We start from the raw sequence: 223818 nt of genomic DNA, 5'->3' as shown, positions 1-223818 counted from the left end.
TCGACGAGGAACCCGTACGGCGCCAGCCGCTCGGGCAGCGGGACGAGGTACTCGCTCGGGACGGCGACGTACTCGGCCATGAACCCGTCGGCGCCGTCGATGCCGCACTCGACGGTCTCGTCCATCGGCGCCATGTCGGGCTCGCCCCGGCGGAAGTACTCGTTGTACCCCCCGGGCGGCCGCCGGACAGTCGGGACGACCGTGTCGCCGACCTCGAACCCCGTCCCGTTCGGCTCCGCCACGGTGCCGACAGCCTCGTGGCCGAGCACCATCGACGCCTCGACGCCGCCGTGTACGCCGTCGAGTACCTCGCGATCGGTGCCGTCGATGCCGACCCGATCGACCCGGATCAGCGCCTCGCCGGGTCCCGGATCCGGCCGCGGCCGGTCGACCAGCCGCGGCAAGCCGTCTTCGTGCAGCACAACTGCGTCCATGCAACACCGTATCACACAGCCGCACAAAACGTTTATCCTATAGTGAGTAAAGATTTGAGCCATGCGAAACCCCGACCGCTCGGGCGTCGACCACCGCGAACGGCTCGACCGGCTGTACGACGAGTTCGACACCGCGTCGATCCGTTCCCTGCGCGACTTCGTGGAGCTGTTCCCGCCGGTGGACTCGACGGCCGCGCTGGAGCGGTGGGAGACCGCACGTGCGGACTTCGAGAGTCGGAACGGCCGGATCGTCGACGCGTTCGGGGCCGCGTACGCCGACATCGCCAGCCGCGCGACCCGGGAGACCGCGAGGACGGCCGCCGACCTCTGGGAACGCGAGGGGCGGGCGATCAACGTGCTCGTGCTCGACGTGGACGAGACGCTGCGCTCGGCGGGGAGCACGGACAACGAGATCCCCCGCGAGACGCTCCATCTGCTGACGGAACTGCACGACGACGGGGTGCCGATCGTGATCTGCACCGGGCAGACGCTGGAGAACGTGAAGGGGTTTCTCGTGCAGGGGCTCGGCAGCGAGCTCGTCCACTCGGGCGATCTCTCGGTCGTGTACGAGGCCGGCAACGGCGTGTTCACGCCCGGGCACGGCTCGGACACCAAGCAGCTGCTGTACGAGGAGCTGGCGCCGTCGGTCCGGCGCGTGTTCGAGCAGGTGCGGTCAAGCGCGCTCGGCGACGCCCCGCAGGCGGTCGCCCGCGGCTGTCACCTCCAGGGCAACGAGTTCAACGTCACCCTCAAGCCCAACCACGAGACCGGCAGCGACGACGCGCGGGCGGTGATCGACGAGGCGTTGCGCCACCAGATCGACTCGCTGGGCCGGGCAGTCGCCGCGGAGACCGGAATCGACGGGGACGCGGAGAGATGGGCCCGCGCCTACTACGCCGCCGCCGACGCCGAGATCGCCGCCGTGCTCGACCGCGTTGGTGCGTCAGTCCCCGAGATCACCGTCCCGGAGCCGGTCAGGGAGCTGTTCGAACGCGTGGACGTTGGGTACTACGAGGCCGACGCCGCGGAGATCACGTCGCTCGAACTCGACAAGGTCGCCGGCGTCGAGGCCGCCTTCGACGTGCTCGGCATCGACGACCCGTTCGCGCTGGTGCTCGGCGACTCGAAGTCGGACCTGCGGGTGATGGAGTGGGTCGAACGGACCGACGCCGGGGTCGCGGGCGCGCCGGAGCACGCCTCCGAGGTGGTGCTGGACCACGTCCGCGACACCGACGGGCTGCTGTTCGACCGCGGCGACGCCGGAACGCCGCTTCGGACGGCGATCGCGCTGAACCGACTGGCCGCGTTCGAGCGCGGCGACGGCCGCTGAGCTACCACTCCGTCAGCGCGCCGCGGCCGTGGAACCACGTGAGTACGACCGCGAACGTGAGCGCGCCCGTCACCGCGAACGCGCCGCCGACGAAGAACACCGTCGCGATGCCGTACTGGCTCCAGAGCCAGCCGGCGAGCACGGGGCCGAGCACGCTTCCCGGGCGCCAGACGAGCTCGCGGATGCCGAAGCTGGCGGCGATCCCGCCCTCGTCGGCGCCCTCGTCGGCGAACAGCGCCATGCTCGCGGGCTCCCGGAACGCGTCGACGACGCCGAGCAGGCCGTTGATCACGAGGAGGGGGATAAAGGCCGGACCGAGCTTCCCGAGCAGCGAGTACCCCGCGCCGACGCCGACCAGGTCGCTGAGCAGCGACGGGACGATCAGCTCGTACGTCTCGGGGAGCCCGATCGCCGCCCCGATCGCCGGCGTGAACGGGACCGCGAGCGCGACCAGCCCGTACGCGCCGCCGCCGGCGAACACGAACAGCGAGCGCCCGTAGTCGTCGGAGAGGCGGCCGGTGAACGGCTGACAGAGCATGTTCGTGAGCTTCTCGGCGACGAGGACGAACGCGACCGCCAGCCCGGCGTACGCCAGCCCGCCCCGGGCCGCCGAGACGCCGGCGAAGATGCTCACCCACGACCGGACGACGGTGACGGCGACGGCGTACTGCGCGCGGAACGAGGTGAGCGTGATGATGCGCTTGTTGAGCGCCAGCCCCGCGAACGGGTTGCCGTACGAGCGGCTCTCGTCGGCCGGGAGGTAGAGCCAGACGCCCGCGATCGCGAGCGCGAAGGAGGCGACGATGACCGTGTAGATCGGCGTGAAGCCGATGACCTGGTACAGTCCGCCCGCGATGATCATCCCGAGGATCGACGCGAGGAAGCGGACCGAGTTGGCCTTCCCGATGCTGTTGGCCCGCTCGCCGTGGTCGGCGAGCTCGCCGACGAGCGAGAGCGTCATCAGCCCCGAACCGGTGACGGCGACGCCCTGCAGCGCGCGGACGCCGATGAACGCGGTGCTGTCGGCGAAGCTCGTCGAGAGCTCCACGCCGAGGAACGAGCCCGCGACGCCGGCGACGGCGTCGCCGATCGGCTGGACGTTCGCGAACGCGACGTAGGCGAGCACGCTCACGCTCAACACCCCGAGCAGCACTTTCTTCTTGTCGAAACGGTCGCCCGCCCACGCCAGCGGGATCACCACGATCGTCTGTGCCAGCGTAAACCCCGTGATGAACAGCCCGCCCATGAAGTCCGAGGCGTTCAGCACCTCGATGTAGAACGGGATCAGCAGCGCGAGCGTCGAGTAGCCAAAGCCCGTCGCGAACCGAGAGAGGTAGAGCGACCAGAACTGCAGGCGTTCCTGGTTCACACGCCGACTGCGGGGGAGGATCGAAAAGGGGTTTCGCTTCGATACTCCGGGGGTTACGCGCGACGGCCGACGACGGCGCCGGCACCGAGCAGCGCGAGCAGCGCGGCGACGACGCCGAAGCCGGGTCCGGACGTACTGGTCTCGCTCGACGCTGTGGTGTCAGTCACCGTGGGGCTCTCGGTCGGGGCGGGCGTGTCGGTCGAAGCGGCCCCCGTCGTGCCCGTCACGGTCGCGTTCAGGTCGGTCTCCTCGGCGGTGACGCGAACCGTGTACTCCTCGCCCGCGTCGAACCCGTCGAAGGAGAGTTCGCCGGTCGCGCGGCCGTCTGCGCCGACAGTCACCTGTGTGGTCTGTGTCTCACCGGTCTCGCTGGGCGAGAGTGCGACCGTCAGCGAGGTGCCGGGAGAAAGCAGCGTCGCGGCGGTGAACTCGGCGGTGTCGCCGGCGGTCGCTTCGTCGACGCCGCCGACGAAGTTGACCGACGGCTCGACGACGCCGAACGTCGCCGTTCGAGTGTAGTTCTCGCCCTCGGTGACCGCGTCGGTCACCGTCGCCGTGGCGGTGAAACTGTCCCCGACCGCCGCGGTCGGGGTGCCGTTGCCCTGCTGGAACGCCGCCGTCGCGAGGTCGACCGCGACGTAGACGGCACTCTCGGTGGCGCGGACGGCGACCCCGTCGCTGTCGGCGGTCGCATCCATCGTCTTCGCGGTGGCGTTCGTGTCGACGCTGCTCGCGGTCTGTCGGAGCGAGAGCGTCAGTTCGTCGCCGAGCAGCGTCCCGTCGTCGTCGGCTTCGGCGGGCACGCCGGAGGCGTTGAGTCGGAACACGGCCACGTCGCTCGCGGCGACGAGGCTATCGGTCGAGTCGGCCGCCGTGGCAGCCTCCGCGGCAGCAGAGGCCGAGGCGGTCGCCGGCGCCGTCGTCACGGTGAGGTCGCCGACGGCATCCTCGCCGATAGGTGCGGTCGCGGCCGCGGGTGCGGCGGCGGCGACGAGCAGTACGACTGCGAGTGAGAGTGCGGTGTGTCGTGCGTTCATGGATCGTGTCGGATCGACGGCCCGCGACCCCATCCCCTGATCGCTCCGGGGTTCGGCGGCGTTGGCCGGTGCTGGAAGCACAGTCGCTCCGGCGGAGGGCGATACTGGGCGGGGGCTGGCGGAGGATCCGACCGCTATCTGTCGGTTTTCCGGGGCGAACTAAACGCTTCCCTTCCGAACGGTGTTTGGGCCCCGTTGACGCCGCGCTATCGGCAAAATTCGCCGGTCGAGGGGGTCAGAGCTCCAGCCGGTTCCCTCTCGCGACGAACACGACGACCGCCAGCGCGGGCACCGCGGTCACGACACCGAACCCGGGCGACTCCGTCGTCGTTACGGCAGTCGCCGTGGTTGTCTCAGTCGATGTCGGCGACTGCGTCGGTGTCGATGACTGCGTGGTCGTCGGCGAAGCGGTGGCTGTCGGCGTCGCCGAACCGGAGGCTGGCTCGCCGACCGTCAGCACCGGCCCCCAGTCGTACCGCTCCGCGGCGACCGTTTCGGGCTCCCCGACGTCGGCCCCGAGCCGATACTCGCCCGGCGGGAGCGTCCCGTTCCACGTCGTGAACCCGGCGGCCGGGTGGCGTCGAACCACGTCCGCGCCGACGGCGCTGAACGCCGCTTCGAGACTCTCGGCGTCGGTGTCGAGCCGAACGTCGACCCTGCCGTCGGCGTCCTCGTCGACGACTATGAGCCCGGCACGGGAGCCAGCGTCCTCGGTGCCGACGACGAGCGTCGCGACCCGCGTGCCCGGCATGCCGACGGTCAGGATCGCGACCTCGCCGGCGTCGACTTCGGCGTCGCCGTCGATCTGTGGTTCGGTCAGTTGGACGGTCGTGTTTCGGGAGATCCTCGTCTCGTTCGCGGCGATCGTCAGGGTCGCGACGTATCCCTGCGCGACCCGGGGCCGTGGGTCGAGCGCGTGAGTTCCGGGTTCGCCGTCGTACTCCCACGTCGCGTTCGGGAGATCGACGACGACGTAGCGGTCATCGTCGACGACGAACGTCCGGACGGCGTCGCCGGATCTCGACGTGTTCAGCCGGAGCGGCAGTCGCTCGGGCGTCGTCGACGCCTCGGTCTGGCGCATACCGAACTGCAGCACGTCGCCGAGCGTGGAGTCGTTCGACGGCTCCGTGGCCGTGCTGCCGTTCAGCCGGAACAGCACGGTGCCGTTCGGGTGGACGGCGTCGGTCGGTGCCAGTCGGCCGGCCGCTGCGGCAGCACGGATCTCGTCCGGTTCCGCGTCGGGCGGTGGGAGTGTCGCGCTGAGGTTCCCCACGGCTGGGGCAGCCGTTTCGTCAAGCTGCTCGGCGGTGCTGGGGCCGCCGACAGCGGCCACCGTCGGCGGCGCAGCAACCGCCAGCACGAGCACGACGGCGATGCTTCCGACGCGGAGGCGCGGGCTGGAGGGACGTCGCGGGGACATTGTCGGTTCTCGTGGGGTAGAACTGGCGCGCGATGGCTGATAAACGTTTGTGGGGGCCGGTGCCAGTAGTTTCAGGGAACCGCCGGCCGACGTGCCGGTATGGCGATCTTCTGGCACCGACGGGATCTGCGGGCGAGCGATAACCGCGGGCTTGCGGCGGCGGCCGACGATGCCGACGGAGTGGTTCCGGTGTTCGTCTTCGATTCAGCCGTGCTCGAACACGGGAGCGACGCCCGAGTGCGGTTCATGCTCGACTCGCTCGCGGAACTCCGTGAGGCGTACCGAGAACGGCGGAGCGATCTCGTGGTGGCCCGGGGTGACCCCGCCGAGGTGCTGCCCGCGCTCGCGGCGGCCGTCGACACCGGGACAGTCCACTGGAACGCGGACTACTCCGGGCTGGCACAGGACCGCGACGACCGAGTCGAGGCGGCGCTCGACGGGGCGGGCGTCGACACGGAAACGCACCACGACGCGGTGCTCCACGAGCCGGGAACGATCCGGACCAACGCCGGCGAGCCGTACTCGGTGTACACCTACTTCTGGAAGAAGTGGCGCGACCGCGAGAAGCCCGACCCGTTCGAGGCGCCCGACGCTGGTGACCTCGCGGACGCCGACGCGCTCGCCCCGAACGCGCTGGTGGACTCGTTCACAGGTGAGTTCGACCTCGACGACGCGCTGCAGGCAGAGCTTCCGTCGATCGAGGAGTTGGGGTTCGAGGAGCCGGACGCCGACGTGCAGGCCGGAGGAACGACGGCTGCCCGCGACCGGCTCGAAGCGTTCTGTTCGGCGGGGATCTTCGAGTACGAGGAAGAACGGGAGTACCCTGCGCGGGAGGGGAGTTCGCGGCTCTCGCCACACCTCCGGTTCGGGACCATCGGCCTTCGGGAGGTGTACGACGCGACCGAAGCGGCGATGGAGGAGGCCGAACGACGCGACCAACAGCGGGACGAGTCAGGGGGTGAGGCGGACGGCGACGACAACGACGAACTCGGGCCGGCGCAGGAGAGCGTCCGGACGTTCCAGTCGCAGTTAGCGTGGCGGGAGTTCTACGCGCAGGTGCTCTACTTCAACCCCGAGATCGTGACGGCGAACTACAAGTCCTACGAGAAGCCGATCGACTGGCGCAACGACGACGACGAGCTCGCCGCGTGGAAGGCCGGCGAGACGGGCTATCCGATCGTCGACGCCGGGATGCGTCAGCTCCGCGAGGAGGCGTGGATGCACAACCGCGTGCGGATGATCGTCGCCTCCTTCCTCACGAAGGATCTGCTGTGGGACTGGCGGGCGGGCTACGCCCACTTCCGCGACCGGCTCGTCGACCACGACACCGCGAACGACAACGGCGGCTGGCAGTGGGCGGCCTCGACCGGCACCGACGCCCAGCCGTACTTCCGGATCTTCAACCCCGCCACGCAGGGCGAGCGATACGACCCCGACGCCGAGTACATCAGGGAGTACGTCCCTGAGCTCCGGGGGCTCGACGCCGAAGAGATCCACGGCTGGGTCGAGAAGAGCGACGCGGAACGTGAGGAGCTGGGCGTCGACTACCCGGACCCGATCGTCGACCATAGCGAGCGTCGCGAGGAGGCGCTCGCGATGTACAAACGGGCTCGCGGGGAGGATCCCGACGAGGACGAGTAGAGCCGGCGGAACGGACTATCCGGTGTCGTACTTGTACGTCGCTTCCTCCGCGTCGATGCCGAAGTCCTCGGCGCTCTCCTCGGGCTCCTCGGTCTCGTTGCCGCCTTTCTCGGCGTTCTTGAACCGCTCGCGGAGCTCGGCGGGCATCTCGAAGGCACCGGTGTCGATCGCCACGACGGCCACGTCCTCGTCGACCTCCTCGCGTTTCTGTTCGAGTCGGTCGCGGATCACCGGCGGGCGCGCGTCGGCGTCGGCGGTCTCGAAGCCGAACTGTTGGAGGTAGTCGTCGCTATCGGTGATCGAGTACACCGTCTCGAACTCGTTGTCGGCCGCGAGGTCGATCAGCCGCTCGACGACGTGGGCGCCGACACCCTGCCCGCGCCAGCCGTCCACGACGCCGATCCCGGTGAGCTCACAGACCTCCCCCTGGTCGGTCTTGTGGATGCGGTAGCGGCCGAAGCCGGCCCGGTCGTTCGTCCGTTCGTCGACCGCGATCACGTAGTCCCGCGAGCGGAAGGCGGTGCTGTCGAGCCCCATCTCCTCGATCCGGTCGAGCAACCACGCCTCGTCCCGGTTCCGTGCGTCGCGGACGTACATGTACGGCCGTATGGCCCCGGGGGGCAAATGGCTTCCGCGGGTTCGGGGTCAGTCGTCGTCGGCTTCGGGGTCGATCCCCAGCATCCCCGGGGTGATCGTGTCGGGGATGAGCTCGCCCAGCGAGTACTCGTTGTACTCCCCGTCGCCCGTGTCGCAGTACACCGGCACGTCCTCGTCGCCGAACTCCGCGAGGGTCTGTCGGCACATCCCACACGGCGTGACGCCGTCGCGCTCCGCGGAGGTGACCGCGACCGCCGCGATCGAGCGGTGGCCCGCCCGGACCGCGCTGCCGACCGCGACCTCCTCGGCGTGGAGGGCATTGCTGTAGTTGGCGTTCTCGATGTTACAGCCGGTAAAGATCTCCCCGGCGTCGGTGAGGACCGCAGCGCCGACGCGATACTCGGAGTAGGGGACGTAGGCGGCGTCGAGGGCGTCGCGGGCCCGCTCGATCAGCGACGCCGGATCGGTGGTCTCCATACCCGGACCTCCGCGTGGACCGACTTGAAACGTCTGAAACCCGACGGGCGGGTCGTGATCACGCTAACGATCCGCACGAGGGCGACGACGTCGATCCGGGTGCACGGCGGAACGCCGCCGCGGCACGCCCGACATGTTGGCGGTTTCACTGATTTCGCCGATTTCGGGCGAACCAGCCGCTGTGTGGGCCTTGTTTGTTAACAATACTCAAAGTAACCCTATAACCCTCCGGACGGTAGAGAACGGTGGATATGAAGAAACAGGAGCTCATTCACCTCCACGGTCTTCTCTCGGAGGTACGAGCCGAGTACGAAGAGACCGGGGAACCGGACGTCGACCTGAGCGGCTACGAGGAGTTCGGGGTCCAGCCGACGTCGATCCACCGCTCGAAAACCGACCACAAGCGCGCCGTCTTCGAACTCGTCGACGGACTGACTGGCTCACCGGACGAGACGGAAGCGATCCCCGCGACGGCCGACTGACGCGCCGACATCACCTCCTGCGACTCACGCTCGGGAGCGGCGGTGCCGTTCGCAGCGAACAGAGCGCGCGGCAGGCACGCGCCGAAACTCGGTGTTACACGATCACGGGATCGGTTCCGACGACCGACATGGCGTCGGTCGCCGGTCGCGCGCCGCGACTGGGTTACTACACGATCACGGCATGGGCTCCGCGGCGGCGCGACGGAGCGCGCGGCAGGTCACACGCCGTGATCGGTTTCACTCCCGATGCTGTTCGACCATCTCTTCGAACTCCGGGAGCAGTGCCTCCTCGTCGCCGTCGTCCGCCGGCTCGACGTCTTCGGTGGCGTCGATCTCCCCAGTCTCGCTCTCGTCCTCCTCGGCCGGCTCACAGGAGAGGCGTTCGAGCGGGATTCCTTCCAGCCGGCTGCCGATCTCCGAGCGCGCGATCCGGACGGCGTGATCCTCGCTCTCGACGTCGTACACCGTCATCCCGAGTTCGAGCGCGACCAGCCCCTCGCCGGCGGCGACGGTCGCCGGCGGAAGCTCGGCACCCCGGGGCGAGCGACGGTTGCGGGGCTCGATATCCACGTAGGAAAGGTCGGGGTTGAGCTGCTTCCCGACCTTCGAGATGGCCGCGCCGACGGCTGCATCGGGCGTCACCACGTCGTAGACCGGTACCGCCGCCTCCAGCACGACTCGGCAGTCCATCGGCCGGACGTTCGCGGGCCGGCAGCATGAACGTTCGGTCCCGCGACAGCTATTTGCGGGTTCGAGCCGATCCTGCCATCATGAACCACGTCGCCGAACTCACCGGCATCGCGACGGGGAATACGCCGTCGGGGGAGGAGGTCCCGGCCGCGCTGCTGCGCGCCAGCGGGGAGTATCTCCCCGTCTTCGTCACCGACGATCAGGCCGACGCGATCCAGCGCGGGCTCGCGGGCGACCCGTTCGATCGGCCGCTGACGCACGACCTGCTCGTCGAGATGGTGACGGAGTTCGGCGGGGCGTTCGACCGCGTGCGGATCGACGAGCTCCGAGAGGGGACGTTCTACGCGAAGATCGACGCCCAGCGCTACGAGGATGGCGAGCCCGAGTCGCGCACCTTCGACGCCCGACCCAGCGACGCTGTCGCGATCGCGGTGCGGGTGGACTGCCCGATCGAGATCGACGACGACGTGCTCGACGCGGCGGGCCGCAGCCGCGAGGAGCTCGGTGTCGACCGCCCCGACGGCGACGAGTAGCCCGCCATCGACGGGATCGGCGGCTTTGAGTGCGCCGCGGCCGGAGCGGTGCCCATGACCCAGACGGCGACGCTCGCGGAGTCGTACACCGAGATGACCGAGCTCCTCCTCCCGAACGACACGAACAACCTCGGCCGGGCGCTCGGGGGCGCCGTCCTCCACTGGATGGACATCTGTGGCGCCATCGCGGGGATGCGCTTCGCGAACCGACAGGTCGTCACGGCGTCGATGGATCACGTCGACTTCATCTCGCCGATCGACCTCGGCGAGGTGGCGGTGGTCCAAGCGTACGTGTTCAACACCGGCCGCACCAGTGTCGACGTGAAAGTCGACGTGCGCGCGGAGGATCCCCGGGAAGGCGAGGAACGAAAGACGACGGCTTCCTTCTTCACCTTCGTCGCGCTCGACGAGGAGGGGACCCCGGCGGAAGTGCCGTCGCTTGCGTGCCCGACAGAGGACGAGGAGGTGCTCCGCGAGGAGGCTGTCGAGGAACGGAAACAGCAGTTCGAGGATCTCGTCGAACGGATGGAGGAGTAACTCGGGCCGCGGCCCCGCGCCGTTCTCGCTCGTCGTCCGGCGTCGCTCCCACGCGGGCTTTATCGCGGGTCCGGCCGCGTCCCCAGCGTCACGTCCACGGTCCGGCGCTCGCCGTCGCGGATCACCGTCACCGCGATCGTGTCGCCCGGGCTCGTCTCCAGTGCGAGATAGGTGCCGAGCTGGCCCGTCGTCTCGATTCGGGTCCCGTCGAACGCGACGATCACGTCGCCGCCGGTCGGTTGGGGCGACTCTTCGACGATCACCATCTCGCTGCCGCCCTGCAGGACGCCGTCGGCGGGGCTCCCCGTGGGGACCGCCGAGACGTAGACGCCGCGGGCCTCGTCGAGATCGTTGGCCGCCGCGAGCAGCGGTGTGACGGGGCGAATGCGTACACCGAGGTAAGAATGCTCGTAGCTGCCCGTCTCGGCCAGCTCGGGGATCACCCGTTCAGTCAGCGAAGCACTGATCGCGAAGCCGACGTTCTCGGCGCCGGCCTGTGTGACTACGCCCGCCACGTCGCCCTCGAGCGTGAGCAGTGGGCCGCCGCTGTTGCCGGGGTTGACCGCCGCGTCGGTCTGGATCGCGCCGGAGATGGTGAAGTTCTGGATCGAGGAGATCGTCCGGTTCACGCCCGAGACGACCCCGGAGGTGAGCGACCCCGCAAGCCCCAACGGCGCGCCGACGGCGGCGACGCGGGTGCCGACCGGGGGCTGTTCGTCGAGGAGCGACAGTGGGTCGGCGTCGACGGGCGGGTCGACTGAGAGCGCGGCGAGATCGCTGTACGGGTCGCTCCCCAGTATCTCGGCCTCGGTCCAGTCGCCGTTCGCGAACTGTGCGCGTACCGTGTCCGCGCCCGTAACGACGTGCGCGTTGGTGACCAACACGCCGTCGTCGAAGAGCCAGCCCGACCCCTCACCGAGCGCGCCGCGGGAGTCGTACACGCGCAGGCGGACGACCGACGGCGAGACCGCCTCGTAGAGATCGACGAACGGCTGTTCACCGTCTATCCCCGAGTCGCCGCCCGGAGCGGAGCAGCCCGCGAGCGCAGCGATCCCGGCACCTGCGACAGTGAGAAACTGGCGGCGGGAGTAGTCCATAGCCGTTTTGGGAAAGCAACGAATAAACGGGTTTGGGTCGGGATTTTTCGCCGGTTCCAGTGGGTTCTTGTGAATTGGTAACTATCCCCAAGTAACTATCACTACATAACGTTTAAGTTCGGCACGGTGGGATACGTTGTCAGGATGTCCGAAAATAGTGATTTCGATCGTCGTAAGTTCCTCCAGGCGACTGGTGCCGCTGCGCTGACGGCCAGCGTCGCCGGCTGTACCGACGGCGGCGAGGGCTCGCCGACCGACGGCTCCGACGGTGACGGCACCGATACGTCCACCGGGACCGACGGCCAGGGCGGTAACGAGGAGTTCACCGGGCTCGACTCCTACCCGTACTCGCCGGGCGAGACCGACGTGGAGAGCGCCCGTCAGGTGATGGAGGAGGCCGGCTACGGCCCCGACAACCGCTTCGAACTCGACTGGCTCCAGTACACGAGCCCGGCGTGGAAGGAGATGGCCAACACCATCCGTTCCCGCCTCGAGAGCGCCCACATCGACATGAGCATCGCGGAGGCCGACTTCAGCGGCCTGCTCAGCCGAACCGAGAAGGGCGACATGCAGGCGTTCACGCTGGGCTGGATCGCGGACTACCCCGCGCCCCAGAACTTCCTCCAGCTGATCGACCCCGAGAACACCGTCTACGACGGCGAGGGGCCGGCGCCCAACGGCGCACGGCTGTTCTGGACCGAGGACTCCGAGACGGAGACGGACGTCCGGAACTTCATGACCGAGCAGTTCGACCAGATCCAGAACAACCCCCAGCAGTCCGAGGAGGCTCAGCAGGCCCGTGACGAAGCGGCCGTCAAGATGGAGGAAGGTCTCTGGGAGTCCGCCGCGCTGCTGCCGATGTACCACCAGGTGTCCCAGAGCTTCTGGTACGACCGCCTCGACTACAGCCCGCCGGGCGGGATGGGCAGCTCGCGGTCGAAAGAGAACATCTCCGTCAAGGGGCTCGAGGGGAAGGACCGCCTCGACAAGATCTCGGCGACGTTCAGCGCGCTCGACCCGATCGCCTCGGGGAACACGGCCTCGGGCGGGAAGGTGATGAACCTGTTCGACGCGCCGATGAACTACCACAACGGGACCACCGAGGTCCGGAACCTCCTCGTCGACGACTACACCGTCAGTGACGACCTGACGGAGTACGAGTTCACGCTCAAGGAGGGGATCCAGTTCCACGGCGACTACGGCGAGGTCACCGCCGACGACATGGTGTACTCGATCCGCCGCCTCGTCGAGTCCTCCAACTCCACGAACACCTACTTCCCGAACTCGGTGCTCAACATCGAGCGCGAGACCGACGACGAGGGCAACGTCGTCCCCGACTCGACCGGCGTCGAGGCCACGGGCGACTACACGTTCACGGTCACGCTCCAGAACTCGTTCCCGTTCGCGCTGTCGGTGCTCGCCTACTCCGCGTTCTCGGTCGTTCCCGAGGGCATCGTGGGCGACATCGAGGGGTACGAGGGCGAGATGAGCTGGGAGGAGTTCTCCACCAACCCGGTCGGCTGTGGTCCGTTCGAGTTCGCGAGCTGGGAGTCCGGCAACGGCGGCGAGTTCTCCGCCGACACGTTCGAGGACTACCACGGTCAGGAGGCCGCGATCGACGGCATCGACGCCGCGATCATCACCGACACCTCGGCCTCGTACAACTACTTCCTGAACGAGAACGCCGACGTGTCCGGAATCCCGACCTCGAAGTACGACCCGGGCAAGGTCAGCATCGAGGAGACGGTCGACGGGATCGACCGCGGTACCTACGGGCCGATGGAGAACGACAAGACGGTCAACATGGCCCAGTCCGCGACGATCAACACCTACTACGTGGCGTTCAACATGCAGGAGGTGCCCAAGCCGGTGCGCGAGGCGATGGCGTACGTCGTCAACCGGCCACAGTTCGTCGATAGCGTCTTCAAGGGCCGCGGTGCGCCCGCCTACCACCTGACCCCGACGCAGGTGTTCCCCGGCGGCGCCTCGGCCTACGACAGCCACTGGCAGGGCGAGTAACTCCCGACCCGCGCTCGACCATTCGAGCGCATCGACAGGGTGAAAACCTCGCCGGCCGATGTTCGTCATAGTCGTGCCGGTGTGACACAGCCACGATATCATTGTTCGGTATGATTAGACTTCCATCCTCTCGTCGCCAACCACGTCGGTACCCGGTCCGTACCGACACTGATGTATCGTCCCGCTTTGCTCGTCGACCGAGCCATGCTGAAGAGACTCACACATGAATCGTTCACTGTACATCCTGAAACGACTCGGGTTAGGTGTCCCCGTCGTGCTGTTCGGGCTGACGATGTCGTTCCTCATCATGTACCTCGGCCCGCTCGACCCGGTGCTGGCGATCCTCGGCCGTGACGCCACATCGAGCGACATCCGACAGCTCCGGATCGCGCTCGGCTACATCCAGGCCGACGGGACCCCCGTACCGGTCTGGCGCCAGTACGGCAACATCATGTACGACCTGTTCACGCTGGAGTTCGGGCAGTCGTGGGTCCTCCAGCGTGGGGTGCCCGTCACCGAGGTCATCGCGAACCGGATGCCCGCGACGCTGTGGCTCGGCTTCTGGTCCGTCGTGATCGCGCTCATCTTCGGGGTCCCGCTCGGACTGTACGCCGGCCTCCGCGCCAACACCTGGGGTGACTACCTCGCCTCCGGTGGCGGCATCATCTGGCGTGCGATGCCGAACTTCTGGCTCGCCGTGATGATCGCCGGGAGCCTCAGCGCCGGCGGCGCGCTCTCGTGGTACCGAGGGCTCGGCATCAAAACCGACGTGATCGGGACGCCCGACGAGGTGGCGAACCTGTTCACGGTGATCGAACTGTTCAACGGGGTGCCGGTGTTGGAGCTCCTGTTCCTCCCGATCCCCGACCTCCGGAACATGGCGGTCGCGTTCAAATGGATCCTGCCCGCGGCGCTCGTGCTCGGCTCGGCGTCGATGGGGAACGAGATCCGTATCGGCCGCACGGCAGTGCTGGAGAGCATCAACTCGAAGTACGTGGAGACGGCCAAGGCCAAGGGACTCTCCCCACGGCGGATCGTCGTCAAACACGTCGGCCGGAACGCGATCGTCCCGCTGCTGCCCGTCATCATGGGTGAGTTCTACCTGCTCATCGGTGGCTCGGTGCTCGTCGAAAGCGTGTTCAGCATCAACGGGCTCGGGAACCTCTTCTTCCGGGCGATCCTCGGACCCGACATCCCCGTGGTGATGGCACTCGTGTTCATCTTCGTTCTCATCCAAGTACTGATGAACATCCTTCAGGACGTACTCTACACACTGATCGACCCGCGTATCACACTGGGTGACACCCAACAATGAGCACGAACACCGCCTCCGAAAGCGACACCGGCCCGAAGTTCGAGTACGACGACAGGCCGCTGTGGTCCCGCGTCGTCGACGATCCGGCGCCGGCACTCCGCTGGCTCTCCGTGACGGCCGTGCTGATCGCCGTCGAGTTCGGCGCGTTCGTCGGCGCGATTCTGACGGTACTCGACGCGGCGTTCATCGGCGTGACCGCGATTTTCGACGTGCTGTTCGGCCTGCTCGGGCTGGGCGGGCTTTCGTCCGGCGTCGTCGACTTCCAGTCGAGCGTCTCCAACGCGGTAACGGGCGTCCGTGACACCGCGGAAGGGCTCCCGACGCTGCTCAGCCGGGAGACGATTCCCAACCAAGGCCACATGGCCAGCGCCGACGGGCCGTGGGTCGACACGTTCCTCGGCCTGGAGCCGGCGCTGGCGTGGGGGTTCCGCGTCCTCCTCATCGTCGCCTACTCGCTGTTCGCGTTCTACTGGGTGTTCCGCGGCTGGCTCGTCTTCCGCGACCACTACCGCCAGGCCGACTGGACGCCCTCCGACGACATCGTCGACCGGCTCCGTGACCACCGCTGGGGCCAGTTCGGCATCTTCGTGCTCGCGCTGTTCCTGATCATGGCGCTGTTCGGCCCGGCGCTGGGGCCGACGACGGTCGCGGGCAACATTCAGTCGCCGTACAGCACCGAGATCCAACACTTCGACGAGGAGGCCGGCGAGGTCGTGACGATCAGCGCCGGCGCCGCCAACTTCGACTCCAAGTCCAAAGGCGCCGGCAGCCAGAACGTCGGCCCGATGACGTACGACAACTTCGAGCGGTTCCATCCGTTCGGCACGCTCCCGAACGGCCGTGACCTGTTCACCTTCATGATGGGCGGGGCCCGGATCACGCTGATCGTCGCCGGACTCGCGATCGGACTGAGCGCGTTTATCGCCGGCGGGCTGGCGATGGTGTCGGCGTACTACACGGGGGTGATCGACCTCGGTATCCTCACGACCGCCGACGGGATCGTCTCCGTTCCGCGGCTACTCCTGCTGATCATGATCAGTGCGGTGTTCGCGAACCACTGGATCGCAAGCGTGCTCGACGGCGGGTTCCTGTTGGCACTGATCTTCGGGTTCACGGGCTGGCCGTTCCTCTGGCGGGCAGTCCGTGGTCCGGCGCTGCAGGTCGCCCAAGAGGAGTGGATCGACGCCGCCGAGAGCTTCGGACAGGGGTCGCGGACGATCATGCGCAAACACATGTTCCCCTACATCACCGGCTATCTACTCGTGTACGCCTCGATGTCCACCGGCGGGATCATCGTCGGTCTCGCCGCACTCTCGTTCCTCGGCAACGGGCTGGGGATCACGCCGCCGACCCCCGCGTGGGGGCGTGCGGTGTCGCTCGGCCAGTCGTACGTCTCCGGGCCGTCGTGGCACATCTCGTTCATCCCCGGCGTGATGATCGTCGTGCTCGTCACGGGGCTGAACGCGTTCGGTGACGGGATCCGCGACGCGATCGACCCCGAGACCGAGAGCGACGAAGGTGAGGAAGCCGCCGCAGGGGGTGGTGCCTGATGGCCGCGGACGACGACGTGGTGCTCTCGGTCCGGAACCTCCAGACCGTGTTCCACACCGACCGCGAGACGATCAGGGCCGTCGACGGCGTCGACTTCGACGTCCGGAAGGGCGAGACCGTCGGCATCGTCGGCGAGTCCGGCTCCGGGAAGTCGGTGACCGCCCGCTCGATCATGGGGCTCATCGAGAGCCCTGGCGAGATAATGCCCGGCTCGTCGATCAAACTCAACGGCAAGGAGCTGACCGAGTACGACGAGAAGCAGTACCAGCAGGTCCGGGGAAGCGGCATCGGGATGGTGTTCCAGGACCCCCAGAAGTCGCTCAACCCCGTCTACACCGTCGGGAACCAGATCATGGAGTCCCTGGAAGTGAACCAGGGAATCACCGGCGAGGAGGCCCGCAAGGAGGCGATCAGGCTGCTCGAACGGGTCGCCATCCCCGACGCCCCCCGTCGGCTGAACGAGTACCCCCACGAGTTCTCGGGCGGGATGCGCCAGCGTGCGGTGATCGCGATGATGCTCGCCTGCGATCCGGAGTTCCTCATCTGCGACGAGCCGACGACCGCGCTCGACGTGACGATCCAGGCGCAGATCCTCGAACTGCTCGAGGACCTCCAAGAGGAGCGCGGGCTCTCCATCCTGTTCATTACTCACGACATGGGCGTAATCGCGGAGATCGCCGATCGCGTGAACGTGATGTACGCCGGCGAGTTCGTCGAGAAGGCGCCGGTCGAAGATCTGTTCGCGAACCCGCGGCACCCCTACACCGACGGGCTGCTGGGAGCGATCCCTGGCGACCAGTCCGCGGGCGAACAGCTCCGGACGATCGAGGGCGACGTGCCGACGCCGAACGAGGAGGCGAGCCACTGTCGGTTCGCGCCGCGGTGTCCGAAGGCGTTCGACGCCTGCGACGCCGTCGCCCCACAGCACGTCCAGGTCGGCAAGAACGACGACCACACCGCCGCCTGTCTGCTGTACCCCGACGACGAACCCGAGGACCGCCGCGTGGAGCACCACCGGGAGCTCGCCGCGGCCGACGGAGGTGAGAACGAATGAGTCAACAGCTTCAGCGCGACGATCCGACCGACGAGGAGACGCTCATCGAAGTCGAGGGGCTGAAAAAGTACTACGGCGGGAGCGGCGTGCTGTCGCCGCCGCCGGTGCAGGCCGTCGACGGCGTCGACTTCGAGATCAAACGCGGCGAGACGTTCGGGCTGGTCGGCGAGTCCGGTTCGGGCAAGAGTACGCTCGGCCGGACGCTGATCCGGCTCGAACAGGCCACCGAGGGGAGCGTCTCCTTCGACGGCACGGATATCACCGAGCTCTCCGGGACGGAGCTGAAACACTGGCGGCGGAACGCCCAGATGGTGTTCCAGGACCCCGAGTCCAGCCTCAACGATCGGATGACCGTCGGTGAGATCATCCGCGAGCCGCTCGACGCCCACGACTGGAAGACCGACCGCGACCGCCGACAGCGCGTGCGTGACCTGCTGGAGAAAGTCGGGCTGCAGGAGGAGCACTACTTCCGCTACCCCCACCAGTTCTCGGGGGGACAGCGCCAGCGTGTCGGGATCGCCCGCGCACTCGCGCTCAACCCCGAGTTCGTCGTGCTCGACGAGCCGGTGTCGGCGCTCGACGTGAGTGTCCAGGCGAAGATCATCACGCTGCTCGAAGACCTCCAAGAGGAGCTCGATCTCACCTACCTGTTCATCGCCCACGACCTGAGCGTCGTCCGGCACATCTGTGACCGCGTCGCGGTGATGTACCTCGGGAAGATCATGGAGCTCGGCGAGACGGAGGAGCTGTTCAACGCCCCGTCGAACCCGTACACGAAGTCGCTGCTGTCGGCGATCCCGCGGCCGGACCCGACGGCGACGATCGACCGGATCACGCTCCCCGGGACGCCACCGAGCCCGCGGGACCCGCCCCAGGGCTGTCAGTTCTCGACGCGCTGCCCGGCGAAGATCCGGCCCGAGCCCTACCAAGATCTCGACGACGACGTGTGGGAGGCCATCGAACGGTTCCGGGAGATCGTCCGGGAGCGGACCCGGGTCGAGCTCTCGATCACCGACCGCGTGAAGCGCCGGACCGGTAACTTCTCGAAACACGACGACATCGAGGAGGCGGTCGCCGACCTGTTCGACGGCGTCGACAGGCCCGCGTCGGTCGAGGAGCCGATCGAGCAGGCGCTCGAGCGGGTGAAAGCCGGCCACCCCAGTGAGGCACGCGACCTGCTCCGCGAGGAGTTCGGCGGCGTCTGTGACAGCGAGCGCCCCGAACACTACACGGTCAGCGACACGGGGCGAAAGAGCTACTGCCACCGCCACTCCGACGAGTACGCGGACGTGGACGCCCGGCTGGGTCGAGAGACCCGTGGCGAGTAGACGCCTCCTCCGCTACGCGGAGTTCGCCCTCTGGGTCGTCGCGGCGACGACGCTGATCGTCGCCGGCGCCGCGGTGCCGGCGTTCCTGCTCGGCGAGGGGCTCCCCACCCTGAAGCTGCTGCTGTTCGTGATCGGGACGCTGCTGTTCGGGGTCGGAAGCTTCGGCATCCAGCCCGAACGCCCCAAGCGGGACGGACAGATCGTCGACCTCGAGGGCGAGGAGCCGAACCGCTTCGAGGTCAAGATCCAGGAGCTCCCGCCGCTTCGAGGGGAGCGGCTCCCCTTCTCCGACCGGGTGGACCGCAACGTGAAGCTGTTCACCACCGCGGTCGCCGTGCTCGCGGTGTCGGCGGCGCTCGAACTCGTGTTCGGCGTGCCCGGCTGAGGGGGAACGCACACCTTTTATCAGCGACGCCACCCCTGTATCGGTATGGTCAACCCCGACGGCGAGGGCGTGCCGGACGAGCTCGACCGGATCGCCGACGACGCCGACGTGATCCGCGACGGCTGGCAACGGACGGTCGAGGACACGCGAGCGATGGCCGCCGACCGCGAGGACGCCGGCTACGAGACGCTCGTCGTGTTCTCACAGGACACCTCACCCGTCGCCCCCGACGCCGAGGGCGCCGAGCACTGGGGCCTGACGTATCTGGTCGACGGCGACACCGCGGAGACGGTCGTCGACGCACGCGAGCGTGCCGAGTTCGACGAGACCGCGGTGTATCAGGCCGGCGCCGGCCCGACGACGTTCATCGTCACCGAGTGTCTCGACCACGACGAGGAGCTGATCGTGTTCGTCGCCGGCGCGTTCCGGAAGCGCGAGGCGGGCGAGCTCGTCCGCGCCGCGACCGAGCGCGGGGAGATGCACACCCACTTCCGAAAGCTCGACGGCACCGTGATCGCCTCGGTCGATCACGACGACGTGTCGGCCTTTTTCCCCGACCCGCAGGAGTACTACTCCTACGGCGGTGAGTTCGCCGCCGACCCCGGGCTGGCGGGCGACGGCGACGGCGAGTGATCGCGCCTAACAGCATAGGCTGACAGTTTAGACGTGACGAGCCGGTACGTCCGGTCGGAGGCGTGGGACCCTCCGAGCAGGCGACGGAACGACGCCGGAGTGCGAACGGGAGCCGGCGGGACGACATCGGTGTCCACGGACGGCGGGGTCGAGCGGCGGCGGCCGCCGCGGGAAGGCGACCCCCGAGACGTATTCAGGGCGGTCCACCCCGAGGTTTTTGTCCGTAGCTACGGTAACTGTTGACATGTCAGTCCGATCGGGGCAGTCCAACGACGACCCGGTCGTCGAACTCGAGTTCGCGTTCGACGACCCGACGTACCCGTTCGTCGGCGCGTCGGCGGCGGGGTCCTGTCGGCTCGAACTCGAGGAGATGGTCCCCCGCGCCGACGGGGCGTACGCGGAGTTCTACAGCGTGCGCGGCACCGATCTGTCGATCGTCGAGACGCTGTCGGCGGAACACCCGTCGATCGCGGTCACGGTGATCGAGCGCTACGACGACGGGGGGTTGTTGGAGTTCCTCGTCGAGGAGAACTGTCCGGCGGTGCGGCTGGCGGAGTTGGGCGCGCTCCCGCGCTCGGTCGTCGGCGACCACGGCGAGGGCCGCATCGTCGCGGAGCTGCCCGGCGAGTACGACGCCCGCGACGTGATATCGACGTTTCAGGCGGAGTACGACGGCGACCTCGTCGCCAAGCGGGAGCAGGAGTCGTTCACGCCGCTTTTCAGCCACCGCGAGTTCGAGCGCGCGCTGGAGCGCCGGCTGACTGAGCGCCAGCGCGAGGTGCTCGAAACCGCCTTCGAGGCGGGCTACTACGACTGGCCCCGACAAGTGAGCAGCGAGGCGTTGGCCGACCGGCTGGGGATCAGCCAGCCGACGCTGTCGGAGCATCTGACCGCCGCCGAGCGGAAGCTGCTCTCGCTCGTGTTCGAGCGCTGAGTCCCGGGATCGTGGGTCGCGGGAGCACGTGAGTGACGGGAACGCGGGGATTATCCGTCTGTACCCGGTAACGACGCTAATGAGTCAGGACGCCGCCGGCGACGCCACGAGCGAGGGGGACCTCCGGAACACGGGGATGTCCCTGCGCCACGACCGGGAGTGGGACTACGAACTGGAACGCATCATCGAGGAGATCGAGGAGAAAGACGCCAAGAAGGTCGGCCTGCAGTTCCCCGAGGGGCTCAAACGCCGCGGCCCCGCGGTCGCCGACGACCTGCGGGCGCTGGCGCCCGACGACGTGACGTTCATGCTGTCGGGCCAGCCCTGCTACGGCGCCTGCGACCTCGACACGTTCCTGATGCGCCGCACCGACGTGTTCGTCCACTTCGGCCACTCGCCGATGAAGAACTCGGACAAGATCATCTACGTCCCACTATTTTCCAACGTCGACCCGTTCCCGATGATGGAGGAGGCGCTGGGGGAGCTCCCCGAGGACGACGTGGGGCTCGTGACGACCGCCCAGCACATGAACCTCTTCGACGACATGAAGGAGTGGCTGGAGGACGAGGGGTACGAGGTCCACACTCGGAAGGGTGACGACCGCCTGACCCACGAGGGGCAGGTGCTCGGCTGCAACTACGCCTCCGCGGACATCGACGCCGATCAGGTGCTGTACGTCGGCGGCGGGAAGTTCCACCCCCTCGGGCTGGCGATGGAGCACCCCGACAAGAAGGTCGTCATCGCCGACCCCGTGAACAACGTCGTCACCGTCGCGGACACGGAGAAGTTCATGAAGCAGCGCTACGGCGCGGTCCACCGCGCGATGGACGCCGAGAAGTGGGGCGTCATCTTCTGTACCAAGATCGGGCAGGGCCGCTGGGAGACCGCCGAGCGGATCGTCGACGAGAACGAGAACGCCTACCTGATCACGATGGACGAGGTGACGCCGGACCGTCTGCGTAACTTCGACATGGACGCGTTCGTCAACACGGGCTGTCCGCGGATCACCACCGACGACGGCCCGCAGTTCCACAAGCCGATGCTGACTCCCGGCGAGTACGAGATCGCGATCGGCAACAAGCCGCTGGACGAGCTCTCCTTCGACACGTTCCACGGCACCTGGTAGTCGCGGCCGCTACTCGTTGTTCCCTTCGCTCGTCGTCACTTCGTACAGCTCTTCCTCGTAGCGGATCGCGTACGGCTCGTCGATACCGAACGACGGCGTGATCGCGTGGTTCTCCTCGACGTACCGGACGCGCTCGACGCCGTCCTCGAAGTACGACAGCGTGTTCCGCAGCCGGTAGTCGTGTGCCGCCCGCTCGGGGACGATTCGCACCGGTTCGTCGGCGGTCTCGACGCGTCGGACTGTTAGCTCGGCGCGGGAGCCGTCTTCGTCCTCGCCCTCACCTCGGACGGTCACGACGCCGCCGTCGCGGGCGGCGTCGACGACCCGTTCGGTCGGTTCGAGCGTTAGTTCGGGGGCGTCGACGCCGAAGCGGGCCGCGAAGCCGAGCGTCTCTCCCTCGGAGTCGCCGAGGACGCCGTCCGCCGTGAACGCGTACTCGCCGCCGCCGAGGCCGCCGACGGTCCCTGCTTCGAGCCACGCGTCGTAGTACCGGTCCGGGTCCGGCGGGAGGTCGTGCTCGGCGGTGAGCGCCCACTCGTGGCGCCCGCCGGAGTCGAGAGTCATCAGCGGCTCCCGCCAGATGTCCGGGACCACGCGGTACCAATCGCCGTCGGCGCGCTTCCAGAGCGTCCACGCGTAGAAGTTGGTCGACAGCGTCCGGTCCGATCCGTTCTCGAGTGTGAACGTCACCGTCTCGGGCGGCGAAACCGACCGCGTGTCGGCGGTCAGCGCGACCGCGACCGATTCGGGGTCCGTCTCGGGGACGCAGACGATCCGGTCGCCGACCGACGGGCAGTCCGAGGCGTCACTGGGGACGCCCATGGCGTCGGAGCCGGGCGCGGTACAGCCGGCGAGCGCGAGCGCGGACAGTGAGAGGAGGGCACGTCGTCGCACACCGGTCGTCCGGCCGGTGCCGGGAAATCCCTTGTGTCGACGCTTGCTGCCAGCGTGGCCGCGACGACAACGCCTTTGCCGACGCCGCCCGCCAACGCGGACATGGAGATCGACACCAGTTCGCTCGACGAGTACCTCGCCGACGAGGGACTCGACGGCTACGCGGTCTACGCCGACAGCGACGACTCGACCCAGCGCTACCTCTCCGGCTTCGACGCGCCGGACCCCTTCTTCACCGTCTACACGCCCGAGGGAACCGCACTCCTCACTTCGGGGCTGGAGTACGGCCGCGCGACGAAGGAAGCCCGCGGCAGCGTCGACCGCACCTCCGAGTATGACTACCAGTCGCTCCGCGAGGAACACGGGGGGGGCGTCGCCCGGGCGAAGCTCCAGGCGGCGTTCCTCGATGCCAACGGCGTCGACTCGATCGCGGTGCCGGAGACGTTCCCCGTCGGCGCGGCTGATGGCCTCCGCGAGGAAGGGATCGCGCTGAGCGTCGACTCGGCGGGCGTCGTCGACGACATCCGCGCGGTGAAGACGGAGGAGGAGGTCGAACACGTCCGCGAGGCGACCATCGCCAACGAGGCGTCGATGCAGGCCTGCGAAGACCTGCTCGACGCTGCCGAGGTCCGGAACGGGACGCTCTATCACGAGGGCGAGCCGCTCACCAGCGAGCGCGTCAAAACCGAGATCGAGGTGACGCTGCTCGAACACGGCTGCGCGCTGGACGAGACGATCGTCGCCTGCGGCACCGACGCCGCGGACCCGCACGACCGCGGCAGCGGGCCGCTGGAGGCGGGCCAGCCCATCATCGTCGACATCTTCCCGCGGAGCAAGGAGACGGGCTATCACTCCGACATGACCCGGACGTTCGTCAAAGGCGAGGCCAGCGGGACGGTCGCGGAGTGGTACGAGCTCACCCAGGAGGCCAAACGCGCGGCGTTTGAGCAGTTGGAGGCCGGCGCGAGCGGCGCCGACGTGCACGCGGCGGTGTGTGACGTGTACGAGGCGGCCGGCTACCCGACGCTCCGGGACGACCCGTCGACTGAAACGGGGTTCATCCACAGCACCGGCCACGGGGTCGGGCTGGACGTCCACGAGGCGCCTTCGTTATCGCCGCGTGGTGGGGAGCTCGAGGCCGGCCAGATCGTGACGATCGAACCCGGGCTGTACGACCCGGCGCACGGTGGCGTGCGGATCGAGGACATCGCGGTGGTGACCGAGGACGGGTACGAGAACTTCACCGACTACCCCGAGCAGTTAGAAGTATGAACGGTCGATAGCTGGGGCATTCTCTGTTCTGTGGGAAGTAGAGTTTCCGTGAAGGCAGACAGCAGTACTCTGAACGTGGGCGGTCGCTCCGGCCCCTTTCAGTCCCACCCCACAGTACAGCCCTCACGCCTCCCCAGCTGACTCACTCGCTTCGCTCGTTCGTCCTCCGAGAGAGCAAGCTCTCTCGTGCCCTCGCTCGGTTCACTCGCGAGGACCTCGCGCTCGGTCGGCGCACGGAGGCGCCGACGCTTCGCGCCACCGCAACGCCACTCGACGAACTTCTCCCGCCGTCCCGAACCAACTACCGACATCCGCGCCCCTTTTCACCCGACGACCACCAGTTACGGGTAGATGACGCTCTGTATCGTCGGCGCCGGCGCGATGGGTCGCTGGCTGGCCGGAACGCTCGTCGACGCCCGGCCGGCGGTCGACCTCGCGTTCGCCGACACCGACACCGCGGCCGCCGAGGACGCCGCCGCCGAGTTCGACGCCGAGGCAGTCACGCTCGAGGGCGGCGTGCCGGCGACGGACCGCAGCTTCGAGACGGTCGCGCTAGCGGTCCCCATCCCCGCCGTCGAGACCGCCGTCGCGGACTGGGCGCCGGCCACGGGAGCAGCGATGCTCGACCTCTCGGGCGTGATGGCCGAGCCCGTGGCAGCGATGGACGAACACCTGCCCGACTGCGAGCGCGCGAGCCTCCACCCGCTGTTCGCCCCCGAGCGGGCGCCGGGCAACGTCGCGCTCGTCGCCGACGCGGTGGGCCCGACGCTCTCGCCGCTGCTTGACGCGCTGCGGGCGGCGGGCAACGAGGTGTTCGAGACCACGCCCGCGGAGCACGACGACGCGATGTCGACGATCCAAGCCAAGAGCCACGCCGCCGTCCTCGCGTGGGCGCTGGCCGGCGACGAGGTCCGCGAGGAGTTCCACACGCCGGTCTCCGCGGGGCTGTCCGACCTCGCCGGGACGGTGACCGACGGCGACGCGCGCGTGTACGCCGACATTCAGGACGCTTTCGGCGGCGCCGACGCGGTCGCCGACGCCGCACGCGAGATCGCCGACGCGGACAGCGAGGCGTTCACAGCGCTGTACAGGGAGGCGGGCGACGCCGCCGACGGGGGTGACCGATGACCGTCGACCGCGATCGCCTCCGGGACACCGTGAACTACCTCCGGGAGGTTCGCCCGATCGACCCCGAGGAGATCCGGGAGTACTTCGACGACACGCCCCACTCCGCGGTGGTCCGGCAGGAACTCCGGGCCGCAGCGTTCGACTTCGACCTCGTGGAACGAGCGGACGGCACGTTCGTCCCCGCCGCCGACACCCCCCTCTCCCCGCCGGGATGGGCACCCGAGACGCTCCCCGCCGAGTACGAGCGCGTGGTCGTCGACCGGCTCGTCGAGCGGTTCGGGCTCGACTGGAACGACGGCGACTCCGGCGACGAGCTCCGGGAAGCGGTCCGCCGACTCAAGGCCGACTACTACCACGGCAACCCCGTCGAGTACGACGAGACCGCGGCGCTGGGGTACGCGATCTACCATCTGCCGGACTACTACGCCGCGATGGGCTACGTGCTCGACGACCTCGCGGCGAACGGCGACCTCTCACGGACGCTCCGCGTGCTCGACGTCGGCGCCGGTGTCGGCGGTCCCGCACTAGCGTTGATCGACTACCTCCACGAGGCGGCAAGTGTCGACGGGGAGCCGCCACTGATCGAGTATCACGCGCTGGAACCCTCGCCGGCCGCGGACCTGCTCGAAGACCTGCTGGCGGAGACCCCCCGAAACGTCCGAACGACGGTCCACCGCGAGCGCGCGGAGGAGTTCGACCCCGAGTCGGTGGGCGAGGTGGACCTGCTCACGTTCTGTAACGTGCTCTCGGAGCTGGCCGACCCCGAAGCGACGGCGGCGCGCTACCTCGACGCGGTCGCCGACGACGGCACGATGCTCGCGATCGCACCCGCGGATCTGGAGACCGCGACCGGGCTCCGTGAGGTCGAGCGTTCGATCGCCCGGCCCGACTCGGGGCCGTCGGTGTACTCGCCGACGCTCCGGCTCTGGCCCGACGAGTCGCCGTCGGACCGGGGCTGGTCCTTCGACGTTCGCCCCGACGTCGAGGCGCCGCGGATGCAACAGCAGTTAGACGAGGGCGAGCGCGGGGCCGGCGGCGGCACGGAGCGCGACGACCCAGGGACGTTCACGAAAACGTCGGTCCAGTTCGCGTACGCGCTGTTGCGCCCGGACGGGAAGCGACGGAGCCAGATCGTCGCTTCCGCCGACCGCCACGCCAAGGCCGGGGAGATGGAGCGCCACGTCAGCAACCGTATCGACCTATTGACGGTGAAGCTCAGCCCCGACCTGAGCCGGCAGGGCGAACGGACGCGGGAGTACGGCGCCGACCCCAACCCGATCTTCAAGATCGGGGACGGCAGCGAGAACACCGAACAGTACGCGGTGCTCACCCAGCACACCGAACTTAACCGCGCGCTGGGGGAGGCCGACTACGGCGCAGTGCTGTCGATGGAGAACGCGCTCGTGCTGTGGAACGACGACGAGGAGGCGTACAACCTCGTCGTCGACGGCGAGACGGTCGTCGATCTCGTGGTGCCGTAGGTCGGCCGACGGCTCAGTCCTCGCCGAGGTCGGGCGTCTTCTCCCCGGCGGGGACGACCACTTCGAGCCAGTTCTCCTCGGGCGGCAGCGGGCACGCGAACGTCTCGCTGAACGCACAGAACGGCGAGTACGCGAGGTTGAAGTCGAGCGTGACGATGTCGGCGTCCCCGAGCTCCTGTTCTGGCTCGAACTCCATGTACCGCCCCCCGGAGTACGTCTGCTGGCCCGTCGTCTTGTCCCGGAACGGGACGAACAGCGTGTCGTCCTCGCTGTTCTCCTGTCGGTAGGCGTGGAGTGTACACTCCTCGCCCCGGAGCTCGAACGCGAACGTCGCGACCCGGAGGTAACGGGTCGGCGGACCGTTGGTCGTCTCCATCTCCACCGGCTCGGGCTCGTCGTGGGCGGTCACCTCGGCCTCGACCCGGAACGCGGGGTCGGGGTCGAAGTAGTCGAGGCCGTCGAACGCGTCGCGGTGCTCCGGCGGGACCGGCGACTGCGGGTGTTCGGCGAAGAACTCGTCTTTCTCCTCGCGGTTCCGTCGGAGCTGTGTCTTCCAGTCTGCGGGCGTCGAGTCGCTCATGGGCGCGGTTGGGCCCGCCCGGGGATGAGTCCGGCGTTGTCGGGGCTGCCGGGAGCCGAACCACTAACAGATGTGGTTCGCTACCGAAAAGCATGGAGTACATCGACTGCGGCACGCTCGTCGACGGCACCGGCAAACAGCCGATCAGCGACGCCCGGATACTCGTCGAGGACGGTCGGATCGTCGAGGTCGGGCCCGCCGAAGCCGTCGCGGCGCCCGACGACGCCGAGCGCATCGACCACGCCGGCGAGACCGTGATCCCGGGGCTGATCGACGCCCACCTCCACCTCAAGGGGAGTCGGTCGATGGAGCCGTTCGACTGGATCCGGGAGTCGACCGAGCTCGCGACCGCGCGGGCGACCGCCGACGTGCGGACGCTGCTCGAAGCCGGCTTCACCGCCGTCAGGGACGTGGGCAGCGAGGCCGGCCTCCCGATCCGACGCGCCGTCGACGACGGGACGATCCCGGGGCCACGCGTGTTCACCAGCGGCAGCAGCTTCTCCCAGACCGCGGGCCACGGTGACCGTCACTACCTCCCCTACGAGTGGGCGACGAGCGACGAGGGCGGCGGGAGCCAGATCGTCGACGGCGCGGACGAGTGCCGGAAGGGAGCCCGCGAGCGCATCCGCGAGGGCGCCGACCTCGTCAAGATCATGACCACCGGCGGCGTGCTCAGCGAGAAGGACGCCCCCAGCCAGAGCCAGTTCACCGACGCGGAGATCCGGGCGTTCACTGAGGAGGCCCACCGCGTCGGCATCCCGGTCGCCTCCCACGCACAGGGCGCGCCGGGAATCAAGGCCGCCCTCGAAAACGGCGTCGACACGATCGAACACGGCTTCTACATCGATCAGGAGTGTCTCGACTTGTTCGAGGAGACGGGCGCGGTGTTCGTCCCGACGCTGTCGATCATGCACCGACTCGTCGAGCGCGGCGAGGAGTTCGGCGTGCCCGAGTACGGCCTGCGGAAGGCTAGAGAGGCCAGCGAGGCTCACTTCGAGGCGACCCGGCGGGCCTACGAGGCGGGCGTGGCGATCGCGCTCGGCACCGACTTCCTCGGGCCCGAACCGGTCGCTCACGGCGAGAACGCGCTGGAGGCGGAGCTGTTCGTCGAAGAGATCGGCATGAGCGAACACGAGGCGATCGTCGCCGGCACGGCGACGGCAGCCGAGACGGTGCCTGCCGACGACGTCGGGACGCTCACGGCCGGCAACTACGCCGACCTCGTCGCGTTCGCGGACTCACCGCTGTCTGACATTTCGACCCTCCACGAGCCGGCGGCGGTGTACAAGGGCGGGGAGCGGGTCTAACTGCCGACGCGGACCCGATCGAGCTCCGAGGCGATCTGGCGGCGTTTCAGCAGCGCAAAGCCCGCGAGGATCAGCAGAAAGCCCGCGACCGTCTCGACGGTGACCACTTCGTCGAGCACTAGCCAGCCCGAAACGGCCGCGAACACCGGCGCCACGTAGGAGACGAGGTTGATCTCGATCGGGCCCAGCCGGTCCAGCAGGTCGAAGTAGATCAGGAACCCGACCGCGCTGGCGAGGATCGAGAGGTAGCCCATGCTCAGCACGGCCAGGAGGTTCAGCTCGATGCCCGCGAACGACTCCCCCAGCCCCGCGCTCACGACGTGCATCAGGAGCGCGCCGAGCAGCATCGACCACCCCTCCATCGCCTCGATGGGGAGTTCGGTGTCGAGCCAGCGAGTGAGCACGCTGCCCAGCGCGAACGACGCCGCCGCGGCGACGATCAGCAGCTTCGCTCCCATCCCGCCGGCAAGCAGGTTCGCCGGATCGGGGTCAGCGATCACGACCGCGCCGGCCAGTCCGAGCAACAGCCCGACGAACCCGACGGGTTCGAGGCGCTCCTGCGGGACGAACAGCCGGGCGAACCCCGTCGTCAGGATCGGGCTCAGGCCGACCAGCACCGACGCCGACGCGCTGGTGACGGCGTCGTCGGCCTCGCCCACGAACAGCAGCGCGTGGTAGGCTGCGATCACCAGCACCGCGCCGACGGCGACGCTGGCCCACTGATCCCGGCCCCGCGGGATCGGGTCGTCGAGCACCCACCACGCGTAGCCGAGCATCAACACGCCCGCGATATCGTACCGGATCGCCGCGAACAGCACCGGCGGGAACACCGCCAGCCCGGCCTTGATCGCCATGAACGCCGAGCCCCAGACTGCAGCGAGCGTCAGAAAGAGCGCGAGGTTCCGGTAGCGAGACACGACCGGAGCGAGGACCAGCGACGGCTTAGGGGTACTGTTTCGGTGGCGGTCGGCGCGCCGTCGCTACTCCGCGCCGGCCGCACCCGCCGCGTCCCGTTCCCGGCGGAGCCCGCGCAGCAGGTCCTGTCGGGTGATGATGCCGACCAGTTCGTCGCCGTCGAGCACGGGCAGTCGGTTGATGTCGCGATCGGGGTTCGCGAGCAGGTCCAGCAGCGCGTCGATGCTCGCGTCGACGCCGACGGTCACGGGATCCTCGGTCATCACCGAGCTGATCGGGTCGTCGGCGTGGGCGGCGATATCCACGTCGTCGCCCGGGAGGTCGAACGCGTACGTCAGCGTGTCGACGATCGGCGGGATGCCGATCGGGATCCAGAGCACGCGGTCCTCGACCTCGAACAGGTTGACGAGGTCGCCCTCGGTGACGACGCCGACGAGGCGCCCCTCGTCGACGACCGGGAAGCCGCTGAATTTCACGTCCGCGAGGCGGGCGAGCACCTCGCCTACCTCGTCGTCGGGTGCGACGGTCTCAACGTCGGCGGTCATCACGTCGGCTGCGTTCATAGTCGAACCGTGGGGCGGGGGCTACGTGAACGTTGCTGCCCACAGTCAGAAACGAGGGGGTCGGTGAGAACTCAGTCGTGGAGGTGGCAGGCCACGACCTCGCCGTCGGCGCCGGGCTCGTCGTCCGGCGGCGTCGTCTCACACACCGTCTCGAAGCGCTCTCGCAACGTCGCCGCGGCGGTGTCGAACTCGCAGTCGGCGACGGCTTCGAGCGCCTCGTCGACGACCGCCGCGTTCTCGCCGGCGATCCCCGGGATCTCCTGCTTGCGGTACTCGGCGGGTTCGATCTCTCGGATCTCCTCGGGGTCGAGCCTGCCGGCCTCGACGTTCTCGCGGAGATCCATCACGCCGCGGAACGCCGACTGTTCGATGTCGACGTCATCGGGCGGGATCACCTTCGGGCAGCGCGTCCGGAACCGACAGCCCGAGGGCGGGTTCCGCGGCGACGGGACGTCGCCGGAGAGCGTCGCCACGCGGCGGCCCTGCTCTTCGACCTCCGCGCGCGGGACGCTCTCGAGCAGCGCCTCGGTGTAGGGGTGATCGGGGTTCTCGAAGATCTCGTCGGTCGGCCCGAGCTCCGCGATCTTGCCGAGATACATCACCGCGACGCGGTCGCAGATATGTCTGACGACGCTCAGGTCGTGGGCGATGAACAGGTACGTCAGCCCGAACTCGTCCTGCAGGTCGTCGAGCAGGTTCAGCACCTGCGCCTGTACCGAGACGTCGAGCGCGCTCACGGGCTCGTCGAGCACGATGAACTCCGGGTCGAGCGCGAGCGCGCGGGCGATGCCCACGCGCTGGCGCTGCCCGCCCGAGAACTCGTGTGGGTAGCGGTCGACCTGATCGGCCGAGAGCCCCACGCGTTCGAGCAGTGCGCCGGCTCTGGCGTTGCGGATCCCCCGGTCCGAGCCGGTGACGGTCACCGAGACGTGGAGCTCGCCGTCGCGTTCCTCGACGGTCGCGCCGAGCAGCTCCTCGTGGGCGTCGACGGTCGCGTCGTACGCCACCCCGTCCTCGTCGTCCGTCTCGACGCGCCGTACCGTCACCGGGACGCGGGCGACGCCGTCGTCGCCCGCCTCGACCACGCGGTCGAGGTCGTCGGCGACGGTCACGTCGATCATCCGGTCGATCCCGTCCTCGACGGTCATCTCGGCGTCGGTTGCGACCGTCGGGTCCGACTCCGGCAGCCCGTGGATCCGCATCCCCTCGGCGACGATGGCGCCGACGGTCATCCGCGGATCGAGGCTGGAGAACGGGTCCTGGAACACGATCTGGGCTCGCCGGCGGAACGCCGACAGCGACTCGTCGTCGAGATCGAACACGTCCTCGCCGTCGAACGCGACCGTGCCGCCGGTCGCCTCCCGCAGGCGGAGGAGCGTTTCGCCGGTGGTGGACTTCCCGCAGCCGGACTCGCCGACGAGCCCCAGCGTCTCGCCCTCGTGGACGTCGAAGCTGACGCCGTCGACGGCTTTCACGCTGGTCGCCTCGTTGCCGAGGAGGCGGTCGAGCAGCCCGCCGCCGTCCTCGTAGTACTTCCGGAGGTTCCGGACCTGCAGTAGCGCGTCGTCGCCGCGATCAGTCATCCGTGATCACCTCCTGTTTCGCCTCGGGCCCAAGCGCTTCGGACTCGTCGTACTCCCGATCGGCGAGTACACAGCGCACGTGGTGGGCGGCGTCGTCGACCGTCGACTCCGCCTCGTGCTCGTCGATGCGGTGGAGACAGGACTCCATCGCCTTCGGACACCGATCGGCGAAGTAGCACTCCTCGCCCATCTCCGCGTCCAGCAGGCTGGGGACGTTCCCCTCGATCGGCGAGAGCCGCGGCGCCGGATCCTCGATGTCCGGGATCGACCCCAGCAGCCCCTCGGTGTAGGGGTGGACGGGGTTCTGGAACACGTCCTCGAGCGCGCCGCGTTCGACCACCTCGCCGGCGTACATCACGCCGACGCGCTGGCACATCCGCGCGATCACGCCGAGGTTGTGAGTGATCAGGACGACGCTCATGTCCTCCTCCTCCTGCAGGTCTCGCAGGAGGTTCAGGATCTGCGCCTGGATCGTCACGTCGAGCGCGGTCGTCGGCTCGTCGGCGATCAGCACGTCGGGCTCGCCGGCCAGCGCCTGTGCGACCATCGCGCGCTGGAGCATCCCCCCCGAGAACTCGTGGGGGTACTCCTCGGCGCGCTGTTCGGGGTCGGGGATGCCGACCCGTTCGAGCAGTTCGACCGCGCGCTCGTGGCTCTCCTCGGAGACGTAGTCCCGTGAGGGGAGCACGGAGTCGACGAGCAGTCGCCCGAGCCCGTACCCCTGCGTCCGGGAGCGGGTACGCCGCGGGTTCGCGCGGGCGCGGCGCTGGACCTCGACCGCCTCGGCGATCTGTTCACCGACGGTGATCGAGGGGTTGAGGCTGCTCATCGGGTCCTGGAAGATGGTCGCGAACGCCGGCCCGCGGAGCCACCGTCGGGTCGACTCGGGCAGCTGGCGCACGTCGACGTAGTCGCCGTCGACGGCGTCGGGGTAGGACTCCCGGTGTTCCTCGGCGAGATCGGCGTCGCGGTACCACACCTCGCCCTCGACGATCCGGCCCGGCGTCTCCACCAAGTCGATCAGCGAGAGCGCGGTGACGGACTTCCCGGAGCCGGACTCGCCGACGATGCCGAACGTCTCGCCGTCCCGCACGTCGAAGTCGACGGACTCGACGGCGTTGACCTGCCCCTCCTCGGTGAAGAAGCGGGTCGTGAGGTTCCGCACTTTGAGGATCTCGTCGGTCATCTCAGACACCCCCCTCCCCCTCGATACCGGGGTCCAAGGCGTCCCTGAGCCAGTCGCCGACGAGGTTGACGCCGATCACCGCGAGCACGATCGCCAGCCCTGGCACCGTGGCGATCCACCACGCACTGGAGAGGTAGCCACGCCCCTGGGAGATGTCGAACCCCCAAGAGAGCGTCGTCCCCGAGAAGCCGAGGAAGGAGAGCGAGGACTCGAGCAGGATGATCGCGGCGACCTGGATCGTCGCGAGCACCAGGATCGGCGTCGTCGCGTTGGGCAGGACGTGCCGACCGATGATCCGGGCGTCGCTGGCGCCCAGCGCGCGGGCAGCCTTGACGTACTCCTCCTCGCGGATCGACAGCGCCTCGCCGCGGGCGATCCGGGCGAACCACACCCAGTTCACCAGTCCGACGACGATGATCACCGTCCCGGGGAGGACGAAGGATTCGGGCATCCCGGTCGGTAAGCCGAGGGCTGCCCGGACAGGGTCGACGATCCCCAACGCCACGAACGGGTCGGGGACGTCGACGGCTGCCCGCCCCCAGAGCCCGATCAGCGCGATCGCGAGCACCAGCGATGGGAACGCAAGCGACACGTCGGCGAAACGCATCAGTGCGTCGTCGACACGGCCACGGTAGAAGCCGGCGACGAGGCCGACGCTTACCCCGAGAACGGCGGCGAGCAGCGTCCCGAGGACGCCGACCATCATCGACGTGCGGGCGCCGTACACCGCCCGGGAGTAGACGTCCTGGCCGAGCGAGTTCGTGCCCAGCGGGTGGCTCGCGGTCGCATTTATCGCGACGGTCTCGTTGACGATCTGGAGCGAGCCGTTGACCATCTCCGAGGAGGTTTCCTCGGTGGTTCGGCTGAAGCCGAGCGGCGGGAGGTTGTTCTCTTCGAGGTCCTGGTTCGTCGGGTTGTGCAGCGCGATAAAGGGAGCGAACGCCGCGACCAGGATCATGACCAGCACGAGCACGATACCCAGCTTCGCGAGCGCGCTCGATCGCAGCTCTTTCTTGAGGTTTCGGAGCGTTCGTGGGGAGATCATTCAGCGACCACCTGTGGGTCGAGATACGCGTAGACGGCGTCGACGACGAGGTTCACGATCACGAAGCCGCTGCCGATCACCACCAGCGTCGCCTGCAGGATCGGCCAGTCACGGGCGTTGATCGCGTTGATTAGCGTCGTGCCCAGCCCCGGCCAGGAGAACACCGCCTCGGTGATGACCGCGCCGCCGATCAGCGTGCCGAGCTGGAGGCCGAGCACGGTGATCACGGGGATCAGGGTGTTCCGCAGCGCGTGCTTGTACCGGACCAGCGACTCGGGCAGCCCCTTCGCACGGGTCGCCCGCACGTAGGACTGGCCCAGCTCCTCGAGCATCCCCGAGCGGGTGAGCCGGGTGATCAGCGCCGTGAAGTACGTCCCCAGTGTCACCGCGGGGAGGATGATATGCCGGAGCCACTGCCAGAACGCGTCGATGCCGGGGCCGACACCTTGGTTGACGAGGATGCTGAACGCGGCGCCGAAGCCGAACGCGCGGCCGCTGGTCGGGAACAGCCCGAACTCCACCGACAGCACCAGGATCAGCATGATCCCCAGCCAGAAGTTCGGCGTCGAGATACCGACCAGCGAGAACGTCGTCGCCGCGTAGTCGGCGGGCTCGTGGCGCCGAGTCGCGCTGATCACGCCCAGCGGAATCGAGAGCCCGATCGCGATGATGCTGCTGGCGACGGCCAGTTCCAGGGTGGCGGGCAGCTTCGAGAATACCTGCGCGCTCGCCTCGATCCCCGAGATGTAGGAGTAGCCCATGTCGCCCTGGAGCAGGTCCCAGAGGTAGTCGAGGTACTGGACGTACAGCGGCTGGTCCAGCCCGAGCTCCGCGGCGATCCGATCGCGAAGCTCTTGGCTAGCATCGAGCGGCGCAACCGCGTCCACCGGGCTGCCCGGCGTGATGAACCGGAGCATGAACACGATGGTGACGACGCCCCAGACCACGCCGATCCCCTGCAGCCCCCGCTTCAGCAGGAACCGTCCGTAGGACATCTATTCTTCGCTGGGCAGGCCCTGGGCCTCCTCGATGAGTCGGTCGAACTCGTCGCTGGACCAGCTCGTGAGGTTCCCGTCGCTGGTGAGCAGTGGGATGAGCGTCTGGCTCGCGTCGAACGTGGTGTTGCCCCAGCCGAGCAGGTACCAGTGGGGGCTGGTCTCGATATCCCCGTCGAGGATCTCGCTGGCCAGCGCCTGGAAGTCACGCTGGTTCACGCTCGCGGAGACGTTCTCCAGGTCGTCGAGGTAGCCCGCGACGGCCTGAGCGATCTGGACGTCGTTGAGGTAGCGCCCCACCGGCGTGTGGAGCTCGACCTCGACGCCGCCGTAGCCGGACTCCTCGACCAGCGCCTCCGCCTGTTCGGGATCGTACGGGTACGGGTCGAGATCGCCGTTGTAGCCGAAGAACCCGTCGAGCGTCGGCTGTGCGGTCTGGTCGCCGAACGTGCTGAGCACGTTCTCGACGATACTCTCGAGGTCGATCGCGTAGTTGACCGCCTGGCGGAACTCGGGGGAGTCGAACGGCTCCACGTCGTAGCGCATCGCGTTGAAGATGACCCGCGTCGACGGCGCCGCGGCGATGCTCGCGCTGTCGCTCTGCTCGACCCGGTTCACCTCCTGGGGCGGGACGTTGACGACGATGTCCGACTCCTCGGAGAGCAGCGAGTTCACGCGCGTGCTCGACTCGCTCGAGGACCGGAACGTCAGGCTGCTGATCTCCGCGGACTCTCGCCAGTAGTTAGTGTTCCGGTTGAACACCACTTCGACGCCCTGCTCGTACGTCTCCAGTACGAACGGCCCGGTGCCGTCCATGTTCTGGTTGATGTAGGAGCCCTCGTTGGACTCGATCCAGGACTTGTTCACGATCGGCCCGTAGCTCGCGAACAGCGAGAACACGATGGGGTTGAGCCCCTCGCTCATCACGTCGACCGCACGCTCGCCGTCGACGACTTCGGCGCCGGTGACGCCCGCGAGCTGATCCTGCTGGGGGCTGGCGAGCCCGCCCGTGTCGGGGTCGACGATCCGGTTGATCGAGAACGCCACGTCCTCCGGCGTGAGGTTGTCGCCTGAGTGGAACGAGACGCCGTCGCGGATGTGGAACCGCACCCGGCCCTCCTCCTGCCGGCTGTAGTCGTCAGCCAGCGAGTCGACGATGCCGCCCTCCCGGTCACGGTCGAGCAGCTTTTCGTACGCCTGCATCACGATGTTGTCTGTCGGGGTCTCGCGGTGGTCCTGCGGGTCGAGCCCGCTGTCCATGCTGGACTGGTTGATGACCACGTCGTCGCCGCTGTCGGTCGCCGGCGAGATCGCGTAGGCGTTGATGAACTCGTCGGCGCGGGCCTGCCACTCGATGTCGTCGCTCTTGCCGTACACCGAGTACTGGCGGTTGAGGAACACCCACGGCGCCTGCTCGTGGGTGAGTCGGTTCGCGCGCTGGAGGTAACCGTCGCGGGTCTCCGGCTCCGGCCGCTCGGTCGCCGTCTGCTCGGGTTCGGTTTCCGTTCCCATGCCGTCGGTCGGCGTGTCGGTGTCGCCGCCGCTGCCCTCGGTGTCGGTCCCCCCGCCGCCGCCGCAGCCGGCGACGGCCGTCGCCGTCGCCGCGCCAGCGAAGCCGAGGAACTTCCGTCGACTCACGTCCGGACTGTCTTTGTCAGCCATAGACAGTCGGATGGGGCGGATTGACTTATACCCTGTGGCGGGGACGCACACCGCATACCGCCCGCCGGCGGCGGAATCCGTCAGTAAAACACTGTGAGAACCCGGGAGTAAAAGCAGCTGTTGTGCCTAAATTCGGGGGAAAACGGCGCGGATTGCCGGTACGACCGGCGCCCGTGTCGGCGACTACTCTCCCTGTGCGTCGACGGCGGCGACGCCGGCGAGGTTGACGATGTCCTTGACCTCGTCGCCGCGCTGCATGACGTGGACGGGCTCGTCCATCCCCACGAGCATCGGGCCGATCGCCTCCGCGCCGCCGAGGCGCTGGAGCAGCTTGTACGCGATGTTGCCGGCCTCCAGGTTCGGGAAGACGAGCACGTTCGCGGGCTCGTCGAGTTCGGAGAACTCGTAGGTGTCGGTCAGGATCTCCTCGACCACCGCGGTGTCGGCCTGCATCTCGCCGTCGACCGGGAAGTCGACGTCCGGGTCCTCACGCAGGCTGGCGGCGGCGGCGCGGGGCTTGCGGGTGCCCTCGTTCTCCACGGAGCCGAAGTTGGAGTAGGACAGCAGCGCCGCACGCGGTTCGACGTTGAACCGTCGTGCGAGCTCGGCGGTGTGTCTGGTGATCTCATCCAGCACCTCCTCGTTGGGGTCCTGATTCACCGTCGCGTCCGCGATGAACACGACGCGGTTCTTGAACGTCAGCATGTAAACGCCGGCCGCGTAGTCGGCATCGTCAGCGGTGCCGATCACTTCGAGCGGCGGCCGGAGCGCCGACGGGTAGTGGTGGGTCAGACCCGTCAGTAGCGCGTCGGCGTCGCCGGCCTCCACCATCGCGCTCCCGAGGTAGTTGGTGTCTCGGCGGATCAGCTCGCTCGCCTCACTCCGGGTGACCCCCTTGCGCTGGCGGAGCTCGTACAGCCGGTCGGCGTACCCTTCCGTCTCGTCGACGCGTGGGTCGACGATCTCCGGGGTGAAGTCGAGCCCGAGCTCGTCGGCGATCCCCTCGATCTCGTCGCTGTTACCGAGCAGCACCGGGTCGCCGATCCCCTGCTCCTGGATCTGGGCGGCGGCGCGGACCATCTTCTCGTCGGTCCCCTCCGCGAGCGCGATGCGCTGGTCGGTGCTTTTCGCCTTGTTGAGCACGACCCGCATCATCTCGCGGGACTTGCCCAGCCGGGCTTCGAGCTTCTCGGAGTACGCCTCGGTGTCGATCTCCGTCCGGGCGACCCCCTCCTCCATCGCCGCCTCGGCGACGGCGGGCGCCACCTCGAACAGCACGCGCGGGTCGACCGGCTTGGGGATGACGTACTCGGGGCCGTACTGGAGCGGCTGGTCGCCGTAGGCCTTGACGACCGCGTCGGGTACGTCCTTGCGGGCGAGTTCGGCCAGGGCCTCCGCGGCGGCCATCTTCATGTTCTCGGTGATGCTCGTCGCGCGCACGTCGAGCGCGCCCCGGAACAGGAACGGGAACCCGAGCACGTTGTTCACCTGATTCGGGTAGTCCGAGCGGCCGGTGGCCATGATCACGGTGTCGTCGCGGGCCGCGCGGGCCGACTCGTAGTCGATCTCGGGTTCGGGGTTGGCCATCGCGAACACGATCGGGTTCTCGGCCATCGACGCCACCATCTCCTGTGAGACGATGCCGCCGACGGAGAGGCCGACGAACATGTCCGCATCCTCCATCGCGTCCGCGAGGTCGCCCTCGGGCAGGTCGCGGGCGAACTCCTTCTTGTACGCGTTCACGTCGTCGTTCTCGGCGCGCTGTTCGGTGATGATCCCCGAGGAGTCACACATCGTGATGTTGTCGGGGTCGGCGCCGAGTTCGACGTAGAACTTCGCGGTGGCGATCGCCGACGCGCCGGCGCCGGAGAACGTGATCTCCATCTCGGAGATGTCCTTGTCGAGGATGTCGACCGCGTTGAGCAGCCCCGCGCCGCTGATGATCGCGGTCCCGTGCTGATCGTCGTGGAACACGGGGATGTCCATCGACTCACGCAGGCGCTGTTCGATCTCAAAACACTCCGGGCCCGCGATGTCTTCGAGGTTGATCCCGCCGAAGGTGGGCTCCATCGCCTCGACCGACCGGCAGAACGCGTCCACGTCGGTCTCGTCGAGCTCGATGTCGAACACGTCGATGTCGGCGAAACGCTTGAACAGCACGCCCTTCCCCTCCATCACGGGCTTGGACGCCTGTGCGCCGATATCGCCGAGTCCGAGCACGGCCGTCCCGTTCGAGACGACGCCGACCATGTTCCCCTTGGCGGTGTACTCGAACGCCCGCTCCTCGTCCTCGTCGATGTCGAGACACGGCGCCGCGACACCGGGCGAGTACGCGAGCGAGAGGTCCCGCTGCGTGTTCGTCGGCTTCGTCGTCGAAATCTCGATCTTGCCGGGCGGATCAGTTCGGTGATACTCCCGTGCGTCGTCGTCGAGTCCCATACGCCCGACTGACTCGGCGTGGTCAAAAAGCTATCCACCGCGTCGTAACCAGGTTCGACGGTTGTCGAACCACGTTCTCGTCGTTGAGGTCGCCGAACTCCGTTCTCGCTGTCGAGTGTCAGGGTGCGTACGGCGCGTGACGTTCGAGCGTCAGATCGAAGCCGACCGCCGCGGCGTCGAACGTGGGCCAGTTCGGCGTCGCCGTCAGACACTCAAAGCCGTCGTCCCCCACGAGGTAGGTGTCCTCGCTCCGTGCGCCGCCGACCACGGGGTTGAACGCGTAACCCATCGGCGCCCGCACGTCGTGGCTCGCATCGGGCGCCGCGAGCCACTCGCGCCGCGTGAACCCCGCCGCGCCGCCCTGCTCGCCGTGCTGCCACGCGTCCGGGAAGCCGAGTTCGTCGTACGCCTCGCGGATCGCCGCGAACACCTCCCCGGCCGTGCCGTCGGCCGCCGCCTCGCGGGTCGCCGCCAGCGCGGTCGCCTCGGCCCGCGCCGCGGCGCGGAACTGCGCCTCGAAACGCTCCGGCGGGTCGAACGCGACCGTTCGCGTGAGCGAGGCGTGGAGCCCGCGGCGCTCGGCGGTGACGGTCACGACCGCGTAGTCGCCGAGTTCGTCGGCGCCCGCCGGCGGGGAGTGGTACGCTTCCGCGCGCTCGCTGCCCGCGACGCGGACCACGGGGGCGGTCATCTCGCCCGAGGAGAGCGCGATCCGCAGCGCGGACGCGGCCTCGTACTCGGCGTCGCCCGGTTCGAGCTCCCGGCAGACGCGTTCGACCGCGGCGGCGGTCTCCTCCGCCAGCGAGCGGTAGCGCTCCACGTCCTCGGCGGCGAGGGGCTGCCGGAGCGAACCGGCGTCGACGCCGTCCAGTCCGGGAGCGTCGAAGTCGGCGGCGCCCGGGCCGGGCGATTCGGCGGCGACAGCCTCCCCTAGGGACTCGTACCACGGCACCGCCTCGACGGCGAAGGCGTCGGGGAGTTCCTCGCTACCGATGCGTTCGGCCTCGCCTGCGGGCGCGACGGCGCGGAACGCAGGCGCGCCGTCGGGGACGTAGCCCGCGGCCGCGACGCCGACGCCGTCCTCGTCGGCGGGCGTGTTCCGCCCGCCGGTGAGCCACGCGAACGCGTTCGGCCGGGCGAACCAGACGGCGTCCCCGCCCGTCGCCGCCAGATACGCGTCGAGGCGGTCGGCGCGGGCGTCGAGGTCGACCATACCGGCGCTGGCGGCGGCGGCGACTTGAACGCCCCGACTCCGACTCCCGCGCGCGAGCGCGCCTGCAACGGAACGCCCAAGTGACCGCGAGCCCGAGTTCCGGCGAATGAAGCGTCCCAGCTACCGGCGGTTCGCCCTGTTCACCACGGCGCTCACCGGGGTTCTGGTCGCGCTCGGCGTCTACACCGCGGCGACGGGCTCCGGGCTGGCCTGCTCCCAGCAGTGGCCGCTGTGTGACGGGGGTGTGCTGCCACAGACGATCCCGAGTTTCATCGAGTGGTTCCACCGCCTCGTCGCGATGATCACCGGGTTCGTGATCGTTGGCGTCGTCGCCGCCGCGTGGCGCGGCGATCAGAACCGCCGGACGGCGCTGTACGCCACGGCGGCACTGGTCCTCCTCCCGTTCCAGATCTCCGTGGGCGCGATCACGGTGACGCTCAACGGTGCGATCCCGTGGGGGTACTCGGTGCCGACCCACGCCGCCCACCTGCTGTTCGCGCTGAGCATCTTCACCGCGCTGACGCTGTCGACGCTCACCGCCTACCGCGGCCACTACGAACGCTCGCTGTTCGAGCGGGGCCGACTCGCCGTCGGCGCGGCGCTGCTGGTGATCCCCGCGAACTTCCTGGTCAGCCGAGTCAGCCCGCTGATCGACTACGGGCCGCCCGCACAGGGTGCGTTCGCGCTGACCGCGCTGGCGGCCTTCGCCGCGTTGGTCGCCGCCGCCGTCTGGCTGCCCGACACGTCGCTCGCGCGCTACCGGCCGGGCGTGTTCGTCGCCGGCGCCGCGATGTTCCTCGTGACGCTGCTCGGCCGCGATCTGGTGGTGTACACCGACGAGGCTCGCCTCGTGAACGGGCTGCTCTACCTCGTCGCGTTCGTCGCGACAGCCGTCGTGGCCTACGCGGCCCGCGAGGGCTCCGGCGAGGAGCGCCACTCGCTGGCCTGAGACAGCGACGTCGCCTCTCCCCGTTTTCGGCACCCACGACCCCGCCATCAGGAACGTATCGTCGACCGCCGTCGGCTCCGTGCTCTCGCCGAGGTCGGCAGGCACGACCCCGCCATCAGGAGCGTATCGCCGACCGTCGTCGGCTCCGTGCTCTCGCCGAGGTCGGCAGTCCAAACCCTCTTCCCCTCACCCCGACAGCTACTGCCCATGCAGCGGTCACGCCGCGCCGTCCTCGCCGCCGTCCCCGTCGCGCTCGCCGGCTGTGGCCGGTCGCTCCGGGAGAACACGGTCCCCGGCGGCCTCCACGTCCGGAACCGCCGGAGCGAGCCCGTCACCGTCACGGTCCGTGCAGCGCAGCTCCCCGAGCGCGACGGGGGTAGCGGCGGCGGTATCGGAATCACGGAGTCGCCGACGGCGACCCCGGAGACGCCCCGGGACGTCGATTTCGAGGAGCCCGAGGCGACCGGCGAGTACCGGCTCCGGGCGGACGGCGAGCGGATGGTCTCCGACTTCTTCCCGCGAGCGGGACGCTGGGCGTTCGAAGCCGTCGTCGACTCCGGGAACGGGGGCGACGGCGACCGCACGCGGATCGTGCTCCACGCCGCGCTGCCCGGCCCGACCGGCGCCGACACGATAGTCGTCACCGTTAGACAGCAGCGAGTGACTGCGCGGGCGACGACCGTCGACTGAGAACGCCGACTAGACGAAGTCCGAGAGCCCCGCCTGCGAGTCGTCCGCCTCTTCCTCCTCGGAGTCGTCCGGCTCCGGTTCCGCCGCGTCGTCCTCCGGGGTCGACTCGGCGTCGCCGGATGCTGCCTCCTCGGCCTCGTCCTCACGGTCCGGGAGCTCGCCCGCGAACGCGCCGCCGGCGTGCTCCTCCATCTGTTCCTCGCGGAGTTCTTCGGCGTCCGCGACGATCCCCTGTACCTTGTTGGTGGACTCGCCACTACCCGAGACCGCCGCGAGGTCCTCCTCGTCGAACTCGAAGTACGCCGTCACGGCGACCGCGAGCTCGCGGGGCTTGCAGTGGTGGATCATCGCCGAGAGGAACGGGAGCACCTCCCGCCGGGCGGTCTCGATGCTCAGCCCGCCCGAGACCGCGATCTTCCGGCAGATCTCGTCGATCGTCGCGTCCGAGGCGGGCCACATCTGTGGTCGCCCGCCGTACTGCGTCCAGCCGCCGGAGGTGCCGTCCCGCGAGGCTGCGACGCCCGCGGCGGTGTTGTCGGTGACGTAGCGCCAGTAGGAGTAGTCCTGGGTGGCCTGGACGCGGCCCAGCCAGCGGTCGGCGTTCGCGAGGAACTCGTAGGCCCGGACGGTCTCCTCGGGCTCGTACACCTTCATCACCTTGTCCTCGACCCACGCCGTGAGGTCGTCCGGCGTCTCGTCGGCGTCGTAGGCGACGTGCAGCGCGTCCTGTGCGCTCTCCTCCTCCTTCAGAATCGCGTCGAGGACAGTGAAAATGCCCGCCGTGGTGTCGCGGTCGCCGGTGACCACGTCCTCGACGGTGAGGTGCTCTTTCCCCTCGGCGGTCGCTTGCAGGTCCTTCACCGCGCCGCGGAGATCGCCGCTGTTGGCGTCGGCGATGCGCTGGAGCGCGTCGGCGTCGAACTCGACCCCTTCCTTCCGGCAGATGTCCCGGAGGACGGGGACGATCGAGCGCGCGGACACGTCTCGGAACTCGATGTCTTGGCAGGCGTTCCGGAGCCCGCGGCTCATCTCGTAGAACTCGTTGGCGATCAGGACGATCGGCTGGTTCGACTCCTTCACCAGTTTGGTGATCGCCTGTGCGCCGCCCCGGTCGTAGTTGCCGTGGATGTTGTCGGCCTCGTCGACGATGACGAGCTGGCGCCCCCCCTCGTCGGTGGAGTCGCCGCCGAGGGTCTCGTTGCGCGCCGCGCGGCCGGCGAACCGCTCGATCTTGTCGGCGGTGCGCTGGTCGGAGGCGTTGAGTTCGACCGTCTCCCAGCCCATGTCCGACGCCAGCGCGTGGGCCGCGGAGGTCTTCCCCACCCCGGGGCTGCCGTAGAGGATCACCGCCTCCCGGTGGTCATCCCACGTCTGCCCCCACTCCTCGAAGGCGTCGCGGGCCTTGTCGTTCCCCCGGACCGCCGAGAGCGTGTCGGGCCGGTAGGACTCGGTCCAATCAGCCATTACCGGAGGGAGGTGGCTGCGGTGGTTAGTTGTTCCGGAGCATCAGTCTTCACCCACCTCCGTCAGGTCGAGTCGTGGTGCGAACCCCTCGTACGTCCCGTCGCTGGAGACGACAGTATCGCCGTCCGACTCGACGAGGTGGAGCGCGTCGAACGGAGTGAAGTCGTGGGCTTCGACGTACGTCGCTGCCGCGACGACCGTATCGACGTCGCCACGAACCTCGATAAGCTCGGCGGCGTTCGTCACGATCTGTGCGGTATCCCGCTCTTCACGATACGCGACAAGCAGGAGTTCGATGAGCGTGAACTGCGAGGTCCACAGCTCGTCCCGATACTCCCGGTACACTGACTCGGCTGCGTCACCGAGCCAATCTTCGTCTTTGAGGAGTGCGAGCAGGAAATCTGTTTCCGCGTACATTCAGTGGCCCGCCTCTTCGAGTGCCGCCTCGCGCGCCTCGTCGCGAAACTCCTCAGCCGACTTATCGATATCGGCGAACTCCTCTCTGAGCGCGGCAAGCGGGTCGTCGGCGATCGGAACGAGCTTGATACCGTCGTGGAGTTCGACGACACGATAGCGGTCCCCGTACCGCTCCCGCATCTCCTTCGGGAGCGTTAGCCGCCCTCGATCGTCGAGAGTCACGTCCGACATAGACGCGTGTTATGTGGGAAGATACAAAATTATTCCCCAGATACCCGGATTATCCCACAGAATAGCCGATGCCGTCGTCAGCGTCGAAACCCCGTCGAAGCTAGCGAGTGTATCGAGTACACCATCGTTGGCGAGTCGGCCGCCGCGGGATGAACCGTTCGGTGGTACGTCGTATGCAAGCGCTCCCCACAGCCGAGGCAGACTTTTTCAGTTCCCCGACATCCTCACGAGTATGTTCCCCGCGATCATCGAGACCGAGCGACTCCGGCTGGAGCCACGGACGCCCGAGTACGTCGACGTGTTCGAGCTGTACGACCACTGCCGGGCTGGCCACCCACACATCGACGAGATCACCGAGTACCTGCCGTGGGAGCCACACCCCCACCCGAAGGCGACGGTCGAGTTCCTCGAAGGCGGCGTCGAGCTCCGCGAGGAGCACGAGGGGGCCGACTACGTCATCCGGCCGAAGAAGAGTGAGGACGGGGCCGGCGAGATCGCCGGCTTCGGCGGCCTCACGCTCGACTGGGACACCGACAGCGCCGAGCTCGGCACGTGGCTCCGCAAGCCGTTCTGGGGGCGGGGCTACTCGGGCGAGCGCGCGCTGGCGCTGGCCGAGCTGGCGTTCGAACACCTCGATCTCGAGGTTGTCACCGTGACCCACGACGCCGACAACGAGCAGTCGGAACGAGCGATCGAGAAGTACATCGACCGCATGGGCGGCCGCCGCGAGGGGACGCTGCGGAACTTCCACAGCGACGGCGACGGGCCCGTCGACGTCGTGCGCTACAGCGTCACGCAGTCGGAGTACCACGACGCCGACCCGGACCACGAGGTGACGTTCCTCGACCACGAGGGGGAGCTCTGGGCGTGAGCGACCTGTTCCCCGAGACGGTGCTGACCGACCGACTGTGGCTGGTGGGGGCGGACACCGCCGACGCGGACGCGCTCGATCTGTACGAGCACTGGCGCGAGGGAGCGCCGGACATCGAGGAGACCACCGAGTACCTCACGTGGAGCCCGTACGACCACCCACACGGCGTCGCGGAGACGCTGGCGGACGTGGCCGAGCGCACCGAGAACGATGAGGGAGCGATGTACCTGCTCCGTCTCCGCGAGGGGAAGCCCCGTGAGGAGCGACGCTCCGCTGGCAGCCAGGCGGAGCCCGGCGACGGGGCGGGCGAGTTCGCCGGGACGGCGGGGTTGTTCGCCGACTGGGACTCACGGGTCGGGGGTCTCGGAATGTGGCTCCGCAAACCGTTCTGGGGACGCGGCTACTCCGGCGAGCGCGCCGACGCGCTGCTCCGGCTAGCGTTCGATCGTCTCGACCTCGATCTGGTCCGGGTTTCACACCTCCCCGAGAACGAGAACTCCGAGCGCGCGATCACGAAGTACGTCGAGCGCCACGGCGGCCGGCGCGCCGGGCGGTTCCGGAACCGCGTGAGCTTCGACGACGGGATCGTCCACGACACGATCGAGTATTCGGTGAGCCAGCCGGAGTGGCGCGAGGCCGACGGCGCCAACACCACCGTCGAGTTCCGGTAGATCCCCTCAGAGCTTCCGGGCGACCATCTCGCCCCAGTGCTCGAAGCCGTGGCGCTCGTAGAACGCCCCCGCCCGCTCGTTCTCCCGGTCCACGTCGAGCACGAGACGGTCCAAGGGGAGGTCCTGATCGCGGGCGAGCGAGACGGCGGCGTCCATCAGGTCGTCGGCGACACCGGTCCCGCGGTGGTCGGGCGCGACGTAGAGTTCGTTCAGGACGGCGGCGTCCCAGATGAACCGGTGGGATTCGGGCAGGACGAACACGTAGCCGACCACGCCCTCCTCCTCGGCCGCGACCGTGACACACCGCGGGTCGGCGTCGACACAGCGCTCGACCCACTCGAACCACGCCTCGCGGTACTCCGCGTCGAGTTTTCCCTCGTACTTCGCCTGCTTCTGCTCGCCGCCGGTGCCGCTGCCGAGGCCGAGTTCGAAGGCGCGCTTGCAGTCCCACAGCCCCTCCGCGTCGTCGGGTTCGTACGGGCGGATCTCCATGGGTGCCGTGGCGCCCGATCGGTGTTGAGGCTATCGCTCCCGCGGGGGATCCGGGGACGTGCGGTTCAGCGCCCGCGAGTCTGCCACGAGCGCACGCCCACCGTCGCCGCCGAGAGCCCGACGAGCATGAGCTGCCAGCCCGCCGTCACCAGCGGGAACACGCGCTCGACCGGCCCGTCGTCTTCCTGCCACGGCGTCGGGTTCGCGCCGGTGCTGTACCGCGTGTTCTCGGTGGTCGACGGCCGGGAAGTCTCCTCGGGGGTCGGCGAGAGATCGACGAACGTCTGCACCACGCCCTCCGTCGTCGAGAGTTTCAGTTCGCCGTCGACCGTGTAGAACTGGTCGTGAAGCGGCCAGAGCGCGTTGACGCCGTTGGTGACCATGTCCGGCAGGATCCCCCCAGCAAGCAGCGCGACGACCGCGACGGCGGCGACGTAGGGTGCGTTCCTGCCCCACCGCTGTCGAAGCCACGAACGGTCGCGTCGGCTGTCGGCGTACACGACCGCGCCGAGCAGCGTAGGGAGGAAGAGCGTGTGGAGCGCGGAGCGGTGGGCGCCCGCGATCACGGGAGCGAGGAAGGAGTCCAGATCGGGAACCGCGGCGGCGATCAGCACGACCGCGATGGCTTTCGGCGTGAACCGATCGCCCAGCAGCGCGGCGCCGACGAGACCGCCGACGGCGACGTGGACCAGCGTCGATGGCACGCGTGTGGGTGAGCGACACACGGGTATAGCGTTTGTGTCGGCCACAGCGATGGTCGACAGCCCGCAGGGCGCCGGCGCGACAGGACAGCGTTCAAGGGTCGGTCGCCCCGCCGTACGGGTATGGACGAACTCGACACGCCGGTGCTGGACAACCACCTCCACCTCGATCCCGAGCACGGACAGGGGATGGACGCAGTCCGGGACTTCGAGCGACTGGGCGGCACCCACCTGCTCGTCGTGAACAAGCCCTCGTGGCACCTCGGGCCAGTGCCGAGCGAACGGGCCGACTTCCGGCGAGCGTTCGAGGCGACGCTCGACGCCGTCGCCGACGCAAACGAGATCCTGCCCGGGACGGCGTGGCCCGTGCTTGGCGTGCATCCGGGGCTGATCAGCCACCTGCTCGAGGAGGGGTACAGCCCCGAAGAAGCCCGGGACCTGATGCAGTCCGGGCTCGACCTCGCCGCGGAGTACGTCTCCGGCGGCGGCCGGACGTCGCCGCCGTCCGATGCAGGCGACGAGCGCGCGCTGGCACTCAAGACAGGGCGCCCCCACTACGAAGTCAGCGACGCGGTGTGGGACGCCTCGAACGCGGTGCTCAAACACGGGCTCGAACTGGGCGCCGAGCACGACTGCGCGGTCCAACTCCACACCGAGGGAACCGACGACCTCACCGAGGTCGCCGAGTGGGCCGAAGCGCGCGGGCTGCCGGCCGAGAAGGTGGTAAAGCACTACGCCGGCGGCGAGCTCGCGGGGCCGACGCCGAGCGTGATGAGCGAGAAAGAACGCCTGCTGACGGCCGCCGAGGCGGGCGAGCCGTTCCTGATGGAGACGGACTTCGTCGACGATCCGGACCGGCCGGGGGCGGTGCTGGGGCCGAAGACCGTCCCGCGGCGCGTTCGGTGGCTACTGGAAGAGGGTCACGACGACGCCGTGGTGCACGCCCACGTCGAGACGCCGAAAGACGTGTACGGGATCGACACCGTCGCGACGCTCGATCGGGAGGAGTAAGCCGCTCGACCGTGCTATGTGGTGTCTCGCTCGGTGTAGCCGATAGGAAAACCCTTTGCGTCCTGGGGGAGCACATGGGGGCATGACCGACGAAGACGAGCCCGTGGAGACGTTCTACACCGAGGAGCGCTGGCAGAACTGGATCGATCGCCTGCGCGAGGAGGATCTGGACCTCGAGGACGAGGACTCCGCGCGCCTCCTGATGAACCTCCAAGAGGACACCGCCATCGCGGTCGCGAAGGTAGTCGAATCCTACGAGGACGGCACGATCGACGAGGAGCGCGCCCACGACGAGCTCACGGAGATGCAGGAGATCGTACTCGCCGAGGCGCCCCTCGAAAACGAGGAGAAGGCGATGCTGATCGAGAGTGTCCAGATGAGCCTCGAAGTCGTGTTCTACGCCGCCCAGGAGTACATCGCCGCAGGGGCGGCCGAGGAGGCGAGCGTCGAGGAGTACATCGACGCCGCCGGCGACGCCGAGGCCGAGGAGGACATCGACACCGCGGTCGGCTACATCGTTCAGGCCGGGACGCGCGTGATCGACGGCGACGAGATCGACCCCGCGCTGGCCGAGGAGATGGAGTACGGGCTGGTCGCGGAGTGGGTCAACGGGCTCGAGTCGCTGCAGAACGCGCTGGCGTCGCCGGAAACCGTTGAAGAAGAGGACTGACAGCGCACCTTTTTGCGTGCCGGGCGTCTGAGTAGGTGTATGGAGTTCTGGGGTGACGACCGGGGGCAGTCCATCCAAGTCGGGGCGATACTGCTGTTCGGCTTTCTCGTTATCGCCCTCACTACGTACCAGACGACGGTCGTCCCCCAACAGAACGCCGAGATCGAGTACAACCACAATCAGGCGGTCGGGATGGATATGCTTGACCTCCGGAACGACCTGCTCACAGCGGGACGGACCGGACGAACGACCGCGACGACAGTGCAGTTGGGCACCAGATACCCCGCCCGTGCGGTGTTCATTAATCCACCACCACCGTCGGGCAACATCGAGACCGTGGGGACGAGTGATGAGAGCGTGAACGTCACAATTGGGAACGCGACCGCAGATGGGGATGTAGGTGACTACTGGAACGGGAGCGACCGGGCGTTCAATACGGGAGCGATCGTTTACTCCCCGAACTACAACGAGTACCAGAACGCGCCCGATACGGGGATTGATACCGGCACTGGTGTCGTTTTCAACGCACAACAAGACGCGAAGATACCCACCACCGACCAGCAGCTGATTCAGGGGAACCGTATCAATCTCGTCCTCCTCGCGGGGGATCTCAGTAAAGGTGGCTCGTACGCCACCTCCCTCGATGTCCGCTCGGTGAGCAGTTCAGAGAACACGGTCGAGATCGACAGCGATCAAAACGTCACGATCACGCTCGCGACTCGGCTGAGCGTCGAGCATTGGGAAGACTTGACTAGCGAGGAACGAGTGCTGACTGTCGAGCCAGCAGGCTCGGTCGACGAGGAGTTCGACCGCATCAGGTTGGTGCTGGAGCCTGGGAACTACGAACTCAGTGTCTCGAAGGTTAGTGTCGGCACGGTCGGCAGTGAAGGGCAGACTGCGGCGGTGTATCTGACTGCAGTCAGTGGTGATTCGACGGTCAGCGAGAACACTGAGCAGACCGTTCGGTTCGAACTTCGGGACGAGCTCAACAATCCGACCGGTGAACGGAATGTGACGATCTCGATCAACAACATGTTAGGATGTGTCTACATAGACAATCCAAGCAGTTGTAGGTCGACCACCACGGCGAACACCAGCGAGCACGACGGCAAGATCGACGTACAGTACCGAGCACCCGACAACATAGACGGAAATGCGCAATCAGTTACGATGGAAGCGACCTTCGACGACAACAGCTCGGCCGCGGAGCGCGCTCAAGTGAACCTCACCGTTGTGAACATCGACGGGAGCGGTACCGGCAACAACGGCGGTGGCGGTGTCCCGGGGTCAGACGGTAGCGGAAACGAGTACGTTGCATTCAACGACACGAACGGGGACGGCCAGTACCAGAGCGGTGAGACGCGCTACACGGCATCCGACCTGAACGGCTACTCGAATCCGAACACGGATTTGGTCATCGCCGACTCGCTGAGTACGAACGACAAGATCAGCATTGACGAGGCGAGGAGTTTCACCGTCAAAGACAGGGCGACCGTATCAAGCAAGAACGACTTTACAGTCTCGAGTGACGTCGGGGATACGACTATCGGGGGAACTGTCGAGTCCCGGAACGGAAAAGTCACACTTGACCCCGAGGGGCAACTCGATATCAATAGCGGGGCCCTCAAGGCGAAAAACGAAATCAAGCTGAGCCCCGAAGGAGCACTCAGCGCACGGGGAGCGACCATGGAGTCGAGCAACGGGAAAATCACAATCGTGCCCGAGGGGAGCGTCGACATCACCGACGGGGCGATCAAGGCGAAAAACGAGGTAAGTATCGATTCAATTGGTGCCCTAGACGCTAGACGGACGACGATCGAGTCGACGAATGGAAAGGTGTCGCTGTCGGCGACGAACGGGATCGATCTCCGACAGTCAACTGTCCAAGCAAAGAACGAACGGTCGGCGTCGCTCGACTCCGAGAACACACAGTTACAAGTCGAGGGGATGGAGATCCTGGATCAGGCGGGGAATGCGGCGACATTGAACGCGGAAGTGGAGGACGATGACCAGGTGGTGGGCGAGCCGAGCATTGGCGAAGTCGAGAGCTGACCCCACCAGATATGCTCCTAGACACCCGCGCACAGTCCGAATCCATCGGCGTCATCCTCCTCGCGGGAGTCCTCGTGCTCTCGGTCGGTGCCTTCGGCGCTTTCTATCTCCCGACGCTCGACGACGGCGGCGACCGACCGCTGTTCTCCATCGAGGGCGACACCGATCCCCCGAACGTGACGATCACTCACGCCGGGGGTGACTCCGTCGGTGCGGGAGAGCTACGGCTCTCCGTCGAGGTGAACGGGAGCCGGGTCGCCTACCCCCCACTCGGGGAGGAGTTCACACCTGGGGAGACGTGGTCGGTGAACGTCTCCGAGTATGCGAACGTCAGCCGCGGGTCTGTCGTCGGCGTGACGCTGTACCATCTGCCTAGCGAGAGCCGACTCTACAGTGAGGAGTGGGCCGTGGGGGAGGAGTGGATGCGGACGGTCACTACGAGCACGCCTGCCAGTACCGCGACACCCATCGCAACGCCCACCGCAACACCCACCGCGACACCCACCGCAACACCCACCGCAACACCCACCGCGACACCCACCGCGACACTCACCGCGACGCCCACCGCTACTCCCACCGCAACCCCGTCAGGGCCTGACACCACAGACCCAACTATCGAGTCATTCGAGATAATTGCGGACAACACGACGACTGAGCAGAGACAAGGGTTCTTCGGCCCTTACACGGCTTCAAAGGCGAACGTTACAGTGTCTTGGGAGGTGTACGATAACCGAAAGATTTCGGATGTATCCATTACGATGGAGCAAAGAGTGCTGTTCTATCGGAGCCAAGTCGATGCAGCTTCGTACAGTGCATCTACAGCCGGGGAAACCACTCTTGTACAAGATGACTACACTGGCGGGAACACCTACCTAATCACGATCACGGTTACCGACGAAGCGGGCAACACGGCGAGTGAGACGATCGAGTTCCAAGCAGGATAACCGACACCTCTAATTATTTATTTCCACAATCGACGTAACCCTCATCGACAAACCCAAATAGCCAACCGTCACACACGGAACCATGACTACCGTGGGCATCGACGCCGTCGAGATCTGGGCGGGCAAGACCAAACTCGATCTCCCGGGCACGTTCGCCCCGGAGAAGGACGAAGACCCGGACAAGTACCGGAAGGGGCTGGGGCTGGAGAACTCCTCGTTCCCGGACGTGTACGAGGACATCGTCACGATGGGCGCTAACGCCGCCAAGCGCCTGATGGACCGCAAGGGCCTGAAGCCGGACGACATCGGCCGCATCGACGTGGCGACCGAGTCCGCGTTCGACAACTCAAAGCCCGTCTCCACGTACATCGCGGGCTGTCTGGAGGAGGTGTACGACGGCGACTTCCACCACGCCAACAAGGGCGAGCGGAAGTTCGCCTGCATCGCCGGGACGCAGTCAATCGACGATGCGTACAACTGGATCAAGGCGGGCCGCAACCGCGGCCGCTCCGCGATCGTCGTCGCGACCGACACCGCACTCTACGCCCGCGGCTCCAGCGGGGAGGCGACCCAGGGCGCCGGCGCTGTCGCGATGCTGATCACCGAGGACCCCAGCCTCGTCGAACTCTCGACGGAGCAGGGGTACGGCAGCGCCGACGAGACCGACTTCCTGAAGCCGAACCAGCAGTTCCCGAGCGTCGACGGCAAGCGCTCGATGCAGGTGTACCTCGCCCGGATGCGCGAGGCCGTCGAGGACTTCGAGTCCGTCGCGTGGGACATGCACCCCGACGACTTCACGTACATCCCGTTCCACACGCCGTTCCCGGGGATGGTCCGGAAGGCGGGCCTGCTGGGCTACCGGCACATGATCCGCGACACCGAGATCGAGGACGAGCTCGCCGACGAGATCGGGCGCCAGCCCCGCGAGAGCGAGTTCGAGGACTGGGACGCCTACGAGGACGCGATCCAGGAGTACATGGACGAGCTCAAGCGCACCGACACGTACCAGTCGTGGTACGCCGACACCATCGAGCCGACGCTGTCGATCGCCCGAGAGGTCGGGAACTGGTACACCGGCTCGGTCCACGTCGCCCGCGCGAGCGCGCTGAAGCAGGCCGCCGCGGAGGGTCGTGATCTCGCCGGCGAGAAGCTCCTCGTCGGCTCCTACGGCTCGGGCGCGCAGGCGGAGATCCACGCCGAGACCGTCGCCGACGGCTGGCTCGACGAGATCGAGAAGCTGAACATCGACGAACAGCTCGACGCGCGCTACGATCTCGACTTCGAGGAGTACGAGCAGATCCACGACGTCCACAACCACGACATGACCGTCGACGTCGAGGAGTTCACCACGCCCGACGGCGAGTTCGTGTTCGCCGGCCGCGGCCGGATGAACGAGCGGCTGTACGAGTACGTCGAATAGCCCGACAGTCTCACTCGGGCAGGCTGATTTCCTCGCCGTCGGCGTACACCGTCGGCGCGCGGAGGATCCCGTCGAGGTGGATCGGCGCCTCGGTCTCCCCGCCGATCGAGGCGTTGTCGCCGATCGCGATGTGGACCGTGCCGGCGGCTTTCTCGTCGAGCAGCACCGAACCCACGAGCTCGTCGACACCGACGTTGGTCCCGATCCCGAGCTCCGCGACGTTGGTCGCGGCGTCGCCGACTTCCTCGCGGGCAGCGTCCACGTTCTCCCGAACCGCCTCGTCGGAGATGTGGGTGACGTGGCCGTCGTCGACCTCGAATCGGAGCTCTTGGTCCTCCTCGAGCAGCCCGTGGGGCATCATCGTCCCGTCGACGACGAACGTCCCGTCGGCGCTCTCAGGGGCCACGAACACCTCGCCCGCGGGGAGATTCGAGAAGCTCCCCAACTCACGGATCATCCCGGTGTCCTCGTGCCATCCCCGACCGTCGACGTCGAACGTGATGTCGGTCCCGGCGGGGCTGGTCACCCGGACCTCGTCGGCGTTCTCGACCTGTTCGAGCACCGCCTCACAGTGCTCGGCGATGGCCTCGTAGTCGGCGTCGAGCCCTTCGACCATCACGCGCTCGGTGATTCCCGGGAGGGTCGCGCCGCGGGCGCCCGCCTCGCAAGCGGCCGAGCGGGCCCGGGTGTGCGAGAGGCTGCGCGTCGTCGGCGCGAGGAACGCGTCGGCGCTCTTCATCGCCGCCGCGACGGGCTCGGGCGGCTCCTGCCCGTGCTGCTCGCCCGGCGGGTACTGGAGATACGTCGCGTCGTCGGTTACCTCGGCGGCTACCTCGTACAGCGCCTCCGCGATCGGGCGGCGCTCGTCGTCGGTCACGATCGCGATCGACTCCTCGGCTCCGAGATCGAGACACTGGTGGATCGCCGTCTCGGCGGCGTTGCGAAGATCGGTCACGGAGCGAAGTTCGCCCGAAGGGTGAATAGATGTTGCGACGGGCGGCAGTCGGGCGGAACCGCCGCCTACTTATCGGCTAGCGCCCCATCTCGAACCATGATCCAAGTCGGTGTGGTCGGCTACGGCACGATCGGGAAACGCGTCGCCGACGCGGTCGTCGCACAGCGCGACATGAAGATCGTCGGCGTCGCCAAGACCTCGCCCAACTTCGAGGCCGAGGCCGCCGTCTCGAAGGGGTTCGACCTCTACGCGGCTGTCGAGGAACGCCGCGAGCTGTTCGACGAGGCGGGCATCGCCGTCGCGGGCGACCTCGACGACCTCGTGAGCACCGCGGACGTGATCGTCGACGCGACGCCCAGCGGCATCGGCGCCCAGAACCGCGAGGTGTACGAGGCCCACGACACGCCCGCGATCTACCAGGGCGGCGAGGACGCCGACGTGGCGGACACGTCGTTCAACGCCCGCGCGAACTTCGAGGACGCGGTCGGCGCCGACCACGTCCGCGTCGTCTCCTGTAACACCACCGGGCTCTCCCGGCTGCTCGCGCCGCTCCGAGAGGAGTACGGCGTCGAGAAGTCCCGCGTGACGCTCGTCCGGCGCGGCGGCGACCCCGGCCAGACCGGTCGCGGCCCGATCGACGACATCCTCCCCGACCCCGTCTCGCTGCCGAGCCACCACGGCCCGGACGTGAAGACGATCTTCCCCGACCTCGACATCGACACGCTCGGGCTGAAGGTGCCGGCGACGCTGATGCACATGCACTCGGTGAACGTCACGCTCGAGAGCGACGCCGACGCCGAGGACGTTCGGGAGCTCCTACGCGAGGAGTCCCGGCTGTTCCTGATCCCCGAGTACGCGGGGATCGACGGCGCCGGCAAGCTCAAGCAGTTCGCGCTGGACGCCGGGCGCTCCCGCGGGGACATCTGGGAGAACTGCATCTGGGGCGAGTCGATCGCCGTACGGGGCGACGATCTCTACCTGTTCCAAGCGATCCACCAGGAGTCAGACGTGGTGCCCGAGAACGTCGACGCGATCCGGGCGATCACCGACTCCGCGAGCAAAGCCGAGAGCATCGCGACCACCAACGAGACCCTCGGGATGGGGCTGGGCCGGACGTTCGAGCGGTAGTCCCTACTCGGGCCGGTTCGCTGCCAGCGCCTCGACGGCAACCAGCGGCTCGCCCGTGAGCGCGCGGATGTACGCCCCGCCAGCGATCGAGACGTGTGAGAACTGCGCCTCCTCGAGCCCGTACATCCCGATCGCGCGGGAGGTGTCGCCGCCGCCGACGACCGAGAAGCAGTCGGTCTCGGCGATCTGTTCGAGCACCTCGACGGTGCCGTCGGCGAAACGCTCGTCCTCGAACACGCCCAGCGCGCCCTTCACGAACACCGCCTCGCTGTCGGCGACGATCTCCTGGAAGGTGTCGATCGACGCCGAACCGATGTCGAGAAAGGAGGTGCTCTTCTCGTCGATCTGCCAGAGCGCGATCTCGGCGCGGCCGCCGTACTCGTTCTCGTAGGCCAGATCCAGCGGCAGGTGGATCTGGTCGCCGCGCTCGTCGAGTACCGAGCGGATCGTCTCCTCGTTCTCGGCCCACTGCTGGTCGTAGCGGTCCGAGTCGCCGATGTCGTAGCCGACGGAGTGGCCGGCCGCACGGAGGAACAGCTCGCCAGCGATGCCGCCCAGACAGAACGCGTCGACCTTGTCGCCGATCGCGTCCATCACCTGAATCACGTCGGTCGCCTTGGTGCCGCCGACGACCATCGTCACCTGTCCGTCGAACTCGCGGGTGGCGATCGCGGAGTTGGCGTCGTACTCCGTCTCCATCACCCGGCCGGCGTAGGCTGGGAGCGCGTACGGGAAACCGACGAGGGAGGCGTGACCGCGGTGGGCCGCGGAGTAGGCGTCGTTGACGTAGGCGTCCGCGGCCTCGGCGAGGCGAGTGACCAGCCGCGACTGGGCGTGGTCCTCGGGCTCGCGGTCGGCGAGTTCGTCGTCGTCCATCCGGACGTTGTCGAGCAACAGCACGTCGCCGGGGTCGGCGTCCTCGATCGCGTCGATTGCGGTCGGCCCGCAGATGTCGTCGACGAACTGGACGTCCCGGTCGAGGTGGGCGGCGAGCACGCCGGCGTGCTGGTCGAGATGCGTGAAGTCGTCGCGGCCGGGGCGACCCTGGTGGGCCAGACAGATCACCCGGTGGCCGGCGTCGGCCAGCTCGGCGACGGTTCGGGCGTGGCGCTCGAACCGGCGGTTGTCCCGGACCGTGCCGTCCTCGATCGGGGAGTTGAGGTCGAGTCGGACCAGTACCCGCGCCTCGGAGAACCGCTCGTCGAACGCGTCGAGCGTCGCGAAAGAACCCATCGTCGCGCGATTCGTTGTTGGGACACTTCAAACCGAACGGTTTCGGCGTCCGGGGTGGGGAAAACCACGCGAACGAGCGGCGACCCCCGCCGACAGAAGGCTTTTGCCCGGCCCTGATGTACGGACGCCCATGCGTAGGGACGACCGCGAAGACCCGTTCGGCGACATCTTCGACGAGATCGAGCGGATGATGGGTGGTGGCCCGGAGGACGACGGCGCCGACGCGCACGTCGACGCCTTCGACGAGGGCGACCAGCTCCGGCTCGTCGCGGACCTCCCCGGCGCGGAGAAAGAGGAGATCTCGCTGCAGTGTGACGGCGAGACGCTGACGATCGCCGCCGGCGAGTACCGCGAGCGCGTGCGGCTCCCGACCCGAGTCGACGAACACTCCGCGGAGGCGACGTTCAACAACGGCGTACTCGAAGTCAGCTTCGAGAAGCTCGACGACGCCGCCGACATCGACCTCTCCTAGCGGCTCTCGGCCGTCTTCCGGATCAATTCTGCCAACTGATCGTAGAACTCCGGCTCGTACTTCGTCGCATCGTCGACGGTCGGGCGCGCGTTGGTCTCGTTGACCACGAGCCGGTCGTCGGTTTCGAGCAGATCCACGCCGAGGTAGTCGATCTCCAGCACGTCGGCCGTTCTCTCTGCGAGTTCGCGAGCATCTTTCGAGAGCGAGACGCCCTCGGCGACTGCGCCGCGGTGGACGTTGTGTTTCCACTTGCCCGCGGCGGTCTCGGACTCGGGCAGCCGGCGCTCCACGGCGCCGGCGTACTCGCCGTCGACGATCATCGCGCGGTAATCACGGGCGTCGGGGAGGTACTCCTGGAGCAGGAACGATCGGTCGCCGGTCGCCCGGAAGTCGTGGACGAGGTCGAGGTAGTCAGTCACGCCGAGCAGCGAGTCCGGATCCGCCACGCGGGCGACGCCGACGCCGCGGGTGGTGGAGTTGGGTTTGATGACGAGCTCTGCGGCGTCGACACGGGCCTGGAGGCTCTCGGCCGCGGCGGCAACACTCTCGTCTTCGACGGGGTTCGAGACCAGCGTCGTCTCGGGGGTCGGGATATCGGCCGCCGAGAGCGCGGCGAGCACCTCCGCCTTGTTGCGGGAGGTGAGGATCGCCTCGCGGTCGTTCACCCACGGGACGCCGAGCGCGACCGCGACGGCGCCGCCCTCCATCAAGCGTGACGGGAAGACGAGACCCGCGTCGACGCTCGGGAGGTCGGGCGAGGAGAGCGAGAGCGTGCGCTCGCTGGCGCGGACGGGGACCACCTCGATGTCGCGCTCGGCGAGGGGGTCGCGGATGCGCTCGTAGGTTTCTCGCTGGGTTGCGACGGCGAGCCGGAGCATCTTCTGTATGGATGTCGGGGTCGCGATGGGGTATAGCTTCGTGGTATCGGTGGGGTTGTTTGCTTGAGGTTCTGGGAAACGTGATTCCGAGTGAGTGGACGACAACACCGTGAAAGCCCCTGCCCGCTCGGCTCGGGGGCCTCGCTGCGCTCCTCGGTCGCTCCGCTCCCTGCGGTGCTTGCGTCGGCCGCCGTCGCCGAGCGGGCAGCCCCTTTCAGTCCCACCCGACAGCACAGCCCACACGCCTCCCCAGCCGACTCCTTCCCTCGCTTCGCTCGGTCAGTCGTCCCTCGCGCGCTCGTTCGCGCACGGAGGGGCTCACGTCGCGCGCCACCGCCGGCTGCGGTGCGGTGGCGGTGGACGCCTCGCGAGCGCCAATTACGGCGCTCGCGGGGGGAGGGGTGGGGACTCGGTGCTGCGCCGGACCCTGTGTCCGGCGCACTGCGGTCGCAAGTGGCCATGCTTCGAGATGCTGTTGCCGTCGCGGTCGCTGGGCAAACCCACTGGTACCGGTCCCGACGGCTGGTCGAGCAACCAAACAACGAGGGAATCACCGAAAACGACCGAGAATCAGTCCGAGTAGTAGTACTCGCCGTTCCGCTTCTGCTCGCGGTCCTTCTGACTCCCCGGCTTGTTGATCCGCGGCCGCCCCGTGCGCTCGTCGCGGCGGAACGTGATGTCCAGATCCGCGAGGAAGTCGTTCATCCCCGCGCGCATCTCCTGTGGCGGGCGGGCGGTCCCGTGCTGGGCGGGCTCGCCGTCGAACACCATCAGGCGGTCCGACAGCAGGTCGATCATGTAGATGTCGTGGTCGATCACCATCGCCGTCGCGTCGTGGTTCTCGGTGTACCGGCGGATCGCCGAGGTAGCCTGCACGCGCTGCTCCACGTCGAGGTGGGCCGAGGGCTCGTCGAGCAGGTAGAGGTCGGCGTCCTCCGAGAGACACGCCGCGATCGCGACGCGCTGGCGCTCCCCGCCCGAGAGGTCGTCGAGGTTCTGCTCCATGATCCCCTCCAGCTGGAGCGGCTGGGCGATCTCGGTGTTCCAGTAGGAGGAGCCAAACTGGTCGGTGATCGAGGAGAGGAACGCGTCGACACGCATCGGCTGATCGATCTCGATGTACTGCGGCTTGTACGCGATGTCGAGCCGCGTGTCGAGTTCACCCTCGTCGGGCGCCAGCGCGCCGGTGAACATCTTCGCGAGCGTCGACTTCCCGATCCCGTTCGGGCCGACGACGCCCAGCACCTCCGACTCGTAGATCGTCCCGGACTCGACGTCGAGCGAGAACTCGCCCTCGCCGTAGGACTTGCGCATCTCGGGGTACTCGACGAGGGGCTCGCCCTTCGTCGCGGCACGCGGCGCGTGCTGCTCGAAGGTGATCTCCTCGGGGCGGATGCGCATGTTCTCGTTGTCGAGGTAGCCCGTGAGGTACTCGTTGATGCCGTTGCGGACCGACTTGGGGTCGGTGACGACGCCGTACGCCCCGGGTTCCCCGTAGGTGATGTGGAGCGTGTCCGCAAGCAGGTCGAGGATCGCGAGGTCGTGCTCGACGACGAGCATCGAGCGCTCGCCGGAGTCGGCCATCTCGCGGATCAGCCGTGCGGCGGTCATCCGCTGACTGATGTCGAGGTAGGGGGTGATCTCGTCGAGGAAGTAGAAGTCGACGTCGCGGGCCAGCGCCGCCGCGATCGCGACGCGCTGGAGCTCCCCGCCCGAGATGGAGTCGATGTCCTGATCCATCACCGGCCGGATCGAGAGCTCGTCGACGAGGTAGTCGAGTTCGCCCCGCTCGTCGGTCCGTTCGAGCAGCTGCCGGACCTCGCCGTCGAACTGGTTGGGGATCTGGTCGACGTACTGGGGCTTGCGCGCGACGGAGATCTCGCCGTCGATCAGGTCCTGGAGGTACGTCTGGAGCTCCGTGCCGCGGTAGCGGTCGAGCACCGCCTCCCAGTCGGCCTCCCCCTCGAACTCGCCGAGGTTCGGCGTCATCTCGCCGGCCAGCGCGTGGACGGCAGTCGACTTCCCGATCCCGTTCGGGCCGAGGATCCCGGTGACGTTCCCCGGCTCGGGCGTCGGCAGCCCGTACAACGAGAACGCGTTCTCGCCGTAGCGGTGAACCGGCTCCTGGTCGAGCTCCGACGGGAGGTTGATGATCTCGATCGCGTCGAACGGACACTTCTCGACGCAGATCCCGCAGGACTCACCCAGACAGATCTCCTCGGAGATGTGGATCTGGTCGGGGTCGCCCTCGTCGGCGTCCTCACCCCGGAGCGTGATGCACTCCTTGCCCGTCCGGTTGGGCGGGCAGAAGTTCTGACACTCGTAGTTACATCGGTCGGGCTGGCAGCGGTCCAGATCCACGACCGCGATACTGTCGCTCGACATCAGAAGCTCACTCCGGTCGAGAGCACGACGGTGTAGCTCAGGAACCAGAGCGCGAACGTCATGAACGCGATGTAGAGGTTGTCCTTGATCCCGAACTCGCCGATGTCGACGCCGATCGCGTAGAGGATCGGCTGCTGGACGATCACGAACGCCGCGACGACCGCCAGCTGGGTCGTCATCCCCACCGACGTGGGGTCGGCGAACACCACCCCGCTCACGGCGGTCGCGACCACGCCGGACAGACAGGCGAGGGTCGTGACGGTCACCCCGCGGACGTGATCCGAAAGCCCGCGAGAACTCTCCGTAGCCATGGGCGCGACTCCGTGGCGCGCCGACAAAAGGAGTTCGCTTGGACCCCAGACAGTGCTGGGGTGCGTCACCAGTCCACGAAGATTTATCCCGGTGGAGGGTTTCGATCCGAAATGATGACCGAGACAGACGAGGAGGCCCTCGACGACCTCCCGCCAAGCGCCAAGCTCGTGTTCAAAGTGCTCGAGTACGACGGTCCGCTGACCCAGAAGGGGATCGTCGAGGAGTCGATGCTCTCCGCTCGGACGGTCCGGTACGCGCTCGAACGCCTGGAGGGGATCGGCGTCGTGGACGAGGACGTCTACTTCGCCGACGCCCGCCAGAACCTCTATCAGCTGAACCCACCAGAGCCGATGCAGGCTGACTGCGGCGCCGACGCTTGCTCGGGCCAAGCCGACTGATCGGCTCGCCGAACGCCTACTGACCGGCTCGCCGAACGCCTACTGACCGGCTCGCCGAACGCCTACTGACCGTCGCGCGCTCACTGGTAGCCTTGCGTCATCCGCTCGACGTACTTCGCGACCACGTCGACCTCCAAGTGGACCGGGTCGCCAACCGACTTCTCCGACAGCGTCGTGATCTCTCGGGTGGCGGGAATGATCGCGACTTCGAAGCGCCCCTCGTCGCGCTCGGCGACGGTGAGGCTGATCCCGTCGACCGCGATCGATCCCTTCGAGACGACGTACTGGCTGACCGACTCGGGCAGCGAGAACGTGTAGCGCCAGTCCTCGCCGACCTGCTCGATCGCTTCGACCGTCGCCGTGGTGTCGACGTGACCCTGAACCACGTGCCCGTCGAAGCGGCCGTCCGCCGGGAGCGCGCGCTCGACGTTGACGGCGTCCTCGACGCCGAGCTCGCCGAGGTACGTTTTCTCGACCGTCTCCGCCGCGAGGAACACCTCGAACCAACCCCCCTCCGGATCGAACGCCTCGACGGTCAGGCAAACGCCGCTGACGCTGATCGACTGGCCGTGGTGGAGATCGTCCAGCCCGGACGCCGCGACAGTGAGGCGGCGCCCGTCTTCGGTCTCGCTCACGTCGGTGATCTCGCCCGTCCGCTCGACGATGCCGGTGAACACGCCCGATACTCCGCGGTGGCGTCTCAAGAGCGTTTCCACTCTCAGTTCTGTGGCGGGAACGTTTTGGCCGCCGCCCATCTACGCCCGGGTGATGCGACTCGGCCTGTTGGAGACCGTCGGCGTCGCGGGCAGCCTCGTGTTCGCGATCCCGTTGGGAATCTACGCGGTCGAGCGACTGCTCGGCGGCGACACCGCCGTCGGCGGAGCCTTTCTCGCGATCGCGGCGCTGATGGTGCTACTCCCCAAGTATCTGACCACGCCCGGCGACCTGCCGGGGATGGCCGCCGAGCGCGCGGTCGAAGGGGTCGTCACCAACCCCGAGGAGTCGGACGAGGAGCAGTAGATCGCCGAGAGCGGTGGCTCCCGACCGTGGCGGACAGACGGCGCACGTCGACGCTGACGGGAGCTGGCAGTCGGATGTCGTCCGACGATGCCGCAGGAGGTGCGCCGTTCTCCCGCCCGGATCACCCTGCGGCCGCGTTCAGGCCACGAGGCGGTTGGCCGCGTTCTCCCTCAAAAAGTCGAGGACGCGTTACTCGGGAGACGTCGGCGTGAACCGGACGGGGTAGGTCGCCAGCCGTTCGTAGCCGTTTTCGGTGACAGCGACGAGGTCTTCGATCCGGACGCCGCCGATCTCCGGGTCGTAAACGCCCGGTTCGATCGTGATCACGTTCCCCGGTTCCAGCGGCGTCTCGACCCGCAGTGATGGCCCCTCGTGGAGGCTGACGCCGACGCCGTGTCCCACGCCGTGGGTGAGACCGACCTCGTCCGAGTCGATACGGAAGCCGTGGGCGGTGAGTTCGGCGGCGGCCTCCTCGTGGACCGTTCCGGCCGTCACGCCCGCTTCGACGTGTTCGAGGGCGGTCTCGTGTGCCTGCTCGACCGCGACGAACGCGCGGCGTTCCCAGCCGCCCTCGCTTGCGACGGCGAACGTCCGGGTGAGGTCGCCGTAGTAGCCGTGCGGGCCGCGCGGGGAGATATCGAGCAGCACCGTCTCGCCCGGGGCGACGTGGTCGCTCCCGGTGTAGTGGAGATCCGCGGCGGTCGAACCGGCGCCGACAACCGTGTTTTCCGCGCTCCGAACACCGTGACGCGCCATCTCCGCGTCGACCTCACGGCGCAGGCGTTCGGTCGTGAGCGGGTCGCCCTCGAACAGCAGATCGTCGCCGTCTGGTTCGGCGGCCGCGAGGACCGCTTCGGCGCGGGCCATGCCGCGGCAGGTGACTGCCTGTACTCGGCGGAGGCAAGCGAGTTCGGCCTCGGTCTTCCGTTCACGGGCGTCGGCGACGGCAGTCGTGGACCGGAGCTCGTAGCCGGCGTTTTCGAGGTAGAGCGCGGCGTCGTGTGGGATGCTCGCCGGAGTGAGAACCGTCGAGTCGGCGGCGGCGGGAGCGAGGTCGTCGACCGCGGCGGCTGCGCGGACGCCCGCGGGACCGCGCTGTTTCTCCGTCCGAATCTCGCGGGCGATCCCGTCGTCGGGAGCGCCGCGGACGAACTCCCGTTCGGCCTGCTCGTCGAACAGCGCCGGCGCGGTCAGTGCGGCCCGGTCCGGCGTCACGACGACGGCGTACGCCCGGTCCGGGCCGACGAACCGTGAGAGGTACCGCACGTCGTCGTCGAAGCGGTCGCCGACGGCGACGAACCCGGCGGCGTCGGCCTCCTCGACCGCCGCTGCGATCGGCGATAGGTCAGTTCCGGGAGCGGGGGGGTGGTCCGGAGAAACGTCGGGGGCTCCGGGCGCGAGCGCCGGCGTCACGGCTCCGGTTCGGGCGCCTCCAGGGACTCCTGTACCTCGTCGATCAGCTCCGACGGCGGCTCGTCTCTGAGCTCGTTGAACAGCACCACGCTGATCGGCAGCGTCGGCGCGCCGGTGACGAGGTTCTCCATCAGGACGAGCCGCTCGCGTGCCCGGGACATCCCGACGTAGAACACGCGGCGCTCGTTGTCAGTGAGGACCGGTACGGGGTCAGTCGTCTTGGTGAACTCCTCCTCACCCGGCGTTTCGAGCCCCTGCTGGTCGGCCTGGGCGGCCATCTGCTCGACCACCTTCTCGGTGAGGTCGGTCGCGACGAACACGTGGTCGGCCTCGCGGCCCTTCGCGGAGTGGATCGTGCCGACGCGGACGCGGTCGGGGTCCATCTTCCGGTAGTCGCCCTCGAAGTACGCCTTCATCGACTTGCGCTGGAACGAAGTGATCTTCCGGGCCATGTCCGCGGCGCTTCGCGGACCGGGCATGAACGGCACCGCGTCCTCGACGGCGTCGGGCGCGACCGGGATCTCCGCGAGGTCGTCCTCCGCGGACTGCTCCTCGACCTCGTCGATGAGGTCGTAGAGGTCGTCGCGGTCGCCGCTGCCGAAGGCAGACTCCTGGAGTATATCCGCCAGCCGGCGAGCCTGGAGCGCGGTGAGACGTTCGCCGGCGTCGACGGCCTCGATCGCCCGCACGTAGTCGGTCAGCCGGTCGGTCCAGAGCCGCTGGTCGGTCAGCGAGGAGAAGGGCATCCCCTCGTCGATGAACTCGTCGACGAAGTCGAACATCTGGTAGCGGGCCCGGAACAGCAGCATCACGCTCCCGTCGCCGTCCTCGCGGGCGTTCTCCTGCTCGATCGTGTGCCGGACGTTCCGGACGAGTTCGAGCATCGACGGCGACTCCGCAGCCTCCACGGCGCCGCCCTCCTTCCGCGGTCGGAGATCCTTCTCCTGTCGCTTGTCGATGTGGCGGATCTCTTTGTTGACGACGTTGAGCACGCGGGAGGGGAGGCGGTAGGAGTTGGGGAGCACCACGTCCTCGTCGACGTCCTCGTCGAGCAGCAGGTCGGGGTCGGCGCCCTGCCACGCGTACACGACCTGGTCGTCGTCGCCGGCGATCAGCGCCTTCTCCAGGTGGGGTTTCCACTCCTCGTACACCTTGGACTGTAGCGTCGTGATGTCCTGGAACTCGTCGATGATCAGGTAGTCGACGTTGGGCTGGAGCGAGCGCTGGGCGACGCGTTCGAGCATGTCGGCGAAGCCGATGACGCTGTTCTCGCCCTTGTAGTTGCGCCAGCCGCGGATCGCCTCGGGCACGTCGAGGCGGTCGTCGTCCGAGGGCCACGTCGGCGTGTACTTGTTTCCCTCCTGTGCGTTGGGGTCGATGTCCGGCGGGAGGCGGACCTCCTCCACATCCCACTTGAACGGCACGTCGTACCAGTCCGCGACGTCGCGGTCGGTACGCTGGAGCCACTGGGAGGTTGCGATCACCTTGTTACCCAGCGTCGTCGACCGGGCGGTCCGCCGGCCGGCGCCCGATTTCTCGTCCTCGTACTCGACGCCGTACTCCTCACAGAACTCCTCCTTGTCGCTCTCGCCGACCACGTCGCCCCGCGAGAGGTCGAGCAGTTCGTACGCCTTCGCGTGCATCGTACAGACGTTCCCCTGCAGCGCCCGCGGCGACGTGTCGAGCCGTTCGGCCAAGCGCTCGCGGATCTCCGCGGCGGCCGCACGGGTGTAAGAGACCACGAGAACGTCCCGAACGGTGACGTCCTCGTCCTCCAACAGCCCCTCGACCCGATCGAGGAGGGCCGTCGTCTTCCCGCTCCCGGGGCCGCCGAACAGGCGTGTGACGTGCGCGTCCGTCTCGGTCATTGGAGGCTACACGGGCCCATCCCCCATAAGGGAGTGGGTTCGCGAGAAAGGCGAAGAGGGCGCGTCAGTGACTCAGGGGCGCCAGCCACAGACCGAACACTCCACCGCGTTGGACTCGTGAAGGCCGCCGCAGTCCGGACACTGTTTCTTGTTATAGGACTCCTCCCATCCCCGTGTGTCGTGCCCGCGATCTTCGAGGAACTCGTCGAACAGTTCGTCGGCGGAGTGCTGCTCTGACGTCGCCATGCATGTCACAGTATGTCACACTACTAGATAAATCTTGTGCCCCCATGTCACACCACCGGCGTCGATGCCGACACACTTTCGGCGCCGATGTCTGCCACCCCCGGTATCGACGTCGTCGAGCGATCGACCGCGGGCCGGAAACGCTCCGTAGAGGGAAGGTTCTTAAGGTGCTCGGCGGTACGACCACCTATGGGACTGTTCGACCGACTCCGGGGCGAGGGCGATCCCCGGGTCGTCTTTCTCGGTATCGACGGCGTACCGTTCAGTCTGCTGGACGACCACCCCGACGAGTTCCCGAACTTCGCCGCGCTCGCCGAGGAGGGGAGCGCCGGTCCGATCGACAGCATCGTCCCGCCAGAGTCGAGCGCCTGCTGGCCGTCGCTCACGACGGGCGTCAATCCCGGCGAGACCGGCGTCTACGGCTTCCAAGACCGCGAGATCGGCACGTACGACACGTACGTCCCGATGGGCCGAGACGTGCAGGCGACGCGGCTCTGGGACCGCGTCGCCAACGACGGCCGCGACGCGACGGTGCTGAACGTCCCCGTGACGTTCCCGCCCCAGCGCAACGTCCAGCGCATGGTGTCGGGCTTTCTCTCGCCCTCGGTCGAGAAGGCCGCCTACCCCGACGAGCTCGCGGAGTACCTCCAGTCGATCGACTACAAGATCGACGCCGACGTGAAGCAGGGCCACGACGACAAGTCGGCGTTCATGGACGACGCCCACGCGACGCTCGATAAGCGCTACGAGGCGTTCAAACACTACCTCGATCAAGACGACTGGGACCTGTTCTTCGGCGTGTTCATGACGACCGACCGGGTGAACCACTTCCTGTTCGAGGACTACGAGCGCGACGGGCCCGAGAAGGAGGCGTTCATGGAGTTCTACCGGCAGGTCGACGAGTACATCGGGAAGATCCGCGAGGACCTCCCCGACGACGCCACGCTGGTCGTCGCCTCCGACCACGGGTTCACCAGCCTCGACTACGAGGTCCACCTCAACGAGTGGCTGGAGCAGGAGGGCTGGCTCTCCTACCAGGACGACGACCACGACGAGCTCGGTGATCTCGCCGACGACACGCGGGCGTACTCGCTGATCCCGGGCCGGTTCTACATCAACCTCGAGGACCGCGAGCCCCGCGGGAGCGTCCCCGAGGAAGAGTACGACGAGGTCCGCGACGAGCTCAAGGCAGAACTCGAAGCGCTCGAAGGGCCCGACGGGCAGAAAGTCTGTGAGCGCGTCGTCGAGAAGGAGCAGGCGTTCCGCGGCGACCACGACGACATCGCGCCGGATCTGGTGGCCATCCCCAACCACGGGTTCGACCTCAAGGCCGGCTTCACCGGCGGCACCGACGTGTTCGCCGACGGCCCCCGGAACGGGATGCACAGCTTCGACAACGCCTCGTTGTTCATCGACACGCCCGATGCGGACATCGAGGACAGCGACCTGCTCGACATCGCGCCGACGATCCTCGACCTGATGCAGCTCGACTTCACCCGGACGGAGTTCGACGGCGCGAGTCTCGTTCGGAGCTGACTCTCGGGTCGTCGTGTTCGTACTTTTCTGAAGCGAGGGTGTTTCGTATCGACGCTCGATCTCGGCGGCAAGAGTAGCTCGATTTGTTGACTTCTGGGACAGCGACCGCCACAGCAACAGCATCTCGACGCGAGACTGCTTGCGACCGCAGTGCGCCGAGTCCCCACCCCTCCCCCGCGGGCCGGCGACCGGTGCCGTCATCAGAAATCGGAGATTTCTGATTGGCAGACGAGAGCTTCGCTCTCGTCGACGGCCGCGCGGCGTCCACCGCTACCGCACCGCCGCGGCGGTCGGCGCGCGACGAGAGCCCCTCCGTGGGCGAACGAGCGCGCGAGGTCCTCGTGAGTGAACCGAGCGAGGGCACGAGGGAGTTCCGCTCCCTCGGAGGACGAGTGACTGAGCGGTAGCGAAGGAACGAGTCGGCCGGGGAGGATTGAGGGCTGTGCGGTGCGGTTACAAGTGGTCTACGATCGACCTGCTGTTGCTGTCGGAACACCCATCGAAGGAAAACACCCCGAACCTGTTGCTGTCGGAACCTCCTCAACGGGAACGTCTAAGCCAACTCCCACTCGCCCGCTTCGTCGACCTCCCGCAGCAGCCCGCGTTCGGTCAGCTGCTCCAGCCCGTCCTCGACGGCGGCCGTGTCGGCGTCGACCGCCTCCGCGATCGCCCGGAGCGACCCGTCGGTCGTGACGACCGCCGACAGCACCGCGGCGTAGAACCGCGAGTCCGCCTCGGCGCCGATGTGACCGTTGAGCCGGTCGAGCACCTCGTTCAGCCGGCCGTCGACCCAGCGCTGGGCCAGCGAGAGCTCGCGTTCGAGGCTCTGGAGGCGATCGAACTCCTTGGCTAGCCCCTCCAGCCCGTCGCCCTCGGGCCGGTCGTCGATGTCGATATCCAGATGCGAGCAGCGACCGGTCATGTCGAGGCCGCGGCTGGCGGGGTAGGCGCTCTTGGCGCCGAAGCTGTGCGGCGAGACGCTCACCTCCAGCCGGACCGCGCGGGCGATGTGGAAGTACTTCCGCCGCTGGTCGTCGGTGTGGCTCTCGACCAGCCCGGCCTCCTCCAGCTTCCGCAGGTGGTCGATGACGGCTTTCGGGCTCACGCCGAGGTACTCGCTGATCTCCGTGACGTAACAGGACTTATGCGAGAGCAACCGCAGGATGCGCCGGCGGTTCTCGTTGCCCAGGAGGTTCAGCAGTACCGCCGAGTCCATACTCGGGTTTGGCGGCAGGGAGCAAAAAGGCTGTCTCACTCGGGGACGGTCCCGATCCCGGCGACGGCGCCCGTTTTCCGGCCCGACGGCGCCCCGAACCCACCCCCCGGCTACGACGCCGTCTCCACGTCAGCCTCGATCGCCGCGTCGATCCGCGACCGAACGCTCGCCGTTCGACGGGTCACGAACGACGCCAGTTCGCCCGGGAGTCCCTCACCCTCGACGGACTCGTCGACGGTGGAGAGCCGCGTCCGGAGCGACTCCAGCCGACGGTCGGCGTCGTCCGGGCGGTCGTCGCGAGCGGCCGCCCGGGCGGCGACGGCGACCAGAACTGCGGCGTCGACGCGCCGAACGATGCCGGCGACACCGCCCCCGGGTCCGCCGTTGCCCTCGTTCCCGTTGTCATCGGCGTCCGTCTCGTCCGCCTCGTCGAGCAGGCTCTCGACCGCGTCATCGATCCCGTCGACGAGATCTCCGGCGTTCTCCCGTGCGGTCGCGACGACGCTCGCCACCCGCTCGTCGTCGATGTTCTGCCCGGTGGGCACGTCGTCGATATTCTCGTCGTCCCGCAGTGCTGCGGCCTGCAGCCGCGTCTCGACGAGGAACCGGAGCAGGAAATTGGTCAGCGCCGCCTTCCCCGTCTCGATCTCGGGGAGGTCGATCGCCTCGTCGTCGGCGTCGGGGTTGACCCGGCGCGCCCCTCGCCCACCCGAGTCGTCCCGGATCTCGGCGGTGTAGGCGCCTTCGCGGTGGACGTAGATGCCGAACCGCCCGCCCTCCCCCGGCGGGCGGCCGTCGTACACCGTGCCGGCGAAGTCGTCGTCGAGCGCGACTGATTCGAGGGTGGTCCCTTCGGCGCTCTCCCCGCGGATCTTCACGGCGTCCTCGTTGGCGCTCATCGGGATCGCGCCGTCGACCCCGGCGCGAGTCGTACCGCCCTCGTGGGTCAGTTTCTCGCTGTAGGGGGCCATTCCCGCGCCGTTGACGGTGAGTTGGTGCTCACCCTCCTCGGGGTCCTCCACGGCGAGTACGCCCGAGAACGAGGGGACGGCTTCGGGATCGCTCTCCAGCAGTGCGACGGTTTCGATCGAGGGCGTGAGCAGCGCGACGCCGTTGCTCCCCGGGGCGTCGTCGGCACCGGTCGCCTCCCGGACCGCCCCGAGGATGCGGCTCACGTCGCCCCCGGCCTCGATCGGCTCGTAGCGGTCGGCCAGCGCCGCCCGGTGTTGGGGGTCGCTGATGTCGGTCGCCGGGTTGTCGAATCGGGGCTGTTCCCACGGCACGCCGACGGTCGTGATGTGGCCCGAGATCGCGTTCTCGACGAACTCCGGGACGGTGAAGCTGAAGCTCAGCTGCGGGCCGGTGAACGCGTCAATGTGGCGGAGCTCCTCGGCGTCGACCAGCTCGTACCGCGCATCGGCGTCGGCGCTGGCGTCCGCACGGGTGTCCGGGACGAACGCCACGTCGCCCTCGCGTTCCGGGATGTCCGCAGGGGGGCTCGCGAGTTCGCCGTACGAATCGACGGTGAGCTCGTCCGGGACCAGATCCCCGGGGCGGACGTTCGGCAGTCGGTCGTGTTCCGGAAGCCGATCGCCGTCGTACTCCGGGATCGCGTAGGGGAGGATCAGCCCCTCGTCCCGCGGGAGCCCGTACGCGAGCGGGAGCGAGGCTTGACCGGAGATCACCTCGATCGGGTCGTTGCTGATGTCCGGCGCGAGCCCGTCGACGGCGGTGCGCTGGAACGTCGTCGGCCGGGCGTTCACCCCGAGCGTACTGGAGTGGGAGCCGACCTCGCTGATGATCGACGCGCGCCTCACGTCGGGGTCGAGGTGCTCGTTGTTCGGCACCTTCCGGGAGTGTGCCGAGGCGACGAACAGCACCGGCTCGCCCGTGTCAACGGACGCCGACTGGTCGGTGCCGGTGGTCGTCGATCCCTCGGTGTCCGAGATAGTCGCCGTGCCGTCCGCCGACCGGTCGACGAACACGTGCAACACCTCCCAGTCGTGCCAGTGGAAGTTGGTCGAGAACTGGTCGAACGCGGAGTAGATCCAGAACTGCACGCAGGACAGCGACGAGTCGGGGTAGTCGATGGCGTGGTAGAACACCGTCGGGTGGGGGTAGTCCGCCTCGCGACCGTCTTCGGTGTAGCCGTCGAGCGCGTCGAACCCGTCGACGATCGTCTCGCCGTCGCGCTCGGTCGCGTACTCGCGGGGGTCCGTGGCGGGCCACTGCTCGCGCGCGCCGTAGTACAGCGTCGGCGCGTGAGCCTCGGCCAGCCGGTGTGACTCCTCGGCCCCGATCGCGTCGGTGTCGGCCGGTTGCCCGCCGGAGAACATGTACGCGCCGCCCGCCGCCGCACCGCTGCCGGCGAAGAGCGCGAGCAGGCGGCGTCTGCCGAGCGCGTCCAGATCCATCGGTCGTTGATGCCGGTTCTCCGCGAACGGGTATGGGTCTGTCGGCCCACCGAAGGCGTGATACGCCGGCCAGCCCACCGCTCCCGCATGGACGCAGCACTCGTCGTTCTCGACGGCTGGGGGCTCGCCCCGGACGATCAGACCGGCCGGGACGCAGTCGGCGCGGCGGCGACGCCGAACTTCGACGCGCTCCGGGAAGCGGGGGCGTTCGGGACGATGACCGCCCACGGACGCCGGGTCGGGCTCCCCGAGGGACAGATGGGCAACAGCGAAGTCGGGCACACCCACCTCGGCGCCGGCCGCGTCGTCAAGCAGCCGTACACCCGGATCAACGACGCCATCGCAGCGGACGAACTCGACGACATCGACGCCATTAGCGACGCGTTCGCGTACGCCGCCGACCACGACGGCCGGGTCCACTTCGTGGGGCTGGTCAGCGACGGCGGCGTCCACTCCGACCAGGCGCACCTCCACGCGCTGATCGAACTCGCGGCCGAACGCGGCGTCGACGCCGTCACCCACGCGTTCACCGACGGGCGGGACACGGCACCGAGAAGCGGCGTCGAGTACCTCACCGAACTCCAAGAGGTCATCGGCGAGCACGAAACCGGCCACGTCGCCACCGTCACGGGCCGGTACTACGCGATGGACCGCGACCACAACTGGGAGCGAACCCGGGAGACGTACGACGCGATCGTAAATCGAAAGGCGCGATACGAAACCGACTCTGCGGTCGCCGCAGTCGAGGAGAGCTACGAGCGCGACGAGACGGACGAGTTCGTCGAGCCGACGCTGATCGCGGGCCGTCCAGCACTAGCGGACGGCGATTCGGTGATCGCGTTCAACTTCCGGGCCGACCGAACTCGGCAGCTCTGTCGGCTGCTCGGCGGGGTGAACACCGACGGCTGGCCGTTCGCGCTCGATCGCCCCGAGATCCGGCTGACGACGATGACGCGCTACGAGGAGACGTACCCGTTCCCCGTGGCGTTCCCGCCGAACGACCCCGAGCGGACGCTCGGGGAGGTGTGGGCCGAAAACGGGGAGTCCCAGCTCCGGGTCGCCGAGAGCGAGAAGGAGCCCCACGTCACCTACTTCTTCAACGGCGGCCGGGAGTCGCCGTTCGACGGGGAGCGACGCCGCATCGTCGCCTCACCCGACGTTGCCACGTACGACCTCCAGCCCGAGATGTCGGCGGCGGAGGTGACCGACGCCGCGGTCGCGACGATCGCCGACGACGAGCGCCACCCCGATGCGCTGGTGCTCAACTACGCCAACCCGGACATGGTGGGCCACACCGGCGACTTCGACGCCGCGGTCGCAGCGGTGGAGGCGGTGGACCGGGAACTCGGTCGGCTCGCGGACGCGGTCGCGGCGGCGGGCGCACACCTGCTCGTGACTGCCGACCACGGTAACGCAGACGACATGGGAACCCCTGAGTCGCCCCACACCGCTCACACGTTCAACCCCGTCCCGCTGATCTACGTCTCGCCCGAGGGCGACGCCGACGGCCGAACGATCCGCGAGCGGGGCTCGCTACCCGACGTGGCGCCGACGGTCCTCTCGCTGCTGGGGAGAGAGCAGCCCGAGGAGATGACCGGCGAGTCGCTGTTCGAGTAGCTAGCCCGCGTCCGCGCCGGCGAGGTGGCGGTACGCCGGCCCGGCGAGCAGGAGGACGGCGGCGACGCCGGCCGCGAGAATCAACTGCGAGTCGATGACGGCGCCCAACCCCTCCCGGAGCACGCGCTCGATCGACTGCCCGGCGACGATGCCGGCGACGGCCCACGGGAGCTCACCGATCGCGGTCCCCACGAGGAACGCCCGCAAGGGGACACCCGAGAGGCCGACCCCGACCGAGACGGCGTCCGAGGGCGCCGGGAGCAGACGGCTGACGATCACGCCGCGCAGGTCGCCCGTGGCGTCCATCGCTCGCGCGCCCGCGGTTGCGAACCGGCCGCCATCGGCGGATCGTCGGGCGAGCAGGAACGGCGGGACGCTGGTGAGCGCGATCAGCGCCAGCGCGATCGGGAGCCCGCGCAGCCCCCAACCGTAGCCGACGACGACGGCGATCAGCGTGGTCGGCCACGCGAGCAGCGGCCGGACCAGCGCCAGCGCGACGAGCGCGGCGGTAAAGCGCAGGGGGTCCGCGGCCAGCCAGTCCAGCCGGGCGAGCACCCACCGCGGCGAGGTGAGCGCGGCGCCCACCCCGACGGCGAGGAGGACTGCGAGCCCCAGTACCGCACGAGTGCGTCGCTGCACGGCCGTCCTCCTCGCCGGAGGGCGATGGGGCTTGTGGTCGCGAGTGAGAACCACTTTCAGTTACTTCAGTAGCTATTTGAAACGTCGAGCAGTTGTTCCGGCATGGACAGGCGCCGCTATCTGCAGGCCGTCGGCGTCGGCGGCACGCTGGCGCTCGCCGGCTGCACCGCCGGGTCGAGCGAGGGCGACACCGCCGGGTCCGACGGGACGGGGGCGCTCACTCTCGCGACGGCGACGACGGCGTACGACAGCGGGCTGCTCGACGCCGTCGTGCCGGGGTTCGAGGAGTCGTTCGGCGCCTCGGTTCGGACGCTGCCGCGCGGCACCGGCGGCTCGCTGGAGACCGCCCGCAACGGCGACTGCGATCTCGTCGTCGTCCACGCCCGGCCGCTGGAGGATCAGTTCGTTCGGTCGGGTCACGGCCTCAACCGTCGCAGGCTGATGGTCAACGACTTCCTGCTCGTCGGCCCGCCCGACGATCCTGCGGGCGTCGCGGGGAGCGACCCATCCACCGCCTTTCGCGCGATCGCCGACGCCGAAGCCGCGTTCGTCTCCCGGGGTGACCGCTCGGGCACCCACATCCGCGAGCAGCGCATCTGGGAGGCGGCGGCCGTCGACCCCGGCGGCGACTGGTACCGCGAGACCGGGCAGGGGATGGGCGACACGCTCGCCGTCGCCGAGGGAATGAGCGCGTACACGCTGACCGACCGCGGCACGTTCCTCACGGTGCGCGAGGGGTCGCTGACGGCCCACGTCGATCGAGGGATCGACGACCCGCCGGCGCTGCTGCGCAACGAGTACGCCGCCATCCCCACGAACCCGGCCCGCCACGACGTGGCGTACACGCTGGCGATGGCGTTCGTCGGCCACCTGACCGGGCCCGCGCGCTCGACGATCGGCGAGTTCCGCGTCGACGGCGAGCGGGCCTTCCGGCCGCTCGGAGCGCGGGAAACGCCGAAGTTCGGGCAGTACGTGCCGAGCGACTGGGCTCGGTGATCGTCCCCGGACCGAGAGACACACAAGGCCTCGTCGCCCACAGCCGGCAATGAGCGAGATCGACGTGGAGCCGGTCGACGCCGTCGAGGACGAGGAGTCCGTCGACGTGGCGTCGGCCAGCCACGACGCCCCCGAAACGCTCGACGTGGAAACTGCCCTCCCCGAGACTGTCGACGCGCCGGAGTACGTCCTCTACGGCGGGAAAGGCGGTGTCGGGAAGACTACCTGCGCCGCGGCGACGGCGCTTGCCTCCGCCGCAGCCGGGACGAAGACGCTCGTCGTGTCGACGGACCCCGCACACTCGCTGTCGGACACGCTCGACACCGACATCCCGGCCCACCCGAGCCGGCTCCGGGAGGACGTGCCGCTGTGGGGCGTCGAGATCGACCCCGACGCCGCGATGGAGGAGGGCTTCTTCGCCGCCCAGCAGGAGGAAGGCCCAGTCGGCGACCTCGCGGGGATGCTCGGCGACGGCGCGGGGATGGAGTCGCTGCTCGGCGGCACGATGCCCGGCGCCGACGAGGCCGCGGCGATGCAGAAGCTAATCGAGCACATGGACGACCCGCGGTTCGACCGCGTCGTCGTCGATACGGCGCCGACGGGGCACACGCTGCGGCTGCTCCAGCTCCCCGAGATGCTCGACACGATGGTCGGGCGAATGGTGAAGCTCCGCCAGCAGTTCTCCGGGATGATGGACGGCATCAAGGGCGTGTTCGGCGGCGACGACGAGGAAGGGGCGGGCAGGCAGGACCTCGACGAGCTCAAGGAGCGAATCGAACGCCTGCGCACGCTGCTTCGGGATCCCGAACGGACGGACTTCCGGGTGGTGATGGTGCCCGAGACGATGAGCGTCACCGAATCCGAACGCCTCGTCGAGCGCCTGGACGAGTTCGACATCCCGGTCAGCACGCTCGTGGTCAACCGCGTGATGGAGGATCCCGCCGACGTGGCGGATCTCGACGACGTCGACGACGGCTGGATCGTCACGCCCAATCTCGAGGAGTGTGAGTTCTGCCAGCGCCGGTGGTCGGTGCAACAGGACGCGCTGGGGCGAGCAAGCGACCTGTACCGCGGCCGCGACGTGAAGCGCGTGCCGCTGCTGGCCGACGACGTACGTGGGGAAGCTGCGTTGCGTGTGGTTGCGGCGTGTCTGGACTGATTAGTGGGTGAACAGTGTGGTTTCTAGATTTTCCGTGATCGAGTAGCCGGCTGCTACCGCGACGGCAACGGCATCTCGATGCTTGGCCACTTGTGACCGCGAGGTGCCGAGCACGAGGCCCATCATCAGAAATCGAAGATTTCTGATTGGCAGACGAGAATCGGAGATTCTCGTCAACGGCACAGCGCCGAGTCCCCACCCCTCCCCCCGCGCTCGCCGACCGCTGGCGAGCGCGAGGCGTCCACCGCCACCGCACCGCGGTGGCTGTCGGCGCGAAGCGTTCGCGTCGACGGACGCGAACCGAGCGCGAGGGACGACCGACTGAGCGAAGCGAAGGAGGGAGTCGGCTGGGGAGGGTCGAGGGCTGTGCGGGCGGTGCGGTCACAAGGTGCCAACGATCAAGCTGCTGTTGCTGTTCGCGGTTGCGGCTGCTTCCAAGAGAGCGACGGTGAGAACGATCCGCTGCATCACATACGCGCCACGAAAATCGAGAGAACTTCGCACCCGAACTCCGCTTAATCGAACCGCTTCCGCGCGAACCGCATCCCCAGATCGACCACCGAGTCCGGGACGAACCGGCTCTTCACCAACAGCGTCGCGAACGTCCCCACGGGCATCCGCGCGGGCGGGTCCGTGAGGTTCGCGGCGTCGACGATCGTCGTCGCGACGGCCTCGGGTTCGACCGCGCCGGGGCCGTCGCCGCCGAGCACCTGCGTGTCCTCAAACGCCGACCAGAACCACTCGTAGGCGCCGGTCCGTTCGGCCGCGTCGCTCTCCTCACTCGCGCGGTCGGTGAAGTTCGTCCGGACCGGGCCGGGCTCGATCAGCACCGCGTCGATGCCGTGGCCCTCGACCTCCCAGCGCAGCGAGTCGGTCATCGCCTCCAGCGCGAACTTCGAGCCCGAGTAGGCGCCGCCGCCGGGCATCGACACCCGCCCGGCCACCGAGGAGAGGTTCACGATCGTCCCCGCGCCAGCCTCGCGCATGTGCGGGAGCACCGCCCGCGTGAGCCGGTGGGGGCCGTAGACGTTCACCGCGAACTGGTCCTCGACGGCCTCCACGGGCAGTTCCTCGGTCGGGCCGAACTGGGCGTAGCCGGCGTTGTTGACCAGACAGTCGATCCGGTCCTCGTTGCGGAGGATCCGGTTCACGACGTTGCGCACGTCGCTGTCGTCGGTCACGTCGAGCTCGTCGACCACGCAGTTCTCGTGGGCCTCGAGATCGGCGATATCGTCGGTGTCCCGCGCGGTCGCGTACACCGTCCACCCGTCGTCGAGAAACGCCTCGGCGGTGGCGCGGCCGATGCCGGACGAACAGCCAGTGATCAGCACCGTCTCCGGTCGCATGGCTGGAGGCTGGGCGGGCCGAGGGTTAAGTGTGCGCAAAGGGAGCCGGTCGGCGCGGCACGAGGAGCCGCGCCGGACAGAGGGCAGCGCGAGCTACTCGTGCTCTGCCTTCACGTCGTCGGCGTAGCGATCCGCGAGCCGGGTCGGCTCGGGGAGCTTGTACCCCGCACACAGCGCGTCCACCAACTCGACCGTCGTCGACGCCGAGACGCGGTGGCCCGGCGAGACGTACAGGGGGTTGATCGACTGATTCCGATCCCACTGTCGGGACTGGTAAGCGTGGCCGATCGTGGTGCCCGCGTGCGCCTCGACATCCTGCTCGCGGGTCGTTTCACTCCCCGCTCGCTTCTCCGTGGTCTCCCGTCGGTCGACCACGCTGTCGTCGGCCTCGATCGGGGTCGACCAGCCCGCGGGACGGTCATCGACGGGCTCGGCGGGCGTCCCACAGAGGAGGTTCTTCGCGACGCCGATACTGGGCAGGCCGAGCGCGACACCGACGTGGGTCGCGATCCCGGCCTGCCGGAAGTGGATCCGGCCGGAGCCGTCGAACACCGCGAGGTCGGGGTCGACGGCGAGCGCTTCGAACGCCGCGAGGATCGGCCCGCCCTCGCGGAACGCGAGCAGGCCCGGGATATAGGGGATCGACAGCGGCGTCACCGCGTGGGTCCGCTCGATCACGGCACCGTCCTGCACCGCGACGATCGCCGACACCGCGCGCTCCTCGAGGAACGACTGGTCGACCCCAACGATCACCGGCGCGTCGCTGCTGCCGAGCCGCTCGTTACCGGTGCTGTCGGCCTCGACTGGCCCGTCCACACCGACAGTCGCGGGATCGAACGGGAGGTCGTCGGCGAAGACGGCTGCATCGGCGATCTCGCGCTGGAGCGCCTCCATCTCCTCACGGGAGAGCGCCGGGTCGGGGCGAAACTCGGGTCGGTCGAGTACCACGGCTCAGAACCGTCCGCCGCCGCGGCCGGGGCCGCCCGGTCCACGGCCGCCGCCGAACTGGAGCTGTCTCGGCGGCTCGACCTGGTCCTGGACGTACAGCCCGTAGGCCAGCCCGATCGCGAGCCCGGCGAGGTGGGCCCAGTGGGCGATCCCGGCGCCGCCGGCGATCTGCCCGAACCCTTGGAGCAGGCTGAGCGCGGCGAAGCCGATGGTGAGCGCCCAGATCGGCACCGGGAGGAAGAACCAGAGGTAGACGGTCAGCCCCGGGTTCAAGATGGTGAGCACGCCCATGATCGCCAGCAGCGCCCCGCTGGCGCCGACGACCGAGGTCGGGATGCCGGGGGAGAGCGCGATGCTCGCCCCGATCTGTGCGAGCCCGGCGACCGCCCCCGAGACGAGGAACAGCCCGACGAAGCGCTTGGTGCCGATGCGGCGCTCGACCACCTGGCCGAAGAAGAAGATCCCGATGCTGTTGGCCGCGATGTGGACGATGCCGCCGTGGGCGAACACCGACGTGACCCACGTCCAGACGTACTCGGGGTGTTCGGACTGGAGCCAGAACAGCGTCGGCTCCAGCGTCGGCGCGAAGACGCGGAGCGCGAGCTGGATCACCCACGCCACCCACATCAACAGCAGGAACACGAACGTCGCGTTGTTCTGTACGTAGCTCCGCCAGAGCGAGCGCGCACGGCGTCGGAGGCCGGCGCGGCTTCCCCCGCTCCTGCCGGCGTCGCGCTCCTCGGCCTGATCGAACACGCCGACGGGGTCGTCCCACTCCAGCCCCGGACAGTCGTGGTTCTCCGGGAGTCGATGCTCCGCACAGAACGAGCCGCCACACCGGCGACACTCGTAGGGCATGTTCTCTTGCTTCCCACACTCGTCACACGTCGCCATTACGCCGAGGTTGGCGGGCACGGCTAATAGGTCTGGGGCTCTCGGCTACAGGTGCTTGCGGAGGTAGCGGTACGGCGCGAACAGCGCCTCGCTGAGGCGGCCACGGTAGCCGCCGGCCGCGGCAGTCGCGTAGACGATCACCGGCACGCCCTGCTCCTCGGCCAGCGACACCGCGCGGTCGGTCGTGGAGCCGAACACCCACTGGCGCAGGAACCGGGTTCGGGTCGCGCCGATTATCAGCGTTGCGTCGCGCTCGGCGGCCTGCTCGACCAGTGTCGCCGCGATGTTCTCGCCGGCGAGATTGTGGACGTGGACGTCCTCGTCGTCGTCGAACACCGCGAGCGTCGGCTCGACGTCCTCCGCGATCCCGCTCTCGCCCTCCGGCTCGACGCTCACGACGTCGATGCGGCTCCCCACGTCGCCCAGCCGTTCGGCCAGGTCGAGCAGCGCGTTGTGGTGCGGGCCGCCGCCGGCGCCGATAGTGACCCGCGAGAGGTCGTCGGGCTGCTCCCCGCCCCCGACGAACAGCGTGTCACACGGCGCCTCGTACTCCACCTGCTCGGTGATGTGGGGGTGCTCCTCGGGGATCCCCATCAGGATGCGGTCGACCTCGTCGTCGCGGGCGGTCTGAAGGATATCGAATGCCACGTCCCGGGAGACGTGCCCCTCCGCGAGCAGGTCAGCCGACACCTCGTCCTCGATCGCTGCGAGCTCGGACTCCAGCTTCCGCATGCGCTCCTCGGCCGTGTCCAGAAACGCCGTCGAGTCGGCCTGATCCGGCACGTCGACGGTGTTGAGCACCTTCACGACCGGCGCCCCGTCGTACAGTTCGCCGATGCGCGAAGCCAACCGCGCGTGGTCGACCGCGCGCTCGAGGCGGTTCACCGGCACCAGCACCGTGAAGCGGTCGTCGACGCTCGGGAGCGTCCGGCCCCCGCCGGCGTCGCCGACGGAGCTGATCACCTGGCGTTCACCCGCGGCCTCGTGGACCAGCTCCTCGGCCTCGGGCGCGCCGCCCCAGAAGACGTAGGCGCCGACGACCGTCAGCGTTAGCGCGACCCCGATAATCACGCCGAGGGTCGGCAGCTTGTACACCAGCGCGACGTTGGCGATCACCCCCAGGATCGGGAGGTAGGGAACGAGCGGCATCTCGAAGCCGCGGGTGAGATCGGGCTTGTTCCGCCGGGAGTAGATCAGTGCGATGTTCACCACCGACAGCGGCACGAGGAGATTGAACGTCGCGAACCCTGTCAGTGGGTTGAGACCGAGCGTCGGGACCACGTCGACGCTGCCGAGCAGGCCGTGGTGGCCAAACAGCGTGATGAACACGAAGATCAGCCCCGCGATCACCGCGGTCGCGGCGCTCACCGAGAAGAACGGCGTCCCGTAGTCGGGATGGATCCGGGAGAGCTTTCGGGGGGCGTCGCCCTGCCGGCCCATCAGCGAGCCGATTCCGGAGGCCGCAAGGATCGACGCGTTCGACGCCGATACCATCGAGAACACGGCGCCCGCGACGATCAGTAGCTGCCCGAACGGACCGAGGAACGCGGCGGCGACTTTCCCCATCGCGGTCTCGCCAGCCTGTAGCACCTCGCCGCGTGGCTGGCCGGCGATGGTTTCCGGCGTGTTCACCATCGCGACGATGACGAACGTGTAGAGCACAGTGACCGTGACGATCGAGGCCGCGATCGCTTTCGGCACCGTGTTCTTCGGGTCGATGATCTCGCCCGCCGAGGCCGCGATGGCGGAGAAGCCGAAGAAGGTGATGAACGCCAGCGCGGCCACCGAGAGGATGTCGGTGGACTGCCCGATCACGCTGCCGAAGCTGCCGGTGAACGTCGCGGTCGCTTGCCCGGGGCCGGCGAAGTTGATCGCGCCGCCGATGAACACGAACAGGACCGCCACCTTCGCCGCCGTGACGATCACCTGGAACGCGCCGGACTCCTCGGTCCCCCGCGCGTTCAGCGTTCCCAGCAGGAGTGCGGCAGTGATCCCGACCGTCCCGTGGGGGAGCACCGACCCGACCGACTCGGGGAGGATGAACAGGAAGAACCACTCGTCCATCGTCGCGAGGTAGAAGGCGGTCGTTCCCGTGTACCCCAGAAACAGCGACGCGCCGATGGCGTAGGTCAGCAGGTCCCGCTCCTCGAACGTGCGGGAGGTGAACAGGTAGCCGCCGCCGTTCTCGGAGTAGATCGACGCGAACTCCGAGTACGCCGCGGCGGTGATGCTCGCGACCAGTGCCGCGATGACGAAGGAGATGACCGCGCTGGAGCCGATCCGGTAGACGGCGGTCCCGGACAGCGAGAAAATCCCCGCTGCGATCATCGTGCCCAGCCCCAGCGCGAACGCGACGCGGAAGCCGAGGGTACGAGTTCGTTCTACCACGTTAGACCACCCATCGCCGTCACGCGGGCGGCGGTATGACCCACATGGCGTGGTGTCACAGACATACCCCGACACTGTAACAGGTACGAGAAAAAATCCTCCGGGTGACGGACGCTGTGTGGGCTGTCTGACCTTTTGTCGGTTGCCGCCGTCGTCCTTCCCGGTTCCTCGCCCTCACCTGCCGGGTCGGGCCGGGCGAGGGCCCGACGACGTTACTGGTACTCGGTGACCGTCATCGTGTAGCTCCCCGAACCGCTGTAGGAGTCCACGTCGACCTGGAGCTCCGTGGCGTCGTCGGGGGCGTCGATCACGATCGTCTCCTGACTGTCGGCGGTGTAGGAGCCGTAGTCGTAGTCGCTCGGCGTCGCGTTCGCGGTGGTGCCGGTGTTGGCGTAGAGGTCGAAGTCGGCGTCAGCGGGGCCGTCGAGTTCGATCACGACCTGCGAGGGGCTACTGTAGTTCCACGCGTAGCTGTAGTCGTCGTAGTCCCAGTAGCCCGAGAGGCTACCGCTGACCGACGACGACGTGGAGTCGCCGCCGTCGCCGCCGTCGCCGCCGTCCCCGCCGCCGCTACCGGGCTCGGTGGTAACTGCTGCCGCGGCGTCGACCTGCCCGCTCCCCTGCTCGTCGCTGGAGAGCCCGATGTCGGCGGCCGTATTCTTGAGGTGGCTCCGGAGGTCACTGTTCGAGAGCGAGTTCCACTGGGCCAGCGTGAGGCCGGCGACGCCGGAGACCACCGGCGTCGCCATCGAGGTGCCCGAAAGCTGCTCGTACCCGCCGCGGGTCTCCGTCGTCGTCGAGAGCACGTCGACGCCCGGGGCGGCGAGTTCGACCGAACTGCCGTACTGGGAGAACGACGCGAGGTTCTCGCCGTCGTCGACCGCCGAGACCGCGAGACACTCGGAGTACGCCGCGGGGTAGGAGACCGACGAGGAGCCGTTGTTCCCCGCCGCCGCGGTCACGAGCGCGCCGTTGTTCGTGGCGTAGCTCACCGCGTTCTTCATCGTCTCCGTGTAGCCGCCACCGCCGAGGCTGAGGTTGATCACGTCGGCGCCCTGATCGGCGGCCCACTGGATCGCGTCGGCGATGTCAGCGGTGGAGCCGCTGCCGTTCTCGTCCAGCGCGCGGCCGTTGATCAGCGTGGAGTTCCCCTGCCCGGCGACGCCGGTGCCGTTGTCGACGACCGCCGCCGCACAGCCGGAGACGTGGGTCGCGTGGTACTCGCTCTGGGCGTCGTCCGGCGCCGGATCACCGTCGCTATCCACGAAGTCCTGTCCCGGGTCGCTGGCGTAGTTGCCCGCGAGGTCCGGGTGGTCGTACTGTGCGCCCGTGTCGACGACGGCGATCGTCACGTCCGAACTCCCGAACGTCGTGTCCCACGCCGTCGGCGCGTTCACCTGCTGGGGCGCGTACTGGTCGCCGAACTGCGGATCGTTCGGCGTCGCCAGCGCCTCGTGGGTGGCGTTCTTCTCGGCGTACTTGATGTGGTCTTTCTTCGTGATGGCCTCGATGAAGTTCTCTCGGGCCTTATCGGCGGCCGTGCTCGGGAACTTCACCGCGACGTAGTGCAGCGTGTCGTTGCTGTGGACGACCTCGGCGTTGCCCGGCACGTAGTTCGCGACGGTGCTCGTGATGTCGTCGGCCGTCGCGGAGACGCCGACGAGGATCTCCTCCTTCTTCGGCCCGGCGCCGCGGCCCGGGGTCGCGGTGCTCACGCCCGCAAAGGCCGCAGTGGCGCCCAGCGCGCCGATACCTTTCAGAACGCTCCGTCGACCGCGTTGGCTGCTGTCACCGTCTGACATGGTGTGCCATCACAACGGAAGATCGAACTTATATTTCTATCGAAAAAGTCCGAATATTTCTTGTTAGCTCGTTAATTATTCTTAGAAACGGTTTCTATCATCAGTTCGCACGACGATCGACGAGTCCCGGAAGCGATATCCCGGGGCGGGCGCAGGCAGATGTATGGACTGGGTGCGGCGGCTGTTCGGCGAGCAGCGAGAGGGGGTTGCGCTGTTCGTCGACGGGCCGAACGTGTTACGCGACGAGTTCGACGTGGATCTGGACGACGTGCGTGCGGCCGCGGCCGCCTCGAGCCGGGTCGTGTCGGCGCGGCTCTACCTGAACGAGCAGGCGCCGGGCAGTCTGATCCGGGCGGCGGAGGCTCACGGGTTCGAGGTGATCACGACCAGCGGCGACGTCGACGTGAAACTCGCCGTCGACGTGGCCGAGTTCGTGCTCCGGAACGGTGTCGAGACCGTCGCGATCGCCTCACGGGACACGGACTTCAAGCCCGCGCTGGAGCTGGCCGGGCGGGAAGGCGTGCGGACGCTGGCGATCGCGCCGGGGAGCTACGGGCGCTCGGACGCGCTGCGGTCGGCGGCCGACGAGAGTGTGACGCTGGAGGAGTAGGCCGGTTCGGGGGTGTCCGGCCCGAAGCGGGGGTACTCACAGTCTTTTCGACCGGCGGTTCGTGGAGGTGGGAAGCGAGCCCCGCTAGTCGGAGTCGTCACGGCTCGGGGACTCACCGAGCTGTTTCGCCGCGTAGAAGCCGACTGCATACATCCCGAAGGCGAACGGCCCGACGGCGAAGATCCCGATCGAGAAGATTCCGACCGAGAACACCCCGACCGAGAACACCCCGACCGAGAAGATACCGGCGGACAACACGCCGAGACTGAAGTTGCCCGCGGCGAGGAACCCGAACGCCGATTGCCCGGCGGCTAACAGTTCGTACCCCGCGATCGTTTCGACGCCCGCCAGCGTCAGTACCAGCACGATCGCCAACAGGCCGATCGCCACGTACCCACCGGAATCCTGCCAATCGAGGTCCATACGGGAGAAGCCGGCGGATACTACATTAATGTTCGTTATGGTTTCTAGTCGCTGGGAACCGCTCACCGACGCCGCCCCGACGAACCGCTCCGATACGCCTTTCTCAGTCCCCCACCCAGCCACAGCCGTGACCGAGAACGCAGAGCGCCGACTCGCCCGCCGGATCGCCGGCGAAGTGGTGATCTCCGACGACCCGGGCGCGACGCTGCGGAAGTGGCGCACCGACTTCGAGGTGTCCCAGACGGCGCTGGCCGAGGAGCTCGGCGTCTCCTCGTCGGTCGTCTCGGACTACGAGAGCGGCCGCCGGGAGAGCCCCGGGATCGGCGTCGTCCGCCGGCTCGTGGAGGGACTGCTCGCGATCGACGCCGCCCGCGGCGGCGCGCACATCCGCCAGTACGCGCGGGTGGTGACCGCGGGGTTCGAGAGCGACATCGTGCTCGATCTCCGGGAGTACACCCGCGCGGTCCCGATGGCCGAGTTCTACGAGGCCACCGGCGCGACCGAACTCGCCGACGGCGGCGCCGAGCACGTCAACGGCCACACCGTGATCGACAGCATCGAGGCAATCACCCGCCTCTCCAGCGAGGAGTTCTACCGCCTCTACGGTGAGTCGACCGATCGTGCGCTCGTGTTCACCGAGGTGACCCGCGGCGAGTCGCCGCTGGTGGCGCTGCGCGTGCTGACGCCGACGCCCAACGCGGTCGTGCTCCACGGGATCGAGCCCGAGGACGTGTGGGACCACGCGCCCACGCTCGCAAAGCGGGACGGGTTCTCGCTCGCGGCGTCGACGAAGGATCTCGACGAGATGCTGGCGGACCTGCGGGCGCTCCCGTGAGTAGCCGACCCGCGAAAACGCGGGCTTAAACCGCTCGAACGGGAACCACGGGTATGAGCGATTCAGCCGAGCGCGTCCCCCTCACCTGTCCGTCCTGCTCGCCCCACGAGCAGACGGTCCACGAGGTGCTGTCGCCGGGCGGGCAGTCGACGGTTCGCTGTACGGAGTGTGGCCACGTCCACAAGCAGACGATCGAGACCCCCGACGAGATCACTGTCGACGTGGTGGTCTCACAGGACGGCGACTCGTACAAGACCACCCTCGATGCCGAGAGCGAGGAGTCGGTCGAGGCCGGCGACGAGTTCGTCGTCGAGACCGAGGCGGCGATCCAGCAGGTCGAGGTCACGAGCATCGAGGTCGGCCCCGAGCGCCGCACCGAACACGCCGAGATGGACGAGGTCGAGACCGTCTGGACCCGCGTCGTCGACAACGTCGGCGTCAACGTCACCATCCACCCCAAAGAGGGCGACGGGCGCAACGAGCAGTCCCGCAGCACCAAGGTGTTCCTCCCGGGCGACTTCGAGTTCGTCGTCGGCGAGAGCCACGAGCTCGGCGACGACGAGTTCACGGTCGACAGCCTCCAGCTCCGTGACGCGATCGCGGACGACTACCGACACAAGAAGCTCGACCACGAGGGCGACCTCGCGTTCGCGAAGGACATCAAGCGCGTCTTCGGCCGCGACGAGCGGACCAGCGCCTGGTCGGCCTGGTAGCGGAAGCGATTTCTCCGATCGGTCCCCCCGTTTCTCCTCATGAGCGACTATGCGACGACCGACGATCCGGCGGCACGCTTCGCGACGACCGCCCAGCAGTACGCCGTCTATCGTCCGGAGTACGACGACAAAGCCATCGACGCCCTGCGCGAGCGGTTCCTCGACGGCACCGGCCGGCTGCTCGACCTCGGCTGTGGTACCGGCCGCCTCGGCGTCACGCTGGCGCCCCACGTCGAGGAAGTCGTCGGCGTCGACCCGAACGAGGCGATGCTCGACCACGCCCGCGAACGCGCGAGCGTCGTCGGCGCCGAGAACACCGAGTGGCGGGTCGGCAGCGACGCCGACCTGCCGGCGATGGCCGACGAGTTCGACCCGCTCCGACTGACCGTGATGGGCCGGTCGTTCCACTGGATGAACCAGGGGCGGACGCTCGACACGCTGTACGACATCACCGAAGCCGGTGGCGGCGTCGCGCTGCTGAGCGACACCGAGTGGCTGGCCCGCGGCACCGCCGACTGGCAGGACGCGGTGTACGAGGTCCTCACCGAGTACCTCGACGATCCGCCCGAACGCACTGGCCCCGTCGAGTACGACGAGTCGTGGGCCGATCTGCTCGACGAGCACGGCTTCAGCGCCGAGAAATGCGTGTTCGACGTCGAACGCGAGTGGGACGCCGACGGCGTGGTCGGCTACCTGCTCTCGCTTTCCTTCTGCTCGCCCGCCGTCCTCGGCGACGACCGCGAGCGCTTCGAGAGTGCGGTCCGGGAGCGACTGACCGAGTTCGACGAGCCGTACGAGGAGGATGCGACAGTCGACGTGATCGCTGGCGAACGGTAGATCCGAACGCCGGCGGAGGGATTACTCTCGTCCGAGCACTTTCCGCACGCAGGAAGGACCGAACGGCCCCAACTCCCCGCTCTCGAACTGGACGAAGTGACCCGTCGAGATGCTCGCGCCGCAGCGTCGGCAGTCGTAGTCGCCCTCGCGTTCGACTACCCCGCTCTCGAACCGGACGAACGTGCCGCCGGTCCGGGTGCGCAGCCGGCCGTCCTCGCGCTCGATCAGCCCGCGCTTCTCGGCGTCGTCGAGGATCTGCCGGGTGAGCGCGGGGCTGGTGGTGACCGCCTCCAGCCGGTCAATCGTCTCCGCCAGCGAGAGCTCCTCGTCTTCCAGATGGGCGAGCAGTTCGAGGCCGAGCTCGCGTTTCTCCTCGCGGGTCGACACTGGCGGGCGTTCTCGCTCGGGGCGCTTGAGCGTTGTGTGGCGGTGTCGACCCTCTTTCGATATCCCGATATCTAGTTTATCGACCGTTCTCGGTGGCCAGCCGACGGTGGGACCGCCATCGGCGAGAGCCGAACAAAGGCAGCCAAAAGGGTGTTACGCGAAGAACTCCGCTAACCGATCGGCCGCCTCCTCGACCCGCGGCGTCACCAGCGCGAAGCGGAGCCAGTCGTCGTACGCCTCGCCGAACCCCTCACCGGGCATCCCGGCAACGCCGGCCTCGTCGATGAGTCGCTCGACGTTTGCCATGGTTCCGGGGTAGCCGTCGAAGCGGGCCATTACGTAGAACGCGCCGTCGGGGCGGGTGTACTCAGCGCCCGCGGCGTCCAGCGCGTCAGTGAACGTGTCCACGCGCTCGCGAACCAGTTCACGGGCCGCCTCGTAGTAGGCGGCGTCGGCACCCTCCAGTCCGCGCAGGACCGCGTGCTGGCCCGGGCGCGTGGTCGCGACGTTGACCAGCATGTGGCGGGCTTTCGCGTTCTCGGCGAGCCACTCGGGGAAGATGGCGTAGCCGACACGGAAGCCGGTGATCGCCAGCGACTTCGAGAAGCCGGAGGTGACGATCCGACGGTCGGAGTCGATCGTGAGCGCGGACTCGAACGTCCCCGAGAGGTCGAAGTGGTCGTACACCTCGTCGACGACTGCGAGGGCGTCGTGCTCCTCACAGAGTCGGACGATCTCCTCGACCTTCGCGTGGTCGTACACCGCGCCGGTGGGGTTGTTCGGCGTGTTGAGCACCACGAGCGCGGTGTCGTCGCTCATCGCCTCGCGGTAGGCGGCCACGTCGAGGCTGCCGTCGCGGTTGGCGGGGACGAACGTCGGCTCGCCGCCGAGCATCCGCGTCTTCCCGGGGTAGTAGGGGTAGACCGGATCGGTCAACAGCACCTCGTCGCCGAGGTCGCGTTCGAGCGCGGCGGCCATCCCGAGGTAGTTCGCCTCGCCGGTGCCGTTGGTGATCACCACCCGTTCGGGGTCGACGCCGCGGCGTTGGGCGATCTCGGCTTTGAGCTCGGCGGTGCCGTCGCTCGGCGGGTACTGGAAGCGGTCGGGCTCGAACTCGGCGTACTCTTTCAGCCCCTCACGGAGCGCCTCGGGGGGCTCCCAGTCGGGATTGCCGCTGACCATGTCGACCACGTCGTGCTCGGCCTCGCCGACGTAGCCCATCACTTGGAAGAACTTCGGCTCCTCGTACTCCATGCGGAGTGGTGTGGGTGGCGGGGGTATGCCGTTTTCGGAGCAGGTAGTCGGATTTTTGGCTGGGTGGGTCTAGGTCGACGGTGGTGTCCAGGGCTCCGAAGCAGGGGATACCGGGGGGACTACGAACACGACTGCGGAGTTTGGTTTTCAGCCGCAAACATCACCGCGGAGTGAGCATGACCACTTGTGACTGCAACCGCGCCGCACAGCCCACAATCCTCCCCAGCCGACTCGCTCACGTCCGTTCGCTCGTCCTCCGAGAGAGCAAAGCTCTCTCGTGCCCTCGCTCGTTTCACTCGCGAGGACCTCGCGCGCTCGTTCGCCCACGGAGGCGTCGTGCGGGCGACCCACGCGTCGCCCGCACTGCCAGCGGGACCGCCGATCCCGCCCTGCTCACGTCGCGCGCCAACAGCCACGGCGGTGCGGTGGCGGTGGACGCCTCGCGCTTGCCAGCGGTCGGCGAGCGCGGGGGGAGGGGTGGGGACTCGGTGCCGCGCCGGGCCTCGTGCCCGGCGCACTGCGGTCGCAAGTAGTCGACGAACGAGCTGCTGTTGCGGTCGCTGTCCGGGTACTCCCGGACCGAACGGTCGACGGTCGAGACGCTATCGAAGTCGCCGCCTACCCCTCGATCGACTTCGTCAGCCCGTCACGGAGGTCACGGCCGAAGTAGTGCCCCAACACCGATGCGACCGCGCCGCTGCCGGCGCCGATCGCCCCCAGCGCCAGCCCGTACTGCTGGAGCCACTCGACGCCGATCGGAAGGAACACGCCGCTGAACACCTGCGTCACCGCCAGCACCGCCGCGACAGCCGCGCCCGCGACGGCGACTTCGAGGTACTGTTGGTGGGAGCGAACGGCGCCGAGGAGGAACGTCGCCGCGAACACGCCGACGATCCGGCCGACCGTCCCCAGGAACGGAACGAACCCGCCGATCGCGCCGCCGACGGCGACGCCCGCGACGACGACGGCGAGCGCGAGCAGGAACCCGCGGATCGAGAAGACGCGACCGACGCGCCGCCGGACGCTCGCGAGCCGGCCGCCGTCGCTCGACGCCTCCGCCTCGGCGGTCGTCTCGTCGTCGCGTTCGAGGGAGCGCTGCATGGGTCGACGTGGGACGCCCGAGGGCATGGGTCTTGCGCCCGCTCGCAGGTGGATCCGGGGGACTGCCAAGCAACCGAAGACCCGCCCAAAGAAGCAGTTTGAAGTCCGACCGACGGAAAGTTCCGCCCATGAACCCAGGGGACCGTGTCCGCGTCGAACACGACGACGCGACCGACGAGGGCGTCCTGATGCCCACGACCGACGAGGACCATCTCGTGCTCAAGCTCGACGGCGGCTACAACGTCGGGATCAGCCGGGAGGAAGCCGACGTCGAGGTTGTCGAGTCCGGCGTGTACGACATCGAAGAGAGCGAGGCCGGCGGCGAAGCCTCCGAGATCGAGTTCGACGCCGACCTGCCGACGGTTGCGCTGGTCTCGACCGGCGGCACCATCGCCTCCACCGTCGACTACCGCACCGGCGCCGTCACCGCGCGCTTCGACGCCGAGGACGTGCTGCGGGCCGTCCCCGAACTCGCGGGGCGGGCGAACTACCGCGGCCGGGTCGTGGCGGACATCCTGAGCGAGAACATGACCCCCGCGATCTGGCAGGAGCTCGCCGAAGCCGTGAAAGAGGAGATCGAGGCCGGCGCCGACGGCGTGGTCGTGATGCACGGCACCGACACGATGCAGTTCTCCGCGGCCGCGCTGTCGTACATGCTCGACACGCCGGTCCCGATCGTGTTCACCGGCAGCCAGCGCTCGGCGGACCGGCCCTCCTCGGACAACGTGATGAACGCGGTCTGTGCCGTCGAGGCGGCGACCGCCGACGCCGCCGAGGTGATGGTCTGCATGCACGCCACCCCTTCCGACGACGACTGCGCGCTCCACCGCGGCACGCGCGTCCGGAAGAACCACACCTCCCGCCGTGACGCCTTCGAGACCGTCGGCGGCGAGCCGCTCGGCACCGTCGACTACGAGAGAGCGAAAGACGGGCAGGGCGACGCTGCCGGCGTCTCCTTCCACGACGACTACACCGCCCGCGGAGAGGGGGAGCTCGCGATCCACTCCGAGCTCGCGACCGACGTGGAGCTCGTCAAGCCGACGCCGGGGATGGATCCGGCGGCGTGGGACTACCTCGACGGGAAGGACGGCGTGATCGTCGAGGGGACCGGGCTCGGCCACGTCCACACCGACATCATCCCGCGGCTCGAAGAACTGGTCGAGGACGGCACGACCGTCGCGATGACCTCCCAGTGTCTCGAGGGGCGGGTCTGTGACCGCGTGTACGACACCGGGCGGGACCTGCTCGACGCCGGCGTCGTGGAGTCGGGCGACACGCTCCCCGGCACCGCGAAGGTGAAGCTGATGTGGGCGCTCGCGAACACGAACAACCCCGCGGACGCGATGGGCCGGGATCTGGAAGGCGAGCTCACCGAGGAGTCACAGCCCTGGACGTGACTGGGGGAATCGACTACGCCGACGACGACGAGATCGTGGTCCGGGAAGCGGTCCCCGGCGACTACCCCGCAGTCGCCGCGTTCACCGCCGACACGTGGGAGAGCGGCGACTACATCCCCGACGCGTTCCCGCGGTGGATGGAGTCCGACGACCCGGACACGCGAACCTTCGTCGCCGTCGACACGACCGCGTCGCCGCCGGCGCCCGAGGACGTGGATGCCGTCGACCCCGACGACGTCGACGAGGTAGCCGACGACCGCGCAGTGGGAATCTGTCAGGCGGTCGGGCTCAGCGAACACGAAGGATGGATGCAGGCGATGCGGGTCGATCCCGAGTACCGCGGCCGGGGGCTCTCCCGGGCGCTGAACGACGCCGGCTTCCACTGGCTGTACGAGACGGGCCGACGCGTCGCCCGGAACATGGTCTTTTCGTGGAACACGGGCGGGCTGGGTGCCTCGCGGTTCAACGGTTTCGACCCCGGTACCGAGTTCCGGTGGGTGCAGCCCGACCCGGACCCGGAAGCGACCGCACGGACCGACGCAGCGGGCGAGACCGGCGCCGACCCCGACGCCACGTGGGGGTTCTGGACCGACGCGGGCGCCCGCGACGCGCTCGACGGGCTCGCGCTCGACGACTCGGAATCGTGGGCGCTGTCGGAGCTGACCCGGGACCGACTGCGGCAGGCAGCCGCGGACGATCGCCTGCTCGTCGTCTCGGCGCCCGACGGCGGAGTCGGCGGCTTCGCGTTCCGCGCCCGGACCAGCGAGCGCGAGGACGACGACGGCGAGACCACGGTCCGCGGAGAATACGGCGTGGCAGCGTGGGAAGGACCCGACTCCTGCGACGCGCTGCTGGCGGCGATCAGTCGTGACGCCGCCGCGGTCGGCGCCGACACGACGCGCGTGCTGATTCCCGAATCCGTCGAGTGGGTCAGCGACGCCGCGCTAGCGGGCGTCGACGTGGGCGACGAGCCCGACTTCGTGATGCGGGCGGACCTGACCGAGCGCCACTGGGCGTAGCGCGTCGGTCCGCGATCAGACCGCTACGACCCACGCGCGGTACCCCTCCTCGCGCTCGTACACGTCGCGGAACACCCGGTCCGCGAAGTCCGCGAGGCGGTTGGCGTCCGAGCGGGCGGTGATCCGGACGTTGGTTCCCTCGGCGGTGTCGGGCGACTCCAGTTCGTCGATACGGAACTCCGGGAACTCGTCGACCAGCGCCTTCATGCGGTCGAGTTCGGCGTCGGTCACGTCGAGGTTGAACGTCTTCTCGGCGAACTGAAGCCACGGCTGGGGCTCCTCTTCGTCCCCCTCGTCCTCCCCGTCCGGATCGAACGCGGGCGATTCCGGCGGGGCGGCCTCGATCGTGAGAAACGCGCTGCCGCGGGTGCGGTGGGCGGTGACGGCGTCGGCGAACAGCTTCCGTCGATCGGTCGGCGTATCGGCGTCGAAGCGGGTCATACCGGCTCTCGGGCGGCCGGCGACTAATCAGTCCCGGACCGCGAGGAACGTGTGCCACTCCTCTTCGTCGCTGATCTGCTCGGGCTCGAACCCGGCGTCGGCGAGCTGCCGTTCGAGTGGCGCCTCCCGCCAGAGTGTGAACCGTCGCCCGTCGGCCAGTTCCATCGCGTCCTGCTCGTGGGCCTCCCGTGCCTTCGCAGACAGCAGCAGCGGCCCGCCCGGACGCAGGACGCGAGCAAACTCGCGGAGGGTCGACGCCGCGTCCGAGCGCGGGAGGTGGAGGAACGCGGCGCTGCTCCAGAGGCCGTCTGCGGCGTCGTCCCGGACCGGGAGCCGCCGCATGTCGCCCTGCAGGAAGCGCGCCCGGGACACGTCGTCGCGAGCCGCACGGAGGAACGGCCGGGTGATATCCAGTCCGACCGCATCGAGGCCGGCATCAACGAACGTTGCACTGTCGGCGCCCGGGCCACAGCCGAGATCGAGCACGCGCGGCGGCCGGCCGGCAAGATTCGGGAGCGCGTCGCGGAACGCCTCGCCGTGCAGCGCCGTGAGACTCCACTCGCGGTACTTCTCCACGAACCGCTCGGCGTTGGCGGCGTACGTCTCGACTGTCGGAGCTACGTCGACGTCCTCGTCGTCGATCCGTCGCGGACTGTCGGTCACAGGGCCATCTCGACGGACGGGACCAAAACGCTACCGCGCCGTCGCCAGCCGCTTTCTTCAAGCCTTTATGCTCGGCCCGAGTCCGACTCGATATGGCCGACCACCACATTCTGCTGCTGGGGCCGCCGGGCGCCGGCAAGGGAACGCAGGCGAAGAAGCTCTGTGAGACGTACGACCTCGACCACGTCTCGACGGGCGACGCCCTGCGGGCGAACAAAGACATGGAGACGGAGTACGGCACGCCCCGCAGCTTCATGGAGGCGGGCGAACTCGTCCCCGACGAGGTCGTCAACGAGGTGCTGGCGGCCGCACTCGAGGATGCAGACGGCTACGTCCTCGACGGCTACCCGCGCAACCTCGACCAGGTCGAGTATCTCGACGACGCGACCGAGCTCGACTACGTGTTCTTCCTCGACGTCGACCGGGAGACGCTGGTCGATCGCCTGACGGGCCGGCGGGTCTGTACGGAGTGCGGCGAGAACTACCACGTCGAGTTCGCCCCGCCCGAGGAGGAAGGCGTCTGTGACGCCTGCGGCGGCGACCTCCACCAGCGCGACGACGACGAGGAGGACGTGGTCCGCGAGCGCCTCGAAGTGTACGAGGAGAACACCGAGCCGGTGATCGAACAGTACCGCGACGCCGGCGAGCTCGTCGAAATCGACGGCGAGGGTGCACCCGAGGACGTGTTCGGGCGGCTGACCGACGCGGTCGACGGCGACGACTGAGCCGGCCGGGCGCGGCTTTCTCGCCGCCGCCGTTCTGCAGCGACAAGTAAAAGCTTCATAACGCCTGGTAGCGAAGGCCGAGTCAATGGTACGGACCGAGAAGCGCGTCCGCGAACTCGTCTCGGAGGACCCCGAGATACGGGACGTCCTCGAGACGGTGCTCGACCGCGCCGACGACGGCGAGGTGGGCTGGACGGACGTGAAAGGCGAGATCGAGAGCGGCCAGTGGGGCCGGCTGATCGAGAAGGAGGTGCTCGTCGAGGGCGACACCGGGTTCCGGATCGACGACCCCGACGCCGTCCGTGAGGCGCTCGAGGGTGACGACGACGACCTCACCAGCTCCTCGGTCGACCTCGACGACGTGGAGAGCACGTCCTGGTCGAAGTGGGACAAGCTGGCCGGGGTCGGCACGCTGCTGTTCATGGTCGGGTACGCGTACACCCCGATCCGGAACGCCGTAGGCGAGACGCTGGACCTCGGGCTCGGCCCGCTGCTCGACGTGCTGCCGTTCTACGCGGTCGTGCTGCTGCTGGCGATGACCACCGGCCTCTACTCCACGGTACTGCGCGCGCTCCTGATGGATATGGACAAGATGAGCGCCTACCAGGACCGGATGAAGGACATCCAAGAGCGCCGGAAGGAGGCCAAGGAGCGCGGTGACGACGCCGCGATGCAGGAGATCCAGGAGGAGCAGATGGAGGCCATGGGCGACCAGCTCGGCATGTTCAAAGAGCAGTTCCGCCCGATGGCGTGGATCATGTTCCTCACCATCCCGGTGTTCCTTTGGATGTACTGGGCGATCGGCGCCCGGGGCGCGAGCAGCCACCACGTGCTGACAGAGGTCGTGTTCCCGATCTGGGGCACGCTGGAGTGGACCGAGCCGATGCTCGGGCCGATCCGGCCGTGGATCTTCTGGTACTTCCTCTGCTCGACGGCGTCGATCCAGATCATCCAGAAGGCGCTCAACATCGAGATGACGCCGTCGACCTGACGCGGTCTCGCCACTTTTCTCTCGATCCGTCGCTGCTTCGTCGGGCCATCGTCACGGCTGAACATCGTCGCTCAGTCGCACCACCACCACGGTTGTCCGCCAACGTGGTGTCGCGCCACCACCGCCGGCTTTTTCGACACTCCGCCCCATACTCCGAGCATGGACACAGTTCGCGAGGCGCTCCAAGAGCTCCCAGATGCGGTGTTCGCCGACCTGCTCGAGAGCGAGTCCGCCTACCGGCTCGTGATCGACCTGCCGGGGGCGACAGCCGAGACGACCGATCTGCGGAGCGAGGGGGGTCGGCTCCACGTCGAAGCGCGCCGCGAGAAGGCGTTCGGCGGCGAGTTCGACTACGTCCGGGAGGATCGGCCACTCTTCCTCGACGCCGAGATCCCGCTCCCGCCAGACGCCGGGACCGACGCCGAGGCGTCGATGGAGCGCGGCGTGCTCACCGTCACCGTCCCCAAGCGCTCGGCCGGCCCCGCCGAGTCGATCGACATCGACGACGCCTGATGCTCGGACCGACCGCCAGCCCCGAACCGACGCGCCCGAGGATGGGGTGATCTAGACTGGTCTCTCTCCGTGCCTACTGGCGGTTCCTCGTCGTCCTCAAGGGCTTTTTCCCCCTGCTGTTCGCGTGGGCGAGAGATCGCAAGCGGTTCCTCCTGTTCGGGCGGAGCCGCAGCGTCGACAGCGAGACGCGCGTCCGGCGGGCCGAGGCGCTACTCGAAACGCTGCTGACGCTCGGCCCGACGTTCATCAAGCTCGGCCAGCTGCTGTCGACGCGGCCGGACATCCTCCCGCCGGAGTACGTCGACGTGCTCTCGAGCCTGCAGGACGAGGTGCCGCCCGCCGACTGGGCGGAGGCAAAGGAGGTGCTCGAAGACGAGCTCGGTCCGGTCGAGGAGACGTTCGACGAGTTCGACAGCGAGGCGATCAGCGGCGCCAGTCTCGGACAGGTGTACCGCGCAGTGCACGACGGCAAGCAGGTGGCCGTGAAGGTGCGCCGACCGGGAATCGTCCCGTTGGTCAACGCCGATCTGAAGGTGCTTCGCTGGTCGCTGCCCGTGATCGTGTTCTTCGTCAACGAGTCGAGTTCGTTCTCGCTGTCGAACCTGGCCGAGGAGTTCTCGAAGACGATCCGACAGGAGATGGACTACGGCCGCGAGCGCGTGATGCTCGAGGAGATCAGCGAGAACTTCGCGGCCAACGAGGATATCCGCATCCCCGACACCCACGAGGCAGCCTCCGGGGAGTCGGTACTGACGATGGAGTACCTGCCCGGAACGAAGATCAACGATATCGACGAGCTCGACGCGAAGGGGATCGACCGTACCGAACTCGCGACGCGACTCCAGCGCATCTACCTCCAGATGATCATCGAGGACGGCGTGTTCCACGCCGACCCCCACCCCGGGAACCTCGCGGTCGACGACGAGGGCGCGGTGATCTTCTACGACTTCGGGATGAGCGGGCGGGTCGACCCGTACATCCAGGAGAAGATCGTGGAGTTCTACGTCGCGATCGCCGAGCAGGACACCGACGCGATCCTCGACGCGCTGGTCGAGATGGGGACGCTCTCGCCGGAGGCCGACCGCGAGGTCATGGGCCGGGTGATGGAGCTCGCGATCCAGGACGCCCGGGGCGAGGACATCGAGCAGTACCGCGTCCAGCAGATCATCGAGCAGGTCGAGGGGACGATCTACGAGTTCCCGCTACGGCTGCCGCGGAACCTCGCGCTGGTGCTCCGGGTCGCGACCGTCGTCGAGGGGGTGTGTGTCACGCTCGACCCCGAGTTCGACTTCATCAGCGTCGCGACCGACTACCTCACCGAGCAGGGGTACCGCGAGCAGACCGCCCGCCGGATCGCGAGCGACGCCGCCGACCGGGCTCAGGAGACCGCGGGCGCGCTGGTGTCGGTTCCCCCGAAGCTCGACCGCGTGCTCGACGGGATCGAGGGGGAGAACCTCACGGTCAACATCAACGTCGAGGACGGCGACGACGTGTTCCGGGACCTCGCGAAGCGGCTGATCCTGGGGATTTTCGTCGCCGCGGGCGTGCTCTCGGCGGCGTTGATCTACGCGTTCGGACAGGACTGGCGGGTCTCCGCGGGCATCCTCGCGGTGATCGCACCGCTGGTGTTCGCGCTGTGGCGCTCGTTCCGGCGCAAGCAGCGGTCGGTCCGGGCGACGCCGCAGTTCACCCGCCAGAACATGCGGGAGCGCGAGCAGAAGTAACGGTCGCCGGCAGCAGGTGGTTTTTGCCGGCCGGCGACACAGAACCCGTATGGACGTTTCCCCGTTCGGCCTCGAACGCTGGTTCGCGGAGTACGAACACGAGGCCGACATCATGCTCGCCGAGAGCGGGATCCGCTCGCTGCCGGCCGACCGCTTCGACCTCGACCCCGGGAAGCTGGGGTACGTAATCCCGACCAACGGCGACCCCGAGTTCCGCGCCGACGTGGGCGAACGCTACGGGCGGAGCGCCGAGGAGGTGCTGTTCACCGTCGGCACGCAGGAGGCGAACTTCCTCACGTTCCTCTCGCTGCTGAACTCCGAGCACGGCGACCACGCGGTCGTCGTCACGCCGACGTACCAGGCGCTGCACGCCGTCCCCGAGGCGTTCGGGGAGGTGACCCGCGTTCCCCTGAACCGTGAGGACTGGAGCGTCGACGTGGCCGGGGTCCAGGAAGCGATCCGCGACGACACCGCGGTCGTGGTGCTCAACAACCCCAACAACCCCACCGGGAACTACCACGACGAGGAGAGCGTTCGCGAACTGTACGACCTCGCGGCCGAGCACGACGCGTACCTGCTCTGTGACGAGGTGTACCGGCTGCTCGCCGAGGCGCCCATCACGCCGGCAGCGGCGCTCGGGGAGTACGGCATCTCCACGACCAGCCTCACGAAGGCGTACGGGCTGGCGGGGCTACGGTTCGGCTGGGTCGTTGGCGACGCGGACGTGGTCGAGCGCGCGTGGCGCTGGAAGGACTACACGACCATCTCGCCGACACTGTTCGGCCAGCACGTCGCGAAACAGGCGCTGGGCGAGCAGGAGGAGGATATCCTACGCGAGAACCGCGACCTCGCCACGAAACACCGCAAAATCGTCGCCGACTGGATCGACCAGCACGGCCTCGACTGGCACGAGCCGGTCGGCGTCAACGGGTTCGTGACAGTCCCCGACGGGTTCGAGAATGCGGAGGAGTTCTGCCGCGTCGTGGTCGAGGAGGCCTCGGTCGTGCTGGCGCCAGGGCACCTGTTCGGCCCCTACGAGAACCGCTTCCGGATCGGGTTCGGCCTCCCGACCCCGGAGCTCCGAGAGGGGCTGGACCGGGTCGGCGACGTGATCGAGAACCGTTAGTTCTCGTCCTCGTCGTCGTCGCCGTCGTCGGCCGTCGCCGCCGGCCCGGGCACGACGGTCACGTGGTCGATACCGACGGAGTGCTGTTTCGTGGCCATATCTACTAGGTGGGCCGGGACACCCAAGAGATTACCCATACGCATAACGTATCGCCGAGCGTCGAGCGATACCTCCGGGACATATCTATGTTCGTGGGGTATCGGTCGGTCTCGGCTGAGAACTGGAACGCATCGACGGCGACGACGCCACGTCGACTCGACGCGCTCGCGGGCCTGGAGGGTGCGCGCGAAACGACGCCGGCAGTCGCGGTCGCTCGCGAGCCGGAATCAGTCATCACACAGTCACGGCAACACGCTCCAAGCGAACAACATAGCGTCGTTCGCCGCTCGCGAGCCGTAATCAGTCATCACACAGTCACGGCAACACGCTCCAAGCGAACGACATAGCATCGTTCGCCGCTCGCGAGCCGGAATTGTCGTCACACAGTCACGGCAACACGCTCCGAGCGAACGACATAGCGTCGTTCGCCGCTCGCGAGCCGTGACTGGTTAGAAGTTCTCGTCGTACAGCTCCTGTGCGTGCTCGATGGCGTCGAGCGCCGCGTCCTTGTCCTCCCAGCCGAGGGTGGTGACCTCCTTACCCTCCTCGAGGTTCTTGTACGTCTCGAAGAACTCGTCGATCTCGTCGAGGGTCTGCTGGGGGATGTCGTCGAGGTCGTCGATGTGGTCGAAGCGGGGGTCCTCGCTGGGGACGGCGATCACCTTGTCGTCCTGCTCGCCGTCGTCGTCCATCTTCATCATCGCGACCGGGCGGGCCTCGATCACGCAACCGGGGAACGTCGCGTCCTCGACCATCACCATCACGTCGAAGGGGTCCTCGTCGTCGTAGTAGGTTTGCGGGATGAAGCCGTAGTCGTAGGGGTAGTGGACGTTCGAGTGCAGCACGCGGTCGAGCACGACGCCCGGCACGTCCTTGTCGTACTCGTACTTGTTCCGCTCGCCCTTGAGACACTCCACGATCGCGTAGATCTGCTCGGGCGCGTCGGGCCCGGTTTCGAGGTCTTCCCAGAGGTTCGTCATGCCTCCTGAGGTTCCGCCAAGCCGGGCAAATGCTTTTCGGGACGTTCCTGTCCGGGCGAAAACGCTTTTAGGCAGGGACGAGTATCATCTGTCACGAGCACTGGACGAACACCCTACTGTGTGCTTTCGGCGGCCGCACCCCGGGAAGGGGGGTCGGCCGTCTCCACGGTTGTGGGGAGAGCGGACAGTGCCACACCCTAACAATGTCAGAGGCAGAAGCAGTCACCGACGAAGAGCCAGGTATCGCACGAGACCTCACAGCGTTCCAGCAGAACATCCTCGTCATCCTCTCCGAAGAGGCGATGTACGGGCTCGCGATCAAACGCGAACTCGAGGAGTTCTACGGGGCGGAAGTGAACCACGGCCGACTCTACCCCAACCTCGACGATCTGGTCGAGCTCGGGCTGGTCGAGAAGAGCGAACTCGACAAGCGAACCAACCAGTACGCGCTGACCGAGAAGGGCCACGAGGCGGTTCTCGACACGCTCGAGTGGACGCTCTCCCGGTACGTCACCGACGAGAGCCGCGCCGACGAGGTCCGCGAGATCGTCGACGAACAGAACTGACGGCAGTCACTCCTCGCTGACCGGTGCCGGCGGCTCGCTGCCGGCAGCCGTGAACAGCTTTCGAACCGACGCCTCGACCAGCGACGCGTCCGTCTCGCTGGGCCAAGCGTTTCGCGGGTAGTACTCGTCGAGGAACAGTTCGACCTCCTCGGCGGTCAGCTTCTCGACGGGCTTGGCGTAGTGGTTGCTCGCGAAGTCCGCCACCGCCCGGGCGTTGGCCTCGTGGTCCGGATACTCCTCGGCGACTTCCTCGACCAGCTCGTCGTTGTGGTCCGCGATCTCCTGCCAGTGCTCGGGGTCGCCCGGGCCGGAGAGAGAGATCTCGACTGCGCGGTCGGTCTCTTCGACGCGGTCCAGTTGGACGACGCCGTTTTCCAGCCACTCCTCGGGGTAGAGGACCAGCGTATCGTCCCCGTCGCGGAGCCGCGTCTCGTAGTCGTGCCTCTCGACCAGTTCCTCGCGTCGCCCCCGGTACACCGAGGCCTCCTCGGCCGCGGCATCGTCCTCACGGCGCTCGGCCGCACGCGCCAGTCGGGTCAGCCGTTCGGTCTCGTCGACGGCATCGGCCGGGATGTCCGGCACGCGCTCTTCCCCCTCGGTTCGGTCGACTGTCTCGGGCTCGCTATCGGTCATCGAGTGCCTCGTTCGCCAGATCGTCGGCGCGGTCGTTTATCTCCCGTGGAACGTGCTCGACGTCCCAGCGGTCGAACTCGCGGAGCAGCTCCCGGGCGGTCACGCGCAGCTCCCTGAGTTCGGGGTCGTTGGTGTCCCACTCCCCCCGGAGCTGTTTGACGACCAGCTGGGAGTCCCCCCGAACGTCGATCTCGTCGAGCGCGAGATCCCGCGCGGCCCGGAGCGCCCGCAGCAGCGCCTCGTACTCCGCCTGATTGTTCGTCCGGCGGCCGATCTCCTCGCCGCCCTCGGCGACGACGCCGTCGCTGCTGACGATCGCCCAGCCGACGGCTGCCGGCCCGGGGTTCCCCCGGCTGGCACCGTCGAAGTAGACGTGGGCGCGCCCGCCGCCGTCCTCCAGCAGAAGCGTGAGGTCCGTCGGCGACCCGCCCTGCACGACGACCTTGTCGTCGTAGGCGACGGCGACGGCGTCGCCGCGTTCGGCCCGCCAGCGCTCGTGCTCGGTGTTCCCCTCCCGGATCTCGACGCCGGCCTCGCGGAGGCGCTCGCGTGCGTCCGCGGGGTCGACAGTGACCGTCGGCATGGGTAGGCTACCTCCCGGGCGCGTAAAGACGCCTCTGTTCTGTGTCACCCCGACGCTCAAGTGTCAGAACGGGACCACCGACGGTATGCGCTGAGAACGGCCCCGGCTCGGCCGAGACGGGAGCGTGACACACCGGTCGGGAGGCGCTCGTGACACCTGTTCGTTCCTGTGGGTGGTAGCCGAGGCTGCCGCGCACAGAACTTTCAAGCCGACGTAGCGCCGAGTTCGTGGTGATGCGACTGGACGAGTATCTCGAGTACGAGGCGGACGAGGCGGCCGAACGCCGCCGCCTCGCCGAGGAGAAGAACTACGAGATACTCGACCACTTAGAGCAGTTCGAGAGCCGCTTCGAGGAACACGTCACCGACGACGCGCTCGTCGGCAGCGTCTCCCCCTCGATCTTCGTCGGTCGGTCGGACTACCCGAAAGTGTCGACGGGCATCCTCTCGCCGGTGGGTCACGAGGACGACGCCGGGCGCTTCGAGACCAGCGGCGAGTGGTACGACGAGGGCGTCGGGATCGCGGACGTGTTCGAGCGCCGGACCAGCCTGCTGAACTCGAATCGCACGGGGGTTGGCGTCGACGTCCACGACGCGTGGGACGGGTTCACCGGCGTCCAGCGCGAGATCGCGATCGCCGACCGGCCCGTCGGCGTGGAGGTCGGGCTCGACGGCCGCCCGGACGTGGACTACGACGTCTCCCGCGACGACGTGGCGACGCCCGTGGGGCCGCGAGCCACCGCCCAGTCCGCGGACCTCACCGAGAACCCGCACGTCCCCCGCCCCGTGGAGAAGACGCTGGAGGACGACGACTGGCAGGCCCAGGGCGCGATCAACTACCTCTACCGCCGCGGGTTCGACGTGTACGACATCAACACGATCCTCTCGGCGGGCGCGCTCGGGCAGGCGGAGAACCGCAAACTCGTCCCTACGCGGTGGTCGATCACGGCCGTCGACGACACCGTCGGGCAGTACCTCCGCGGGACGCTCCGTGGGACCCAGAGCGTCGACAGCGTGGAGGTCCACCACAACGAGTATCTCGGCAACAGCTTCTGGGTGATCCTCGCGCCGGGCAACTGGGAGTACGAGCTCGTCGAGATGAAGGCGCCGGGCAGCATCTGGAACCCCGACCCGGAGGCGGGCACGTATCTCGCGAGCGCCCACGAGTCGTTCGAGGGCCGGACGGGCTACGTCGACGAGACCGCCGGTGCGTACTACGCCGCCCGGCTCGGTGTGCTCGAACACCTCTCCGATATCGGGCGACAGGCGAAGGCGCTCGTCCTGCGGCACGTCTCCGACGACTACTGGGGCCCGGTCGGCGTCTGGCAAGTCCGGGAGGCTGTCCGTCACGCCTTCGAGGGGGAACACGGCACCGCGGAGACGCTGTCGGGGGCGATCAGCGAGGTCGGGAGCCACCTGCCGGTCCCTGAGGCACGTCTGCGACGAAAGTCGACGATGGCGACGGGGCTTCAGTCGAGTCTACGGGAGTTCTGACTGCTCCTCGTCGGTCTCGACGGGCCCGTGCCCGACGACGTCCTTCACGGCTTCGACGAAGGACTGTCGAGTGTCGAAGTACGTGGTGTCGGTCTCCTCCAGCACGTTCCCGAGAATCCGCGCGCCGTGGGGCGTCCGGATTCTCGCCTCGCCCTCCTTCTCGACGATACGGCTGCGCTCCTGTGGCCACGTGAGTCGTGCGGCCACCCGAGCGACGGGGGCGCCCTCGATATCGGTCCCCTCGCCGAGTTCGACGGCCGGCTCTGCTTCCTCCTCGGTCTCCTCTTCGCTCATACCCGGCACATCGCCCGTCCGGACGGTAACGCTTTCGATGGCGTCGACGGCGGGGACATCTCCGTTCGCGAACAGATGTCTGACGTACGGCTTTTAGTCCGTGGGCTCTGTTACTCTCAATATGACCAGTCTCTCGGAGGTGTACACGGCCGACGCGGAGTTCCAGACCAGCCTCCGCCGACTGTACGCTGGGCTGGGGCTGTTCGCGCTCGGCGGCCTCCTCGCGATCGCCGGGGTCGTCGTGGGGGCGACGACGCCGCTGGGCTCGCTCACCGCCTCGTGGGAGTGGGCGGGCATCCTCGCCGGGCTCGGCGTGCCAGCAGCGATCCTCGGCGTGTTCATCGTGCTCCCCTCGGGCCGGCGGACCCGTGTCGCGGCCGTGATCGGTGCCGCGCTCTCCATCCTCGGGGTCGCGCTGTTCGCCCACGCCTACCCCTGTCAGTGGGTGGGGAGCAACTGCCTCGGGGACCGATCGCTGCTCACCCTCCCCGTCGCGCTGCTGTACTCCGCCGGGATCATCACGACGCTCTGGTGTCTGTTCACCGGAATCGTCAACTTCGAGTCCCGGAACAGCCCCGGCGGCACCGCCCGAGTGGAGGTGACCACGCAGGGCGAGACGAAGGTGATCGAAGTGCCGACTTCCGAGCTCTCGAAGTTCTCCGGCAGCATGGGCGTCCTCGGCGGGACGCCCGACGTGGACTCCCCGGATCGCCCGGGCGCCGGTGGGGGAAGCGACAGTAGCGTCGCCAGCGACGGCGGCGCGTCGACGAACACGATCGACGACGTGGGCACCGGCGGCGCGTTCGTCGACGGGTCCGAAATCCCCGACGTCGGGCCGGGCACCTCCAGTAGCTCCGCCTCGACGTCGAACCGCGGGCCGAGTGACCCGTCGACGACCGATCCGCGATCCGACACCGACGACTCCGTCGGCTCCAAACCCCCGCGACGGGAGCACCGCGACGACGCCGCCGGGCGGTCGGGAAGTAGCAGGAGCGAGTCAGCGGGCGAGGTGAACGGGGCCGGAACCGAGGGCTCCCCCCGACGCGAGGACGACTGGACGCCGACCGGCTCGACCCCCGAGAACGCCGCGAGCGGGCCCGACCGGGACAGCTACTGCGGCTCCTGTAAGCAGTTCGAGTACGTCCAGACCGATAAGGGAATGCAGCCCTACTGCGGCTTCCACGACGAGGTCATGGACGACATGGACGCCTGCGACGAGTACAGCCCGCGGAAGTAGCTCACAGCGCGGCGAGCGTCTCGACGACGTCGTCCCAGTGCGATCCTCTCCAGAACCACTGTCCACAGTCCCGACAGCGGTACGGCTCCACGTCGTTGGGGACGTGCTCGGGCGGCTCGTGGGCGGCCGCGGGCACGAGCTCCCCGTTGCAGGCGCTGCAGCGCCGTGGCCGGTCGGGGAGCGAGAGCTCGACCCCGGCGGCCCGGAGCTCCCGGAGTTGTGCCTCGATACCGCGTTCGGTGAGCAGTACGGCATCGTCCGCCGAGGCCGCGAGTGTCTCGTCCCGGGTGAGCAGCGTTCGGCCCTCCGCCTCGGCGAGAGTCCGGATCGTATCGTCACCCTCGATCCCTCGGTCCAGCGCGTACGCGGCGTCGTAGCCGCACATCCGGAGGTACGTCGCGAGCTTGCCGAGCATCGCGTCGAGCAGGAACCGGTGTTCCCGGGACTCGCTCCCAGCGCCGGTCACTGGTCGAGGAACGACCGCACACCGTCGGCGCCGCGTGCGGTGAGCACGTCGTCGGTCTCCGCCCAGCCCCGGCGTGCGGTGTGGACGCCGAAGCGCACCTCCGAGAACGCGCCGGGCCGGTGGGCGTCGGTATCGATCGCGATCGTGGCGCCGGCCTCGACCGCCACCCGGACCGCGGAGTCGGGGAGGTCGAGCCGACTGGGGTTAGCGTTGAGCTCCAGCGCCGTCCCAGCGTCGGCCGCGGCTTCGGCCAACTCCTCGAAGTCGGGGGAGAGCCCCGGGCGCTCGTTGATCAGTCGCCCCGTCGGGTGGCCGAGGATGTCCGTCTCGGGGTGTTCGATCGCGGCGACCAGCCGCTCGGTCGCCTCGGCCCGGTCCTGCCCCAGCGCGGCGTGAGGAGAAGCGACGACGATGTCGAGGTCCGCGAGCAGTTCGTCCGGGGTCGAGAGCTCGCCGTCGGGATCGACGTTCGTCTCGATGCCGTGGAACAGTTCGAGGTCCTGGCCCGCGTCGTCGAGGGCGTCGCGGGCCGCCTCGACGGCCGCCATCTGCTCGCGGATTTCCTCGGGCGAGAGGCCGGTGTTGCCGAACACGCCCGGCCCCTCCGCGTGGTCGGTGATCGCGAGGTAGTCGTGACCGACCGCCGCCGCGCCGACGGCCATCTCCTCGACGGTCGCGTCGGCGTCGGACCACTCGGTGTGGGCGTGGAGGTCGCCGCGGATCTCGTCCTCCTCGATCAGGTCCGGCAGGTCGCCATCGCGGGCGGCCTCGATCTCACCCGTGTTCTCCCGGAGCTCCGGCGGGATCAGGGGGAGGTCGAGCGCCTCGTACATCGCCGCCTCCGTCTCGCCGGCGACGCGCTCGCCGACGCGCTGGCCCGAATCGGGGTTCTCGACCGTCGAAACGTCGAAGCAGCCGTACTCGTTGAGCTTCAGGTCGCGGTCGATCGCGACGTTGCGCAGGTGGATGTTGTGGTCGCGGCTGCCGGTGAAGTACTGCAGCGCGGCGCCGAACTCCGAGGGGTCGACGACCCGCAGGTCGACGCGAACGCCGTCGCCGGTCCGGAGGCTGGCCTTCGTGGTGCCGGACTCGATGGTCTCGGCGGAGTCCTCCCAGTCGAGAAAGGCGTCGACGACCGCCTCGCCGTCGGTGCTGGCCGCGAGCACGTCCACGTCGCCGATCGTCTCCTTCCAGCGTCGGTTCGACCCCGCGAGTTCGGCCGCCTCGACGGCGTCGATGCCCGCGAGGAAGTCGCGGGCGGCCTCCCCCAGCGGGCGCCCGGTGCCGAGCAGCGTGCGCTGGTGGGCCTGCCGGGCGAAGTCGATCCCCCCGAGGATGTTCTGCTCCGTCTTGGGCCCGAACCCCGGAACCTCCTGAATCTCGCCGTTCCGGGCGGCAGCTTCGAGCTCGTCGAGGTCAGTGACGCCGAGTTCCTCGTACAGGGTGCCGACCGTCTTGGGGCCGACGCCCTCGACGCTCGTGAGCGCGGCCATCTCCACGGGGAGCGCCTCGCGGAGTTCTTCGAGCTCCTCGATCTCGCCGGTGTCGACGTATTCGACCAGCTTCGCGGCGATGGCGTCGCCGACGCGGTTGATCTCCGCGACGGCGTTCTCGCCCTCTTCGGCGAGCTCCTCGACCGGCTCGGGGTACTCTCGGACGTTTTCCGCGGCGCGCCGGTAGGCCGTGGGTTTGTACTCCACGTCCCGGGCGTCCAACAGGTCGGCCATCTCTTCGAGTAGGGTTGCGAGTTCGTCGTTCGTGGGCATGAGGTGGGTTCCAGGGTGATTTGGTCGTGTCTCGGTCGGGGCGGGGCGGTCGTCAGAGCGACCCGCGTCGTTGACTGCCGTCGTCGTCGTGGCCCAGCGCCTGCTGGAGGAAGTTCATCCAGCGCTTCTGGTCGGCGGCCTCCTGCCGGGCGGCCTCGCTCTCGAGGTCGACGGGGTCGAGCTGTTCGAGGGCGTTCAGCGCGCGGTCGATCCCGATGATGCTGGCGGCGAGGCGTTCACCCTCCGCGAAGCTGATCTCGCCCTCCTCGATCCGTTCGAGGCGCTCGTTACGCTCCCGGCGGAGGTTCCGCTTGGCGTCGTCGACGCGCTCGCGCTCCTCGGCGGGGACGGTGTCGCGGCGCTTGATCTCGAAGACGAACTGCCGGAGCTCGAGGGGCTCGCCCTGCACCTCGATCTCCTCGGGGATGTCGGCGCCGATGGTGGCGGCTTCGCGGCCGACCCGTTCGAGCAGTTGTTTGCGCTCGTACTCCTTCACGGCGCGTGGTTGGGTGGGGCGACTCTTTGCTTCTTCGCCCGTTGGGTGGTCGTTTCTGTCGGTGTTGGACGAGACGTCTACTGTGACAGCGACGGGACCTCCGTTCTCGGGTGCCAGGACTGCAACGGCGACAGCAACAGCGTCTCGAAGCATGACCACTTGTACCGCCACCGCCCAGCACCGCGATGGTCTTCCCCTCTCCTCGCGGGTCACTCCGTTCCCCGCTCGGTTTCCCGCGGCCTCCTGTCGGTCGGCCGCGCCATCCTCCCCACGGGTTCGCCGACCGGGGGCGAGCGCTCGCGTCCACTGCAACCGCACCGCGGTCGCTGTCGGCGCGAAGCGCGAGTCCCTCCGGGGACGAGCCAGCGCGAGGGACGACTGAGTGAACACAGTGAACGAAGGAGTCGGTTGGGGAGGCCTGAGGGCTGTGCGGGGCGGTGCGGTCGCAAGTGGCCAACGATAGAGATGCTGTTGCCGTCGCTATTCGATCGATCACGCTCACCGACACACCCAAAGAAACGCCTGAAAACCGAAAGGAAGACTCGAACTCCTACAGCCCGTACAGGTCCGTAAACTTCTCCTCCACGTAGTCGAGGAAGTAATCCGCCGTCAGCGGCTCGCCGGTCACCTCCTCGATCAGGTCGTCGGACTTGTAGGCGCGGCCGTGACTGTGGACGTTCTCGTTCATCCACTCTCGCATCGGCTCGAAGTTCCCGTTGCGGATCTTCCCGTCCACGTCGGAGAGATCGTCACGCATCGCCGCGTCCAACTGTGCCGCCAGCACGCTGCCGATCGTGTACCCTTGGAACCCCGCGAACCGCGAGGACCAGTGGATGTCCTGCAGGCAGCCCTCGCCGACGCCGTCGGGCGTGACGCCGAGGTACTCCTCCATCTTCTCGTTCCAGAGCTCGGGGATCTCCTCCACGTCGATCTCTCCCGCGACGAACGCGCTGTCGATCTCACATCGGAGGATGATGTGGAGGTGGTAGGTAAGTTCGTCCGCCTCCACCCGGATCAGGTTGTTCGGGTAGATGCGGTTGACCGCCTCGTACGCCTCCTGTGCGGTGAGGTCGTCGACTCCGTCGAGGTGCTCCTTCACCTCGGGGAGGAAAAAGTCCCAGAACGGCTTCGTGCGGCCGACGTGGTTCTCCCAGAAGCGGCTCTGTGACTCGTGGACGCCCGAGGAGAGCGACTGCCCCAGCGGCGTGCCGTAGTGCTCCTCCGGCAGCCCGAGCATGTAGCTCGCGTGGCCGTACTCGTGGATCGTCGCCGTCAGCGCGTCCATCGGATTTCCGGGCTTGTATCGCGTCGTCACGCGGGCGTCAAACTGGTTGCCGGAGGTGAACGGGTGGGCGGAGATGTCCAGCCGCCCGTGGTCGCGGTCGTAGCCGATCGCGTCGAGTGCGGCCTCCGAGAGCGCACGCTGGTTCTCCTCGGCGTACTCTCCGCCCTCGTACGGCGAGGCGAGCTCGTCGCCGTGCTGCTCGATCTCCTCGATCAGCGGCACCAGCTCCGTCTTCAGTCGGTCGAAGATCTCCTGGATCCGCTCCCGGGAGATGTACGGGAGGCCGTCCTCGTACAGCACCTCGTAGGGCGCCTGATCCGGGCTGATGTGCTCGGCGCGGTCGATCGAAAGGTCGCGCAGCGTCTCCAGCCGCGGCGCGAACAGCTCGAAGTCGTTCTCGGCCTTCGCTTCCTGCCAGATCTGTTGGTTCTCGCTCTGGACCTCGGAGAGCTCCTCGACCAGGTCGCCGGGCACGTCGGCGGTCCGATCGTAACTCCGCCGGATCTCGCGGACGTTGGCCTGCTGGCGGTCGTCGAGCTCGTTTGCGGCGTCCTCGGCGCCGACGAGCGCGGCCTCGAACTCGTCGTCGGTCATCAGGTCGTGGGTGACCGCAGACAGCGCCGAGAGCTGTTTCGACCGGGCGGGCGCGCCGCCCTCGGGCATGGTGACCTGCTGGTCCCAGCCCAGCACGCCGCCGGCGTCGTTGAGGTAGGAGATACGTCGGTTCTGCTCGATGAGGTCGCGGTACGCGTCAGGTGCGTCCTCGGAGGGTTCCTCGATAGACACAGGCTGGCATAGCCCCGAGCGCCTATCAAACCCCGGGAGCCGGCAGTCGACGAACCGAGCGTTCGACCCGCTACTCCCCGTCCTCGTCGGCCGCGTCGAGATCGTCGGCCGCCATCGCTTCCTCGTAGCGCGCCATGGCCTGCTCGAACCCGTCGCTGGCCAGTCGGTACGTCTCCCGCAGCTCTTGGATCGGCGTCTCCGTCGCGTCGACGCGCAGGTCGTTGTAGTACGGCTCGTCGCCGTCCTCGGTGCTGCGTACCTTCAGCGCGGCGCTCTGGACGTGGAGCTCCTCGCGCTTGTCGCCGCCCTCGGCGTAGCCCGCCCCGAGCGCGTCGATCAGGCGCTGGGCCAGCGGCGCGTCCCGCTCCGACTCCGCGTACGTCTCGGCGACGCGCTCGATCACGGCCTCGCCGGTGAGGAGATTGCCCGCGACGGTGTAGTTCTCGCCCTCGCGGTGGCCGTACCAGCCGTGACACTCCTCGCCGGAGAACGTGAACGCCCCCTCGGCGTCGACACCGTGGAGCTGGCGGTTCTCGGCGCCGTCGTCGGCGTTCAGTAGCGACTGGAGCGCATCCTCGACGGCGAGCCCGTCGTCGATGTACTCGATTCCGCGCTCCCCGAGTTCGACGTTCACCAGGCTCTGTGTCGCGACCGCGCCGTTCTCGGAGACGAACGGACAGAGCGTCCCCACCGCGGGCAGCCGCGTGGTGACGGCGACGCCGAACCGCCGCTGTTCGTTCCCGTCCTCGTCCTCGTACTCCTCGCGCACGCAGATGCTGAAGGTCACGGGCGTCGCTGTGTCCGGAGCGGGGAAAAGTCGTCCTCTCCCGGCGAAACGGGCGGTCCGCCGCCGGCTCGCGAGCGGACGGCGCAAGAACTAATGCCGCAGCCCCGGAGCGTTCTGGCATGGGAATCATGAGTAAGATCCTCGGCGGCGGCGGCGATCGCAGCACCGAGGACTACGCCACGCTCGACCTCGAGGAGGACTTCGAGAGCCCCGGCGCCGCCGGGACGATGAGCGTCCACTTCGCCGAGATCGGTGGCCAGCAGGACGTGATCGAGATCAAGGACGCCGTCTACGACGGCGACCTCGTGATCGCGGACATCACCCGTCACTCGACGACAGACACCGCCAGCGACCGTATCGTCGAGGAGCTCCGACAGGTCGCTAACGAGGTCGACGGCGACATCGTGAAGAAGGGCGACGATCAGATCGTCGTCACCCCTACCGGCGTCGGGATCGCCCGCGAGAAGCTGAACTAACGCGCTCCCCTTTCTCTCTCGATTCGCTGCAGAACCACGGCGAGCGGCGGCAGGGTCGACACTGCGCCGCCGGAGACCGTCACCTACCTGTTCCCCCCGATCGAACCTCCGTCCATGACCGAGGATGCGGCCGGCAGCGCGTCGAGCGTCCGGGTCCGGGGGATCTACGCCACCGCCCTCACCCGAGTACTACTCGACGCCGGCCACCGTGTCGTACAGGCTTCGCCGCCGATCGAGCGGCGTTTCGACGCCGAGCTCCCCGCCGCGGACCACGACGCCGCGATCGAGACCGGGCCGGACCGACAGGGCGTCAACGTCGCCGGCGAGCCCGACGCCGTCGCGTCGGTTCGGGAACTGCTCGTCGACAGGGGGATCGACACGCTGGCGTGGGACGACCCCGCCCCCGTCGGCGCGGTGTTCGACGGCCGCGTGACCGAGACGCTCGGCAGCGGCGCGGTCGTCGAACTAGGCGGGGGGGACGGGTTTCTCCCGTACCGCAACGTCGATGGCGATATCGACGACGGCGACGTAGTCCGGGGACAGGTCGTCGGGGCCGCGGCGCCGTGGGGCGACGACCGCCCGGTGCTCGACACCGGCCTGCGGGTCGAGGCCGGCCTCGCGACGCTCGTCCGCGGGCGTTCGGGCGTCCGCGTCGCCGGCCGCGACGACGCTGCCGGCCGCGAACTCGCCGGCTTGACTGACCTGCTCGACACCGAGCCCGCGGACGGCTGGGGACTGGAGTGGGCACGCGACGCCCGCGACGCCGAGATGGGGACACTGGGCGACGCGCTGGAGCGGGCGAACGAACGCGCCGCTGAACTGGATCGGGCCGTCGACGACGCCGGCGACCCCGAGCCGGTCCGTGAAGTCGCGACACCCACAGCAGGGGCGTGGGTCTGGTTCGGCCGCGAGTCCCGCTTCGCCCTCGACGATCGCAGGCGCGAGGTGACGGCGACGATGCCGGGCCACCACCGGACCAAGGCCGGCACCGAGGCTGCCAGCGCGGGCGTCGACTTCGCGGAGGCACTGTGCGGCGACGATCTCGGCGGGGAGTTCCCGTTCGCCGTCGTCGCCGACCAGTTCGGGCCGACCGAGGGGGATCGCGTCCGAATCGACCACGGGAAGCCCGCGGGGCGGCGGATCGTGCTCGGCGAGGGCGAGGTTGTCGAGCGCGACGGCGACCAGCTCACGGTCGAGCGGGAGATGAGCGGCGGCGGGACGTACGACGCACTCGGCACCCGCCGGGCGTCCGGCGACACTGCGCAGACGAAGTTCCGCGAGGGGCGCTGGTGGTACCCGACCACCTACCGGAGCGCCGACGGCGAGCACAAGGGGACGTACGTCAACGTCTGTACGCCCGTCGAGCTGTTCCCGGACTCGGTGTGCTACGTCGACCTCCACGTCGACGTGATCAAACAGCCCGACGGCACGGTCGAGCGCGTCGACGACGACGAGCTCGACGCGGCGGTCGACGCCGGGGAGGTGTCCGAGGAACTGGCAGAGAAGGCACGCAGCGTCGCCGCGGGCATCGAGCGTGCGATCTGATTACGGCGACGTGTCCGTACAGGCGGTCGACTGGTGGACGACTCCCCCGGCGTCGACGGACAGCTCGAGCGCCGCTTCTTCGCTTTGCCCGCAGCTCCCGGAGCCGATGCTCAGCATCGGTGGCTCGGCGTCGGGATCGGCGACCGCGGTGACGACGGTGCTGCCGTACGGCATCGGCTGGAACTCCATCCCGGTGGCCGAGCCGGCCGTCGAGCCGAACTGCCGGCGCTGAGCGTCCCCCAGCGGGGTGAACGTCACCGCCTGCTCCCACGCCTTCGCCGGCACGTCGTCGACCGTCTCGGCGTCGGGGAACGCCGCCGTCTCGTCGTCGGCGTATGTGAGTTCGACGCCGCCGAACCCCTCGGCCACCACGGCGGCGGTGAACACGAGCCTCCGGTCGCCGTCGTTGCGGAAGTTCACCGTCACGCGCTGCGGGCCGGGTGTCTCCGTGCCGTCGGTCGGTGCGGCACAGCCTGCGACCGGAACCGCGACCGCGAGCCCCGTAGCTGGGAGGAACTGTCGTCGGTTCATACTGGCCGGTCTCACGGGGCCAGTATCAATTCACCGCGAGGGGAGCCGCTGGCGGGCGCTCAGAAGTGGTTGGGGTGTTCGGTGCCGTGCTGGAGCTCACCACCCCGGCCGCCCTCGACGGTCGCGTCGCCCTGCTCGCCGGTGGAGGGGACCAGCACGTGGACCTCGTCGACCTCGTCGAACGCCACGATCATGTCGCGTTTGATGTTCTGTGCGGTGAGGTCGCTGATCCCGCAGCCGGCACAGGACCCCCCGAGCTCGACAGTGACGGTGCCCGTCTCCGGGTCGGCCTCCCGGACGACGCTCCGCCCGCCGTGCATCTGGATGATGGGCATCTGCCCGGTCATCCAGTCCTCGACGCGCTGTTTCAGGCTCTCCTCGCTCATCGTTCCCCTTTCGGGACGGGGACACTGGTAGCTTGCGGTTTTCCTGCACGCCGACGGGCGCGAAAAAACTGTGTCACGGTCGTTCCTGCTGCTCAGTCCGGACCTCTCTCAGGTCTGATCTCGGCCGCGCAGCCACGCGAGCGAGCCCAGCCCGAGGCCCGCAAGCGCTGCCAGCGGCCCGAACCCCGGCGCGTCGACGCGGGGGGTGGCATCGGTCGAGGTTGGCGTCTCGACACTCGTCGGCGTCGCGGTCGGGGTCACGAGGTCGTCGTACCCCCAGAGCGTCCGTCCGTCGGCGTCGGGGAAGACGTACAGCGCGGCGGGCGAGTCGAGCGTCGCCCGCGAGGTGGCGACGAACGTCGATCCGGGGACGGCGACCTGCGCGGTCCAGAACTCCGCGTGGGGGCGGTCGGCCCACCACGTCAGCTCCCGCGGCGCCGACGGGTCGGAGACGTCGTGGCGTTTCACGCCGCCGCGGTACCACGAGCTGTAGAGGATGCCGTTCCGGAACTCGAAGTTGTGGGCGGTCGTCCACGTCCCCTCCTGCGTCGGGTCAGGGGTGGGCGGGGGGTCGATCGTCGAGCGGTGGATCAGCTCCGAGGGGTCGGACACGTCGTACAGGTCGATCCCGCCCGGCCCGCCTTCCGGACGCTCCTCGGTCGCCCACGCCTCGCGGCCGACCGCGAGCAGGTCGCCGGCCTCGTCGACCGCGGCGTAGTGTGCGTTTCCGGGCAGCCCGTCGTAGACGTCCGCCCCGGACTCGTACTCGTCGGCGACCGTCCTCGGTCCGCGACCGATGTGGGCGATCACCGTCGGCGCGCTCGGGTCGGTCACGTCCAGCAGCCACGTCCCGGCGTCCCAGTGGGCGAGGTACGCCACGCCGTCCTGGACGAACACGTCGTGGAGCGTGCGCGGCAGCGGCGGAACGGCGGTCCAGCGCTCGTCGTGCTCGGTGAGCGACCAGCCGCCGAGACGGCTCGGCTCACCGGCGGCGTCGACGATCGCGAGCCCGCGATCGGCGCCGTCGTTGGCAGTCAGGTACGCCCGCTCGCCGTCGAGGTCGGCGTTGTGGATCGGGTAGTCGGTCTCGAAGAACGCCCGTCGTTCGGGCGATTCGGGGTCGGAGACGTCGACGAACAGCGCGCCCGAGAGCTCGCTCATCCCGGGGTTGGCGGGGCCGACGACCAGTAGCGTCTCCCCGGAGAGTTTCACGTCGTAGATTCCGGCGAGCGGCCCCCCCTCGCGGTCGGCCAGCGGGTCGCGGCGCTCGGCGAGCACGCGCGGCTCGTCGGGGTCGGAGACGTCGACGACCGCGTACCCCGTCGTCGCGGCGACGTAGGCGGTCGTCCCATCGTCGGAGACGACCGCCTCGGTGGCGCCCTCGATCGGGAGCCGGGCGAGCGGGCCATACCCCGTGTCGGTCCGCGTCGGCGGCGTTCCGTCGGGGTCGCCAGCCGGCGGCGTCGGGTGGCCGGCGACACGTCCGGAGAGGAGGGCGGCGCCGCCGAGCAGCGACAGCGCCTCGCGCCTGCGCATGGCTCCTGGGAGGCGACGTGTGCCCATAAGCGGCGGGGTCGGCCGAGGGGCGGGCGAAACCCGCTTGGGGGTCGCGACGAACGGTGCGCTATGGAGAACGCTGATCTCGACGGGCGGGTCGCGCTGGTGACCGGGAGCGCCGCGGGGCTGGGTCGCGGGCTGGCGCTCGCGCTGGCCGACGCCGGGGCGGACGTGGCGGTCCACTACTACAGCAGCGACGACGAGGCGGCGACGACGGCGGCCGACGCGCGGGCGTTCGGCGCCGACGCGACGACCGTCCAGGGCGACGTGACCGATCCCGAGAGCGTCGACGCGCTGTTCGAGGAGGTGGAGGCCGAACTGGGGCCGGTCGACGTGCTCGTGAACAACGTCGGCGACTTCGCCCCGGACCACTGGGAAGCGATCGACCTCGACACGTGGAACCGCGTGATCGAGACGAACCTGAACGGAACGATGCTTTGTTCACGCCGCGCGCTGCCCGCGATGCGCGAGCAGGCGTGGGGCCGGATCGTCAACGTCGGCTACGCCAGCAGCGAGAAGGCGCTGGTCGGGCCGACGAACTTCCCGTACTTCGTCGCGAAGACGGGCGTACTGATGTTCACTCGGATGCTCGCGGCGGACACGCAAGAGGACAGGATTACGGTCAACGCGGTGTCGCCGTACGTGATCGAGACCAGCGACGAGTTCCCCGAGGAGGCGCCGCGCGGGCGCTGGGCGACCGTCGAGGACGTGGCGAACGCGGCGCTGTTTTTCTGTCGGTCCGATAGCGACTACGTCTCGGGTGAGAACGTCGAGATCGACGGGGGCTGGCTGCCCGAAGAGATCTAGTAGTCCGGCGCGTCGTCCTCGACTTCGCGCTTCAGCGAGTCGCGGCGGGACTTGGCGTCACGCGCGGTGGCTTCGAGCAGGAACTCGTTTTTCGTGTCGACGGCGTCGCCGGCGGCTTCGAGCTCGTCGGGGCCGAGCTCGGTGGGGTCGCGCTCCTCGAACTCCACGCCGAGCCAGTCCTTCTTGCCCGAGTACTTCACCGCCCCGGCGACGATGCGCTCGAACACGGGGTTGTCCGGATTCTCGACGACGTAGAGGTCGCTCCCCTTGTACTCCTCGGTGTCGGTGATCTCGCCGAAGTACTCCTCGACGGTCGCCTCCATATCCGGGATGCGCTCCTCGAGCGTCTCGCCGCGGCGCATCTTGTACTCCTTCATACCCGGGCGTTTGCGAGCGGTCGGTTTACGAGTTGTGGGTCGCTACTCCGCCTTCTGCTGTTCCGATATGTACCCAGCGTGACACTCTGGGCAGATGTCGCCGGCCCGCATCGAGGAGGTACCCACGTCGCGGGTCAGCCCGCACTCGGGGCAGAAATACTCCAGTTCGGCGTCGCGGCTCGACCGTTCGAGATCGACGTTCGCGGTCGGCGCCGTCGACTGCTCGCTGGACTCGCCTTCGTCGGTCCGGTGGCCATTCGCGCGGTCGGTCTCGGCGTCGCTCGACTGCTCCTCGGCCGGGGCGAAGTCGCCGAAGTCCACGTCCGCGGGCTCACCCTCGGGCGCCGTCGCGTCGTGGCCCTCGTCCTCGCCGGGACCCTCGGGCCACGGCATGTGCCCTTCGTCGGTCTCCTCGCGCTCGGTCGAGGCGTCGGCGGCCTCGGACTGACTCACGCCGGACTCGGGCGCGGGATCCGAGGTGCCCGTGGCGGGCTCGGGATCGGCGTCCACGATCTCGGCGTCCTCGGACTCGACGGCCGACGGCGTCGAGGACTGCTGCGATTCGTCCTCGGGAGTCGACGGCTCCGACGAGGGCTCGGCGGACGACGGTTCCGGGAACGAATCGCTCGCGTCGATGATCTCGGCGTCGTCCTCCTCCGACTCCTCGGGCGCCGAGGCGTCGCCGACGTTCCGTTCGTCACCGGGGACCTCCTCGGGGCTGGCCTCTTCCTCCCACTGGTGGCGGCCCTCCTCGGGCGGGGACGCGTCGTCGTCGAGAATCACACCGTCGTCCTCCGCCGGGTCGGGGGCGTCGGACTCCTCGGCCGCCGCCGAGCGCTGGCCGGGGTGGACCGGCTCGTCGTCCTCACTCTCGGCCGGCTCCGACTCGTCGGAAGCCGCATCAGCCGCCGGTTCGGGCTCGGCCGCCGGCTCCCCGGGCGCCTGTTCCAGCATGTCGTCGTCCTTCTCGGCCTGTTCGATGATGTCGGCGACGCCGCGCTCGATCGGGTCCTCGTCGGGTTCGACGGTGGCCGTCTCCTCGGCGGGCTGTTCCGGCTCCGTCCCGGCTGTCGCCGGTTCGGGCTGCCCGGCCGCGGGGTCGTCGTCGCCCCACTCCTCCTCGGCGTCGGTTCCGATCCCGACTTTCGGGGCCGACTCCTCTCGGGACTGCTCGCCGGCAGCCGAGTCGCGGAGCTGATCGATCGACGTGATCTCCTTGTTCTCGCTGACTACCTGCTTCTCACCGCAGCGCTCGCAGGTCTTGACCTCCCGGACGGTAACGACCACCTCGTTACCCTCCTCGTTGCGTTCACGCTCGGTCTCCGGCTCGCCGAAGTCGTGTCCGAGCAGACACCTGAGTCCCATTACCCGAGTTAGACGGGCGGAAGGCTAAAAATACCCCGCCACCTGCCGTGGTGGCCGTGCGAGTCCCCACAGCACGCCGGTCGGGCCGCCAGTCGCCGGTAGAGGTAAGCCGTTCGCACTCCCACGGTCGGGTATGGCCGTCAGTCCGGAGCATCGCGACAGGGACGAAGTGGAGTTCGAGGTGCTCGCGGCGCTGGCCGACCGCGCCGAGGAGGGGATGAGCGTACTCGAACTGCGCGCGGCGGTCGACGCCGACATCGACCGGCTCGAGCCCGCGCTCGGTGACCTCAAGGATGCGGGGCTGATCGAGGTGGAAAGCAACGGCGACGGGGTGGTGCTCTACCCCGCGGAGGGAGTCGTCGCCGACCCCGAGGATCTCGACGAGGAGGAACCGAGCGTGCTGGAGATCATCCGGGACCGGTTCGGGTTCTGAGCCGCGGAACCGGCGGAGTTTTTCCCGCGGGCGCCGAACCGTCGGGCAATGACGCTAGTCGGCGGGAGCCACGCCGATCACGGCGCGACGTTCGGCGAGCGCGGCGGCCGCGAAGTGGTCGAAGAGTACGGGCGCCCCGACCGGACGGTCCGGGCAGTCCGCAACGGCGTCGGCGCCATCGAGATGGGGTACGGCGTCGTCGTCGTGACGGGGAGCGATCGTCACACCGTCGTCGGCGAGGCCGTCACCAACGAGCTGCCCGGCACGGACGGCGGGGGCTGCTACGCGCTAGTACTCGACGGCAGAACGATCGAGGCCGAACTGTTCGTCTACGACGCCGGCGAGCGCCTGTTGCTGTTCACGCCGCCGGGGCGTGCCGAGCCGCTGGCCCGCCGGCTGGCCGCCGCCGACCGCGATGTGACCGCCCGCGAGGCGACGACCGAGTTCGGCGTGTTCGGCGTCCACGGCCCGATGGCGACCGAGAAGATCGCGTCGGTGCTGCACAACGCCGGCGCGCCGACGGGGGCGTACTCGTTCGTCCGTGGGTCGATGGGCGACGCCGGCGTCTCCGTCGTCGCCGGGGACGCGCCGGGCGGCGAGGAGAGCTACGAGGTGATCTGTGCCGCCGACGACGCCGGGGAGGTGTGGATGACGCTGCTCTCGCGGGGCAACGGCGCCGCCCCCTTCGGCTACCGGACGTACGAGACGCTCACCCTCGAAGCCGGGACGCCGCTGTTCGACCCCGACATCCGCGGCGAGTCCCCGGAATCGACCGGGCTGGCTCGCGTCGCCGGCGTCGGGGAGACCACGGAGGAGCCGAGCCACCGGCTCGTCGGCCTCCGGATCGACGCCGCGGACGACGACCGGATCCCCGGAAGCGGGGCCGCCGTGCTCGGTTCGGACGCCCCGATCGGCCGCGTGACGCGGGCAGGGTGGAGCCCGTCGCTGTCGGAACCGATCGCGTTCGCGCGGATCGATCGGGACGCGTCGGTTCGTGCCGTCCGGACCGATCGCGGGGAGGTCAGAGCGACGCGGTCGTCGCTCCCGTTCGTCGAGGGTGGCGAGCAGTCCGGGCGGCTCCCGTCGTACTGAGCGGGTAGTCAGGGAAGGTAGCTCCGCAGGTGCTCCCGGGAGAACAGCGTGGTCGGGCGGTCCATGTGGACCCCGATTTCGCCCGACGTGAGCCGGAGTCCGAACCGCTGGATCGGCTCCGGGAGCGAGTAGGCGCGGCGCAGCCAGTGACCGAGCCGGATCTCCGTTGCGAGCTCGTCGCGCCACGCCGCCTCGTACGCCGACAGCGTGGCCGGATCGTCGGGATCGATCGCCCTGACCGCGTGGTCCGCCGAGCGCATTCCATAGAGGATGCCACCGCCGGTGAACGGTTTCGTCTGTGCGGCCGCGTCGCCGACCAGAAACACGCGGTGGGACGTGACGGAGTCCGGCGGCCCGATCGGGATCGCACCCGAACAGAACCGGTCGATCTCGGCGCCGTAGGCGTCGACGAGGCGGTCGAACCGGGCGCGGGCGTCGCTGTCGGCGTCCGGCCGGACCGCGAGCCCGTACTCGACGCCGGCTTCGCCACGCGGGATGCGCCACGCGAAGAAGCTCGGCACCGTGAGGTGCACGTCGACGAAGTCGCCGTGGTCGGGGGCAGAGTCGAACCCCAGCACGCCGTGGAGCTTCTCGTCGGGTTCGGGGAGGTCGACCGCGCGTCTGGTCCGAGAGACCGGGCCGTCACAGCCGGCAAGCATCCGCGCCTCGACGGTGAACGCGTCGCCGTCGTCCGGCGAGACCGTGAGTTCGACGCTGTCGGTCCGCTCGTCGACACCCGTGACGGTGTGGCCGTCGTGGATCTCGGCGCCCGCGTCGCTGGCCGCCTCAGCGAGGATGCGGTCCAGTTCCTCGCGGTCGATCACGTTCGAGACGGGCTCGTCCTTGTAGAACGGGTAGGCGTCGCTCTCGGCGCCGCCGACGTGGAAGTCGGCACCGTACACCTCGTTCTGGAGCAGTTCCTCGCGGGCACCCGCGGGGGTGTACTCCCAGATGTCCCTCGAGACGTGTCCCGAGCAGGCGAGTGGCGTCCCGATCTCCCCCTGCTCGAAGGCGACCACGTCGTAGCCCGCCTCAGCCGCACGGCGGGCGACGCGCGCGCCGGCGGGCCCGACGCCGACGACGGCGAAGTCGTACATACCCCCGGCTACCCGGGCTCGGGACATATGTCTCGTGGTTGGGGCTGACAGCCGACGCGCTTCCCTATCGCGGGCCGGTACGTCGGACTCCGGCCGTGTTCGACCCGCGCTGTCGGTTACTGCATCGACGGTGGTGGTCGCGTTCCGGTACTTGAAGTTCAGGTTGCGGGATCAGTCAACGACGATCGTGAGTCCACGGCACGTCTGCTCGCCGACGCGATCTGCCCACGACACGTCGATCCCGGTCCACGAATCGGCGCCGTCGTCGGTGCAGTACAGTCCGTGGTTGTTCGCCGCCCAGAACGTCGTTTCGTCGTCGCCGCGTGCCAGTACCGCGCGGTACACCCCCTCTCCGGTCGGGATTCCGCGATCGTCGAGTCGTTCCCACTCACCACCGTCTCGCCGGTAGAGGTAGGACTCGCCGACACGGTGTGCCTCGCGCGCGCTCGTCGCCGCCGAGAGCAGGATCCGCGGCGTCGAGCCGTCGGGCCGTTCGGGAGGCAGTCCAACCGCGACGCTCCAGCAGTACGTGTGATCGAGGCCGTCCTGCGGATGCTGCCACGACTCGCCAGCGTCCGTCGTCTCGGCGTATCCATCGCCCGCGGCAACCCACGCGTGGGCGGGCCGTTCGGGATGGGTCGCGATCGTGTGCACGTCCCGGCGAGCGCTCGAAACGCGATCGGTCCAGTCGACGCTCCCGTCGGCGTCGACGTGAGCGCGTAGGAGCGCGCCGGCCTCGACCGCGACGTGCAGGAGGTCCGGATCACCCGGATCCGGCTCGATCCAGCGAACGTGGTGGGTGTCTGGCCGCGGCGGGAACGACCACTCCGCCGACGAGGGGAGATCCGTGAGGCCCGGCAGTCGCTCGAACGTCTCCCCGCCGTCGGTGCTCCGGTAGAGACGGCTGGGCTCGGTGCCGGCGTAGACCGTCTTGGGGTCGTGGGGCGCGACCGCGAGCGAGGTAACCGCGTCCTGCTCGATCCCAGCAGCGCGCTCCCACGACGCACCCTCGTCAGTCGAGCGCTGGAGGCCCTCCTCGAACGTGCCGACGAGGAGAGTGCCGTCGGTCACGGCGACGCACTCGGTTCGGGAGTCGAACGGCTCCTCGTGGACGACCGTCTCGCGAGCCGTGTCGACGACGAACAGCGCGTCCTCGTAGACGGCGTAGGCGGTGGACATAATCGGGGAGAAGGCGTGGAGCGTCGAAAAGGTAGGGCCGTTACTGCTCGCTCGGCGTTTCGGTCTCGGTCGCGCTCTCGGCCAAGTGGTCGTGGTGGTCCTGGTGGTCGGCCTGATCGCGGTAGGTCAGCCCGATCAGGTAGGCGGCACCGTCGTAGCGGTAGATCCCGCCCACGTCGCCGTCACACTGGCGGGTGAACAGGTTCGATATCTGCCGCCCCGTCGCGATCGAGAGCCCGCGTTCGACGCGGTCGCCGTCATCGGCGTCGGCGAGCTCGTCGAGGGGGTTCTGTAGCTCCGGGATCTCGGAAACTGCTTCGGCATCGAGGCTGCAGTTCGTCTCCGTCTCGTCACCGCTGGCCCGGATGGCCGTCATCGACACCGGCGGCTCGGCGAAGGGGTTGAGTCGGGCGCGCTCGGCGGCCGTACAGCCGGCGGTGCCGACGAGCGTCGCCGTCGCGCCGGCGGCGAGCAGTCGGCGGCGGGAGAGTTCGGGCATCAGTCGTCGTCGGCCGCGGGCGCTTCGGCCTCCTCCTTCGCCGGCTTCCGGCGGTCCGCACGCGGTCCCTCCATGTCGACGCTCGGGAGGTAGTCACGGAGGTAGCGCCCAGTGTGGGAGTCGTCGATCCGGGCGACGTCCTCGGGCGTCCCGCTCGCGACGATCTCGCCGCCGCCCTCGCCGCCCTCGGGGCCGAGGTCGACGACGTTGTCGGCGTTCTTGATCAGGTCAAGCTCATGTTCGACCACCACGACGGTGTTCCCGTTGTCGGTCAGGCGCTGGAGCACCTCGATCAGCTTGCGCTCGTCCTCCTTGTGGAGGCCGGTCGTCGGCTCGTCGAGCAGGTACAGCGTCTCGCCGGTCTGCTTCTTCCCGAGCTCCTCGGCCAGCTTGACGCGCTGGGCCTCCCCACCGGAGAGCGTGGTCGAGGGCTGGCCGAGCTTCATGTACCCCAGCCCCACGTCCTTCAGGAGCTTGAGCCGGCGGCGCAGTTGGCTGTTGGCCTCGAAGAAGTCGTACGCCTCGGCCACGTCCATGTCGAGCACGTCGGCGATGGTCTTCCCCTTGAACTCCACGTCGAGCGTCTCGTCGTTGTAGCGGGCCCCGCCGCACTCCTCGCAGGGGACGTGCACGTCCGAGAGGAAGTTCATCTCGATCTTGACCGTCCCCTGCCCGCCACACTCCTCACAGCGGCCGCCCTTGACGTTGAACGAGAACCGCCCCTTGTCGTAGCCGCGCTGCTGGGCGAGTTTCGTCTGGGCGAACGCCTCGCGGATGTGATCGAACACGCCCGTGTACGTCGCGGGGTTCGAGCGGGGGGTCCGACCGATCGGTGACTGGTCGATCAGTCGCACCGTCTCGATCTCGTCGGTCCCCTCGATCGCGTCGTGCTCGCCGGGGTCGACGCTCGTGTTGTCGTTCATCTTCCGAGCCAGCCCCTTGTACAACACGTCGTGCATCAGCGTGGACTTCCCGGAGCCGGAGACGCCCGTGATGGCGGTGAACTGCCCGATCGGCAGGTCGACGTCGACGTCCTCGAGGTTGTGTTGGCGGGCGCCGACGATCGTGAGCGCCGCGTCGCTCTCGCGACGCTCGTCGGGGACAGGTACCGTCTTCCGGCCGGCGAGATAGTCGCCGGTGACCGACGCTTCGGTGTTCACGATGTCGTCGAACTCGCCCTGTGCGACGATCTCGCCGCCCCGCTTGCCCGGGCCGGGGCCCATGTCGATCACGTGGTCGGCCCGGCGCATCGTCTCCTCGTCGTGTTCGACGACGAGCAGCGTGTTGCCGAGATCTCTGAGCCCCTCAAGCGTGTCCAGCAGACGGTCGTTGTCGCGCTGGTGGAGCCCGATCGAGGGCTCGTCGAGCACGTACAGCACGCCGACGAGGCCGGAGCCGACCTGCGTCGCGAGCCGGATGCGCTGGCTCTCGCCGCCGGAGAGGGTGGAGGCCTCGCGGTCGAGCGTGAGGTAGTCGAGGCCGACCTCCTCCATGAAGCCCAGCCGGGCGCGGATCTCCTTCAGGATCTCCTCGGCGATCGTGCGATCGCGCTCGGAGAGGTTCGCCTCCATCCCCTCGAAGTGCTTACGGGCGTCGGCGATACTCAGCCGATTGACCTCGGTGATGTCGGTGCCGTCGACGAGGACGGAGCGCGACTGTGGCTTGAGCCGGGTCCCCTCGCAGGCCGGACAGGTGGTGACGGCCATGTACTCCTCGATGTGCTCGCGGGTCGAGTCGCTGTCAGTCTCGACGTGGCGGCGTTCGAGGTTGGGGATGACGCCCTCGAACCGCTTCTCCTTGCGCCGGGTGCCGTTTTTCGTCTGACGCTGGAACACCACCTGCTCGTCGGTGCCGTAGAGGAACTGCCGCTGCTGCTTGTCGGTGAGCTCGGCGAACGGCGTCGTCACGTCGACGCCGAAGTGGGCGGCGACGCTGTCGATCCGGGTCTGGTAGTACGAACGGTTGTAGCTCCAGGCCTCGAACACGTCCTTGATCGGCTTCTCGGGGTCGACGACGACGAGGTCCTCGTCGACCTCCTTCGTCTCGCCGATCCCCTCACACTCCGGGCAGGCGCCGTGGGGAGAGTTGAACGAAAAGGAGCGCGTCTCGATCTCCGAGAAGTCGATGCCGCAGTGGGTGCAGGCGAGCTCCTCGGAGAACTCGACGACCAGTCGCTCGTTCGCGTCGGCGTCCGCCTCGTCGTCGGCGAGGTCGCCGGTGCTCCGGGAGACGTTACCGCCGAACGACTCGGGCAGCTCCTCGGGCGGCGACGGGAGGATCACCTTCAGCACGCCGTCGCCCTCTTCGAGGGCGGTCTCGACGGAGTCGGTGATCCGGGAGCGGTCCTCCTCGCTGACTTTCACGCGGTCGACCACCACGTCGATCGTGTGGTCGTAGTTCTCGTCGAGGTCGGGGTCGTCGGTGGTGAGGTCGTAGCGCTCGCCGTCGATCTCGACGCGAGCATAGCCTTCGCTCACGAGTTCCTCGAACAGGTCCTCGAACGCGCCCTTCTGGTCGCGGACGACGGGCGCGGCGATCTTCGCACGCGTGCCCTCGGGCAGTTCGAACACCCGGCGCACCATCTGCTGGGCGCTCTGGGTGCCGACCTCGCGGCCGCACTCGGGACAGTGGGGCGTACCGACGCGGGCGTACAGGAGGCGGAGATAGTCGTGCAGTTCCGTGACCGTCCCCACCGTCGATCGGGGGTTGTTCGCGGCATTCTTCTGGTCGATCGAGATGGCCGGCGAGAGCCCCTCGACGGACTCGACCTGCGGCTTGTCCATCTGCCCCAGGAAGTTCCGGGCGTACGCCGACAGGCTCTCGATGTAGCGGCGCTGTCCCTCGGCGTAGACGGTGTCGAACGCCAACGAGGACTTCCCCGACCCCGAGAGCCCGGTGACGACGCTGAACTCCTCCCGCGGGATCTCCACGTCGAGATCCGCGAGGTTGTTCTCCTCGGCCCCGCGGACCTCGATGAAGTCCTTACTCATTCAGCGCGGGCTACGGAGTCGGCAGGGTTGAACCCGTCGGTCCCGGGGATGTCCCCGCACGCGGGAGCGGGCGCGAGCGCCGCGCGGTTCAGCGCCCGATCGTGATCCGGCGGACCGCCACGTGCCCACAGCTCGGACAGGCGTGCTCGTACCGGACCTCCGCGCCGTCGGTCTCGCCGGTCCACTTCCCGTCGGCGTCGTCGTACCCACACGCCGGACAGACCGTCTCGACGGTGTCGTAGCGGTCCCGGAGCGTGTCGAGGGGGTTCATGCCGCGGTTGTTCGTGGCCATACCGTGGGAGTTGGGGGGCGAGCAGCATAAATCCCTGTGCATAGTTCACAACCATCACAGTCAGGGGAGAAGATCCGTCGCGTCGCTGTGCGAGTCCGGAAACAACCGCAGACGGGGTTCGAGAACTGCTGCCGGCAGCGTGGCGGTCCCCGATCAGGCGGGAACGACCGTGATCTGCTGTTTGCGGTCGATCGCGTCCTCGAGCTCCTCGGCGATCGCCGAGCCGCGAGAGACCTGCACGTCGCCGCCGCGGCCGACGGTGGCCGTGAACAGGTAGTCGCCGTCTGCCCGGACCTCGACGGTCTCGCCGACGTGCTCGTCGAGTCGGAGCACGACGTGGCGGGCGGTGATCTCCGGTTCGACCACCTCGCCCTGGGGCGAGCCGACGCTCTCCGTGCCGCCGTTGGCGGTCGCCGGCGCGGGGTTCTCCTCGTGGGTCCGCACGTCGATGTCGATTCCGAGGCGATCCTCGATCTCGCTGATCCGGCCGCCGCCCTTGCCGATCACGTAGGAGATGTCGTCCTCCTCGACGTACACCACGGCGCGGTCCTGCCCCTGGAGTTCGACCTCGACGTGGCCGCGGGCGACGGAGTGGATCTCGCGTTCGATCTCCTGTTTCGCGATCTGGTTCACGCCGGAGGTTTCCTCGCCCTCGTCGTCGAGCGGGACGGTGACGACCTGTCGGTTGAACGTGTAAATCTCGTACTTGGGCTCGCCCGTCTCGGTGTCCGAGACCATGATCACCGGGCGTGCGAGGTCTTCCGCCGTCAGGCCGGCGGGCACCTTCACCTCGGTCTCCACGTCGAACACGGTGTGGATCTGCCCGGCTTCGATGTAGACGACGGTGTCGACGACTTGCGGGATCATCCCGAGCTCGACGCGGCCGACGAGCCGCTGGAGCGCGTCGATCGCGCGGGTCGCGTGGACGACGCCGATCATGCCGACGCCCGCGAGCCGCATGTCCGCGAACGTCTCGAAGTCGCTGGACTTCCGGACCTCGTCGTAGACGGTGTAGTCCGGCCGGACCATCAGCAGCGAGTCGGCGGTGTTCTCCATCGAGCCGCCGAGCTCGGTGTACTGGGTGATCTCGGGGCCGACCTGCAGGTCCCGGGGTTTCTCCATCGTCTTGACCGCGAAGTCGTTGTCGTTGAGATACTCCGCGACCGCCTGTGCGAACGTGGACTTCCCGGCGCCGGGCGAGCCCGAGATGAGCACGCCGCGCTGGCGCTCGGTGAAGCGGTCCTTGAGCTCGTCGGCCATCGCGTAGTCCTCGATCGTGGTCTTCGCGACCGGCCGGACGGCCGTGATCTCGATCGCGTCCGCGAAGGGCGGGCGGGCGACCGCGATCCGGTAGTCGCGGTACTGGACGATGTCCATCCCCTCCTCGCTGAGCTCGATGAACCCATCCGAGGAGGCGCGGGCGGTCTCGATCACTTCGGTCGCCCACTCCTCCATCTGCTCGTCGCTGGTGGGCTCGTCGCCGATGTGCTCGTAGCGCATCTCGCCGATGTCGCCCCGCTTCGCCTTGGGTCGCGTGTCCGAGCGGAGGTGGAGGCTCATCGTGTCCTCGGTGAAGAACTGCTCGATGGCCAGCCCCTCGCTCTCGGGCTCGGCGGCGTCGGTGTCGACGACGGGCTCGACGTAGTCCACGTCGAGCCCCTTCGCGCGGGCGACCTCGGCCTGCACGCCGTCGCTGGTCAGCAGCGTCGCGGCCTGCTGGGCGGCGATGTCGCGGATCAGCGCGTCGATGTCGCCCTCACCGGCGCCCTCGGTTTCCGCGGCGTTGGGTCGTCGGCCGACGTACTCGACTTCGATCTCCCCCTCGTCGGCGTAGTCGGCGAGCCGCTGGAGCTCCTCCAGCCCCTTCCAGCCGGGGTCGTACCCCGCGTTGGCCTGGGCTTCGAGCTCGCCGACGACGGCTTCGGGGACGTAGACGGTGACACCCTCGTAGCGCCCGTCGGCGACGCGCTCGGAGACGCGGCCGTCGACGACGACGCTGGTGTCGGGAACGACGTTCACACGGGAGATAGACGGCGGAGGCTCAAAAGGGTGTATACCATCGAGTGAGTCGCGCCGGGCGGCCAACACCGACCGCCCGGCCGCGTCGACGTGCGTGCTCGGCGTCGCTGGGTCTAATCAGTCGGTCGCCGGTACGCCTCCCGTCCGCTACGACGGTAGTTTCCGTCGGAACCCGCCTCAACGGGGTTCAGTTGCACGTTAGAGAGTAACACACAAGAATCTGACGGCCACAGCTGCAAGGCTCGCGGTGGGAACAGGCCGAAAAAACGTGATCGCGGAACGGTTGCTGACCGAAACTGGTGGGCAGCGGCGTTACGCGCCCGTGCCGCTCGCGGCGTCGACGAGCGCCTCCAGATCGAGGTGGCCGGCGCCGTGGTACGTCTCGCCCTCGTCGGGCATCGACGCCGTCTCCTGGATCAGCGACTCGACTTCCTCGACGCTGGCGTCCGGCTGGAGCGAGCGGACGAGTGCGACGGCGCCCGCGACCTGCGGGGCCGCCATCGAGGTGCCGGCCTTCCAGCCGTAGGACGCGGTCTGCTCGCCATCCGGGCCGGTGGTGTTGATCGTGGAGTAGACGAGATCGTTGTACGCGGCGTCGTTGCCGCCGACGATAGCCTCCAGATCGTAGTTCCCGCCGCCCGCGCTCACGTCGACGGCCGAGCCGTAGTTCGTGTACGGCGCGGGGTCGGTCGTCGGCTCGTCGAGGCGGTTGCCGGTGAGCCACTTGGCCTCGTTGTCGCTGTGCTTGCCGCCCCAGCCGTAGCCGAGGGGACCGGTCGCGCTCACGCCGAACACGCCGTCGGCCTCCGTCGGGAGGCTGAGCGTGTTCTCGGCGTCCATGTCCAGCGAACCGTTGCCGGCGGAGTTGACGATCACGGTGCCCTGTGAGCGGACGTACGCCGCGACCTGACTGATGATCTGCTCCAGCGCGATCAGGCCCGGGTACTCGACGGTGTCGGAGACCGTGTAGCCGACGCTGTAGTTGATCGCGTCACAGCCGATCGCTGCGGCGTACTCCCAGCCGGCGAGGCCGTCGCCCGCGAACCCCTCTTTCCCGGAGAACATCCGGACCGCCACGATCTCGGTGTCCGGCGCCGTCCCGAGCACGCCGCCGGCTGGACCGTCGTTGTCGTTGGTCGCGGCGATCGTGCCCGCGACGTGGGTGCCGTGGTTGCCCGCGCCGTTGGGGCGGTGGGCTGTTCCGTCGTCGCCCCGACCGTCGCCGGTAATGTTGATCGAGAGCTCCGTGTTGACCACATCTTCGAGGTCGGGGTGGGGGTCGTACACGCCAGAGTCGACGACCGCGACGCGGGTGCCCTCACCCGTCGCCGTGTCGTGGACGAACTTTCCGCCGCCGGGCTTGTCGGTGAGTTCGCCGGCGACCGCCTGTTCGCGCTTGTCCCACTGGAGCTCGGTGTTACTCGGGGCTCCGTCGTGGTTGTGGCTCGCGGAGTCGCCGGCGGCCGCCGGCCCCTCGGCTTCGACAACTGCCCCGGCCTCGTCATCGCTGCGGTCGATCTTCACGTCCGGCGCGGTCGCGGTCGCGCTGCCGACGCGGGACTGGTCACCACGTGCGACCAGTACGTCCGCCGCCGAGAGGTCGTGGATGATCTCCACGTCGTCGGGAATCTCACTGCGATCGACCTTCCGGAGATTGATGAGGAACCGTCCGGTCTCGCCGTCGCCGGTCGCGACAGCGCTGCCCGTCGCCAGTGCCGTGCCGCCGATCACGCCCGCTGTACCCTTGAGGAACGTTCGTCTGCTACTGTTACGCATCCACACGGTATGGCAGAACCGATCGCTAAAAGCTTACGTAAATTCCTCTTGAATGTGAAACAGTTCACCGGGAAAACAGCAGTCGGTTCGGCGGGCGCTGTCACCGAAACGCAGAAACCACAGAAAGCCGCAGATCAGTCGATGTGGCCTTCGCGGCGGAGCTGCTCGGCGTCCTGCTCGTCGTAGCGCCACTCGATGTTCCCCTTCTCGTCCTGCCAGTCCCAGGGTTCGAGGATGACCACGTCGTCCTCGTTGATCCACGTGCGGTACTTCATTCGACCCGGGATGCGCCCGAGCCGCGTCTCGCCGTCGGCACACCGAACCCGGACGTGGTTGCCGCCGAGGTGCTCGGTGACGACACCGAACACTTGGTTGTCGTCTGGCATCCGGAGGTTCTTCCGGCCTGATGAATCGTCGCTCATACGGGTAGTACGGCACACCCACAGATAAGCCGTGGGATACGTCCCCGAAACGGAGTCACACACCCCGGTCGAAGCACCGAGAGAGACAGCGTTAACCCGACGGTCCGAGAAGCGGGCGTATGAACGGAACGCACGACATCGGGGGTGTCCGCCGGTGCGCGTAGTCGCGAAGTTCGGCGGCACCTCGCTGGGCTCGGGCGACCGGGTCGACCGGGCGGCCGACTCCGTCGCCGACGCCGTCGCAGCGGGCCACGAGATCGCCGTCGTCGCGAGCGCGATGGGCTCACAGACCGACGAGCTGCTCGACGAGATCGCCTTCGACGCCAGCGACGAGGACCGCGCCGAGATCGTCTCGATGGGCGAACGCACCTCGGTCCGGATGCTGAAGGCTGCACTCGGCGCCCGCGGGGTCGACGCGACGTTCCTCGAACCGGGCGACAAGGACTGGCCGGTCGTCACCAACGACCGCGGTGAGATCGACGTCGCGGGGACCAAACGGCGGGTCGACGCGCTCGCGGCGACGCTTGACGACACCGTCCCCGTCATCACGGGCTTTCTCGCGGAGGATCCCGACGGCAACGTGACGACGCTGGGCCGCGGGGGCTCGGACACCACCGCGATGATGCTGGGGAACTATCTCGACGCCGACGAGGTAGTGATCGTCACCGACGTGGAGGGCGTCATGACCGGCGACCCCCGCGTCGTCGAGGGCGCGCGCAACGTCGGCTCCATCACCGTCGACGAGCTCCGGAACCTCTCGTTCCGCGGCGCCGAGGTGGTCGCCCCCTCCGCGCTGGTCTACAAGGACGAGGATCTCGGCGTTCGAGTGGTCCACTACCAGCACGGCGACCTGCTCTCCGGCGGCACCAGCGTCGAGGGGAGCTTCGAGCACCTGATCGACATGGAGGAGGCGCCGCTGTCCTGTCTCACCGTCGCCGGCCGGGCGATCCGGAACCGGCCGGGGATCCTCGCGGAGGTCTCACAGAAGCTCGGCGACGCCGGTATCAACATCGACGCGGTCGCCAGCGGAATGGACTCGCTGACGTACTACGTCGAAAGCGAGGTCGCCGAGGCGGCGGAGGCGACGCTGCACGACGCCGTCGTCGAGGACGACTCGCTCTCCTCGGTCACCGTCGAGGACGAGATCGCCGTGATCCGCGTGACCGGCGGCGAGCTCCCGAACCAGCCGGGCGTGATCCGCTCGCTGGTCGATCCGCTGGCGGAGGCGGGGATCAACATCCACGACCTGATCACCTCCGCGACCTCCGTCGCGATCTTCGTCGCGTGGGAGGACCGCGAGGAGACGCTGGACATCGTCCACGAGCAGTTCTGAAAACCGACCCCGTCAGGACCCGCGCCACGTGTGCCCGCAGTCGATGCAGGTGAACACTCGAACCTCGTAGGAGCCGCCGGGCTTCGGCCGTGTTTCGTAGTAGGCCCGGTCGCTGTCGCAGTCGTCCGCCGGACAGGACTCCTCCACCGTCTCGTTGGCGTTCGTGGTTCCGTCGACGACGGGGGGTTCCCCGCCGTCCTCCTGTTCGTTCTGCGTCGTCATCGCCGCTTCCGCCTGCGAGTCCCGCGGCTCCTCGTTCTCACAGGAGCGACACACCCACGTGTCGCCCGCCGTGCGCATCATCGACCCGCACGCGTCGCAGAATTTCATAGAGGAGCGGAAGACACGGGTGCGGATATATGTGTTAATCTGATCCGGCGTGGACCTCGAGTAACCGCTCCCGCCGGAGTTGCCGAGCAGACTGAATCGATCGTCGAGGTAAAAACGTCGAAGCGTCGGTCCGTGGCCGCCTACGGCACCGGTGGCGACTCCGCGTCCATCGCCGCCTCCCGGAGCCGCCGTTCCTCGTCGGTCTCGACTGCGAGGTCCGGGACGGGCTGGACCGACTCCTCGCCGTCGATCGCGACGAACGTGAGATGCGAGGAGGCGGTCTCGCGCTCGATGCCCTCGCTCGGGCGTTCCGCGGTCACGTCGACGCGCACCTGCATGCTCGTCTCGCCCGTGTCGTACACGTAGGCGGTCAGGACGGCGATGTCGCCGAGGTCGATCGGCGCGTGGAAGTCGACGCGCTCGATGCTGGCGGTGACGACCTGTGAGCGGGCGAACCGCCGGGCGGCGACGACGCCGCCGAGGTCCATGCGGTGGAGCACCCAGCCGCCGAGCGCGCGCCCGAGGTTGTTGGTCGCGTCCGGCATCACTACCTCGCTGGTCTCGGTGTAGGAGTCGATCAGCCTCACCATTCGAGCGACCCCCCGGAGCGGTACTCCGTCACCTGCGTCTCGAAGAAGTTCTTCTCGCGGTTGAGGTCGGCCGCCTCCGAGAGCCACGGGAACGGGTTCTCGGTGCCGTAGGCCTCGTCCATCTCGAGTTGGGTGAGCCGCCGGTCGGCGACGTACTCGACGTACTCCGCGAACTGCGTCGGCCCCATCCCGAGGATCTCCTCGGGGCAGGCCTCGCGAGCGTACTGCTGTTCGAGCTCGACGGCGTCGAGAATCAGCTCCCGAATCTCCGCCTCGAACTCGTCGGTCCACGCGTCGGTCTCCCCTCGGATCGCGTCGATCAGCTCGATCCCGAAGCCGAGGTGCAGCGACTCGTCGCGCATGATGTACTCGAACTGCTGGCCGATCCCCTCCAGTTTGCCCTGCCGCTTGAGTCCGAGCATCATCGCGAAGCCGGCGTAGAAGAAGATCCCCTCCATGATGACGTAGAAGCCGATCAGGTCCCGGAGGAACGCCCGCACGTCGGCCTCGTCGTCGATCGTGAACTCGGGGTCGTCGACGACCCGCGTGAGGTCGACGACGAACTCGTCTTTGGCCTCGATCGCGGGAATTCGGTCGTACATCCCGTAGAGGTAGTCGGGGTCGAACCCCAGCGAGTCACAGCAGTAGATGAACGTGTCCGTGTGGACCGCCTCCTCGTACGCCTGCCGCAGGAGATACTGCCGACACTCCGGCGCCGTCACGTGGTCGTACACCGCGAGCACGATGTTGTTCGCGGTCAGCGACTCCGCAGTCGAGAAGAAGCCGAGGTTCCACTCGACCAGCCGGCGCTCGGCGTCGCTGAGCTCGTCGCCGTTCCACTGGGTCACGTCGTTGCCCATGGGGATCTCCTCGGGCACCCAGTTGTTGTCGACGCCCGCCTCGTAGTACTCGCGGGCCCACTCGTAGTCGATGGGCAGGATCTTGTTCGGGTCGTGCGTGTCGCCGTCGGTGAGGTAGTCGATCGGCATTACTGACAGGCCTCGCAGGTTGGGTCCTCGACGCTCGGGAGCTCCGAGCCGTCGTTCGATTCGCCGCCGTCGGTGGCCGGCTCGGTCGGGTCGTCTTCGCTCCCGTCGCCGTCCGCGTCGCGGCGCTGGGTCCGGCCGTACTCCTCCATGTCCAGCGTCGACTTCTCGAACTGGCTCGCGCCGAGGGTGCGCAGGTAGTACGTCGTTTTCAGGCCGAGCTCCCACGCGCGCTGGTACACGTCGTCCAGCAGCGTGCCGTCCGTGGACGGGAAGAACACGTTGTGACTCTGGGACTGGTCGACCCAGATCGCCCGCCGGGCGGTGAGTTCGAGCTGGTGGCGCGGGTCGATCTCGAAGGCGCCGCGGTGGTGCTCCCGGATCGCCGGCGGGATCGACTCGATCTCCTGAATCGCGCCGTCGTGGAACTTGATCTCGTCGCGCATCTCGTCGGTCCAGAGCCCCAGTTCGTCCAGCTCCTCGACGAGGTGCTCGTTGACGACCGTGAAGTCGCCGCTCATGTTCGACTTCACGTAGAGGTTCGAGTACCGGGGCTCGATCGAGGGAGTGGTGCCCGCGATGGTCGAGATGGTCGCCGTCGGCGCGACCGCGGTGGTGTTGGAGTTGCGCATCCCGTGCTCGGCGACGTGCTCGCGCACCTCGCTCCAGTCGAGGCGTTCCTCGGGCTCTACGTCGACGGGCTCGCCGCGCTCTTCCTCCAGCAACGAAATCGTGTCCTGCGGGAGCAGCCCGCGGTCCCACTTCGACCCCTCGTAGGAGTCGTACGTGCCGCGTTCCTTCGCGAGTCGCGAGGAGTTCAGAATCGCGTGGTAGGCGACCCGCTCCATCGTCTCGTCGGCCACGTCGAGCGCCTCGTCGCTGGCCATCCCGACGCCGCGTTCGGTCAGCATCTCGTGGAACCCCATCACGCCGAGGCCGACGGGTCGGTGGCGCGTGTTCGCGCGCTCGGCGCGGTCGGTCGGGTAGAAGTTCAGGTCGACGACGTTGTCGAGCATCCGCATCGCCGTCTCGACGGTGTCTTCGAGTGCGTCGTCGTCGAGTCCGTCGCCGTCGACGTGTTTCGCGAGATTGACCGAACCGAGGTTACAGACCGCCGTCTCGTCCTGTGAGGTGTTGAGCGTGATCTCCGTACAGAGGTTCGAGCTGTTGATCGTCCCGTAGTGGTCCTGCGGCGAGCGGACGTTACAGGGGTCCTTGAACGTGATCCACGGGTGACCCGTCTCGAACAGCCGGGTGAGCATCGTCCGCCAGAGCTCCTCGGCCTCGACGCGCTCGTACTGCCGGAGTTCGCCGTCGTCGGCCGCCTGCTCGTACTGCTCGTACAGCTCCTCGAACTTTCGCCCCGTGGCCTCGTGGAGCTCGGGCACTTCGTCGGGCGAAAACAGCGTCCACTGCTCGCCGGCCCGGACGCGCTTCATGAACAGGTCCGGCACCCACGCCGCGGTGTTCATCTCGTGGGTGCGCCGGCGCTCGTCGCCCGTGTTGCGCTTCAGGTCGAGAAACGCCGGGAAGTCGAGGTGCCACGCCGCGAGGTACGCGCAGGCGGCGCCGCGGCGCTTCCCGGAGCGGTTGATCGCGCCGGTCACGTCGTCGGAGATGTTGAGGAACGGGATCACGCCCGTCGACTCGACGCCGGTGGACTCGATCAGCGACCCCTCGGCGCGGACGTTCGTCCAGTCGTTGCCGAGCCCGCCGGACCACTTCGAGAGCTTCGCGTGGGCCTTGTAGGAGTCGAAGATGTCCGCCAGATCGTCCTGTACCGTCGTGAGGTAGCAGGAGGAGAGCTGTGGGTGGGTGGTGCCGGCGTGGAACAGGGTCGGCGTCGAATGGACGAAACGTAGCGTCGAGAGCGCGTCGTAGAACTCCACCGCGCGGGCCTCGCGGTCCTCGGGGTCCTCCGCGAGGGCGACGCCCATCGCGACGCGCATCCAGAACGCCTGTGGGAGTTCGAGGGGGTCGTCCTCCTCGACAGTCCGGAGGAAGTAGCGCTGGACCAGCGTCGAGACGGCCATGTAGCCGAACTGCTCGTCGCGCTCGGGGACGAGCGCGTGGGCGAGCGACTCCAAGTCGTACTCAGCCATCCGCCCGTCGAGCAGGCCGCGCTCGACGCCGGTCTCGATCGCGTCCACGAACGACGCGCGGTAGATCTCGCCCGAGAGCGGGCCGTCCGTGCCGGTCACGTTCCGGGCGTGGCGCCAGCGCGCGACCCGCGCGGCCGCGTCGTCGTGAGCGGGGTCGCGCTCGGTACGCGCGGTCAGCACGCCGATCAGCGCCTCGTCGATCTCGTCGGCGTCGGCGCCGTCGTAGCTGTCGCGCTCGGCCGCGCGGGCGAGCGCCTCGCGGTCGCTCGCGAGGTCGAGATCCGCTGTCGCCGCGGCGAGTCGGTCCTCGATTCGGTCAGTCGTCGATGGGTTTGCCTGGGTCATGTCCGCGGCGGACCCGCCGGAAGCGACCGACAGCGTTGCCACTTACGGCATCGCCATCTGTCGGTTTCGGCTCGCTCCCGCGAACCGGGTCTCGCCGTATGCCCGCTTTTCGGCGACCGGGTTAAGCGTTTCCCAGTTAGATTGTAGTAGTGCAAATATAGTTTACTAACGGCGGGTAGACGGGTCGACGCGTCGCTGTTCGGCGAGAACTGGCGGGGAGAACGAGCGCAGTGTGTCGGAAGAACGAGCGTCAGCGGCCCTCTCGAAGCCGTTCGCCGATATCGGTCGGGAGACCGGTGTCCTCGACAGCGTCGACGACCCGGTCGACGTCGTAGCTCACGCGGTACTCCGCGACCGAGCGGTCGTCGAGGTCGACGACCGCGTACGCCGCGTCGGAGTCGCGGTCACGCGGCTGCCCGACGCTACCGGGATTGAGGACGATTCCCTCACTGAACACGGCGTGGTGCTGGACGTGCGTGTGGCCCATGATCAGGAGCTCCTCGTCGTCGAGCAGCCCGGCCGCGAACTCGCGCGGATACGTGTAGTGGTCCGGGTCGTCGGGGTGGCCGTGGACGATCTTCACCCGGCCGTCGGCCACGCGACGCTCGGTCGGCAGCGCGCCGAGCCAGTCGACGGCCTCCGCGCCGAGCTGCTCGCGGGCGTAGTCGACGCCGGCTTTCGCCATCCCGTTGAAGCCGGCGGCGTCGGCGTTGGCGACCGCGCGGTCGTGGTTTCCCTGCACCGTCGGGACCCCGCGGTCCCGAACCGCGTCGACACAGGCCGCCGGCCAGGGGTTGTAGCCGACCACGTCGCCAGCACAGACGAGCATGTCGACCGACGGCATCGCTTCGAGCACCCGCTCCAGCGCGGGGAGATTGCCGTGTACGTCAGAGATGACCCCGAGTTGCACGGGGGGCGAAAACAGCGCGATCGGGAAAAGCGTCGCGCTACTCGCCGTTGTGGATCGCCGTCTCGATCCCCGCGGCGTCGACGCTCACGCCCGCCGCACAGACGGCGTGTTCGAACGCGTGGTCGTACAGCTCACGGGCGGCTGCCGCGGCGCCGTCGGCGGCGAGCGCGAACGGCTCGGGGTCGTCCTTCTCGTACGTCGCCACCAGCGTCGGCTCCTCGACCTCGCGAACGAGCAGGGCGTCCCGGCGGACGGTGCCGACGACCGCGGAGTCGGCGCCGACGACCGCAGCGATCCGAGGCGTGTCGTAGTCGTCTTTCTCGAAGTCCAGCGCGAACAGCGCGCTCACGAGCGCGTCCCGGGCGGGGTAGCCCAGCCCGAGCTTCTCCGCCACCGGGTCGACGTGGGAGCCGTTGCCGACGACCGTGATCCCCCGGTCGTCGACCGTCCGGACGCAGTTGTAGGAGACGTAGGGGTTGTCCGTGGGCTCGGCGTCGTCGGTCGGGACGACGGTGAGGCTGCCGTCGCGCTCGATGACTTTCCGGTTCGGGAACGAACGCGAGGAGACGCGGTAGGCTGCCAGTCCCGGGGCGGCGACGAGGAAGCGGCCGACGTACATACCGTCTCTGTGGGGTAGACCGGCAAGTAGGTGGTGATTCTCGATCGGCGAAAACCGGGAGTACGGTGGTTCCCACCTGTCGGGAACCGCCATCTTGGCTAAGCCCGTACGGGCCGAACGTCCAGATATGGCAACACAGGAAGTCCGACTCCGAAGTACGGTCGCAGGGTTCACCGCGGAGGGGAAACTCCACACCCTGAGCGTGTGGTTCATCCTCGCGCTGCGGTTGATGATGGGGCTGGCGTTCCTCCAGAGCGGCATCGACAAGGTCCTCAGCGGGAGCTTTTCGGCCGCCGGCTACCTCAACAACGCCCCCGCGGCGAACGGCAGTCCCGCCGCCGGCTTGTTCGAGGCGATGGGCTCGTCAGGGCTGTTCCTCGACTTCGTGAACGTCGCGGTCCCGTGGGGTGAGGTGCTCATCGGGCTGGGCCTGCTCGTCGGCGGCCTCACCCGCCTCGCCGCGTTCTGGGGCGCGTTCATGATGCTCATGTTCTACCTGGGCAACTGGAGCGTCGACCACGGCTACATCAACGGCGACTTCGCGTACATGCTCGTGTTCCTGGCCGTCGCCGCCTTCGGCGCGGGCCGGATCCTCGGGCTGGACGCCTACATCGAGCAGTACGAGATCGACGGCCGAGCGTTGATCGAGCGCTACCCGTGGATGCGCTACCTGCTCGGGTAGCACCCTCGCAGTAGGCTTTTTCTTGTAGTCGGTCATTGCGAATCCATGGTCGACGAGGAGGACTGCATCGACGCCCTCCGCGAGGCGGCGCGGGAACTTGGCGCGTCGCCGACGAAAGCCGAGTACGAGGCGCTCGGGCTGACGCCGGCGTCGGCGACGATCATCCGCACCATCGGCGGCTGGAACGACGCGAAGGAACGCGCCGGGCTGTCGACCAACGCCTCGACCGGCAGTCGGGTCGGGCCGCCGCCGGAGGGGATCGACGACGAGGTTCGCGAGCGATGGGGAGAGCTGTCGGTCGATCAACGCTGGCACTACCGGAACCGGGAGTGGAACACCGAGCGGACGCGGCGCAGGCGTACGGAACGCCGCGAGTGGGTCGCCGAGCGAAAAGCCTCGAAAGGCTGTGCCAGATGTGGTGAATCTGACCCCGACGTTCTCGACTTTCACCATCAGGATACCGACCGAAAAGACGAGAAAGTGAGTCGTCTGGTTCTACAGGAGGTGTCAAAAGAGCGGCTTCGGTCGGAGATCGAGAAGTGTGAGGTGCTCTGTGCCAACTGTCACCGCCGCGAGCACGTCAGCCCGTCGAACCTCAGGATAGATATCGAGCTTCGGAAAGAGCCCGCTCGTCTCGTCGGCGAACGACCAAACGGGGAGACGTTCGAAGTCGTCAGTCCCGACAGGCGCCGAATCTGGGCGAACGAGTACAAGGAGGCACGCGGCTGTGCGAGCTGTGGGGTGAAAGACGGGGCCGTACTGGATTTCCACCACGTCGACGAGGCCGAGAAGGATCTCACCGTGAGCCGGCTCATCTCGGAGGGGTACGGAACGCCACGGGTGTACCGCGAGATCCAGCGGTGTGAGGTCCTCTGTGCGAACTGCCATCGGAAGCGCCACCGGAAGGGGTAGCACACCGACCACCGGCTCCGTGGTCGACTCCGAAACACTCATACTTCCCAACGGACTACCTGTAGTTGCGAAGATCGCCACCCGGCAGGGATGGCGAACGTGTCAGAATAGTTCCATGGGGTAGCGGCCAATCCTGGAGCCTTCTGGGGGCTCCGACCCAGGTTCGAATCCTGGTGGAACTACTCACTTCTTCCGGAACCCTTCGAGAAGCGCCAGCGGCGTCGAACTACTCCAACTCCACGAGTCGCTTCATCTTCGACCAGTGACTCCGCACAGCGCCACTCGTCGCCGACGCCCTCCTCCTGTGCTTCGACGAGGTCGACCCGCTTGCCACAGACGGGACAGTTCGGGTCGCTAGTCCGGATGACGACCGTCTCCACGTCCGTGGTTGATCGTTCGGCGCTGCGTCGCGGAGTCGTTCTGGCAGCGCCGGAGACGCCCTGCGGGACTACTTCTCCACGTCCAGCAGCGCGACGCGTTCGAGCACGAGATCCGCGAGGTCGCCGTCGACGGCGCCGAGTTCCGCGTCGGAGACGTCGAAGAACTCGCGAACGGTCGGCTCGTCGTACGCCCCCAGTATCGGCGCTTCTTCGACGTGGTCGCGGAGCCGGTCGACGGCCTCCGCCTCCGCTTCGTCGTCGCCGGCCGGCGAGTCAACGAGCACGACGACGCGGTTCTCGCCCTCGGCGACGCCCATCTCCAGCGCGCGGTTGATCTGCCGGCGCCCCGCCGCGTAGCAGAGCAGCTCCACCGCCCGCTCCCGGGCGACGTTCTCGCCGCGGGCGATCGCCCGGTCGGCGCGGTCGAGCGCCCGTTCGAGGTGCGCCGCGGAGACGACGTAGTCGGCGTCGAACGCCTGCACAGTCGTTCCGGTCGCCTCGGCGGCGTGGTCGAGCACCCCGAGGAACGCGTCGAGGTCGTCGACCGTCGCCGTCCCGTCGAGCAGCCGCATCAGAAATCACCCAGCGAGGCCTGCCCACCTTCCTCCTCACGACCGGCACGCTCCGCGTCGGCGTCGGCGGTCACGCCGTCCATCGACGGGTCCTCGCGGCCGACGTTCTCGAGGACGGTCTCGGCGGTCTTCGTTCCGCGCAGTGCGCCCAACACGACCGACTTGTCGGCCTCGCGGAGGTCCGCGCGGGACTCGATGCCGGCCTCGAACAGCCGCCGCGCGCGCTTGCGACCGACGCCGCGGACGCCCGTGAGGTCGAGCAGCTCCTCCCGGACGCCGTCCTCGACGCGCTTTTTCGCCTCCCGGACCGCGACGACGTTCGAGAGGTCGAGCTCGCCCGCCAGCCGCTCGGCGGCGTTGAGCAGCCACTCGGCGGTGTCGACCTTGCCACGGATGTCGCCCGGGCCGACCCCGTAGCGCTCCGCGATGCGGCTCTCGTCGACCTCGCTGGCCCAGTCCTCGAGCATCCGGGCGGTCTTGAGCGCGGCGAGCCACTCCTCAAACGCCACGTCGTCGTACTCCGACGGCGTGCGCCCCAGTAGCTCCGTCTCGCGCTCGAACAGCACCTCCTCGTACTCCTCGCGGTCGCCGGACTTCAGGTAGAGCTGGTACATGTCCGGCGTGCGGGAGACGAGGTGGTAGAGCCCGATCGCAGAGATGTCGTCGGCGTCCTCGTCCGCGTCGGTTTCCGCCGTCTCGCCGCCCTCCCCATCGGCGTCGGCCAGCGTGTCGTCGTCGAGCAGTTCGTTTCCGGAGACGAACCCGGCCGACTCGTCGGCGTCGTCGGCGTCCATGGCGCTGCGGGAGCCGTACTGTCCGCCGGAACGGCCGCCCTCGGCGTCGCGCAGGCCGTCGATGATCTCCGCGGCGCTCATGGGGTCGAGGTAGAGCCGCGAGACGGTGTGGCCGATCTCGGTAGCGGTGATCGTCCCGTCCTCGCGCTCGACGAACTCGTTGGCCGCGAGGTAGTCGAGCACCGTGTCGGTCACCGACTCCAACTGGGCGCTGCCGGCGCTCTGGACGGCGTACAGCGTGTTGTCGAGGAAGGATAGCAGCTCCTCGCGGGTGTTCGCGAAGCCGGACGCGACGGTCGCGAGCAGGTGGGTCCGCAGGGCCGGCTCCGCCGCCAGCTTCGAGCGCACCGGCTCGGGCTCGCCGTCGACGTAGCGCTCGAACAGTTCGTCCTTCGTGTCGACGTTCGACGCGAGCAGCACCGCCTCGCCGTAGGGGTCGAGCCCCGGCCGGCCGGCCCGGCCCATCATCTGGTGGACTTCGAGCGTGTCCAGCGGCTTCATGCCGCCGAACTCCGGGTCGTAGCGCCGCCAGTCACGAACGATCACCCGGCGTGAGGGGGTGTTCACGCCCGCGGCGAGCGTCGGCGTCGCCGCGATCACCTTGATCAGGCGGTCGCGGAACGCGCCCTCCACTAGGTCGCGGTGCTCGCTGGAGAGGCCAGCGTGGTGGAACGCCGCCCCCTTCGCGACGCAGTCGGCGAGATCGTCGCTGGTCGCGGTGTCGGAGACATCGCGGATCGCCGTCGCGAGTTCGCGGAGTTCACCGCGTTCCTCGTCGGTGAGGTGATCGCGCGTGACGCCGCCCAGTCGGCTGGCGGCGGACTCGGCGTTCCGCCGGGAGTTGACGAAGACGAGACTCGATCCCCCCTCTTCGAGTGTGTCGTCGACGAGCGCGGGCGTCTGCTTGCCGCCGCTGTCAACGGGGACCTCGCGCTGGGAGCCGTCGGCGAAGTTGATGGCGTTCCCGAAGTGGACGCCCGTCTTCAGGTCGATCGGGCGCCAGTCGGAGTCGACCAGTTCGGCGTCGAGCCAGTCGGCGATCTCACCGGCGTTGCCGACCGTCGCCGACAGCGCGACCGTCTGGAGGTTCGCGTTGATGCGCCGGAGCTTCGCGAGCGTGACCTCCAGCGTGGGCCCGCGCTCGCGGTCGTCGACGAGGTGGACCTCGTCGCTGACGACACAGGAGAGATCGTCGATCCACGGCGCGCCATTCCTGACGAGGGAGTCGACCTTCTCGCTGGTGGCGACGATGATGTCCCGCGAGCCCAGCCACTCGCCGTCGGACTCGTAGTTCCCCGTCGAGACGCCAACGTCGATCCCGTACTCCGCCCAGCGCTCGAACTCGGTCTTCTTCTCGCTGGCCAGCGCACGCAGCGGAACGATGTACAGCGCGGTGCCGCCGCGTTCGACCGCCGACAGCATCGCGAGCTCGGCGATCAGCGTCTTACCGGAGGCGGTCGGCACCGCGGCGACGACGTTCTCGCCGTCGGTCACGCCGCGCTCGACGGCCTCGGCCTGTGGCGGGTAGAGCGCCTCGACGCCCTCGCCCTCGAGGTGGGCTGCGACGCCGTCGGGGAGTCCCGACAGCTCCGTCGGCTTCATTGAGAGAGAGTTGCCCGCTCTCGGGTTTAAGTTACTGGGTCCGACTCGACAGTCGGCCCCCGGCTCACCGCTCGGCCAAGTCGTACGGGTCGGCGTCGGGCGGCAGCGGCGACTCGTACTCGCGATCCCCTTTGCGCTGTTCGTACTCCGCGCGGGCTTCGGCGAGCAGCTCCTCGTCGGTCAGCAGGTCGTACAGCGAGCCGGCGACGACCTTCCCCGCGAACAGCATCCCCGCAGTGCCGAGATCCTTCCCGGCGGCGACGGCTTGCCACGAGTGCAGCGGCGTCCCCGCCGGCCACGTCGCCGCGCGGAAGCGCCCGAGGGGAGCGTTCCACGACACGTCCCCGGAGTCTGTGGAGTAGGCGGCGGTCTCTCCCGTATCGGGCGCGTCGATGGGGTCGGTGAACATCGTCGCCTCGGCAGCCTCGTCGCGGTGCTCCGGCAGGACGGAGTCGTAGGACGGCTCTTCGAGCGTCGCGTGCAGGTCGGCCGCGAACGAGGCCTGTTCGTCGGTGAGGGGGAACTCGGCGGCCGCCATGTTCTCGCGGATCGAGTCCGCGAGCGCGCCGTTGGGGAGCACGCCGTACATCCCGGTGGTCTGTGTTACGTCGGCGTCGGTGCCGGACATCAGCGCCGCGCCCTCGGCGGCGTCGCGCACGCGATCGGACACGCGCTCGATGGCCGCACGATCGGGCGCGCGAACCATCACCTCCATCGCTGCTTCCTCCGGGACGACGTTGGCGGCCTCCCCGCCCTCGGTGACGACGTAGTGGATACGGACCGGGTCCGGGACGTGCTCCCGCATGTACTCGATCCCGGTGCCGAGCAGCTGGACGCCGTCGAGCGCGCTCCGGCCGGCTTCCGGCGACTTGGCAGCGTGGGCGCTCTCGCCCGTGAACCGCACGTCGAAGGCGTCCATCGCGAGCGTGGAGCACTCGTTGGGTGCGTTGTACCAGTCGGGGTGCCACGTGATCACGGCGTCGACCGCCTCGAACGCGCCGGCTTGGATCATGTACACCTTGCCGGCGCCGACCTCCTCGGCGGGCGTGCCGAGGTAGACGACCGACCCCTCGCAGTCGCCGCGCTCGATCGCGCGCTTGACCGCGATCGCGCCCGCGAGGCTGCCGACGCCGAACAGGTTGTGTCCGCAGCCGTGGCCGGGCGCGCCCGCCTCGATCGGTTCGCGCTGGGCTCTCGGCGCCTGACTCATCCCCGGCAGCGCGTCGAACTCCCCCATCGTGCCCACGACGGGATCGTCGTCGCCGTAGCGCGCGACGAACGCGGTTTCGATGCCGGCGACGCCGGACTCGACAGTGAACCCTTCCTCGCGGAGCGCGTCCCGGAGAAGGGCCGCGGAGTCGTGCTCCTGCAGGGAGAGTTCGGGGTTCGCCCAGAGCTGTTCGGCGAGATCGGTCAGCCAATCGGCGTCGTCGGCGATGTCGTCGAACAGGGCCTGTTTGCTCACGGCTGTTCCGTGTTTCCGTGAGCGAAAAAGGGTTCGTGCGTGGAAGGCGGCGACGGGCAGCCGCCGGTGTCGGCGTAGAAGGCGGCGACGAGCAGCCGCCGGTGTCGGCGTAGAAGGCGGCGACGAGCAGCCGCCGGTGTCGGCGTAGAAGGCGGCGCCACACCTCGTCGATAAGCTCGTCGCGACCCTGAGAAGACTACTCGCCGTCTGACTCAGATGTCCTGGACGAGTTCGCCCAGATCGTCGACCGGGATGAGCTCCATCGTCTGGGTGTCGAGACCGTAGCGTTCGATCGACACCGAGGTCTGGAACGCCTCGTCGCGGCCGTCGGCCTCGAAGATGACGAGGTAGTCGTGCTCGCCGAGGATCGCGTAGGCGTCGACCAGCTCCCCGCCCAGCGTCTCGATGTCGCCGGTGAGGTCGGCCCAGACGGTCGCGAGGTCCTGCACGTTCTGGACGGTCTCGTCGGTCACGTCGACCAGCGCCATGTACGTACCCATAATTTCCTGGTTCGGCGCCGGCCACCGAAAAGGTTCGGGCCCCGCTACTCCGCTTCGAGGCTCCGCTCGACGAACTGCTGGGGCAGCGCCTCCATCTCGCCGACTTGGACGTGCCAGAGGTTCGCGTACAGTCCGCCGCCGTCGATCAGTTGCTCGTGAGTTCCCTGCTCGACGACCTCGCCGTCGTCCATCACGAGGATCTGGTCGGCGTCCCGGACCGTCGAGAGCCGGTGGGCGATGGCGAACACGGTGCGGTTCTCGGTCAGCGTTTCGAGGCTGTTCTGGATCACCGCCTCGGTCTCGTTGTCGACGTGGCTGGTCGCCTCGTCGAGCACGAGCACGTCCGGGTCCCGGAGGATCGTCCGGGCGAGCGCGATGCGCTGGCGCTGGCCGCCCGAGAGCTTCACGCCGCGTTCGCCCACCATCGTGTCGTAGCCGTCCTCCAAGTCGGCGACGAACTCGTGGGCACCGGCCTTCTCGGCGGCCTCCTGCATCGCCGCCTCGTCGTGGTCGGGGACGCCGTAGGCGATGTTCTCGGCGACGGTGCCGTAGAACAGGTACGGCTCCTGGCTCACGTAGCCGACGTGTTCGCGGAGGCTCCGGAGGTCGACGTCCGCGAGGTCGTGGCCGTCGAGCGTGACCGTCCCCGAGTCGGGGTCGTAGAACCGCAGCAGCAGCTTCATCGTCGTCGACTTCCCGGCGCCGGTGGGGCCGACGAGGCCGACGTAGTCGCCGGGGTCGGCTTCGAAGCTGATGCCTCGGAGCACCGTCTCCTCGGCCTCGCCGTCCTCGTCGCGGTAGGCGAAGTTCACATCGTCGAACTCGACGTGACCGTCCACATCGTCGAGTTCGATCCCGTCGCTCTCGGCGCTGACCCGGGTGTCGTCGTCGAGCAGGCCGACGATGCGCTCGCCCGCGGCCTCGGCGTACTGGTAGCCGTTGATGATCTGCCCCATCTGCCGCATCGGGTAGACGAACCGCCGCGAGTAGTTCAGGAAGAGGACGAGCGTCCCGGCGGTGAGCGTCGCGTTAGGGTCGCCACCGGAGAAGAAGGGATGCGGCGGCGTCCCCGTTACCACCCACCAGCCGCCGACGAAAAAGACCGAGACGTAGGCGGCGGCGGTCGTCGCCTGCAGGCTGGGGAAGAACTTGATTCGGGTGGTGATCGCGTCCCACTGAGCGTCGAGGTACTCCCGCGAGGACTCCCGGACGCGGTCGGTCTCGAACGGCTCGGTGGTAAAGGACTTGAGCGTCTCGATCCCGCCGATGTTGTTCTCCAGCCGGCTGTTGAGCTTCCCGACCGAGGAGCGAACCTCCTGGTACTTCGGATGAATCGTCTCGACGAACCAGTAGCTCAGATAGCCCAGTGCGGGGATCGCAGCGACGGGGATCAGCGCCAGCCGCCAGTTGATCAGCAGCATCACCGCGCCCATCCCCCCGACGCGGACGACGATGGTGATGAGGCTGTTGAGGTTGTTCGTCAGGAACCCCTCCAGTTGGTTTACGTCGTTGTTCAGGATGCTCATCACCTCGCCCGTCTGGCGGTTGTCGAAGAACTCCACCCCTTGTCGCTGGAGCGCGTCGTAGGCGTCGACGCGCACCGAGTGCTGGAACTGCTGGGAGAAGCTGTTCCAGAGGTGGTTGTTCACCCAACTGAAGATCGAACTCAGCGCGTAGGAGGCGCCGACCAGCCCGCCGGCGAGCAGGAACTGCACCCCTTCGTCGCCGGGAATCCACGCGGCGGGAACGAGCGGCAGCGAGAACGCCCGCGTGTCGAAAAACAGCGAGTCGATCGCGATCGCGAGCACGAACGACGGGACGAGCGCCATCAGCATCTGGACGACCGCCGCGACGGCGCCGCCGACGAACGTCAGCAGCCGCTCGCGGCCGTACTCCAGAAACAGCCGGAGGATCGCGTTCCCCTCTTCGGCCCGCAGCTCCGCGAACTCGTCGTCCTCGTCCGGTGGCACGTCCCGTTACTCCGGCTTGCGGGGTGAAAACTGTCCGGTGCCGGCGACACGTGGGGGGTTCTCACCAGTCGATCGACACGTCGTCGCCGACCGCGAGGCCGAACGCGTCGTCGCCGCGACCCTGATTCACCGAGAGCTCGACGTTGCCGTGGCTGCCGACGGTGACGAGGCGCTCGCCGGTGTCCATCTCCGCGTAGGCGTCCCGGACGGGCGCGGACTCGCCGTTCACCGTCACCGCGTCGAGGCCGTCGAGCACGCGGCCGGGGACGTTGGTGATCGTGTTGCCGAAGTCGTCGACGACGAGGACTTCGCCGGTCGCCCCATCGTCGTTGGTCTCGGGATCCGGGAACGCGAGATCGACCCACTCGTCGGTCGAAGTGACGCGGTCGGCGTCGGCGACCGACTCCGCCTCGTGGACTCGCGCGGCGGCGGGGGCGAACACGTCCCGGCCGTGGAACGTGTTGCTCGCGGTGGTATCGTCGTCGTACGCCACGTCGTACACGCGGATCTCGGGCGTGCCGGCCGCGCGGTCGGCCAGCCGTCGGGCCGCCGGGAGCGCGACGCCGTTGTCCGGCGCGACGATCCGGTGGGCGCCGACTTCGACGACGACGGCGCCGCGGCCCGTGCCGACGCCAGGGTCGACGACGACGAGGTGGGTCGCCGGCGGGAACTCGGGCAGCACTTCCCGGAGCCAGAACGCTGCCGAGCGGACGTCCTGCCGGGGGAAGTCGTGAGCGATATCGACCAGTCGGGCGTCGGACTGCCGGAGGATGACGCCTTTCATCGCTGCGGGGTACGGCGTGCCGAAGTCGGATGCGAGCGTGATCATACTGCTAGGTCGTGTGGGCGTGGTCTGAAACTGTCGGTTCAGAGGATCGTCGCCGCGTCCGGATCGAACCCGACCGTGAGGGTGTCGTCGGCCGGCGGTTCGGGCAGTCGGAGCACCATCTCCCGGCCGGCCCACTCGCCGTAGAGCCGGGTGGTGCCGCCGAGATACTCCGCGGCGCCGAGTGCCATCGGGAACCGGTTGTGGCCGGCGTCGGGGTCGAGATGGATCGGGCGGACACAGAACGTTACGTGGTCGCCGACGGCGTGGTCGGCGGCGTCGACGACGTGGAACTGGTGGTCCGCGGGCGCCGTCTCGTCGATCTCGATCGCCAGCTCGTCGCCGTCGCGGCCGACGACGACGCCGGAGAACACGTTGTTCTCGCCGACGAAGGAGGCGACGAACTCCGTCGCGGGCTGTTCGTACACCTCGACGGGCGTGCCGACCTGCTCGACGCCGCCGTCGTGCATCACCGCGAGGCGGTCCGACACCGCCAGTGCCTCCTCCTGATCGTGGGTGACGTAGACAGTCGTGACGCCGAGTTCGCGCTGGATGCGTTTGATCTCACGGCGGAGCTGTTCGCGCAGCCGGGCGTCGAGCGCGCTCATCGGTTCGTCGAGCAGCAGCACGTCCGGCTCGGGGGCGAGCGCCCGGGCGAGGGCGACCCGCTGTTGCTGTCCGCCGGAGAGCTCGTCCGGCTCGCGGTCGCCCATCTCCGGCAGGTCGACCAGTTCGAGCAGCTCCTCGACACGCTCGTCGGCGGTGAGCCCGCGGGGTGGGTCGGTAAAGCGCAGGCCGTAGCGGACGTTCTCCGCGACGGTCATATGTGGGAACAGCGCGTAGCTCTGGAACACGACGCCGACGTTGCGGTCCTCGACGGGCGTGTCGCTCACGTCCTCGGCGTCGAAGCGAACCGTCCCGTCGGTAGGCGAGGAGAGCCCCGCGATCGTCCGGAGGGTCGTCGTCTTCCCACAGCCCGAGGGGCCGACGAGCGTGAAGAACTCCCCCTCCTCGACGGCGAGGGAGACGTTCTCCAGCGCGACGGCGTCGTCGAACGCCTTGCGCACCGAGTCGAGATCGATGGCCACCATCTACATCCCCCTCCCTTCGCCGAGGCGGTCGATGACGAGGAAGCTGACGGCGGTGACGAACAGGAGGACACAGCCCATCGCCGTCGCGGGGCCGAGCCGTCGACCGAGGAAGCGTTCGATGGCGACCGGCATGGTGTAGGCCGAACTCCCGCTGGCCAAAATCACCGTCGAATCGAACTCCCCGATGCTGATGGCGAACGCAAAGGCCGCGCCCGCGACGACGCCGGCGAACACCTGCGGGAGTTCGATGTCGAGCAGCACCCGGAACCGCGAGGCGCCGAGCGTTCGGGCGGACTCGACGACCGACCGGTCGATCGTGGCCAGAAGCGGCGCGACGTTCCGGGTGACGAACGGGTACGCGCTGACGGCGTGGGCGGCGACGACCGCGACGGCACCGGTGACGGTGAATCGGTAGCCGAACGCGGTCGTGCCGAACACGAGTCCGCGGAGCAGGCCGAGGCCGACGACGACCCCCGAGACGGCGAACGGCGCCATCGACAGCGTGTCGATCAGCTTGCTGCCCGGCACGTCACGGGTCGAGACGACCGCCAGCAACACCCCCATCGGGACGGCGATCGCGAGGCTCGCGACCCCGTAGAGCAGCGAGTTCTGGACCGCGGTCAGCGGCTTGATCTGGAACGACGCCGCGGTCGCCTGCCGGTCCACGAGGAAGCGGTAGTAGTCGAGCGTGAACCCGTTCGGGCCGGTGACGCTCTCGATGATCATGCTCGCCATCGGCGTGACGAACACCAGCAGCGCGACGGCGACGTACCCCCAGACCACCAGTCGGTCGAGGTCGAGCCGGCCGACCAACTGCTTCCGGGGCGCCGGCCGGGCGGCGCTCTCGGCGCGCTGGCGTGCCTCGTACCGCAGGTAGGCGTACGTCAACACGAGCGAGAACAGCATCTCGAGCGTCGCGAGCGACGACGCGGTGGCGTAGTCGAGTTGGGACACCTTGTGGTACACCCACACCTCGACGGTCGCCAGCGAGAGCCCGCCCAGCGCGAGCACGATAGCGAAGGACATGAACGAGAAGATGAACGTCAGCAGCGCGCCGGTGAGGATCGCCGGCAGGAGTTGGGGGAGCACCACGTCGAGGAACGCCTGCCGCGGCGAGGCGCCGAGGCTCCGGGCAGTCTCGGCGGTGCCGGCGTCGACGCTCTCCCACGCCGTCGCCGTCACGCGGGCCACCAGCGGCGCGTCGTAGAACGCGTGGGCGAGGACGATGATCGGCAGCGTGTACAGCAGTTCGATCCGGGGGAGCCCCAGCGCGGCCAGTGCGTCGTTGACGAACCCGTTCGCGCCGAACGTGGCGATGAAGCCGATCGCGACCATGATCGACGGCATCACGAACGGCACCGCGGTCAGCGACCGGATCGTCTTCCGGCCCGGGAACTCGAAGCGTGCGAGCACGTACGCCCCCGGGAGCCCGAGCGCGACGCTCGCAAGCGTCGACAGCAGCGCCTGATACGCGGTGAACCCGAACAGCCCCAGCCGGTAGTTCGGGAACGGGTAGGTGACCGCGACCCCCAGATCGGTCAGCGGGAGCGAGAGTCGGAGTGTGTGTGGCTCGAATGCAGTCCAGAGTACCGACGGGTCCTGGGCGGCCTGTGCGAGGACGCCGAAGAAGAACGGGTCCGTGAGCACGGCGACCAGCGGCTCAACCGTGAGCCGCCCCTCGCGCAGCACGGCTTCGGAGAGCACTCGCCCCACCGGGTAGTAGAACAGCAGCGTCAGCAGCGCGAGCGTGGCGACCGCGGCCAGCGGGAGGGCGGCGGCCTCGAACCGTTCGCGGAGGACCGTCACGCTACTGTGAGGCGACCTGCCGGGACCACTCGTCCAGCCACGTGTCCACGTTGCCGGAGAGGCGATCGTAGTCGAACGAGACCACCGTCTCTGGTTCGGGCGTCAGCTCGTCGAACTTCTCGGGGAGTTCGGCGTTGTCGACGGCCGGCAGCGCGACGTTGCGCTGGGCGACCTCGGCCTGGATCTCGGGCTGGAGCATGAACGACATGAACGACCCGGCCAGTTCGGGCTGGTCGGTGTCCGAGAACCGTGCCATCGCTTCGAGATAGGCGTACCCCTCGCCGTTGAGGAAGCCGATCTGGTGTTCGGCCATGTCGGCGTCGGACATGTCGGCGAACACCTGGTCAGTCGAGTAGGAGACCACCGCGGGCGCCTCGCCCTCGCTGTAGGCGCCGTAGGCGGCGCCCCAGCCTTCGAGAATGCGCGCGCCGTTGTCGAGGAGGCGCTGCCAGTAGTCGAGGTAGCCGTCCTCGCCGTACTCGTTGATCGTCCAGAACAGGAACTCAAGCCCCGTCTCGCTGTTCTGTGGATTCGGGATCAGCAGCGCGTCGCTGTAGTCGTCGGTGGTGAGGTCCTCGAACGTCTCGGGGGCGCCCACGCCGCGCTCGTCGAGCATGTTCTGGTTGTACACGAGACTGATGTACGCCGCTCCCATGGGGAACGCCCGCCCCTGCGGGTCGAACTGGTAGTCCTCGACGATGTGGTCCGCGTTCGAGATGGCGCTCGAGTCCACCGCGTCGAACAGCGAGTCCCCGTCCTCGAGGTTGTCGTCGGCTCGAACCATGTTCTCCGGGGTGAGGCCGGCGAACAGGTCGGTGTCGACGGTGACACCCTGATTACGGCGCTGGAGGAAGTAGTCGATGCCGCCGTCGGGCGCGAACCACTCGAGGGTGGCGTCGTGTTCGGACTCGAACTGCTCTTTGACCCACTCACCGGGGCTGGTGCTGGGTGCGTCGATGAACGAAGTGTACGTGCCGACCCGTAGCGTCGGCGTCCCCTCGGTCGTCCCGACCTGCGTCCCCGTCGTCGTCTCGGTGCTCGCGTCGGTGGGAGAGTCGGTGTCCACCGATTCGGCGGAACAGCCGGCCAACAGCGCCGCCGCGCCGACGCCGGCGGTTCGAAGATAGCTACGTCGCTTCATGATTACCCGTTACTATCCGGTCGGTATATACCCCTTGGAAATTATGAGAGGATTGCCGATTCGTGAGAGTGATCCGGCGCTCAGCCGGACTCTTCGCTCTCCATCTCGACGTCGCCCATCTCCTCGTCGGCGTCGGCGACGACATCGTCGGCCGACTGGATGTCGGGCTCGGTGTCGCCGGACATGATCTTCTCGGCCTCCTGCTCCATCGCTTCGGTGTCGAGTTCGGCGGCCTCGTCGATCTGACCGAGGATGTCCTCGATATCGTCGAGACCCAGCATCTCGCGGGTCTCCTCGTCGAAGTCCAGCGAGTTCAGGCTCTCCTTGGTCTTGGTGTCGCTGCCGGTCAGGTGCTGGCCGTAGCGGCCGACCAGCGAGGTGAGCTCCTGAGGCATGATGAACGTCGAGGAGTCGCCCTGCCCGATGTTCTCCAGCGTCTCCATCCCCTTGTCGATGATGGCGCGCTCGCCCATGGACTCGGCGGACTTCGCACGGAGCACGGTGGAGATCGCGTCACCCTGTGCTTCGAGGATCTGGGACTGCTTCTCCCCCTGTGCGCGGATGATGTTGGACTGCTTCTCCCCCTCGGCTTCCTCGACGGCGGAGCGTCGCTCCCCCTGCGCTTCGAGAATCATGGCACGGCGGCGGCGCTCGGCGGAGGTCTGCTGCTCCATCGCCTGCTGGACGTCCTTCGAGGGGTTGACCTCGCGGACCTCGACGGACTCGACGCGGATCCCCCACTCGTCGGTGGGCTCGTCCAGTTCCTTCCGGATCCGGGCGTTGATCTCCTGACGCTTGTTGAGCGTGTCGTCGAGCTCCATGTCGCCCAGCACCGCACGGAGGGTGGTCTGAGCGAGGTTGGAGACGGCGGTCTTGTAGTCCTCGACTTCGAGGTACGCCTTCCGGGCGTCCATCACCTTGATGTAGACGACGGCGTCGGCGGTGACCGGGGAGTTGTCCCGGGTGATCGCCTCCTGTCGAGGCACGTCGAGCGTCTGCGTTCGCATGTCGAACGCGTGGGTCTGGGAGACGAACGGGGGGATGAAGTTGATCCCCGGTTCGAGCAGCTTGCGGTACTCGCCGAACACGGTGAGGGCTTTCTTCTCCGTGGCGTCGACGATCTCGACGGCTTGCCAGACCGCGGCGACCACGACGAAGAGAAACAGCAAGCCGACGACGCCCGTGACGGCGCCGGCCTGAAGCGGTGGAATGACCATACCCCGGGGTTGGGCTGTCGGCGGCTTAATAGTTTCCCGCGAGAAAACCGCGAGCCGGCGCCGTCAGTTCGTCTCCCGCTCCCGTTCCGGTTCGTCGTCCGACCCGACGCCGTCCGTGGTGTTCGAACCCTCCTCGTCTGCCGACGCCCGCCCGGTCTCGTCGGCAGCGACGTCGTCCGGGCGTTCCCCCTCGACCTCCCGTTCGGCGTTCTCGGCGCGGGCTCGTTCGATCTCGCGGTCGAGACTCCCCTCGACGGCGCCCAGCGACTCGACGGTGACGACGTTGCCGCCGCCGGGGTCGATCACCATCACCGCCTCGCCCTCGGGGATCTCCCCCTCGATAGTGCGGGCGGAGTAGTAGGGGCTGAAGCCGCCGTTCTCGATCTTGACCTCGCCCTCGCTCGGGGTGACTCGTGAGGTAACGCGGGCGGTCTGGCCCTTCAAGTCGGTCGAGTCGCTGGTCTGAGCCTGTCCCTTCCCGCCGTAGATGTCGAACTCGCGGTAGCCGTACAGCGTGACGATGCCGAACAGCAGCACGAGGCCGGCGAGCACGAACGGCGTCGCCACGGGACCGAGCAGCAGGCCGACCAGCCCCGCCCCGAGCAGGGAGACGCCGACGACGACGAAGTGGGCCCCCGGCGCCAGCGCCTCCGCGATCGACAGCGCGATCCCCGCCGCGACCAGCAGCAGGGGGAGCGCCTCTGGGCCGAGCAGCCCGGACTGGAGCAGCATCGTGCTAGGTATGGACCCGGCCACGTATCAACGTTGGCTCCGTCCGGGATTCGTCCCGACCCGAAAGATTATGACACAAACGTCGATTGAATAGCCTAGAGATGGAGCGACCACTCCTCGTCACGGACTTTCTCGATCGCGCACGCAAGTACTACGGCGACGAGACCGGCGTCGTCGCGACCACCGGGGAGCGATACACGTACGACGAGCTCGGCGACCGCGTCGACCGCTTCTCCGCACTCCTCCAGCAGCGTGGCGTCGAGAAGGGCGATCGCGTCGCCGTCCTCGACCCGAACACGCACTACCACCTCGAAGCCGCCTACGGGGCGATGCAGATCGGCGCCGTCCACACCCCGCTCAACTACCGCCTCACGCCCGAGGACTTCGAGTACATCCTGAACGACGCCGGCGTCACCGCCATCTACGCGGACTACGCGTACGCAGAGAAGATCGAAGCGGTCCGGGACGACGTTCCCGTGGAGACGTTCCTCACGAACGACGCGGACGCCGTCGAGGGTGACTGGGAGGACGTCGACGACCCCCTCGCGGAGACGTCACCGTCGTACGACCGCCCGGAGATGGACGAGACCGACGTCATCACCATCAACTACACGTCGGGGACGACGGGCGATCCGAAGGGCGTCTGCCGCACGCACCGGAACGAGACGCTGCATTCCTTCCTCGTCTCCTATCACCAGAACATCCGGGACACCGACACGTACCTCTGGACGCTCCCGATGTTCCACGTCAACGGCTGGGGACACATCTTCTCGATCACCGGCGCCGGCGCGGTCCACGTCTGCACTCGCGGCGTCGACGCTGCCGACATCTTCGAGACCGTCCGAACCGAGGACGTCTCGTATCTCTGTGCGGCGCCGACGGTCCTGAACATGCTCCAGGACTACTACGCGGACAACGACGTCGAGACCACCGGGGACGCGGACGTTCGCGCCGCGACCGCCGGCAGCGCGCCGCCCGAGGCGACGATCCGTACCGTCGAGGACGAGTTCGACTGGGACCTCGTCCACGTCTACGGCGCCACCGAGACCGGTCCCCTCATCACCACGTCGGAAGCCGAACGACTCCTCGACGACGAGAACCGCTACTCGCTGAAGAAACGCCAGGGGGTCGGCTTCCTCGGCACCGAGGTCCGCGTCGTCGACGAGAACGGCGAGGACGTCCCTTGGGACGACGAGACGATCGGCGAGATCGTCGTCAGCGGGAACCAGGTGATGGAGGGGTACTGGAACAAGCCCGACGCTACGGAGGAAGCCTTCAACCAACGGCTCGAAGGCTACTACCACATGGGGGACTTCGCGGTCGTCGACGAGAACGGGTTCCTCTCCATTCAGGACCGGAAGAAGGACATCATCATCTCCGGGGGCGAGAACATCTCCAGCATCGAACTCGAGGACACGCTCTTCGAGCACCCGGACGTGAGCGACGTCGCGGTCATCCCGTCGCCACACGACGAGTGGGGGGAGACGCCGAAGGCGTTCGTCGTCCCCGAGTCCGGGGATCCCGAGGATCCGGGCGTCACCGAGGACGACCTCGTCGCGTTCACCCGCGAGAACCTCGCCACGTACAAAGCGATCCGGCGTGTCGAGTTCGTCACGGATCTCCCGACGACTGCGACCGGGAAAGTCCAGAAGTACGAACTCCGCGAGGAGGAGTGGGCCGAGGAGGACTCGATGGTCGGGCAGGGGTAGGCGGCGACGGCCCTTCAGCGGCGATCGGTAAGAGAAGGCTTATTCGGGACGCGTGGGGAACTCGGCGGTATGAATCAGTTCGTCCGGGAGGTGAGGTAAGTGCCCGGTGTGGATCTCCCCTTCGGGCTCCCGGAGGTTGACTACGCCGACTACTCGAACCGGCAGTTGGTGGCGGTTCCGCTCGCGGTGCTGGTGGTGGCCCTCCTGATCATCGGCGGCGTCTGGCTCACGACCGGGGCGCCGGTCGATCTCGGGGTCGAGTTCACCGGCGGGACGGAGATACGGGTCGCCGTCGATGGCGAGAACCCACAGCAGCAGATCCGCGACGCGATCGACGCCGACCCCGCCAACATCCAGCCGGTGGCGAACAGTAACCGCTTCATCGTGACCTACGGCCCCGAAAGCGACAGCGCGCGGCTGGAGCAACAGGCCGAAGGAGCCGGCTTCGACGTACAGTCGGTCGACGGGACCTCCCCGACGTTCGGGAGCGAGGCCCAGCTCCAGGCGATCGGCGGCGTCGCCGTCGCGTTCGCGGGGATGAGCGTGCTGGTGTTCGCGATGTTCCGGACGTTCGTCCCGAGCATCGCCGTGGTGCTGTCGGCGTTCTCCGACATCGTCGTCCCGCTGGCGCTGATGAACGTCCTCGGCATCCCGCTCACGCTCGGTTCAGTCGCCGCGCTGCTGATGATCATCGGGTACTCCGTCGACTCCGACATCCTACTCAACAACCACGTCCTCCGGCGGCAGGGCGGGTTCTACGAGTCGGCCTACCGCGCGATGGAGACCGGGATCACGATGACGCTGACCTCCATCGCCGCGATGCTGGTGATGACGATCGTCGCGACCGCGTTCGGGATCGGCCTGCTCTCCTCGATCGGGCTGATCCTCGTCTTCGGGTTGACGACGGACCTGCTGAACACCTACATGCTCAACATGTCGCTGCTTCGCTGGTGGAAGTTCGAGGGGGTGAACCGCTGATGGCCGACGACGGCGGAACGTGGGCCAGCATCAAGGCGAACTGGCGGGTCGTGCTGCTGGTCGTCATCGTGCTCGCGAGCGTGTTCGCGCTGTTCTCCCCGACGCTCGCACCCAGCACCTCAGCCGGCGGCGAGGATGGAACTGTCGCCGAGAGCGGCGGGATCACCAACCTCCAGTACGGGATCGAGCTCTCCGGCGGCACCCGGATCCAGGCGCCGCTCGTCGGCGTCCACGCGACCGGGGTGGAGATCGGCAACGACACCGAGACCTCGGCGGTCCGCGAGCAGGTCGCCGCCGAACTCGCGAACGCCAGCACGGAGGATGTCGCGGTCCGCTACCCCGGCGAGTACGGCGACATTACCCAACAGACGACCGTGGTGGAGGTCCGGACCGGGAACGTCACCGCGGCCCAACTCGGGACCGCGCTGAACGCGGCGGGCTACGAGTACGAGGATACCGCTAACCGCGTCTCCGAGGTGACCCAGTCGACCGCGGTCACCATCCTCCGGCAGAAGGTCAACGAGGCCGGGCTCTCCGGCGGGACCGTCAGCACCGTCGGCGGCGACGTGATCGTCGTCGAGGTGCCCAACGCGAACCAGAGCGCGGTGCGTGACCTGATCGAGTCCCGCGGGCAGGTGCTGATCCAGGCGTACCACCAGAACGAGAGCGGGGCGTACGTCCAGACCACCGTGATGGACGCCGAGGACCTCCGGCAGGTCGGCAACGCTCGCCGACTCCCCGGAGAGAACACCGGCGCCGAGGTTAGCGTCGTCGTCGCCGAGGGGAGCGCCCAAGAGGTCCAGCAGGGATTCGTCGACACCGGCCTCGCACAGGAGGGCGGCACTCGGTGTACGTACGAGGACAACCCCAACGGGACCGAGCCGTGTATCCTGGTCGTCCAGGACGGGCAGGTGCTGAACTCCTTCGGCGTCGAGTCCGGGCTCGCCAGCCCGATGCGGAGCGGCGAGTGGGCCGACGATCCGCGGTTCCGTCTGACGACGCGGAACCTCTCGACCGCACAGGAGGTCGCGATCAACCTCCGCGCCGGCGCGCTGCCGACCCAGCTCGATCTGGACGCGAACTCGATGCTGTACGTCGACCCCTCGCAGTCCGACCGCTTCAAGACCGACTCGCTGATCGCCGGGATCGCGGCGGTGCTGGCGGTCAGCGGCGTCGTGTTCGCGCGCTACCGCCGGGTCGAGGTCGCGGGGCCGATGATCGTCACCGCGCTCTCGGAGGTCGTCGTGCTGATGGGTATCGCCGCGGCGCTCGGCTACCCGATCGACCTCTCGGTGATCGCCGGCTTCGTCGCCGCGATCGGGACCGGGGTTGACGACCTGATCATCATCGCCGACGAGGTGATGAGCGAGGGCGAGGTGAACAGCCGGCGGGTGTTCCAGAGCCGCTTCCGGAAGGCGTTCTGGGTGATCGGCGCCGCGGCGGCGACGACGATCATCGCGCTGTCGCCGCTGGCGGTGCTCTCGCTCGGGCAGCTCCGCGGGTTCGCGATATTCACGATCATGGGCGTGCTCGTGGGCGTGCTGGTCACCCGGCCCGCCTACGGCGACATCCTGCGCTCGCTGCTGACCGGCGAGCACTGAGCGGGCAAACGCTTTTCTTCGACTCCGCCCAACAGGGAGATATGTCCTCCACGAACGGCGACGCCGACGATCTCGACCCCGAGACCGAGGCCGCGGTCCGGCGGGCAGTCCGCGAGGAGATCCGCGCCGCGGTCCGGGCAGTGAGCCAGATCGGCGGCGGCCTGCTGTTCGGCTTCCTCGTGCTCCCCGCACTCGCCGGGGTGCTGCTGGTGCTCGACGTCCCGATAACGATCGTGTTCCTCCTGTGGGTCGGGGCGCTGCTCGGACTCGGCGCGTACGCGTGGGATCTCTCGCCGTTCCGCTGATCGGGAGAACGGCTATCCCTCGACGGATCGAACGAGGTTCATGGTCGCCGTCGAGCCCGAGTTCTGCCACCAGTGCGGCGCGGAGCTGACCGAGCGGCTGGTCCACGGTCGGAAGCGTCCGTACTGCCCGGCGTGTGAGCGGCCGTTCTTCCGAAACGCAGTCCCCTCTGCGGGCGTGTTCGTCCGCGACGGCGACGCCGTGTTGCTGATGCAGCAGGCCGACCGCGACAGCGAGTGGGCGACCGGCGGGGAGTGGACGCTGCCCGGGGGCCACCCGGAGTACGACGAGTCACCGCGAGAGGGCGCCGTCCGGGAGCTCGAGGAGGAGACCGGGCTGCGTGCCGACCCCGACGACCTCACGCTGCTTTCGGCACCACACAGCACCCACCGCGGCTACCACTACTACATGCTCACCTACCTGCTCGGGTACGACGACGCCCGCGGCGAACTGGAGCCGGGCGAGGAGGCGAGCGACCTCCGATTCTGGACGCCCGAAGAGATGGACGCGGACACCGAGAACACCCGCGAGATCGATCGGCGGCGGCTCTCGCTCGCCTTCGACGACTAAAAATCCGTCAGCCCGGACTGCTCGGCGGCCGCGAGTGCGTCCTCGCAGGTCGACCACGTCGCCCGTGCGCAGGCGGGCAGTTCGCCGTGGTCCTCGACGTAGCCCGCGAGGAACGCCCGCGTCGTCGGGTCCGACGGGTAGCCGCTCCCGACCTCGTGGTCGTACTCGCCGTCGATCTCCGCCATCCGGCGGTCGCGTTCGACTTTCGCGACGACGCTCGCGGCCGAGACGATCACATGAGTCTCGTCGGCGCCGTGTTCGGCAGTCACGTCGACCGCGGTTCCGGCCTCGGCGACCGCATCTCGGAGCCGCCGGCCGAACCGCCCTTCGTCGGTGTCGGCGGCGTCGGCGAGCACGTCGTCGCCCGACTCCGCGACCGCCGCGATCGCCTCCGCCTGTGCAGCGACGCCGAGCCCGTTCATGTCCGTGTCGGGTGCGTCGATACGCGCCGGTTCGATCGCGGCTGTGGCGACCGCGATCTCGGGGTGGTCGCGGAGTTCGGCAGCCAGCTCCTCGCGGCGCGTCGCAGTGAGCTCCTTCGAGTCCGCGAGGCCCGCTGGGAGGTCGGTGGGGTCGGCGCGAACCGCGCCGGCGACCAGCGGCCCCAGCGCGGGTCCCTTGCCCGCCTCGTCGGCGCCGACGACCATCAGTCCCGGAAGTACGCCGAGTGCTCGAACGGTTCGCTCTCGCCGTCGACCCGGAGCACGTCCAGCGCGGTCACCTCGGCGCCGACGCCGAGCAGGCCCGCGAGCGACGGTGTCGTCCGCCCCTCGTCGCTGGAGATCAGCTCCTTGATGTAGAGCCCGCCCGCGCCGTGGACCTCGACGGTGGCGGTCTGTGCGTCCTCGAGTTCACCCTCGATCTCGTACACGTCGCGGGTCCGGACCTTGCTCGCGCGCCGGTGGTCGACGCGGTTCGGCGTCTCCTGCTCGATCGTCGCACCGTCGAGTTCGGCGAGCGCGTCGGCAAACGACTCGGCGTCGACTGGCTCGTCGAAGCTGACCTGCGCGCTGTAGCGTTTCGAGGCGTCGTGGCGCTTGACGCGCTCGACCATGTCGTGGGTCGCGAGGCGCAGCCCCTCGACCTCGACTTTCCCCTCCGCGAAGGCGTTAATGTCGGACTGCAGGCGGTCGGTGTCGACCGTCCGGCGGCGGGGCTCCTCGATCTCGATCACGAACGGCCGGCCGGTGCCGAGCATCCGGGCGTCGACGTCCTCCCGGCCCGCGCCGTGGAACGTCGCCCCGACGCCGTCCATCACGTCCTCGACGACGGGCGCGGTGAGCTGCTCGACGCTCTCGGGGTAGCGGTAGCCCGAGCCGTCACACTCCTCGCAGGGCTCACGTCCCTGTCGCCCGCTGCCGTTGCAGGCCGAGCAGGGCCACTTCGTCTGCGGGATGCCACGCTTCAGCTTCCGGTAGCGGCCGTAGACGAAGGCGGAGTTGATCTCGGCGGTGGCCTCGTCCTCGGCGAGGTCAAGCAGGAACTGCACGTCGGGGCGCTCGAAGTCGACCTCGGTGTCGGTGAGCCGGCCGACGCGTTTCCCCACCTCGCGGTTGAACTCACTTTTGAACGCCTCGCCCGCGTCGGCGTCGAGGCCGGCGTCCTCTCGGAGCATGCGCTCGTTCTCCTCGATCAGCGCGGGCGGGCGAGTGCCCACTTGGTAGCTCTCGAACTCCACGTCCTCGACCTCGCTTGCGGCGCGCTCGGCCCAGTCGTCGAACTCGTCGCAGTAGCCTTCACAGACCCAGCAGTCCGCCGCGTCGACGAACGCCGGCTCCTCGTCGTCCGCGAGACCGATGGTGGTCCGCAGCGCCCGCCCCCGTTCGCGGTTGGTGAGGCCGAAGCTCCGGTCGGCGAAGGCCCGGCCCAGACAGGCGTCACAGACCCCGCCGACCGCGTCGACCGCGCGGGCGTCCTCTAGTACGCTCATGGGCGGAGTCGGGGGCGGAACGGGTAACTACCTTGCCCTTCCTCGGCGGCGCTGGGCAGTCGGAGCAGCAAAGAAGAGTTGGGGCGACTCGACGGCCGATCCGTCGCCCGTGGTCGCTCACAGTCGTTCGGCTACACACGGCCACGGCAGACGCGCCGCGGCCGCCGTTTTTCGCTAGACACAGGCACGGCATTGGCTCCGTCGCCGGCGCACGGAGGCGTCACCAGAACGCGACGCGTTCTGGTTGGCAGACGAGAGCGACGCTCTCGTCTACGCCGGCGGGTCGCGCGCCGTTTTCGGTTATACACAGCCACGGCGTAGGCTCCGAGCCGTCGACATGGCGTCGACGGCTGGTCGCTTGCCGTGGCTGGTCAAAGGCACGGCATTGGTTCCGTCGCGACAGCACGGAGGCTGTCGCGGGTCACGTGCCGTGCCTTCGTTACGCACAGCCACGGCATCAAGTTCGTTGGTGACGACACGGAGGTCGTCACCGCTCACTCGCCGTGGCTGGCTAAGGCGGCCCGGTTCGCAACTCCACCTCCACGTCGCTGACGCCGAACCGCTCCTCCAACCGCGTGCCGGCGTCGCCGGGATCGTCAACTACCAACGACGCCGAAACGGTGACCGTCAGGTCGTTCAGCCCCGGCCGGATGCCTTCGAGGTCGACCGTCTCGACGGCGTCGACGCCGTCGGCGCCGCTGAGGCGGTCGCGCACGCCGGCTTCGAGGTCGCCGGCCGCGTTCCGTGGGACGCTCACTGTACAGGCCACGCCGACGGGCTGGCGGCGAACCGCCGACCCTTCGGGGGTTTTGGTGCTCATCGCACGCTCCCACCACGACTCGAACGTGCTGGGGGACCAGCTCCCGTGGGAGTTGGCCCACAACGTGAACAGACGGCTCCAGGAGAGTGCAGGTTCGCACCGACCGGGCCGCCGTGAACCGATTCACGCTGCGAGCCGACCGGACCGAACCTGCGGGCGTACGAGTGCGATAATCCCGACATACCCGAACCGGTCCGCTCCGGTAGACCCAGACTCACAGCTATTGGACGCTGTGAGCATGGAGGGGGATGTCGGGATGCGCATCGTTCGACCTGTGAAACCCTCTATCGGCTTCCTACTTAATTCTACTCCGACCATGTGGCGGTGTCGCATAGCGAACCGTTCGGGGACGGGAAGCTGACGCCGCGGCACAGGCTGCTACGAACCGAAACCATTTGTCCCCTCGCAGCGACTCGGGGGTATGCGAGCTATCCGCAACGGGATCGTCCACACCCAGACCGAGCGCGGGACGATCGAAGGCGACGTGCTGATCGAAGACGGGAAGATCGTCGACGTGGGGTACGCCGTCGACGTGCCTGCCGAAGCCGAGGAGATCGACGTCGACGGCGCCCACGTCACGCCCGGGCTCGTCGACGCCCACTCCCACGCCGGGATGGCCGAGTGGGCCGAGCCCGAGGACAGCGACTTCAACGAGGGCACGTCGGCGACGACGCCCCACGTGAACGCGCTCGACGGGTTCCACCCCCGCGACGAGGAGCTCAAACACGCGTTCCAGAACGGCGTCACCAGCGTCTCAAGCCGGATGGGGTCGGGCAACGTCATCGGCGGCGTGATCGTCTCGATGAAGACCTACGGCGACCGCGCCGACGAAATGCTGATCAAGGAGGACGGGATGAAGGCCGCGATGGGCGAGAACCCCAAGCGGTTCCACGGCGAGCGCGAGGGGCGCCAGCCCTCGACCCGGCCGGGCGTCGCCGCGACGCTCCGCGAGCAGTTCACCGCGGCCGAGGACTACCTCGACCGCAAGGAGAAAACCGACGAGGACGAGGCGTTCGAGCGCGACATCGGGATGGAGAACCTCTCGCGGGTCCTGACTGGGGATCTCCCGCTGCGGGTCCACGCCCACCGCGCCGACGATATCCGGACCGTGTTCCGGATCGCCGACGAGTTCGGCATCGACGACCTCTCGATCGAGCACGCGACCGAGGGGCACACGATGGCCGATGAGTTCGTCGAGCGCGACGTGCCCGCGGTGGTCGGCCCCTCGTTCTCCTCCGCCTCGAAGTACGAGCTCCGCAACATCACCTTCGAGACGCCGGGGATCCTCCACGACGCCGGCGTGAAGGTCGCGATCCAGACCGACGCGCCGATCCTGCCCCAGCAGCACCTCGACGTCTGTGTCGGGCTGGCCGTCCGCGAGGGGTTCCCGGCGGAGGCTGCACTCGACGCCGTGACCACCAACGCCGCGGAGATCCTCGGCATCGAGGACCGCGTCGGTACGCTCGAACCGGGCACCGACGCCGACGTGGCGGTGTGGGACGGCGAGTTCTGGCGCGTCGATACGCGCACCCAGCACGTGTTCGTCGACGGCGAGCACGTGTTCGACCGTGCGGCCGACGCGACGGATCCCCGCGAGGCGTACGCCTGGTAACGCGTATAGCTCACCACTCCCGCCAGGCCGGGGATCGACGACGAGGAGCCGAGCGTCCCGGCGTCGTTGGGGCGGTGATCGGCGGCGTGTTCTTCGGCGGCGTCGGGGGCGGGGTCGCGTTCCCGACCCTCCCGACACTGGGGACGGTGCTCGGCATCTCCTCGTTCGTGGTGGGGGCGATCCTCTCGATCAACCGGTTCACGCGCCTCGTAATGGCGACGCCGACGGGACAGCTGCTCGACAGCGTCGGCACCCGGAAGCCGAGACTCGTCGGCCTGTTCGTCCAAGGGCTGGTGCCGTTCGGCTACGTGCTGGCGCTCGATCCCGGACCGGTCCCCCTCCAGTGTGGCGATCTTCTTCCTCTCGCGGGCCTGCTGGGGGGGCTCGGCGTTCGTGTTCGTCGGCGGGCACCACCTTACCCACGTCACGACCGCGGAGAACCGCAGGAAGTGAGTGGGGTACATGCGCGGCGGGCAGAGCCTCGACGACCCCGAACCGCCTCGCTCACCCGAGATCGTCCCGGACGGCTGAGCGGGTCACCACGCTCGGGGCGGTTTCCCGACTCCGCAACGCAGGCTCACTCCGTTCACCGTTCGCTCCCCGAGGGCGTTTGCCGCCGCTCGCTTCGCTCGCGGAGTTTTTGCGGCCTCGCAAGCGAGAGCTTTTACCTCAAGCCGCGTCCAGTTCCACCAGAGCGATGAGCGATCCCGTCCCCGCGATGGCCGAGCGCGCGGCCGTCTGCGCCGACCGACTGCTGGCTGCCGACTCCGTCGTGCTGGCCTCCCACATCGATGCCGACGGGCTCACTAGCGGGGCGATCGCCGCGACCGGGCTGGAGCGGGCCGGGATCCCCTTCGAGACCACCTTCGAGAAGCAGTTGGACGCCGACGGGATCGACCGGATCGCGGCGACAGACCACGAGGTCGCGCTGTTCACCGACTTCGGCAGCGGCCAACTCGACGACATCGTCACCCACCAGCAGGCGGGCGAGTTCGACGCCGTGGTCGCGGATCACCACCAGCCGGCGACCGGGGAGGACGGCGAGGGCCCCCCCGAGATCGACCACCACCTCAACCCCCTACTGTTCGACATCGACGGCGCGTCGGAGCTGTCTGGCGCCGGCGCGACGTACGTGCTCGCCCGCGCGATGGAGCCCGAGGGCGTCGACAACCGCGATCTCGCGGCGTTGGCCGTGATCGGCGCCGTGGGCGATATGCAGGACACCGACGGCGGCCTCATCGGCGCGAACGAGGGGATCGTCGCCGAGGGCGTCGAGGCGGGCGCGATCGAGGAAGTGACGGACATCTCGCTGTACGGTCGGCAGACACGGCCGCTGCCCAAACTCCTCGAGTACGCCAGCGAGCTCCGGATTCCGGGAATCTCCGGCGACGAGCAGGGGTCGATCCGCTTTCTCTCCGAGCTCGACGTGGATCTGAAAGTCGACGGCGACTGGCGGCGGTGGGTCGATCTCTCCTTCGAGGAGCGCCAGACCGTCGCGAGCGCGCTGATGAAACACGCCATCTCGCGTGGCGTGCCGCCCGAGCGCGTCAACGGCGTCACGACGACGACGTACACGCTCGCCGACGAGGAGGTCGGCACCGAACTCCGGGACGTGAGCGAGTTCTCGACGGTGCTGAACGCCACCGCGCGCTACGAGCGCGCGGACGTGGGGCTCGCGGTCTGTCTGGGCTACCGCGACGAAGCGCTGGAGGAAGCGCGCCGGCTGCTACGAACTCACCGCCGGAACCTCTCGGAGGGACTGGAGTGGGTGAAAACCGAGGGCGTCGAACAGGAAGAGCATCTCCAGTGGTTCGACGCGGGCAGCCACATCCGGGAGACGATCGTCGGCATCATCGCCGGGATGGCGCTGGGCGCGGCGGGGATCCGCCGGGATCAGCCGATCGTCGCCTTTGCCCAGGAGTCGGCGGACGAACTGAAAGTCTCGGCGCGGGGCAGCGGCTTCCTCGTCCGTGACGGGCTGGACCTCTCGGTCGTGATGTCCGAGGCGGCGGCGGCAGTCGACGGCGGCGGCGGCGGTCACGACGTGGCGGCGGGGGCGACGATCCCCCGAGAGAACCGGGACGCGTTCCTCACAGAGGCAGACCGGATCGTCGGCGAGCAGCTCGGCGACTAGGCGCCGATGTCCTCGAACAGCTTGCGGTAGTCCTCGGTGTCGAGCTGGTCGGTGATCCGGTCGAGCTCGTCGTCGAGCTCGTCGAGCCGTGCGGTCAGTTTCTGGTACTCATCGCTTCCTTCGAGCGCCTCGCGGGGTTTCTCGGCTTCGAGGGTCGCTCGCTTGGAGGCCAGCGACGCGGTGCGTTGGAGCCGGTCGTCGTACTGGCTCCGGGTTTCGAGGCGCTCGACGGCGGCGAGCAGGTCGTTCTGGGAGAGCGGCTTGAGCACGTAGAGGTCGAACCCCATCTCCACGATGTCGAAGTCGGGCTCGACGGCGGTCACCATCCCGATCCGGACGTCGAGCTCCCGGTCGCGGATCTCCGCGAGCAGGTCCTCGCCGTGTCCGTCGGGGAGCCGGCGGTCGAGCAGCGCGATGTCGTACCGCTCGTCGACCATCGACGACGCGTCGCCGATGCTGTTCGCGACGTCGACGTCGTACCCCTCGGCCCCGACGGTGCTGGAGTAGAGCTCCGCCACGTCCTGCTCGTCCTCGACGATCAACACCCGCACGTCCGCCGCGTCGTCCGATCGATTCCGCGCCCCTGACTCGGTGACCCCCTCACTCATGATCCTATCCCTCCGGCCGCTTTGAGTTAACTTTACCGTCGTCAAATCGTCGGCCAGTGCCGCGAGTTCGCGCCGGCGACACCCTCGCGTCCCGGTGGCGACCCGGTGGGCTTAATTCCCTCCACGACGCTAGCTCACGGTACTCATGGTCGACGTGACCGAGACCGGCGTCGACGGTCTCGACTCTATTCTCAACGGCGGCATCGTCGAGAACTCGACGGTCCTGGTCAGCGGCAACCCCGGTACGGGCAAGAGCATCTTCGGCATCCAGTACCTCCATACCGGGGTGAAGGAGTTCGACGAGAAGGGTATCTACATCTCCTTCGAGGAGAACGCCGAGGACATCAGGCAGGCTGCGGAGTCGGTCGGCTTCGAGGACTGGGGCGAGATGGTCGAGAACGGCGACATCAAGGTGTACGACAAGTCGACGATGCTCCGGGAGGAGGACTTCAACACCGCGATCGACCGCCTGCTGCAGGACTTCGCCGGCACCACGTACGACCGGCTGGTGCTTGACTCGCTGACGATGTTCAGCCTCTTCTTCGACGACGAGAAGGAGAACCGCACCTACCTGCTGAAGTTCTCGGACATCCTCAAGAAGAACGGGCTCACCTCGCTGCTGATCAACGAGCAGGGCGCGGTGTTCCCCGAGACCGAGATCGGGCTGGAGAACTTCCTCACCGACGGGAACATCTACTTCATCCAGACGCCGACGGACAACGGCGTCAACCGCTACGTCTGGGTCGCGAAGATGCGCAAACAGGACATCAACACCGACATCTTCCCGATGGAGATCGGCGAGGGGGGCATTACCGTCTACGAGCGCGCTGGTGGCTTCTCGATGATGGGTAACGAGGAGCGGCCGCAGTTCTAGCTCTGGGACATCCGGCGCCAGACTTCGTCGAGCTTGTTGGTCACGTCCGAGCGCTGTTCGAGTTCGACGCTCAGCCCGTCCCGGAAGTCGATCGATATCTCGTCGACACAGCGGCGGTACACCTTGATCCGCCGGTGTTCCTCCGAGAGCGGCCGGTCGTGGAGTTCGAGCAGGTCCGCCTCCGTCAGCTCCTCGATCCGGCGGTAGCAGGTCGCGATCGGGACGTCCAGTTGGTCGGAGAGCTCCTGAGCGGACTTTGGCTCGTCCGCCGCTTCGAGGATCTCCGGGTTGTACTTGTTCCCGAGCACCTCGATGATCTCGTCCGAGGCCATTCGTTATCGGGAATGAGACGGCGTTTCAAAAACGTACCGCCATTCTCGGCGGGGATCGGCCCCCCGTTCGGCGGTTTGTATACGTTTAGTTTCTGTCACGTTCGAGTATCAGTTCGAAGAACTGGCTACTCCTCGGTGATCGTCCGGTCCTTCTCCTCGATCTCGCCGCGGTAGAGCTTCGCGCCGTCCTGGGCGACCTGCCGGGCGAGCACGGCGCACTTGATCCGCATCGGCGAGATGTCGACGCCGAGGAGGTCGACGATGTCGTCGGTGTCCATCTCGTGGAGTTCCTCGATGCTCGTACCCGGGAGCTCCTGGGTCAACAGCGACGCCGCGGCTTGTGAGATCGCACAGCCGTCGCCGCTGAAGGAGACCGCCTCGATCGTCTCGTCGTCGTCGGCCAGCTTCACGTCGACCTGGATGGTGTCCCCACAGGAGGGGTTCTCCCCGACGTGGGAGAAGTCCGGGTCGGGCATCTCCCCGTAGTTCCGGGGGTTCTTGTAGTGGTCGAGGATCTGCTGGCGGTACATGTCCGAGCCACTCATGGCTCGAAACAGACGGTTTTCGGGGAAAAGGGTTCCGGGGTTCGTGGTCGAATACCGGGATTGCCAACGGGGTGTGGCAGAGTGTAAACGTCACTGTAGAGCGGTTTCGACCGCGAACGGCGACAGCAACAGCGTCTCGTCCGTAGACCACTTGCGACCGCAACCGCCCCGCACAGCCCACGTGCCTCCCCAGCCGACTCCCTCCCTCACGTTCGTTCGGTCAGTCGTCCCTCGCGCCCGTCGCGCGACGGAGCGCGCTCCGCATTCGCGCCACCGCCCCAGTCTCAGCGTCGACTACGCGAACAGCTCCCGCGCCGTGTCGACGGCGTCGATCAGCTCGTCGATCTCCTCCTTGCGGTTGTAGAGATAGAACGAGGCACGCGTGGAGGCGGGGACGCCCAGTACGTCGTGCAGCGGTTGGGTGCAGTGGTCGCCCGCGCGGACCGCGACGCCGTGGTCGTCGAGGATCGAGGAGAGGTCGTGGGCGTGGACGCCCTCGAGGTTGAACCCCACGAGCCCGCCGCGCTCCTCGCGCGGGCCGTAGATCTCGACGTCGTCGAACTCGCTCAGCCGGTCGTAGGCGTACGCCGCGAGTTCGGACTCGTGGCGCTCGATCGCGTCCATCCCCACGTCCTCGAGGTAGTCGATCGCGGCGGTGAGCCCGACGGCCTCGGCGATCGGCGGGGTGCCCGCCTCGAACTTCCAAGGGAGATCCTCCCACGTCGACCCGCCGAACTCCACGCGGCGGATCATCGCGCCGCCGACGAGGAACGGCGGGAGCTCTTCGAGGAGGTGTTCCTTGCCGTACAGCACGCCGATCCCCGTCGGGCCGAGCATCTTGTGGCCCGAGAAGGCGTAGAAGTCGGCGTCGATCGCGCCCACGTCCACGGGACGGGTGGGGACGGCCTGCGCGCCGTCGATGAACGAGAGCGCGCCGTGCTCGTGGGCGATGTCGGTGATCTCGGAGACAGGGTTGATCGTCCCGAGCGTGTTCGAGACGTGGACCGTGCTGACCATCGCGGTGTCGTCGTCGACCTTCTCCCGGAGGTCGTCCATGTCCAGCCGGCCGTCGTCGTCGATCTCGACGTAGCGGATCTCCGCGCCCTGCTTCTCACAGAGCTGCTGCCACGTGACGAGGGAGGCGTGGTGCTCCATCTGCGTGGTGACGACGTTCTCGCCGGGTTCGAGTTCGGTCAGCCCCCACGTGTAGGCGACGAGGTTGAACGCCTCGGTCGTGTTCTTGGTGAACACGATCTCCTCGCGGCCGTCGGCGCCGACGAACTCGGCCGCGCGATCGTGGGCCTCCTCGTAGGCCACGGAGGCCTCCTGACTCAGGCTGTGGATGCCGCGGTGGACGTTGGAGTTGTACTCGTAGTAGAACTCCGTCATCGCCTCGACGACCTGCTTCGGCGTGTGGCTCGTCGCGGCGTTGTCGAGGTAGTACAGCGGCGTGTCGTCGTTCTCGTCGGGGCCGGGAACGGTCACGTCGCCGCCGACTTTCCGGTCGAGGATGGGGAAATCCTCGCGGATGGCGTCGACGTCGAGCGCCGGCGAATCGTGGGTAGCCATTGGGTGATAACTGGGGCTGGAGGTGCAAGGGGGCTTCGGTAGCGGGGTGGGGAAACGCGAGCGAGGGTATTGAGCGAGCGGAAAACCACCCCGAAACGCGAGCGGGGAACGAAGTGACCCGCGAGCCGCGGTGGCAGGGTGGAAACGTCGCGAGCGAAGCGAGCGGCGGCAAACGGTCCCGAAGCGAGCGTTCCCGAGAAATCGACCCCTAGATCTGCAACAACTGCGCGTGCCGGGTCTCCCCGACCTCCAGCACCGTCGCCTCGTCGATGATCCCGGCCTCGACGGCGACGCCGACCGACTCCTCGCCGACGAGGTTCGCGACCGAGGCCCGGCGCAGCCCCTCGATCACGGCGTCGGCGTCGGCCTCGACGGCGTCCTCGCCGGCGTAGAACGACTCCTCGACCGTCAGCGAGATCTCCCCGTCCTCGAACGTCTCCCCGACGAGGTCGGGGTCACAGACGGAGACGAGCAGCCCGCGTTCGGTCTCGCGTTCGCGAAGGAGCATCAGAACTCTTCGACCATCTGCTGCTCGGCCTCCTCGCGCATCTCCTCGGCGCGCTGGCGGACCTCTTCGGCCTCCTCCTCGCGGCCCACTTCCTCGAGCGCGCGGACCTTCTCCTCCAGCACCTCGGCGTTGCTCATCCCGAGGCGCTGAGCGTTCTCGAAGCAGTCGACGGCGTCCTCGGCGAGCCCGCGTTCGAGCATGAAGAAGCCGCGGTTGTACCACGCCTGCGCGAAGCGGGGGTCGATCTCCACCGCGTTCTCGGCGTGGCGCAGCGCCTCCTCGCTCTGGCCGAACTCCCAGAGCGCGTAGGCGAGGTTCGTCTCGGCGGTGGCGGCGTGCTCGGAGTCGTCGTCGATGTCGATCGCCTCCTTGTACGCGCCGATGGCCTCGTCGTACTCCTCCAGTTCGGCGTGGGCGGCGCCCTTGTTGACCCAGGCCTCCTGCTCCGTGTGGGGGTCCTCGGCGTACTGCGCGGCGCGATCGAACGTCTCGGTCGCCTCCTCGAAGCGGTTGATCTTCGTGTAGGAGACGCCCACGTCGATGAGCTGGTCGACGTCGACCTCGTCTTTCGCGATGTTGCGCTCGTCGAGCAGGTCCGCGAGCACGCGGGTGTCGACGGGGTCGACCTCGCCGGGATCGACTTTCAGTTCGGGCGGGTCGATGTCGAACTCCTCGAACTCGTCGGGGAGTCCCTGACCCTCCGAGAACTGGTGATCGCGGTCCTCACGGGGGTTATCACTCATTACCCGAAGTTCGGGGTCGTCGGGGGTAAGGGTTACGCGTCCAGCCCCAACGCTTAGTCGTCGCCGGGACCTGCCACCCCGGTATGCGCCTGTTCTTCGCGATCGACCTGCCCGACAACCTTCGGGCGCCGTTCACCGCGCTGCAGGGCGATCTCGCCGCCGCCGACGGGCTCAGCTTCACCGACCCCATACAGGCACACCTGACGATGAAGTTCCTCGGCGACACCGCGGCCGAGGACGACGCGGCCGACGACGAACCGACCGTCGCCGACGCGAAAGCCGCCGGTGCGGCGGCAGTCGACGCGGCCGACCTCTCGCCGTTCGAGGTGGAGGTGGGCGGCCTCGGCGCGTTCCCCTCCGCGGAGTACATCTCGGTGGTCTGGGCCGGCGTCCGCGACGGCGCGGCCGACCTCAAAGCGCTCGCGGCCGCACTCGAAAGGGAGACCACCGACCGGGGGTTCGACGCGGCGGACAATCCCTTCACGCCGCACGTCACGCTCGCCCGGATGAACGACGTCCGCGGGAAAGAGCTCGTGCAGGACCGCCTCCGGAACACCGACCCCACAGTCGGCCGCTTTACCGCCGAAGAGCTCCGGCTGAAGCGTTCGATCCTCGGCGACGACGGCGCGGTGCACGAGACGATCGCACGGTTCCCGCTCTGAGACCCGTGCTACCTTCTGTCCTTCCGCACGCAACAGTTATCCCCACTGACAGCGAAGTGTGGATATGGAACTCAGCAACGTTCAGCAGTACGCGGGCGACCGCGGTGTCGACAGCGAGATGGCCGTCGACGAGCTTCGGCGACGCTACGCCGCGCTCCAGGCTCGGGCGGCCGACAGCGAGGAGGCCGCCGCCGCGCGCCACCGACTGGCCGAGCGAACGATCGACCTGACCGAGGAGTACTTCCCGGAAGAAGTCGCTGCGCGACGCCGGAAAGTCGCCGCCGCGGGGTTCGCCGCCGGCCTCGTCGTCGGCGGCGCCGCGGGCGCGTTGCTTCGCCGATAGCGCAGTCTCTCTCCCGTTCGACCTTTTCTTTCGACGACGATAAGCCGAACTACGTTTCGTCCGTGTCGACCGCCGCCTCGACGGGCTCGAACGCCGTCTCACAGGGTGGCCCGTCGGCGAAGTCGAACCGAACCGAGCCGTCCGTCCCGATCGAGAGCAGCGACGCCGACACCGTCCCGTAGCCGTTCTGGTGGACACAGACGCCGTACTCGTGGTCGCCGAGCACGCCCAACGCGCGGTCGAGCCACGCGTCGCTACCCTCGTCGGGTTCGGAGAGGAGCGCGGTCCGGACGGCAGCCGCGTCCTCGGCCTGTTCCTGCCCGCGTTCGGCGGCCGAAGCTGGGATCGCGGGCGCGTCGCTGGCGCCGACGTTGACGACGACGTGGACGCCGGGCTCCAGTTCGCGGACCAGCAGCCGGCCGTCCCACTCCAGCAGGTACGCCGCGTCGGCGTCGGCGAGCACGAGGTTGAACCCCGCGTACTCGTGGTTCTCCACGGCGCTCTCGACCGTCCGAAGCGCTTCCTCGGCAGACTGCTCCCGCAGCGCGTCGCGGGTGAGCAGCCCACGCGAGCGCTCGCCCGCGAGGTCGGCGTCGGTCCAGCGGTTCGTGATCCCGACGAACAGGCCGGCGTCGTTGTACCCCAGCCACGTCCCGCCGGCCTCCGCGTCGCGGGGCGCGATGACGGTGGGCTCCCCCTCGAGCCGTGCCGGCGGCTCGGACGGCCGATTACGTTGCTCGTCGCGGTTCGCGGCCACGGCCACGGGCGCGTCGTCGAACACCTGCCAAGCGAGCGTCAGCGTACACACGGGGTCGAGTAGGCGCGGGCGGTGTTTAAGCCCCCGGCGTCCCATCTCCCGAGGAATGCTCGAAGGCGTCAACGTCGCGCTCGGCGTGACCGGTAGCATCGCGGCGGTGAAGGTCGTCGAACTCGCCCACGAACTCCGCCGGCAGGGTGCCGAGGTCCGCGGCGTGCTGACCGAGAGCGCACAGGGGATCGTCCACCCCTGGGCGGTGGAGTTCGCGACCGGCCACGAGCCGATCACCGAGCTCACGGGTCGCGTCGAGCACGTTGAGCTCTGCGGCCGCGACGGCTGGGCGGACCTGCTCCTGCTCGCGCCCTGCACCGCCAACACCGTCGGGAAGGTCGCCGCCGCGGTCGACGACTCGCCGGTCACGACGACCGCGACGACCGCCATCGGCGCCGACGTGCCGGTCGTGATCGCCCCCGCGATGCACGAGCCGATGTACGACCACCCGGGCGTGCTCGACGCGATCGACCGCGTGGAGTCGTGGGGGGTGGAGTTCGTCGACCCGCGGATCGAGGAGGGGAAAGCCAAGATCGCGACTGAGGACGCGATCGTCACGGAGGTCGCTCGCGCGACGACGCCCGACAGCCTCGCCGGCCGGCACGTCGTCGTCACCGCCGGCGCGACGAGCGAGCCGATCGACCCGATCCGGACCATCACCAACCGCGCCTCGGGGAAGACCGGCCGCGCGGTTGCGAAGGCGTGCTACGTTCGCGGCGCGGACGTGACGCTGGTCCACGACGGCGACGACGTGCCCTACGCCGCAGTCCGACAGGTCGAGCGCGCGGCGGCGATGCGTGACGCCGTGCTGGAGACCCTCTCGGTCGGCGGCGACGCGGTGATCTCCGCGGCGGCGATCTCGGACTTCACCGTCGACGCCGCCGACGAGAAGATCAAGTCCGGCGACGAGCGCACGCTGACGCTGACGCCGGCGCCGAAGCTGATCGACGACGTTCGGGACGCTCATCCGGACCTCCCGATCGTCGGGTTCAAGGCCGAGACCGCCGGCGGCGACGAGGGGCTGATCGACGAAGCGAGGCGGATCATGGACCGCGCGGGCCTCTCCTTCGTCGTCGCCAACGACGCGAGCGTGATGGGCGACGACGAGACCCGGGCGCTACTGGTGCGCGGCGAGGGGTACGCGGAGTTCACGGGGAGCAAGGCTGAACTCGGGGCGTGGGTGGCAGAAGAGTTGGCGGACGTTCTCGGGGAGAACTGACTACTGCCGGCGTCCGCCCTGCCCGACCCCGGCACGGTCCGTCGACGGCGACACGAGCGTCGCCGTCCGTTACTGCCGGCGTCCGCCGTGTCCCGGGTAGTCGCGCTCGAACCGCTCTCCGATCTCCTCGCCGGAGACCTCCACGATCACCGGCCGGCCGTGCGGACAGGCGTAGGGGTTCTCGCAGTCGTCCAGCGCCGACAGCAGCTCGCTCACCGACCCCTCGGTCAGCGACGTGTTGCCCGTCACCGACGGGTAGCACGCCAGATCCGCGAGCAGCTCGTCGACCGCGTCGTCGACCACCGTCTCGCCGTCGCCCGCGGCAACGAACGCCGAGAGGCTGTCCCGCAGGAGCTCGGGGTCGAGCGTCGCGTCGAACACCGCCGGGACCGCGGTCACTTCGACCGTGCGATCGTCCGCTCGCTCGGCTTCGAACCCGAGCTCCCCCAGCGCGTCGGCCTGGCTCGCGAACAGCTCCGCCTCGCGGGCGGTGAGTTCGAGCGTCACCGGCGACGCCAGCACCTGACTCGCCATCCCGCCGTCGAACTCCCGCTGGAGGCGCTCGTAGTTCACGCGCTCGTCAGCGGCGTGCTGGTCGATCAGGACGAGGCCGTCGTCGGTCTCGGCGACGACGTAGGTGTCCTGTAGCTGCCCGAGCACTCGCAGCGTCGGCAGCGAGTCGAACTCGCCGCCCGCCTCGGCGGTTCCGCCGCCAAGCGCCTGCTGGGTCGCCGTGGCGAACGACCGACTCCGCTCCGGCGTTCGGGCGGACTCGGTCCGGGACTGCTCGTCCGTTCCGGAGTCGGATCGACCGCTCGAAGGGTCGGCTGTATCCGGAGAGTCGGCGAAATCCGGCGTGTCGTCACGGGGAGTGTGGTCTCGACTGCTCTGCGGTGAACGCGATCCGCCGGTCGACGCCGAGGAGCTTCCCGACAGGTCGACCGACCAGTCGTCCGTCTCCTCGCCCGCCGACTCGGTGGTGGTCGCTCCCTCGTCGGTGTCGTCCGTCGACGTTTCCGCGCTGTCGTTCCAGTCCTCGAGTTCGGTTTCGGCCGACTCGTCGTCACGGATACCGCCCGAGGGCGCTGTCGAGTCCGTCGACGGCTCGATCCCCGGGTTCTCGGTCGGTCTGTCGCTACCGGTGGCTCTGCCGAGACCGTCGGCGGACTGCTGCCGATCAGCAGACGAGCCTCGGTCGCCGACGCCGCTCGCTTCCTCGTGGTGCGTGCCGGCGCCGCCGACCGCTTCCTCGTCGTCCTCGCCGGGCCGGACCGGCGTCTCCGCGGCCTGTGAGCGCCCGCGGGGCGCGGAAGTGCGGATCAGCCCCTCGGCCAGCAGCGCGTCCTCGACGGCGTCGCTCACAGCCTCCCGGACGCCCGCCTCGTCGTCGAACCGCACCTCCAGCTTCCGCGGGTGGACGTTCACGTCGACGGTCGCGGGATCGAGCTCGACGAAGAGGACGGCGAACGGGTAGCGGTCCGGCGCCAACTGCCCGCCGTAGGCGTCCAGCACCGCCTCCCGGAGCGTCGAGGCGGTGACGTAGCGATCGTTGACGAACGTCGAGAGGTACTCCCGGCCCGCGCGGGTGGTCTCGGGGTGGGAGACGAGCCCCTGTACGGCGTGGACGGGGGCGTCGTCGGCCTCTGTGGCCCACTCCACGTCGACCATCGACTCCGCGACCTCGCGGCCGTACACCGAGAGCACCGTCGAGCGGAGGTTCCCGGTGCCGTCGGTCGCGAACACCTCGCGGTCGTCGTGCTCCAGCGAGACCGCGACGCCGGGGTTGGCCAGCGCGTACTGCGTTGCGACGGTGTTGACGTGGTCGAACTCCGTCGCGTCGGTCTTGAGGAACTTCCGGCGGGCGGGGACGTTGTAGAACAGGTCCTCGACCTCGACGACGGTCCCTGCCGGGCAGCCCGCCGGCTCGGGCTCGCCGATGTCGCCGCCGGTGACGGTGAGTTCGTGGCCCATCTCGCCGCCGCGGGGCTTCGATCGGACCGTCGTCCGCGAGACCGCGCCGATGGCGGCGAGTGCTTCGCCGCGGAACCCGAGCGTTCCCACACCGGCTTCGAGGTCGGCGATGTCGCCGATCTTGGAGGTGTGGTGGTCCCGGACCGCGAGGTCGAGCTCCTCGGCGGTCATGCCGACGCCGTCGTCGCGGACGCGGATGCCGTCCTTGCCGCCGCGCTCGACCGCGATCGAGACGCGGTCGGCGTCGGCGTCGATGCTGTTCTCGACGAGTTCCTTGACGACGGAGGCGGGGCGCTCGACCACCTCGCCGGCGGCGATGCGCTGGACCGTCTCGTCGTCGAGTGCGGTGATGGTCGGGGTGTCGTCGTGCTCGCTCATCGTCGGTCCACCGCTCGTTCGATCGCGCGCTTCTGGGTGCTGTTCAGGTCGCGCTCGACGGCCTCCGCGGGGTCGAGCCACACCGCCCGGACGTGGTCGCCCGCGAGCGTCGCGCTCTCGGTCGGGCTGTAGGCGCGGTAGATCGTGGCGAACGCGCCGCCCTCGTCGATCTCCCACGCGGTGCTCAGCACGGGCTCGTCGACGTCGATGTCGAGCCCGGTCGTCTCACGGATCGCGCGTTTCAGCCCCGGAACCGGCTGCTCGCCCACGCGGAGCTGGCCCCCGGGGAGCTCCCAGACGCCGTCCTCGTTCTCCAGCAACAGCAGGCGGCGCTCGGGGTCGGGGCCGAGCAGGACCGCCTTCTGGGTGACCGCGAACCGACGGCTCACGGTCGATCCCCTGCGTCGACTCGCTGTGCGTCCATGGAGACACCCACAGGGCGCGGGACAAAGAACGATGCGCTCACTCCTTCCCAGCCGACCAGCCCCGGGGAGATCAGTCGTCCGGCGCGGCTGACAGCGTGCCGCGCCGATCAGTCCTCCGGCGCGGCTGACAGCGTGCCGCGCCGATCAGTCCTCCGGCGCGGCTGACAGCGTGCCGCGCCGATCAGTCCTCCAGCCGGGACTGCCACTCCTCGACGCGCTGCATCAGTTCGATCGGCGAGATCTCCGCGACGTTGGTTCCGTCGAGTTCGTCGAGCACGTCGGCGGCCTCGGGATCGACTGGCTCACCCTCGACGTTCCCGCCACCGTCGCCAACAGTTTCCGGGGTCGCGTCGGCCGCTCCCCCGCCCGGTTCGTCGGCACTCGTCGCGCCCGCGAAGCTGCCCGAACTCAGGTCGAAGACGGCCTGTTTTGGCTCGCCGTCGCCGCCCGAGCCGCGAGCCTCGATGGCCTTGTCCTCGCGCAGGCGGTCGAGCACGTCGCCCGCGCGGTCGACCACGGGGCCGGGCACGCCCGCGAGGTCGGCGACGTGGATCCCGTAGGAGCGGTCGGTCGGGCCGTCCCGAACCGTCCGGAGGAACGTGACGTCGTTCTCCTCGCCCGGCTCGCCGTCGACCGCGACGTGGACGTTCGCCACCCCGTCGAGGTGGTCCGCGAGCGTCGTGAGTTCGTGGTAGTGGGTCGCGAAGAGGGTCTTCGCCCGGACCTCGTTGTGGAGGTACTCTGTCGCGGCCCACGCGATCGAGATGCCGTCGTACGTCGCCGTCCCGCGCCCCACCTCGTCGAGAATCACGAGCGAGTCCTCGGTCGCCGAGTGGAGGATGTTCGAGAGCTCCTGCATCTCGACCATGAACGTCGAGCGCCCCTGTGCGAGCTCGTCCAGCGCGCCGACGCGGGTGTAGATCCCGTCGACGAGGCCGACTTCGGCGGCTCGGGCAGGGACGAAGCTGCCGGCCTGCGCCAAAAGAGTGATCAGCGCGGCCTGTCGCATGTACGTCGACTTCCCGCTCATGTTCGGCCCCGTGACGATCAGGAACCGCCGATCGCGGTCGAGGTGGAGGTCGTTCGGGACGAACTCCGTCGTGGTCTCGACGACGGGGTGGCGGCCGGCCTCGACGTGCAGCGCGTCGCCGTCGGTGAGTTCGGGGCGGGTCCAGTCGTTGCGCGCGGCGTGGTCCGCCAGCGAGGCCAGCGCGTCGACCTCGGCGATCGCGCGCCCGGCGTCCTGCAGGAGTTCGGCGCGGGCGGCGACGCGTTCGCGGAGCTCCTCGAACAGCTCGTACTCCAGTTCCCCGCGGGCCTCCTCGACGCGCATGATCTCCCGCTCTTTCTCCTCCAGCTCCTCGGTGACGAACCGCTTGGAGTTCTTGAGCGTCTTCACCTCGCGGTAGTGTTCGGGCACCTGGTCGGCGACGCTCTTGCCGACTTGGATGTAGTAGCCGTCGGTCTTGTTCCGATCGACGGTGACGTGTGAGAGCCCGTGCTGGCGTTTTTCCCGGTCGGCGAGCGTATCGAGGAACCGCTCCAGCTCCTCGTGGCGCTCGATCAGCTCGTCGAGCTCGTCGTCGTACCCCTCACGGAAGATCCCGCCCTGCGTGACGGTCTTCGGCGGGTCCTCGCGGATCGCCGCGTCGAGGTCGTCCCGGAGGTCGGCGGCGGCCGCGCGGTCGGGCTTCGCGAGCACCTCCGGCAGCGGCGAGGTCGCAAGCGGCGTGTCGTCGATCGCGTCCTCCAGCGCGGGCAGCACCGCGAGCGTCTGGGTTACCGCGAGCAGGTCGCCCGCGTCGGCAGAGCCGGAAGCGGCCCGCGACGCCAGCCGTTCGAGGTCGTAGGCGTCGTCGAGGCAGTCCCGCAGGGCTTCGCGAGCGAGCGCGGCCGAGGCGAGCGACTCGACCGCATCGTGGCGGCGGGCGAGTAGTTCCTGATCGCGGCGGGGGCGCGTGAGCCACTCCCGCAGCAGGCGTCGGCCGGGCGAGGAGACCGTGGCGTCGATGGTGTCGAACAGCGACCCCTCGCTGCCGCCCTGCATCGTCTCGACCAGTTCGAGGTTGCGCTGGGTGGTCGCGTCGAGGTCGAGGTGGTCGTCGGGGCGGTAGTGCTGGAGCCGGCTCATCGCCGCCGAGACGCCGAGGCCGGTGTCCTCGACGTACGCGAGAATCGCGCCCGCAGCCTGCACGGCGGGGGAGTCATCGTCGAGACCGATGCTCTCGAGCGTTGATTCGCCGAACCGCTCGCGGACGCGGTGGCGCGCGCGGCCGGCCCCGAACTCGTCGCTCGGACGCAGCGTGTGGGTGGCGTCGAGGCGTTCCTGCAGCCGCGAGAGCAGGGCGTCGTCGTTGCGAACGCCGGGGCCGGGGAGGAGTTCGGTGGGGGAGAACCGGTAGAGTTCGGCGCTCGCGGCGTCGGCGCCGTCGACGGCCGTGACGAGGAAGCGGCCCGTGGTGATGTCAGCAAACGCGAGGCCGTACTCGCCGGATTGCCCCTCCACGACCGCGGCGAGATACTGGGCGTCGTCGTCGGTGGTCTCGACGAGCGTGCCCGGCGACGCGAGCCGGGTGATCTCGCGGTACTTCGAGCCGTCCTCGGCGTCGAACTGGTCGGCGACGGCGACGCGGTAGCCCCGCTCGACCAGTGCGGTCAGGTAGGGGGTGAGCTCCGAGAGCGGCACCCCCGCCATCGGGTAGGAGGAGCCGTGGGAGGACTTCTGGGAGATCGTGAGGTCGAGCTCGTCGGCGACGGTCTCGGCGTCGTCGGCGAACAGCTCGTAGAAGTCGCCACACTGCATCAACAGCAGATCCGCGTCGGTCTCGGCCTTCAGAGAGAGGAACTCCTCGACGATTCCCTGCGACATGGAGGTGTCTCGGTGGGTTGGTGGCTAAAGCCCTGCGGGTCGCTGGCGGTCGTCGCGGCTCGCGTTTGGCGTGAACCGCAGCTCACGGGTCGCGTTGCTCCCCGTCACCGGGAGCCGGTGGCTCCCGGTTGCCAGCGGGACCTCCGGTCCCGCCCTGTTCGCAGCCGAGACGGTTTACCACTCCCTTCGGTCGTGTTTCCCCGTCTCGCGAATAACGAATCCGCCGTGGGTGAACGGCCACGTCTGGCCGACCGCACGGCGATGCGCGCATCGCCGCGGTGCCGCCCCGATAAGGCCCCTACCCCGAACCGGGGAGCATCGCGACACCCGAAAGAACGGAGCCGAAGTATAAGTGTTTCGTGGGAGCCGGGCGATCAACCCTCGATCAGGCGCTCGAGCTGCTCGGGCGGCACCGCGCCGCGGGCGGCGTGGCCGTCGGCGGCGAACGTCGGCACGCCGGTGACGCCACGGTCGCGGGCGCTCTGGAACTGCGCTTCGAGCCGGTCGGCCCACTCCTCGTCGGTCGCCGCCTTGCGGATCTCCTCGCTGTCGAGGCCGGCCGACTCGGCGACGTCGGCGATCACGTCGGTGTCGCCGATGTCGCGGTGGTCGTCCCAGAACGCTTCGAACAGCGCGTCGTCGAACGCCTCGAACTGCTCGGGGTGTTCCTCGCGAACGTAGAACGCCGCCTGCTGGGCGCTCCAGGAGTCGGTGTCGGGCACCGCGTCGATGTCGAGGGCCACGTCGTACTGCTCGCTCAGGCGCTCGACGTTCTCCCGAACCTGCTCGAAGTAGTCCTCGTCCTTCCCGTCGTCGACGTCATTGCGGATTTCGCGGTTCTCGTCGCGCTTGTGTCCCCGGAGGTCGAAGGGGTGCCACTCCACCGCCAGCGGTGCGTCGCGACCCTCGCGGTACTGTGCCAGCGACGCGCGACCCAGATAGCAGAACGGACAGACGTAGTCGCTGAACACCACTACCTCGTCGGCCTCGACGTCGGTGTCAGCGACGCCCTCTGATTCGGACATACCGGTTCCAGACGTTGAACCGGGAAAAGCACCGGGGTAGCGGCCCCTGCGCGATGCCAACGGGGCCAGCTCGCCCGCGGGCTCCACTTCCCGCGAGCCGGACTCGCGGCCCGGGCGCCGAAGCTTCAAGCACGCCCCCGCCGAGCCCCCGCGCATGGACACGCTCGTCACGAACGGAACGCTGCTCACGATGCGGGGCGAGAAGCTCGGAATCGTCGACGATGGGGTCGTCGCAATCGAGAACGGCCGGATCAGCTACGTGGGTCCGGCAGCCGAGGGGCCGGACCCGAGCGACACGGACGACCACGTCGACGCCGAAGGTGGCGTCGTCATGCCCGGGCTGGTGAACGCCCACACCCACATGGCCCACACGCTGCTCCGCGGCGGCGCACAGGACGTGCCCGAGATCGAGTGGATGAACCGCGCGCTCGGGCCGCTGTCGGCTCACGCCGACGAGGGCGACCGCGTCGCCGGCACGCGACTCGGCGTGCTGGAGGCGGTCCGCGCCGGCGCGACGACGATCTGTGAGTACGCCGGCGAAGTGGGGACGCTCGTCGAAGCGGTGTACCAACCCCTCGGCGTCGACGTAGTCGCCGTCGAGACCATCAACGAGGTGCCCGACGAGCGCGGCGATCTCGGACCCCGAGAGCGCTACCCGTTCGACCGCGAGCAGGGGAAGGCGGCGCTGGCCCGCGCGGACCGACTGTTCGAGCGGTTCGGCGACGAGCCGCTCGTGACGCCCGCCTACGGGCCGCAGGCGCTGGATATGGTGTCGCCCGAACTCCTCGAGACGGTCCAGCAGCACGCCCATGAGCGCGGTGCGAAGCTCCACCTCCACACCGCGCAGGGCGAGCGGGAGGCGATCCAGATCGAGGAGCGCTACGGCACGGACGAGTCGACGGTGTCGGTGCTCGACGATCTGGGGGTCGTCGACGAGTCGCTCGTAGCGGTGCACTGCCACGGCGCGACGCCCGACGAACGCCGGCGGCTCGCGGAAGGCGGTGCGGCGATGCTCGGCTGCCCGTCCTCGATTGCGGCGATCGACGGGATCGTGCCCCCCGTGGCGGAGTTCCGGGAGTACGGCGCCCCCGTCGGGATCGGCACCGATCAGGCACCCGGGCCGGGCCACCACTCGGTATTTCGCGAGGCCCGCACCGCGGCGACGCTCTCGAAAGTCGAGCGGACCGACCCGACGGCGCTCACCGCGCCCGAGGCGCTGCGGCTCGCCACCGTCGGCGGCGCCGAGGCGCTCGGGATCGACGACGAGGTGGGAACGCTCGAAGCAGGGACGCGGGCGGACCTGCTCGTCGTGGAGACGGACCAGCTCTCGACCGCGCCCGCGGTCGAGTCGCCGCTGCACACGGCGGTGCCGAACCTCGTCTACTCGACGACCGGGCGGGAGGTCCGGGACGTGTTCGTCGCCGGCGAACCGATCCTGCGGGACGGGGCGTTCGTCGACGCCGACCCCGAGGCGGCCGTCGCGGTGGCCACCGAACGGGCGCAGGCGCTGTACGAGCGCGCGAGCGAGGACTGGCGCGCCGCGGATCCCGAGCTAGTCGGAGCCGTCGACGACGGCTGGCTCTGAGCGGGGCAGTCAGTGGTCGTGGCCGGTGTCGTCCGCAGCATCACTCCCCGATTCACCGTCCTCGGCCTCGCTGTGGCCCGAGAGGGGCCCCAGCCCCGACGCAGGGTCGAACCCGTCGACGGGCGTGACGGAGTAGTCGACGGTGAGCGTGTCCCGGGTCGCCCGAATCTTGCCGACGAACGTCGAGACTTCCTCGAGGTTCCCCTCCAGCACGAACAGCTCCATGCAGTGGCGCTCGCCGACGTGGGAGTGGAAGTTCGAGGCCACCAGCCCCTCGTGCTCGTGGCGCAACTGCATCATGCGCTCCTCGACGCTCGTGGTCTCGTACTCGAACAGCACGGTGACGACGGCCATGAGGTCGCGGTCCTCCAGCCGGCGGTCCTCGAACTCGCCGAGGAGGTTCCGGGCGGCCTCCCGGATCACCTCGCTGCGACCCGTGTAGCCGTGTTCCTCGGAGAACGTGTCGATTCGCTCGAGCAGTTCCTCGGGCATCGAGACGCTGACGACGGTCATGTAGCAACCGAGGTGCCTCTCGTTAATAATGATTAGCAGTCGCGTGTGCCGACCCGAACGCGTATCCGGGGCGGTGCCGAAGCGCCGCCGATGCTCGTGGTTCACGCGACGTTCCCGATCGACCCGGAACAGCGCGAGGAAGCGCTCGCACGCGCCGCCGAACTCGTCTCAGAGACGCGGAAAGAGCCCGGCGTGATCGAGTACAGCGCCGTGACCGATCTGGTGGAGTCGGATCTCCTGCGGTTCGTGGAGGTGTACGAGGACGAGGCGGCGTTCGCGGCCCACGTCGAGAGCGACCACTTCCAGGCGTTCGAAACGAAGCTCCCGGAGCTGCTCGGGGGCGAACCAGAGGTGATGCGCTACGAGGTCAGCGACGCGTCGGAAGTGGAAGTCTGAGAAGGAGCGAAGGAGCCGAGTGGCGTTAGCGGACCGAGTCGAGGATCAGCTGCTGCTCGACGCGCTTGACCTCGTGCTGGACGTCACGCACCGCGTCGATGTTCGCCGAGATGCTACTGATCCCCTCTTCGACGAGGAAGTCCACCATCTCGGGCTTAGAGCCGGCCTGCCCACAGATCGACGTGTCGACGTCGTGCTCGCGGCAGGTCTCGATCGTCTCGCTGATCAGCTCCAGCACCGCGGGGTGGAGCTCGTCGAAGCGGTCGGCGACGTGCTCGTTGTTGCGGTCGACCGCCAGCGTGTACTGGGTCAGGTCGTTCGTGCCGAAGGAGGCGAAGTCGATGCCCTGCTGGGCCATCTCCTCGACCATCAGCGCGCTGGCGGGCGTCTCGATCATCACGCCCCAGTTGCGCTTCTCGGTGTCGATGCCGGCCTCTTCCATCAGCGCCTTGGCCTGAATCACGTCCTCGGCGTCGTTCACCAGCGGGAGCATGAGCTCGACGTTGTCGTAGCCCATGTCGTACAGCTTCCGGAACGCCGCGAGCTCGTGCTGGAACACCTCCGGCTTGTCCAGACTGCGGCGGATCCCCCGCCAGCCGAGCATGGGGTTGTGCTCGTTGGGCTCGTCCTCGCCGCCCTCCATCGAACGGAACTCGTCGGTCGGCGCGTCGAGCGTCCGGACGCGGACGGGCCGGGGGTAGAACTCCTCGGCGACGCCCTGGATGCCGTCGACGAGCTGCTCCTGGTACGCCTCGGGGCCCTCTTCGGCGATGTACCGCTCCGGGGTTTTGCCCAGCGTGAGCACCATGTGCTCCATTCGGAGCAGTCCCACGCCGTCGGCGCCGGTCGCGGCCGCGCGCTCGGCGGCCTCCGGAATGGAGACGTTGACTTTCACCTCGGTCGCGGTCATCGGTTTGACCGGCGTCTTGGGGCGGACCTCCTCGACGGGCTCGTGGTCGGGCTCGGCGGGCTCGGTTCGGCCCTCGATCACGGTGCCGCGGTCGCCATCGATGGTGACGACCTGATCGTCGACGAGCTCGCGGGACCCGCTGCCGGTGCCGACCACCGCGGGGACGCCGAGCTCGCGGGAGACGATCGCGGCGTGGCTGGTCATCCCGCCCTCGTCGGTGACGATCCCCGCCGCGCGCTTCATCGCGGGCACCATGTCGGGCATCGTCATCTCGGTGACGAGCACGTCGCCGTCACCCACCTTGTCGAGCTGGTCGAGCTCGGTGACGACGCGGACCTCGCCCGAGACGACGCCCGGCGAGGCGCCGAGCCCCCGCAGGATCACGTCGCCCTCGCCGTCGTCCTCCGTCTCGCGCTCCTCCTCCAGATCGGCGTCGCCGTCGTCGATCGTCGTGATCGGCCGGGACTGGAGCATGTAGATCTCGTCGTCGGCGACCGCCCACTCCACGTCCTGTGGCTCGTCGTAGTGGTCCTCGACGCGCTCGCCGAGCTCGACGAGATCCTCGATCTCGTCGTCGGAGAGCACCCGTTCGTTCCGCCGGTCCGGCGACACCGGCTCCTCGACGGTCTCGCCCGTCTCGGGGTCCTTGATCATCTTGACCTTCTTGTCGGCGACGGTCACCTCCTCGACCGAGTCGGCGTTCCGGTCGTACACGTAGTTGTCCGGGGAGACCGTCCCCGAGACGACCGCCTCGCCCAGCCCCCACGCGGCCTCGATGATCAGTCGGGGCTCGCCCGTCGAGGGGTGGGAGGTGAACATCACGCCGGACTTCTCGGCGTCGACCATCTTCTGGACGACGACCGCGATGTCGACCGCGTCGTGGGGGAAGTCCTTGCGCTCGCGGTAGTAGATCGCGCGCTGGGAGAACAGCGACGCCCAGCACTCCTTGACGCGTTCGAGCAGCGCCTCCTCCGTGACGTTGAGGAACGTCTCCTGCTGGCCCGCGAAGGAGGCGTCGGGCAGGTCCTCGGCGGTCGCCGAAGAGCGCACGGCGACGAACGCCTCGCCGTCGTCGAGGTTCCCGTAGGCGGCGAGGATCTCCTCGCGCACCTTCTCGGGGAACGGCGTGTTCAGGATCAGGTCGTGGGCGGTGTCGGAGGCCTCCTTGAGCGCGGCGGAGTCCTCCGGGTCCACGTCCATCGCCGCGAACAGTTCCTCGTCGATGCCCGCCTCCTCGATGAACGCCCGATACGTCCCCGCCGTGACCACGAATCCCGGCGGTACGGGAAGCCCGGCCTCGGTGAGTTCACCGAGTGAAGCTCCCTTCCCGCCGACCGTCTCCAGGTCCGCGGCGCGAACGTCGTCGAGCCAGAGTACTCCCATCAGGTAGGAATGCCGGTGTAGCGATAAAGAAGGTTCCGGAGATTTCGGGGGGAGCCGTGTTCGGGCCTACTCGAACACCGCGTCGAACGCCGACGCCCCCAGCGGGTCGAACGTCCCGGCAGCCAAGTCCTCGCGGACGTGGCTGGGCCGGCCCATGCCGACCAGCGCCGCGGCGACCGCCGGCGCCGAGCGCGCGAAGTTGATCGCCCGCTGGGCCGGGCTGTCGCCGGCGAGTTCGGCCGAGATGTTGTCGGGGAGCCCCTCGACCAGTTCGCCGCCCATGAGTGCCGCGCTCGCAAACACCGACAGCCCCTCGCGGTGGGCGAACTCCAAGGCGCTCACCGCCTCGCCGCTCTCGGGGTCCTCGTGGTGAGCGCTGGTGAACGCGTCGGCCATGTGGACGTTGAACGGCAGTTGGATCGCTGCGAGCCCGTGGTCGTCGACGTCGCCGCCGACTGACTCGGCGGCCGAGCGGGCACAGTCGAGCACGCGAGAGAGCGAGAGATATTGATCGTGGTCGGCGGGCACGCGGAACGCCTCCCACGAGGCGACGCCGTAGCGGTCGATTCGACCCGCAGCGATCTCACGTTCCAGCTGCTCGAAGGCGGCCTCGATCCGGTCGTACACCTCCTCGCGGGGGTGTTCCGCGAACTGCGTCTCGGGGTTGTGGACGTAGTAGCAGTCGATCGTCTCGACGCCCAGCACGTCGAGCGAGCGATCCAGCATCGTTTCGAGGAACGCGGGCGCGATCGCGTGGCTCCCGCGGGCGAGGTCGGCCGGATCGACGATTCCGGTCTCGACGAACTGCTCGCGGACGTATTCTGCCGGCTCGGCGGGGCGCTCGCCGTCGAACGGGACGAACCCACCCTTCGTCGCGAGCAGCACCGCATCGCGGTCCACGTCTGCGGTTTCCAGCGCGTCGCCGACCACGCCCTCGGCACGGCCACAGCGGTAGTCGGGCGCGGTGTCGAGGACGTTACAGCCGTTCTCCAGCGCGGTCACGAGCGCGTCCCGGTGGCGGTCGTCGACCGCGGCGGTCGGCTCGCCCTGGTAGCTGCCGGCGCCGATCGAGGAGACCACGCCGGGGCCGAACCGACGGAAGAAGGTTCGCCCGTACCGATCGCCGAACCGATCCCGGTAGCGCCACGTCGCGTCACGGGTCGCCATTGTCGGACGGAGGGCGCGGCTCGGCATATGGCTGCCGGACGACGGGCAGTGTGTCGGGGCGACGCCGCCCGATCGCGCCGGCGTCGACCGCTACACGTCGCCTTCGAGGCTGTGGAAGATTCGCTCGATCAGCTCCTCGCGGGACGCCTCCTCGTCGGCCGGGAGCTGCCCGCCGCCCATCCGGGCGTGGCCGCCCGCGCCGGCCGCCGGAATGCTCTCGACGGCGTTCTCCAACGCGCGACCCATGTGGACGCGGTCGTCGCGTGAGCGGCCGGAGAGGTGGACTGTCCCGTCGCGCTCGCCGACGACGACGACCGCCGTGATGCCTTCGAGCGTGATGAGCTCGTCCGCAGCCTGCGGGATGGCGTCGGCGTTCGACAACGTCCCCACATCGCTGACCGCGAACGAGCCCTCGACCTGCCGGCCGGCGATGGCACGTGCCTTCACGTCGAGCGTCTCGCCGCTGACCTGCGGGTTCGCGATCCGGTCGAGGGAGTCCTCGTCGACGCCGGGCGCGATCGAGGCCGCGGCGTTGAAGTCCGGCGCTGCCGCGCCCGTGGTGAGGTGGCGAGTGTCCGCGAGAATGCCGTACAGGAGGCCGGTACACTCCCGGGAGGGGAGCGTGAAGCGCGCGGCGACCTCGCTTTCGTGGACGTCCGGCGGGACGGGCTTGCCGCCCACGTCGGCGAAGTACTCCGCGACGATGCTGGCGCTGGCGCCGTAGTCGGTCCGAACGTCGGTGAACTCCTCGCCCGTCCCCTCGCCGGGGTGGTGGTCGACGACCGCGAAGGGGAGCACGCCGTCGGCGCCCTCGAACCCGCGGGGTTGGTTGTGGTCGACCAGGACGACCGACTCCGCGGCGAGCTCGGAGACGTGGTCGATCTCCTCGATGTCGAGGTCGAGTACGTTCCGGAACGCGCGGTTCTCCTGGTGGCGGATCTGGCCGGAGAACTGGATCGTCGACTCACAGTCCACCTGCTCTGCCAGCCGGGCGATGCCGATCGCAGCCGCCATCGCGTCCGGGTCGGGGTCGGGGTGCATCAGCACCGCGACCCGGTCGCGGTCCGCGAGCGCCTCCTTGAACCGGACGCCTATCGGGCGCCGGTAGCGAAGCAGCGCGAGGGCGACGATGACCGCGAACACGGTGACTGCCGCCGCCCCGGCGACCAGCTCGGGGTTCCCCCGGACGAACTGCTCGGCTTTCGCGAGCGCGTCCGCGTAGCCGGCGGCCTGCATAGGTGACTCTCTCCGGCCGGGAGGGGAAGTAGTTTCGGCACGCGTCCCGCCGAACCGTCTTTACCCGTTCCGCCCGAAAACGCGGGTATGGAGTTCGAGCGACGCCGCGAGCGGCTGGTCGAGCGACTCCGTGACCGCGGGATGATCGAGCGCGAGGTGACCGCAGCGGCGATGCGGGCGGTGCCGCGTCACGAGTTCGTGCCCGCGGACCGACGGGGCGAGGCCTACCGCGACCGGCCCCTCCCGATCAGCGAGGGACAGACGATCTCGGCGCCGCACATGGTGGCAGTGATGGTCGACCGCCTCGGCCTCGAACGCGGGGACCGGGTGTTGGAGATCGGGACGGGGTGTGGCTACCACGCCGCGGTCACCGCCGAAGTCGTCGGCGAAGAGAACGTCTTCTCGGTGGAGTACGTCGCGGAACTGGCCGACCGCGCCCGCGAGACGCTCGACCGACTGGGGTACGATGTCGCGATCAGGACCGGCGACGGCCACGAGGGGTGGCCCGAACACGCGCCCTACGACGCCGCCTACCTGACCTGTGCGGCCGAGCAGGTGCCGTCCGGGATCGTCGAACAACTCCGACCCGGGGGACGGATACTCGCTCCTGTCGGCAGCGCGCGACAGGAGTTAGTCCGGCTGACCGTCCGCGAGAACGAGCGAACGGAGCGCGAGACGTTCGGCGGCGTCCGGTTCGTCCGGATGCAGGGCGAGTGAGGACCCAAACTGCTTTCACACGAATTCCCCATCTGGATGACGATGCCGACCGCTGGAGATTCAGAGCTCGACACGCCGGCGCTTGCGCTGCTGTGGGCCGCCCGTGAGACGGGGCTGCTCGCGGCGCTCGTCGAGGGGGCCGGGGACGAACGCGAGGCCGCCGACGCCGCCGGCGTCACCGAGCGTGCCGCCCGGATCGTCACGGACGCGCTGACCGACCTCGGCTTCCTGCGCCGCGTCGACGGCGCCGTCGAGCCAGCCAACCGCGCGCTGGGGCTGCTTGCGACCCGTGACCTCCGCTCGGTCGGCACGGTCCCGGCCGCGCTGGATCGGTTCGCTACCTACGCCGAACTCCCGCGGACGATGGAGAGCGGCGTCCCGCCCGTCGACCCCGACGAGCGCGTCCGCCACCGCCTCGGCGCCGCAGAGGCAGTCGACGACACGACCGTCCAGGCGACCGTCGACGCCGCGCTCGCCGCGAATACCGACGCCGAGCGGGCGCTCGTGGTCGCCGACGGCCCCGGCCGGCACGCGAGAGCGCTGGCGGATCGGGGGCTCGACGTGACGCTACTCGACGGCCCGGCCGTGATCGAGGCCGTCGAACCGCTGCTCGAGTCCACGCTCGTCACGACCAGAGCGGGCAGTCTCGTCGACGTGGAGGCGGCGTTCGACCTCGTTCTGATAGTCGACGGCGCGTGGCGGCAGGGGGCCGAGGAGAACCGGTTCACCGTGCTCGCTGCGGCGGACGTGCTCTCCCCCGGCGGCGCCGTCGTCCTGATCGAGCCGCTCCGGGACCGGTCCGCGGCCGCGGTCGAGGTGGCGGCGACCGCACTCGCGACCGGCACCGGCGAACCCTACACCGAGTCGACGGTCGTGAAGTGGTTCGTCGACGCCGGGCTGGCGGAAGTCGAGACGAGCGACGTGCCCGGAACGCCGTACCAAGCCGTCGTCGGGCGACTGGAGGCTGACGACCCGGCGATCTGACGCACCGCCGAGTTCAAATACCCGCGTCACCGAACCGCGGCTATGGACCCCGCGGTGCTCCGGGACGACATGGTCGACGGGCTGGAACACACCCTCGGCCGGCCGCTCCCGGAGGAGATCGGGCTCGCGATGCGGACGGTACCGCGCCGGGAGTTCGTCGAGGAGGCGCCGTACGACAACCGCCCGCGGACCGTCGACGGCGCCGTCACGCTCGCGCCCGGGACGGTCGCACGGCTCCTGACCGCGCTCGACCCGCGAGAGGGCGAGGAGGCGCTGGTCGTCGGCGCCGGCGGCGGTTACACCGCCGCCGTGCTGGCGGAGATTCTCGGCGGGCGCCACGTCCACGCGCTCGACATCGCCCGCCCGCAGGTGTACCGCGCCCGCTCGAACCTCGACGCGGCAGGCTACGGCGAGGTGCTCGTGGACTGCCAGGAGGGCTCCGCCGGGCTGCCGGAGTACGCCCCCTACGACCGGATCCTGATCGAGGCCGGCGTCGTCGAACCGCCGCGTCCCCTGCTCGAACAGCTGGCCGACGACGGCCGGATCGTGTTCCCGAAGGGCAACGGGGACCAGACGCTCGTCGCGGTGACGCGCGACCGCGACGCCCCGGACGGCTACCGGCGCGTCGACGAGCGTGGGCCGGTCCAGTTCGCGCCGCTGCTCGTCGACGGCGAACAGCCCGGCGTCACCCGTAACCGAACCCGGCGGGAGGACCGCGAGCGCGCCGAGCGCGGCGCCTCGCCCGGCTGGGAGCACGAGTGGCTCGACTGGGACGAGCGGCTCTCGGGTCGCGAACGCAGTTCGGGCGCGCCCGACTACGGCGACTACGGCGACCGGCGGTAGGGCGACGCGCGGACCACGTCCCTCGCGGTGACGCCGGCGAGTGCCGGCCGAACGAGCGGGTACTGTGGTATCGGCCGCGGCGAGTGAGCCTCGCCGTCGGGGCGTTCCGAACAACTCATTCGCCGATCACCAACACGTGGCTGTTCTCGCGGCGGTCGACGTACGATCCCCCAGCCGGCGGCTTCACGTCGAGCGTGAGCGTCCCCTCGGCCTGGTTCGAGCCGAGCGCCGGATCGATCGAGACGGTGGCGTTGCCGTCCGATCCGGTCTTCGCGGTCGCGACGCCGTCGAGGCTCGCTGTCCCGCCGTCGACGATGACCGTCGCCCCCGAGACGGGGTTCCCGTCAGGGTCGACGACCCGCACCGTCAGTTCCTGTTCCCCGGTCTCGACCACCTCGGGCGTCGGGCGCACATCCACCTCGGACGCGGCGAGCCCGCCGACGCCGTTGACGAGGTTCAACATCACGCTCAGACACGCGGCGCCGACGACCAGCGAGACGACGAGGCGAACCGGGAGCCCCTCGATCGCGCGTTCGTCGTCGCGCAGTTCGGCGATGCCGTCGGCGACCCGCCCGCGAACTCGATTCGGATCGAGCATGGGCACGGTGGTTCCGTCATCGCACTTGAAAGAGCGGACGAGCACTCAAGGGGGGTGACGCGACCACCCTCGGTATGCACGTCGTCGGTCGCGAGCGCGACGGGCCGAGCGAGAGCGGAACAGGAAGCGAGCCGCCACCGATGGCCGGCCACCTCGGCCGGTATCTCGCCCGCGACGGGAGCCGCGGTGCCCGCGTGGGGATCGACGTGGACCGCCCGCACGCCGCGCTCGTCGTGGGCAAGCGCGGCGCCGGGAAGTCACACACGCTCGGCGTGCTCGCCGAAGCGACCGCGCGGGCCGACGGTCTCGCGCCGGTCGTCGTCGATCCGATGGGGGCGTTCCCGGGGCTTGCGGCCGAGACGATCGGCGATACCGGGACCGTCCCGGCGAACGTGATCGAGCGGCCGACAATCCGGGCCGACGCGCTGCCCGCGTCGGAGTGGCCGGCACTGGTCGGACTCGATCCGACGAGCGCGGCCGGTGGGCTGATCTGGGAGGTCGCCGCGTCGTCGTCGACGCTCCCCGGGATGCTCGATCGAGTCGAGGGGACCGACTGCGTGCCCGAACTCCGGCGGACAGCGAGGAACCACCTCCGGCGGGCGCGAGAGTGGGCGGTGTTCGACCCTGACGGGCTCGACGCCGACGACCTGTTCGGGCCGGCGGCGACCGTCCTCTCGCTGTCGGGCGTCGACGATGCGCCGACGGGCGCCGTCGTGGCCGCGGTGGCGCGGCTGCTCTACGACGCTCGGACGGGCGACGGGTGTCCGGACCGGCTGCCGTGGCTGTTCGTCGACGAGGCACACGTCGCCGTCGACGGCGTCGCGGGCACGGCGCTCCGGACGCTCCTGACTCGAGGGCGTGCGCCGGGCGTCTCGCTCGTTCTCGCGACGCAGCGACCGTCGGCGCTCCCGGCGGTCGCCGCCTCACAGGCCGACCTCCTGCTCGCCCACCGACTCACGAGCGAGGCCGACATCGAGGCGCTCGCGGCCGCGAGTCCGACGTACCTCTCCGGAACGCTCGGGGACCGACTGCCGAGCGGGCGGGGCGAGGCGCTGATTGTCGACGACGCAACCGAGTCGACACACACGATCCGAGTCCGGGACCGGCACACGCCCCACGGCGGCGACACGCCACGAGCCAGCGAGGTCGCCGCGGAGGGATCGACCGACCCACGAATAGAAAACGACAGGTGCGAGCGCTCGAAGAGGGGACCGTGAGTCGACCAGACGATCGGAGCGGTGATCGGGCGTGGGACGACGGCGTGCCGACGTTCAAGGAGCGACTCGGGCTGGCGATCCGACAGAACCCGGTTCGCGGGATGGTGATCGCCGCGCTGTTCCTGCTCTCGCTCGTGTTTCTCGTCGGCGGGCTGATCGAGTTCCGCGACGCGATCTGGGGGGCGATCGTCGGCTTCGCGTCGGCCGTGTTGGCCGGGAACCTACCCGCACTACTCGCGGTCGCGGTGGTGCTGGTCGGCGTCGGGACCGCGACGCTACTCCTGCGGCGCGCCTGACGACAACTGCTCGCGGTCGATCGCCGCCCGGATCGCCGCAGCGAGCGCCTCCAGCCCGGGCGTCCCGGACAGTCCGGGCAGCGCGTCCTCGTACGCCGCGAGCGTCCCGGAGACGAACGTCCCCTCGCCGGCCGGGCTGTCCCCGTGACCACCTCGGGACCCGTCGGCGGCAGCCTCGACCTTGTCGGCCGGGATCGTGTTGCCGGCGTCGCCCGCGGCGACGAGCAGACCGTGCTCGCCGCCGACCGCCATGAGTTCCTCGTGGGCGGCTCGGGGCAGGTCGCCGGCGACGAACGTGAGGGTCACCGCCTCTGCCGGGTCGGCACCGTCGTGCTCCCGGAGGGCGGTGTTACGTGCGACCTCACGGGGCGTGACGCCAGTGAGTTCGGCCGCGTGGACGCCCGCTTCGTCGTCGTTCTCGTGGGCTGCAGGACCTGCCTCGATCGCGCGCCGGTCGCCGAGGAAGTCGGCGACCGCGGCCACGTCGGCGGTCTCCGGCACGTCGTGGGTGCGGACGATGTCCGCGCCGCGTTCGACCTCCATCGTCGCCGCCGCGAGGCTGACCGCGAGCTGGTCCTCGGTCTCGGGGCGGTCTGCGATATCGCCGAGGAAGTCCTCGCGGTTGGTCGCGGTCAGTATCGGACGGTTGAACGCCCGGAACTCGCGGAGCCGGCGGAACATCTCCCAGTTGTCCTCGTACGTCTTCTCGTCGTACCAGCCGCCGAAGGCGGGGTCGATGATCGTCTTCTCGGTGAAGCCACCGCGAGCGAGCGCGGCGAAGCAGTCGTCGATTGAGCGGAGGTGGCCCGGCGACTGAATGTCCGGCGGCGACGCCATCTTCACGACCGCGGCGTCGTGTTTCGCACAGACGTCGGGCATGTCGGGGTCGGCGAAGCCACACACGTCGTTCACCATGTCGAAGCCGCGGGCGAGCGCCTCGTCGGCGACCTCGGCGTAACGCGTCTCGATCGACCAGACCGCGTCACAGTCCGCGCGATCGAGCACTTCGAGCGCGCGTTCCAGCCGTTCGAGTTCGGTGTCGACCGCCTGCCACGGGTTCTTGGGGTTCGAGGACTGGAGCCCCACGTCGATGATGTCCGCGCCCTCGGCGGCCATCTGCTCGGCGTGATCCACGGCGCCGTCCACGTCGCCCCAGGTGCTGGGGTCGTAGTTCGACTCGACGCTCATGTTCAACACGCCCATGATCCGTGGCGGGTGGCCGTCCCCGACCGGGAGGCCAGCGACGTCGACGGGGTTCATGGTCGTGGGTCCGGCGGCGGAAGCTAAAGCGTGCTGGAAGCGGCCGACGCCGGCCGCGTCGTGCCGCCCGCACAGCGTCGCTCTGCCGGTCCCGATGGGTTCAACTCCGCCCGGCGACCACGACTGGCCGTGATCGACGACGCGCTCGGCGACCGCTCGCTCGTTGTCGTCTCGAACCGCGAGCCGTGCGTCCACGAGTACGTCGACGGCGAGCCGACGGCCGAGCGCCCCGCCGGCGGGCTCGTGACCGCGCTCGACGGCGTGGTCGCCGAGACGGGCGGCACGTGGGTCGCGTGGGGGAGCGGTGACGCCGACTTCGACCCCGCGGTGGCGCCCGACGGCGAGGTTCACGTTCCGGCGGGGGGCAGCGGGGACGAGCCGGCGGACGACGACCGACCGGGCTACACGCTCTCACGGCTCGACCTCCCCCGCCGGCTGATCGAGAACTACTACTACGGCTACAGCAATCAGGTGCTCTGGCCGATCTGCCACCTCGAAGCCGACCCCGTGACCGTCGACCCCGCGTTCGCGCCGGCGTACCGCGAGGCCAACCGCCGGTTCGCGGAGCGCGCGGTCGCCGCCGACCCCGACGTAGTCTGGTTTCAGGACTACCACCTCGCGCTGGCGCCGCAGTACGTCCGCGAGGAGCGGCCCGAGGCGCGGCTGGTGCAGTTCTGGCACGTCCCGTGGCCCACGCCGGAGTTCTTCGAGATCTGCCCGCAGGGGACCGAACTGCTCCGCGGCCTGCTCGGCAACGACGCGATCGGCTTCCACCTCGAGCGGTACGCCGCGAACTTCCGGGACTGCGTGGCGCGGTTCGTCCCCGACGCCGAACTGATGGCCTCGGGCACGATCCGCTACGACGGCCGGACCGTCGAGACGCACGCCTCCCCCATCGGCGTCGACACGGAGCGCGTCGCGGCGAACGCCAGAAGCGACGCCGCGACTCACTACTGGGACCGAGTGACTGGTCGGTACGACCTCGATCGGGGGCGCTCGATCGTGCTGGGCGTCGACCGCCTCGACTACACGAAGGGCGTGATCGAGCGCCTCGATGCGCTCGCATACCTGCTGGAGACGACGCCCGAGCTGGCGGGCGAGTTCACCTACGTCCAGAAGGGGACCCGCACCCGCGAGGGGATCCCCGCCTACCGGCGCTACTACGACGAGGTTCGCGACCGGATCGCCGACCTGAACGGGGCCCACGGCACGCCCGACTGGACGCCCGTCGTCTACATCGAGGACGACGTCGACGACCGCGAGCTGGCGGGGCTGTACCGCCACGCCGACGCCGCGGTGGTGAGCTCCCGACGCGACGGGATGAACCTCGTCGCGAAGGAGTTCGTCGCCGCACAGGGGCAGCCGGCGCCCAACGCCGGGCTCGCGCAGGCGGACGGGCTCGACCGATCGACCCGAAACAGGACGCCGGGGGCGCTCGTCCTGAGCCGCTTCGTCGGTGCCGCCGAGTCGCTCTGTCCCGCGGCGCTGTCGGTGAACCCCTACGACGTGGCGGGGTTCGCCGAGACGATCCGGACGGCGCTGACGATGGACGAGACCGAGCGCCGCGAGCGCGCGGCGACGATGCGAGTCTCGGTTCGCGAGGACGACATCGACGCGTGGCTCGCGACGCAGATGGACGTGCTGACGGGTGAGGAACAGACCGTCGCGGCGGACGACGACTGAGGTAGTCGGACTCGTTACCACGCTGATCGGTTCACGAGACATCGACTCGACGCTCGATCGGAGCCGAGCCCTCGCTAGCCGGTGAAGATCAGCAGAAGACGCCCGGAGCGGGATTTGAACCGCGAGGACTCGCTGCGCTCGTCCTCTGGGTTCAGAATCCCGCCGACGCTGTTTCGCTTGACTCGACGCTTGATCGAAGCCGAGCCCTCGCTAGCCGGTGAAGATCAGCAGAAGACGCCCGGAGCGGGATTTGAACCCGCGTCACAACCGTGACAGGGTTGTATGATGGGCCACTACACCATCCGGGCACGCTGCCTCGCTGCACTCAATCGTACCGCCGTGTTGTAAATAAGGCTTGCCATCCATCGCTGCTATGGGAGGGAACCGCGTGGCGTGGCGTCGCCGCGCCAGGGAGGGCCCGCGACCTATGGTCGACACGGCTTCACGGGTCGCGTGCGTCAACCGCTCGCGCACGCGCAACCTACATTAGCAAGCGTTATGTGCCGCCGGCTAAAATACAGCCGTAGTATCTCGTGACCGATTCTCTGAACGCCCCACACCTATGGTAGACGTAAGCCAACACGAACTGGTTCCGGAGCACACGCTCCTCGACGAGCCCGAGGTCGAGGAGGTGCTGGAGGAGTACCAAGTGAAGAAGACCAACCTACCCAAGATCAAGCGCAGGGACCCCGCCCTGCCCAAGGAGGCAGAGCCCGGCGACGTCGTTCGCATCGAGCGCGACTCCCGTACCACAGACACTGCGGTCGTCTACAGGCTGGTGGTCGAATAATGGATCGAGAGGACCGACGTGCGGTCTCCCGGGAGTACTTCTCCCAGGAACGGCTGGCGGAGCACCACTTCCGATCGTTCAACAACTTCCTCGACCGCGGGATGCAGGACGTGGTCGACGAGAAGGAGACGATCGGCACCGACATCGGCGACAAGGAAGGGCAAGAGCCCGTCTGGGTCGAACTCGGCGACGTACGTATCCTGACACCGCGAGTGCGCGAGGCCGACGGCTCCGAGGAGCTGCTCTACCCACAGGAGGCCCGCCTGCGCAACATCACCTACGCCGCGCCGGTGTTCATGGAGATGTCCATCGTTCGGGGCGGCGAAGAGGAGCCCGAAGAGGTCGTCGACCAGACCGAGACCAAGGTCGGCCGGATGCCAATCATGGTCGGCTCGAACAAGTGTAACATCGACGGCTTCTCCGACGAGGAGCTGATCGACATCGGCGAGGACCCCGTCGACCCCGGCGGCTACTTCATCGTCAACGGCTCCGAGCGTGTGCTGATGACCAGCGAGGACCTGGCGCCGAACAAGATCCTCGCGGAGCACGACACCAAGTACGGCGACGACATTCAGGTCGCCAAGACGTTCTCCCAGCGCCGGGGCTACCGCGCGCTGGTGCTGTGTGAGCGCAACCGTGAGGGGATCCTCGAGGTCAGCTTCCCCTCCGTCTCCGGCTCCGTGCCGTTCGTGACGCTGGTCCGAGCGCTCGGCCTCGAATCCGACGAGGAGATCGTTCACCGCGTCTCGGAGGACCCCGAGATCGTGAAGTTCATGCTGGAGAACTTAGAGGAGGCCGACGTGCAGACCGAGGAGGGGGCCATCGAGACCCTCGGGAAGCGCGTCGCCTCCGGACAGGGGAAGAACTACCAGCTCAAGCGGGCGAACTACGTGATCGACCGCTACCTCCTCCCGCACCTCCACGAGGAGGGCGTCGACGAGGAGGACGTCCGTATCAACAAGGCGTACTACCTCTGTCGGATGGCCGAGGCGTGTTTCGAACTCGCCCTCGGACGTCGTGACTCCGACGACAAGGACCACTACTCCAACAAGCGCCTCAAGGTCAGCGGCGACCTGATGAAGGACCTGTTCCGGACCGCGCTGAACAAGCTCTCCCGGGACGTGAAGTACCAGCTCGAACGCGCCAACATGCGCAACCGCGACCTCAGCGTCAACACGGTCGTGCGGTCGGACGTGCTCACCGAACGGCTGGAGCACCCGATCGCGACCGGGAACTGGGTTGGCGGCCGCTCGGGCGTCTCCCAGCTGGTCGACCGGACCGACTACATGGGCGTTCTCTCCCACCTGCGGCGGCTCCGCTCGCCGCTGAGTCGCTCCCAGCCCCACTTCGACGCGCGTGACCTGCACGCGACCCAGTGGGGGCGTATCTGTCCCTCCGAGACGCCGGAGGGCCCCAACTGTGGGCTGGTGAAGAACTTCGCACAGGCGATGGAGCTCTCCCAGCACGTCGACGACGAGCGCGAACTGAAGCGCGAGCTCGACGACATGGGCGTGGAGGGCATCCCCGGTATCGAGGGCGTCGAACGAGCAACACCCGCGGACGACTGAGATGGCAGGAAAACAAGAACGACCTGCGAAGGTCTACGTCAACGGTAGCCTCGTCGGGACCCATCCGGACCCCGAGGAGCTGGCAGCACAGATCCGAGAGTCACGTCGCAACGGCGAGGTCAGCGAGATGGTCAACGTCGCGGTCAAGGACCGCACCCGCGAGGTCATCGTCAACGCCGACTCCGGCCGCGCGCGGCGCCCGCTGATCGTCGTCGACGACGGCGAGCCGCGACTCACCGACGAGCACATCGAGGCGATCGAGGACGACGAGCTCGAGTTCGACGACCTCGTCGACCGCGGCATCGTCGAGTTCATCGACGCCGAGGAGGAGGAGGACATCCTCGTCGCCGTCGACGAGGAGGACCTCACCGAGAACCACACCCACCTCGAGGTCGACCCGCAGCTGATCTTCGGGATCGGCGCGGGGATGATCCCCTACCCCGAGCACAACGCGTCGCCACGTATCACGATGGGTGCGGGGATGATGAAGCAGTCCCTCGGGCTGCCGTCGGCGAACTACCGCATCCGGCCCGACACGCGACAGCACCTCCTACACTACCCGCAGCTCTCGATGGTCAAGACCCAGACCACCGAGCAGATCGGGTTCGACGAGCGCCCCGCGGCCCAGAACTTCACGGTCGCGGTCATGTCCTACGAGGGGTTCAACATCGAGGACGCGCTGGTCATGAACCAGGGTTCGGTCGAGCGCGGCCTCGCCCGCTCGCACTTCTTCCGCACGTACGAGGGTGAGGAGCGACGCTACCCCGGCGGGCAGGAGGACCGCTTCGAGACGCCCTCGCAGGACGTGCGCGGCGCACGCGGCGAGGACGCGTACACCCAGCTCGACGAGGACGGGCTGGTCAATCCCGAGACGAAAGTCGACGAGAGCTCGGTGCTGCTCGGGAAGACCTCGCCGCCCCGGTTCCTCGAAGAGCAGGAGGACCTCGGCGGCCTCTCGCCCCAGAAGCGGCGTGAGACCTCCGTGACGATGCGCTCCGGCGAGGACGGCATCGTCGACACGGTAACGCTGATGGAGGGCGAGGACGGCTCGAAGCTCTCGAAGGTGTCCGTGCGGGACGAACGGATCCCCGAACTCGGGGACAAGTTCGCGTCCCGGCACGGCCAGAAGGGCGTCGTCGGTCACCTCGCACCCCAGGAAGACATGCCGTTCACCGAGGAGGGGCTCATCCCCGACCTCGTGATGAACCCCCACGCGCTCCCCTCGCGGATGACCGTGGGCCACGTGCTGGAGATGCTCGGCGGCAAGGTCGGCTCGCTGGAAGGCCGGCGCGTCGACGGCACGCCGTTCCAGGGCGAAGGCGAGGAGGAGCTCCGCGAGAGTCTGGAGGAACGCGGCTTCAAGTCCTCCGGCAAGGAGGTCATGTACTCCGGCGTGACCGGCGAGAAGATCGAGGCCGAGATCTTCGTCGGCACGATCTTCTACCACAAGCTGTACCACATGGTGAGCAACAAGCTGCACGCCCGCTCCCGCGGGCCGGTGCAGGTGCTCACCCGCCAGCCCACCGAGGGGCGCGCCCGCGAGGGTGGCCTCCGCGTGGGGGAGATGGAGCGTGAGGTGCTGATCGGCCACGGCGCCGCGATGGCGCTGAAGGAACGCCTGCTCGACTCCTCGGACCGCGAGACGGTGTACATCTCGGAGGACACCGGGATGGTCGCCGTGGAGGACGTGGAGCAGCGCCGAGTGTACGACCCAATCACGAAAGACGAGGACAACATCCACGAGTTGGAGGTCAGCTACGCGTTCAAGCTGCTGCTCGACGAGATGAAGGCGCTCGGCATCCGACCCAAACTCGAACTGGAGGACGCAGTATAAATGTCAATCTCAGGCTCACCCAAGGAGATCGGCGAGATCAGCTTCGGCCTGATGGACCCGGAGACGTACCGGGACATGAGCGCCACGAAGGTGATCACCGCCGACACGTACGACGACGACGGCTACCCCATCGACATGGGGCTGATGGACCCCCGGCTGGGGGTCATCGACCCCGGGCTGGAGTGTCGGACCTGCGGCCAGCACTCCGGCTCGTGTAACGGCCACTTCGGCCACATCGAGCTCGCGGCGCCGGTGATCCACGTCGGCTTCGCGAAGCTGATCCGCCGCCTGCTGCGTGGCACCTGTCGGGACTGCGGCCGGCTCTCGCTCACGGAGGACGAGCAGGCCGAGTTCGCCGAGCGGCTCGAGCGAGCCAAGGAGCTCGGCGACGACCCCGACGACGTGCTGAAGGCCGCCATCCGGCAGGCCCGGAAGACGTCGCGGTGTCCGTTCTGTGGCGAGACCCAGTACGACATCAAACACGAGAAGCCGACCACCTACTACGAGGTGCAGGACGTCCTCGCCGGCGAGTACTCCGAGATCATCGCCGAGGCGATGCAGCCCGAGGACGAGGACGACGACGGCGTCGCGCCCCAGGAGCTCGCCGACGAGACCGGCATCGCGCTCGACCGGATCAACGACATCCTCGGCGGCGAGTTCCGCCCGCGCGAGGAGGACCGCAAGGCGCTGGAGAAGGCGCTGAACATCGACCTGACCGAGGAGGACGAGAACAAGCTGATGCCCAGCGATATCCGGGACTGGTTCGAGGACATCCCGGACGAGGACCTCGCGAACATCGGCGTCAACCCCGAGACCTCCCGGCCGGAGTGGATGATCCTGACAGTACTACCGGTGCCGCCGGTCACCACCCGTCCCTCGATCACGCTGGACAACGGCCAGCGCTCCGAGGACGACCTGACCCACAAGCTGGTCGACATCATCCGCATCAATCAGCGGTTCATGGAGAATCGCGAGGCGGGGGCACCCCAGCTGATCATCGAGGACCTCTGGGAGCTGCTCCAGTACCACGTCACCACGTTCGTCGACAACGAGATCTCCGGGACGCCGCCGGCCCGACACCGCTCGGGACGGCCGCTGAAGACGCTCTCTCAGCGCCTGAAGGGGAAGGAGGGTCGCTTCCGCGGCTCGCTGTCCGGGAAGCGCGTGAACTTCTCGGCGCGAACCGTGATCTCGCCGGACCCGACGCTGTCGCTGAACGAGGTCGGCGTCCCCGAGCGCGTGGCTCGGGAGATGACCCAGACGATGAACGTCTCCGAGCGCAACCTCGAGGAGGCGCGGACGTACGTCCGGAACGGCCCCGAGGGGCATCCGGGCGCCAACTACGTCAAGCGGCCCGACGGCCGCCGGCTGAAGGTGACCGAGAAGAACTGTGAGGAGCTCGCCGAGAAGGTCGAGCCCGAGTGGGAGGTCTCCCGGCACCTGACCGACGGCGACATCATCGTGTTCAACCGACAGCCGTCGCTGCACCGGATGTCGATCATGGCCCACGAGGTCGTCGTGATGCCGTACAAGACGTTCCGGCTGAACACGACGGTCTGTACGCCGTACAACGCCGACTTCGACGGCGACGAGATGAACATGCACGCGCTCCAGAACGAGGAGGCGCGTGCGGAGGCCCGCGTCCTGATGCGCGTCCAAGAGCAGATGCTCAGCCCGCGCTTCGGCGAGAACATCATCGGCGCCATCCAGGACCACGTCTCCGGGACGTACCTGCTGACCCGGAACAACCCCGAGTTCACCGAGAACCAAGCGCTGGACCTGCTGCGTGCGACCAGCGTCGACGAGCTGCCCGAGCCCGACGGCGAGGACGACGGCGAGCCAGTCTGGACAGGCCGGACGGTGTTCTCGGAGCTGCTGCCCGACGACCTCAACCTCGAGTTCCGCTCGGAGGCCGACGACGAGGTCGTGATCGAGGACGGCCAGCTCGTGCAGGGGACGATCGACGAGGGCGCCATCGGCGCCTTCGGCGGCGACATCGTCGACACGATCACGAAGGACTACTCGAAGACGCGCGCCCGCGTGTTCGTCAACGAGGTGGCGACGCTCGCGATGCGCTCGATCATGCACTTCGGGTTCTCGATCGGGATCGACGACGAGTCCGTCCCGCCGACGGCCGACGAGCAGGTCGACGAGGCGATCGACGACGCCTACGAACGGGTCGACGAGCTGATCGAGACGTACCGGGCGGGCGATCTGAACTCGATCCCCGGCCGGACCGTCGACGAGACGCTCGAGCTCAAGATCATGCAGACGCTCGGCAAGGCGCGTGACTCCGCGGAGGACATCGCCGGCGACCACTTCGACGACGACAACCCGGCGATCGTCATGGCCCGCTCGGGCGCGCGTGGGTCGATGCTGAACCTGACCCAGATGGCCGCCACCGTCGGCCAGCAGTCCGTCAGCGGCGAGCGCATCAACCGCGGCTACGAGGGCCGCACGCTCAGCCACTACGAGCGTGGCGACCTCGGCGCCAAACCCCACGGGTTCGTGGAGAACTCCTACCGCTCGGGACTCACGCCGCGGGAGTTCTTCTTCCACGCGATGGGTGGCCGCGAGGGGCTGGTCGACACGGCAGTCCGGACCTCCAAGTCCGGCTACCTCCAGCGCCGCCTGATCAACGCCCTCTCCGAGCTGGAAGCGCAGTACGACGGCACCGTCCGGGACACCTCCGGCACGGTCGTCCAGTTCGAGTTCGGCGAGGATGGCACCTCGCCGGTGAAAGTCTCCTCAGACGAGGACGACCCCGTCGACGTGGAGGCGATCACCCAGCGCGTGCTGGACGCCGAGTTCAGCAGCGAGGAGCAGAAGGCCCGCTTCCTCGGCGAGGACGAGGAGACCACCAACATCTCGGAGTACGCCGGCCCCGGCCTGAACAAGGCGGGCCAGGGGGTGAGCGATGACTGACCCCGACGTACTCCCCGAGAGCTTCGAGCACGTCGACGAGGAGACCGAGGCGCTGGTCGAGGACACCGAGCTCCCGCGGCGCCTGAAGGACCGCATCTACGGCGCCATCGAGGAGAACGAGGGCGCGACCCGCGAGGAGATCGACGAGATCGTCAAGGCGGTCGTCACCCGCTACGACGACACCCGGGTCGACGCGCTCGACCCCGTCGGGACGGTGTCGGCCCAGTCGATCGGCGAACCGGGCACCCAGCTGACGATGAACACGTTCCACTTCGCGGGCGTCGCGGAGATCGACGTGACACAGGGGCTGCCCCGGCTGATCGAGCTCGTCGACGCCCGGAAGACGCCGGACACGCCGACGATGACGGTCCACTTAGAGGAGGAGTACGCGACCGACCGCGACAAGGCCCGCGAGGTGGTGTGGCAGATCGAGGCGACGAAGATCCTCGCACTGGGGAACGTCTCGACCAACGTCGCGGACATGCAGGTCACGATCGACCTGAACGAGGACACGCTCCAGAAGCGCTGGCCCACCTACGACGACGTGGGCGACGTCGCCGAGGAGATCCAGGACACCATCGAGAGCGAGCTCAAAGTCGCGACCAAGCGCAAGGGAACGAAGATCGCGTTCGGCCCCGAACAGCCGAGCTACCGCGAGCTGCTCCAACTGGTCGAGGAGCTGCGGGAGGTCGTGTTCAAGGGGATCGAGGAGATCTCCCGCGTCGTGATCCGGAAGGAGGAGGTCGAGGACGACGAGGAGGAGTTCGTCCTCTACACCGAGGGGTCGGCCTTCGGCGACGTGCTCGAGATCGAGGGCGTCGACACCAGCCGCTCGACGTGTAACAACATCCACGAGATCTACGACAACCTCGGGATCGAGGCCGCCCGCGAGACGATCATCAACGAGACCCACGAGACCCTGGCCGAACAGGGGCTCGACGACGTGAACGTCCGGCACCTGATGTTGGTGGCGGACATCATGACCAACCGCGGGACGATCGAGTCGATCGGCCGGCACGGCATCTCCGGCTCGAAGGAGTCCGTGCTCGCCCGCGCGGCGTTCGAGGTGACGGTGAACCACCTGCTCGACGCCGCCGTCCACGGCGAGGTCGACGACCTCGACGGCGTGATCGAGAACGTGATCGTCGGGAAGCCGGTGTCGATCGGCACCGGCGACGTGGACCTCCGGATGGGCTCGGGCGGCGCCGCGAAATCCGCCGACGACTGATGGGCCCGCCCTACCCCCACTCGCAGGCCGGAGGCCGCCGATGAGCCTGACGCTGTCGGACGAAGCGCGCCGGCACATCGCCGCGTTCGCCGACGTGGCCGACGTGACGCCGGTTGACTGCCTGATCGAGGACGACCGTGCGGTGTTCGTGATCCCCGCCGGCGAGATGGGGGCGGCGATCGGGCCGGACGGCGAGACCGTCGAGGCCGTCGAGTCACAGTTGGGCAGCCGGGTCGATCTCGTCGAAAACGCCGAGGAACCCGCCGCGTTCGTCGCCAACTGCCTCGCGCCCGCGGCCGTGCGCAACGTCACCCTGTCGACCCAGGGCGGCAGCACGGTCGCGTACGTCGAGGTCCCGCAGGGCGACCGCGGGGTCGCGATCGGCGCCGACGGCGAGTCGATCGAGGCAGCCCGAAAGTTGGCAGCCCGACACTTCGACATCGACGACGTGCAGTTGGCGTAGCCGGGACGGGCGCAGATCGGAGTAGCGCCACCTCTAACGCGTTCTCGATCCGTCTTCTCTCCTCGAAAGGGGACGCTTAAGTGGCTCCGTCGAACAGTTGTGGTATGGCGAACGGCAAGTACGCCGCGCGGAAACTCAAGAAGGACCGCCAGAAGCGACGGTGGTCCGACTCGGAGTACGCGCGCCGTGAACGCGGACTCAAGGAGAAGTCCGACCCGCTCGAGGGCGCCCCGCAGGGTCGCGGGATCGTGCTGGAGAAGGTCGGTATCGAAGCGAAACAGCCCAACTCGGCGATCCGGAAGTGTGTCCGGGTCCAACTCATCAAGAACGGGAAGCAGGTCACCGCGTTCTGTCCCGGTGACGGCGCGATCTCGTTCATCGACGAGCACGACGAGGTCACGATCGCAGGGATCGGTGGCTCGAAGGGTCGTGCGATGGGTGACATCTCCGGTGTCAACTACAAGGTCGAGAAGGTCAACGGCGTGTCGCTGATCGAACTGGTTCGCGGGAACGCGGAGAAGCCAGTCAGATGAGCGAGGAAGAAGCCGCCGAGGCCGAGCCCGAGGACATCGAGGCCGAAGAGGAGACCGAGGAGACGTCGACCGGCGCCGACCTGTTCGGCGTCTGGGACGTGAGCGACATCGAGTACTCCGACCCCTCGACCCAGCGCTACCTCAACGTGACGCCCGTCGCGCACACGATGGGTCGCCACGCGAGCAAGCAGTTCGAGAAGTCCGAGATCAGCGTGGTCGAGCGCCTGATCAACCGACTGATGCAGACCGAGGACAACACCGGTCACAAGCAGAAGACGACCCGCATCGTGCGGGACGCCTTCGAGATCGTCCACGAGCGGACCGAAGAGAACCCCGCGCAGGTGCTGGTCGAGGCCGTCGAGAACGCGGCCCCGCGCGAGGAGACCGTCCGCCTGAAGTACGGCGGGATCTCGGTGCCGAAGGCCGTCGACGTAGCGCCCCAGCGCCGGGTCGACCAGGGCCTGAAGTTCATCGCGCAGGGCACGCTCAACGCCTCGCGCAACACGGCAACCCCCGTCGAGGAGGCGCTGGCCCAGCAGCTCGTCGGCGCCGCCGACTACGACGTGAACGTCTACCCGATCTCCCAGAAGGAGGAGACCGAGCGCGTCGCGGCCGCGGCCCGCTAACTCGGCTCCGGCTTTTCGTTTTTAGCAGCTCCCGAGCGGCGGCTCTCGATGCGTTTTTGCACGGTCCGGGTCGACCCCCCGAGCCGTGCCCTCCAGCGTCGTCCGGAAGTTCTACCTGCTGCAGGCGACCCGCTCGGTCGGGTTCATCGCCCCGATCTTCACGCTGTTTCTGCTCCGGGATCTCTCCTTCACTGTCGTCGGGACGCTGAGCGCGCTGTCGGCCGCGATCGTCGTGCTCGGCGAGGTGCCGACGGGGTACGTCGGCGATCGGCTGGGCCGGCGGGCGAGCATCGGCCTGAGTATCGGGCTGAAGGCGGCGTCGCTGCTCGGCTTCGTGTTCGTCCGGTCGCCTCTGGGGTACGCGGCGCTGTACGTCCCGTGGGCGCTGGGGCTGACGTTCGCCTCGGGCAGCATCGACGCCTGGCTATACGACACGCTCAGCGAGCGCCTCGACGCCGGCCAGTTCACCCGGATCCGCGGGCGCGGTGAGGCCGTGACGGCGTGGAGTTCGGTCGTCACCGCGATCGGGGGTGGCGCACTCTACGGCGTCGATCCGACGTGGCCGTTCCTCGCGAGCGTCGGGATGAACCTCCTCGGGCTGGCGGCGCTGGCCTCGCTGCCCAAGAACCGAGCATATCGCGGGGACGAGACCAGCGGCCCGAGCGCGGCCGAGACGTTCGGTGTGCTCCGCCGGGCGGTCGCCCGCCCGTCGCTGCGGTCGTTCGCGCTGTACGTCGGCCTCTTTTTCGCCGTGCTGAGCGCGTCGACGACGTACGTGCAGCCGATCGCCGAGTCGCTGCTGGAGACGGCGATCCCCGGTGGGCTGCCGGTCGGGCTCTCGCTCGGGTTGCTGTACGCCGGCTTCAGCGGCGTCACGGCGGTTTCGAGCCAGCGCGCGGGGTGGCTCGAGGATCGGCTGGGGGTGCGACGGCTGCTGATCGCCGTCCCCGTGCTCACGAGCGGGCTGCTCGTGCTTCCCCGGCTGGCGCTGGTCGCCGCGCTCCCGATGTTCGTCGCCCAGCGCGCCTCGCGGGCGCTGCTGCTCCCGGTCGTCAACGCCCGCGTGAGCGAGGCCGTCGACGACGCCGGCCGGGCAACGGCCGTGTCCGCGGTGTCGATGCTCACCAGACTGTACAAGCTCCCGCTGGCGGTCGGCGCCGGGGTGCTCGCGGACGGGCTGGGGGAGACCAGCGCGGTCGCCGCGCTCGGCAGCGTGTTCCTCCTCGTCGCCGCGGCGTCGACGGTCACGCGGCCGCTCCGACTGCTGGAGGGCGGAGGGCGTCGCGAGGATGCCACCTGACAGAAAGACTTTGGGCGGCGCTCGCGAGTATCGAACGTGGACCCCGATACGCTCTCCCGCCGAACGCTGCTCGCCCTCTCGGCCGTCGGACTGGCCGGCTGTAGCGCTCCGGACGACCCGAGCGAGACCGACCCCGGGACCGATCCCTCCCCCAGCGGACCGACCGAGTCCGGGGAGTACGACCCCAGCCTCGACCACGACGAGACGGCGTGGGACGGCTACGATCCGGAGTGGTCGGCGCCGACGAGCGCCGCCGAGACCGAACTGGAGACCGAGGTGCTCGCCGAACAGCTAGAGATCCCGTGGGACCTCTCGTTCACGGGGACTGGCGAGCTGTTCCTGACCGAGCGGACCGGGCAGGTGCTGCGCTACGCCGACGGCGAGATCGGCCCGGCGTTCGAACCCGCCGACGCCATTCCCGCCGGCTCCGTCGAGCCCGGTAGCGACGAGGACAGCTGGTTCGTCGAGGGCGGGGAGGGCGGCACGATGGGCGTCGAAGCCCATCCGAACTACCCCGACGTGCCGCTGGTGTACGTCTACTACACCGCGACGACCGACGAGGAGCCCGTCGTGCGGCTGGCCGCCTTCGAGCCGGACAGCGAGAACCCCGGCCAGCCGGTCTCCGTGCTCGCGGAGTCGCCCGCCCGGGCCGGCACCAGAACGAACATCCACAACGGCGGCCGCCTGCGGTTCGGCCCCGCGAACTACCTCTGGGTGACTGCCGGCGACGCCGGCGACGGCGATCTCGCCGCCGACCCCGACACGCTGGCGGGGAAGGTGCTCCGGATGACGCCCGACGGCGAGGGCGCGCCCGGCAACGAGAGCCCGGGCGACCCCCGCATCTTCACGATGGGCCACCGGAACGTACAGGGGCTGAGCTGGCTCCCCGACGCGACGCCGGTCGCCGACGAGCACGGCCCCGGTCCCGACGAGGTGAACGTACTGGAGGCCGGCGGGAACTACGGCTGGCCGGAGGCACGCCGTCCCGAGGAGTACGAAGGGACCGACTACCACCGGCCGGTCGCGAGTTCGGCGCTCGTGTCGGCAACGTGGGCCCCCTCCGGCTCGTCGTTCTACCGCAGCGAGGAGGCACCGACGCTACAGAACCGACTGCTCGTGGGCGCGCTCATCAATCAGCGACTCAAGTCGTTCACGCTGACCCCCGCGGGCGAGGAGCTGCCCGAACTCGGCGAGACGGGCAAACGCCACGATGCCGACTGGCTCGACGACGAGTACACCGTCACCAGCCACGACCTGCTCGTGAACGAGCTCGGACGGATCCGCCACGTCGAGGAAGGCCCTGACGGCGCACTGTACGCCATCACCTCCAACCGCGACGGGCGGGCGGACGAGCCGTTCCCCCGCGAGATCGACGACGTGCTGGTGCGGATCACCGAGGCCTAGTCGGCGCCCTCGCCGACGTACGCGCGGGTCACGTCGACCAGCGCCTTGCGGTACTCGCTCTCGGAGGGGTCGTCGTCGAGCGAGCGGAACGCCTCGGCAAACTCCTCGACGCCAACCTCGGGCGCGTCGTCCGCGGCCGCGTGTGCGAGGTCGTAGATGCGGTGGTCGGAATCGACGAGGTCGTGGCGTTCGACCAGCGCGAGCGCGAAGGCGGCGTTGACCGCCGTGATCTGCGGGTCCGACCCCGGCGTCGCGAGCTGCCAGCCCGTCGGCGCTGCGGGCGGCCGGTCGGCGACGGCGGCGGCGAGCCGGGACTCGAGGAATGTGACGAGCTTCCCGCCCGGCGCGACCGAGAGCGTGATATCGTCGGCGTAGATGTCCTTCATGTGGTTGGCGAGCTGGTGGACGTGGGCCAGCTTGCGCTGTTCGACGCTCTTGCCCGCCAGCGCGAGGAAGATCGCCTCCCGGGTCGACTGGTGGTGTGAGGGGTGGTGCTGCTCGTAGCGCGCCATGTGTGAGAGTTCGTGCAGCGCCAGCTCCCGGGCCATCGCACTCGTCGCGGCCTGTCGGGAGATGTTGAGCACGTGTCGGTCCTCGTAGTGGCCGGCCCACGTGCGCTCGTCGGGGTCGTCGCGGACGCGGACGTGGACGGGAAGATCGATCTCACTCTCGGTCTCCAAGAGGTCTGCTGCGCCGAGAAACGGCTCCGCGGGGCCGTTGTCGGGGAGTCGTATATCCATGTGTGACTGTACCACGGGGTAGAAGGGGAAGACGGTTTCGGCAGTATGAGGCGGCGTCGGGCAGCCGCCGGAGTCGGCAGTATGAGGCGGCGTCGGGCAGCCGCCGGAGTCGGCAGTATGAGGCGGCGTCGGGCAGCCCCCGGTGGGAACCGTCGTCGACCGATCGAGACGGACGACACCGGGCACCAGTCGAGTGACAGAATCGCCCGCTGTGGCGGCCACAGAGGCGTGTGTCGGTGGCACACCCGCTCCGTGAAACACTACCCTTTTGACCCCGCCACGGGTAGCCCACCCCAATGGGCCGACGCAAGAAAATTGTCCAAGAATGTGAGCGGCTGATGGACACCCCGGAGAACATCCGGAACATCGCCATCGCCGCCCACGTCGACCACGGGAAGACGACGCTTTCGGACAACCTCCTCGCGGGTGCGGGGATGATCTCCGAGGGCACCGCCGGCGAGCAGCTGGCGATGGACACGAAGGAGGACGAACAGGAGCGTGGGATCACCATCGACGCGGCGAACGTCTCGATGACCCACGAGTACGAGGACACCAACCACCTCATCAACCTCATCGACACGCCGGGCCACGTCGACTTCGGTGGCGACGTGACCCGAGCGATGCGTGCCGTCGACGGCGCGCTCGTCGTCGTGGACGCCGTCGAGGGCGCCATGCCCCAGACGGAGACGGTGCTGCGACAGGCACTCCGCGAGGGCGTGAAGCCGACCCTGTTCATCAACAAGGTCGACCGCCTGATCTCCGAGCTGCAGGAGGGCGAGGAAGAGATGCAGGAGCGCCTGCTCGGTGTCATCGCGGACGTGAACGAGCTGATCCGCGGGATGATCGAGGAGATGGACGACATCGACGACGACTGGACCGTCTCCGTCGAGGACGGCACCGTCGGCTTCGGCTCCGCGCTGTACAAGTGGGGCGTCTCGATGCCGTCGATGCAGCGTACCGGCATCTCCTTCGAGGACATCATCGAGATGGAGCGCAACGACAAGCGCGGCGAGCTCCACGAGCGCTCGCCGCTGTCGGACGTGGTGCTCGACATGGTCTGTGAGCACTTCCCCAACCCCGTCGACGCCCAGCCCCGTCGTGTCCCGCGCATCTGGCGCGGCGACTCCGAGTCCGAGCTGGCCGAGGACATGCGGCTGGTGAACGAGGACGGCGACGTGGTGTTCATGGTGACCGACATCTCGATGGACCCCCACGCCGGCGAGATCGCCACAGGCCGGGTGTTCTCCGGCACGCTGGAGAAGGGGCAGGACCTGTTCGTCTCCGGGACGGCCGGCAAGAACCGGATCCAGTCCGTCGGGCTGTTCATGGGGAGTGAACGCGAGGAAGTGGATCGCGTCCCCGCGGGGAACATCGCCTCGGTCACGGGGCTGCGCGACGCCATCGCCGGCTCGACGGTCTCCTCCGCGGAGATGACGCCGTTCGAGTCGATCGAGCACATCTCGGAGCCGGTGATCACGAAGTCCGTCGAGGCCCAGACCATGGACGACCTGCCGAAGCTGATCGAGACGCTCCAGCAGGTCGCCAAGGAGGACCCGACGATCCAGATCGAGATCAACGAGGACACCGGCGAGCACCTGATCAGCGGACAGGGCGAGCTCCACCTCGAAGTGATCACCCAGCGCATCGAGAAAGAGCAGGGCATCCCGGTCAACACCGGCGAACCGATCGTCGTGTTCCGCGAGCAGCCCCAGCAGGAGTCCCGGGAGGTCGAGGGCGTCTCGCCCAACCGGCACAACAAGTTCTACATCTCCATCCACCCGATGGGGCAGGACATCGTCGACGCGATCCAGCTCGGCGAGGTCTCCATGGACATGCCCGAACTGGAGCGCCGTGAGGCGCTGCAGGACGCCGGCATGGACAAGGACACGTCCCAGAACGTGGAGCACATCCACGGGACGAACATCCTCATCGACGACACGAAGGGGATCCAGCACCTGAACGAGACGATGGAGCTGGTGGTCGAGGGGCTCTCCGAGGCCCTCGACGACGGCCCGCTGGCCGCCGAGCCCGTGCAGGGGACGCTGCTCCGACTGCACGACGCCCGCCTCCACGAGGACACCATCCACCGCGGTCCCGCACAGGTCATCCCCGCCGTCCGCGAGGCAGTCCACCACGCGCTGATCGACGGGGAGATCCGGCTGCTGGAGCCGATCCAGAACGTCCGGATCGACGTGCCTAGCGAACACATGGGCGCCGCCTCCGGCGAGATTCAGGGTCGCCGTGGCCGCGTCGACGACATGTACCAGGAGGGCGGCCTGATGGTCGTCGAGGGCGTTGCGCCCGTCGAGGAGATGATCGGCTTCTCCAGCGACATCCGGAGCGCGACCGAGGGTCGCGCGTCCTGGAACACCGAGAACGCCGGCTTCCGCGTGATGGCCGACAACCTCCAGCGCGAGCAGATCATGGAGATCCGCGAGCGCAAGGGGATGAAGCTCGAGCTCCCCGAGTCGGTCGACTACATCTAAGTCGGCGACCCGGGTCGACGTCTTGCGGTTCTCTTCGCTCTTTTCGACTCCCCAGCGACGGCGCCGGCTCGGGGGTGGCGGGGTTGCCACACCCCGAGAAGGCTTATGTCCACCCCGCCGCTCCGTCCGTTCGTGTTCCGTCCACAGTCGATCGCCGGAGGTGTCGTCCCACGATGAGCCGCGCCGACGGGGTGACGACACACACGCTCCGGCTCGAGCTCGACGACGAGCCGGGCGAGCTCGCGGCCGCGCTCGAACCCATCGCCGAACACGGGGGGAACCTCCTCTCGGTGTTCCACGAGCGCGGGAGTCGCACACCCGGCGGGCGCATCCCGGTCGAGGTGGCGCTGGACTGCCCGGCCGAGCGGTTCGACGAGGTGATCGAGGGGCTCCGTGACCGTGGGGTGACCGTCGTCGCCGCCGACGAGGAGTACTACGGCGAGGCGTTCCGGGTGCTGCTGAGCGGTCATCTGGTCGACACGGACCTCTCGGAGACGCTGCGGGAGATCGAGAGCGCGTCGACGGTCGCCGTCGAGGAGCTCTCGCTGTCGGCGCCCGACGGCGTGGAGGCGGTCTCCAGCGCGTACCTGCGGCTGGGCGCCCGCTCGGGCGAGCGCGGGGATGCTCTGGAGCAGGTGCGGAAGATCGCCGACCGCAAGGGGCTGACCGTCGTCGAGCCGTTGGAGGCCAGCGGATGAGGCTGGCCATCGTCGGCGTCGGTGCGGTCGGCCGATCGGTCGCGGAGTTGGCCGGCGAGCACGGCCACGAGGTCGTCGGTCTCGCGGACTCGACGGGTGCCGCCCTGGGCGATCCGTTGGACGTGGACGACGCACTCGCCCGGAAGTCCGAGAGGGGGACGGTCGGCGAGGAGCCACACGAGTCGTTGCTGGGGGCCGACTACGACGCGCTGGTCGAGGCGACGCCGACGACGCTGGGCGACGCCGATCCCGGCTTCTCCAACGCCGTCGCGGCGCTCGACCGCGATCGACACGTCGTGCTGGCGAACAAGGGGCCGGTCGCCGAGCGCTACGACGAGCTCCGGGCCGCAGCCCGGGCGAGCGAGGGCCAGCTCCGGTTCGAGGCGACCGTCGGCGGCGCGATCCCCGCGGTCCGGTCCGTCGAAGACGTCGGCCCCAACCGGGTCGATCGCGTCCGCGGCGTGCTCAACGGCACCGCGAACTTCGTGCTCTCGCGGATGGCCGCCGAGGGGCTGAGCTACGACCACGTGCTCTCGGAGGCCCAGGATCTGGGCGTCGCGGAGGCCGACCCGACGTTCGACGTCGACGGGACGGACGCCGCGCTCAAGGGCGTGATCGTCGCGAACGTGCTCCGGGAGGCCCGGGGCCGGGACGCGCTCACGCTCGACGACGCCGAAGTCGAGGGGATCGAGTCGCTGCCGGCGAGCGCGCTCTCGCTGGCCGGCGAGGACGGGCGGACGGTTCGGCTGATCGCCGAGGCAACGCCCGATGGCGTCAGGGTCGGGCCACGGTTGGTGCCCGAGAACGGGACGCTGGCGGTGACCGGCACCCAGAACATCGTCCAGATAGAGACCGACCACGCCGGCCGGCTGAACATCTCGGGACACGGCGCCGGCGGCCCCGAGACGGCGTCGGCGGTGCTGTCCGACGTGGGGCGGCTCCCCCCGCGCTGAGACCAGAACCACGGTACAGTACCACAAACCGCCGTACACGGCCGGATTGCGGGGGGAACGTATCGAAATGGTTTTACGGCGTTCTGCCGAACGTTTCCCCACAGCGCCTTCAGCGCGTGAATCCACTATGAGCGACATTCCGCACCAGAACTTGGCCATTATCGGCCACGTCGACCACGGGAAGAGTACGCTCGTGGGCCGGCTCCTCTACGAGACAGGGAGCGTCCCCGAGCACGTCATCGAGCAGCACAAAGAGGAGGCCGAAGAGAAGGGCAAGGGTGGCTTCGAGTTCGCCTACGTCATGGACAACCTCGCCGAAGAGCGAGAGCGAGGGGTCACCATCGACATCGCCCACCAGGAGTTCGACACCGACGAGTACAACTTCACCATCGTCGACTGTCCGGGCCACCGTGACTTCGTGAAGAACATGATCACGGGCGCCTCGCAGGCCGACAACGCGGTGCTCGTCGTCGCGGCCGACGACGGCGTCGCGCCCCAGACCCGAGAGCACGTGTTCCTGGCCCGCACGCTGGGTATCAACGAGCTCATCATCGGGATCAACAAGATGGACCTCGTCGACTACAGCGAGGACTCCTACAAGGAGGTCATCGGCGAAGTCGAGGACCTGCTGAACCAGGTCCAGTTCGCGACCGACGACACGACGTTCATCCCGATCTCCGCCTTCGAGGGCGACAACGTCTCCGAGGCCTCGGAGAACACCGCCTGGTACGACGGCCCGACGCTGCTCGAGGCCCTCAACGACCTGCCGGAGCCGGAGCCGCCGACGGACGCGCCGCTCCGCCTGCCGATCCAGGACGTCTACACCATCTCCGGTATCGGGACCGTCCCGGTCGGACGGATCGAGACGGGGACGCTCAACACGGGCGACAACGTCTCCTTCCAGCCCAGCGACGTGGGCGGCGAGGTGAAGACGATCGAGATGCACCACGAGGAGGTGCCCAGCGCTGCGCCCGGTGACAACGTCGGGTTCAACGTCCGCGGCATCGGCAAGGACGACATCCGCCGTGGCGACGTGTGTGGCCCGGCCGACGACCCGCCCAGCGTCGCGGAGACGTTCCAGGCGCAGGTCGTCGTCATGCAGCACCCGAGCGTGATCACCGCCGGCTACACGCCGGTGTTCCACGCCCACACCGCACAGGTCGCGTGTACGATCGAGTCGATCGACCAGAAGATCGACCCGTCGACCGGCGAGGTCGCCGAGGAGGACCCGGACTTCATCAAGTCCGGCGACGCCGCGGTCGTCACCGTCCGCCCGCAAAAGCCCCTCTCGATCGAGCCGTCGAGCGAGATCCCGGAGCTGGGGAGCTTCGCCATCCGCGACATGGGTCAGACCATCGCGGCCGGCAAGGTCCTGAGCGTCGACGAGCGATAGATGCCCGAGCAACAGGCCCGCGTCCGTCTGACGGGGACGAGCCCCGAAGACCTGGACGACATCTGTGACGACGTCCGCGAGATCGCGGAGAAGACGGGCGTCTCGCTGTCCGGCCCCATCCCGCTCCCGACGACCGAGCTCAACGTGCCCTCGCGGAAGTCCCCCGACGGCGAGGGGACCGCCACGTGGGAGCACTGGGAGATGCGGGTCCACAAGCGGCTGATCGACATCGACGCGGACGAACGCGCGCTCCGCCAGCTGATGCGGATTCAGGTCCCGAACGACGTCTCGATCGAGATCGTCCTCGAGGACTGAGCGGCTTTCCGTTCTCACGTTTTCTCACGGCCGGCGAGCGACTGCTGGGTCGGCGCCAGGATCGACGGTGACGAGGAAGCGCAACGTTCAAACCGCTCCCCCGCCTCGATTCGACTGCGGGCTCGTAGATCAGTGGTAGATCGCTTCCTTCGCAAGGAAGAGGCCCTGGGTTCAAATCCCAGCGAGTCCACTTCTTTACTCACTCCGTTCGTTCAGTCGTTGACTCGCTTTAGTCTCACTCGCTCAGCCTCCGGCTTCGCTCGCGAGACTCCCAGCGAGTCCGCGTTTCTGCGCCCCCGGTAACGATCCGCGCAGTCCAAATTACTCCAGAGCACCTCGCTTTGATGTGTTCTCGGTCTCGAAAAGTCGCAATCCAGTAGAAACGGGCCGATAATCGACGCCGACACTCCCTCAACCGAACGTGACCTCGATCGTGAACCGGACCAGTTGAACGCTGTCGAGATCGTCGATCGAGCAGGAGAGCCGGTCGTCACTGGGGCGCGTGCAGTTCATCCCCTCCTCTTCGAGATACCCCTCCCACGCGTCGGTCGCCGGGGTCGTGACGTTGAGTTGGAACTGATCGACGCCGCGATCCAGCTCTACCTCCCGGTTGGTTCGGACCGAGCGGACCAACACGGTGCGCGACCCGGCGATACTGCGCTGTTCGACGACGAGCTCCACGACCGGGAGGATCACCCGCTGGTCGGAGAGCACGAAGTTGGGCTCGACGAGCATCACCGAGCCGCCGGACTGGACCCGCGTCACCGCGCCGGCGGCGTAGCGGATCTGTGTCCCCTCGGCCTCGTAGACGATCGAGTCGAGGCTGTCGTTGCCCGTCGAGAAGTTCGACGACGACCAGTCGGCTGAAACGTTCAGTATCGTCGGTTCCCCCCGGCCGAGGCTGGCCTCCGCGAGTCGAATCTCCGTGCCGCGGCTCGGAGCGCCGCGGGCGGTGATGTCCTCGATGTTGTTCGCGAGGACGTCGAATGCCCGCTGGGCGTTGTTGACGCGTTCGGCGTCGCGCACGTCCTGCAAACCGCCGTAGCCGACGGTGAGAACGGTGCCGACGGTGAGCAACACGAGCGAGAACACGAGCACGAAGCCGACGGTCTCGCTCACTCCGCGGCGGTCACGAATCACGCTCGAACCAGGGTGAGCGTCGGCATAAGCGTTCGGCAGTCAGGCGTCGTCCTCAAGCAGCCCCGACTCCTCGAGCACGATGTCCTGGAACTGCTCGGCGACGCCGGGATCGACCTGGGCGACGTCGTCGCCGTCGTGGACCGACTCGTTGTGGGCCTCGATCCGGTCGGCGAGCTCCGAGAAGGGGACACGAGTGGTGGTCTCACACTCGGGACAGTGGATGGGCACCTGCGGGCCGTCGTCGTCGCTCATACTCGGTCGTCGGCAGCCGCGACTATAAGCGTCCGGGTGGATCCGCCGAAGGCGGCCACGCGGCACGACCCCCGCCTACACGTCGTGGTCGGCCGCCTCGGCGTCGACGACCTCCACCCCGCGGTTGTTCACCGCGTGGGGGTCGAGCCCCTGCTCCTGCATGAACTGCTTGTACAGCCGTTCGGCGGTTTCGCCGTCCTTCTGCTTGTCCGAGGCGCGGTCACAGAGCTCCACGAGATCCTCGGGCACCTCGTTGGTGTGGACGATCCAGTGGTTGATCAGGTCCGACAGCCGGCGGATGGGCGAAGTGAAGTGGCCGTAGATGTCGAAGTTGAGCGCGTGGTGGCCGCCGAAGGGGTCGTTCATGTACTTCGCCCGGGGCATCACCTTCAGCACGGCGCGCTGGATCTTGTCCAGCGAACGGCCGGGGGACTCCTCCAGCGCGGCGTTGACCGCCTTCCGCGGGTCGTCCCCGAACGCCTCGCCGGGGATGGAGACGCCGTCGAGCTCCTGGATCTCCTTCAGCGCCTCGTTCCACTGGTCCGGGGTCGGCTGGGGGTGGACGCGATACATCGCCTCGACGCCGCGATCCCACATCAGCGTGTGCGTGACGGCCTTGTTCGCTTTCAGCATCGACTCCTCGATCATCGTGTGGGCCTGATCCCGGCGGGGGTTCAACACGAGCGAGCCGTCGGCCTTCCGCTGTTCGTGCATGCGGTCGGCGAGCTCGAACGCCAACTGGTTCTCGTCGTGCAGCGGCGCATCCTCGTCCTCGAGTCGGTGCTCACACTGGGTGTAGGTGAGCCGCTCGTCGGAGTTGATGACGGACTTGTAGATGTCGATCTCCTCGAAGGAGAGCTCCTCCTTGTCGAGATGCATCTCGACGGTGTGGGCGAGTCGGTCCTCCTCGGGGACGAGCGAGCAGACCGTCTCCGCCAGCGCGGGCGGGAGCATGTGGGTGGTGTACCCCGGCAGGTAGACAGTGTTACAGCGCTCGACGGCCTCCTCCCACATCAGCGAGTCCGGGTGGACGTAGTGACTCACGTCCGCGATGTGGACGTACAGCACGTACTCGTCGTCGTGCTCCTCGACGGAGAGGGCGTCGTCGAAGTCCTGTGCGTCCGCGGGGTCGGTGGTCCAGGCGGTCAGATCGCGGAGGTCCGCCCGGTCGTCGAGCTCGTCCTGGATCTCCTGTTCGACGTTCTCGATCCGGCGCTCGGCCTCGCGCATCACCGCGGGCGGGAACTCGTCCCGGAGGTCGAACTCCTCGAACAGCTCGTCGCGCTTCTCGGCCAGCGCCTCGTCGAGGGCCTCGGAGATCAGCACGGGGCCCTGTCCCTCGGCGGTGCCGGCCGCGGCCTGGGCGTCGTCAGTTTCGCTCATGGGTGCCGTTGGCGGAGCCGGCAGGTAGGCGTTTCGGGGCGCGAGCCGTGTTCCGCGATGCACCGGGTCAGAGCAGACCCAAGAAGCCGGCGTACGCCAGCCCGCCACCCGCGATCAGCGCCAGCGAGAGCAGTACTGCGGCGGGGCTGCCGACGAGGAGCCGTCGGGCGAGCGTGCGGCGGTCGGTGTCAGCCAGCAGGAACGGCGAGCCGCCGTCGATGACCGCGGGGACGGCGCCGATCGCTCCCCGGGCGTCCCGGGCCCCGCCACAGACCAGCACCTCGTCGCCCGGTTCGACCCGGCGTTCGACGTAGCGCCGATCGGTTCCGACGCCCCAGTTGACGATGCCGAGGTTGACGCTCACGTCCTCATCGTTCACGTCGTCGTTGCTGTCGATGTACCGCCGGATCCGCTCGGGCGGCGTGTCGCCGCCTTTCACACCGATCATCGTGTCCGGGTCGAGACGGAACGTCGCGCCGCCGGGGTCGACCCGGACCTGTCCGGTGCCGTCGTCGAGCAGGAACGGCTCCGCGACGGCGCCGCCGTCGATGGGTTCGAAGCTGGTCATGGTGCCGAACGGGAAGCCGAGCCACCAGAGCCCGGAGGACTCCTCCTCCAGCACCTGGTACGCCAGCGCGACCGCCCGCCGGCCGGAGAACGGCGCCTCGACGGTCCCGCCGTCCTCGGCCTCGACGACCGTCCCGGTGAAGCAGGCGCGGTCGGGGCGGTCGGCGAGCAGGTCCGAGACAGCGAACTCGGGCGTCCGGAGCAGTCGGAGGCCGGTCAGGGGTGCGGGCGCGGCGAGCAGCCAGACGATCGCGCCGGCGAGGAGGAAGACGGCGGGCCAGAGCGGGGGCATCCCCTCGGCGGTCGGCGCCCGCCGGCAAAAGCGGTTCGACGGCGCGGCTCGGAGCGGGCGATTTATCCCCCGAGACGGCCCACAGGCGGGTATGGAGATCAGCTCCCGCCACCACCTGCGCAGCGACGCCGTGGCCGAGATCGAGGACGCGCTCAGCGAGGGGCTGGGCGTCGAACTGGACGCCGACACCTACGAGCTGGTGGAGCTGGAGGACACCGAGTTCGACGTGGTGCTGGTCGACGGCGACCCGGACGTGCTGTACTACGACGGCGAGCCGTTCCTCTCCGTCCGGGGCGCCAACGCCCATCCGCCCGAGGAGGGGATCGTCACCGTCGACGCCGGCGCGGTGTCGTTCGTGAGCAACGGCGCCGACGTGATGCGCCCGGGGATCACCGAGGCCGATGAAACGATCGAGGAGGGCGACCTCGTGGTGATCGTCGAGGAGAGCCACGGCAAGGCGCTGGCCGTGGGCCGCGCGCTGGTCGACGGCGAGGAGATGGCCGGCGAGAGCGGGAAGGTGATCGAATCGCTCCACCACGTCGGCGACGACGTGTACGAGTTCTCAGTGTGAGAGGCGGAGAGGCCGGCTCCGTCGCCGGAACACAGCCCCTTTGAGCGCGCGCCACGTCGGTCGCGACATGAGCGAACACCCCGACACCGAGGAGGACACTGCGCGGAGCTACCGGCTCGACCGGCTGGCGGGGTTCTCGGTGATCGGCGCGTTCGTGTTCTCGCTTGCGCTGCTGTTCGTCGGCGAGCCGCTGTTCTGGCTGCCGTTCGCCCTCGGGCTCGGCATCGGGCTCCCCGGCTTCGCGATCCTCGCCGACCGTGAGCGCGACCGCGAGAGGGAGAGCGGGCCCGCAACCGCGGACGACGCCACGGGAACCGACAACGACGCCGACGAGTCGGCGTAGTCAGGGCACCTCGCCGGGCATCGAGCCGCGGTACCAGCGGCCGGTTTCGGTCTCACACTGCGTACAGTGGGCGACGATCGCGTCCTCGCCGTCCGCGCGGCCGAGATCGTTGTCGGTCTTCGCCTCACACTCCGGGCAGTCGCGCAGCGTCACCGACTCGCCGTACGAAAGCGGCGCGCCCAGCGCGATCGCGACGACGCGCTCGTCGCCGCGGTTCCAGCCGCGCTGGAACTCCTCGCGGTCGAACCGGATCGCCTCGTTCGGCCCCACCGCCACGTCGCCGGACTCGGTTTCGAACGTCGCGGTCCCCTCGATCACGTAGAACACCTCTTCCTGAATCTCGTGGTTGTGGTAGGCGTACGCGAAGGAGTCGCCGGGCTCGAGCTCGTAGTAGTTCATCGCGAGATCGGTCAGCCCGAGCGGTTCCGTGAGCCCCCGCACTACCGCGGCGGGGCCGATCCGACCGTCGACGTCGTCGACTGCGATCCGCTCCATAGTCGGGTGGTGGACCGAACGGACAAAAAGCCGCGCCGCGGTCAGTCGAAGCCGCTGACGAGCGTCACCGCCCACTGCGCCGGGTCTGGATCCCGGCGGAGTTCGACCCGCTCGACCCACTTCACCCACTGGAACCCCCGGCGTTCGGGCGCGACCAGCCGCGCGGGCCCACCGTGACCGTGGGCGAGCCGGGAGCCGTCGATCGCCGTCGAGAGCAGCGCCTCCCGGGCCTCCGCGACAGGGAGGCTCCAGCGGTAGCCCGTGACGCTGACGAACCGAACCCAACGCGCTTCCTCACTCCCGGCGTCGACGCCGGCCTCGTCGAGCAGGTCGCCGACGCGGACGCCCTGCCACTCTTGGATCGTGTACCAGCCGCTGGTGCAGTCGAGCGTCGCCCGCTGCTCGTCGCCGGCGGTGGCGAGCAGGTCGTCGTACGCCATCTCGATCCCGTCGCCGTCGAGTCCCGCGATCGAGAGCGTCCACTCGGAGCGGTCGATCGGGTCGGGGTCGTCGGCGACCCACGAAGTGACGGGAAACGACCCGCCATCGGTCTCGGTGTCGTACAGCTCCCCGGTGGGTTTCGAGCCGGTCTCACGGACCGTCACCCCCCTGACGGCAGTGACGGCTTCGCTGAGGCGCCACGCGATCGTGCCGGCGACGAGCAGGCCGCCGATCCGGAGCGCACTCCGCCGGGAGGCGTCGGTTCTGGCGGGGAGCCGCAGCCGTGCGCGGAGGTGGACGAGCAGGATCGGGATCGCGAGCAGCCCCAGTCCGACGTGGGCGTTGAGCGTGGTCCACGGGCCGATCGTGACGTTTCCGCCAACTCCCCAGAAGGTGCCGGAGACGAGCGCTGCGACGGCGACGACGCCGAGCAGGATCGATATCGGCGTCGCGCGGTCCCACCGTCGGCGATCGAGCACGCGCCGGGCGACGCGGGCGAACTTGAAGACGAGCAGGCCGGCGAGCGTGGTGCCGACGGTCCCGTGGAGGTCGACCAGAAGCGCCGGCGGGAGCCAGCCGGTCCACGCGAGCAGCCCCGTCGCGACGACGCCCGTGACGGCGACGAGGATTCCCCAGTCCACCGCTCGCGGCGGCGGGGCGAGGCGGCGCAGGCGGCTGGAGCCGCGCATAATCGTGGGTTGGACTCCCATGGGCAAGAGTGCATCGCGGGTGGCGACTGACATCGTGGGACGTTGGCGGCTCGCGTCGCCGCCACCCCGACAGCCAAGTGCCGCAGCGACGATGGGCGAACGTGCCAGCAGCCATCGTCACCGGCTCGTCGAGGGGTATCGGTCGCGGCGTCGCCGAGCGCTACGCCGCCGACGGCTACGACATCGCGGTGAACTACCACACAAGCGAGGAGGCGGCCGAGGAGACCGCCGAGCGCGTCCGGGCGGCGGGCCAGGAGGCGATCGTCGTCGGCGCGGACGTGTCCGACCCCGAGCAAGCGGAGCGACTGGTCGAAGAGGCCGCCGCGGCGTTCGACGGCGTCGATCACGTGGTCAACAACGCCGGGATCGACCAGCACGTGTTCACCGAGGAGCTGTCTCCCGACGACTTCGACCGCGTGATGGACGTGAACGTCAACAGCGCGTTCAACGTCACGAAGGCCGCGCTGCCGTACCTCCGGGAGTCGGGAGACGGCACGTCGGTGGTGAACATCTCCTCGATCCTCGCGTTCACGGGCGCGCCGATCGAGGTGCACTACGCCGCCTCGAAGGGCGCGCTCCTCTCACTGACGAAGAGCCACGCGCGGGATTTCGCGCCGGAGATCCGGGTGAACGCGGTCGCGCCGGGTCACATCGAGACGGACATGGTCAGTGATCGGACGGAGGCGGAGATGGAGGAGGAGATCGCGGAGATCCCGGTCGGGCGGATCGGGCAGGTCGAGGACATCGCGAATGGGTGTGCGTACCTGCGTGATGCGGGGTTCGTGACTGGGGAGACGCTGCACGTTAATGGGGGCGAGTTGATGCGGTGAGCGAGGGCGGGGCAACTCCGTGAGCGAGCCTCGCGAGCGAACGGAGGCAAACCGACCTCGAGACGCGAGCCGGGAACGGAGTGACCGGCGAGCGTGGGTATTGGGGTAAGTTACAGTTCGTACGAGGGTTTCGTCCGACTGCCAGCTTTCTGATCAGCAACACCTAGAAAGCCCCTGCCCGCTCGGCGGCTGCGACTCGCTGCGCTCCTCGCTTCGCTGCGGTGCTTGCGTCTTCTCGCTCGCCGAGCGAGAAGCCCCTTTCAGTCCCTCTGCGAGACGCTTCGCGTCTCGCTGATCCCCCGTTCGCTTCGCTCACGGGGACGCTCGCCAGCACAGCCCACGAACCTCCCCAGCCGACTCACTCGCTCACTCCGTTCGCTCGTTCGTCCTCCGAGAGAGCAAGCTCTCTCGTGCCCTCGCTCGGTTCACTCGCGAGGACCTCGCGCTCGGCTCGCGCACGGAGGCGCGAGCGCTTCGCGCCACCGCACAGCAACCGCAGTACCGCAGTGGTCAGTTCCCCTGAACCGCCGCCTCGATCCCGTCCAGTCCCTTCTCCAACTGCTCCATCGAGTTCGCGAAGGAGAGCCGGAGCTTCCCCTCCCCGGCCTCGCCGAACCCGTCGCCGGGGGCGAGCACCACGTCCTGCTCCCAGAGCAGCCGCTTGGCGATGTCGAGGCTGCTCCCGGGCAGGTCCACGTCGAGGAACGCGTAGAACGCGCCGTCGGGCGCCGGCGCCGACACGCCGTCGATCGACTCGATGCGGTCGGCGACGTACTCCCGGCGTTCCGCGAACGCCTCGTACATCGCTTCGACGGGCTCCTGCGGCCCGGTGAGCGCGGCGATGGCGGCGTGCTGGGCGACCGAGCCCGCGCAGGCGGTCGTGCTCTCGTGGATCTTGTTGACCTCGTCGATCACGTCCTGCGGCCCGCCGAGCCAGCCGACCCGCCAGCCCGTCATCGCGTACGTCTTCGAGCAGGAGCCGACCGTGAGCACGTGCTCCGGGTGGTCCGTCAGCGCGGCGAGGCCGGCGGGATCGCGGTCGTAGGTGAGTCCGAGGTACACCTCGTCGGCGATCACGTAGGCGTCGTGCTCGGCTGCGGCGTCGACGACCGCACGCATCTCGTCTGGGTCGTACAGCTGTCCCGTGGGGTTGGCGGGCGAGCAGAGCACGATGGCGCCCGTCTCCGGGCCCATCTGCTCGATCACGCGCTCGGCGTCGAGGGCGTACCCCGTCTCCTCGGGCATCGGGATCTCGACCGGCACGCCGTCGGCGAGTCGGGCCTGCGTCCAGTAGTTCGGCCACGACGGCGAGGGGATCAACAGCTCCTCGCCCGGGCCGAGCACCGACAGCACCGCGAGGTGGAGCGCCTCCATCCCGCCGTTGGTGACGACGAACTGCTCGGGGTCGTAGCGCACGTCGTACTCCCGGTCGAGCGTCTCCGAGATGGCCTCTCGGAGCGCCGGCAGGCCGGCGTTGGAGGTGTAGTGCGTCTCACCGGCGCGGGCCGCCTCGGCGGCGGCGTCGACGATGTGCTCGGGCGTATCGAAGTCCGGCTCGCCGACTTCGAGGCGGACGAGGTCGCGGTCGGCCGCCTCCGCGAGGTCGAACATCACGCGGATCTTCGAGCGCTCGCAGGCACGAACGCGCTCCGTGGGCGTGGGCATACGCCGATGTTGGGCGCCGAGCCCAAGGTCCTTCCCCTCGCGGCGATCAGGCCACGAGCAGGACGAGGGCGAGCGCGACCACGAACGCGCCGATCGCGAGGCCGACGAGCGACGTGCCCGCCATCCGGCGGAGCGTGCCTGCCGGCGAGCGGTCCGAAACCACCAACGGGTCGACGCCGCCAGCCTCCGTCACACGACCGACGACAGTCACGTCCTCGCCGGGCGCCGCGCGCGCCTCGACGTACCGCCGCGTGCCGAGCGAGAGCGCCTCCAGCAGCGGCCCGACCCCGAACGGCCGCGCGTGCCACACCGTCGTCAACGGGATCGCGTCCGTGCGTCGCTGGAAGCGTTCGATACGTTCGGGCGGCGTCCCGTCGGGGGCGACGGTCGCGACGCAGTTCTCTCGGAGCGTGACCGTCCGCGTGGGCTCGGTCACGTCGACGACCGACTCCGGGGTTCGCAGGCGGAACGGCACCGAGCCGGCTCGCTCGTGGATGGTCACGGACCACGGGAGCAGGAACAGGCTGAGCCGGCGCTCCTCGACGGTGTAACGCAGCACCAACGACTCGCTGCCGGAGAAGGGGGCGGTCAGCGTGTCGTCATCGCCCGGTTCGGCCGTACCCGAGAGGCGGACGAGCGAGCCCGAAGCGACGCCCGAGAGCGAGTCGACCGTCGACGCCCGAACGACCGCACTCGCCCGCCAGACGTACCGTGCGCTCGCGAGGAGGACGACCGCGCCGGCGAGGAGCATCGCGGCACCGAACGGATCGGCGCCGGAGAGTCCGAGGACCATGTGGTCGGCTCCGCCCGGGCGGAAGAAGGAACTGGTGGTCTACTCGGTCAGCGGCGCGGGCGGGCCGCCGGGGAGCTCGTCGCGGCCGTGGGGCTCGGTAAAGTCGATATCCGGGCCGACCGCGACGATCCGTGTGGGGTTGAGGTCGCCGTGGCTGACGTAGTAGTGCCGGGTGATGTGGTCCATGTTGACTGTCTCCTCGATTCCCGGGGTCTGGTAGAGATCCTTCGTGTACCCCCAGAGGTTCGGGTACTCGTGGATCGCCCGGCGGTTGCACTTGAAGTGGGTGTGGTAGACGTGGTCGAACCGGACCAGCGTCGCGAACATTGCCACGTCCGCGAGCGTCAGGCGCTCGCCGTCGCCGGCGAGGTATCGCTGGTCGGCGAGCACGCCCTCCCAGTGGTCGAGCGCGTCGAACAGGTCGTCGACCGCGTCCTCGTAGGCGTCCTGCGTCCCCGCGAAGCCGGCCCGGTAGACGCCGTTGTTGATCGGCTCGTAGATCGCGTCGACGATCTCGTCGATCTCGCCGCGCAGGTCCTCGGGGTACAGCGAGAACTCGTTGCCGTCGAACGCGGTGTCGAGCATCCGCATGATCTCGCTCGACTCGTTGTTGACGATGGTCTCCTCCTGCTTGTCCCACAGCACGGGCACCGTCACCCGGCCCGTGTACTCGGGGTCGGCGTCGGTGTACACCTCGCGGAGGTACTCGGAGTCGTGGAAGGGGTCGGGGTGTTCCTCGGAGAACTCCCACCCCTCGTCGTAGCGCTCGGGCTGGACCAGCGAGATGGAGATGTCGTCCTCCAGCCCCCGGAGCTGCCGGGTCATCGCCGCGCGGTGAGCCCACGGGCAGGCTCGACAGATGTAGAGGTGATACCGGCCGGACTCCGGCGCGAACGCCGATGAGTTCGGCGCCTCGCCAGCCGCGGCGACGCCCCCGTCGAGCCAGCTCCGGAAGCTGCTCTCGCTCCGGTCGAACTCCCCCTCCTCGTTGGTGGATTCGTAGGCGTCGATCCGCCACTCGCCGTCGACGAGCATGTTCATGGACGAACGGAGGGGAGGGAGCCGGATAAGCCGAGCGCCGCCGGCGGACACCCCGGCGACGGCCGCCCCACACCCCCGACGCCAACAGTATTGTCGGTGGCGACGCAACGCGGGGTCGTGCGTTCACGCCGCGCCCTGCTGGCGACCCTGCTCGTCGCTGCCGTACTGGCCGCCACCGCGGCGGCTGGAGCGTCGACGGCAGCGCAGCCCCCGCCGTCGGAACAGTTGGTCTCGCCCGACGGGAGCGAGAGCTACGTCTGGCCGTACACGAGCCGGAGTCGGTCGGCGGACGGGCGGACGCTCGCGCTCAACGTCGTCGTCCTCGGCGAGCCCAACCGCGTGCGCCGGGCGTTCGTCGGGCGCTCTGACGCCGACTGGGGGCCCGTCGGCGGGAACGCGACCGTCGACGTGTCGCCGTGGCGGCCCGCCCACGGCTCGGTTCGGTACTCCTACGTCGGCGCCGACCGCGAGGAGAGCGGCGAGTGGGTCGCGCCCGCCTACCAGTTGGCGGTCGGGGAGTACTTCGGCCAGCGAACCCACATTCGCGCCTACCCCAGCGCGTCGGGGAACTGGACCGCGCTGCAGGCCCACACGGAGTACTGGGACTGGTTCCGACTGCGCCACACGGTCACCGGTATCGCCCCGGGCGCGGCGTTCGTCGAGCGTGATCTCGCGGACGAGCCGTTCGTCGACGGCGTCGAACGTCGAACGCACGGACAGCCCGGCGGCGGCAGCGACGGCTCGTGGCTCGCCGTCGAGTTCACGGCGGCGACGCTGCTCGGCGCCGCGGTGCCGCTGACGACCCGCAGACTCTCACGCCGTGAGCTCGCGATCCCGGTCGCGCTTCTCGGGGTCGTCCTCGGCGTCCGCGCGTGGGGGCTGGCCGCCGAGGCGGTCGCCCCCGGCGTGAACCCGAAGCTGTACGTCGCGGTCGGCTACCCCGTTCTCGTCGTCGGCACGCCCGCCGCGACCGTCGTTCTCTCCCACGAGCGGCCGGCGCTCCGGGCCGCGCTGCTCGCGTTCACCGGGCTCGCGCTCGCGACGCTGCTCGATCTCGCGCTCGTCGGCGTCGAGCCAATCCCGGGCCGGATCGTTCGCCACCGCCTCGCACTCTCGACCGCGCTCGCCGTCGTTGCGTTCGGCGGCGCCCGCGAGGACCGACGCGTCCTCGCCGTCGGCGTCGGTGCGTGGCTCGTCGGGCTGGCGGCACCGCTCTTCGGCGTCGTCTGATCCTCGAAACGGGCGTTGCAGGTGTCGAAACGGCGCCTTGCCGGCCGTCGGGCTACCGGAGCAGCGTCCCGACGACCGCCCGCGCGACCGTCGGCGCGTCCGGGCCGAGGACGTAGGTGATCGCCTCCACACCGTGAGCGCCGGTCTGGTAGAGCACGAACGGGTCGTCGGCGTCGATGTCGGCCGCCGCGATCGCCGCCTCCACGGCGTCCTCGCCCGCGCCGGGGTCGAACTCGACGGTCCGGTAGCCCGCGTCCGTGAACGCCGCGAGGATCTCCTCGTCGTAGGCGACGTTGACCGCGGCGTTGGCGTCGGCGCCGCCGGCGCGGGCCGAAAGGAGCACCCCGGCGACGTGCTCGCTGACGCCGAACTCCGGGTCGCCCGGCACCGTCGCGGCGCCTTTCACGTCGACGACGCGGCCCGGCACCGCGGCCACATCTTCGATTCCCGTGGGGTCGGGCAGGCTCTCGGCGAGGTTCGCGCCGACGTTGGGGATCAGCCCCGCAAAGCCCGAGGCGTTTGTGAGCACCCTGAGCCCGCGCCGGACGGAGGCGAGGACTTGCTCGCTCGTCCGCAGCGCCGAGTCGGCGTCGTGGACCGCGAACGTCGCGTCGGCCTCGGCGAGGTCGGGGACGGCCTCCTCGTGGAGGCGCGCGAGCAGGTCGCCGTCTTCCAGTTCCCGGATCAGCACTTCGGTCTCGACCAGCGCGCCGACGCGGCTGAGCGTCCCGTCGGCCAGCCCCTCCGCGACGCGGTTGGCGAGCGCGCGCACTCGCTCGTCACCCTCGACGTCGGGGTGGACGTCGACCTCGCCGTGGGCGTACTTCGACACCGCCGACTGGCTCACGCCCAACAGGTCTGCGACCTCGGCCTGCGTCAGTCCGCGGTCCCGGAGCCGCTCGGCCAGCATCGCCCGGAAGGTGGGGAGGAACGCGTCGACGACGACCTCCTCGACGAACTTCATTCACCCTCACCCGAGAACTCCGGATCGACGCCGATCCGGGACGCCTGCGGGCCGGACTGGTCCTGGTACTTCGAGTCGCGCTCGACGCCGTACGGGCGGTCCGCAGCCGAGGAGAGTTCGGTAAAGATGAGCTGTGAGACGCGCATCCCCGGCGAGAGCGCGACCGGCGCGGTGCCGAGATTCGAGAGTTCGAGCGTGATCTGCCCACGGTAGCCCGGGTCGACGATCCCCGCTGTCGCGTGGATCACGACCGCGAGCCGGCCCAGCGAGGAGCGCCCCTGCACGGTGGCGATCAGGTCGTCGGGGATGTCCACGCGCTCCTTGGTCGTGCCGAGCACGAAATCCCCCGGATGCAGGATGAACTCCTCGCCCTCGGGAACCGTGGTTTCCCGGACGTAGTCGCCCACCTCCTGCTCGCGGTTGGGGTGGATACAGGAGATGTTGG

Annotated in this window: 214 protein-coding genes, 3 tRNA genes and 1 pseudogene (2 of these 218 only partly in view); 98 read left to right on the top strand and 120 right to left on the bottom strand. The window is 68.7% G+C overall.

Features of this window, described 5'->3' with window-relative positions; genetic code table 11:
- A protein-coding gene (locus BN1959_RS03920) for an alcohol dehydrogenase catalytic domain-containing protein (RefSeq protein WP_053947407.1) crosses the window boundary here: on the bottom strand, window positions 1-434 show its beginning. 607 nt of this gene lie to the left of the window's left edge; only the first 434 of its 1041 coding nucleotides appear in the window; the start codon lies at window positions 432-434; its stop codon lies beyond the left edge, outside the window.
- Window positions 435-495: 61 nt separating this feature from the next.
- Here BN1959_RS03920 and BN1959_RS03915 point away from each other — a divergent pair, with 61 nt between their 5' ends.
- Window positions 496-1764 carry an HAD hydrolase family protein gene (locus BN1959_RS03915; RefSeq protein ID WP_053947406.1) on the top strand — a complete coding sequence of 423 codons (1269 nt, stop codon included), beginning with the start codon at window positions 496-498 and terminating at the stop codon, window positions 1762-1764.
- 1 nt (window position 1765) lies between these two features.
- Here BN1959_RS03915 and BN1959_RS03910 read toward each other — a convergent pair whose 3' ends face one another.
- From BN1959_RS03910 to BN1959_RS03900, 3 genes are all read right to left on the bottom strand, one after another.
- On the bottom strand, window positions 1766-3133 hold the full coding sequence (locus BN1959_RS03910) for an MFS transporter (protein WP_053947405.1): 1368 nt from the start codon (window positions 3131-3133) through the stop codon (window positions 1766-1768).
- A gap of 53 nt (window positions 3134-3186) precedes the next feature.
- Window positions 3187-4170, bottom strand: a complete 984-nt coding sequence (locus BN1959_RS03905; RefSeq protein ID WP_154018215.1) for a PGF-CTERM sorting domain-containing protein — start codon at window positions 4168-4170, stop codon at window positions 3187-3189.
- A gap of 235 nt (window positions 4171-4405) precedes the next feature.
- The gene (locus tag BN1959_RS03900; protein ID WP_053947403.1) at window positions 4406-5590 is read right to left on the bottom strand and encodes a DUF7827 domain-containing protein; all 1185 of its coding nucleotides are present in this window, start codon (window positions 5588-5590) and stop codon (window positions 4406-4408) included.
- A 99-nt stretch (window positions 5591-5689) separates the two neighbouring features.
- Here BN1959_RS03900 and BN1959_RS03895 point away from each other — a divergent pair, with 99 nt between their 5' ends.
- Complete coding sequence (locus BN1959_RS03895) at window positions 5690-7231, top strand: cryptochrome/photolyase family protein (RefSeq protein ID WP_053947402.1); 1542 nt, start codon at window positions 5690-5692, stop codon at window positions 7229-7231.
- Between the two features lie 15 nt (window positions 7232-7246).
- Here the strand turns inward: BN1959_RS03895 and BN1959_RS03890 are convergent, their stop codons facing one another.
- Together BN1959_RS03890 and cdd are read right to left on the bottom strand one after the other, a co-directional pair.
- Entirely contained in the window at window positions 7247-7828 is a 582-nt protein-coding gene (locus tag BN1959_RS03890) for a GNAT family N-acetyltransferase (protein WP_053947401.1), read from the bottom strand.
- A 48-nt stretch (window positions 7829-7876) separates the two neighbouring features.
- Complete coding sequence (gene cdd / locus BN1959_RS03885; RefSeq protein WP_053947400.1) at window positions 7877-8305, bottom strand: cytidine deaminase; 429 nt, start codon at window positions 8303-8305, stop codon at window positions 7877-7879.
- A 251-nt stretch (window positions 8306-8556) separates the two neighbouring features.
- On the opposite strand from cdd, the gene BN1959_RS03880 reads away from it, so the two are divergent.
- On the top strand, window positions 8557-8787 hold the full coding sequence (locus BN1959_RS03880; protein ID WP_053947399.1) for a UPF0058 family protein: 231 nt from the start codon (window positions 8557-8559) through the stop codon (window positions 8785-8787).
- A gap of 237 nt (window positions 8788-9024) precedes the next feature.
- On the opposite strand, the gene BN1959_RS03875 is transcribed toward BN1959_RS03880, so the two are convergent.
- Complete coding sequence (locus BN1959_RS03875) at window positions 9025-9477, bottom strand: DUF555 domain-containing protein (RefSeq protein WP_053947398.1); 453 nt, start codon at window positions 9475-9477, stop codon at window positions 9025-9027.
- An 80-nt stretch (window positions 9478-9557) separates the two neighbouring features.
- On the opposite strand from BN1959_RS03875, the gene BN1959_RS03870 reads away from it, so the two are divergent.
- Together BN1959_RS03870 and BN1959_RS03865 are read left to right on the top strand one after the other, a co-directional pair.
- Window positions 9558-10010, top strand: a complete 453-nt coding sequence (locus BN1959_RS03870) for a bifunctional nuclease family protein (protein WP_053947397.1) — start codon at window positions 9558-9560, stop codon at window positions 10008-10010.
- A gap of 54 nt (window positions 10011-10064) precedes the next feature.
- Complete coding sequence (locus BN1959_RS03865; RefSeq protein ID WP_053947396.1) at window positions 10065-10547, top strand: acyl-CoA thioesterase; 483 nt, start codon at window positions 10065-10067, stop codon at window positions 10545-10547.
- A 59-nt stretch (window positions 10548-10606) separates the two neighbouring features.
- Here the strand turns inward: BN1959_RS03865 and BN1959_RS03860 are convergent, their stop codons facing one another.
- Window positions 10607-11644: a S1C family serine protease gene (locus BN1959_RS03860; protein WP_053947395.1), complete on the bottom strand. Its 1038-nt coding sequence runs from the start codon at window positions 11642-11644 to the stop codon at window positions 10607-10609.
- Between the two features lie 144 nt (window positions 11645-11788).
- Here BN1959_RS03860 and BN1959_RS03855 point away from each other — a divergent pair, with 144 nt between their 5' ends.
- From BN1959_RS03855 to dph2, 9 genes are all read left to right on the top strand, one after another.
- Complete coding sequence (locus BN1959_RS03855) at window positions 11789-13663, top strand: ABC transporter substrate-binding protein (RefSeq protein WP_053947394.1); 1875 nt, start codon at window positions 11789-11791, stop codon at window positions 13661-13663.
- A 223-nt stretch (window positions 13664-13886) separates the two neighbouring features.
- The gene (locus BN1959_RS03850; RefSeq protein ID WP_053947393.1) at window positions 13887-14978 is read left to right on the top strand and encodes an ABC transporter permease; all 1092 of its coding nucleotides are present in this window, start codon (window positions 13887-13889) and stop codon (window positions 14976-14978) included.
- Window positions 14975-16528 carry an ABC transporter permease gene (locus BN1959_RS03845; protein WP_053947392.1) on the top strand — a complete coding sequence of 518 codons (1554 nt, stop codon included), beginning with the start codon at window positions 14975-14977 and terminating at the stop codon, window positions 16526-16528. Before BN1959_RS03850 ends, BN1959_RS03845 begins: the two co-directional genes overlap by 4 nt.
- Window positions 16528-17583 (top strand): ABC transporter ATP-binding protein, encoded by a 1056-nt coding sequence (locus tag BN1959_RS03840; protein WP_053947391.1) that lies wholly within the window; start codon window positions 16528-16530, stop codon window positions 17581-17583. Before BN1959_RS03845 ends, BN1959_RS03840 begins: the two co-directional genes overlap by 1 nt.
- A complete protein-coding gene (locus BN1959_RS03835) occupies window positions 17580-18911 on the top strand; it encodes an ABC transporter ATP-binding protein (protein ID WP_053947390.1) in 1332 nt (443 codons plus the stop codon). The genes BN1959_RS03840 and BN1959_RS03835 overlap by 4 nt, the downstream gene beginning before the upstream one ends.
- Window positions 18901-19296, top strand: coding sequence for a DUF7555 family protein (locus BN1959_RS03830; protein WP_053947389.1), 396 nt, complete (start codon window positions 18901-18903; stop codon window positions 19294-19296). Before BN1959_RS03835 ends, BN1959_RS03830 begins: the two co-directional genes overlap by 11 nt.
- Before the next feature lie 45 nt (window positions 19297-19341).
- On the top strand, window positions 19342-19929 hold the full coding sequence (locus BN1959_RS03825; protein ID WP_053947388.1) for a DUF7529 family protein: 588 nt from the start codon (window positions 19342-19344) through the stop codon (window positions 19927-19929).
- 244 nt (window positions 19930-20173) lie between these two features.
- Window positions 20174-20863 (top strand): helix-turn-helix domain-containing protein, encoded by a 690-nt coding sequence (locus BN1959_RS03820; protein ID WP_053947387.1) that lies wholly within the window; start codon window positions 20174-20176, stop codon window positions 20861-20863.
- 79 nt (window positions 20864-20942) lie between these two features.
- A complete protein-coding gene (gene dph2 / locus BN1959_RS03815; RefSeq protein WP_053947386.1) occupies window positions 20943-21989 on the top strand; it encodes a diphthamide biosynthesis enzyme Dph2 in 1047 nt (348 codons plus the stop codon).
- A 9-nt stretch (window positions 21990-21998) separates the two neighbouring features.
- Here the strand turns inward: dph2 and BN1959_RS03810 are convergent, their stop codons facing one another.
- The gene (locus BN1959_RS03810; protein ID WP_053947385.1) at window positions 21999-22883 is read right to left on the bottom strand and encodes a hypothetical protein; all 885 of its coding nucleotides are present in this window, start codon (window positions 22881-22883) and stop codon (window positions 21999-22001) included.
- 102 nt (window positions 22884-22985) lie between these two features.
- Here BN1959_RS03810 and BN1959_RS03805 point away from each other — a divergent pair, with 102 nt between their 5' ends.
- The 3 genes from BN1959_RS03805 to BN1959_RS03795 all read left to right on the top strand — a co-directional run bounded on the left by BN1959_RS03805 (window position 22986) and on the right by BN1959_RS03795 (window position 26764).
- Window positions 22986-24155, top strand: a complete 1170-nt coding sequence (locus BN1959_RS03805) for a M24 family metallopeptidase (protein ID WP_053947384.1) — start codon at window positions 22986-22988, stop codon at window positions 24153-24155.
- Between the two features lie 351 nt (window positions 24156-24506).
- On the top strand, window positions 24507-25283 hold the full coding sequence (locus tag BN1959_RS03800; protein WP_053947383.1) for a prephenate dehydrogenase/arogenate dehydrogenase family protein: 777 nt from the start codon (window positions 24507-24509) through the stop codon (window positions 25281-25283).
- Window positions 25280-26764, top strand: coding sequence for a small ribosomal subunit Rsm22 family protein (locus tag BN1959_RS03795; protein WP_053947382.1), 1485 nt, complete (start codon window positions 25280-25282; stop codon window positions 26762-26764). Before BN1959_RS03800 ends, BN1959_RS03795 begins: the two co-directional genes overlap by 4 nt.
- A 13-nt stretch (window positions 26765-26777) precedes the next feature.
- On the opposite strand, the gene BN1959_RS03790 is transcribed toward BN1959_RS03795, so the two are convergent.
- Entirely contained in the window at window positions 26778-27344 is a 567-nt protein-coding gene (locus tag BN1959_RS03790; protein ID WP_053947381.1) for a DUF1684 domain-containing protein, read from the bottom strand.
- A 92-nt stretch (window positions 27345-27436) separates the two neighbouring features.
- On the opposite strand from BN1959_RS03790, the gene BN1959_RS03785 reads away from it, so the two are divergent.
- The gene (locus tag BN1959_RS03785) at window positions 27437-28651 is read left to right on the top strand and encodes a metal-dependent hydrolase family protein (protein ID WP_053947380.1); all 1215 of its coding nucleotides are present in this window, start codon (window positions 27437-27439) and stop codon (window positions 28649-28651) included.
- On the opposite strand, the gene BN1959_RS03780 is transcribed toward BN1959_RS03785, so the two are convergent.
- The 9 genes from BN1959_RS03780 to BN1959_RS03740 all read right to left on the bottom strand — a co-directional run bounded on the left by BN1959_RS03780 (window position 28648) and on the right by BN1959_RS03740 (window position 40252).
- A complete protein-coding gene (locus BN1959_RS03780; protein WP_053947379.1) occupies window positions 28648-29568 on the bottom strand; it encodes a DMT family transporter in 921 nt (306 codons plus the stop codon). The genes BN1959_RS03785 and BN1959_RS03780 overlap by 4 nt on opposite strands.
- A gap of 63 nt (window positions 29569-29631) precedes the next feature.
- The gene (locus BN1959_RS03775; RefSeq protein WP_053947378.1) at window positions 29632-30129 is read right to left on the bottom strand and encodes a CBS domain-containing protein; all 498 of its coding nucleotides are present in this window, start codon (window positions 30127-30129) and stop codon (window positions 29632-29634) included.
- 71 nt (window positions 30130-30200) lie between these two features.
- Window positions 30201-31712, bottom strand: a complete 1512-nt coding sequence (locus BN1959_RS03770; RefSeq protein ID WP_053947377.1) for an ABC transporter ATP-binding protein — start codon at window positions 31710-31712, stop codon at window positions 30201-30203.
- On the bottom strand, window positions 31705-32898 hold the full coding sequence (locus BN1959_RS03765) for an ABC transporter ATP-binding protein (protein WP_053947376.1): 1194 nt from the start codon (window positions 32896-32898) through the stop codon (window positions 31705-31707). The genes BN1959_RS03770 and BN1959_RS03765 overlap by 8 nt, the downstream gene beginning before the upstream one ends.
- Before the next feature lies 1 nt (window position 32899).
- On the bottom strand, window positions 32900-33943 hold the full coding sequence (locus BN1959_RS03760; protein WP_053947375.1) for an ABC transporter permease: 1044 nt from the start codon (window positions 33941-33943) through the stop codon (window positions 32900-32902).
- The gene (locus BN1959_RS03755) at window positions 33940-34938 is read right to left on the bottom strand and encodes an ABC transporter permease (RefSeq protein ID WP_053947374.1); all 999 of its coding nucleotides are present in this window, start codon (window positions 34936-34938) and stop codon (window positions 33940-33942) included. Before BN1959_RS03755 ends, BN1959_RS03760 begins: the two co-directional genes overlap by 4 nt.
- Window positions 34939-36600 (bottom strand): ABC transporter substrate-binding protein, encoded by a 1662-nt coding sequence (locus tag BN1959_RS03750; protein WP_053947373.1) that lies wholly within the window; start codon window positions 36598-36600, stop codon window positions 34939-34941. It lies immediately after the preceding gene.
- Window positions 36601-36783: 183 nt separating this feature from the next.
- Window positions 36784-39039 carry an NADP-dependent malic enzyme gene (locus BN1959_RS03745; protein ID WP_053947372.1) on the bottom strand — a complete coding sequence of 752 codons (2256 nt, stop codon included), beginning with the start codon at window positions 39037-39039 and terminating at the stop codon, window positions 36784-36786.
- A gap of 118 nt (window positions 39040-39157) precedes the next feature.
- The gene (locus BN1959_RS03740; protein WP_053947371.1) at window positions 39158-40252 is read right to left on the bottom strand and encodes a M24 family metallopeptidase; all 1095 of its coding nucleotides are present in this window, start codon (window positions 40250-40252) and stop codon (window positions 39158-39160) included.
- A gap of 106 nt (window positions 40253-40358) precedes the next feature.
- Here BN1959_RS03740 and BN1959_RS03735 point away from each other — a divergent pair, with 106 nt between their 5' ends.
- Entirely contained in the window at window positions 40359-41201 is an 843-nt protein-coding gene (locus BN1959_RS03735; RefSeq protein WP_053947370.1) for a COX15/CtaA family protein, read from the top strand.
- Window positions 41202-41408: 207 nt separating this feature from the next.
- Window positions 41409-41891: a hypothetical protein gene (locus BN1959_RS03730; RefSeq protein WP_053947369.1), complete on the top strand. Its 483-nt coding sequence runs from the start codon at window positions 41409-41411 to the stop codon at window positions 41889-41891.
- Between the two features lie 9 nt (window positions 41892-41900).
- Here the strand turns inward: BN1959_RS03730 and BN1959_RS03725 are convergent, their stop codons facing one another.
- From BN1959_RS03725 to BN1959_RS03715, 3 genes are read right to left on the bottom strand one after another with little or no spacing between them, the layout of a single operon-like run.
- Window positions 41901-43355 carry a replication factor C large subunit gene (locus BN1959_RS03725; protein WP_053947368.1) on the bottom strand — a complete coding sequence of 485 codons (1455 nt, stop codon included), beginning with the start codon at window positions 43353-43355 and terminating at the stop codon, window positions 41901-41903.
- Between the two features lie 42 nt (window positions 43356-43397).
- Window positions 43398-43772, bottom strand: coding sequence for a PIN domain-containing protein (locus BN1959_RS03720; protein ID WP_053947367.1), 375 nt, complete (start codon window positions 43770-43772; stop codon window positions 43398-43400).
- Window positions 43773-44003, bottom strand: coding sequence for an AbrB/MazE/SpoVT family DNA-binding domain-containing protein (locus BN1959_RS03715; RefSeq protein ID WP_053947366.1), 231 nt, complete (start codon window positions 44001-44003; stop codon window positions 43773-43775).
- A gap of 232 nt (window positions 44004-44235) precedes the next feature.
- Between BN1959_RS03715 and BN1959_RS03710 the strand changes: the two genes are divergently transcribed.
- Window positions 44236-44874: a GNAT family N-acetyltransferase gene (locus tag BN1959_RS03710; protein WP_053947365.1), complete on the top strand. Its 639-nt coding sequence runs from the start codon at window positions 44236-44238 to the stop codon at window positions 44872-44874.
- Window positions 44871-45545 (top strand): GNAT family N-acetyltransferase, encoded by a 675-nt coding sequence (locus BN1959_RS03705; protein WP_321164384.1) that lies wholly within the window; start codon window positions 44871-44873, stop codon window positions 45543-45545. Before BN1959_RS03710 ends, BN1959_RS03705 begins: the two co-directional genes overlap by 4 nt.
- A gap of 6 nt (window positions 45546-45551) precedes the next feature.
- Here BN1959_RS03705 and BN1959_RS03700 read toward each other — a convergent pair whose 3' ends face one another.
- Window positions 45552-46037: a GNAT family N-acetyltransferase gene (locus tag BN1959_RS03700; RefSeq protein ID WP_053947364.1), complete on the bottom strand. Its 486-nt coding sequence runs from the start codon at window positions 46035-46037 to the stop codon at window positions 45552-45554.
- Window positions 46038-46102: 65 nt separating this feature from the next.
- Window positions 46103-46741: a metal-dependent hydrolase gene (locus BN1959_RS03695; RefSeq protein WP_053947363.1), complete on the bottom strand. Its 639-nt coding sequence runs from the start codon at window positions 46739-46741 to the stop codon at window positions 46103-46105.
- Between the two features lie 120 nt (window positions 46742-46861).
- Between BN1959_RS03695 and BN1959_RS03690 the strand changes: the two genes are divergently transcribed.
- The 5 genes from BN1959_RS03690 (at window position 46862) to hmgB (ending at window position 52835) form a co-directional block, all read left to right on the top strand.
- Window positions 46862-47749 (top strand): TatD family hydrolase, encoded by an 888-nt coding sequence (locus tag BN1959_RS03690; protein ID WP_053947362.1) that lies wholly within the window; start codon window positions 46862-46864, stop codon window positions 47747-47749.
- An 82-nt stretch (window positions 47750-47831) separates the two neighbouring features.
- Window positions 47832-48419, top strand: a complete 588-nt coding sequence (locus BN1959_RS03685; RefSeq protein ID WP_053947361.1) for a DUF2150 family protein — start codon at window positions 47832-47834, stop codon at window positions 48417-48419.
- 39 nt (window positions 48420-48458) lie between these two features.
- Window positions 48459-50471 carry a hypothetical protein gene (locus BN1959_RS03680; protein WP_053947360.1) on the top strand — a complete coding sequence of 671 codons (2013 nt, stop codon included), beginning with the start codon at window positions 48459-48461 and terminating at the stop codon, window positions 50469-50471.
- An 11-nt stretch (window positions 50472-50482) separates the two neighbouring features.
- Window positions 50483-51415: a type IV pilin N-terminal domain-containing protein gene (locus BN1959_RS14640; RefSeq protein ID WP_053947359.1), complete on the top strand. Its 933-nt coding sequence runs from the start codon at window positions 50483-50485 to the stop codon at window positions 51413-51415.
- An 82-nt stretch (window positions 51416-51497) separates the two neighbouring features.
- Window positions 51498-52835, top strand: a complete 1338-nt coding sequence (gene hmgB / locus BN1959_RS03670) for a hydroxymethylglutaryl-CoA synthase (protein WP_053947358.1) — start codon at window positions 51498-51500, stop codon at window positions 52833-52835.
- A gap of 10 nt (window positions 52836-52845) precedes the next feature.
- Here the strand turns inward: hmgB and BN1959_RS03665 are convergent, their stop codons facing one another.
- Window positions 52846-53790 carry an aminopeptidase gene (locus tag BN1959_RS03665; protein WP_053947357.1) on the bottom strand — a complete coding sequence of 315 codons (945 nt, stop codon included), beginning with the start codon at window positions 53788-53790 and terminating at the stop codon, window positions 52846-52848.
- A gap of 96 nt (window positions 53791-53886) precedes the next feature.
- On the opposite strand from BN1959_RS03665, the gene BN1959_RS03660 reads away from it, so the two are divergent.
- Complete coding sequence (locus tag BN1959_RS03660) at window positions 53887-54918, top strand: type II glyceraldehyde-3-phosphate dehydrogenase (protein ID WP_053947356.1); 1032 nt, start codon at window positions 53887-53889, stop codon at window positions 54916-54918.
- 3 nt (window positions 54919-54921) lie between these two features.
- Here BN1959_RS03660 and BN1959_RS03655 read toward each other — a convergent pair whose 3' ends face one another.
- A complete protein-coding gene (locus BN1959_RS03655) occupies window positions 54922-56151 on the bottom strand; it encodes a phosphoglycerate kinase (protein ID WP_053947355.1) in 1230 nt (409 codons plus the stop codon).
- A 130-nt stretch (window positions 56152-56281) separates the two neighbouring features.
- Between BN1959_RS03655 and BN1959_RS03650 the strand changes: the two genes are divergently transcribed.
- Entirely contained in the window at window positions 56282-56623 is a 342-nt protein-coding gene (locus BN1959_RS03650; protein WP_053947354.1) for an Hsp20/alpha crystallin family protein, read from the top strand.
- On the opposite strand, the gene BN1959_RS03645 is transcribed toward BN1959_RS03650, so the two are convergent.
- The 3 genes from BN1959_RS03645 to BN1959_RS03635 form a co-directional block, all read right to left on the bottom strand.
- Window positions 56620-57501, bottom strand: coding sequence for an ATP-grasp domain-containing protein (locus BN1959_RS03645; RefSeq protein ID WP_053947353.1), 882 nt, complete (start codon window positions 57499-57501; stop codon window positions 56620-56622). The two genes, BN1959_RS03650 and BN1959_RS03645, sit on opposite strands and share 4 nt — an antisense overlap.
- Window positions 57502-58071: 570 nt before the next feature.
- Entirely contained in the window at window positions 58072-59886 is a 1815-nt protein-coding gene (locus tag BN1959_RS03640; RefSeq protein WP_053947352.1) for a ribosome biogenesis/translation initiation ATPase RLI, read from the bottom strand.
- Window positions 59886-60197, bottom strand: a complete 312-nt coding sequence (locus tag BN1959_RS03635) for an EMC6-like membrane protein (protein ID WP_053947351.1) — start codon at window positions 60195-60197, stop codon at window positions 59886-59888. The genes BN1959_RS03640 and BN1959_RS03635 overlap by 1 nt, the downstream gene beginning before the upstream one ends.
- A 114-nt stretch (window positions 60198-60311) precedes the next feature.
- On the opposite strand from BN1959_RS03635, the gene BN1959_RS03630 reads away from it, so the two are divergent.
- A complete protein-coding gene (locus BN1959_RS03630; RefSeq protein WP_053949308.1) occupies window positions 60312-60596 on the top strand; it encodes a MarR family transcriptional regulator in 285 nt (94 codons plus the stop codon).
- 80 nt (window positions 60597-60676) lie between these two features.
- Here BN1959_RS03630 and BN1959_RS03625 read toward each other — a convergent pair whose 3' ends face one another.
- On the bottom strand, window positions 60677-61273 hold the full coding sequence (locus BN1959_RS03625) for a riboflavin synthase (RefSeq protein ID WP_053947350.1): 597 nt from the start codon (window positions 61271-61273) through the stop codon (window positions 60677-60679).
- A 91-nt stretch (window positions 61274-61364) separates the two neighbouring features.
- On the opposite strand from BN1959_RS03625, the gene BN1959_RS03620 reads away from it, so the two are divergent.
- Window positions 61365-61616 (top strand): DUF7533 family protein, encoded by a 252-nt coding sequence (locus tag BN1959_RS03620; RefSeq protein WP_053947349.1) that lies wholly within the window; start codon window positions 61365-61367, stop codon window positions 61614-61616.
- Between the two features lie 189 nt (window positions 61617-61805).
- Here the strand turns inward: BN1959_RS03620 and BN1959_RS03615 are convergent, their stop codons facing one another.
- The 3 genes from BN1959_RS03615 to BN1959_RS14975 all read right to left on the bottom strand — a co-directional run bounded on the left by BN1959_RS03615 (window position 61806) and on the right by BN1959_RS14975 (window position 65143).
- On the bottom strand, window positions 61806-63029 hold the full coding sequence (locus tag BN1959_RS03615) for a M24 family metallopeptidase (RefSeq protein ID WP_053947348.1): 1224 nt from the start codon (window positions 63027-63029) through the stop codon (window positions 61806-61808).
- Window positions 63026-64897 carry a UvrD-helicase domain-containing protein gene (locus BN1959_RS03610; protein ID WP_053947347.1) on the bottom strand — a complete coding sequence of 624 codons (1872 nt, stop codon included), beginning with the start codon at window positions 64895-64897 and terminating at the stop codon, window positions 63026-63028. The genes BN1959_RS03615 and BN1959_RS03610 overlap by 4 nt, the downstream gene beginning before the upstream one ends.
- A gap of 72 nt (window positions 64898-64969) precedes the next feature.
- Window positions 64970-65143 (bottom strand): HVO_0416 family zinc finger protein, encoded by a 174-nt coding sequence (locus tag BN1959_RS14975; RefSeq protein WP_202594637.1) that lies wholly within the window; start codon window positions 65141-65143, stop codon window positions 64970-64972.
- Window positions 65144-65332: 189 nt separating this feature from the next.
- Here BN1959_RS14975 and BN1959_RS03605 point away from each other — a divergent pair, with 189 nt between their 5' ends.
- Window positions 65333-66679: an alkaline phosphatase family protein gene (locus BN1959_RS03605; protein ID WP_053947346.1), complete on the top strand. Its 1347-nt coding sequence runs from the start codon at window positions 65333-65335 to the stop codon at window positions 66677-66679.
- 553 nt (window positions 66680-67232) lie between these two features.
- Here the strand turns inward: BN1959_RS03605 and BN1959_RS03600 are convergent.
- Window positions 67233-67895, bottom strand: coding sequence for an ArsR/SmtB family transcription factor (locus BN1959_RS03600; protein ID WP_053947345.1), 663 nt, complete (start codon window positions 67893-67895; stop codon window positions 67233-67235).
- Window positions 67896-68005: 110 nt separating this feature from the next.
- Entirely contained in the window at window positions 68006-70309 is a 2304-nt protein-coding gene (locus BN1959_RS03595; RefSeq protein WP_053947344.1) for a hypothetical protein, read from the bottom strand.
- An 87-nt stretch (window positions 70310-70396) separates the two neighbouring features.
- Between BN1959_RS03595 and gpmI the strand changes: the two genes are divergently transcribed.
- Entirely contained in the window at window positions 70397-71926 is a 1530-nt protein-coding gene (gene gpmI, locus BN1959_RS03590) for a 2,3-bisphosphoglycerate-independent phosphoglycerate mutase (RefSeq protein WP_053947343.1), read from the top strand.
- On the opposite strand, the gene BN1959_RS03585 is transcribed toward gpmI, so the two are convergent.
- Complete coding sequence (locus BN1959_RS03585; RefSeq protein WP_053947342.1) at window positions 71927-72565, bottom strand: TVP38/TMEM64 family protein; 639 nt, start codon at window positions 72563-72565, stop codon at window positions 71927-71929.
- Window positions 72566-72667: 102 nt separating this feature from the next.
- Here BN1959_RS03585 and BN1959_RS03580 point away from each other — a divergent pair, with 102 nt between their 5' ends.
- Together BN1959_RS03580 and BN1959_RS03575 are read left to right on the top strand one after the other, a co-directional pair.
- A complete protein-coding gene (locus BN1959_RS03580) occupies window positions 72668-73561 on the top strand; it encodes a substrate-binding domain-containing protein (RefSeq protein WP_053947341.1) in 894 nt (297 codons plus the stop codon).
- 49 nt (window positions 73562-73610) lie between these two features.
- Window positions 73611-74720, top strand: coding sequence for an ArsA family ATPase (locus BN1959_RS03575; RefSeq protein WP_053947340.1), 1110 nt, complete (start codon window positions 73611-73613; stop codon window positions 74718-74720).
- A 515-nt stretch (window positions 74721-75235) separates the two neighbouring features.
- On the opposite strand, the gene BN1959_RS03570 is transcribed toward BN1959_RS03575, so the two are convergent.
- The 5 genes from BN1959_RS03570 to BN1959_RS03550 form a co-directional block, all read right to left on the bottom strand.
- Window positions 75236-76066, bottom strand: coding sequence for an SDR family oxidoreductase (locus BN1959_RS03570; RefSeq protein WP_053947339.1), 831 nt, complete (start codon window positions 76064-76066; stop codon window positions 75236-75238).
- A 93-nt stretch (window positions 76067-76159) separates the two neighbouring features.
- On the bottom strand, window positions 76160-76960 hold the full coding sequence (locus tag BN1959_RS03565; RefSeq protein ID WP_053949307.1) for an endonuclease V: 801 nt from the start codon (window positions 76958-76960) through the stop codon (window positions 76160-76162).
- A 57-nt stretch (window positions 76961-77017) separates the two neighbouring features.
- Window positions 77018-77908 carry a rhomboid family intramembrane serine protease gene (locus tag BN1959_RS03560; protein WP_053947338.1) on the bottom strand — a complete coding sequence of 297 codons (891 nt, stop codon included), beginning with the start codon at window positions 77906-77908 and terminating at the stop codon, window positions 77018-77020.
- Between the two features lie 45 nt (window positions 77909-77953).
- Window positions 77954-80296 carry an amino acid permease gene (locus BN1959_RS03555; protein WP_053947337.1) on the bottom strand — a complete coding sequence of 781 codons (2343 nt, stop codon included), beginning with the start codon at window positions 80294-80296 and terminating at the stop codon, window positions 77954-77956.
- Window positions 80297-80508: 212 nt separating this feature from the next.
- Window positions 80509-82098: a S8 family serine peptidase gene (locus BN1959_RS03550; RefSeq protein WP_053947336.1), complete on the bottom strand. Its 1590-nt coding sequence runs from the start codon at window positions 82096-82098 to the stop codon at window positions 80509-80511.
- Window positions 82099-82261: 163 nt separating this feature from the next.
- Between BN1959_RS03550 and BN1959_RS03545 the strand changes: the two genes are divergently transcribed.
- Window positions 82262-82708 carry an NYN domain-containing protein gene (locus tag BN1959_RS03545; RefSeq protein ID WP_053947335.1) on the top strand — a complete coding sequence of 149 codons (447 nt, stop codon included), beginning with the start codon at window positions 82262-82264 and terminating at the stop codon, window positions 82706-82708.
- Window positions 82709-82792: 84 nt separating this feature from the next.
- Here BN1959_RS03545 and BN1959_RS03540 read toward each other — a convergent pair whose 3' ends face one another.
- Window positions 82793-83131, bottom strand: a complete 339-nt coding sequence (locus BN1959_RS03540; protein ID WP_053947334.1) for a hypothetical protein — start codon at window positions 83129-83131, stop codon at window positions 82793-82795.
- 127 nt (window positions 83132-83258) lie between these two features.
- On the opposite strand from BN1959_RS03540, the gene BN1959_RS03535 reads away from it, so the two are divergent.
- The 3 genes from BN1959_RS03535 to BN1959_RS03525 are packed head-to-tail and all read left to right on the top strand — an operon-like array spanning window position 83259 to window position 85516.
- Window positions 83259-83966 carry a helix-turn-helix domain-containing protein gene (locus BN1959_RS03535; protein WP_053947333.1) on the top strand — a complete coding sequence of 236 codons (708 nt, stop codon included), beginning with the start codon at window positions 83259-83261 and terminating at the stop codon, window positions 83964-83966.
- A gap of 53 nt (window positions 83967-84019) precedes the next feature.
- Entirely contained in the window at window positions 84020-84679 is a 660-nt protein-coding gene (locus BN1959_RS03530) for an HVO_0476 family zinc finger protein (protein WP_053947332.1), read from the top strand.
- 39 nt (window positions 84680-84718) lie between these two features.
- Window positions 84719-85516 carry a class I SAM-dependent methyltransferase gene (locus BN1959_RS03525; protein ID WP_202594636.1) on the top strand — a complete coding sequence of 266 codons (798 nt, stop codon included), beginning with the start codon at window positions 84719-84721 and terminating at the stop codon, window positions 85514-85516.
- Window positions 85517-85537: 21 nt separating this feature from the next.
- On the opposite strand, the gene BN1959_RS03520 is transcribed toward BN1959_RS03525, so the two are convergent.
- The 3 genes from BN1959_RS03520 to BN1959_RS03510 form a co-directional block, all read right to left on the bottom strand.
- A complete protein-coding gene (locus tag BN1959_RS03520; protein ID WP_053947331.1) occupies window positions 85538-85903 on the bottom strand; it encodes a DUF5830 family protein in 366 nt (121 codons plus the stop codon).
- 153 nt (window positions 85904-86056) lie between these two features.
- Complete coding sequence (locus tag BN1959_RS03515; RefSeq protein ID WP_053947330.1) at window positions 86057-87157, bottom strand: pyridoxal phosphate-dependent aminotransferase; 1101 nt, start codon at window positions 87155-87157, stop codon at window positions 86057-86059.
- A gap of 618 nt (window positions 87158-87775) precedes the next feature.
- The gene (locus BN1959_RS03510) at window positions 87776-88258 is read right to left on the bottom strand and encodes a hypothetical protein (RefSeq protein WP_053947329.1); all 483 of its coding nucleotides are present in this window, start codon (window positions 88256-88258) and stop codon (window positions 87776-87778) included.
- Between the two features lie 128 nt (window positions 88259-88386).
- On the opposite strand from BN1959_RS03510, the gene gatD reads away from it, so the two are divergent.
- Both gatD and BN1959_RS03500 read left to right on the top strand, forming a co-directional pair.
- Window positions 88387-89655, top strand: coding sequence for a Glu-tRNA(Gln) amidotransferase subunit GatD (gene gatD / locus BN1959_RS03505; protein ID WP_053947328.1), 1269 nt, complete (start codon window positions 88387-88389; stop codon window positions 89653-89655).
- Window positions 89652-90674 (top strand): GNAT family N-acetyltransferase, encoded by a 1023-nt coding sequence (locus tag BN1959_RS03500; protein WP_202594635.1) that lies wholly within the window; start codon window positions 89652-89654, stop codon window positions 90672-90674. The genes gatD and BN1959_RS03500 overlap by 4 nt, the downstream gene beginning before the upstream one ends.
- A gap of 15 nt (window positions 90675-90689) precedes the next feature.
- Here BN1959_RS03500 and BN1959_RS03495 read toward each other — a convergent pair whose 3' ends face one another.
- Together BN1959_RS03495 and BN1959_RS03490 are read right to left on the bottom strand one after the other, a co-directional pair.
- Window positions 90690-91115 (bottom strand): hypothetical protein, encoded by a 426-nt coding sequence (locus tag BN1959_RS03495; protein ID WP_053947327.1) that lies wholly within the window; start codon window positions 91113-91115, stop codon window positions 90690-90692.
- A 27-nt stretch (window positions 91116-91142) separates the two neighbouring features.
- Window positions 91143-91778: a class I SAM-dependent methyltransferase gene (locus BN1959_RS03490; RefSeq protein ID WP_053947326.1), complete on the bottom strand. Its 636-nt coding sequence runs from the start codon at window positions 91776-91778 to the stop codon at window positions 91143-91145.
- 92 nt (window positions 91779-91870) lie between these two features.
- On the opposite strand from BN1959_RS03490, the gene BN1959_RS03485 reads away from it, so the two are divergent.
- The 5 genes from BN1959_RS03485 (at window position 91871) to BN1959_RS03465 (ending at window position 96857) form a co-directional block, all read left to right on the top strand.
- A complete protein-coding gene (locus tag BN1959_RS03485; RefSeq protein ID WP_053947325.1) occupies window positions 91871-92503 on the top strand; it encodes an adenylate kinase in 633 nt (210 codons plus the stop codon).
- Between the two features lie 85 nt (window positions 92504-92588).
- A complete protein-coding gene (locus BN1959_RS03480) occupies window positions 92589-93494 on the top strand; it encodes a DUF106 domain-containing protein (RefSeq protein ID WP_053947324.1) in 906 nt (301 codons plus the stop codon).
- Window positions 93495-93653: 159 nt separating this feature from the next.
- Window positions 93654-94007: an Hsp20/alpha crystallin family protein gene (locus BN1959_RS03475; protein ID WP_053947323.1), complete on the top strand. Its 354-nt coding sequence runs from the start codon at window positions 93654-93656 to the stop codon at window positions 94005-94007.
- Between the two features lie 56 nt (window positions 94008-94063).
- Window positions 94064-95731 (top strand): ABC1 kinase family protein, encoded by a 1668-nt coding sequence (locus tag BN1959_RS03470; RefSeq protein WP_053947322.1) that lies wholly within the window; start codon window positions 94064-94066, stop codon window positions 95729-95731.
- A gap of 49 nt (window positions 95732-95780) precedes the next feature.
- Window positions 95781-96857 (top strand): aminotransferase class I/II-fold pyridoxal phosphate-dependent enzyme, encoded by a 1077-nt coding sequence (locus BN1959_RS03465; protein WP_053947321.1) that lies wholly within the window; start codon window positions 95781-95783, stop codon window positions 96855-96857.
- 548 nt (window positions 96858-97405) lie between these two features.
- Here the strand turns inward: BN1959_RS03465 and BN1959_RS03460 are convergent.
- Window positions 97406-97936: an inorganic diphosphatase gene (locus BN1959_RS03460; RefSeq protein WP_053947320.1), complete on the bottom strand. Its 531-nt coding sequence runs from the start codon at window positions 97934-97936 to the stop codon at window positions 97406-97408.
- Between the two features lie 203 nt (window positions 97937-98139).
- Between BN1959_RS03460 and BN1959_RS03455 the strand changes: the two genes are divergently transcribed.
- Entirely contained in the window at window positions 98140-98502 is a 363-nt protein-coding gene (locus BN1959_RS03455; protein ID WP_053947319.1) for a PadR family transcriptional regulator, read from the top strand.
- Between the two features lie 6 nt (window positions 98503-98508).
- On the opposite strand, the gene BN1959_RS03450 is transcribed toward BN1959_RS03455, so the two are convergent.
- Window positions 98509-99135: a DUF7108 family protein gene (locus BN1959_RS03450; protein ID WP_053947318.1), complete on the bottom strand. Its 627-nt coding sequence runs from the start codon at window positions 99133-99135 to the stop codon at window positions 98509-98511.
- Window positions 99125-99718 (bottom strand): ribonuclease HI, encoded by a 594-nt coding sequence (rnhA, locus tag BN1959_RS03445; RefSeq protein ID WP_053947317.1) that lies wholly within the window; start codon window positions 99716-99718, stop codon window positions 99125-99127. Before rnhA ends, BN1959_RS03450 begins: the two co-directional genes overlap by 11 nt.
- Window positions 99719-99951: 233 nt before the next feature.
- Between rnhA and nreA the strand changes: the two genes are divergently transcribed.
- Window positions 99952-101211, top strand: coding sequence for a DNA repair protein NreA (nreA, locus tag BN1959_RS03440; protein WP_053947316.1), 1260 nt, complete (start codon window positions 99952-99954; stop codon window positions 101209-101211).
- Here nreA and BN1959_RS03435 read toward each other — a convergent pair.
- Window positions 101197-101505 (bottom strand): DUF5789 family protein, encoded by a 309-nt coding sequence (locus BN1959_RS03435; RefSeq protein WP_053947315.1) that lies wholly within the window; start codon window positions 101503-101505, stop codon window positions 101197-101199. The two genes, nreA and BN1959_RS03435, sit on opposite strands and share 15 nt — an antisense overlap.
- Window positions 101506-101626: 121 nt before the next feature.
- On the opposite strand from BN1959_RS03435, the gene BN1959_RS03430 reads away from it, so the two are divergent.
- A complete protein-coding gene (locus BN1959_RS03430) occupies window positions 101627-102742 on the top strand; it encodes a DUF7139 domain-containing protein (protein WP_053947314.1) in 1116 nt (371 codons plus the stop codon).
- A gap of 1 nt (window position 102743) precedes the next feature.
- On the opposite strand, the gene BN1959_RS03425 is transcribed toward BN1959_RS03430, so the two are convergent.
- The 5 genes from BN1959_RS03425 to BN1959_RS03405 all read right to left on the bottom strand — a co-directional run bounded on the left by BN1959_RS03425 (window position 102744) and on the right by BN1959_RS03405 (window position 108328).
- Complete coding sequence (locus BN1959_RS03425) at window positions 102744-103208, bottom strand: Mut7-C RNAse domain-containing protein (RefSeq protein WP_053947313.1); 465 nt, start codon at window positions 103206-103208, stop codon at window positions 102744-102746.
- Window positions 103205-104974: a DNA polymerase/3'-5' exonuclease PolX gene (gene polX, locus BN1959_RS03420; protein ID WP_053947312.1), complete on the bottom strand. Its 1770-nt coding sequence runs from the start codon at window positions 104972-104974 to the stop codon at window positions 103205-103207. Before polX ends, BN1959_RS03425 begins: the two co-directional genes overlap by 4 nt.
- A 52-nt stretch (window positions 104975-105026) precedes the next feature.
- Window positions 105027-105470, bottom strand: a complete 444-nt coding sequence (locus tag BN1959_RS03415; protein ID WP_053947311.1) for a DUF5788 family protein — start codon at window positions 105468-105470, stop codon at window positions 105027-105029.
- Between the two features lie 550 nt (window positions 105471-106020).
- The gene (locus tag BN1959_RS03410) at window positions 106021-107541 is read right to left on the bottom strand and encodes a carboxypeptidase M32 (RefSeq protein ID WP_053947310.1); all 1521 of its coding nucleotides are present in this window, start codon (window positions 107539-107541) and stop codon (window positions 106021-106023) included.
- 70 nt (window positions 107542-107611) lie between these two features.
- On the bottom strand, window positions 107612-108328 hold the full coding sequence (locus BN1959_RS03405; RefSeq protein WP_053947309.1) for a DUF1028 domain-containing protein: 717 nt from the start codon (window positions 108326-108328) through the stop codon (window positions 107612-107614).
- 119 nt (window positions 108329-108447) lie between these two features.
- On the opposite strand from BN1959_RS03405, the gene BN1959_RS03400 reads away from it, so the two are divergent.
- Together BN1959_RS03400 and BN1959_RS03395 are read left to right on the top strand one after the other, a co-directional pair.
- A complete protein-coding gene (locus BN1959_RS03400) occupies window positions 108448-108804 on the top strand; it encodes a cell division protein SepF (protein WP_053947308.1) in 357 nt (118 codons plus the stop codon).
- 114 nt (window positions 108805-108918) lie between these two features.
- Window positions 108919-110349, top strand: a complete 1431-nt coding sequence (locus BN1959_RS03395; protein ID WP_053947307.1) for a DUF402 domain-containing protein — start codon at window positions 108919-108921, stop codon at window positions 110347-110349.
- On the opposite strand, the gene BN1959_RS03390 is transcribed toward BN1959_RS03395, so the two are convergent.
- From BN1959_RS03390 to BN1959_RS03380, 3 genes are all read right to left on the bottom strand, one after another.
- Entirely contained in the window at window positions 110350-110880 is a 531-nt protein-coding gene (locus BN1959_RS03390; protein WP_053947306.1) for a hypothetical protein, read from the bottom strand.
- Window positions 110881-110939: 59 nt separating this feature from the next.
- The gene (locus BN1959_RS03385; protein ID WP_053947305.1) at window positions 110940-111266 is read right to left on the bottom strand and encodes a NifU family protein; all 327 of its coding nucleotides are present in this window, start codon (window positions 111264-111266) and stop codon (window positions 110940-110942) included.
- 108 nt (window positions 111267-111374) lie between these two features.
- Window positions 111375-112802 (bottom strand): LVIVD repeat-containing protein, encoded by a 1428-nt coding sequence (locus BN1959_RS03380; protein WP_053947304.1) that lies wholly within the window; start codon window positions 112800-112802, stop codon window positions 111375-111377.
- A 90-nt stretch (window positions 112803-112892) separates the two neighbouring features.
- On the opposite strand from BN1959_RS03380, the gene BN1959_RS03375 reads away from it, so the two are divergent.
- Window positions 112893-113630 (top strand): SDR family NAD(P)-dependent oxidoreductase, encoded by a 738-nt coding sequence (locus tag BN1959_RS03375; RefSeq protein WP_053947303.1) that lies wholly within the window; start codon window positions 112893-112895, stop codon window positions 113628-113630.
- Here the strand turns inward: BN1959_RS03375 and BN1959_RS03370 are convergent.
- Complete coding sequence (locus BN1959_RS03370; protein ID WP_053947302.1) at window positions 113627-114007, bottom strand: DUF5611 family protein; 381 nt, start codon at window positions 114005-114007, stop codon at window positions 113627-113629. The two genes, BN1959_RS03375 and BN1959_RS03370, sit on opposite strands and share 4 nt — an antisense overlap.
- 42 nt (window positions 114008-114049) lie before the next feature.
- Window positions 114050-115372 (bottom strand): DUF7093 family protein, encoded by a 1323-nt coding sequence (locus tag BN1959_RS03365; RefSeq protein ID WP_053947301.1) that lies wholly within the window; start codon window positions 115370-115372, stop codon window positions 114050-114052.
- 133 nt (window positions 115373-115505) lie between these two features.
- Here BN1959_RS03365 and BN1959_RS03360 point away from each other — a divergent pair, with 133 nt between their 5' ends.
- Window positions 115506-115805 (top strand): DUF6432 family protein, encoded by a 300-nt coding sequence (locus BN1959_RS03360; protein ID WP_053947300.1) that lies wholly within the window; start codon window positions 115506-115508, stop codon window positions 115803-115805.
- Between the two features lie 48 nt (window positions 115806-115853).
- Window positions 115854-116897 (top strand): glycine cleavage T C-terminal barrel domain-containing protein, encoded by a 1044-nt coding sequence (locus tag BN1959_RS03355; protein WP_053947299.1) that lies wholly within the window; start codon window positions 115854-115856, stop codon window positions 116895-116897.
- A gap of 8 nt (window positions 116898-116905) precedes the next feature.
- Here BN1959_RS03355 and BN1959_RS03350 read toward each other — a convergent pair whose 3' ends face one another.
- The 8 genes from BN1959_RS03350 to BN1959_RS03315 form a co-directional block, all read right to left on the bottom strand.
- The gene (locus tag BN1959_RS03350; protein ID WP_053947298.1) at window positions 116906-117994 is read right to left on the bottom strand and encodes a geranylgeranyl reductase family protein; all 1089 of its coding nucleotides are present in this window, start codon (window positions 117992-117994) and stop codon (window positions 116906-116908) included.
- Window positions 117995-118165: 171 nt separating this feature from the next.
- A complete protein-coding gene (locus BN1959_RS03345) occupies window positions 118166-119173 on the bottom strand; it encodes a WD40/YVTN/BNR-like repeat-containing protein (protein WP_053947297.1) in 1008 nt (335 codons plus the stop codon).
- Window positions 119174-119213: 40 nt separating this feature from the next.
- Window positions 119214-119672: a hypothetical protein gene (locus BN1959_RS03340; protein WP_053947296.1), complete on the bottom strand. Its 459-nt coding sequence runs from the start codon at window positions 119670-119672 to the stop codon at window positions 119214-119216.
- Window positions 119672-122662, bottom strand: a complete 2991-nt coding sequence (gene uvrA, locus BN1959_RS03335; protein ID WP_053947295.1) for an excinuclease ABC subunit UvrA — start codon at window positions 122660-122662, stop codon at window positions 119672-119674. The genes BN1959_RS03340 and uvrA overlap by 1 nt, the downstream gene beginning before the upstream one ends.
- 88 nt (window positions 122663-122750) lie before the next feature.
- Complete coding sequence (locus tag BN1959_RS03330) at window positions 122751-122954, bottom strand: HVO_0649 family zinc finger protein (protein WP_053947294.1); 204 nt, start codon at window positions 122952-122954, stop codon at window positions 122751-122753.
- A gap of 153 nt (window positions 122955-123107) precedes the next feature.
- Window positions 123108-124973: a PINc/VapC family ATPase gene (locus tag BN1959_RS03325; protein ID WP_053947293.1), complete on the bottom strand. Its 1866-nt coding sequence runs from the start codon at window positions 124971-124973 to the stop codon at window positions 123108-123110.
- Between the two features lie 312 nt (window positions 124974-125285).
- On the bottom strand, window positions 125286-126749 hold the full coding sequence (locus tag BN1959_RS03320) for a S8 family peptidase (RefSeq protein ID WP_053947292.1): 1464 nt from the start codon (window positions 126747-126749) through the stop codon (window positions 125286-125288).
- A gap of 134 nt (window positions 126750-126883) precedes the next feature.
- Window positions 126884-127171 carry a translation initiation factor eIF-1A gene (locus tag BN1959_RS03315; protein WP_053947291.1) on the bottom strand — a complete coding sequence of 96 codons (288 nt, stop codon included), beginning with the start codon at window positions 127169-127171 and terminating at the stop codon, window positions 126884-126886.
- Between the two features lie 154 nt (window positions 127172-127325).
- On the opposite strand from BN1959_RS03315, the gene BN1959_RS03310 reads away from it, so the two are divergent.
- Entirely contained in the window at window positions 127326-128504 is a 1179-nt protein-coding gene (locus BN1959_RS03310; RefSeq protein WP_053947290.1) for an aspartate kinase, read from the top strand.
- 12 nt (window positions 128505-128516) lie between these two features.
- Here the strand turns inward: BN1959_RS03310 and BN1959_RS03305 are convergent, their stop codons facing one another.
- From BN1959_RS03305 to BN1959_RS03280, 6 genes are all read right to left on the bottom strand, one after another.
- Window positions 128517-128834 carry an RPA12/RPB9/RPC11 RNA polymerase family protein gene (locus tag BN1959_RS03305; RefSeq protein ID WP_053947289.1) on the bottom strand — a complete coding sequence of 106 codons (318 nt, stop codon included), beginning with the start codon at window positions 128832-128834 and terminating at the stop codon, window positions 128517-128519.
- A 140-nt stretch (window positions 128835-128974) separates the two neighbouring features.
- Window positions 128975-129424 (bottom strand): acyl-CoA thioesterase, encoded by a 450-nt coding sequence (locus BN1959_RS03300; protein ID WP_053947288.1) that lies wholly within the window; start codon window positions 129422-129424, stop codon window positions 128975-128977.
- Complete coding sequence (locus BN1959_RS03295) at window positions 129418-130413, bottom strand: ribonucleotide-diphosphate reductase subunit beta (protein WP_053947287.1); 996 nt, start codon at window positions 130411-130413, stop codon at window positions 129418-129420. The genes BN1959_RS03300 and BN1959_RS03295 overlap by 7 nt, the downstream gene beginning before the upstream one ends.
- Entirely contained in the window at window positions 130413-132857 is a 2445-nt protein-coding gene (locus BN1959_RS03290) for a ribonucleoside-diphosphate reductase subunit alpha (protein ID WP_053947286.1), read from the bottom strand. Before BN1959_RS03290 ends, BN1959_RS03295 begins: the two co-directional genes overlap by 1 nt.
- A 250-nt stretch (window positions 132858-133107) precedes the next feature.
- Window positions 133108-133767 carry a metallophosphoesterase family protein gene (locus BN1959_RS03285; protein WP_053947285.1) on the bottom strand — a complete coding sequence of 220 codons (660 nt, stop codon included), beginning with the start codon at window positions 133765-133767 and terminating at the stop codon, window positions 133108-133110.
- Between the two features lie 37 nt (window positions 133768-133804).
- Window positions 133805-134386, bottom strand: a complete 582-nt coding sequence (locus BN1959_RS03280; protein WP_053947284.1) for an IMP cyclohydrolase — start codon at window positions 134384-134386, stop codon at window positions 133805-133807.
- Between the two features lie 127 nt (window positions 134387-134513).
- Between BN1959_RS03280 and BN1959_RS03275 the strand changes: the two genes are divergently transcribed.
- From BN1959_RS03275 to BN1959_RS03265, 3 genes are all read left to right on the top strand, one after another.
- Complete coding sequence (locus BN1959_RS03275; protein ID WP_053947283.1) at window positions 134514-135068, top strand: DoxX family protein; 555 nt, start codon at window positions 134514-134516, stop codon at window positions 135066-135068.
- 45 nt (window positions 135069-135113) lie between these two features.
- Window positions 135114-135980, top strand: a complete 867-nt coding sequence (locus BN1959_RS03270; protein ID WP_053947282.1) for a homing endonuclease associated repeat-containing protein — start codon at window positions 135114-135116, stop codon at window positions 135978-135980.
- A 109-nt stretch (window positions 135981-136089) separates the two neighbouring features.
- Window positions 136090-136162: transfer RNA gene (locus BN1959_RS03265), tRNA-Gln, on the top strand.
- On the opposite strand, the gene BN1959_RS14630 is transcribed toward BN1959_RS03265, so the two are convergent.
- The 12 genes from BN1959_RS14630 to BN1959_RS03210 all read right to left on the bottom strand — a co-directional run bounded on the left by BN1959_RS14630 (window position 136160) and on the right by BN1959_RS03210 (window position 150076).
- Window positions 136160-136360 carry a hypothetical protein gene (locus BN1959_RS14630; RefSeq protein WP_154018212.1) on the bottom strand — a complete coding sequence of 67 codons (201 nt, stop codon included), beginning with the start codon at window positions 136358-136360 and terminating at the stop codon, window positions 136160-136162. The two genes, BN1959_RS03265 and BN1959_RS14630, sit on opposite strands and share 3 nt — an antisense overlap.
- Before the next feature lie 68 nt (window positions 136361-136428).
- A complete protein-coding gene (gene cgi121 / locus BN1959_RS03260; RefSeq protein ID WP_053947281.1) occupies window positions 136429-136932 on the bottom strand; it encodes a KEOPS complex subunit Cgi121 in 504 nt (167 codons plus the stop codon).
- Complete coding sequence (locus BN1959_RS03255) at window positions 136932-139328, bottom strand: ATP-dependent DNA helicase (RefSeq protein WP_053947280.1); 2397 nt, start codon at window positions 139326-139328, stop codon at window positions 136932-136934. The genes cgi121 and BN1959_RS03255 overlap by 1 nt, the downstream gene beginning before the upstream one ends.
- 64 nt (window positions 139329-139392) lie before the next feature.
- Entirely contained in the window at window positions 139393-140793 is a 1401-nt protein-coding gene (locus BN1959_RS03250) for an amidohydrolase (protein WP_053947279.1), read from the bottom strand.
- 212 nt (window positions 140794-141005) lie between these two features.
- Window positions 141006-141293: a GYD domain-containing protein gene (locus BN1959_RS03245; RefSeq protein ID WP_053947278.1), complete on the bottom strand. Its 288-nt coding sequence runs from the start codon at window positions 141291-141293 to the stop codon at window positions 141006-141008.
- A gap of 44 nt (window positions 141294-141337) precedes the next feature.
- Complete coding sequence (locus BN1959_RS03240) at window positions 141338-143263, bottom strand: ABC transporter ATP-binding protein (RefSeq protein ID WP_053947277.1); 1926 nt, start codon at window positions 143261-143263, stop codon at window positions 141338-141340.
- A 61-nt stretch (window positions 143264-143324) separates the two neighbouring features.
- Window positions 143325-144092, bottom strand: coding sequence for an SAM hydrolase/SAM-dependent halogenase family protein (locus BN1959_RS03235; RefSeq protein WP_053947276.1), 768 nt, complete (start codon window positions 144090-144092; stop codon window positions 143325-143327).
- A 38-nt stretch (window positions 144093-144130) separates the two neighbouring features.
- On the bottom strand, window positions 144131-145180 hold the full coding sequence (locus BN1959_RS03230; RefSeq protein WP_053947275.1) for an ABC transporter ATP-binding protein: 1050 nt from the start codon (window positions 145178-145180) through the stop codon (window positions 144131-144133).
- Complete coding sequence (locus BN1959_RS03225) at window positions 145181-146986, bottom strand: ABC transporter permease (protein WP_053947274.1); 1806 nt, start codon at window positions 146984-146986, stop codon at window positions 145181-145183.
- Window position 146987: 1 nt separating this feature from the next.
- Complete coding sequence (locus BN1959_RS03220) at window positions 146988-148127, bottom strand: thiamine ABC transporter substrate-binding protein (protein WP_053947273.1); 1140 nt, start codon at window positions 148125-148127, stop codon at window positions 146988-146990.
- Window positions 148128-148207: 80 nt separating this feature from the next.
- Window positions 148208-149344 carry an SPFH domain-containing protein gene (locus BN1959_RS03215; RefSeq protein WP_053947272.1) on the bottom strand — a complete coding sequence of 379 codons (1137 nt, stop codon included), beginning with the start codon at window positions 149342-149344 and terminating at the stop codon, window positions 148208-148210.
- A 63-nt stretch (window positions 149345-149407) separates the two neighbouring features.
- Window positions 149408-150076, bottom strand: a complete 669-nt coding sequence (locus tag BN1959_RS03210; protein ID WP_053947271.1) for an NfeD family protein — start codon at window positions 150074-150076, stop codon at window positions 149408-149410.
- 101 nt (window positions 150077-150177) lie between these two features.
- On the opposite strand from BN1959_RS03210, the gene BN1959_RS03205 reads away from it, so the two are divergent.
- From BN1959_RS03205 to BN1959_RS03185, 5 genes are all read left to right on the top strand, one after another.
- Entirely contained in the window at window positions 150178-151785 is a 1608-nt protein-coding gene (locus BN1959_RS03205; protein ID WP_053947270.1) for a long-chain-fatty-acid--CoA ligase, read from the top strand.
- A gap of 108 nt (window positions 151786-151893) precedes the next feature.
- Window positions 151894-152763 carry a protein translocase subunit SecF gene (secF, locus tag BN1959_RS03200; protein ID WP_053949305.1) on the top strand — a complete coding sequence of 290 codons (870 nt, stop codon included), beginning with the start codon at window positions 151894-151896 and terminating at the stop codon, window positions 152761-152763.
- A complete protein-coding gene (locus BN1959_RS03195; protein ID WP_053947269.1) occupies window positions 152763-154364 on the top strand; it encodes a preprotein translocase subunit SecD in 1602 nt (533 codons plus the stop codon). The genes secF and BN1959_RS03195 overlap by 1 nt, the downstream gene beginning before the upstream one ends.
- A 41-nt stretch (window positions 154365-154405) precedes the next feature.
- A complete protein-coding gene (locus BN1959_RS03190; protein ID WP_053947268.1) occupies window positions 154406-154669 on the top strand; it encodes a hypothetical protein in 264 nt (87 codons plus the stop codon).
- A gap of 40 nt (window positions 154670-154709) precedes the next feature.
- Window positions 154710-155237 carry an NUDIX hydrolase gene (locus BN1959_RS03185; protein WP_053947267.1) on the top strand — a complete coding sequence of 176 codons (528 nt, stop codon included), beginning with the start codon at window positions 154710-154712 and terminating at the stop codon, window positions 155235-155237.
- On the opposite strand, the gene rnhB is transcribed toward BN1959_RS03185, so the two are convergent.
- The 3 genes from rnhB to BN1959_RS03170 all read right to left on the bottom strand — a co-directional run bounded on the left by rnhB (window position 155234) and on the right by BN1959_RS03170 (window position 157987).
- Window positions 155234-155884 (bottom strand): ribonuclease HII, encoded by a 651-nt coding sequence (gene rnhB, locus BN1959_RS03180; RefSeq protein WP_053947266.1) that lies wholly within the window; start codon window positions 155882-155884, stop codon window positions 155234-155236. The genes BN1959_RS03185 and rnhB overlap by 4 nt on opposite strands.
- Window positions 155884-157167, bottom strand: coding sequence for a tRNA pseudouridine(54/55) synthase Pus10 (locus BN1959_RS03175; protein WP_053947265.1), 1284 nt, complete (start codon window positions 157165-157167; stop codon window positions 155884-155886). Before BN1959_RS03175 ends, rnhB begins: the two co-directional genes overlap by 1 nt.
- A gap of 511 nt (window positions 157168-157678) precedes the next feature.
- Complete coding sequence (locus tag BN1959_RS03170) at window positions 157679-157987, bottom strand: hypothetical protein (protein ID WP_079978588.1); 309 nt, start codon at window positions 157985-157987, stop codon at window positions 157679-157681.
- A 421-nt stretch (window positions 157988-158408) separates the two neighbouring features.
- Between BN1959_RS03170 and BN1959_RS03165 the strand changes: the two genes are divergently transcribed.
- The 3 genes and pseudogenes from BN1959_RS03165 (at window position 158409) to BN1959_RS03160 (ending at window position 161733) form a co-directional block, all read left to right on the top strand.
- Window positions 158409-159599 (top strand): amidohydrolase, encoded by a 1191-nt coding sequence (locus BN1959_RS03165; protein ID WP_053947264.1) that lies wholly within the window; start codon window positions 158409-158411, stop codon window positions 159597-159599.
- 74 nt (window positions 159600-159673) lie between these two features.
- A pseudogene (locus BN1959_RS15470) lies at window positions 159674-160049 on the top strand (MFS transporter); the annotation flags it as partial.
- A 247-nt stretch (window positions 160050-160296) separates the two neighbouring features.
- On the top strand, window positions 160297-161733 hold the full coding sequence (locus BN1959_RS03160; protein WP_053947263.1) for a DHHA1 domain-containing protein: 1437 nt from the start codon (window positions 160297-160299) through the stop codon (window positions 161731-161733).
- Here the strand turns inward: BN1959_RS03160 and BN1959_RS03155 are convergent.
- On the bottom strand, window positions 161730-162341 hold the full coding sequence (locus BN1959_RS03155; RefSeq protein ID WP_079978587.1) for a HalX domain-containing protein: 612 nt from the start codon (window positions 162339-162341) through the stop codon (window positions 161730-161732). The genes BN1959_RS03160 and BN1959_RS03155 overlap by 4 nt on opposite strands.
- Window positions 162342-162486: 145 nt before the next feature.
- On the opposite strand from BN1959_RS03155, the gene BN1959_RS03150 reads away from it, so the two are divergent.
- Window positions 162487-163215 (top strand): RAD55 family ATPase, encoded by a 729-nt coding sequence (locus tag BN1959_RS03150; RefSeq protein WP_053947262.1) that lies wholly within the window; start codon window positions 162487-162489, stop codon window positions 163213-163215.
- Here BN1959_RS03150 and BN1959_RS03145 read toward each other — a convergent pair.
- The 5 genes from BN1959_RS03145 to BN1959_RS03125 form a co-directional block, all read right to left on the bottom strand.
- Window positions 163212-163547, bottom strand: a complete 336-nt coding sequence (locus tag BN1959_RS03145; protein WP_053947261.1) for an ArsR/SmtB family transcription factor — start codon at window positions 163545-163547, stop codon at window positions 163212-163214. The two genes, BN1959_RS03150 and BN1959_RS03145, sit on opposite strands and share 4 nt — an antisense overlap.
- Window positions 163548-163672: 125 nt before the next feature.
- Window positions 163673-164092 carry an iron-sulfur cluster assembly scaffold protein gene (locus BN1959_RS03140; RefSeq protein WP_053947260.1) on the bottom strand — a complete coding sequence of 140 codons (420 nt, stop codon included), beginning with the start codon at window positions 164090-164092 and terminating at the stop codon, window positions 163673-163675.
- Between the two features lie 294 nt (window positions 164093-164386).
- Entirely contained in the window at window positions 164387-165661 is a 1275-nt protein-coding gene (locus tag BN1959_RS03135) for an aminotransferase class V-fold PLP-dependent enzyme (RefSeq protein WP_053947259.1), read from the bottom strand.
- A gap of 208 nt (window positions 165662-165869) precedes the next feature.
- Window positions 165870-166169, bottom strand: a complete 300-nt coding sequence (locus BN1959_RS03130) for a DUF424 domain-containing protein (RefSeq protein WP_053947258.1) — start codon at window positions 166167-166169, stop codon at window positions 165870-165872.
- Window positions 166169-166912 (bottom strand): tetratricopeptide repeat protein, encoded by a 744-nt coding sequence (locus tag BN1959_RS03125; RefSeq protein WP_053947257.1) that lies wholly within the window; start codon window positions 166910-166912, stop codon window positions 166169-166171. Before BN1959_RS03125 ends, BN1959_RS03130 begins: the two co-directional genes overlap by 1 nt.
- An 83-nt stretch (window positions 166913-166995) precedes the next feature.
- Here BN1959_RS03125 and thpR point away from each other — a divergent pair, with 83 nt between their 5' ends.
- Together thpR and BN1959_RS03115 are read left to right on the top strand one after the other, a co-directional pair.
- The gene (gene thpR, locus BN1959_RS03120; RefSeq protein ID WP_053947256.1) at window positions 166996-167574 is read left to right on the top strand and encodes an RNA 2',3'-cyclic phosphodiesterase; all 579 of its coding nucleotides are present in this window, start codon (window positions 166996-166998) and stop codon (window positions 167572-167574) included.
- Between the two features lie 64 nt (window positions 167575-167638).
- Complete coding sequence (locus BN1959_RS03115; RefSeq protein WP_053947255.1) at window positions 167639-167917, top strand: hypothetical protein; 279 nt, start codon at window positions 167639-167641, stop codon at window positions 167915-167917.
- A gap of 49 nt (window positions 167918-167966) precedes the next feature.
- Here BN1959_RS03115 and BN1959_RS03110 read toward each other — a convergent pair whose 3' ends face one another.
- Entirely contained in the window at window positions 167967-168725 is a 759-nt protein-coding gene (locus BN1959_RS03110; RefSeq protein ID WP_053947254.1) for an NRDE family protein, read from the bottom strand.
- Between the two features lie 55 nt (window positions 168726-168780).
- Here BN1959_RS03110 and coaBC point away from each other — a divergent pair, with 55 nt between their 5' ends.
- The gene (coaBC, locus tag BN1959_RS03105) at window positions 168781-169944 is read left to right on the top strand and encodes a bifunctional phosphopantothenoylcysteine decarboxylase/phosphopantothenate--cysteine ligase CoaBC (RefSeq protein WP_053947253.1); all 1164 of its coding nucleotides are present in this window, start codon (window positions 168781-168783) and stop codon (window positions 169942-169944) included.
- 69 nt (window positions 169945-170013) lie between these two features.
- On the opposite strand, the gene mutL is transcribed toward coaBC, so the two are convergent.
- The 4 genes from mutL to BN1959_RS03085 all read right to left on the bottom strand — a co-directional run bounded on the left by mutL (window position 170014) and on the right by BN1959_RS03085 (window position 176612).
- Complete coding sequence (mutL, locus tag BN1959_RS03100; RefSeq protein WP_053947252.1) at window positions 170014-172293, bottom strand: DNA mismatch repair endonuclease MutL; 2280 nt, start codon at window positions 172291-172293, stop codon at window positions 170014-170016.
- A complete protein-coding gene (locus BN1959_RS03095; protein ID WP_053947251.1) occupies window positions 172290-172682 on the bottom strand; it encodes an NUDIX domain-containing protein in 393 nt (130 codons plus the stop codon). The genes mutL and BN1959_RS03095 overlap by 4 nt, the downstream gene beginning before the upstream one ends.
- A 217-nt stretch (window positions 172683-172899) precedes the next feature.
- On the bottom strand, window positions 172900-175587 hold the full coding sequence (mutS, locus tag BN1959_RS03090) for a DNA mismatch repair protein MutS (RefSeq protein ID WP_053947250.1): 2688 nt from the start codon (window positions 175585-175587) through the stop codon (window positions 172900-172902).
- Between the two features lie 374 nt (window positions 175588-175961).
- Window positions 175962-176612, bottom strand: a complete 651-nt coding sequence (locus BN1959_RS03085) for a DsbA family oxidoreductase (RefSeq protein WP_053947249.1) — start codon at window positions 176610-176612, stop codon at window positions 175962-175964.
- Between the two features lie 154 nt (window positions 176613-176766).
- On the opposite strand from BN1959_RS03085, the gene BN1959_RS03080 reads away from it, so the two are divergent.
- Window positions 176767-178197, top strand: a complete 1431-nt coding sequence (locus tag BN1959_RS03080) for an amidohydrolase family protein (protein ID WP_053947248.1) — start codon at window positions 176767-176769, stop codon at window positions 178195-178197.
- 9 nt (window positions 178198-178206) lie between these two features.
- Here the strand turns inward: BN1959_RS03080 and nikR are convergent, their stop codons facing one another.
- Window positions 178207-178710 carry a nickel-responsive transcriptional regulator NikR gene (gene nikR / locus BN1959_RS03075; protein ID WP_053947247.1) on the bottom strand — a complete coding sequence of 168 codons (504 nt, stop codon included), beginning with the start codon at window positions 178708-178710 and terminating at the stop codon, window positions 178207-178209.
- A gap of 90 nt (window positions 178711-178800) precedes the next feature.
- On the opposite strand from nikR, the gene BN1959_RS03070 reads away from it, so the two are divergent.
- Complete coding sequence (locus tag BN1959_RS03070; protein WP_053947246.1) at window positions 178801-179106, top strand: putative quinol monooxygenase; 306 nt, start codon at window positions 178801-178803, stop codon at window positions 179104-179106.
- A gap of 25 nt (window positions 179107-179131) precedes the next feature.
- Here BN1959_RS03070 and ppsA read toward each other — a convergent pair whose 3' ends face one another.
- From ppsA to BN1959_RS03055, 3 genes are all read right to left on the bottom strand, one after another.
- A complete protein-coding gene (ppsA, locus tag BN1959_RS03065; protein ID WP_053947245.1) occupies window positions 179132-181399 on the bottom strand; it encodes a pyruvate, water dikinase in 2268 nt (755 codons plus the stop codon).
- 66 nt (window positions 181400-181465) lie between these two features.
- Window positions 181466-182566 carry an aldo/keto reductase gene (locus BN1959_RS03060; protein WP_053947244.1) on the bottom strand — a complete coding sequence of 367 codons (1101 nt, stop codon included), beginning with the start codon at window positions 182564-182566 and terminating at the stop codon, window positions 181466-181468.
- A 90-nt stretch (window positions 182567-182656) separates the two neighbouring features.
- Window positions 182657-183802, bottom strand: a complete 1146-nt coding sequence (locus BN1959_RS03055) for a DHH family phosphoesterase (protein WP_053947243.1) — start codon at window positions 183800-183802, stop codon at window positions 182657-182659.
- A gap of 87 nt (window positions 183803-183889) precedes the next feature.
- Between BN1959_RS03055 and BN1959_RS03050 the strand changes: the two genes are divergently transcribed.
- Genes BN1959_RS03050 through BN1959_RS03040 form a run of 3 tightly spaced genes read left to right on the top strand, consistent with a single transcriptional unit; the run spans window position 183890 to window position 186346 of the window.
- Window positions 183890-184519 carry a protein-L-isoaspartate(D-aspartate) O-methyltransferase gene (locus BN1959_RS03050; protein ID WP_053947242.1) on the top strand — a complete coding sequence of 210 codons (630 nt, stop codon included), beginning with the start codon at window positions 183890-183892 and terminating at the stop codon, window positions 184517-184519.
- A gap of 42 nt (window positions 184520-184561) precedes the next feature.
- A complete protein-coding gene (locus tag BN1959_RS03045) occupies window positions 184562-185503 on the top strand; it encodes a hypothetical protein (protein ID WP_053947241.1) in 942 nt (313 codons plus the stop codon).
- Between the two features lie 42 nt (window positions 185504-185545).
- Window positions 185546-186346 (top strand): protein-L-isoaspartate O-methyltransferase family protein, encoded by an 801-nt coding sequence (locus BN1959_RS03040; RefSeq protein ID WP_053947240.1) that lies wholly within the window; start codon window positions 185546-185548, stop codon window positions 186344-186346.
- Window positions 186347-186461: 115 nt separating this feature from the next.
- On the opposite strand, the gene BN1959_RS03035 is transcribed toward BN1959_RS03040, so the two are convergent.
- Window positions 186462-186944: an Ig-like domain-containing protein gene (locus tag BN1959_RS03035; RefSeq protein ID WP_053947239.1), complete on the bottom strand. Its 483-nt coding sequence runs from the start codon at window positions 186942-186944 to the stop codon at window positions 186462-186464.
- A 74-nt stretch (window positions 186945-187018) separates the two neighbouring features.
- On the opposite strand from BN1959_RS03035, the gene BN1959_RS03030 reads away from it, so the two are divergent.
- Window positions 187019-188161: an ATP-binding protein gene (locus BN1959_RS03030; RefSeq protein ID WP_053947238.1), complete on the top strand. Its 1143-nt coding sequence runs from the start codon at window positions 187019-187021 to the stop codon at window positions 188159-188161.
- Entirely contained in the window at window positions 188158-188457 is a 300-nt protein-coding gene (locus BN1959_RS03025) for a hypothetical protein (protein WP_154018211.1), read from the top strand. Before BN1959_RS03030 ends, BN1959_RS03025 begins: the two co-directional genes overlap by 4 nt.
- Here BN1959_RS03025 and folP read toward each other — a convergent pair.
- The gene (folP, locus tag BN1959_RS03020) at window positions 188437-189717 is read right to left on the bottom strand and encodes a dihydropteroate synthase (RefSeq protein WP_053947236.1); all 1281 of its coding nucleotides are present in this window, start codon (window positions 189715-189717) and stop codon (window positions 188437-188439) included. The two genes, BN1959_RS03025 and folP, sit on opposite strands and share 21 nt — an antisense overlap.
- Window positions 189718-189846: 129 nt before the next feature.
- Here folP and BN1959_RS03015 point away from each other — a divergent pair, with 129 nt between their 5' ends.
- Window positions 189847-191400: an alpha,alpha-trehalose-phosphate synthase (UDP-forming) gene (locus BN1959_RS03015; RefSeq protein ID WP_053947235.1), complete on the top strand. Its 1554-nt coding sequence runs from the start codon at window positions 189847-189849 to the stop codon at window positions 191398-191400.
- 235 nt (window positions 191401-191635) lie between these two features.
- Here BN1959_RS03015 and BN1959_RS03010 read toward each other — a convergent pair.
- Window positions 191636-191708 (bottom strand) — tRNA-Asp (locus tag BN1959_RS03010).
- A 254-nt stretch (window positions 191709-191962) separates the two neighbouring features.
- On the opposite strand from BN1959_RS03010, the gene BN1959_RS03005 reads away from it, so the two are divergent.
- The 10 genes from BN1959_RS03005 (at window position 191963) to BN1959_RS02960 (ending at window position 204071) form a co-directional block, all read left to right on the top strand.
- Window positions 191963-192190 (top strand): DNA-directed RNA polymerase subunit H, encoded by a 228-nt coding sequence (locus BN1959_RS03005; RefSeq protein WP_049979642.1) that lies wholly within the window; start codon window positions 191963-191965, stop codon window positions 192188-192190.
- Entirely contained in the window at window positions 192190-193758 is a 1569-nt protein-coding gene (locus BN1959_RS03000; RefSeq protein WP_053947234.1) for a DNA-directed RNA polymerase subunit B'', read from the top strand. The genes BN1959_RS03005 and BN1959_RS03000 overlap by 1 nt, the downstream gene beginning before the upstream one ends.
- A 1-nt stretch (window position 193759) precedes the next feature.
- Window positions 193760-195592 (top strand): DNA-directed RNA polymerase subunit B, encoded by a 1833-nt coding sequence (gene rpoB, locus BN1959_RS02995; RefSeq protein WP_053947233.1) that lies wholly within the window; start codon window positions 193760-193762, stop codon window positions 195590-195592.
- Window positions 195593-198517, top strand: coding sequence for a DNA-directed RNA polymerase subunit A' (locus tag BN1959_RS02990; RefSeq protein WP_053947232.1), 2925 nt, complete (start codon window positions 195593-195595; stop codon window positions 198515-198517).
- On the top strand, window positions 198510-199745 hold the full coding sequence (gene rpoA2, locus BN1959_RS02985) for a DNA-directed RNA polymerase subunit A'' (RefSeq protein ID WP_053947231.1): 1236 nt from the start codon (window positions 198510-198512) through the stop codon (window positions 199743-199745). The genes BN1959_RS02990 and rpoA2 overlap by 8 nt, the downstream gene beginning before the upstream one ends.
- 40 nt (window positions 199746-199785) lie before the next feature.
- Window positions 199786-200208 carry a NusA-like transcription termination signal-binding factor gene (locus BN1959_RS02980; RefSeq protein WP_053947230.1) on the top strand — a complete coding sequence of 141 codons (423 nt, stop codon included), beginning with the start codon at window positions 199786-199788 and terminating at the stop codon, window positions 200206-200208.
- 104 nt (window positions 200209-200312) lie between these two features.
- Entirely contained in the window at window positions 200313-200741 is a 429-nt protein-coding gene (locus tag BN1959_RS02975; RefSeq protein WP_049979636.1) for a 30S ribosomal protein S12, read from the top strand.
- Window positions 200738-201367 carry a 30S ribosomal protein S7 gene (locus BN1959_RS02970; RefSeq protein ID WP_053947229.1) on the top strand — a complete coding sequence of 210 codons (630 nt, stop codon included), beginning with the start codon at window positions 200738-200740 and terminating at the stop codon, window positions 201365-201367. Before BN1959_RS02975 ends, BN1959_RS02970 begins: the two co-directional genes overlap by 4 nt.
- An 85-nt stretch (window positions 201368-201452) precedes the next feature.
- Window positions 201453-202667, top strand: coding sequence for an MFS transporter (locus BN1959_RS02965; RefSeq protein WP_053947228.1), 1215 nt, complete (start codon window positions 201453-201455; stop codon window positions 202665-202667).
- 36 nt (window positions 202668-202703) lie between these two features.
- Window positions 202704-204071, top strand: a complete 1368-nt coding sequence (locus BN1959_RS02960) for a PQQ-dependent sugar dehydrogenase (protein WP_053947227.1) — start codon at window positions 202704-202706, stop codon at window positions 204069-204071.
- Here BN1959_RS02960 and BN1959_RS02955 read toward each other — a convergent pair.
- Window positions 204068-204811 (bottom strand): DUF5781 family protein, encoded by a 744-nt coding sequence (locus BN1959_RS02955; RefSeq protein ID WP_053947226.1) that lies wholly within the window; start codon window positions 204809-204811, stop codon window positions 204068-204070. The two genes, BN1959_RS02960 and BN1959_RS02955, sit on opposite strands and share 4 nt — an antisense overlap.
- Before the next feature lie 296 nt (window positions 204812-205107).
- On the opposite strand from BN1959_RS02955, the gene BN1959_RS02950 reads away from it, so the two are divergent.
- The 6 genes from BN1959_RS02950 to BN1959_RS02925 all read left to right on the top strand — a co-directional run bounded on the left by BN1959_RS02950 (window position 205108) and on the right by BN1959_RS02925 (window position 210846).
- Complete coding sequence (locus BN1959_RS02950) at window positions 205108-207297, top strand: elongation factor EF-2 (protein WP_053947225.1); 2190 nt, start codon at window positions 205108-205110, stop codon at window positions 207295-207297.
- Window positions 207298-207470: 173 nt separating this feature from the next.
- A complete protein-coding gene (locus tag BN1959_RS02945) occupies window positions 207471-207995 on the top strand; it encodes an amino acid-binding protein (RefSeq protein ID WP_053947224.1) in 525 nt (174 codons plus the stop codon).
- Window positions 207992-208948 carry a homoserine dehydrogenase gene (locus BN1959_RS02940; RefSeq protein WP_053947223.1) on the top strand — a complete coding sequence of 319 codons (957 nt, stop codon included), beginning with the start codon at window positions 207992-207994 and terminating at the stop codon, window positions 208946-208948. The genes BN1959_RS02945 and BN1959_RS02940 overlap by 4 nt, the downstream gene beginning before the upstream one ends.
- A 127-nt stretch (window positions 208949-209075) precedes the next feature.
- Window positions 209076-210341: a translation elongation factor EF-1 subunit alpha gene (gene tuf, locus BN1959_RS02935; RefSeq protein ID WP_053947222.1), complete on the top strand. Its 1266-nt coding sequence runs from the start codon at window positions 209076-209078 to the stop codon at window positions 210339-210341.
- A complete protein-coding gene (gene rpsJ, locus BN1959_RS02930) occupies window positions 210342-210656 on the top strand; it encodes a 30S ribosomal protein S10 (protein ID WP_053947221.1) in 315 nt (104 codons plus the stop codon).
- 118 nt (window positions 210657-210774) lie between these two features.
- Window positions 210775-210846: transfer RNA gene (locus BN1959_RS02925), tRNA-Ala, on the top strand.
- 221 nt (window positions 210847-211067) lie between these two features.
- Here BN1959_RS02925 and BN1959_RS02920 read toward each other — a convergent pair.
- The 4 genes from BN1959_RS02920 to BN1959_RS02905 form a co-directional block, all read right to left on the bottom strand.
- On the bottom strand, window positions 211068-211796 hold the full coding sequence (locus tag BN1959_RS02920; protein ID WP_053947220.1) for a DUF7289 family protein: 729 nt from the start codon (window positions 211794-211796) through the stop codon (window positions 211068-211070).
- Between the two features lie 39 nt (window positions 211797-211835).
- Window positions 211836-212048, bottom strand: a complete 213-nt coding sequence (locus BN1959_RS02915) for a hypothetical protein (RefSeq protein WP_053947219.1) — start codon at window positions 212046-212048, stop codon at window positions 211836-211838.
- Window positions 212049-212123: 75 nt separating this feature from the next.
- Window positions 212124-213431, bottom strand: a complete 1308-nt coding sequence (locus BN1959_RS02910) for a ribonuclease catalytic domain-containing protein (protein ID WP_053947218.1) — start codon at window positions 213429-213431, stop codon at window positions 212124-212126.
- A 67-nt stretch (window positions 213432-213498) separates the two neighbouring features.
- Window positions 213499-214290 (bottom strand): hypothetical protein, encoded by a 792-nt coding sequence (locus BN1959_RS02905; protein ID WP_053947217.1) that lies wholly within the window; start codon window positions 214288-214290, stop codon window positions 213499-213501.
- 91 nt (window positions 214291-214381) lie between these two features.
- On the opposite strand from BN1959_RS02905, the gene BN1959_RS02900 reads away from it, so the two are divergent.
- Together BN1959_RS02900 and BN1959_RS02895 are read left to right on the top strand one after the other, a co-directional pair.
- Window positions 214382-214861 (top strand): RNA-binding protein, encoded by a 480-nt coding sequence (locus BN1959_RS02900; protein WP_053947216.1) that lies wholly within the window; start codon window positions 214382-214384, stop codon window positions 214859-214861.
- 67 nt (window positions 214862-214928) lie between these two features.
- Window positions 214929-215204, top strand: coding sequence for a hypothetical protein (locus BN1959_RS02895; RefSeq protein WP_053947215.1), 276 nt, complete (start codon window positions 214929-214931; stop codon window positions 215202-215204).
- Here the strand turns inward: BN1959_RS02895 and BN1959_RS02890 are convergent, their stop codons facing one another.
- Together BN1959_RS02890 and BN1959_RS02885 are read right to left on the bottom strand one after the other, a co-directional pair.
- Window positions 215205-215699 carry a cupin domain-containing protein gene (locus tag BN1959_RS02890; protein WP_053947214.1) on the bottom strand — a complete coding sequence of 165 codons (495 nt, stop codon included), beginning with the start codon at window positions 215697-215699 and terminating at the stop codon, window positions 215205-215207.
- A gap of 41 nt (window positions 215700-215740) precedes the next feature.
- Complete coding sequence (locus BN1959_RS02885) at window positions 215741-216829, bottom strand: molybdopterin-dependent oxidoreductase (RefSeq protein WP_053947213.1); 1089 nt, start codon at window positions 216827-216829, stop codon at window positions 215741-215743.
- Window positions 216830-216951: 122 nt separating this feature from the next.
- On the opposite strand from BN1959_RS02885, the gene BN1959_RS02880 reads away from it, so the two are divergent.
- Window positions 216952-217680, top strand: a complete 729-nt coding sequence (locus BN1959_RS02880) for a glucose 1-dehydrogenase (RefSeq protein ID WP_053947212.1) — start codon at window positions 216952-216954, stop codon at window positions 217678-217680.
- 510 nt (window positions 217681-218190) lie between these two features.
- On the opposite strand, the gene BN1959_RS02875 is transcribed toward BN1959_RS02880, so the two are convergent.
- From BN1959_RS02875 to BN1959_RS02865, 3 genes are read right to left on the bottom strand one after another with little or no spacing between them, the layout of a single operon-like run.
- Window positions 218191-219345 (bottom strand): pyridoxal phosphate-dependent aminotransferase, encoded by a 1155-nt coding sequence (locus BN1959_RS02875; protein ID WP_053947211.1) that lies wholly within the window; start codon window positions 219343-219345, stop codon window positions 218191-218193.
- Between the two features lie 46 nt (window positions 219346-219391).
- A complete protein-coding gene (locus BN1959_RS02870) occupies window positions 219392-220138 on the bottom strand; it encodes a hypothetical protein (protein ID WP_053947210.1) in 747 nt (248 codons plus the stop codon).
- A gap of 39 nt (window positions 220139-220177) precedes the next feature.
- On the bottom strand, window positions 220178-221179 hold the full coding sequence (locus BN1959_RS02865) for a glutathione S-transferase family protein (RefSeq protein WP_053947209.1): 1002 nt from the start codon (window positions 221177-221179) through the stop codon (window positions 220178-220180).
- A gap of 117 nt (window positions 221180-221296) precedes the next feature.
- On the opposite strand from BN1959_RS02865, the gene BN1959_RS02860 reads away from it, so the two are divergent.
- Window positions 221297-222409 (top strand): hypothetical protein, encoded by a 1113-nt coding sequence (locus BN1959_RS02860; RefSeq protein ID WP_053947208.1) that lies wholly within the window; start codon window positions 221297-221299, stop codon window positions 222407-222409.
- 52 nt (window positions 222410-222461) lie between these two features.
- Here BN1959_RS02860 and BN1959_RS02855 read toward each other — a convergent pair whose 3' ends face one another.
- Together BN1959_RS02855 and dcd are read right to left on the bottom strand one after the other, a co-directional pair.
- Window positions 222462-223373: a thiamine-phosphate synthase family protein gene (locus BN1959_RS02855; protein WP_053947207.1), complete on the bottom strand. Its 912-nt coding sequence runs from the start codon at window positions 223371-223373 to the stop codon at window positions 222462-222464.
- On the bottom strand, window positions 223370-223818 hold the 3' portion of the coding sequence (gene dcd / locus BN1959_RS02850; protein ID WP_053947206.1) for a dCTP deaminase. It continues 142 nt past the right edge of the window; the window shows 449 of its 591 coding nt (coding positions 143-591); the start codon falls outside the window, past its right edge; its stop codon occupies window positions 223370-223372. Before dcd ends, BN1959_RS02855 begins: the two co-directional genes overlap by 4 nt.

Origin of the sequence: Halolamina sediminis (assembly GCF_001282785.1) — an archaeon.
In the GTDB taxonomy this organism is placed as follows: Archaea; Halobacteriota; Halobacteria; order Halobacteriales; family Haloferacaceae; genus Halolamina; species Halolamina sediminis.
This window is presented reverse-complemented; position numbering and strand designations above follow the sequence as displayed.

What these genes read in the sequence shown, in the direction of transcription:
- BN1959_RS03595 (WP_053947344.1), bottom strand. Translation starts at nt 70,309, where the DNA reads ATGGATCTGGACGCGCTCGGCAGACGCCGCCTGCTCGCGCTCTTCGCC.
- BN1959_RS03660 (WP_053947356.1), top strand. Translation starts at nt 53,887, where the DNA reads ATGATCCAAGTCGGTGTGGTCGGCTACGGCACGATCGGGAAACGCGTC.
- hmgB (WP_053947358.1), top strand. Translation starts at nt 51,498, where the DNA reads ATGACTACCGTGGGCATCGACGCCGTCGAGATCTGGGCGGGCAAGACC.
- BN1959_RS03245 (WP_053947278.1), bottom strand. Translation starts at nt 141,293, where the DNA reads ATGGGTACGTACATGGCGCTGGTCGACGTGACCGACGAGACCGTCCAG.
- BN1959_RS03000 (WP_053947234.1), top strand. Translation starts at nt 192,190, where the DNA reads ATGGATCGAGAGGACCGACGTGCGGTCTCCCGGGAGTACTTCTCCCAG.
- BN1959_RS03465 (WP_053947321.1), top strand. Translation starts at nt 95,781, where the DNA reads ATGGACGTTTCCCCGTTCGGCCTCGAACGCTGGTTCGCGGAGTACGAA.
- BN1959_RS03890 (WP_053947401.1), bottom strand. Translation starts at nt 7,828, where the DNA reads ATGTACGTCCGCGACGCACGGAACCGGGACGAGGCGTGGTTGCTCGAC.
- nreA (WP_053947316.1), top strand. Translation starts at nt 99,952, where the DNA reads ATGCGACTGGACGAGTATCTCGAGTACGAGGCGGACGAGGCGGCCGAA.
- BN1959_RS02975 (WP_049979636.1), top strand. Translation starts at nt 200,313, where the DNA reads ATGGCGAACGGCAAGTACGCCGCGCGGAAACTCAAGAAGGACCGCCAG.
- BN1959_RS03655 (WP_053947355.1), bottom strand. Translation starts at nt 56,151, where the DNA reads ATGGGTTCTTTCGCGACGCTCGACGCGTTCGACGAGCGGTTCTCCGAG.
- BN1959_RS03820 (WP_053947387.1), top strand. Translation starts at nt 20,174, where the DNA reads ATGTCAGTCCGATCGGGGCAGTCCAACGACGACCCGGTCGTCGAACTC.
- BN1959_RS03080 (WP_053947248.1), top strand. Translation starts at nt 176,767, where the DNA reads ATGGACACGCTCGTCACGAACGGAACGCTGCTCACGATGCGGGGCGAG.
- BN1959_RS03610 (WP_053947347.1), bottom strand. Translation starts at nt 64,897, where the DNA reads ATGACCGAGACGGACGCGCACGTCACACGCCTGTTCGGCGGCCCCGGG.
- rpoB (WP_053947233.1), top strand. Translation starts at nt 193,760, where the DNA reads ATGGCAGGAAAACAAGAACGACCTGCGAAGGTCTACGTCAACGGTAGC.
- BN1959_RS03680 (WP_053947360.1), top strand. Translation starts at nt 48,459, where the DNA reads ATGGAGTTCTGGGGTGACGACCGGGGGCAGTCCATCCAAGTCGGGGCG.
- BN1959_RS03145 (WP_053947261.1), bottom strand. Translation starts at nt 163,547, where the DNA reads ATGGCCTCGGACGAGATCATCGAGGTGCTCGGGAACAAGTACAACCCG.
- rnhA (WP_053947317.1), bottom strand. Translation starts at nt 99,718, where the DNA reads ATGCCGACGGTCACTGTCGACCCCGCGGACGCACGCGAGCGCCTCCGC.
- BN1959_RS02910 (WP_053947218.1), bottom strand. Translation starts at nt 213,431, where the DNA reads ATGAGCGAAACTGACGACGCCCAGGCCGCGGCCGGCACCGCCGAGGGA.
- BN1959_RS03855 (WP_053947394.1), top strand. Translation starts at nt 11,789, where the DNA reads ATGTCCGAAAATAGTGATTTCGATCGTCGTAAGTTCCTCCAGGCGACT.
- BN1959_RS03690 (WP_053947362.1), top strand. Translation starts at nt 46,862, where the DNA reads ATGGACGAACTCGACACGCCGGTGCTGGACAACCACCTCCACCTCGAT.
- BN1959_RS03175 (WP_053947265.1), bottom strand. Translation starts at nt 157,167, where the DNA reads ATGAGCGTACTAGAGGACGCCCGCGCGGTCGACGCGGTCGGCGGGGTC.
- BN1959_RS03085 (WP_053947249.1), bottom strand. Translation starts at nt 176,612, where the DNA reads ATGTCCGAATCAGAGGGCGTCGCTGACACCGACGTCGAGGCCGACGAG.
- BN1959_RS03290 (WP_053947286.1), bottom strand. Translation starts at nt 132,857, where the DNA reads ATGACCCAGGCAAACCCATCGACGACTGACCGAATCGAGGACCGACTC.
- BN1959_RS03070 (WP_053947246.1), top strand. Translation starts at nt 178,801, where the DNA reads ATGCTCGTGGTTCACGCGACGTTCCCGATCGACCCGGAACAGCGCGAG.
- BN1959_RS03805 (WP_053947384.1), top strand. Translation starts at nt 22,986, where the DNA reads ATGGAGATCGACACCAGTTCGCTCGACGAGTACCTCGCCGACGAGGGA.
- BN1959_RS03345 (WP_053947297.1), bottom strand. Translation starts at nt 119,173, where the DNA reads ATGTCCACCGCCTACGCCGTCTACGAGGACGCGCTGTTCGTCGTCGAC.
- BN1959_RS03495 (WP_053947327.1), bottom strand. Translation starts at nt 91,115, where the DNA reads ATGACCCGCTTCGACGCCGATACGCCGACCGATCGACGGAAGCTGTTC.
- BN1959_RS03605 (WP_053947346.1), top strand. Translation starts at nt 65,333, where the DNA reads ATGGGACTGTTCGACCGACTCCGGGGCGAGGGCGATCCCCGGGTCGTC.
- BN1959_RS03575 (WP_053947340.1), top strand. Translation starts at nt 73,611, where the DNA reads ATGAGCGAGATCGACGTGGAGCCGGTCGACGCCGTCGAGGACGAGGAG.
- BN1959_RS03220 (WP_053947273.1), bottom strand. Translation starts at nt 148,127, where the DNA reads ATGAAGCGACGTAGCTATCTTCGAACCGCCGGCGTCGGCGCGGCGGCG.
- BN1959_RS03235 (WP_053947276.1), bottom strand. Translation starts at nt 144,092, where the DNA reads ATGATCACGCTCGCATCCGACTTCGGCACGCCGTACCCCGCAGCGATG.
- BN1959_RS02865 (WP_053947209.1), bottom strand. Translation starts at nt 221,179, where the DNA reads ATGAACATGCTCGTCGACGGCGAGTGGCGGATCGACGCCTACGAATCC.
- BN1959_RS02940 (WP_053947223.1), top strand. Translation starts at nt 207,992, where the DNA reads ATGAGGCTGGCCATCGTCGGCGTCGGTGCGGTCGGCCGATCGGTCGCG.
- BN1959_RS03305 (WP_053947289.1), bottom strand. Translation starts at nt 128,834, where the DNA reads ATGAAATTCTGCGACGCGTGCGGGTCGATGATGCGCACGGCGGGCGAC.
- BN1959_RS03170 (WP_079978588.1), bottom strand. Translation starts at nt 157,987, where the DNA reads ATGAGCACCAAAACCCCCGAAGGGTCGGCGGTTCGCCGCCAGCCCGTC.
- BN1959_RS03360 (WP_053947300.1), top strand. Translation starts at nt 115,506, where the DNA reads ATGGCCGTCAGTCCGGAGCATCGCGACAGGGACGAAGTGGAGTTCGAG.
- BN1959_RS03280 (WP_053947284.1), bottom strand. Translation starts at nt 134,386, where the DNA reads ATGTACGTCGGCCGCTTCCTCGTCGCCGCCCCGGGACTGGCAGCCTAC.
- BN1959_RS03350 (WP_053947298.1), bottom strand. Translation starts at nt 117,994, where the DNA reads ATGTACGACTTCGCCGTCGTCGGCGTCGGGCCCGCCGGCGCGCGCGTC.
- BN1959_RS03600 (WP_053947345.1), bottom strand. Translation starts at nt 67,895, where the DNA reads ATGGACTCGGCGGTACTGCTGAACCTCCTGGGCAACGAGAACCGCCGG.
- BN1959_RS03365 (WP_053947301.1), bottom strand. Translation starts at nt 115,372, where the DNA reads ATGGGACTCAGGTGTCTGCTCGGACACGACTTCGGCGAGCCGGAGACC.
- BN1959_RS03515 (WP_053947330.1), bottom strand. Translation starts at nt 87,157, where the DNA reads ATGGAGTACGAGGAGCCGAAGTTCTTCCAAGTGATGGGCTACGTCGGC.
- folP (WP_053947236.1), bottom strand. Translation starts at nt 189,717, where the DNA reads ATGAACCCCGTCGACGTCGCTGGCCTCCCGGTCGGGGACGGCCACCCG.
- BN1959_RS03230 (WP_053947275.1), bottom strand. Translation starts at nt 145,180, where the DNA reads ATGGTGGCCATCGATCTCGACTCGGTGCGCAAGGCGTTCGACGACGCC.
- BN1959_RS03330 (WP_053947294.1), bottom strand. Translation starts at nt 122,954, where the DNA reads ATGGCCACGAACAACCGCGGCATGAACCCCCTCGACACGCTCCGGGAC.
- BN1959_RS03165 (WP_053947264.1), top strand. Translation starts at nt 158,409, where the DNA reads ATGCGAGCTATCCGCAACGGGATCGTCCACACCCAGACCGAGCGCGGG.
- BN1959_RS03845 (WP_053947392.1), top strand. Translation starts at nt 14,975, where the DNA reads ATGAGCACGAACACCGCCTCCGAAAGCGACACCGGCCCGAAGTTCGAG.
- BN1959_RS03450 (WP_053947318.1), bottom strand. Translation starts at nt 99,135, where the DNA reads ATGACCGATAGCGAGCCCGAGACAGTCGACCGAACCGAGGGGGAAGAG.
- BN1959_RS03740 (WP_053947371.1), bottom strand. Translation starts at nt 40,252, where the DNA reads ATGGTCGACCTCGACGCCCGCGCCGACCGCCTCGACGCGTATCTGGCG.
- BN1959_RS03060 (WP_053947244.1), bottom strand. Translation starts at nt 182,566, where the DNA reads ATGGCGACCCGTGACGCGACGTGGCGCTACCGGGATCGGTTCGGCGAT.
- BN1959_RS03210 (WP_053947271.1), bottom strand. Translation starts at nt 150,076, where the DNA reads ATGCTGCTCCAGTCCGGGCTGCTCGGCCCAGAGGCGCTCCCCCTGCTG.
- BN1959_RS03300 (WP_053947288.1), bottom strand. Translation starts at nt 129,424, where the DNA reads ATGGTGAGGCTGATCGACTCCTACACCGAGACCAGCGAGGTAGTGATG.
- BN1959_RS02890 (WP_053947214.1), bottom strand. Translation starts at nt 215,699, where the DNA reads ATGGAGCGGATCGCAGTCGACGACGTCGACGGTCGGATCGGCCCCGCC.
- BN1959_RS03870 (WP_053947397.1), top strand. Translation starts at nt 9,558, where the DNA reads ATGAACCACGTCGCCGAACTCACCGGCATCGCGACGGGGAATACGCCG.
- BN1959_RS03130 (WP_053947258.1), bottom strand. Translation starts at nt 166,169, where the DNA reads ATGCTCCTTCGCGAACGCGAGACCGAACGCGGGCTGCTCGTCTCCGTC.
- BN1959_RS03875 (WP_053947398.1), bottom strand. Translation starts at nt 9,477, where the DNA reads ATGGACTGCCGAGTCGTGCTGGAGGCGGCGGTACCGGTCTACGACGTG.
- BN1959_RS03530 (WP_053947332.1), top strand. Translation starts at nt 84,020, where the DNA reads ATGAGCGATTCAGCCGAGCGCGTCCCCCTCACCTGTCCGTCCTGCTCG.
- BN1959_RS03645 (WP_053947353.1), bottom strand. Translation starts at nt 57,501, where the DNA reads ATGCTCCGGCTCGCCGTCGCAACCCAGCGAGAAACCTACGAGCGCATC.
- BN1959_RS03510 (WP_053947329.1), bottom strand. Translation starts at nt 88,258, where the DNA reads ATGCAGCGCTCCCTCGAACGCGACGACGAGACGACCGCCGAGGCGGAG.
- BN1959_RS14640 (WP_053947359.1), top strand. Translation starts at nt 50,483, where the DNA reads ATGCTCCTAGACACCCGCGCACAGTCCGAATCCATCGGCGTCATCCTC.
- BN1959_RS03475 (WP_053947323.1), top strand. Translation starts at nt 93,654, where the DNA reads ATGGACACAGTTCGCGAGGCGCTCCAAGAGCTCCCAGATGCGGTGTTC.
- BN1959_RS03185 (WP_053947267.1), top strand. Translation starts at nt 154,710, where the DNA reads ATGGTCGCCGTCGAGCCCGAGTTCTGCCACCAGTGCGGCGCGGAGCTG.
- BN1959_RS03430 (WP_053947314.1), top strand. Translation starts at nt 101,627, where the DNA reads ATGACCAGTCTCTCGGAGGTGTACACGGCCGACGCGGAGTTCCAGACC.
- BN1959_RS03905 (WP_154018215.1), bottom strand. Translation starts at nt 4,170, where the DNA reads ATGAACGCACGACACACCGCACTCTCACTCGCAGTCGTACTGCTCGTC.
- BN1959_RS03055 (WP_053947243.1), bottom strand. Translation starts at nt 183,802, where the DNA reads ATGCAGGCCGCCGGCTACGCGGACGCGCTCGCGAAAGCCGAGCAGTTC.
- BN1959_RS03005 (WP_049979642.1), top strand. Translation starts at nt 191,963, where the DNA reads ATGGTAGACGTAAGCCAACACGAACTGGTTCCGGAGCACACGCTCCTC.
- ppsA (WP_053947245.1), bottom strand. Translation starts at nt 181,399, where the DNA reads ATGGGAGTACTCTGGCTCGACGACGTTCGCGCCGCGGACCTGGAGACG.
- BN1959_RS02990 (WP_053947232.1), top strand. Translation starts at nt 195,593, where the DNA reads ATGTCAATCTCAGGCTCACCCAAGGAGATCGGCGAGATCAGCTTCGGC.
- BN1959_RS03800 (WP_053947383.1), top strand. Translation starts at nt 24,507, where the DNA reads ATGACGCTCTGTATCGTCGGCGCCGGCGCGATGGGTCGCTGGCTGGCC.
- BN1959_RS03860 (WP_053947395.1), bottom strand. Translation starts at nt 11,644, where the DNA reads ATGGACTACTCCCGCCGCCAGTTTCTCACTGTCGCAGGTGCCGGGATC.
- BN1959_RS03745 (WP_053947372.1), bottom strand. Translation starts at nt 39,039, where the DNA reads ATGGGACTCGACGACGACGCACGGGAGTATCACCGAACTGATCCGCCC.
- BN1959_RS03735 (WP_053947370.1), top strand. Translation starts at nt 40,359, where the DNA reads ATGAAGCGTCCCAGCTACCGGCGGTTCGCCCTGTTCACCACGGCGCTC.
- BN1959_RS03460 (WP_053947320.1), bottom strand. Translation starts at nt 97,936, where the DNA reads ATGACGAACCTCTGGGAAGACCTCGAAACCGGGCCCGACGCGCCCGAG.
- BN1959_RS03205 (WP_053947270.1), top strand. Translation starts at nt 150,178, where the DNA reads ATGGAGCGACCACTCCTCGTCACGGACTTTCTCGATCGCGCACGCAAG.
- BN1959_RS03570 (WP_053947339.1), bottom strand. Translation starts at nt 76,066, where the DNA reads ATGCGACCGGAGACGGTGCTGATCACTGGCTGTTCGTCCGGCATCGGC.
- BN1959_RS03375 (WP_053947303.1), top strand. Translation starts at nt 112,893, where the DNA reads ATGGAGAACGCTGATCTCGACGGGCGGGTCGCGCTGGTGACCGGGAGC.
- BN1959_RS03190 (WP_053947268.1), top strand. Translation starts at nt 154,406, where the DNA reads ATGTCCTCCACGAACGGCGACGCCGACGATCTCGACCCCGAGACCGAG.
- BN1959_RS02895 (WP_053947215.1), top strand. Translation starts at nt 214,929, where the DNA reads ATGAGCGAACACCCCGACACCGAGGAGGACACTGCGCGGAGCTACCGG.
- BN1959_RS03385 (WP_053947305.1), bottom strand. Translation starts at nt 111,266, where the DNA reads ATGAGCGAGGAGAGCCTGAAACAGCGCGTCGAGGACTGGATGACCGGG.
- BN1959_RS03640 (WP_053947352.1), bottom strand. Translation starts at nt 59,886, where the DNA reads ATGTCGAGCGACAGTATCGCGGTCGTGGATCTGGACCGCTGCCAGCCC.
- BN1959_RS03865 (WP_053947396.1), top strand. Translation starts at nt 10,065, where the DNA reads ATGACCCAGACGGCGACGCTCGCGGAGTCGTACACCGAGATGACCGAG.
- BN1959_RS02885 (WP_053947213.1), bottom strand. Translation starts at nt 216,829, where the DNA reads ATGCGCGGCTCCAGCCGCCTGCGCCGCCTCGCCCCGCCGCCGCGAGCG.
- BN1959_RS03715 (WP_053947366.1), bottom strand. Translation starts at nt 44,003, where the DNA reads ATGTCGGACGTGACTCTCGACGATCGAGGGCGGCTAACGCTCCCGAAG.
- BN1959_RS03550 (WP_053947336.1), bottom strand. Translation starts at nt 82,098, where the DNA reads ATGTCAGACGGTGACAGCAGCCAACGCGGTCGACGGAGCGTTCTGAAA.
- BN1959_RS02875 (WP_053947211.1), bottom strand. Translation starts at nt 219,345, where the DNA reads ATGCCCACGCCCACGGAGCGCGTTCGTGCCTGCGAGCGCTCGAAGATC.
- BN1959_RS02855 (WP_053947207.1), bottom strand. Translation starts at nt 223,373, where the DNA reads ATGAAGTTCGTCGAGGAGGTCGTCGTCGACGCGTTCCTCCCCACCTTC.
- BN1959_RS03795 (WP_053947382.1), top strand. Translation starts at nt 25,280, where the DNA reads ATGACCGTCGACCGCGATCGCCTCCGGGACACCGTGAACTACCTCCGG.
- BN1959_RS03155 (WP_079978587.1), bottom strand. Translation starts at nt 162,341, where the DNA reads ATGAGTGAGGGGGTCACCGAGTCAGGGGCGCGGAATCGATCGGACGAC.
- BN1959_RS03765 (WP_053947376.1), bottom strand. Translation starts at nt 32,898, where the DNA reads ATGACCGACGAGATCCTCAAAGTGCGGAACCTCACGACCCGCTTCTTC.
- gatD (WP_053947328.1), top strand. Translation starts at nt 88,387, where the DNA reads ATGAACCCAGGGGACCGTGTCCGCGTCGAACACGACGACGCGACCGAC.
- BN1959_RS03195 (WP_053947269.1), top strand. Translation starts at nt 152,763, where the DNA reads ATGGCCGACGACGGCGGAACGTGGGCCAGCATCAAGGCGAACTGGCGG.
- BN1959_RS02915 (WP_053947219.1), bottom strand. Translation starts at nt 212,048, where the DNA reads ATGAGCGACGACGACGGCCCGCAGGTGCCCATCCACTGTCCCGAGTGT.
- BN1959_RS03840 (WP_053947391.1), top strand. Translation starts at nt 16,528, where the DNA reads ATGGCCGCGGACGACGACGTGGTGCTCTCGGTCCGGAACCTCCAGACC.
- BN1959_RS03900 (WP_053947403.1), bottom strand. Translation starts at nt 5,590, where the DNA reads ATGTCCCCGCGACGTCCCTCCAGCCCGCGCCTCCGCGTCGGAAGCATC.
- BN1959_RS03620 (WP_053947349.1), top strand. Translation starts at nt 61,365, where the DNA reads ATGCGACTCGGCCTGTTGGAGACCGTCGGCGTCGCGGGCAGCCTCGTG.
- BN1959_RS03315 (WP_053947291.1), bottom strand. Translation starts at nt 127,171, where the DNA reads ATGAGCGACGATTCATCAGGCCGGAAGAACCTCCGGATGCCAGACGAC.
- BN1959_RS03710 (WP_053947365.1), top strand. Translation starts at nt 44,236, where the DNA reads ATGTTCCCCGCGATCATCGAGACCGAGCGACTCCGGCTGGAGCCACGG.
- BN1959_RS03380 (WP_053947304.1), bottom strand. Translation starts at nt 112,802, where the DNA reads ATGCGCAGGCGCGAGGCGCTGTCGCTGCTCGGCGGCGCCGCCCTCCTC.
- BN1959_RS02905 (WP_053947217.1), bottom strand. Translation starts at nt 214,290, where the DNA reads ATGCCCCCGCTCTGGCCCGCCGTCTTCCTCCTCGCCGGCGCGATCGTC.
- BN1959_RS03485 (WP_053947325.1), top strand. Translation starts at nt 91,871, where the DNA reads ATGGCCGACCACCACATTCTGCTGCTGGGGCCGCCGGGCGCCGGCAAG.
- BN1959_RS03725 (WP_053947368.1), bottom strand. Translation starts at nt 43,355, where the DNA reads ATGGCTGATTGGACCGAGTCCTACCGGCCCGACACGCTCTCGGCGGTC.
- BN1959_RS03720 (WP_053947367.1), bottom strand. Translation starts at nt 43,772, where the DNA reads ATGTACGCGGAAACAGATTTCCTGCTCGCACTCCTCAAAGACGAAGAT.
- cgi121 (WP_053947281.1), bottom strand. Translation starts at nt 136,932, where the DNA reads ATGCGGCTGCTCGACGGGACGGCGACGGTCGACGACCTCGACGCGTTC.
- BN1959_RS03160 (WP_053947263.1), top strand. Translation starts at nt 160,297, where the DNA reads ATGAGCGATCCCGTCCCCGCGATGGCCGAGCGCGCGGCCGTCTGCGCC.
- BN1959_RS03650 (WP_053947354.1), top strand. Translation starts at nt 56,282, where the DNA reads ATGCGTAGGGACGACCGCGAAGACCCGTTCGGCGACATCTTCGACGAG.
- BN1959_RS03455 (WP_053947319.1), top strand. Translation starts at nt 98,140, where the DNA reads ATGTCAGAGGCAGAAGCAGTCACCGACGAAGAGCCAGGTATCGCACGA.
- BN1959_RS03035 (WP_053947239.1), bottom strand. Translation starts at nt 186,944, where the DNA reads ATGCTCGATCCGAATCGAGTTCGCGGGCGGGTCGCCGACGGCATCGCC.
- BN1959_RS03030 (WP_053947238.1), top strand. Translation starts at nt 187,019, where the DNA reads ATGCACGTCGTCGGTCGCGAGCGCGACGGGCCGAGCGAGAGCGGAACA.
- BN1959_RS03700 (WP_053947364.1), bottom strand. Translation starts at nt 46,037, where the DNA reads ATGGAGATCCGCCCGTACGAACCCGACGACGCGGAGGGGCTGTGGGAC.
- BN1959_RS03275 (WP_053947283.1), top strand. Translation starts at nt 134,514, where the DNA reads ATGGCAACACAGGAAGTCCGACTCCGAAGTACGGTCGCAGGGTTCACC.
- mutS (WP_053947250.1), bottom strand. Translation starts at nt 175,587, where the DNA reads ATGTCGCAGGGAATCGTCGAGGAGTTCCTCTCTCTGAAGGCCGAGACC.
- BN1959_RS02950 (WP_053947225.1), top strand. Translation starts at nt 205,108, where the DNA reads ATGGGCCGACGCAAGAAAATTGTCCAAGAATGTGAGCGGCTGATGGAC.
- rpoA2 (WP_053947231.1), top strand. Translation starts at nt 198,510, where the DNA reads ATGACTGACCCCGACGTACTCCCCGAGAGCTTCGAGCACGTCGACGAG.
- BN1959_RS03115 (WP_053947255.1), top strand. Translation starts at nt 167,639, where the DNA reads ATGGAACTCAGCAACGTTCAGCAGTACGCGGGCGACCGCGGTGTCGAC.
- BN1959_RS03040 (WP_053947240.1), top strand. Translation starts at nt 185,546, where the DNA reads ATGGACCCCGCGGTGCTCCGGGACGACATGGTCGACGGGCTGGAACAC.
- BN1959_RS03790 (WP_053947381.1), bottom strand. Translation starts at nt 27,344, where the DNA reads ATGAGCGACTCGACGCCCGCAGACTGGAAGACACAGCTCCGACGGAAC.
- tuf (WP_053947222.1), top strand. Translation starts at nt 209,076, where the DNA reads ATGAGCGACATTCCGCACCAGAACTTGGCCATTATCGGCCACGTCGAC.
- BN1959_RS03750 (WP_053947373.1), bottom strand. Translation starts at nt 36,600, where the DNA reads ATGGCTGACAAAGACAGTCCGGACGTGAGTCGACGGAAGTTCCTCGGC.
- BN1959_RS03295 (WP_053947287.1), bottom strand. Translation starts at nt 130,413, where the DNA reads ATGCCGATCGACTACCTCACCGACGGCGACACGCACGACCCGAACAAG.
- BN1959_RS03580 (WP_053947341.1), top strand. Translation starts at nt 72,668, where the DNA reads ATGGACAGGCGCCGCTATCTGCAGGCCGTCGGCGTCGGCGGCACGCTG.
- BN1959_RS03150 (WP_053947262.1), top strand. Translation starts at nt 162,487, where the DNA reads ATGGTCGACGTGACCGAGACCGGCGTCGACGGTCTCGACTCTATTCTC.
- mutL (WP_053947252.1), bottom strand. Translation starts at nt 172,293, where the DNA reads ATGAGCGAGCACGACGACACCCCGACCATCACCGCACTCGACGACGAG.
- BN1959_RS03355 (WP_053947299.1), top strand. Translation starts at nt 115,854, where the DNA reads ATGACGCTAGTCGGCGGGAGCCACGCCGATCACGGCGCGACGTTCGGC.
- BN1959_RS03255 (WP_053947280.1), bottom strand. Translation starts at nt 139,328, where the DNA reads ATGAAGCCGACGGAGCTGTCGGGACTCCCCGACGGCGTCGCAGCCCAC.
- BN1959_RS02970 (WP_053947229.1), top strand. Translation starts at nt 200,738, where the DNA reads ATGAGCGAGGAAGAAGCCGCCGAGGCCGAGCCCGAGGACATCGAGGCC.
- BN1959_RS03785 (WP_053947380.1), top strand. Translation starts at nt 27,437, where the DNA reads ATGGAGTACATCGACTGCGGCACGCTCGTCGACGGCACCGGCAAACAG.
- BN1959_RS03270 (WP_053947282.1), top strand. Translation starts at nt 135,114, where the DNA reads ATGGTCGACGAGGAGGACTGCATCGACGCCCTCCGCGAGGCGGCGCGG.
- BN1959_RS02900 (WP_053947216.1), top strand. Translation starts at nt 214,382, where the DNA reads ATGGAGATCAGCTCCCGCCACCACCTGCGCAGCGACGCCGTGGCCGAG.
- BN1959_RS03480 (WP_053947324.1), top strand. Translation starts at nt 92,589, where the DNA reads ATGGTACGGACCGAGAAGCGCGTCCGCGAACTCGTCTCGGAGGACCCC.
- dph2 (WP_053947386.1), top strand. Translation starts at nt 20,943, where the DNA reads ATGAGTCAGGACGCCGCCGGCGACGCCACGAGCGAGGGGGACCTCCGG.
- rnhB (WP_053947266.1), bottom strand. Translation starts at nt 155,884, where the DNA reads ATGGTCGTCGGCGCCGACGAGGCGGGCAAGGGACCCGCGCTGGGGCCG.
- BN1959_RS03915 (WP_053947406.1), top strand. Translation starts at nt 496, where the DNA reads ATGCGAAACCCCGACCGCTCGGGCGTCGACCACCGCGAACGGCTCGAC.
- BN1959_RS02945 (WP_053947224.1), top strand. Translation starts at nt 207,471, where the DNA reads ATGAGCCGCGCCGACGGGGTGACGACACACACGCTCCGGCTCGAGCTC.
- BN1959_RS03435 (WP_053947315.1), bottom strand. Translation starts at nt 101,505, where the DNA reads ATGAGCGAAGAGGAGACCGAGGAGGAAGCAGAGCCGGCCGTCGAACTC.
- uvrA (WP_053947295.1), bottom strand. Translation starts at nt 122,662, where the DNA reads ATGAGTAAGGACTTCATCGAGGTCCGCGGGGCCGAGGAGAACAACCTC.
- BN1959_RS03525 (WP_202594636.1), top strand. Translation starts at nt 84,719, where the DNA reads ATGAGCGACTATGCGACGACCGACGATCCGGCGGCACGCTTCGCGACG.
- polX (WP_053947312.1), bottom strand. Translation starts at nt 104,974, where the DNA reads ATGCCCACGAACGACGAACTCGCAACCCTACTCGAAGAGATGGCCGAC.
- BN1959_RS02955 (WP_053947226.1), bottom strand. Translation starts at nt 204,811, where the DNA reads ATGGATATACGACTCCCCGACAACGGCCCCGCGGAGCCGTTTCTCGGC.
- cdd (WP_053947400.1), bottom strand. Translation starts at nt 8,305, where the DNA reads ATGGAGACCACCGATCCGGCGTCGCTGATCGAGCGGGCCCGCGACGCC.
- BN1959_RS03775 (WP_053947378.1), bottom strand. Translation starts at nt 30,129, where the DNA reads ATGAACGCAGCCGACGTGATGACCGCCGACGTTGAGACCGTCGCACCC.
- BN1959_RS03825 (WP_053947388.1), top strand. Translation starts at nt 19,342, where the DNA reads ATGGTCAACCCCGACGGCGAGGGCGTGCCGGACGAGCTCGACCGGATC.
- BN1959_RS03370 (WP_053947302.1), bottom strand. Translation starts at nt 114,007, where the DNA reads ATGAAGGAGTACAAGATGCGCCGCGGCGAGACGCTCGAGGAGCGCATC.
- BN1959_RS03045 (WP_053947241.1), top strand. Translation starts at nt 184,562, where the DNA reads ATGCCGACCGCTGGAGATTCAGAGCTCGACACGCCGGCGCTTGCGCTG.
- BN1959_RS03140 (WP_053947260.1), bottom strand. Translation starts at nt 164,092, where the DNA reads ATGAGTGGCTCGGACATGTACCGCCAGCAGATCCTCGACCACTACAAG.
- BN1959_RS03730 (WP_053947369.1), top strand. Translation starts at nt 41,409, where the DNA reads ATGCAGCGGTCACGCCGCGCCGTCCTCGCCGCCGTCCCCGTCGCGCTC.
- BN1959_RS03340 (WP_053947296.1), bottom strand. Translation starts at nt 119,672, where the DNA reads ATGCCCGAACTCTCCCGCCGCCGACTGCTCGCCGCCGGCGCGACGGCG.
- BN1959_RS03565 (WP_053949307.1), bottom strand. Translation starts at nt 76,960, where the DNA reads ATGGAGGCGCTCCAGCGCGAGATCGCCGATGCAGCCGTCTTCGCCGAC.
- thpR (WP_053947256.1), top strand. Translation starts at nt 166,996, where the DNA reads ATGCGCCTGTTCTTCGCGATCGACCTGCCCGACAACCTTCGGGCGCCG.
- BN1959_RS03630 (WP_053949308.1), top strand. Translation starts at nt 60,312, where the DNA reads ATGACCGAGACAGACGAGGAGGCCCTCGACGACCTCCCGCCAAGCGCC.
- rpsJ (WP_053947221.1), top strand. Translation starts at nt 210,342, where the DNA reads ATGCCCGAGCAACAGGCCCGCGTCCGTCTGACGGGGACGAGCCCCGAA.
- BN1959_RS14975 (WP_202594637.1), bottom strand. Translation starts at nt 65,143, where the DNA reads ATGGCGACGTCAGAGCAGCACTCCGCCGACGAACTGTTCGACGAGTTC.
- BN1959_RS03400 (WP_053947308.1), top strand. Translation starts at nt 108,448, where the DNA reads ATGGGAATCATGAGTAAGATCCTCGGCGGCGGCGGCGATCGCAGCACC.
- BN1959_RS03755 (WP_053947374.1), bottom strand. Translation starts at nt 34,938, where the DNA reads ATGTCCTACGGACGGTTCCTGCTGAAGCGGGGGCTGCAGGGGATCGGC.
- BN1959_RS03880 (WP_053947399.1), top strand. Translation starts at nt 8,557, where the DNA reads ATGAAGAAACAGGAGCTCATTCACCTCCACGGTCTTCTCTCGGAGGTA.
- coaBC (WP_053947253.1), top strand. Translation starts at nt 168,781, where the DNA reads ATGCTCGAAGGCGTCAACGTCGCGCTCGGCGTGACCGGTAGCATCGCG.
- BN1959_RS03895 (WP_053947402.1), top strand. Translation starts at nt 5,690, where the DNA reads ATGGCGATCTTCTGGCACCGACGGGATCTGCGGGCGAGCGATAACCGC.
- BN1959_RS03540 (WP_053947334.1), bottom strand. Translation starts at nt 83,131, where the DNA reads ATGGACCTCGATTGGCAGGATTCCGGTGGGTACGTGGCGATCGGCCTG.
- BN1959_RS02870 (WP_053947210.1), bottom strand. Translation starts at nt 220,138, where the DNA reads ATGGTCCTCGGACTCTCCGGCGCCGATCCGTTCGGTGCCGCGATGCTC.
- BN1959_RS03850 (WP_053947393.1), top strand. Translation starts at nt 13,887, where the DNA reads ATGAATCGTTCACTGTACATCCTGAAACGACTCGGGTTAGGTGTCCCC.
- BN1959_RS03835 (WP_053947390.1), top strand. Translation starts at nt 17,580, where the DNA reads ATGAGTCAACAGCTTCAGCGCGACGATCCGACCGACGAGGAGACGCTC.
- BN1959_RS03635 (WP_053947351.1), bottom strand. Translation starts at nt 60,197, where the DNA reads ATGGCTACGGAGAGTTCTCGCGGGCTTTCGGATCACGTCCGCGGGGTG.
- BN1959_RS03770 (WP_053947377.1), bottom strand. Translation starts at nt 31,712, where the DNA reads ATGACTGATCGCGGCGACGACGCGCTACTGCAGGTCCGGAACCTCCGG.
- BN1959_RS03760 (WP_053947375.1), bottom strand. Translation starts at nt 33,943, where the DNA reads ATGATCTCCCCACGAACGCTCCGAAACCTCAAGAAAGAGCTGCGATCG.
- BN1959_RS03125 (WP_053947257.1), bottom strand. Translation starts at nt 166,912, where the DNA reads ATGAGTGATAACCCCCGTGAGGACCGCGATCACCAGTTCTCGGAGGGT.
- BN1959_RS03390 (WP_053947306.1), bottom strand. Translation starts at nt 110,880, where the DNA reads ATGAACCGACGACAGTTCCTCCCAGCTACGGGGCTCGCGGTCGCGGTT.
- BN1959_RS03395 (WP_053947307.1), top strand. Translation starts at nt 108,919, where the DNA reads ATGACCGAGGATGCGGCCGGCAGCGCGTCGAGCGTCCGGGTCCGGGGG.
- BN1959_RS03545 (WP_053947335.1), top strand. Translation starts at nt 82,262, where the DNA reads ATGGACTGGGTGCGGCGGCTGTTCGGCGAGCAGCGAGAGGGGGTTGCG.
- BN1959_RS03320 (WP_053947292.1), bottom strand. Translation starts at nt 126,749, where the DNA reads ATGCGTAACAGTAGCAGACGAACGTTCCTCAAGGGTACAGCGGGCGTG.
- BN1959_RS03685 (WP_053947361.1), top strand. Translation starts at nt 47,832, where the DNA reads ATGACCGACGAAGACGAGCCCGTGGAGACGTTCTACACCGAGGAGCGC.
- nikR (WP_053947247.1), bottom strand. Translation starts at nt 178,710, where the DNA reads ATGACCGTCGTCAGCGTCTCGATGCCCGAGGAACTGCTCGAGCGAATC.
- BN1959_RS03560 (WP_053947338.1), bottom strand. Translation starts at nt 77,908, where the DNA reads ATGGCGACGTGTGACGAGTGTGGGAAGCAAGAGAACATGCCCTACGAG.
- BN1959_RS02980 (WP_053947230.1), top strand. Translation starts at nt 199,786, where the DNA reads ATGAGCCTGACGCTGTCGGACGAAGCGCGCCGGCACATCGCCGCGTTC.
- BN1959_RS03135 (WP_053947259.1), bottom strand. Translation starts at nt 165,661, where the DNA reads ATGGCTACCCACGATTCGCCGGCGCTCGACGTCGACGCCATCCGCGAG.
- gpmI (WP_053947343.1), top strand. Translation starts at nt 70,397, where the DNA reads ATGGACGCAGCACTCGTCGTTCTCGACGGCTGGGGGCTCGCCCCGGAC.
- BN1959_RS03215 (WP_053947272.1), bottom strand. Translation starts at nt 149,344, where the DNA reads ATGGTCATTCCACCGCTTCAGGCCGGCGCCGTCACGGGCGTCGTCGGC.
- BN1959_RS03050 (WP_053947242.1), top strand. Translation starts at nt 183,890, where the DNA reads ATGGAGTTCGAGCGACGCCGCGAGCGGCTGGTCGAGCGACTCCGTGAC.